This is a genomic window from Arthrobacter sp. CJL-S3, assembly GCF_056711635.1.
In genome coordinates, this window is record NZ_CM160046.1 from 1 (window position 1) to 225,962 (window position 225,962).

The window sequence follows — 225,962 nt, forward strand, 5'->3', positions numbered from 1 at the left end:
ATGACAGTAGACGAAGCCAACCAAGCCAACACTGTCGGAAGTTCCTGGCGGCGGGTCGTGAGCCTGCTGGAGAACGACCACCGTGTGTCACCGCGGCAGCGTGGCTTCGTCATCCTCGCCCAGGCCCAGGGCCTGATCGGGTCCACCCTGCTGGTGGCCGTACCAAATGAACTCACCCGCGAGGTTCTGCAGACGCAGGTGAAGGAAGCCCTCGACGACGCCCTCCGGAGCGTGTTCTCCGACGAAATCCGGTGCGCGATCGACGTCGACACCGATCTGGTGCCGCTCCACACGGAGCCGGAACCCGCCGTCGAGCTGTCCCTGGCTGCCGATCCCTCGGTGGAACTGAAGCCGCAGCCGATGCTGCCCAGCACCTCCCACGAATTTGGCCGGCTCAATCCAAAGTATGTCTTTGACACCTTCGTGATCGGTTCCTCCAACCGCTTCGCCCACGCCGCGGCCGTCGCCGTGGCCGAAGCGCCGGCGAAGGCCTACAACCCCCTCTTCATCTACGGTGACTCCGGACTCGGCAAGACCCACCTGCTCCACGCAATCGGCCACTATGCCCGCCGGCTCTACAGCGGGATCCGGGTCCGTTACGTGAACTCCGAAGAATTCACCAACGACTTCATCAACTCCATCCGTGACGATGAAGGCACCAGCTTCAAGACGACGTACCGAAACGTGGACGTCCTGCTGATCGATGACATCCAGTTCCTGGCCGGCAAGGACCGGACGCTGGAGGAGTTCTTCCACACCTTCAACGCGTTGCACAACAACAACAAGCAGGTAGTCATCACCTCCGACCAGCCGCCCAAGCTGCTCGCCGGCTTCGAGGACCGGATGAAGTCACGGTTTGAATGGGGCCTTCTGACCGACATCCAGCCGCCGGAACTCGAAACCCGGATCGCGATCCTTCGCAAGAAGGCCCTCAGCGAGGGTCTGTCCGCCCCGGACGATGCCCTGGAATACATCGCCTCAAAGATCTCCAGCAACATCCGCGAACTCGAGGGCGCGCTGATCCGCGTCACTGCCTTCGCCAGCCTCAACCGCCAGCCAGTCGACGTCGCCCTGGCCGAGATGGTGCTCAAGGACCTCATCACCGATGACGGGGCCCAGGAGATCACCTCCGCGCAGATCCTCACCCAGACCGCCGACTACTTCAAGCTCAGCATGGAGGAACTCTGCAGCAAGTCCCGGACCAGGACCCTGGTGACCGCCCGCCAGATCGCGATGTATCTGTGCCGTGAGCTCACGGACATGTCCCTGCCCAAGATCGGCCAGGAGCTCGGCGGCCGCGACCACACCACGGTCATCCACGCCGACCGCAAGATCCGTGAGCTGATGGCCGAGCGCCGGGTGATCTACAACCAGGTCACCGAGCTGACCAACCGGATCAAGCAGCAGCAGCGTAATTCCTGATCTGATTCCTGACCTGACCAGACGCGCACTCTTACCTTATTAACAGGCACCTGTGGACAAGCCTGTGGATAGTTAAGGGGACAACTGCGGTTAATGGGCTTAAAACCCTTAAGGCACCTGTGGATCACCGGGACGGCCAAAAATGTTATCCCCATCCACACCCTGTTTAAAACCTGCTCCGCCCACAGTCCATGAACAGGGCTTAACCGCGGAATCGCACCGCCAAACAGGGTTATCCACAGTATCCACAGCAGTTATTAACACTACTAATCCCTAGAAAATGAAATTCCCTCAAATAACAACTTCGATCTGCCCCCCGCACCCAGCCCAGGACCGTCCCGGACCCCGGCCGGAAACCGGCACCGGAGCGGCCAGGCCGAACCACACGGATGTAACCCGGGGATGGGAGAATCACACTTCTTGCGGCTAAGCTGTCTGCAGTGTGTCCGTCCTGGACATCTTTTGTGATTCCCTGCCGGGTCCATGGCCCCGGTAACGAGCGATGACAGCAGCAATGAAAGGCGGCACCCTTCCGTGAAGTTCAGAGTCGAGCGGGACGTCCTGGCAGAAGCCGTGACCTGGGCAGCCCGGTCGTTGTCTCCGCGGCCGCCGGTCCCCGTACTTTCCGGCCTGCTCCTTAAGGCTGAAGGCGGCACCGTCAGCCTCTCGAGCTTCGACTACGAAACTTCAGCAAGGCTCGAAATCGCTGCCGACATCACCACCGAGGGCACGATCCTGGTCTCGGGACGCCTGCTCGCCGACATCTGCCGCAGCCTGCCGTCCGCACCGGTCGACATCGAAACCGAGGGCAACAAGGTCACGCTGAGCTGCCGTCGAAGCAGCTTCCACCTGGCCACCATGCCGGAAGCCGAATACCCTCCGCTGCCGGCATTGCCGCCGATCAGCGGCACCGTCCTGGGCGACTCGTTCGCCCAGGCCGTTTCCCAGGTGATCATCGCAGCGAGCAAGGACGACACCCTGCCGATCCTCACCGGCGTGCGGATGGAGATCGAGGACGACCTCATCACGCTGCTGGCCACCGACCGTTACCGGCTCGCCATGCGCGAGGTCCCATGGAAGCCCGTCACCCCGGGCATCTCCACCAGCGCACTGGTCAAGGCCAAGACGCTCAATGAAGTCGCGAAGACCCTGGGCGGCAGCGGTGACATCAACCTTGCCCTCGCCGAAGACGACAGCCGACTCATCGGTTTCGAAAGCGGCGGACGCACCACGACGTCACTGCTGGTTGACGGGGACTACCCCAAGATCCGCTCACTCTTCCCCGAATCCACCCCAATCCACGCAACCGTGCAGACCTCGGAACTGGTCGAGGCCGTGCGCCGCGTCTCGCTCGTGGCCGAACGCAACACCCCGGTCCGGCTCGCCTTCACCCAGGGCCAGTTGCACCTCGACGCCGGAACCGGCGAAGACGCGCAGGCCTCGGAAGAACTCGAAGCCCAGCTCACGGGGGACGACATCACCGTGGCCTTCAACCCGCACTACCTGATCGAGGGCCTGAGCGTCATCGAGACCAAGTTTGTGCGTTTCTCCTTCACGAGTGCGCCCAAGCCGGCCATGATCACGGCCCAGCAAGAGGCCGACGGCGAGGACCAGGGCGATTACCGCTACCTTGTGATGCCGGTCCGGCTGCCCAACTAGCAGGCAACTGCTTCCGTCCTGATCCTGTGGAACGGCTAGCCCCGCTGGCTGACGCCACCACCCGAAACACCCATCGCAGAAGAGAGTTCATACCGTGCACATCGGACTGATCGGCCTTGGAAAAATGGGTTTCAACATGCGCGAACGGCTGCGCAAGGGTGGAATCGAGGTCACCGGTTTTGACCGCAACCCGGACGTCACCGACGTCGCGAGCGTGGATGAACTGATCGCCGCCCTGCCCGCTCCGCGCCTGCTTTGGGTGATGGTCCCGTCCGGGGAGATTACCGACGCCGTGATCACCGAACTGGGCTCCAAGCTCGACGCCGGCGACCTCGTGATCGACGGCGGAAACTCCCGTTACACCGAGGACCAGAAACACGGTGCCGCGCTGGCAGAAAAGGGCATCCGGTTCGCCGACTGCGGGGTTTCCGGCGGAGTCTGGGGCCTGCAGAACGGCTACGGGCTGATGGCCGGCGGGGACGCCGCGGACATTGAACACGCGATGCCTGTCTTCGATGTGCTTCGTCCCGAGGGCGACCGCGCCGACAGTTTCGTCCACGTCGGCGGCATCGGCGCCGGCCACTACGCCAAAATGGTCCACAACGGCATCGAGTACGGGCTCATGCAGGCGTATGCCGAAGGCTACGAACTCCTTGCAGCCAAGGACATCGTCACCGACCTTCCCGGCACCTTCCGCGCCTGGCAGAAGGGAACTGTCGTCCGGTCCTGGCTGCTGGACCTCATGGTCAAGGCCCTGGACGAGGACCCCGGCCTGGCCTCGATCGACGACTACGTCGAGGATTCCGGTGAGGGTCGCTGGACCGTGGAGGAGGCCATCGCCAATGCCGTGCCGGCCCCGGCCATCACGGCAGCACTCTTTGCCCGCTTCTCCTCCCGCGAGGACAACTCGCCGGCCATGAAGATGGTTTCCGCGCTGCGCAACCAGTTCGGCGGGCATGCGACCCGTCCGGCCAAATAGTCCTGCCCTGAAGTCCTGACCCGGCGTGTACCTAGAACAACTTTCACTCACAGATTTCCGCAGTTACACCCAGGTGGAGCTGAGCCTCGAACCTGGGGTCACGGTGCTGGTCGGCTCAAACGGCATCGGCAAGACCAACCTGATGGAAGCCATCGGTTACCTGGCCACGCTCAGCTCCCACCGGGTCAGTTCCGATGCCCCGCTGCTGCGGTTCGGCACCGAACGGGCCATGATCCGCGCCAAACTGGTCCGCGGCGAGCAGTCGACCGTGCTCGAACTGGAAATCAACAGCACCCGAGCCAACCGCGCCCGGATCAACCGCAGCAACCCGGTCCGGGCCCGGGACATTCTGGGCATCTGCCAGACCGTCCTGTTCGCCCCGGAAGACTTGGCCCTGGTCAAGGGCGATCCGTCCAGCCGGCGCCGCTTCCTCGATGAGCTCCTAGTCAGCCTCATCCCGCGGCACGCCGCAACCCGCAGCGACTACGACCGGGTGCTGAAGCAGCGCAACGCCCTGCTGAAGTCCGCCCGCGCGGGAAAATTCACCACGGGGCATGAGGCCACCCTGGATGTCTGGGACCAGCACATGGCCCGGGCTGGCGCCGAGCTGCTGCATGCACGGCTCGAATTGGTGGAACGGCTCCGGCCCCACCTCAGGAACTCCTACGCCCAGCTGACCGACGGGTCCAAGGAAGCGGGGGCCATCTACCGCTCGACGCTGCAGGGCGCCGTGGAGGATGACGGCGCGGTGCCGGACGCCGGAGGGCCCGCCGAGGACCTCCGGCTGCTCTCCGTCGACGAACTTACCGAACGATACATCCAGGCCTTTGCCTCCTCACGGCGCAAGGAACTCGAACGCGGAATTTCCCTCGTCGGCCCGCACCGCGACGAGCTCGAACTGGTCCTGGGCGAGGCCCCCGCAAAGGGGTATGCCTCCCATGGTGAAACCTGGTCCATGTGTTTGTCCCTGCGGCTGGCGTCGTACTACGTGATGCTCGACGACGCCAGGACCGGCGGATCCGCCCCGATCCTGATCCTGGATGACGTTTTTGCGGAGCTTGATGTCCAGCGGCGGCGTAAACTGGCCGCAATAGTATCCGGCGCCGAGCAGGTGCTCGTGACTGCCGCCGTCGAGGACGATATCCCGTCCGAACTGGCCGGGCGGCGGGTGAAGGTAATCCCGGGAGGAATCGATGAACGGGAAGATCGGTGAATAAGGATACCGACGGCGGCCTGCAGCCGGGCCGCGATCCCGACGACATCGACGCCGCCCAGTCGGCCCTGAACAGGATGCGCGAGGCGGCTGCGTCCCGGGGCGAAATCCGGCGCAAGGCCCCGCCGCGGCCAGGCAGCACGCCGCAGAAGTCCGGCCGGAGTTCCGGCAGCAGCCGCGGTTTCGGGCAATTCCACGGCACCGGCCGGGACCCTATGGGGCTCGGAAAAGTGGTTGGCCGTCTCGTCGCGGAGCGCGGCTGGAGCTCCCCGGTCGCCGTCGGCTCGGTGATGGCCGAGTGGGCAACACTCGTGGGACCGGAGATTTCCGCCCACTGCACCCCGGAGAGTTTCACCGACACGACCCTTCACGTCCGCTGTGATTCCACCGCCTGGGCAACCCAGCTGCGCCTGCTCAGCATGAGCCTGCTGGAGAAGTTCCGCACCGAACTCGGCGACGGCGTCGTGACCAAGATCCAGGTCCTCGGTCCGGCCGCGCCGAGCTGGCGCAAGGGCGGCCGGACCGTCAACGGCCGCGGCCCCCGGGACACTTACGGATAACTCTGGGTGGCCCAGGATGGGCGTCAGGACCCCCGGCAACCCTCAGATCTGAAGCACTCCTTGCAAAACTCTTGAAAAAACCGCAAACGGCGTGTAGGGCGCTCAGACGCACCGGAGTCGTATAGGAACCCGCATCCCGTAGTGCTGGAGCCTTGAAGGCGGAGCCTGTGGCCTCCCAGCGGTACTTTCCTCCCCGTTTGACCCTCTGGAATGCGGGTTTAGGCCCTATAGCACGGTAGAATCGTGGAAGATAACTGGGCGCCGGTGAAACGTTGACTGAGTCCGTTTCCGACGCAATATCCGCGTGCGGTAGACGGATCCTCGAGCCAGCATCACCACCGGTGGCATCAGTGACGTGCCCGTTGGCCGTAGCTGTTTCCTCCGGGAAGGGGCAAACGGCCGGCCCATAACGAAAAAGAGGAGTCGAAAGCGCCTGTGGCTAACGACAATGCAGAGATCCCGGCAGTGGAACCCGTAGTGGCGGGAACGGCGGACACCCCGCCAGAAGCCGCAACTCCCCACGGTTACGGCGCCAGCGACATCACGGTGCTCGAAGGCCTGGAAGCTGTCCGGAAACGTCCCGGCATGTACATCGGTTCCACCGGGCCGCGCGGTTTGCACCACCTGGTCTACGAAGTCGTGGACAACTCGGTGGACGAGGCCCTGGCCGGGTACTGCACCCACATCGAAATCGTGCTGCAGGCGGACGGCGGGGTCAAGGTTGTCGACAACGGCCGCGGCATCCCCGTCGACATGCACCCGACCGAGCACAAGCCCACCGTGGAGGTCGTGATGACCATCCTGCACGCGGGCGGCAAATTCGGCGGCGGCGGCTACGCCGTATCCGGCGGCCTGCACGGCGTGGGCATCTCCGTCGTCAACGCGCTTTCGAGCCACGTCGACACCGAGGTCCGCCGTCAGGGCCACGTCTGGCGGATGTCGTTCGCCGACGGAGGCAAACCCCAGGGCGGCCTGGTCCAGGGTGAAGAGACATCGGAAACCGGCACCACCCAGACGTTCTACCCGGATGCCAGCATTTTCGAGTCCACGGATTTCGATTTCGAAACGCTTCGCGCACGCTTCCAGCAGATGGCCTTCCTGAACAAGGGACTGCGGATCACCCTCACCGATGAACGGCGCGCCACAGAGGAACTGTCCGAGGACGGGGACCTGGACCTCGACGCCGTTCCGACCGAAGGTGAAGTCCCGGCCGAGTTCCACACCGTTGTGTACCAGTACGACGACGGGCTGTTGGACTACGTGAAACACCTCAACTCCGGCAAGAAGGTCGATGTGGTCCACGAGGACGTCATCGCATTTGAAACCGAGGACAAGGAACGGCACATCGCCCTGGAAATGGCGATGCAGTGGACCAACGCGTACTCCGAGAGCGTCCACACCTACGCCAACACCATCAACACCCACGAGGGCGGCACCCACGAAGAGGGGTTCCGCGCCGCGATGACGTCGCTGATCAACCGCTACGCGCGCGAGAAGAGCATCATCAAGGAAAAGGATGACAACCTCACCGGTGACGACATCCGCGAAGGCCTCACGGCCGTCATCTCGGTCAAGCTGGCCGAGCCGCAGTTCGAGGGCCAGACCAAGACCAAACTCGGCAATTCCGAGGTGAAGGGCTTCGTCCAGCGCGTCGTCACGGACGGACTGGGCGACTGGCTGGAACGGAACCCCGGCCCGGCCCGCGACGTCATCCGCAAAGCCATCTCGGCAGCCCAGGCCCGGATGGCAGCACGCAAGGCCCGCGACAACGCGCGCCGCAAGAGCCCGCTGGAGTCCTTCGGCATGCCCGGCAAACTCTCCGACTGCTCCTCGAAGAACCCGGAGAAGTGCGAGGTCTACATCGTGGAGGGAGACTCCGCCGGCGGCTCGGCCAAACGCGGGCGCAACCCGGAAACCCAGGCCATCCTGCCGCTGCGCGGCAAAATCCTGAACGTGGAACGGGCCCGGCTGGACAAGGCCCTCGGCAACACCGAGGTCCAGTCCATGATTACCGCGTTCGGCACGGGGATCGGCGAGGACTTCGACCTGAGCAAACTGCGTTACCACAAGATCGTCCTCATGGCCGATGCCGACGTCGACGGCCAGCACATCACCACCCTGCTGATGACCCTGCTGTTCCGCTACATGCGCCCGCTGATCGAGAACGGCTACGTCTACCTCGCGCAGCCGCCGCTGTACCGGATCAAGTGGTCCAACGCCCCGCACGATTACGTCTATAGCGACCGGGAACGGGACGCGCGGCTGCTGTCCGGCCAGGCCGCCGGCCGCCGCATCCCCAAGGACAACGGCATCCAGCGCTACAAGGGCCTCGGCGAGATGGACTACACGGAACTGTGGGACACCACCATGGACCCGGACCACCGCACCCTGCTGCAGGTCACCATGGACGACGCCCTGGCCGCGGACCAGACCTTCTCCACCCTCATGGGCGAAGATGTCGAATCGCGCCGAAACTTCATTCAGCAGAACGCCAAGGACGTTCGGTTCCTCGATATCTAGCGGCCAAAAGCCCTAGATATTCCCGAACTGATATATACCTGAAACGGAAAATATAGACTATGAGTGACGAAACACCAGAAGTTCCGGCCGGCCCGGCCGGTGGCGAGCCCGTTATCGAGGGCACTGTCCTGGACACCGATGTGCTGACCGACCGCGTCGAGCAGGTTGATCTGCAAACGGAAATGCAGCGTTCCTACCTCGACTACGCGATGGCCGTGATCGTGGGCCGTGCCCTTCCGGACGTCCGCGACGGCCTCAAGCCGGTCCACCGGCGGGTGCTCTATGCGATGTTCGACGGCGGCTACCGTCCGGAGCGGTCCTTCAACAAGTGCGCCCGTGTGGTCGGCGAGGTCATGGGCCAGTACCACCCGCACGGCGACACCGCCATCTACGATGCGCTGGTCCGCCTGATCCAGGACTGGACCATGCGCTATCCGCTGGCGCTGGGGCAGGGCAACTTCGGTTCACCGGGCAACGACGGCGCCGCTGCGCCGCGGTACACGGAAACGAAGATGGCCCCGCTGGCCATGGAGATGGTCCGCGACATTGACGAGGAAACCGTCGACTTCCAGGACAACTACGACGGCAAGAACCAGGAACCCACGATCCTGCCGGCGCGTTTCCCCAACCTGCTGGTCAACGGCTCCTCGGGCATCGCCGTCGGCATGGCCACCAATATCCCGCCGCACAACCTCCGTGAGGTTGCCGACGGCGTGCAGTGGTACCTGTCCAACCCGACCGCAAGCCGCGAGGAACTGCTCGAAGAGCTGATCGTGCGCATCAAGGGACCGGACTTCCCGACCGGCGCCACCATCCTCGGCCACAAGGGCATCGAGGATGCCTACCGCACGGGCCGCGGTTCGATCACCATGCGTGCCGTGGTCAGTGTGGAGGAACTCCAAGGGCGCACCTGCCTGGTCGTCACGGAGCTGCCGTACCAGGCCAACCCGGACAACCTGGCCATCAAGATCGCCGAACTTGTCAAGGACGGAAAGATCTCAGGCATCGCGGACCTCCGCGACGAAACCTCCGGACGCACCGGCCAGCGCCTGGTGATCGTGCTTAAGCGCGACGCCGTCGCCAAGGTGGTGCTGAACAACCTCTACAAGCACACGCAGCTGCAGGACAATTTTGCGGCCAACATGCTGGCGATCGTTGACGGCGTTCCCCGCACGCTGAGCCTTGACGCTTTCATCCGCCACTGGGTAACGCACCAGATGGACGTCATTGCACGCCGGACCCGCTACCGCCTGCGCAAGGCCGAAGAAGAAGCCCACATCCTGCGCGCGCTGCTCAAGGCACTGGATGCGTTGGACGAGGTCATTGCGCTCATCCGTGCCTCGAGCACGACCGAGGCCGCGCGTGATGGCCTGATGGAACTGCTGGAAATCGACGAGGTGCAGGCCCGGGCCATCCTGGACATGCAGCTGCGCCGTCTTGCCGCCCTGGAACGCCAGAGGATCCAGGACAAGCACGCCGAACTCGAAGCTGCGATCGCCGAATACAACTCGATCCTCGCTTCCGAGGAACGCCAGCGCGAAATCATCAGCACCGAACTGGCCGAAATCGTGGCCAAGCACGGCGATGACCGCCGTACCAAGGTCCTGCTCGGGTTCGACGGCGACATGTCCATGGAGGACCTGATACCCGAAGAGGAAATGGTCGTCACGATCACCCGCGGCGGCTACGTCAAGCGCACCCGCAGCGACAACTACCGCTCCCAGCAGCGCGGCGGCAAGGGCATCAAGGGCGCCCAGCTGCGCGGCGACGACGTCGTCGAGCACTTCTTCGTGACCACAACCCACCACTGGCTGCTGTTCTTCACCAACCTGGGCCGGGTATACCGGGCGAAGGCCTACGAACTCGTGGAAGCCGGACGCGACGCCAAGGGCCAGCACGTGGCGAACCTGCTCGCGTTCCAGCCCGATGAGCACATTGCCCAGGTCCTGGACCTGAGGGATTACCAGCAGTCGCCGTACCTGGTCCTGGCCACCAAGCGCGGCCTGGTGAAGAAGACCCGTCTCGAGGACTACGACACCAACCGCTCCGCAGGTGTCATCGCCATCAACCTCCGCGACGGCGACGAGTTGGTCTCCGCCCAGCTGGTCTCGGAGACGGATGACCTGATGCTCGTCTCCCGCATGGGCCAGTCGATCCGCTTCACCGCCACCGATGAGGCCCTGCGCCCGATGGGCCGGGCAACCTCCGGTGTCACCGGAATGAAGTTCCGCGAGGATGACGAACTGCTGGCGGCCGACGTGGTCACGGACGGTTCCTTCGTGTTCGTCGTGACCGAGGGCGGTTACGCCAAGCGCACCGCGGTGGAGGAATACCGCCTCCAAGGCCGCGGCGGTCTCGGCATCAAGGTCGGCAAGTACCAGGAGGAGCGCGGCCACCTCGTAGGTGCCCTGATCGTCCAGGAAGAAGACGAGGTCCTGGTGGTCATGGAAGGCGGCAAGGTGGTTCGTTCCTCAGTGGCCGGAGTGCCGGCCAAGGGGCGCGACACCATGGGTGTCATCTTCGCCAAGCCGGACAAGAACGACCGCATCATTGAGGTGGCGCGCAACAGCGAACGAGGCCTCGAAACCGACGAGGGTGCTGAAGACGAAGATGCAGACGCTACGGCCGAAAGTCGGGCATCGGCGGCGGATGACGTAACGTTGGCTGAAAATACCGGATCACATGAGGGGTCCGCAGCGGAAGAATCAGCACCGGCCCCGGAGTCAGATGAGTCATCAGGCAATGCCGAGCTGGACGAAGACAACACCGGAGGTAACGAGTGAGTAATTCCGACTCATATCCCAAGCCGAACAGCGGCGTTCCCGGCGGAGTGCGGCAGCCTGCCGCCGCGCCCCGGGTAGGCGCGCCGTCCCGTCCCGAGCAGCGACCCGGGGTGGCAAGCGGCGCCACGGGCACGACCCAGCGGCCCCAGGTGCCCGGGCAGCGTCCCACCCAGGGAGGCCCGGTGACCCCCGGGCAGCGCCCGGCCACCCCCGGACAACGTCCGGACCAGAACCGTCCGGGGCAGAACACGACCGGGCTGATCAAACCGGCCCCCAAGGCCAAGGTCCGCCGCGCCCGCCTGCTGGTGAGCAAGGTTGACCCCTGGTCCGTACTGAAGATGGCCTTCCTGCTCTCCGTGGCCCTCGGCATCGTGACCGTCGTGGCCGCGATTGTGCTCTGGACGGTCCTGGACCTGACCGGAATCTTCGACCAGGTGGACGGTCTCCTCGGTACCCTGGCTGGCTCCGAAGGCGGCGGCTTCGAATTGAAGAAGGTCGCCTCGCTGGGACAGGTGGCATCTTTCGCCACCATCATCGCGGTCATCAACGTCGTCCTGCTGACGGCGCTCTCGATGCTCTCGGCCGTGCTGTACAACATCTCGGCCACCCTGGTGGGCGGCATCGGCGTCACCCTCACGGACGACTAAAACCCATAGTTTTCCCGGAATTTTCCCGGGGAAATGCCTCGATTTGAGATCGGGCCGGGATGTGCTGTAAAGTCGTATCTCGGCCCGATGAGGCATCGGGGCGTATAGCTCAGGCGGTTAGAGCGCTTCGCTGATAACGAAGAGGTCCCAGGTTCAAGTCCTGGTACGCCCACGGAATCTGTACGGATTCAAGTGGAGGTCCGGTTGATATTTGCTTATCGCCGAACCGGAACGGGGTGCATGTGAAGAAGTTGCTCGTCGTTGCAGCTACGATCGCAGGCGTCCTGCTCTACAAGAAAGTGCAGGAATCCGAGGCCCGGAAAACGGTCTGGAGCGAATCAACCGATACGGTTGACTAGCCCGGATTCCCGGTTCGGCAGTCGGAAAACGGCTAATCGAACTAGGGTATGATTGTCGGGTTGCTTCTTATGGGGGCATGGCGCAATTGGTAGCGCACCTGCTTTGCAAGCAGGGGGTTCGGGGTTCGAGTCCCCGTGCCTCCACCATAGGAAAGGCCCCGGACCGCGGAAACGCGGTCCGGGGCCTTTTGCATGCCCTAGCCGGCCGCAGCCGCAGTGCGGCCCCTCAATCCTTGGCAGCTCCGCGCCACCACTAGTGTTGGACCGTGAACTTCTTCCTTGCCGCCCTTGGCGTCCTCGGTGTGGCCTCGTCCGGGCCGCTCATTGCCGCCACGCTGGGGGCCACGTCCGTCAGTGCGCTGGCGATCGCCTTCTGGCGCAACGCCATCGGGTCGGTCGTCATGGCGGGCCCGGTGATTGTCCGGGACCCCCGCCAGTTCGGCCGGGTCACCGGCAGGGAATTTCGTTGGTCCCTGGCGGCTGCGGTTGCCCTGGCGCTGCACTTTGCCTGCTTCATCACCTCGCTGCAGTTCACTTCGGTCGCGGCGGCCACCGCCCTCGTCTGCCTGCAGTCCGGCTGGATCGCCGTCTTCCAGCTCTTCCGCGGCGTCAGACACCGCTGGCCGGTCCTGGTGGGCCTGGGTATCGCGTTTGGCGGCGTCGTCGCCATTACCGGGTTCGACATGGGCACGTCTCCGGAGGCGCTGCTGGGTGATCTGCTGGCGGTGGCCGGCGGAGCCCTGGCCGGTGTCTACACGCTCGCCGGCGGCAAGGCGCGCCAGACCATGGGCACCGGCGTCTACACGACCCTGTGCTACGGGATGTGCGCAGCCGTCGTGGCGGTGCTGGCACTGTTCACGCAGCAGCCACTCGCCGGGTTCGAAGCCGCCGGCTGGATTGGCATCCTGGCGATCACGGTCTGCGCCCAGCTGATCGGTCACACCGCCTTCAACCACCTGCTCGCCACCATGAGTCCGCTGCTCGTGTCCATGATCATCCTGCTGGAGATTCCGGGGGCCGCGCTGCTCGCTGCCGCGTTCCTGTCCGAGACCCTGCCGGCCGGGACCTACGCCGGCCTGGCAATGATCCTCGTGGGGCTCGCCGTCGTCGTCCTGGGGCAGCGCAGCTCACGCGCCGTGCGGCGCACGGCTGACGGGCTGGCGGAGCTGGGGACGGACTGACGAGACTGGCGGCGCCGTCAGGGGCGCGTGCTACTGGCCGCCGCGGCGGGCGGGCTGGGCCGTGTTGACCGTATGGATAGCGCGCAGCAGTTTCGCCGGGAAGTAGACAGAGAAGAAGACCACCATGGGGGCCTTGAGTGCCATCTTCTTGACGTTGTGGGCCTTGTACGTGCGGTCGAAACGCGTCACGTAATAACGGTAGTCGCGGGGAGAGTCTTCCAGCCGGCGTGCGGACATGCCGGAGACCATCTGCGGCCAGTACTGGATCCTGAGGTCATGGTCGGCGAGATGCAGGGACAAATCGATGTCCTCGTGCATCTCGTCCTTCTCGTCCCGGCATGCCTCGGCCCGGATGATCTCCCAGGCGGAGCGGCGGAGGGCCATATTGGAACCAAAGAGAAAGTGGTACTGGTGCTTGGCAAGCTTGAGCATCAGCTGGCGCATCTTGTCATCGGCCTTGAGGCCGAAACGACGCATGGGCATGTCGTAGTAGACCACCGGGCCGGTCGCGGCGTGGACGGATTTGTCCCGGAAGGCTTTCTGGACCTGTTCAACCCAGTCGGGCTCCAGCACGGAATCGGCGTCGATCCGGCCCAGAATGTCACCCGTGGCATGGTCGAGGCCGAAATTGCGGGTCGGGATCAGGCCCTGGTCGCGGTCCTGGCTGAGCAGGATGATGGGGCTCTCCGGGTATTCCAGCTGCATCTGCCGGACGATGTCGGCCGTGCGGTCCTTGGACATGTTGTCAACGACGATGATCTCGTGCGCCGGGACTGACTGGTACACGGCGGCAATGAGGCACTGCCGGATGACGCTTTCCTCGTTGTATGCCGGGATGACGATAGACACAGCCGGCGTGTGCACAGCATCGTGTAAGGCATCCTCAGAGGATTTTTCGGGTGACATCCCCCCAAATTTAGCACCAACGCGGTTTTTCCAGCCCGGCGCCGGGCGGTGCCCCGGCTACGAACTGGTAAACATCGGGCGCAAAAAGGGAGGGATCCCGCCTCTGTGGCGGAATCCCTCCCTCAACGGCTGCCCGTAGGCGGCCTGCGCTCTGTCTTAGCTTCCGGTGGTCTTGTCGGTGCCGTTGTTGCGGCTCGCGGCGATGTTCCGGACGGCGGTCTTCGCGTCGGTGGCAACCTTGGCGGAAGCATCCTTGATGTCCTCAGCAGCGTCCTCGACCGAGTCCTTGATGTCCTCGGCGGCGTCCTGGGCTGCGTGCTTGGCCTTGTCAGCGGCCTTGTCGGCGGACTCGGCAGCGTCAGCCGAAGCTTCAGCGGCGGTGTCAGCGGCGGCAACCGTGGCTGCGCCAGCCTGGCCGGCGGCGTCCTTGACGGATGCCCTGACGTCGTTGACGGTGGTGGCCGGAACCGGTGCCGGTGTGACCGGGGCGGGTGTCTTCCAGGGATCCTCGACCGGCTTGGAAGCCCGCCATGCGGCAACTCCGGCGGCAACTGCCGCGGCGATGATACCGAAGATCAGCAGACCGCGGTGCTTGGGCTTCTGCTTCTTAACCAGCTCACCGCTGACGGCCTTGCCCGCCTTGTTCGCGGCGACCTTGACGTGGCTCTTCGCGGACTTCGCCTGCTCCTGGACGTTGTGGATGATCCCCGCTTCGCCGAGCCGCTGGGCAACCGCGTCCACGTGGCCCGGGGCGCTCTGGAGCGTGCGGTGCACGGCGTCGGAAGCATGGCCGATCTGGTCCGAAAGCTTCGGCAGGTATTCCACGACCACCCGGTCGCGCGCGTTGGCGATCACCGGTGTCGCCTTGTCCAGCGCCTCGTGCAGGCGAGGGGTGGCGCCCTCAACGGCGTCGTTGATCTTGGGTGCGAGATGTGCGAGTCCGTCCTGGAGACGCGGGGTTACCGTCGCAACGCCGTCGGCGAGATTGTAGGCCGCCGACTTGAGCCCCTCCTGGATCTTGGGAGAAGCGGTATCCAGGCCCTGCTGCAGGCGCGGAACGGCCCAGTTGACGGCTGCTTCAACCCGCGGGGTTGCCCAGTCCTTGGCGGTCTCTACTCCGGTGCTGACTGAATGCTCCAGCTCACGGGCAATACGATCCGTTTTCTTCACAACTACCTCCCGATTAATGTGACGATTCTGCTGTTAGCCTACGTGGCCCAGACCTCACCGGCTATTCTTCAGGCCGATTATGGGCGGATTTCACCCAGCGCGGAACTGGCGGACCGGCCCTATGTGCAGGGGCCCGTCATGGAAGAATAGGGCCTATGACTGCCATCGCAACTGCAAAAGCAACCATTCACACGAGCATGGGCGACATTGTCGTCAATCTCTTCGGCAACCACGCCCCCAAGACCGTCGAGAACTTCGTCGGACTGGCCACGGGCGAGAAGGCCTGGACCCACCCGGAGTCCGGCGAGGACAAGACCGGGACGCCGCTCTATGACGGCACCATCTTCCACCGCATCATCAAGGACTTCATGATCCAGGCGGGCGATCCCCTCGGCCGTGGCGTGGGCGGCCCGGGCTACAAGTTCGACGACGAAATTCACCCTGAACTGACCTTCAACGAGCCCTACAAGCTGGCCATGGCGAACGCCGGCATCCAGATGGGCCGCGGCACCAACGGCTCGCAGTTCTTCATCACGACGATCCCCACCGGCTGGCTGCAGGGCAAGCACAGCATCTTCGGCGAGGTGGCAGACGATGAGTCCAAGAAGGTTGTTGACGCCATCGAGGGTGTCCGCACCGGCATGGGCGACCGCCCGGTCGAGGACGTCACCATCAACAGCATTGACGTAGAAAAGCTCTAAGCCCAGCGCATGAGCTACGGAATTCCGGCGGCAGAGCCGTCCGCGCAGATCCCGGTGTGCCCCCGGCACCCGGACCGGCCCGCCTATGTGCGCTGCCAGCGTTGCGGGCGCCCTGCGTGCCCCGACTGCCAGCGGGCGGCCGCCGTCGGATTCCAGTGCGTTGACTGTGTCAACGAAACCAAACGTACGACGCCGGCGGTCAAGACCGTCTACGGCGGCGCCGTGACCACCGGAAAACCCGTGGTCACGCTGTCCCTGATCAGTCTGTGTGCCCTGGTCTTTGTGCTCCAGTGGCTGGTTCCCAACGACGGGATCTACCGGAACCTGGCGTTCGCCACCGTCTATGCCAGCCCGGAGTACGGGGTCTTCGAACCCTGGCGGATGGTGACTTCCGCTTTCCTGCATTCCCAGGGATTCATCCTCCACATCGTGCTCAACATGTACATGCTGTGGGTGTTTGGCCAGGCGCTCGAGCCTCTCCTGGGACGGATCCGCTTCCTGGCGGTATATTTGCTGTCCGCTTTTGGCGGATCGGTCGGCTACCTCCTGCTGACACCGGGCTACGTCCCTGGCCAGCCGCTGAGCGGCGTGGTCGGCGCTTCGGGAGCCATTTTTGGGCTTTTCGGCGCCATGCTGGTGGTCCAACGCCGCCGCGGCGGCGACACCAGACAACTCTGGGTGCTGATCCTTATTAACGGCGCCATCGGCTTTGTGGTCCCCTCGATTGCCTGGCAGGCCCACCTTGGCGGGGCAGTCACAGGCGCCCTGTGCGCGGCCGTCCTGGCGTACACGCCCCGCGGCCCGCGTCAGGGACTGCTGCAGGCCGGCGGACTGCTCTTGGTCCTTGCCCTGCTGATTGCAGTCTCCGCCCTCCGCGTCGCCGTCGCCTGACCCCCGCGGGGGGCGTCCCCTGCCGCGCCACGCCGCGATGACCTCCCGTCCAGGGGACCTCCGCGCTGGGTGATCCCGTCCAGGGACCTCCCGTCCCGCGCCCTCCCGCCCTGCGCCTTCCCGTCCAGGGCCCTCCCGTCCCGCGCGATCCCGTCCCGTGCGAACCCGCGGGTCATCCCGTCCACGGTTCTCCCCTTCCTGATCCTTGCGGTGCGCGCTGTGGCCGCCCGCTGCGGCGCCACGTCGGCACTGCCACCCGGCTGATCGGCGGCGCAGGGCCAAGGTCGGTCCCGGACGCTTGAGTGTTGTGGCCCGCGGCGGCCTTCCTGATGTGCGTGCTGCCCTCCGCCGACGCTCCAGCCCGGTTACTCCGTGTTTCAGCATGCCCCCTCCTCCCGGAACCCCGGATTTCCGCGGCCGCGGTGAGGTGAAGGCGAAAGTAACTGGGCGGGAGCGTCAAACCGGCGGGGCAACGTCCTTCGCCGCGACGCCCGGAAGTCCAGAAGGCCCATACTTCCCGGGCGTCTGGCGATCCCGACCTTCCCTGGGAGTTCCGTGGACCGGCGGCATCTTGTTCCCGTTTTCCACAGTGCGCCGTGTCCGGCCCTCCCTGTTCGCGCTCTTCCCGCGTCCCCAAGTGCCCAAAATATGCGCTGCGCATGTCCCCGACGCGAGTTGTCCACAGGGGTTATCCACACTGTTGGTAACTTACATGCGTGTAGTTCATGTCGGCCCGCCGGATCTGAGGGCCACACCGGGCGATTCCGGAATGGGTCGCTGTCGGATCTCCACAATTGTGGATAACTCCTGTGGGCGGCCCTGTGGTTAAGTGGACAACTCCGGCCGGGAGGTAAGACCCGTGCATCGGCGGACGACGGGAGGACGGGCCACGCGGCCGGCTTCCACACACGGGCGCCAGACCGGCTCCAGGATGAAATCTTATTTCAACAGAGTTATTCACAGGATTATTCACAGTGTTAATAACCCGCCGGGTGAAGTTTCCCCGGACGAATTGGCGCCAGGCGGGGCGGAAGTATCCGAAATCCGCAGTCTCGACCTCGTTATCCCCAGCTGTGGATAACTTGTGGGTACTGGGGAGTTGTCAAGTGGATAACTTTTCGTCGGCGCGTTGCTGCGCGCCGGACAAGCGCAGTGCCGCCACCGCGGGTTGCCATCCCGCCGACCGGGGCCACACGGCGAACTTATCCACAGGGAATCCACACTGTTAATAACTCACAGCGTTGTAGTTCCCTGGGGAATGTCCTCCGGAAGTGCCGTGTGAGGGCCACAGTGCACGGGCAAGGCCGTGCGCGGGGTGGAGCTGGGCCGTAAGTTATCAACATTGTGGATAACTTTGGCCGGAGTTGTGCACACCGGTGCGGGGTCTAGCGCGGCCAGATACCGGAGGTCCCGCGGCGGTGGCTGTCCAGCAGATGGGTGTCGATCATGCCGATGGCTTCCATCAGGGCGTACATCGTGGTGGGCCCGACGAACGCGAAACCCCGCTTCCGCAGTGCCTTGGACAGCGCGATCGACTCAGCCGAGGTGGTGGGGATTTCCTCGTGGGACCTCGGCTCGGGAGTGGAATCCGGCTGGAAGGACCAGACGAAATCAACCAGCCCGCCGTCGTCCCGCAGAGCAATAGTGGCCTGGGCGTTGGTGATGGCGGCCCGGATCTTCAGCCGGTTGCGGACGATCCCGGCGTCGAGGAGGAGACGCTCAACATCGGCATCCGTAAACGCGGCCACCGTCTCGGGATGGAAGTCGTGAAAGGCCGCCCGGAATGCCGGCCGTTTCCGCAGAATCGTGGCCCAGGAGAGTCCGGCCTGGAAGCCCTCGAGGCTGATCCGCTCGTACAGGCCCTGCTCGTCGCGCACCGGAAGCCCCCACTCGGTGTCGTAGTACTCGCGCAGCAGCGGATCCACGGCCGCCCAAGGGGGCCGGGCCAGACCGTCGTCGCCGATTACCGGGCCGGTTGTTGCCTGTGTTGCCGGGACCATCTGGACTCCTCCGTTCGCGGTGTTCTCCGCTCCAGCATTATCGGCCCCTGCCGGGGCCCGGCGTTAACGCGAAAGACCGGCACACAGGGTGTACCGGTCTTCCGTCAGATGCTGCGGCGTTCAGGAACGCCAGCGGGTGGTCATCAGGAAGCCGATGATGGCGATGCCGAAGCCGGCGATGATGTTCCCGGATCCCCAGGCAGCAACCGGGAGTGCGCCTTCGCTGATGTAGAAGGTGATGATCCACAGCAGGCCAATGATCATCAGGCCGAACATCACCGGCTTGAACCAGACCGCATTGGGCTTGTTGGCCTGCGCGGCGGAAGTCTGCGGCGTTTCGTGGGCAGTCCGTTTGCGGCGCTTTGACTCGGGCACGGGTCCTCCTTGGCGGCTGGAACAGGAGCGGGACCCTGGCTTGATATCCTGCAAGGAGGAATACACCGGCGGTCAGCGCTCTTGGTCAGGTTGAAGTTCTTATTCGGAGCCAATTCTAGCTGTAGTTCAGGCCACGGGGATGTCCGCCGCGAACGTCCGGGATGGCACGATTCACCAGGTTCTCTGATTCAACGATTGGTTCAGCAAGGCACCCATGAGTACAACCAAGATTCTCGTCGTCGACAACTACGACAGCTTTGTCTACACCCTGGTGGGATACCTCCAGGAACTCGGCGCGGAGACCACGGTGGTCCGCAACGACGACGTCACCCTGGCCGAGGCGATCGACCTGGCAGAGGCACGCGACGGCGTCCTCATCTCCCCGGGCCCCGGGAACCCCGCCGGCGCGGGCGTCTGCATCGAGCTCATCAAGTGGTGCGGCAGCCACAACAAACCCATGCTGGGCGTCTGCCTGGGACACCAGGCACTAGCCGAAGCCTACGGGGGCACCGTCACGCACGCGCCGGAACTGATGCACGGCAAAACGTCGCTCGTGGAGCACCACGGCTCCAGCGTGTTCGCCGGGTTGCCTTCGCCCTTTACAGCAACCCGTTACCACTCCCTCGCCGCCGTCCGCGAGAGCATCCCTGAGGTCCTGGAGATTACCGCGGAGACGGGCACCGGAGTTGTCATGGGGCTCCAGCACCGCACGGCCCCGCTCTGCGGCGTACAGTTCCACCCGGAATCCGTGCTCACCGAAGGCGGCTACCAGATGCTCGGGAACTGGCTCGAATCCCTCGGCATGGCCGGCGCGGCCCAGCGTGCCGCATCGCTCAGCCCGCTCATCAAGCACTAGGCCCACCCAGAAAAACTCAGTCGTCCTTGGATCCCTTGGTGGACGTGGGGGTCGGCGTGGGTGTGGGGGTGGGGCTCGGCGGCGGCGGGGGCGGCGGAGCCTTCGCCACGGTGACGGAGACCGCCTTGCCTTGTTCCACGAGAGCCGCAGCGGCGTCGGACTGTCCGGTGACCTTACCCGGTTCGACCTGGGAGTTTTCGACTTCCGTGGCAATCATGACCAGGCCAAGCGCCTTCAGGGCCGCTTCAGCCTCGGCCTGGGGAAGCCCAACCAACTGCGGCACCACGACTTTGCCGGTGGAGACGATGATTTCCACGATGCTGCCAGCGGCCACATTCTGGCCCGGCGCCGGGTTGGTGGTGATCACGATGCCGGCCGGGACCGTGGGGCTGTTGGCCATGGTGGTGCCCGGCGCTCCGGCAAGACCCTTCTGGCGCAACACATCGCGCGCCGCGGCCTCCGTGCGTCCCGGCAGGTCGGCGGGGATGGTGATAACGCTGGGACCTTCGGAGATGTTGAGCGTGATGTCGGAATTCGGGTCCAGCGAGCTCCCCGTGGCCGGGACGGTGCCGACCGCGATGCCCTTGGCAATCGTCTCGTGCTGCATCCGGCTGAGCTGGGGCTTCAGCCCCGCGTTGTAGAGCTTCTGGAGGGCCTCGGTCTCGGTCAGCGACGTCACCGACGGCACCAGGACCTTGGCCACCGGGGGCGGCGCCTGGTTCATCATGTTGTAGAGCCACAGGCCGCCGCCTGCCAGCACGAGGACGGTGACGATCACCAGGGCGGTGATCCACGTCCGACGCCGGGACTGCTGACGCGGGGTGTGCTCGCGCTCCGGCGGCAGGACCAGCGGCAGGCTGCCGCTGTCCGCGGCGCCATAAACGACACCGTGGGTCATCAGGGCGTTCTCATCATCGGCCGGGGACTCCGGCACGGGGCGGAGCCGTCCGGTGGGGGTCTCGTCGAGGAACTTCGCACCGGTCACCGAGAAGGCCGCCGTCGGCGTGCCGTCCGGGGTCGGGACCGTGTCATTGGGGTCAGTGGGGGCTTCGCTCGCGGCCGGTGCGGCCACGCCAACTCCGCTCCGCGCGGCCCGGAGCGCACGGCGGAACGCCGCGGCATCCTGGAAGCGGTCCGCACGGTTCTTCTGCAGCGCCTTCATCAGCACGCTGTCCAGTGCCTCGGAGACGTCGGGATTCAAGCTGCTCGCCAGTTCGGGGATTTCACGCACATGCTGGTAGGCCACCGACACGGGGCTGTCGCCGATGAAGGGCGGCCGGCCGGCGAGCATCTCGTACAGCAGGCATCCGGCCGAGTAAAGGTCGCTGCGGGCATCCACGGTCTCACCGCGGGCCTGCTCCGGTGAAAGGTACTGGGCCGTGCCCACCACGGCCTGGGTTTGCGTCATGGTCGCTGACGAGTCCGCCATGGCGCGGGCAATCCCGAAGTCCATCACCTTGACGCTGTTGGTTTCCGGGCAGAACATCACATTGGCGGGTTTGATGTCGCGGTGGACAATCCCTGCCTTGTGGCTGTAATCCAGGGCCGCGAGCACTCCCAGGGAGAAGTCAATCGCCTGGTCGATGCTGACTTCCTTGGCCCGGATCAGGTCCCGGATCGTCTTGCCGGAGACAAACTCCATCACGATGTACGGCACCCGTACGGTGTCCTCGTGGTCACCGGGGACGGCGTGGTCCCCGGTGTCGTAGATGGCCACGATCGAGGGATGGTTCAGCGCGGCCACCGCCTGCGCCTCGCGCTTGAACCTGGCCTGGAACTGGGGGTCCCTGGCCAGGTCCGGGCGGAGCAGTTTGACCGCCACGGTGCGTCCCAGACGGGTGTCGACGCCGCGGAAGACGTCGGCCATGCCGCCGCGGCCGATCAGCTCACCCAGCTCATAGCGCCCGCTGAGGACGCGCTGGGTGTTCACGGGGCCGCGGTCCTCCCGGTGCGATGGGGTGCGGGGTGAAGTGGACATAGTGGGCTACGTTCCCGTGGGGCTGGGGGTGGATTCCGCGGCCGCGGCCTTAGCCAGGTGGTAGGTCACGACCGAACCGGCGGGCACCTCGGTGCCGGAAGCGGGCTCGGCGCTGACGAAGGTCCCGGGCGCCTCTTTTTTGTTCGTCGGATTCACATCCGCTCCCTTCGCCCAGCGCAGGCCGGCGTTCACGATGGCCTGCTGGACGGCGGCTTCGCTGGCCCCGGACTGCAGGGTCGGGACTGTAACGCTCTGGGGTTCTTCCGGTCCCTTGGAATAGGACACCGTGATGGTTGTGCCAGGCTGGACCGGCCCGGCGGGGTCGATTTCGACAACCGTTCCGGGGGCGGAGGCGTCGAAGACCTCTACCCCGGTGACGCCCAGGCCCAGGCCGATCAGTTCCCTGCGGACGTCGTTGTAGGGCCGGCCGAGGTACCTCTCCGGAATCAGGTTGATGGCGGCCGGTGTGGACTGCGTCGGTGCCGCGGAGGTGGTGGTGGGGCTGGCACTGGTGGTCGTGGGCGAGGCGCTGGTGGTGGCCGGTGACGCACTGGTGACGGCGGCGCTGGAACTGCTCGCCGGAGTCTGCGGGAACAGAATCCCGGCCTGGGTCAGCATGACGCCCACCAGTGCGAACAGCACCAGCAGGATCAGGGCAATCAGCGGCCAGGTCCAGGGGCTGCGTCCGCGGCGTTCCGGCTCAGTGGCCGGTTCGTCGTAGTCGTCGTCTTCCTGGACCCAATTGCGTTCCGCGGCGAGGGCGTCGGCACGCGACAGTGTGTTGCGGGCTCCGTACGCGCTGGCGGCGGCGGCCCCGGCCGCAACCCCTGCCGCGGCGCCCGCCCCGGCGGCGCCGACCACGGGCAGCGCCGAGGTGGCCGACGTCGTACCGTCTGCAGCGCCGATGACGCCGGTTGCTGCCGTCGGGATGTCCACCGGTGCCGTGATCGGCCCGGTTGCTGCTTCGAACAGCAGCATGCCCGGGACGGCGGCGTGTGCTGCCGCGATGTCGCCGTTGCGGATGGCCTCGGCGGCTTCCGACAGTTTGAGGGCGTCCGCCGGGCGGTTCTTCGGGTCCTTGGCCAGCATGGACATCAGCAGGGCGCGGACCGGCTTCGGCAGGGTTTCCGGCAGCGGCGGCGGCGCGTCATTGACCTGGGCCAGCGCGATCGCGATCTGGGATTCCCCGGAGAACGGTCGGTGTCCGGTGAGGCACTCGTAGCCGATGACGCCGAGGGCGTAGATGTCCGAGGCGCCCGTGGCGAGCTGGCCGGTTGCCTGCTCCGGAGCCAGGTACTGGGCGGTGCCCATAACCTGTCCGGTCTGGGTCAGCGGGACCTGGTCGGCCAGCCGGGCGATGCCGAAGTCCGTGACCTTGACGCGGCCGTCCGGGGTGATCAGCAGGTTGCCCGGCTTGATGTCGCGGTGGACCAGGCCCTGGGCATGGGCCACCGAGAGGGCGCGGGCCGTCTGCGCGATCATGGAGAGGGTGCGGTCCGGGGACAGCACCTGTTCATGTTCGATGATGCTGCTCAGCGGCTGGCCCGGGACCAGCTCCATGACGAGGTAGGCGGAGCCTTCTTCCTCGCCGTAGTCAAAGACGTTGGCGATGCCCACGTGGTTCAGGAGCGCCGTGTGGCGGGCTTCGGCGCGGAAGCGCTGGAGGAAGCCGGGGTCGCCCGTGTACTCCTCCTTGAGCACCTTGATGGCGACGATGCGGCCAAGGATCAGGTCTTTGGCTTTCCAGACTTCTCCCATGCCGCCGATCGCAATACGCGTGGTCAGCTGGAACCTGCCGCCGAGGGTGATTCCTGATGAAGGCCTCACTTATTCAACACCGCCTCAAAAATCTTCTTCGCGTTCGGACTGGTTAGCTTTGCGCCGGTGGTGATGTCTACGCCTTCAATGACGATGGTGACAGCCACCTGCGGGTCATTCGCCGGGGCAAACCCGGTAAACCATGAGTTGTTCAGGCCGTCGCCGAGTTCCGCGGTACCGGTCTTACCGGCCACCTTCACGCCGGGGACTGCCGCCTTACTGGCGATCCCGTCGTCGACGACGCTGACCATCCACTCGTTGATCTGCCGGGCAATCTCCGGCGTGGTGGAGGTCTGCAGCGCCTGCGGTTTCGGCTCGCTGATCGGCCGTAGGTCCGGGGAGCGGACGGCCTTTATCAGGTTCGGCTGCATCTGGACCCCGCCGTTGGCGATCGCGGCTGTCATCTGGTTGATCTGCAGCGGGGTGGCCCGGACGTCCCGCTGGCCGATCGACGACTGCGCCAGGCTGGCGTCGTCCAGTTCTTCGGTCGGGAAGAAGCTCGGGGCGGAGTCCAGCTTCAGCTGGTCGCCGAAGTCCTGGCCGAAGCCGAACTTCTCCGCCTGGTCCGCGATGGCCGCCTGCCCCAGGTCCAGGGCAATGCTGGCGAACGGGGTGTTGCAGGACTGCTGCAGAGCGAAGGCGAACGTGGCCGTGTTGCGGGTGTAGCAGTTGCCGCCGGCATAGTTGGGCAGCGTGTACTGGATGCCGGGGAAGGACATCTCCGCCGGGTTGGGCAGGACGCTGTCCTTGTTGTACTTGCCCGAGCTAAGCGCCGCGGCCGTGTCGATGAGCTTGAAGACGGATCCCGGTGCCAGCAGAGCCCCGGTGGGGCCGCTGACGTTCTGGTTCAGGTTGATCCCGGGGACCTTGTTCAGTTCGGCGAAGTTGGCAGCCTCTGCCACGGGGTCCTGGGTGGCGATCAGATTGGGGTCGTAGGAGGGCTTGGACACCATGGCCAAGATCGCGCCGGTCTTCGGGTTGGTCACCACAATCGATCCGCGCTGGCCATCCGGGATGAGGTCGTAGGCGAGCTTCTGGAGCTCGGGATCGAGCGTGAGCTCCACCGAGGCGCCCTTGGGCTGGTTGCCCAGGAAGAGCTGGCCGACCCGGTCTAGGAACTGCTGGTCGGAGCTGCCCGCGAGCTCTTTGTTCATCGTCTTCTCGAGCCCGGTGACGCCGAAGCTCCTGGAGAAATAGCCGGTGATCCCGGCGTACGGTTCCGGCTGGTTGTAGGTGCGCTGGAACTTGCAGCTCTCATCGGCCGCGACGGATTCGGCCACCGGGGCACCGCCCACGATGATGGCGCCCCGGTCATTGCAGTAGTTCTGCAGGAGGGTCCGCTTGTTCCAGGCGTTGGCCTCCAGCTCGTCCGCTCCGACCACCTGGACGTAGCTGAGGGCACCGAAGATGAGGACGAACATCGCGATCGCCGCGATCCAGGCATTGCGAATGGCTTGGTTCACAGCTTCACCGCCTCGGTCGGGGCGTCCGGACTGTTCCGTCCGGTGCCGGGCACAGTGGCCGGCTTCGAGGGCATGGCAGGCAGTACTTTCTGTGGGTCGGGTTGCTCACCGGGAGCCAGCGGTGTTGTGTCCACCGGGCCGCGCGCCGTATGCGAGATCATCAGCAACAGTCCGACGATGATCCAGTTGGCCAGCAGTGACGAACCGCCGGCGGCCAGGAACGGCGTGGTGAGGCCGGTGAGGGGTATGAGCCGGGTGACGCCGCCGATCACGACGAAGCACTGCAGCGCGATGGCGAAGGACAGCCCGGTGGCGAGCAGCTTCCCGAACGCGTCACGGGTGCCGAGCGCCGCACGGAAGCCCCGGGTGAAGAGCAGCAGGTACATCAGGACGATCGCGAAGAGGCCGATCAACCCGAGTTCCTCGCCGAAGGAGGCAATGATCATGTCGCTGTTGGCGAACGGAACGAGATTGGGTCGCCCCTGGCCGAGGCCGGTGCCGACCAGTCCGCCGTTGGCCATGCCGAACAGACCTTCGACGATCTGCAGGCTGCCGCCGAACGCCCGGCCGTAGACCTCGTCGGTGAAGGCGTTGATCCAGCCGTCAATCCGCAGGGCGACGTGGGAGAAGACGCGGGAAGCGACGAACCCGCCAGCCGCGATGAGCCCGACGCCGATGATCACCCAACTGATGCGGCTCGTGGCGACGTAGATCATCACCAGAAAGAGTCCGAAGAACAGGATCGACGAGCCGAGGTCCCGCTGGAAGATCAGCACGCCGATGCTCACGAGCCAAGCGGCGATCATGGGACCCATGTCCTTGAACCGCGGGAACTGGATGGGACCGACCTTCCGGCCGGCCAGCAGGATGAGATCGCGGTTGGAGGAAAGATACCCGGCAAAGAATATAGCCAGGGTGATCTTGGCGATTTCACCGGGCTGGAAGGTCATCGAGCCGAACTTGATCCAGACCCGGGCGCCCAGGATTTCACCGGCGGTGATGCCGGGAACCAGCGGGAGGATCAGCAGGAAGGCACTGGCGGCCAGGGATATGTAGGTGAAGCGGCGGAGGATCCGGTGGTCCTTGAGGAACCAGATGACCGCGATTGAAACGGCCATGGCCACCAGGGTCCATCGCAGCTGGTTGTTGCCCGTGTCCTCCCCGACCCGGTCCAGCCGGTGGATCATGGCGAGGCCGAGGCCGTTGAGCGCCACCACCAGCGGAAGTATTACCGGGTCGGCATATTTAGCCCGGAGGCGCAGGACGACATGGAACGCGAGGGCTGCTGCGGCGAGCAGGCTCGACTGGAACCAGAAATCGGCGTCGAACGCCTTCTGCTGGTCCACCCCGACCAGGGCATTGGCCCCAATGCCGACGGCAAGGGCCAGCACCAGCAGGACCAGTTCCACGTTCCGCCGCGGCCTGGGCGTGGGATCGATGGATGTCAATTCCCCACCTCACAGAAAGGGGCCGTCGCCGCCGGCGAAGGTGCCGCGGTCGCGCCGGGAGCCGCCGTGGCACCCGGGTCGGCCGTTGCACTGGGATCCGCTGTCGCCCCGGGAGTGACCGGGGTCGGAGACGGTGTGATGCACTCGTCCGCGGGGGCGGTGGTGCCGGTGCGCTCAAGGTTCTTAACGATCCGCTGGGCGTCATAGAGGTCCCGGGCCGGCACGGTCTGGCGTACCCGCTGCTGGGAGAATTCAGGGAGATCTGACATCCGGATTTCGGTCACCGCTTCGAGGGTGGAGAGCTGGATGGGTCCCAGGCGCTGGGAGACCCCGTTGAAAATGGCGACATGCTGGTCGTGCTCGCCGATGTAGTACCGCGTCTGGGTCCAGGCGTAGCCCAGCCAAAGACCCACCGTGAGGAACGCCACGAGGGCCGCGGCAATGGAGACCGTCACCCAGCGGCGGGGACGGCCGGCCTGCCGGTACTCCTCGGCTTCTTCCCTCGCCTGCTCCGACTTGTGGGTCAGGACCGTTGCCGCCCGGCGGGCCATGGTGCGCCCCGCAATGGTGGGGATGGAGCCGGATTCCGCGGCGGCTGCGGCGGCGCCCACGAGTTCGTGGGGACGTCCTGCCAGTTCCTCGCGGAGCACCTCGGCGGACAGATGCTCACCCAGGTGCGGGTCGGTGGAGGTCGGCGGTTCGCCCGCCGCGCCGGGGTCGGACCGGGAGTCCGCGGCCTCGGTCGGAGCGGGGGCCGCTGCGGCCCCTCCGGCCAGCGGGAGAGTGGCGGAGGCGCCGGTATCGGCCGGTCCTTGGGTCTCCGGCGGCGTCTCGGCAGCTTTCGCTGCACCAAAGGTGTTTCCGGTCTGGCGGGCGCCGTCGGACACTGCCGCGGCCACGGTGGACGGCGGCGTGGACGGGACAATTTCGACGGCGGCGGTCCGGACGTCGTCGGTGGTCGGTTCGACGATCTCCAGCATCACCACGGTGACGTTGTCCGGGGCGCCGGCCTCCAGCGTGAGATCGACCAGCAGCTCAACGCATTCCCGCAGGCTCTTGGTCTCCCGGACGGTGCGTTCCACAACGTGGCCGGCGACGTAGTTCAGACCGTCGGAACAGAGCAGCCAGCGCTCACCCGGTTCGACCTCAAGCGTCGCCAGGTCCAGTTCAGGGCTGGCGTCGACATCGCCGAGAACGCGCATCAGGACGTTTTTGTGCGGATGGGTCTCCGCTTCTTCGGGGCGGAGCCGGCCTTCATCGATGAGGCGCTGCACGAATGTGTGGTCCACGCTGACCTGCTCGAATTCGCCGTTCCGAAGCCGGTATGCGCGGGAGTCGCCAATATGGGCGAAGTGCAGCTTGCCCTCGGCCAGCAGGAGGGCCGTGACGGTGGTCCCCATGCCGGCCAGCTTGGGGTTGATGTGGACGAGTTCGGACAGCAGTGAGTTGGCGGTCTGGATCTCGTCGGCCAGGACGGTGCCGGCGTCGCCGTCGTAATCGTCGCTGTCGAGGTGGATCATGTCCAGCACCGTGGCGGCAGAGGCGACATCGCCGCCGGCGTGTCCGCCCATGCCGTCGGCGACGACGGCGAGGTGGCGGCCGACGTAGGCGGAGTCGTCGTTCTTCGCGCGCACCCGGCCGACGTCGGAACGCGCGGCGTAGCGCATGATGAGCGGCCGCTTGGGGGGAGTTGTTTTGCCTTCGGCCCTGTCTGCGGGGCGATCAGGTGCAGCCACGGCTACGGCCTCAATTCAATGACCGTCTTGCCGATTCTCACGGGGACACCCAGCTCTACGGGCAGTGCCCTGGTGAGCTGCTGGTCGGCCAGGTAGGTGCCGTTGGTTGAGCCAAGATCCTCGATAAACCAGCGGCTGCCCTGCGGGAACAGGCGGGCGTGGCGGCCCGAGGCATAGTCATCCTCCAGCACAAGGGTGGCTTCCTGGGCGCGGCCCAGCAGGATGGGGCTCGCGGCCAGCGGGATCGTGGTGCCCTTGAGCGGGCCTTCGGTCACCACCAGTTGGCGGGGCTGCTGCTTGACGGGGGCTGCCTTTTCGGCCAGGGCAGGGTTCTTGCGGACCTGCCGGGCTGTGGGGGCGCCCGCTGCTGCCTTGCGTCCGATCATGAGGTCGCGTCGCATGGCGGCAACGATGCTGAAGATCAGTACCCACAGGAGCAGGAGGAAACCGAAGCGCAGGGCCGTGATGGTTAGTTCGCTCATCGGCGGCCGCCTGGGCTGGCGGGCAAAAGTCGGAAGATGATCTTGGTCCGTCCCATTGTGATCGTGGAGCCGTCGGTGAGTTCCGAGGAGCCCACGATCTTGTGGCCGTTGACGTAGCTGCCGTTCGTGGAGCCCAGATCCACGGCCTGGGCAGTGCCCGGTCCCGTGCGGATCTCCAGATGGCGGCGGGAAACGCCGGTGTCGTCAATAAGGATGTCTGCTTCCGAGGAGCGTCCCAGCACGATCGCCGGCGCGTTCAAGGAGTAGCGCTGCCCGTCGATGTCCAGCACAGGCTGCATCCGGGAAGGCTGGCGAGTTGGCGCGGCAGGCATTCCGGGGTGGGCGGGCGCGGACGGGGATGCGGTCTTTTCGGTCCGGGATTTGATCTCGAAGTCCCCGGCGCGGCGGTCCCCGTCGCGGCGGAAACTGATCCGGACGGGACCCTGGAGGGTGTAGCCCTGGCTGCGCACGTGGTTGATGACCACGTCGCAGAGTTCCTCAGCCAGCGGGGTGCCCCATTCCTGGGCCCGCGCGAAGTCGTCGTCACTGAGGAGGACGTCAAAGACGTTGGGGGCAAGGGTCCGTCCCGCGGCGATCGTGATGGCCTTGTTGTCGACCTCGCGCCGGAGGTGGCTGGCGATCTCGACCGGCTCGACCTGGGCACGAGAACCGGTGGAGAAGACTCCGCGGACGGCCTTTTCGATGCCGCGCTCGACTTTGTCCAGCAATCCCATGGTCCTTCTCCTTTCGTGACGGCTGCAGGGCAGCATTCGTTCCGGAACTCGGTTTCCCACATCTGCGGGAGCCCGCTGTTAGCGGGCACTCCTACATCAGATACTACTGGGCGAGTCTGGGAATGGCCTTAATGCGCGTCGCCACCCCGCGCCGGGAAAGTGCGCCGGACCGGCCCTGACGTGCACGGACGTCGGCTCGCTGCGCCCGCCGGAGACGGCGTCCAGGTGGCGCGGTGGGGTCCTGGTCCCGGTGGTGCCGGCCCCGGGATGTCCGGCGCGTAACGTCCGGGTCTGTCCCGCCCGGGAGGCCGATTGGTGTTTTCCCGCTGTTGTCCGTTATGCTTGATCTCGCTGCTTTTACGAGGTTCACGGCCCGATTCTGGACCGAGAACCATGTGGAAGAAGTTGCGCGCGAGTGGCGGAACGGCAGACGCGCTGGCTTCAGGTGCCAGTGTCCGAAAGGGCGTGGGGGTTCAAATCCCCCCTCGCGCACGCAAATGAAAGAACCCTGGGAAATCAATGATTTCCCGGGGTTCTTTTGTTTACCCACGCGACTCCCGATCATGCAACCGCCGTGGGTGGCCTGTAAGCACGGTAATCAACATGCCTACATCGAATCTCGCAAGCGCAAACACTGCGTCACAGTGTTCCTCGTTCCTCCGGGAAATCACGCCCGGAGCTCGGAGTGTCCCCTCAAGCCGGTGGCGCCCAGCTCTGCAGCTCGATGGCGTTGCCCTCAGGGTCGGTGACGTAGCACCAGGTGACCCGGCGCCCGTCAGCTGTCGTGAGCGTAACGACTTCGCCGACGGAGCTTCCGCCCTCATCGAGGACGCGGCGTCGAGCGGCGTGGACGTCCGTGACCGCAAACGCAATATGGCGGAATCCCGGCCGGTCGATGCCCACTTCCGACGCTCCGTTCGTCGATGCGAATGTGTAAATCTCGAGCGTCGGGCCGTCATCGCCATGCCCGGGCAGGCGGAGATGCACGCCCTGAAGGGCAGCGTTCGGAACGGCGGTGCCGCGCTCGAGGTCGTGCCCCGAGTAGTCGCGCTCCGGCGGGACCAGTGTGCATCCGAAGAGACGCACGTACCAGTCGGAGAGGCGGCGCCAGTCGCGTGCGATCAGATTCGTGTGCCCATATCGGGCGCCATCGATGGGCCTACTTGCGTGACCATTCATGGACGCATCGTACTCACTGCAGGCCCCGGAATGAAGCGGTGAAACGGCCGCTGCGGCCTCCCTCTTCCCCCTGCCTGCACCGTGAGGCGTTCTACGTAAGGTTTGAGACATGCCTTACGACGTGAACGAGCAATGCTGCCCGCAGCGGGTCAGCCGCGGAGCGTCCCAAAGCGTGCGATCATCGCCTCCAGGCCCAGGTTAAAGGCGACGTCGGCGGGCTTGTCGTAGCCTTCCAGGTCCTGCTGCTTGACGGCCGCGGTGAAATTCGGCGTCGAGTCCGCCATGCTGCCGGAGTCAAAAATGTCCGCAGGAGCCGTGACGTCATAGGCCGAGCCGAAGATGAAGGACTCCAGCGCCACGATCGCGGACACGATCAGCCCCTGCGGGAAACCCGCACGGCTGAACCCCGCGCTGACGGCCTCATACATGGCCAGCGTCTTGGGGGCGTCGGTCACCGGGAGCACGGCGATCACCGGGATCAGCGGCGTGTGCTTGGAGAACACGTCGCGGTAGCTCCAGGCCCAGCGGCGCACGGCCTGGTCCCACGGTTCGGCCTCGAAGTTGGACACATCAACGAACGACGTCAGGTGGTCCTGCACGAGTACCAGGACCTCGCGTTTGGACGAGACATGGTTGTACAGGGCCGACGGCGCCACGTTCAGCGTCCGGGCTAGGGCAGCCATCGTGAAACCGTCATAGCCGCTCTTCCCGATGAGCTGCAGCGCCGCAGCCGTGATGCCGTCCAGGTCGAGGACGGCCGCCGCGGGCCGGCCAACCCGGCGGCGCGGTTTCGCGTCGTGGCGGTGCGGATCGGCTGGGGCGCTGGTTGGTGCCGGCATTGCTGGCCTTTCTGCGGGCGGTGTCCTGGATGCTCCATTGTGCCCCTACTTTACGGGCACTTTCCCGGCGAAATTTAATGCTCAAGACGTCTTCCCTGATGCTTCCGAAGGGTCTATAGTCTATCGTAAATGAACGGCATTCATTTAGTGGTCCGCATCACTCAGCGGCCACAGAGAGGACATCATGCTGGAACTTGACCGCGACGTCGTCATCGTCGGAGCCGGCCCCGCCGGGCTGACCGCAGCACGGGAGCTGAAGAAGGCCGGCCTGAGCGTGGCCGTCCTGGAGGCGCGCGACCGTGTCGGCGGCCGCACCTGGACCGACACGATTGACGGCGCCATGCTGGAGATCGGCGGCCAGTGGGTCTCCCCGGACCAGACCGAATTGCTGGCCCTCCTTGACGAGCTTGGCCTGCAGACCTACTCCCGTTACCGCGACGGCAAATCCGTTTACATCGGCTCCGACGGCAGGCGCACCCTCTACGCGGGTGACACCTTTCCGGTCAGCGAAACCACCGCCGCCGAAATGGACAAGCTCACCGCCCTGCTGGATTCCCTCGCCGCCGAGATCGGCCCCACCGAGCCGTGGGCGCACCCCAAGGCCCGCGAGCTGGACACCATCTCCTTCCACCACTGGCTGCGGGAGAACTCCTCGGACGAGGAAGCCTGCAACAACATCGGGCTGTTCATTGCCGGCGGCATGCTGACCAAACCCGCCCACGCCTTCTCCGCACTGCAGGCAGTGCTGATGGCCGCCTCCGCCGGCTCCTTCACCCACCTCACCGACGAGGACTTCATCCTGGACAAGCGCGTCATCGGCGGCATGCAGCAGCTCTCCCTGCTGCTCGCCGCCGAACTGGGTGACGACGTCGTGCTGGACAGCCCGGTGCGCACCATCAACTGGACGCCGGCCTCTCCAGGAGGAGAGACAGCCCACCAGGTGACGGCTGTTTCGGAGCGCGCCACCGTGAAGGCACGCTTCGTCATCATGGCCGTACCGCCGAACCTCTACTCCCGGGTCTCCTTCAACCCGCCCCTGCCGCGCCGCCAGCACCAAATGCACCAGCACCAGTCACTCGGCCTGGTCATCAAGGTGCACGCCGTCTACAGCACCCCGTTCTGGCGTGAGGACGGACTCTCCGGAACCTGCTTCGGCGCCGGCGCCTTGGTCCAGGAGGTCTATGACAACACCAACCACGACGACACCCGCGGCACCCTGGTCGGCTTCGTCTCGGATGAGAAAGCCGATGCCATGTTCGAGCTCAGCGCCGAGGAACGCCGCCGGGCCATCCTCGAATCGATGGCAGGGTTCCTGGGGGACAAGGCCCTCGAGCCGGAGGTCTACTACGAATCGGACTGGGGCTCCGAGGAGTGGACCCGCGGCGCCTATGCCTCCAGCTACGACCTCGGCGGACTGCACCGCTACGGCAAGGACCAGCACGCCCCGGTCGGCCCGATCTACTGGTCCTCCTCGGACCTCGCTGCCGAGGGCTACCAGCACGTCGACGGCGCGGTCCGGATGGGACGCCAGACGGCGGCCCGGATCGTCGCAGCCGCAGACCGCAGCTCCGTGGCCTCCCATTAGCCCGGACCTCCCACCCAACCCAACAGTTCAGAAAGGATCGGCCAGATGCGTTACGTAGTGGGGTATTCAGCCAATGCCAGAGGCCACGATGCCGTCAATCTGGCCGTATCGCTGGCACGCGGCCGCGGTGCCAGCCTGGATCTCGTCCTGGTCGTGCCGGAAATCCAGCAGTTCGGCGCCGCCCATGCGCCCAAGGCAGGCTTCGAGAACCTGCTGCACGAGCAGGCACGCCAATGGCTCGATGAGGCCCTGGCGCTGGTCCCGGACGACGTTCCGGCGCAGTCCCACATCCGCAGCGGCGACTCCGACGCCCAGACGCTGATCGAGGCGGCCGAGGAACTCGGGGCGGACGTCCTGGTCGTCGGGGCCACCAGCAGCGGACTGTTCAAGCGGTTCACCATCGGTTCGGTGGCCAGCGCGCTCCTTCACGCGTCCACGGTTCCCGTGGCCCTGGCACCGCATGGCTACTACCGCCAGGAAGCCCTGACCCGGATCAGCTGCGGACTCGGCACCCGGGCGGGAGCAGAGAAGCTGCTCGACTTCGCCATCGGCATGGCGGCGAACCGGGCGGTCCCGCTGCGCGTGGTGTCGCTGCTCGCGCTCGACGGCGGCGACTCAACTGCCGCTGCGGCCGCCCGAGAATACGCGGAGAAGACCGTCGCGGCAGCGGCGCCCGTCAGCCCGTCGGGCGTCCAGCTCGCGGCCAAGACGGAGGTCGTCGTCGCGCAGGGCCGGAGCATCGAGGAGGCCGTGGACGGCCTCGACTGGGAAGACGGCGAGGTCCTGGTCATCGGGTCGAGCCGGCTGGCCCAGGGCCGCTCCATCTTCCTGGGCAGCACGGCCAACCGGATCCTCCGCGCCCTGCCCGTGCCGATGCTCGTGGTGCCAAGCGGCTACGAACTCAAGCACCAGAACCACCCAACGTCGAATGACACGTCAGGAGAGGCACCCCAATGAGTACCGAACACGTCGCGGCCAAGGCCTCGCACGACACCCACGCAGGACTGAGCGCCAAGGGCCTCAAAGCCGGATCGGTAGGCCTGATCGGCGCCGTCGTCATCGGCGTGTCCTGCATCGCCCCGGCGTACACGCTGACCGCGGCCCTGGGCCCGACGGTCGCCGAAGTCGGCGTCCAGCTGCCGGCCATCTTCCTGGTGGGCTTCATTCCGATGCTGCTCGTCGCGTTCGGCTACCGGGAACTGAACAACGCCATGCCCGACGCCGGAACCTCCTTCACCTGGGCCTCCCGCGCCTTCGGGCCCTGGATCGGCTGGATGGGCGGCTGGGGACTGATCGCCGCGACGATCATTGTGTTGTCCAACCTGGCCGCCGTGGCCGTGGACTTCTTCTATCTCATGCTGGCCCAGCTGTTCGGCAACCCCGAACTGGCTGACCTGACCCTGAACCTGCCGCTGAACATCGCCACCACCCTGGTGTTCATCGCGCTGGCCTGCTGGATCTCCTACCGCGGCATGGAAACCACCAAGGGCGTGCAGTACGTGCTGGTCGCCTTCCAGCTCTTCGTGCTCGGCTGGTTTGCCGTCGCCGCCTTCAGCCACGTCGCCAACGGCACTGCTTTCGATGCGACCGCGATCAGCCCCGAGTGGTTCAACCCGTTCGCCGTCGAATCCTTCTCGGCCTTCGCCGCCGGCGTCTCCCTCTCGATCTTCATCTACTGGGGCTGGGACGTCACCCTGACCATGAATGAGGAAACCCGCAACCCGGAGAAGACCCCGGGTCGCGCGGCCACCGTCACCGTGCTGGTCATTGTGATCATCTACATGACCGTCGCACTGGCCACGCTGTCCTACGCCGGCATCGGCCAGGAAGGCCTGGGCGCCGGAAACCCGGAAAACCAGGGCAGCATCTTCGCTGTTCTCGCCGGACCGGTCATGGGCCCGTTCGCCATCCTGATGTCCCTGTCCATCCTGAGCAGCTCGGCCGCGTCCCTGCAGTCGACGTTCGTCTCACCGGCCCGGACCCTGCTGGCGATGGGCCACTACAAGGCGCTGCCGAACAAGTTCGGCCGGATCAGCCCTACCTTCAAGTCCCCGAGCTACGCCACCATCGCGGCGGCCATCGCCGCGGCGGGGTTCTACGTCATCACCCGGACCACGTCCGAGAACGCGTTGTGGGACACCATCACCGCACTCGGCATGATGATCTGCTTCTACTACGGCATCACCGCCCTGGCCTGCGTCTGGTTCTTCCGGAGCGAGGCCTTCAGCGGGGCACAGGCATTCTTCTTCAAGTTCCTCGCCCCGCTCCTGGGCGGCGTCATCCTGCTGGTGATGTTCGTCAAGACCGCCTATGACTCCATGGACCCGGCCTACGGTTCCGGATCATCCGTCGGCGGCGTTGGCCTCGTGTTCATCCTGGGCATGGGCGTGATCCTGCTGGGCGTTGTGCTCATGCTGGTCATGGCCAAGCTCCGCCCGGAGTTCTTCAAGGGCAAGGTCCTGCCCACAGGGTACTAAGCCCGGGTACCAGGTCCGCACCAGACCGGGAAGGTCCTTCTTCCGCTAGCCACTGGAAAGTAAGCAAACTTACCAATAGGCTGGCGGGAGGGGGACTTTCCCCCGTTCGGAACCAGAACGAGGTGACAGCATGTCGGACGCAGAAAACATCAGCAAAGTTACGGACATCATCAACGATTCGCGGATCGGGATGTTCACTACCGTCAACGAATCGGGCGCACTGGTCAGCCGGCCGCTGGCCGTCCAGGATGTGAAGGACGACGGCGACATGTGGTTCTTCACGTCCGCCAACACTTCCCAGGTCGCGCATGTCCGGGCGCACCCGCGCGTCAACGTCTCCTTCGGCAAACGCACGGAATGGGTGTCCGTGGCCGGAACGGCCGAAGTTGTCACCGACCGGCAGAAGATCCACGAACTCTGGAACCAGATGGTCGAGGCCTGGTTCCCGGACGGCCCGGACACCCCGGAGGTGGTCCTGCTGCGCGTCGATTCCGACTCCGCCGAATACTGGACCAGCCCGGGCGGAACCGCAGCGACGGTGCTGCAGTGGGTCAAGTCGAAGGTCACGCACAGCCGGATGAGCGTGGGCGAGAGCGGCACGGTCGAACTGTAGGTCCCGGCTTTCAGCCCTTGGCCGGATCCACCCTGGACAGTCCGGGCCGGGCCGGAGTGTTACGGCCGACACCGGCGGCCCGTTCGGCCTCGGCGAGGGCCTGTTCCAGCTGATCAACCGCGGGGGCATAACCGGCGTCCGTCCCGCCACGGAGCTGCTCGGCGGCCTTCATAGCCCGGATCAGGGCGGCCGTCTCCGGCTGCCGCGGGTCACTCATGGCGGGATAATCGATGCTGTGTGCAGGGTCCAGTTCGTAGCGCTGCCACCGGGCCAGCGCGCGGCGGTGCCGGGCCGCGGCTGCCTCGTTGCTGGCCGCGATGTCCCGGGAAACCCGGCGGGCCTCGCTCCGGCTGAAAACCTTGGGAGTCCAGAAGTAGGAGGCGGCGGCAGCGGCAACGGCGAGGACACCAAGCAGCAGTCCGGCCCACGGTGCCGCCAGGGCGGGAAGGATCACTGCCGGCGCCACGATGGCGAGTCCGGCGAAGACGTCCCAGAACACGGCATCCGGCAGGCCATCGCTGGCGGCGGCCACATGCTTGCGGACGAGATAGACCGAGGCTCCGGACGCGCACACGACGACGACGGCCAGGGCCAGCAATTGCCACAGCGCGAAGGGGGCGGACTCGAACAGGGACGGCATTCCAACACCTCCAGGGATCCGGCCCGGACGGGCGCGGTTCCGCTGATTCCATTGGAATCCATTGAAGGCGGGCCGTCAATGGTCCCGGAACTGTGCGGGAGCCCGCGGCGGCGGGACCGGTTCACAGCGCGGTCGGTCCCGGCGTAGCCTAGGGCGCATGCGACTGAAAATGTGCAGTATCCACGTCAAGGACCCCGCCGCCGCTTTCGAGTTCTACACCGGAATCCTGGGCTTTGAGAGCCTCCTGGCGATGCCGGAGCACAATCTCTACATCGTGAAGGACCCGGCCGGGTCCGGCGGTGGATCGGTCGGGCTCCTGCTGGAGCCCAGCGACAACCCGGTGGGGGCCGCCTACATGAACGGATGCCACGACGCCGGGCTGCCCGCGATCGTCCTGGGCGTGACCGATGTCCGGGCGGAGTACAAGCGGCTCGCGGGCAAGGGTGTGATCTTCCAGGGCGAACCATCCGTGGGTCCCGGCGGCACCACGGCCGTGTTCGACGACGGTTGCGGCAACTTCGTCCAGCTCCACCAGGACTGAGGGCGCCAACCCCCCCGGGGGGGGTCGGGGGCGTGCCCCGAAGGCAGCCGCGGCTACTCGGCCGCGGCGCGTGCCTGCTTGGCGTCCTTCTTCGCAGCCTCGTCCTTGACCCGCTGGGCCTCGGCGCGGACGGCAGCATGGGTGGAGCGTTCGGCGACCAGCCACGCCGGGGGAGCCTGCAGCAGCGCGGTGATTTCCGCCGTCGTCAGCGCTTCCTCGACGCCGCCGCGGGCCAGGCCGCTGATGGAGACGTTGAGCTTCTGCGCGACCACCGGGCGGGGGTGCGGGCCGTTGCGGCGCAGTTCGGCGAGCCACTCCGGCGGGTTGGCCTGGAGCTCGGCGAAATCGGCGCGGGTGATGACCGAATCCTGGAACTCCTGGGGTGTTGCGGGCAGGTAGATGCCAAGCTTCTTGGCAACGGTGGCCGGCTTCATGGACTGGGAGTTTGCAGAGGTCATGCTTCAAGGGTATCCGGCCAGAGGCTGGCTGGGCACCGGCACTGAACACTGACACCCGCCATGCGCCCGGCCGGGCGGTACTGTGAACATGTGTCCGCAGCAGAAGAAACACCCCAGACCCCCGACGAAACCGCCGCCGTCCCCGCCGAAGATGCAGTGCGGGAGCTGCGGTTTGCCTACGTCGCCGGCGTGACGCCCGGCAAGTGGACCCGGCGCTGGGAAGAGCGGATGCCCGATGTTCCGCTGCGCTCCTTTATGTCCGAGGAGGGCGCCCAGCTCAGCGTGCTGCGGGACGGTTCCGCGGACCTGAGCTTCGTCCGGCTGCCGGTGGACCGCGAAGGCCTCAGCGTTATCCCCCTCTATGAGGAACAACCCGTGGTGGTCGCACCCAAAGGGCACGAGATTTCCGTGTTTGAGGAGGTGCCCTTCGCCGACCTGTCCAACGAGACCTTCCTGAACGTCGCCGAACTCGGCGGACCGGAGATGGCCCTGCATGTCGTGGCCTCCGGGGCCGGCCTGGTGATCCTGCCGATGTCCGTGGCCCGCCACTTCAACGTCAAAGGCACCGTGGCGCGCCAGCTCACCGGGGCCCCGACGACGGAGATCGCCGTGGCCTGGCCCAGCGACAGCACGGACGAAGTGATCGAGGAGTTTATCGGGATTGTCCGCGGCCGGACCGCCGCGAGCTCCCGCCAGCCCTCCGCCCAGCAGGAAAAGCCCAAAAAGGAACCGAAGCCGGACCGGCGCGGTCCCGCGGTCAAGAAGCCCAAGGTGGCGCAGCGCTACGCGCCCAACCCGGACAAGGGCCGCGGCAAGGGGTCACGGAAAAAGGGCAAGCGCTAGGACGCTTCCCGGCACGGAAGGGCTACTTGGCGCAGGCGTCCTGCAGGGCCTTGACGGAATCGGAGGGAACCTGGTCGCCGGATTCGGCGATCTCCCGCAGCGGCGTGGTGATCTCCGCGGGCACACCCGCCGTCTCGGCACCGGCGACCAGGCCGCCGAGCAGTTCCTTGTCCTGGACACTGACCAGGCCGTCATCGACGAGCGTGCAGGCCTGCTTCTTCACTTCACTCCCGGCCGCCGTGGCAACCTGGGAGGCGCCGTCGCTGACGGCCTTGTTCGCGGCGTCCTGCACCTGGCCGCAGCCCGTCAGGGCGATCATGAGAGTGGCGGCGGACAGGGCGGCAAGGCGGAGTTTCATGCCTCCACCCTAGCAAGCGCTCCTGAGCGGAAGCTGGCCGCGGGCCGTCACTGGAGGAACCGGAACGCCGTCCAGGGCCGTGCGGTCAACAGGCATTGATCGTCGTGGACGGCCCCGAAAGCGGCGCTGCGCCGTGCTGAGGCAGCCCGGAAAAAGGCCGGAGCGCCGCACGCGATACACGCCAGGCGTCGGCGGCGGGCGCTCCGCCACTGCTCGTCCTTGCGGCTGAACTCCAGTGCATCCAGATCGACGTTGTCGACGAGGCTCATGGCGCGCTTCATGATCGGGCTCCGAAAAAGGGTTTGGGCCGGCACAGTCTGGTTTTCAGTGGCGGGGCCCTGGGCGGGTGGTGGACGGTGTGTCCCACACCCGTCCCGGCGTGCCGCACCTTGACGACCCGGACCTCGTGGGGAGCCGGAGGCCGGGCCGTCACATTCTCGGACTTAGCGCTTGACGGCGTCCAGCTTCAGCATCTTGGCGATGACGCCATCGAGCTCGGAGTCGTCGAAGATTTTCTTCCAGTCGTCCTTGATGATGGTGTCCTTGCCGTACTGGATGGCGATTTCGCAGGCCTCCGAGAACGGGTTGGAGCCGCGGAGGGCGTTGGTCAGGGCGATCTGCACGTGGCCGAACAGCATGGCCTTGGCGGCTTCCTCCGGGACGCCGGCGGTGTGCACGGTCTCGTGCAGCGCCTCGTTGAGCAGGGTGCCGATCATGCAGGCCACAGTCTCCACCAGGGTGGGTTCCAGGATGGCGAGCTGCTTCACGGTGACCCAGTGCACGTCGATGACGGGGGCGTAGATGGTGCGGATGACTGCTTCGGCCGATTCGCGGGTCGCTGCGGCCGTGTCCTCGTCGATCGCGGCGACCACGTTCTGCGGTGCGCCTTCGCCGCCGAAGGTGTCGGCCCATTCCTCCTTGGTGGTGCGCTCCAGGAACACGGAGGGGTGGCAGGGGTGCGCCACGGCCTGGACAACGTCGTCGCGCTTTGCCAGCAGGCCGGCGTAGGCGGCGGCGGGGTCCAGGGTGAGCAGGATCGCGCCGGCCTTCATCTGGGGGACAACACCTTCGGACACGACGCCGAGGACGGTGTCCGGGACGGCGAGGATCACCACGTCGGCGCCCTTGACGGCGTCCTCAGTGGCGGTGATTTCGCGGCCCTCGGCCTGGATGCGTTCCTGGCCGGCGGGGGAGTTCTCGCTGTAGAAGACGGTGTGGGCGCTCTTCTGGAGGTTCCGGGAAACGCGCATTCCCATTTTGCCACCGGCTCCGATGACGGCGACGGTCAATTGTTCTGCTGACATTTCACTTGCTCCTTAGGAATTCGATGCTTTGCTGGGTCCACTGGTTTTCGAGGCGGATGGTTTCCGCGTCGGAGTCCTGCCACGGCAGCCAGTGTTCGACGATCTGGTTGATGTTTCTTTCTTTGGGCTGGAACTTCCCGGCCATGTAGTCATAGTCGAGAAGGCCTTCGCCGAGGGGAGCGCCGGAGTACGTGAACCCGACCCACCCCTCCTTGCGGCTGAACGCAAAGTCTTTGATATGCATGTTGAGGACGTACGGGGCGACGGCGTCAATCACCTCACGGGGCATCTCCAGTGCCGCGACCGTGTTGGCCGGGTCACTGCAGATGCCCAGGTGCGGGCTGTCCACGCGGCGGATGACCTCCAGGATGCGGGAGGTGGGCACCTGTTCGTAGGTTTCCACCGCGATCTTCACCCCGGCGGCCTCGAATTCCGGCAGGACCTCGGTGAAGATCGCTGCCGCTTCGTCCGCTGTCGGGGCGTGGCCCGGGACGTTGAACATGGTCCGCAGCAGGGGAGATCCGAGGATCCCGGCGAAGTGCAGGAACTTGCGCAGGTGCTCCGGGCGGATGCCCTTGGTGCCGAGCTCCAGGGAGATGCCCAACCGGTCAGCTGTGGCGCGGACGGCCTTGAGTTCCGCGTCGGTCATGGCCTCCAGCGGGACGTAATCGCAGATCTGGAAGAGCTCCACGCCCAGGGCCGCGGTCCGCTCCAGCGCCTGGTGGATACTGAGCGGACTGGAGACCTGGTCCGAAAGCTGCCAGAAAAAGGCGTAGCTGCTCAGGCCTATGCGTGAGCCCGGTCCGATGCCGCTCATGCGGCCACCTTCTGCGCGGCCAGCCGTGCCGTGGCCTCGTCCAGGATGGTCTTGAGCGCCTTCGGATCGTGGGCGAAGCGGCCCAGGAACAACCCGGCGACGGCGGAGCCCAGTTGGGTGATGAGGCCGGGGCCGGCGCTGCCGCCGTAGATCACCCGGCTGTCGGCCTGGCCGGGCATGGAGCGCAGGTGTGCGTCCAGTCCGGTGATGACCGCGCTGATGTACTCCGGCGTTGCGGGCTCCGGGGCGCCGATGGCCCACTGCGGCTCGTACGCCACGATGGTGCGGCCGGCCGGCCCCAGCGACTGCGCGCGGTTAAGGGCGGCGTCGATCTCCGCGGAGCAGCGGGTGACGGCCTCCTCCACGGAACCCTGTTGCCGTTCGCCGACGCACAGGACGGGGGTGAGGCCGTTACGGTAGGCGGCGGCGGTCTTGAGCCCGATGATCCTGTCGTCCTCGCCGAAGATCCGGCGGCGTTCGGCGTGGCCCATTTCGGCGTACCGGCCGCCCAGTTCAGCAACGGTCCTGCCGCCGACCTCTCCGGTGAACGCGCCTTCGTCTTCCCAGAAGATGTCCTGCGCGCCGGCAGCTGCTCCGGCGGTCCCGAGGATGCGGGCCGCCTCGGGCAGGACCGGCAGCGTGGGCAGCACGAAGAGTTCGATGTCGCCGCTCCGGACTGCCGGGTGCGCGGACGCGATGGCGGCCACTGCGCGGCAGTAGTCGAGGGTGCGTGCGTAGCCGAAGTACATCTTCAGGCTGACGCCGATGATGGCCTGGGGTGAGGCTGTCCCGCCGGCGGGGTTAGCAGGAAGTGACACCTTCATAGTCCTTAATCAGGGTGACTTTTTCGGCCGAGGCGGAGGTCTCGTCGAAGGTGTAGGTGAGCCATTCGCGGGCGAGCCGGCGGGCCAGTTCCAGTCCAACGACGCGCTGGCCGAAGGTGAGGACCTGGGCGTTGTTGCTCAGGACGGAGCGTTCCACGGAGAAGCTGTCGTGTGCGGTGACGGCGCGGACGCCGGGGACCTTGTTCGCGGCGATGGCGACGCCGAGCCCGGTGCCGCAGACCAGCAGGGCGCGGTCGGCCTTGCCGGCGGCGATGAGTTCGGCGGCGGCGATGGCCACGGACGGGTAGGGGGTGTGGCTGGTGGCATCGACCCCGACGTCGGTCACGGATTCGACCAGGTCGGAGGCCTCGAGGTCAGCTTTCAGGGCTTCCTTGTACTCGAAACCGGCGTCGTCGGCTCCAACGACCAGGCGCAGTTTGGCGCTCATGCTTTCTCCTTAATGGTGGTCCGCTCGATGAGCGTGTTGTGGATGGCTCGGACGATCAGCGCCATGGATACCGCTCCGGCGTCCGGGATGCCGAGGCTCTTCTCGGCGTGCGGGCGGGCCCGGCCCATCAGCGGCAGCAGCTGTGCGGTGTCGTCGGCAGCCTGCTGCGCGACCATTGAGGCGGCGCCCCAGGCCTCGGTGAGGGACCGCCCGGCATTCACGCCGGATGCGAGGGCGTCGCGGAACGGGACGAGGACATCCACCAGGGTCTTGTCCCCTGGCTTGGCCTTGCCGAACTCCATGATCGCGGCCGCCGCGCCGGCGACTCCGGCGGCGACAGCTTCGGCGTCGGGGGCTTTGGTGTCCCCCACCGTGTCCCCGACGGCCCGCAAGGCCATGCCCCAGAGGGCGCCGGAGGTGCCGCCGGCCTTGTCGGCCCAGGCGTCAGCGGCGAAGTGCAGGGTGGTGGCGGCACCTGCGCCGCGGACGACGGCGTCACGGGCCGCGTCGACGGCGGCGCGGACGCCGCGTTCCATGCCGATGCCGTGGTCGCCGTCGCCGGCGATGGCGTCGAGCCGGCCGAGTTCGTCGGCGTTGGCCTCCACTACGGCCTTCGCGGCGCCGAGTGCGGCGAGGATGAGGACGGCACCGGCGCGGGATTCTTCGGAGGCTGCCGGGATCGAGGCTTCGGCGTCGGCGAGGTCGGTGAATTCGGTGGTCTCGAGGGCCGCCGCGGTGACTGCGCCCCGGCGGAAGGCCGGGGCGTCGGCCGGAGCGTTCCAGAGGGTCTCAAGTTCGTCGTCGAGCCAGAAGAGGGTGAGGGAGGTGCCGGCCATGTCGAAGCTGGTGACGAGTTCGCCCACCTGCGGGTCCACCGCTTCCAGGCCGGCCTCGGCGAGGAGCTGGGCGACGCGGCGGTAGACGACGAAGAGCTCTTCGTACTTGACGCTGCCGAGGCCGTTCAGGATCGGGACAACACGCGGTCGGGCAGCAGCGCCGCCGGCCTCGAGCCCTTCGGGGATTTCGGTGAGGAGCTTGGCCACCAGCAGCTCGGCGAGCTGGTCGGCCGTCGGGATGTCCGTCTCGCCGATACCGGGTTCACCGTGGATGCCCATGCCGACGGCCATGCGCCCCTCCGGGACGGAGAACAGCGGGCGGTCCGCACCCGGGAGGGTGCAACCGGTGAAGGCGACGCCGAAGGACCGGGTGCGGTCGTTGGCGCGCTCGGCGGTGGAGACGACGTCGTCCATGGAATAGCCGGCCTCGGCAGCTGCGGCGGCCACCTTGAAGACGGTGAGGTCGCCGGCAATGCCTCGCCGCTTGGACCGTTCGGCCGGCGGCGCGGAGGAAACGTCGTCGGTGACGGCGATGCTGCGGCAGTCGATGCCGTCCTTGCGGAGGCGGTCCTGGGCCTGGTTGAAGTGGAGCACGTCGCCGGCGTAGTTGCCGTAGCCCAGGAGCACTCCTGCGCCGTTATTGGCGGCTTTCGCGACGTTGTAGACCTGCTGCGCGGAAGGGGAGGCGAAGAGGTTGCCCATGGCGGCGCCGTGCGCCAGGCCCTGGCCGACCAGGCCGGCGAAGGCCGGGTAGTGGCCGGAGCCGCCGCCGATCACCAGCGCCACGGTGTCCGGGGTGCTTCTGGTGTTGCGGACAACGCCGCCGGAGACGCGCTTTACCCAGCGCCCGTGGGAGGCGGCAAAGCCTTCGATCATCTCGTCAGCGAAAGCTGCTGGTTCATTGAACAGGCGGGTCATGGGGGAGCTCCTGGGCCTAACTGAAAAGGGAAAGTCGGTTGGGGGTGTGACGGCGGGCGCGCTGGGGGTGGTGCGGGGACGTCCCCGGGTGAGGGGGACGCCCCCGGTCTGTTACGGCTCGGCGTGGTGTCCGGCCCCGGCAGGGTCCAGCGCTTCGGCGGGGACGCCGTCGCTGACCTTGCCGGAGCGGCTCAGGATCACCATGAGGACGGCGGAGAGAAGCATGAAGCCGCCGACGACGAACATCGGAACGGTGTAGCTTCCCGTGAGGTCCTTGAGCCAGCCGGTGACGTAGCCGGCGCTGAAGCCGGCCAGGTTGCCGATGGTGTTGATCAGGGCGATGCCTGCGGCTGCCGCCGCACCGGTGAGGAACTGGGTGGGGACCGTCCAGAAGTTGGGCAGCGCCGCAAAGATGGACATCGCCGTGATGGTGATGACAGCGATGGTCGCGGCCGGCGAACCGGCGAACAGGGCCAGCGGGATGCTCAGGCCGCCGATCAGGGCGGGCAGGGCGATGTGCCAGGTCTTGACACCGCGCTTCGTGGCGTCCTTGGACCAGAAGTACAGGGCGAAGGCCGCGGGCAGGTACGGGATGGCGGTGATGAGGCCCTTCTGGAAGACGTCGAACTTGGTCCCGTATTGGCCTTCGAAGCCGGCGATGATGGTGGGCAGGAAGAACGCCAGAGCGTACAGGCCGTAGATGAAGCCGAAGTAGATGGCGGACAGCAGCCAGACCCTGCCGTTGGTGAAGACCGTCCGGACGCTGACGTGCTTGTTGTTCGCCGAGGTTTCCTTCTTTTCGGTCTCAAGGGCGTTGGTCAGCCAGGTCTTCTCGTCCGGGGTCAGCCATTTGGCCTTGGCCGGGGAGTCGGCGAGGTAGAACCAGGCGATGATGCCGACGACGATGGCCGGAATCGATACTCCGAGGTACATAACGCGCCAGCCCTCGAGCCCGAAGAGGCCCTCCTGCTGGATGAGGAGGCCGGCAAGCGGTGCACCGATGACGGTGGTCAGCGGCTGGGCCAAGTAGAACAGGGCCAGGATCTTGCTCCGGTGCCGCGACGGAACCCAGAGACTGAGGAAGAGGATGGCGCCCGGGAAGAACCCGGCTTCGGCCACACCCAGGATGAAGCGGAGGACATAGAGCTGCTCCACACTGCTGACCCAGGTGAACAGCAGGGACACAATGCCCCAGCTGACCATGATCCGGGCCAGCCAGCGGCGGGCGCCGAACTTGTGCAGGGCCAGGTTACTGGGGACCTCCAGCAGGATGTAGCCGATGAAGAAGACGCCGGAGGCGAAGCCAAACTGGGCCGCCGAGAGGCCGAGGTCCGCGTTCATGCCGTTGGGGCCTGCGAACGAGATGGCCGTGCGGTCCAAGAAATTGATGAAGAACATCAGGGCGACAAACGGCACCAGCCGGTACGCCACCTTCTTAATTGCAGATCTTTCGACCACCGATTGTGTGGTGTCCACATTGACTCCTAGATATTGGTTTTCTGCGGCTCCCTGCGCTGGAGGCCTGCCGGTTTCGCCCGGTTACTGGTGCCCATGCGGGCCGCGATAGCTAAAGCGTGTGATTAAAACCATAGGCTTCCCAACCTAAATTGGTCAACCGGTTGACGAGTTGTTTCTTTTGCGGTTTGGCTCGGTTCAACCGGTCATCCGGTTGTTACCCTTGGACTGTGTCTGCCACCTCCGCCGCTTCGGCCGCCAAAATCAGCGCCGCCCTCGGCTCCATGGAGCAGGGGTCGGTTGTCTCCGAGGTGGCCGAGCGACTCCTGGGCTACTTCACGAGCGGGGAGATCGCCGCCGGAACACGGCTGCCCGGCGAACGCCAACTTGCCGCCTCGCTGGGCGTGGGACGCTCAGCCGTCCGCGAAGCGCTGGCGGCCCTGGAGATCCTCGGCATCGTGGTGGTCCGGCCCGGCTCCGGCACCTATCTCCGGGACGGCATCTCGGAACTGCTGCCGCGCACACTGAGCTGGGGCCTCATGCTCGGGGAACCTCGAACCCGGGAGCTCGTGGAGCTCCGCGGAGGCCTCGAAGTCCAGGCCGGCCAGCTCGCCGCGGCCCGCATCACGGACGAAGCGCTGGCGCGCCTGCGCGGCTATCTGGACGCTATGGAAGCCAACCTGGATGACCTTGCAGCCTTTGTGGAAGCCGACGCCGCCTTCCACCGCGAAATCGCCGAAAGTTCGGGGAACAAGGTCCTGGCCGAACTCCTGCAGAGCATCCGCTCACTGCTGCGGATCTGGGTGGACCGCGCCCTGACCGACGAAGGGCATGCAGCGGCCGCCCTCGACGAACACCGGGAGATTTTCACGGCGCTGGAGCGCCGCGACGAGGCGGGAGTGACTGCGGCCATGCATTCGCACATGGGCACCGCGGCCCGCCGGCTCCTTGCCGGTTACGACGCGGAACGGAACGACCCGCAGGGCTGAAACCCATCGCCCGGGACGCGCCGCCGCCGTCGGTGTCGGTTGGACGCAGTTCGTGACGCAAGGGAAACCTGCAGGAAATGTTCCCCGTCTACTCTGGCAACACCGCGGCGCCGCCAGGCCCGTGACCGCCGGTGTTGAAGGGATCCCGTCATGCATCTTCTGCCCCGTGAGCAGGAAAAGCTCATGATCGTGGTCGCGGCCGACCTCGCCCGCCGGCGCCAGGCGCGGGGGCTGAAGCTGAACTTCCCGGAGGCGGTGGCCATCATCAGCTACGAACTGATCGAGGGCGCCCGGGACGGCAGGACCGTGGCGGAGCTGATGAGCTACGGCACCACCGTGCTCCGCCGTGACGACGTCATGGAGGGCGTGCCGGAGATGATCCACGACGTCCAGATCGAAGCCACGTTCCCGGACGGCACCAAGCTCGTCACCGTCCACGACCCGATCCGATAGGGGCACCGAGATGATTCCCGGAGAATACGTCCTGGGCCCCGAGCCCGTGCTGGTCAACGCCGGCCGGGAGGCGGTCGACGTCGCGGTGACCAACACCGGCGACCGTCCCGTGCAAGTGGGCTCGCACTTCCACTTTGCCGAAGCCAATGCCGCCCTGACGTTCGACCGACGGACCGCCTACGGCCGGCGCCTGGACATCCCGGCGGGAACGGCGGCCCGCTTTGAGCCCGGGGACAGCAAGACCGTCCGGCTGATCGAACTCGCCGGCCGGCGCGAGGTCTTCGGCCTCAGCAATGCGGTCAACGGAACGCTTGCCCCGATTGAAGGAGCACGCAAATGAGTTTCGAGTTGTCCCGCCGGCAGTACGCGGACCTGTACGGGCCCACGACCGGGGACTCCATCCGCCTCGCCGACACCGAACTTTTCCTCGAAATCGAGAAGGACCTTACCGTATACGGCGAGGAAGTGGTCTTCGGCGGCGGCAAGGTGATCCGCGACGGCATGGGCCAGAACGGCCAGGTGACTCGCGAGGAAGACGTTCCGGACACCGTAATCACCAACGTTGTCATCCTCGACTACACCGGGATCTACAAGGCCGACGTCGCGCTCCGGGACGGCCACATCTTCCGGATCGGCAAGGCCGGCAACCCGCAGATCGCCGACGGCGTGGACATCGTCATCGGCGCCAGCACCGAGATCATCGCCGGGGAACGGAAGATCCTGACCGCCGGCGGGGTTGACTCGCACATCCATTTCATCTCCCCGGACCAGGTCCCCGCGGCCCTGTGCAGCGGCGTGACCACCATGATCGGCGGCGGCACCGGCCCCGCCGAGGGCACCAAGGCCACCACCGTCACCCCCGGCAAATGGCACATCCAGCGGATGCTGCAGGCGGCCGAGGGGCTCCCGATCAACATCGGCCTGTTCGGCAAGGGGCACGCGTCCGCCGTCGAGCCCCTGGCCGAGCAGATCCGCGCCGGCGCGATCGGGCTGAAAGTCCATGAGGACTGGGGCTCCACAACGTCCTCGATCGACACCTCGCTGAAGGTCGCGGACCGCTACGACGTCCAGGTCGCCATCCACACCGACACCCTGAACGAGTGCGGCTTCGTGGAGGACACCATCCGGGCCATCGACGGGCGCGTGATCCACACCTTCCACACCGAGGGCGCCGGCGGCGGGCACGCCCCGGACATCATCAAGATCGCCGGGCTGCCCAACGTCCTGCCGGCCTCCACGAACCCCACGCTGCCGTACACACGCAACACCATCGAAGAGCACCTGGACATGCTCATGGTCTGCCACCACCTCAACCCGGACATCCCGGAGGACGTGGCATTTGCGGACTCCCGCATCCGCGCCGAGACCATCGCCGCCGAGGACGTGCTCCAGGATCTGGGGATCTTCGCGATCACGTCCTCGGACTCTCAGGCCATGGGCCGCGTGGGCGAGGTGGTCATCCGCACCTGGCAGGTCGCGGACAAGATGAAGAAGCAGCGCGGAGTGCTCAAGGATCCGGACGGCGGTATCCACGGCGCTGCGTCCGGCCTCGGCGCGGAGAGCGACAACTTCCGCCTGAAACGCTACGTGGCGAAATACACCATCAACCCCGCCATCGCGCAGGGCATGGCGGACTCCATCGGCTCGGTGGAGGTCGGAAAGTTCGCGGACCTGGTGCTCTGGGACCCGGCATTTTTCGGGGTCAAGCCGGAACTGGTGCTCAAGGGCGGGCAGATCGCCTACGCGCTGATGGGGGACGCCAATGCCTCCATCCCCACGCCGCAGCCGCGCACCATGCGGCCGATGTTCGCCGCCTACGGCAAGGCCCTGCAGCAGTCCTCCATCACTTTCCTCTCCCAGGCCGCCGTCGACGCCGGGGTCCCGGCGGAGCTGGGACTGGAGAAGGTCATCCGGCCCGTGTCCGGCATCCGCAGCCTCACGAAAGCGGACCTCAAGTACAACGGCGCCACCCCGGACATCGAGGTGGACCCGGAAACGTACCAGGTGACGGTCGACGGCGAGGACGTCACCTGCGAACCGTCCGATGTGCTGCCGATGGCGCAGCGCTACTTCCTTTTCTAGGCGTCCAGAGGAGACAGGAATGATCATCGACAAGGTCCTCGGCAACACGCACGATGTTCCCCCGGGTCCGGACCCGTATGCCGGGCTTCACCGCGAAAAGGTCGTGCTCCCCAGCGCCCAGCTGGTCAAACGCGTCCAGCGCGTCACCACCGACCATGGCAAGGAACTGGGCATCCGCCTCCCCTCCGGTTCCGGGGACCTGCGCGACGGCGACGTCCTGCACGTCGCGGAGGCCAACATGATCGTGGTGTCGGTGCTACCCACCGATGTCCTCGTCATCGCGCCGCGCTCCATCCACGAGATGGGGGTGGTGGCGCATTCGCTCGGCAACCGGCACCTGCAGGCCCAGTTCTTCGAGACCTCTTCTGAGTACGGTGCCGCCGTGATGGTCTGCCAGTACGACCACACGGTGGAGGACTACCTCAAACACGTCGGAGCGCCCTATGACCGCCAGGAGCGCGTGATGCCCGTCCCCTTCCGCCATGCCGAGCACTCCCACTAGTCCGGCGTCCTACCAGCTGGCCCTGCACCAGCTGTGTGATTCGGCGCTGCCCACCGGGGCGTTCGCGCACTCGCTGGGCTTTGAGACCTACCTTGACCGCGGGCTGGTGCACGACGAGGAGTCGTTCGGGGTGTGGCTGGCGGCGTTCGTGTCACAGCCGCTGAGCTATTCGGACGCGCTGGCCATCCGGTTCCTCTACGAGGATGTTCCGGTTGCTGAACTGGATGCCTTGCTGACGGCCCAGCTGCTGCCCCGGCAGCTGCGCGAGGCCAGCGTCAAGATGGGCGCCCGGCTCCTTGAGATCGGCGCGGAGATCTTTCCGTCCCCCGAACTGGCGGAGTACCGGGAGCTGGTGGGTACCGGCCGCGCCGCCGGCCACCAGCCGCTGGCGTTCGCCGTCGTCGCGCGTTCCCTGGGCGTCCCGCTCCCCGAGGCCCTCGCCGCCTACCTGTTCGCCGCGGTCACCTCCCTGACGCAGAACGCCGTCCGGGCCATCCCGCTGGGGCAGAACGCGGGCCAGCGGCTGCTGCGGAAGGCGGCCGACGACGTCGCAGCCGCAGTCACACGCGCCGGCAGCCTGGACCGGGCCGACTTTGGTGCGGTCAGCCCCGGCCTCGAAATTTCGCAGATGCGGCACGAGCGCCAGCGTGCCCGCATGTTCATGAGCTAGCCGCAAGAGAAATATGTCTGGAGAAGAATATGTCTGAGCCCATCAAAATCGGCATCGGCGGCCCGGTGGGCGCCGGCAAGACCCAGCTCGTGGAACGCCTCACCCGCCACATGAGCCGGGACATTTCCATGGCGGCGATCACCAACGACATCTACACGATCGAGGACGCCAAAATCCTGGCAGCCAACGGAATCCTCCCGATCGACCGGATCATCGGCGTGGAAACCGGCGGCTGCCCGCACACCGCGATCCGCGAGGACACCTCCATGAACACCGCGGCCATCGAGGAGCTCAAGCAGCGGCACCCGGACCTGCAGGTGATCTTCGTGGAATCCGGCGGGGACAACCTCTCCGCCACGTTCAGCCCCGAACTCGTGGACTTCTCCATCTACATCATCGACGTGGCCCAGGGCGAGAAGATCCCGCGCAAAGCCGGCCAAGGCATGATCAAGTCCGACCTATTCATCATCAACAAGACCGACCTCGCGCCGCACGTCGGCGCGGACCTCTCCGTGATGGAGCGGGACTCACGCGAATTCCGGGGCGAAAAGCCGTTCTGCTTCACCAACCTCAAGACCGACGAAGGACTGGAACGGGTCATCGAATGGATGCGGCGCGATGTCCTGATGCTTGACCTGGCGTCATGACGGCGATTGTGCGGGCTCCGGCGGCTTCGCCGGATTTGGGGCCGTGCCCGCTTCGCGGTGCCCGCCACGCCGCGGCCCCAAAATCCGGCCTCGCCGCCTCAGCGGTTAAGTCGCCGATGGGGGAGCTCGAACTCGTCGTCGCTGATCGTGGAGGCAAATCGGTGGCAACGCATCAGTACCACCGCGGGGCCTTGCGGGTTTTGCGGCCGCATTACCTGGATGATTCGGGGCAGGTTTGTTATGTCGTAGTGAATCCTGGCGGGGCGTATCTGGGGACCGATCTCTACGTCATCGATGTTGAGGTGGCGGACGGGGCGAAGCTGCTGCTCACGACCCAGTCGGCCACCAAGATCTACCGGACGCCCGGCTCCTTTGCCGAGCAGCGGATGCGGCTGCGGCTGGGGGAGGGGTCGCAGCTGGAGCTCGCCCCGGATCAGCTGATCGCCTACCGCGGGGCCAGCTACCGGCAGAACACGCACATCACCCTGCACCCGACGTCGTCCCTGGTCATGTCCGAGGTCATCACCCCCGGCTGGTCGCCGGACGGCGCCTCGTTCCGTTACGAGGAACTGCGGCTCCGGACCGAAATCCGGGTCGACTCCGGGGGGAAGAGCGGACTGCTGGCCCTCGACAACCTGCTGATCCGGCCCCCGACGCACGATGTCACGGGGATGGGGTTCATGGAGGGTTTCAGCCATGTGGGGTCCCTTATCGTGGTCGACCGGCGCGTCGACCAGGCCCTCGCGGATGAACTGCACGTGCTGACGGGCGGGAATGAGGCCTACACGGGAGTCTCATTAACTGCCACAGTTGATGGCATCAGCGGTCTGGTGCTCCGGTCCCTTTCGAACAGCACCGAAGAACTCAACCGGCTCCTGGGCGCCTGCAGCGCCCTGCTCCGAAAGCGGTGGCACGGCACGGCGCCCCTGGACCTAAGGAAATACTGATGACCACGTTGACCGGAGTCACCGCCCTGTACCGCCGGCGCGAGCAGCTCCCGATGCGGACCCGGCTGTTGGTCACCTTCGGTGCGGTGCTGGCCCTGCATGCGGCCGCCGTCGTGCTCCTGCTGGCCGGTTTGGTGACGGCCGGCGAGCCGCTGGCGCTCGGCCTGGTGCTGACTGCCTACCTGGCGGGCATCAAACACAGCTACGACTGGGACCACCTCGCCGCCATCGACAATTCGACCCGCAAGTTCGTGGCCCAGCGCCGGGATCCGGTGAGCGTCGGGTTCGCCTTCAGCCTGGGCCACAGTTCGGTGGTGATCCTGGCGGGGATCCTGGTGGTCGGCGGCGCCGCGATGATGGGCCAGCTCATGGAGGACGGCAGCACCGGAAACCTCGTGCTGGGGCTGATCGGCAGCGGCGTCTCGGGGATCTTCCTGCTCGCCATGGGGCTGTTCAACGGATCCGCCTTCATCCGGACCGCGCAGGCCTACCGCAGCGTGCAGGGCGGCGGAGCGGTGCGGGAGGAGGACCTGGAGGCGAAGGGATTTGTGGCCCGGCTGCTGGCCAAACCCCTGTCCCGCGTCCAACGGCCGCGGAACATCTACGTCATCGGCTTCCTCTTCGGACTGGGTTTCGACACGGCCACCACCATCGGCCTGCTGGTGATGGCGACGGCCGCATCGCTCGCCGGGGTCTCCCCGCTGGCCCTCCTGGCGCTTCCGCTGGCATTCACCGCCGCCATGACACTGTGCGACACCGCCAACGGCGTCGCCATGATGCGGATGTACAGCTCCGCCATCCACAATCCGCGGCGCACGCTGGGCTTCAACGCCCTGATCACCGGCATCTCCGCCGTGTCGGCCCTGGCCATTTCAGTCATCACCTTGGGCGGTTCCTTCAACGCGGCCTTCGGACTCGAGGATCCCGTGACCAGCTGGCTGGGGGAGATCGACCTGGGCGAGGCCGGGCTGCTGCTGGTGGCGTGCCTGCTGACGGTCTGGACAGTGGCCTCCGTGCGCGGGCGGCTGGCCATGTCACGTCGCGGGGCCTAGCAGGCCTACATAGCCACTTAAGAAATGCGACCCGGGTCCGTCCAAGAGGGCGGGCCCGGGTCGCATTTTGTCCGTTCTAGCGCACGGAGGACGGTGCTGGCTCGTCCGCTGCGGAATCGGCCGGCTCGCCGGCGATGATGGCGTCCACCTCGGCCTTTTCCTTTGCGCCCCAGGTTTCCCGGGTGTTCAACACCCCGATGAGGCCGATGACGCCCACGAGGACGTACAGCGAGGCGCCGCCGGCCCAGCCGAAGACGGAGGCCAGCAGGACGGCCACGAACGGAGCAAATCCGGAAATGGACGCGGCAACCTGGTAGCCAATTGAGGCACCAGACGTCCTGGTGTTGGTCTGGAACAGCTCTGCGAACCAGGCACCCTGCGTGCCGGTAAACGTTGCATGGATGATGCCGATGCCGATCACGAACGCCAAGGCAATCAGGAACGGATTGCCGGTATTGCTAAGCAGGAACATCGGGAATCCGAAGGCGATGACGGCGATGGTTCCGCCAAGGTAAAGCTTGCGACGGCCGATGCGGTCGGTAAGCGCGCCGGCGATCAGCGTGACCGGGATGGCAAGGAGGCTGGCGATCACAATGCCGGTGAGGCCGATGGCCCGGTCATCGGGATTGTTCTTGGCGATGTAGGAGAGCAGATACGTTGCTGTGACGTAGTACGCGCAGCTCTCCACGATGCGCAGTGAGATCACCCGCAGGATGTTCCGCCAGTCATTCTTGATCACGGTGGTCAGCGGGTTCTTGACGATCGCGCCGATGGCCTTGGTGTGTTCGAACTCGGGTGATTCCTCGAGCTTCATCCGGACCACCAGGCCGACGACGATTAGGATGGCGCTGGCGAGGAACGGCAACCGCCAGGCCCAGTCTGTCTGCAGCGAGGCGGAGAGCAGGAAGGCGGCGTTGGCCAGGGTGATGCCCAGCGGGTTGCCTGCCTGAGGGATGGCGGCGAAGCGGCCTCGCTGCTTCCACGGTGCGTGCTCGAACGTCATCATGACGGCGCCGCCCCACTCGGCCCCGAAGGCCAGGCCCTGGATCATCCGGATGATGACCAGCAGGATGGGTGCGAGGATGCCGACCTGCGCGTAGGTGGGGAGGCAGCCGATCAGGACGGTGGCGATGCCCATGGTCAGCAGTGCGCCGACCAGCACGGGCTTCCGGCCGTACTTGTCGCCAAGGTAGCCGCCGACGGCCCCGCCGATGGGCCGCATCAGGAAGCCCACCGCCAGCGTGGCGAAGGCCAGGAGCGTTCCGACAACAGGGTCGGTGTTGGGGAAGAAGACCTTGCCGAAGTACAGGGCCGCGGCCGTGCCGTAGGCCACGAAGTCGTAATTTTCCACGCAGGTGCCGGCGGCCGAGGCCATGGCGGTCTTGATCTTTCCGGGGGAACCGTGGGCGGCCTGGCGTGGCCGGTCAGTGATTGCTGCCGTCATGTTCGATATCTCCTTTGATATTGCTGGACAGCCCTGGGCGGTGCGCCGAAGGCCTGTTGAACTTCTGGTGGTGCCGGACCGGTCAGATTTCGGCGGCCAGTTCCCGTGCTCCCTCAAGCTCCATCTCGCGCAGTTTCTGGACTCGGCGGATGGTGTCCTCGTCGTTGTCGAACTTGGCGTCCAGGAAGGACTCGAGGACTTCCTTGGCCGTGGCCCTGCCGATCAGCCAGGCGCCCATGGCGATGGCGTTGGCATCGTCGTGTTCCACGCTCTGATGGGCGGAGTAGACATCGTGTCCCAGGGCGCAACGGATACCCGGGATCTTGTTGGCCGCCATGACGGCGCCCACCCCGGTCCCGCAGACCAACACGGCCCGCTCGGCCTCGCCGGAGCGGACCAGATCGCAGGTGGCTCGCGTGATGTCCGGGAAATCGACCGGGGCCTCGCTGGGTGCGCCGCAGTCGATGACCTCATGGCCGAGGTCTTCCAAGACGGACTGGACGAAGGCCTTCAGGGGGAAGCCGGCGTGATCGTTGCCGAGTGCGATTTTCATGAGACTCCTTGGTACGGAATGACGGGGTTGGTTGTTGCGGGGGCTGGCTCGGATGCCGGTATTTCATGGCGCCATGGAATCGATTCCATGGCGCCGCTGCGCGTGACGGCGAGGGCCGATGCGCGGCTGGCTTGGATCAGTGCGGCGGGCAGCTGGCGGGGGCCGCCTGCGAGGGACGCGGCGAGGTAGCCCACGAACGTGTCGCCGGCCCCAGTGGTGTCCGTGGCGGTAACTTTCGTCGCCGGGACGTGCACAAGGTTGCCGTCCAGGACCGTGTGGGACCCTTCCGCTCCGGCGGTGCAGACGATTGCCGGACCAAGGACTGGTGGGAGCGTCTGGACCAGGTCCCGGTGGCTCCCGCGTATCCCGGCGAGGCCTGCCAGGACTTGGATTTCCTGCTCGTTCACTACCAGGAGGTCGACGTCGTCGAGCAGCCCGTCGATACGCCGGGGGGCGGGGGCGGCGTTGAGGATGACAAACGCCCCGCGGCTCTTAGCGGTCCGTGCGGCCTGCTGGACCAGCGCCGTCGGGATTTCCAGCTGCAGGACCAGGACGTCGCCGGCCCGCATGGTGGCGAGCCCCGCTTCGACGTCGCCGGCGGTGAGTCCCGCATTAGCGCCCGGACTGACGATGATCTGGTTTTCGCCCTGGTCGTCGACAGCGATTACGGCGGTCCCCGTGGCGGCGCCGGCGACGACCCGTACATGACCGGCGTCGATGTGGGCCCCGGACAGGACCTCAAGGATTCGCCGTCCATGGGCGTCGTTACCGACAGCGCCGGTGAATTTCACTGAGGCACCCGCGCGGGCCGCCGCAACGCCTTGGTTGCCGCCCTTGCCGCCCGGGCTGAACGTTGCGTCCGATCCCGGGACGGTTTCGCCAGCCCTGGGCAGGGAGCGGACGCGGATGTTCTGGTCGATATTGAGGCTTCCGACCACAAAAACCGTGCTCATGGGACCTGCTCCTTCAGTGGTGTCGGATGGTGCCCCAAGCTGGAAATCAGAGGGGTCGGACGGGGCGGAAGCCGCTGCTGTCACGGCTGCCCCACGCTGGGGCCAGTCGTGCCTGAGGAGGCGCGGACTATCAGTTCACTGGGCAGGACGACCGAGTCCGGCTTCTGACCGTCGATAACCTCGAGCAGTAGCCTGACCGCGGTCCGGCCCATCGCCTCCACGTCATGAGAAATGACGGTCAGCGGCGGATCCAGCAAGGAGAACCATTCGATGTCATCGAAGGCAATAAGGGCCATGTCCAGGCCGATGCGCAGGCCCTTCCGGTTCAAGGTGGCCAGCGCGCCGACGGCCATTGGGCTGTCGGCGGCCAGCAGTGCGGTCGGCGGCTGCGCGAGGCCCAGCAGGTGGTGCGCGCCGGCCGAACCGCTGGCTGACTGAAAGTCCCCGAAATAGGTCAGGGCGGGGTCGGTGCTCAGCCCGAATTCCCGGGCGGCGCGGGAGAAGGATTTGAGCCGGTCCCGTCCCGTGGACGTGGTCTGGGGCCCAGCGATGTAGCCGACGCGCTCGTGGCCCTGGCGGGCGAGGTGCTCCACCGCCTGGCGGATGCCCGTATCACTGTCTGTTGTCACACTCGGGACGTCGACACCGTCGACGGTCCGGTCGACGAATACCGTGGGGATTCCCCGTTCCAGCAGGGCGTGGAGGCTGGAGCTGCCTTCACCCTGGGGCGCGGCGATCACGCCGTCCACGCGCTGCGAAATGAAGGTGTCCAAATACCGGTCCTGCTGCGGGATGCTCTCGTTGGCGTTCCCCAGGAGGGTGACAAGCCCCTCGGCGAGTGCCGCCTGCTCCGCAGCGTGTGCCAGATCGGCAAAAAAAGGGTTGCGGACGTCTGAAAGGAGCAGCCCGATGACGTTGGTCCTGGTGGATCGGAGCGCTCGGGCCTGGGCATTGGGATGAAAATCCAGTTGGGCGACCGCCGCGGCCACTCGCTGCCTGGACTGCGGCGACGTCGCCGGATTCCCCGACAGCACCCTTGACGCCGTGGCCGGCGAGACGCCGGCCAGTGCCGCTACGTCCTTGATGGTGATGGAAGGTCCTGTCACTGCTGCACACCTCATTGTGGGACTGCTTGAACTACTCATGGAATCGATTCCATGGAATCGGTTCCACAAGTATGTGACTCCAGTTACGATGTGTCAATGGCTCCGCCCGGGAATCTGGGCTCTGATGACCGTCCCTCTGACGCACTTCGCTGCCTTTGCCCGGAACTACGACACAGGAAGCTGCCCGCGACGCGCCAAGATCCTGACGCGCCGGTGTTCCGGTGTCGACAGGAGTTCAGCGCCGCGGGGGACGGAAGGCGCGTCGCGGGCGTGCCTGTCCGGCGGGTGGGAGGTGAGTCCCGCCCGCCGGCGTCGTCTAGCCGAAGCTGGCGACGTAGCTGGGGACCCCGACGGCGTCCGTCGAGACCGGCGCGCCGGTGTCGTTGATGACGTGGTCCAGGGTTCCGGCGCCGAGGTTCACGGACAGCAGGCTGTGGAGCTTCACGCCGGGCGTGACAGGCACTTCGAATCCCCGGGTGGCGTGAATTGTCGGGTCGACGTTGTTGTAGACGTAGCTTCCCCCGCCCCAGAGTTCGTGGGTCTTCACCGAATCGGCGATCTTGTAGCCGGCCCAGCCAAGGACGCCGTCGTGCTGCCAGGCGGCCTGGTTGGGAGCGTCGTAAGGCAGTTCGTTCTGGAAGAAGACCGTCTTGCCGTGCTCGCCGTTCCAGATGACGTTGTACTGCTGGTAATGCTCCACGAACAGGCCGGTGGCCGTGACGTGGTCGCCGTTGATGATGACACCGTTGTCCCCCGTATTGGTGGTCCAGCCGACGCCGTTGCCGTGGTCCGCCCGCCAGGCCCAGATGTGGTCCAGGAGCACGTTGTCGCTGTTGACTTCCAGGCTGAGCGAGGCCTTGCCCACGTGCGGGCCGCCGATGCGGAAGAACACGTCGTGGAGCGTGGTGGGATTGGCCGGATCGCTGCGGTTCAGTGAGTTTGAGGAACCGCCGGCTTCGGAGTTTGTGGTCTTGCCGATGCGCATCAACGCGGGCGAGTTCACCTCGCCGGCATCCACCGTGACGGCGGCAATATCGACGCCGGGGACATCCGCGACAGTCAGCGGCACGGCGCCATTGACGGCGGTGAGGGTGGCCATGCCGAGCCCGAGGACGACGGTGTTGGCGCGCTTGACCTCGATGCTCTGGTCGATGTCGTATACCCCGGGGGTCAGCAGCAGGTTTTTGCCGCGGGCCAGCTGGGAGTTGATGGTCTTGACTGAATCGCCGGGCCTGGCCACGTAGAACTCGGACAGCGGGATGCTGCGGCCGGCCGTCGGGCCGTTTTCCCAGGTGGTGCCGGCTGAGTCCTGGCGGACCGCGGGAACGAAGACGCCGTACTGGCCCGCAGCGTCGAGGGTGAGATACGGCTTCTCCCGGCTCACCGGGGTGCTCGCCAGATTCGTGTACGGCGGATTGGGGAAGGACTGAGCCGGGGCGCCGTCGACGCCGGAGAAGACCTGGTTCCAGACCCCGTTGGACCAGTCGCCGATGCTGCTGTCACGCACGAAGTACTGCTGCTGGGAACCATTGATCACCGTGCCGGTCTTCGAGTCGGCAATGAACCCGCCGCTGGCATACTGCGGTCCGGCGGTGCAGTAGTCCATCAGGGACAGGTTGCCGCCGGTGACGTTGACCCGCCGCATCGGGGAGGCCTGCGAGGCAGCCCAGAAGTTGGCCGAACTCCGGCACCCTTCGAGGCCGGTGACGTTGATGGTGAGGTTGGACAACGAGCGCCAGAAGTTGTTCAGGGCAATGCAGTTGTCCGCGGTCAGGCACCGGTTGTAGACATCCACGTGCCCGTTGATGGTGACGTCCGTGGGTGAGGCGCCCAAGCCGGCAACCTCCGTCGAATAGCCGACCTGGACGATGAGAGGCTCCGCGACGCTGCCATAAGTGCCGGGCTTGAACAGCAGGGAGTACCGCTTGGATCCCATTTCGTCGTCGACCTGTTGGGCCGCAATGGAGTCGACCGTGGCCTGGATCTCGGCCACGGGCATGCTCGGGTCAAAGATCCGGACGTTGGGACCGAAGTCCGGCTCCGCCCCCTGCGGGGCGGCAGGTGCAGCCGGGGCGGCGACCTGGGCCGGAGCAGGGGCGGGGGCCTGCGGCGCGGCAGTCACGGAGGCGCCCGCGACCCCGCCACCGGTGCCGATAAGGCCGATGAGGAGGACGGCGGTGCCGGCGATGGAACGGGCCCGGAGGCGCCGCGGCTGTTGGATCTCAGTCCTGGCGGCCCCTGGATGAGCGGGGAAGTAGGCGAGCGGCATTGCTGGTCCTGTTCTCTGGGGTGCGGTCGTCGCGTGGAGCGGGAAGGCGCAGGCGATCGCATCTGGATCACATAGCTGTGGGAGCGCTCCCGCACTGGAGCGTAGCACCGCCTCCGGCCCCGGACAAGGGTTCGATCCCAGGGAAAAGCTCGTCCTTGACAAGCGCATGTGAGGTGGGACACCATGATCGTGAGAGCGCTCCCACACGGACCGCCCAGTTAGCCGCCGAATGGTGCGGCTGCTCCCATCCGGCCACCGCTGCCTCCGGCGCTGTGGCCCGGATGGACTTTGACGAAGGAGTCTTCCCTGTGAAAAAAACCAGCAAGTTCTCTGCGCTGTCGGCCGCGGCCGCCTGCCTGGCCCTGTCGCTCACGGCCTGCGGATCCTCCGCCCCCGAGAAGGCCGGCGCCGATGAAGCCACCGGTTCGAAGCCGGTGACACTGACGGTCGGAACGTTCAACGAGTTCGGCTACGAAAAGCTGTTTGAAGAGTACGAAACGCTGAACCCCAACGTCACGATCGAGCACAAGAAGGCCGCTACAACCAACGAAGCCCGCGACAATCTGACAACCCGCCTGGCGGCGGGGTCCGGCTTGTCCGACATCGAAGGCGTTGAGGTCGACTGGTTGCCCGAGCTCCTGCAGTACCCCGACCGCTTCACCGACCTGAGCGACCCGGCCGTCGAAGGACGCTGGCTGGACTGGAAGACCGACGCTGCGAAGACTGCTGACGGGAAGCTTCTGGGCTACGGCACGGATTCCGGGCCCGAGGCCGTCTGCTACCACGCCGAGCTGCTCAAGAAGGCCGGCATGCCCACCGAGCGCGAGGAAGTTGCGAAGATGCTCGGCGGAACCTGGGACAGCTACTTCGAGGCCGGCAAGAAGTTCAAGGCTGCCAGCCCGGACTCCGCGTGGTTCGACTCCGCGGGCGCCATCTACCAGGGCATGAGCAACCAGCTTGAGAAGGTCTATGAGGAGGAGGACGGCACCGTCATCGCCACGGACAACCAGAAGGTCAAGGACACCTACAACCAGGTCCTGGAAGCCTCCACCACGGATGGGCTTTCCGCCCACCTGGGCCAGTGGAGCGATGACTGGGCCGCCGGTTTCCAGACAGGCGCCTTCGCCACGACCCTCTGCCCGGGCTGGATGCTCGGGGTCATCGAGGGCAACGCGGCCGGAGTTACGGGCTGGGACGTGGCCAACGTCTTCCCCGGCGGCGGCGGAAACTGGGGCGGCTCCTACTTGACGGTCCCCACCCAGAGCGAGAACCAGGCCGAGGCCAAGAAGCTGGCCGGCTGGCTCACCGCCCCGGAGCAGCAGATCAAGGCCTTCACCGCGAAGGGCACCTTCCCGAGCCAGAAGCAGGCCCTGGAAAGCGACGAACTGCTGGGCGAGACGAACGCCTTCTTCAACGGGGCCCCCACGGGTCAGATCTTCGCCGAGCGGGCCAAGGCCGTTGACGTGACCCCGTTCAAGGGGACCAAGTTCTTCGCCATCAACGACGCCATGCAGCAGGCCCTCACCCGGGTGGACGTCGACAAAACGGACGACGCAGCCTCCTCCTGGGAGAAGTTCGTCACCGCCGTGAAGTCCCTGTAAGCCATGACGATCACGGACCAGGTCAAGCCCCGGAGCGCCGGGGGGGTGCCACCGCCGCCGGACGGCGGCAGCAGGGGCGTCCGGCGTCTGGCGTTCTCCCAGCAGGTCTCCAAGTGGGACGTGAAACTTTCCCCGTACCTCTACATCTCGCCGTTCTTCCTGCTGTTTGGCGTCACGGGCCTCTTCCCGCTGCTGTACACGGGCTGGGTTTCACTGCACAACTGGAACCTCATCGGCGGGCAAGGGAAGTTCACGGGCCTGGAGAACTATGCCTTCGTCCTGGCGCAGCCCTACTTCTGGAACGCCGTCGGCAACACCCTCAGCATCTTCCTGCTGTCCTCCGTGCCCCAGGTCGTCATTGCCCTGGTGATAGCGGCGGTGCTGGATGCGAACCTGAGGGCCCGGACGTTCTGGCGGATGGGGGTCCTGGTTCCGTTCGTCGTCGCGCCGGTGGCGGTGGGCCTGATTTTCAACAACCTCTTCGCGGACCAGTTTGGGCTGGTCAACGAGATGTTGAAGGCTCTTGGCCTGGACCCGGTCCGCTGGCACTCCGAGTCGCTGGCCAGCCACACGGCGATCGCCACCATGGTGAACTTCCGCTGGATCGGCTACAACGCCCTCATCTTCCTTGCCGCCATGCAGGCCATCCCGCGGGACGTGTTTGAAGCGGCGACGATCGACGGCGCCGGCCGGCTGCGGCAGTTCTTCTCCGTCACCGTTCCCATGCTGCGACCGACCGTGATCTTTGTGGTGATCACCTCCACCATCGGCGGACTGCAGATTTTCGATGAGGCACGGGTGTTCGACCAGTCCGGGCTGGGCGGGGCGGACAGGCAGTGGCAGACGCTGACCATGTACATCTGGGAACTCGGCTGGGGCCAGCGGAACTTCGGCAGGGCCTCCGCCGTGGCGTGGCTGCTCTTCGTGATGATCGTGCTGATAGCCCTGCTCAACTTCGTCATCACTAAGCGCATCGCCAGCCAGGGAGGCCGCAAATGAGCTCCATCCCCATGATCGAACAAAGCGCCGGCAAGGGCGCCGCCCGGGCCGCCGCCCGGCGCGGCCCCGGCGCCGGGCGCAAAGCGGGCTCCTCCGCCGTCCGCCGGCCCGGTTTCCTGACGTACGGCTTCCTCGGCGCGGTCCTGCTCGCATCGGTTTTCCCGCTGTACTGGTCCTTCCTCGTGGGCAGTCATGACAACACGGTCCTCAGCCGCGGCATCCCGCTGCTGCCCGGCGGGAACTTCCTCGCCAATGCGGAGAAAGTCTTCGACAGCATCCCGTTCTGGAAGGCCATGGGCAACAGCCTGATCGTCTCCGGCGTGACGGCGGTATCCGTCGTGGTGTTCTCCACCCTCGCCGGATTCGCCTTCGCCAAGCTCCGGTTCCGGGGGAGCAAGGGGCTGCTGGTGTTCGTCGTCGCCACCATGGCGGTCCCGACGCAGCTGGGGGTGGTCCCGCTGTTCATTGTTATGGCCAAACTGGGCTGGACCGGCTCGCTGTGGGCTGTCATCATTCCCGGTGTCGTCACGGCCTTCGGGGTGTTCTGGATGACCCAGTATCTCCGGGACGCCCTTCCGGACGAGCTCATCGAAGCGGTGCGGATGGACGGCGCCTCGATGATCCAGGCCTTCTGGCACATCGGATTCCCGGCCGCCCGGCCCGCCGCTGCCATGCTGGCACTGTTCACCTTCGTAGCCACCTGGACGAACTTCTTCTGGCCCTTCATCGTCCTCGACCCCTCCAACCCCACGCTGCCGGTGGCGCTGCAGCTGCTGCAGGCCGCACACTTTGTGGACTACTCGGTGGTGCTGGCAGGCGCAGTCCTGGCCACCGTTCCGCTGCTGCTGTTGTTTGTCGCTGCAGGCCGCCAGCTCGTTTCCGGAATTATGCAAGGAGCAGTAAAAGGATGAACACCACCCCGCTATCATTCCCCGAAGGCTTTCTGTGGGGGGCGGCCACGGCCGCCTACCAGATTGAAGGGGCGGCCCACGAGGGCGGCAGGAAGGACTCAATCTGGGACACATTCTGCCGGGTCCCCGGCGCGGTTGCCGACGCCCACAACGGCGACGTCGCCTGCGACCACTACCATCGCAGCGCACAGGATGTGGCGTTGATGAAGTCGCTGCACCTGAAGGCGTACCGGTTTTCGGTGTCCTGGGCCCGCTGCATGCCGGACGGCAGGACACCGAATCCCGAGGGGATCGCGTTCTACTCCCGCCTGGTGGATGAACTGCTCGCCGCAGGCATCACGCCCTGGCTGACGCTCTACCACTGGGACCTGCCGCAGGCCCTGGAGGACGAGGGCGGCTGGGCAAACCGGGACACCGCCCGGCTTTTCGCCGCCTATGCCGCCGTGCTGCACGAGGCGATCGGTGACCGGGTGCGGATCTGGACAACCCTCAACGAACCCTGGTGTTCGGCGTTCCTTGGCTACGCCGCCGGCGTCCACGCCCCGGGCCGGCAGGAACCGGCGGCGGCCCTCGCGGCCGCCCATCATCTATTGCTCGGGCACGGCCTCGCCGTGGCCGAACTGCGCCGCCGTGACCCGGACGTGAGCCTTGGCATCACCCTGAATCTCACCGTGGCGGATCCGGCAGACCCCGCCTCCGCGGACGATCGGGATGCGGCCCGCCGCATCGACGGGCTGCACAACCGGATCTTCCTGGATCCGCTCTTCCGCGGCCGATATCCCGCGGACGTGCTGGACGATGTTGCCGGTCTCGGCTTCGACACCGTCGTGCAGGACGGCGACCTGGCCGTCATCTCGGCGGCCGTGGACCTGCTGGGCGTCAACTACTACCAGGGCGAGGCCCTCACCAGGACGGCGTCCCCGGCCGGACATCCGGACCGTGCGGAAACGGTGACGACGACGGCGGAGGCCGCGCCGGAGACTGCCGGCCGGCCCGCGGCGTCGCCGTTCGTCGCCGCCGACGGCGTGCACTCGGTGCCGCGGGGGCTTCCGGTGACCGGCATGGGCTGGGAGGTCCAGCCCGAAGGCCTGTTCCGATTGCTGGTGCGGCTCCAGCGTGAGTACACGGGCCCGGCCGGCATCCCGATTTACATGACGGAGAACGGTGCCGCCTATCCGGATGTTCCCGACGCGCACGGCTTCGTCGACGACCAGGACCGGCTGGCCTATTTTGATGCACACCTGCGCGCGGTGCGGGAGGCGATCGACGCCGGCGCGGACGTCCGCGGCTACCTCGCGTGGTCGCTGCTGGACAACTTCGAATGGGCCTACGGTTACCACCAGCGCTTCGGACTGGTCCGGGTGGACTACGAGACGCTGGAGCGGATCCCCAAGGCCAGTGGCCTCTGGTTCGCGCAGGTGGCCGCGTCGAACGCTGTACCGGCCGGCAAGGCGGCCTCGCACGTGGGATGACCGGGGATGTCGTATTCTCAAAGTGATGAGCGAACAGATCCACCGGGGTGTCCGGCCCGAACCGGCGAAGCCGAGCCCCACCCTTGAAGACCTCGCGAAGGCGGCGGGCGTGTCCCGCTCGACCGCCTCGCGGGCCATCAACGGCGGCTCCCGGGTCAGCCCCGAGGCCCAGGCAGCCGTTGACGCCGCCGTCATTGCTCTTGGCTATACCCCGAACCCCGCGGCGCGAAGCCTCGTCACGCGCCGGACCTCATCAATTGCCCTGGTCATCAACGAACCCGATGCCCGCGTCATGATGGATCCGTTCTTCGCCGCCGTAATCACCGGGGTGACCGAGGCCCTGCGTGAGACGGAAATGCAGCTGGTCCTGCTGATGTCCCGGGCCGGCGGCGATCCCTCCCGGACGGTCCGTTACCTGCGCGGCGGCCACGTTGACGGGGCCATTGTGGTCTCCCACCACAAAGCGGATGGCTGGACTGAGGAGCTCGCCGCGTCCGGGCTGCCCACCGTATTCATCGGCCGGCCCTGGGACGTCGATCTTGGCATCCACTACGTTGACGTGGACAGCTTCCAGGGCGCCCGGCTGGCGGCCCTCCATCTCGCAGCGACCGGGCGCACCCGGGTCGGCACCGTCACCGGCCCGCTGGACATGACCGCCTCGGCGGACCGGCTCGCCGGCTGGCACGCGGGCCTCCGGGAAGCCGGGCTCCCGCCGGGACCGGTCGCCCACGGAGACTTCACTGCCGCCGGCGGCACGGCAGCCACGGAACAGCTGCTGGCCCAGGACGGCAGCCTTGACGGCGTCTTTGCCGCTTCGGACCTGATGGCCCGCGGCGCGATCACGGCCATCCGGGCCTCGGGGCGCGCGGTCCCGGGCGATGTCGCCGTCGTCGGTTTTGACGACCACATGTCGGCACCGGGCGAGCTGCCCCTGACGACGATCAATCAGCCAATGGTGGAAATGGCCACGGAAGCGGGCCGTCTCCTCCTCGCCGACATCGAAAACCCGGGAGCGGACCGGGATCCGGTGATCTACCCGGCGCGGCTGGTCGTGCGGGCCAGCAGCGGGCCGAAGGCCGGATAGGCCGCGCCGCACGCGGCGCGGGGAGTGCGCGCTTCTTCGGTAGATTGGATCCATGCCGATGAATACCGCGCTTGAAGGGATCTCCGACGAGGTCCAGGCGACTCATGCCCACACCGGGTCGTGGGTGGCTGCTGTACTGCGTTCGCGCATTTCGGCGGGCCAAATAGCCCCGGGAACGAAACTCTCCGAGCAGAGACTCTCCGAGGTGCTGGGCGTCTCACGGAATACGCTGCGGGAGGCTTTCACCGTCCTCGCCGGTGAGTCCGTGGTGCGGCGCATTCCGAACCGCGGTGTGTTTGTGTCCGCGCCGCAGGCCGAGGACGTCCGTGAAATCTACCGCGTCCGCCGGCTGATCGAACCGGCGGCCGTGCTCTGGGGGGAATACCGGGCAGAGACCCTGGCTGCCCTCGACGTCATCATCGACCGGGCCCGCGCCGCCCTGAGCGCGGGGGCCGTGACGGAGATGGCCGATGCCAACCAGGACCTGCACAAGGCGCTGGTGGCGCTCTCCGGGAGTGCCTCAGTGGATGAACTCATGGACAGGGTCCTCGCCCAGATGCGCCTGGTCTTCCACGCCATGGCCACCACGACGGACTTCCACAGCCACTACGTGGAACGCAACGCCGCCCTCGTGGCGCTGCTGCGTGCCGGCCGCCGGGACGAGGCCGCGGCAGAGTTGCGCAGCTACCTGGACGCCGCCGAGCACGAACTCCTGGTGCACATCGGCGCCCAGTAACCTACGGGACCTGGTACGAGGTGTCGCGCGCGTCCGTGATGAGCATGTGCCCCGGGGCATGGCCGATTGCCAGTGCCGGCCTCGACTCCATCACGGCCGCCTGCGGCGTCACCCCGCACGCCCAGAAGACGGGCACATGGCCGTCCGGGATCCGTACCGGGTCGCCGAAGTCGGGGCGGCCCAGATCCGCGATGCCCAGTTCGGCGGGGTTGCCGACGTGGACCGGCGCGCCGTGCACGGCCGGATAGCGGGAGGTGATGCGGACGGCGTCGGCCACCTGGGAGGCCGGAACGGGCCGCATGGAGACCACCAGCGGGCCGGCCATTTGTCCGGCCGGTTCGCAGCGGACGGACGTGCGGTACATGGGCACGTTCACTCCCTGGTCGATGTGGGCCACCCGGATGCCGTTGTCCTGGAGGGCGGATTCGAAGGTGAAGCTGCAGCCCACAATGAACGTCACGAGATCATCGCGCCAGTGGTCCGTGATGTCGGTTGGTTCGTCGACTTTCCGGCCGTCTCGGTACACCACGTACTTGGGCACGTCGGTGCGGATATCACCTCCGGCCAGCAGCGCACCGGAGGTCGCGCCGGCGTCCAGCACGCCCAGGACAGGGCAGGGCTTGGGGTTGCGCTGGGCGAACAGCAGCACGTCGAAGGCCTGCGCCTTGGGCACGATGATCAGGTTGGCCTGTGCGTAGCCGCTGCTCCAGCCGGAGGTCGGCGTCACGAGGCCGGCGCGGAACAGGGCCCGGGCCTCGGCCGGGAGCAGACCTGCCGGGTCTGCGGGGCGGGTGATGCGGGACGGGACGTTCACCTCACGTAATTTCATGGGTTCTAGGCCCACAGCTTTGCCAGGCTGGTCAGCGAGCTGTAGCCGAGGAACAGGGTCAGCAGCCAGGCCACGATACCGATGACCAGCAGGCCCTTGGGGTAGACGTAGCCGTGCAGGAGGTCCCGGCGGCGCCAGGCCACCCAGAGCAGGACACCGAAACCGACGGGGAGGATGAGGCCGTTGAAGGCGCCGGCGAAGATGAGGAGCTGCTGCGGGGCCTGGCCGATCAGCAGGTAGGCGACGGTGCAGAAGGAGATGAAGCCGACGGTGATCAGGTTGCGGGTGCGGTCCTTGGTGGTGGACTTCGTCACGAAGGAGACCGAGGTGTACGCGGCGCCGATCACGGAGGTGATGGAAGCGGCCCACAGGATGACACCGAAGACGCGCATACCGATGTCTCCTGCTGCGGCCTGGAAAGCGGAGGCGGCAAGGTTGTTGCCGGTCAGGGCCACGCCGCCGGCGACGACACCGAAGATGGCCAGGAAGAGCAGGATGCGCATGACGCAGGTGACCAGGATCCCCACGATCGAGCTCTGCGTGATCTGTTTGACGTTTTCAACGCCGGTGACGCCGGTGTCCAGCATGCGGTGGGCGCCTGCGTACGTGATGTAGCCGCCGATGGTTCCGCCGATGAGGGTGGTGATGACCAGGAAGTCGACCTTCTCGGGCATCACGGTGTTCTTGAGGGCCTCACCCAGCGGCGGGGCCGACACCACTGCCACGTACAGCGTCATCAGGATCATCAGGGCACCCAGGATCACCACGATCCGGTCGAGGGCGACCCCGGCCCGCTTGCTGAGGAAGATCAGGATGGCCAGCACCGCGGAGATGGCCCCGCCGATTTTGGGGTCCAGCCCCATCATCGCGTTGGTGCCGAGCCCGGTTCCGGCGACATTGCCAATGTTGAAGACGATCCCACCCATGAAGACGAGCGCGGCGAGGAACCAGCCGACGCCGGGGAGGACCTTGTTGCCGAGCTCCTGGGCCCGCAGGCCGGAGACGCCGATGATCCGCCAGACGTTCGCCTGCACGGCAATGTCGACCAGGATGGAGACCAGGATCGCGAAGGCGAAGGCGGCGCCGAGCTGGACGGTAAAGGCTGTGGTCTGGGTGATGAACCCCGGGCCGATGGCACTGGTGGCCATGAGGAACATGGCGCCCAGCAGGGCGGAACGCCGGACGGCCGGTTTGAGGGCGGCCTTGACGGTGGTGGTTTCCATGGGGGGTCCCAACAGTTGGGTGACTGGCGTCACAACGATTGTCTCCCGCAACTGTACCGACTGTTGAACAATCTGCGCAAGGAATTGTTCAACAATTTTAATTCGGCCTGTTCCGATCCCGGTGAACTCCCGGGCTTACCGCCGGTCAGTTTCGCTCAGTCGCCGTGGACCGCGCGCTGTTTCTCCTCCGAGTAATTCAGGTAGGCCAGCAGCAGGTCCCCGGCGCGTTCCAGCTCGCCGGCCTCAAGGGCCTTGCAGATTTTCTCGTTGTCGTCGAGGTAGCCGCGGTAGAAATGCGCATCCACGGTGGCCTTGTGAAAGAACAGCCGCATCTCGGCCAGCACCTGGGCCATGATCGTATTGAGGCGCCGGCTCTCGGCCAGCGCCACGATGGCCCCGTGGAAATGCTGGTTCGCGCTGCCGAGGGCTTCCTCGTCGTCCGCTGCCGCCGCGGCCTTGCCTTCCTCCACGGCCGCGCGGACCGCCGCCACCCGCTCGGGGCTTCCTCCGCCGCGGATCGCGCTCACTTCAATGAACCGGCGCACGGTGTAGACGTCGTGGATCTCGCCCGGCCCCAGGGTCGCGACGAACACGCCGCGGTTGGGATGCCGGACGACCAGCCGCTCGGCCGCGAGCTCGGCAAAGGCCTCGCGGATGGTGTTGCGGGAAACGCCCAGCTCCTCGGAGATGGTTGATTCAGTCAGTCGCGCGCCCGGCAGCAGCAGCCCTTCCGCCAGCTGCAGCCGCAGCTCGGCCGCGACCCGGTCCGCCACGGAGGGGGTGGCCACCCGCAGCCGGGCCGCCGACCCCAGGGCCGCACCCGCGGTGCCGGAGGCCTTGCTGCGTCCGCCGGCGGTAGGGCCGGGAATGCCGGGGAGTCCTGATTCGGCGCTCGTCATAGATGCGAATCTACACGATCGTCACATCGTGGAATTGAAGAATTGTTGAACAATTCTGAGATTTGGTGCATCCTAGATAGAGGAACCCCATGAGACGAGGATCACAAATGGCAACCATCGACCTGAACAGCGACGTCGGCGAATCCTACGGACGCTGGAGCCTGGGAGATGACACGGCGATGTTCCGTTCGGTTTCCAGCGCGAACGTGGCCTGCGGATTCCATGCCGGCGACCCCAGCGTGATCCGGAAGACCTGCCGCGAGGCGGTGGCCGCCGGCGTCGTGATCGGCGCCCACGTCGGCTACCGCGACCTCGCAGGTTTCGGCCGCCGCTTCCTGGACATCGACCCGATCGAACTCGCGGACGACGTCGTTTACCAGATCGGCGCGCTGCAGGCCCTGGCCGCGGCGGAAGGCGGCAAGGTCACCTACGTCAAGCCGCACGGCGGTCTGTACAACGCGATTGTGGCTCACACGGCGCAGGCGAAAGCCGTCGTCGACGCCATAAAATCCGTCGACCCGAACCTGCCCATCCTGGGCCTGCCGGGCTCCGAGGTGCTTCGCCTGGCCGAGGCCGCCGGCCTCCGGGCCGTGACCGAAGCCTTCGCGGACCGGGCCTACAACCCGGACGGCACGCTCGTGTCCCGCACCCTGCCAGGCGCCGTCCTGCACGACCATGCGGAGGTCACTGAGCATGTCCTGCGGATGGCCTCCGATTCCGCCGTCCGCACTATTGACGGCTCCATCCTGAAGATCCGCGCAGAGAGCATCTGCGTGCACGGCGATTCCCCGGGAGCCGTCACCATGGCCGCCGCAGTCCGCGCCGCCCTGACCGCCGCCGGCATCAGCACGGCCGCATTCGTCCACGCCTAAGCGGCGCGGACCCCCTCGAAGCACCGCCAACGACGAAGGCAGCTCATGATTGATACAGCAGGGCAAACCCTTGCAGCACAGAAGGTCCGCTCCGTGCGCGCCGTGGGAACCCGCGCGGTACTGGCCGAGCTCTCCGGAACCCCGGACGTGCTGGCCCTGCAGGCACTGCTCGTTGAGAACCCGCTGCCGGGCCAGCTGGACGTCCTCGCCGCGGCGGAGACGGTGCTGGTCACCGCGGATTCGCCGGTATCCGCCCGGCGGATCGCCGCGCGGCTGCTCCGGCTCGACCTCACCGCCCCCGCGCACCGGGAGGGCGAGCTGGTGGTCATCGACACCGTGTACGACGGCGAGGACCTCGCCGAGGTGGGCGAGCTGACCGGCCTCGGAACCGACGGCGTGATCGCGGCCCACACCGGCCAGATCTGGACAGTCGCCTTCGCCGGCTTCGCCCCGGGCTTCGGCTACATGGTGGGCGAAAACCAGCTGCTCGAGGTGCCGCGGCGCAGCTCCCCGCGCACCGCCGTCCCCGCCGGATCGGTGGCGCTGGCCGGGAACTATTCCGCCGTGTACCCGCGCCGTTCGCCCGGAGGCTGGCAGCTGATCGGACGCACCGGCGCCGCCATGTGGGACCTGGACCGGGAACAGCCCGCCCTGGCCGCCCCCGGCCACCAGGTGCAGTACCGCGCGGTCCGCGACATCGTCACGCTGGCGCCGGAGCGCCCTGCCAAGGACCGCGCTGCCCAGATTCCTGCCCCCGAGCTGGCGTCCGGACTGCGGGTCGTTGCGCCGGGGCTGCAGAGCCTGATCCAGGACCTTGGCCGCCACGGCCACTCGGGCCTGGGCGTCTCCGCGGCCGGGGCGCTGGACCGGGCCTCGCTGCGCCGGGCCAACCGCCTGGTCGGGAACGCGCCGTCGGCCGCCGCGGTGGAGACCGTCGCCGGCGGGCTCACGGTGCAGGCCGTCGGGGACCAGGTCCTCGCCGTCGCCGGGGCTCCGTCGGAGCTGACCATCGAGACGCCCCACGACGCCGGCTCCGACGACGTCGACTTTGACGCCGCCGACGAGGCCGGGTCCGGTCCGTCCTGGCGGACCGTCCCGATGGCCACTCCTTTCGCCCTGCTCGACGGCGAAACACTGACCATCGGCGCCCCGGAGAGCGGTTTCCGCAGCTACCTCGCCGTCCGCGGCGGCGTTGACACCACCCCGGTGCTCGGCAGCCGCTCCACCGACACCATGTCCGGGATCGGACCCGCCCCGCTCGCCGCCGGCCAGCTCCTCGCCGCCGGCGGGGAGGCGGAATCCGGCGTCGTCGGCCACCCCGAACTGCAGCCGGAATACCCGGGCACCGGCGTCACCGTGCTCGACGTCGTCCCCGGCCCCCGCGCCGACTGGTTCGATCAGGCGGCGCTGGACTCGTTCACGGCCCAGGACTGGGAAGTGAAGCCGCAGTCCAACCGGGTGGGCATGCGCCTGCAGGGAACCCCGCTGCAGCGCACCCGCCAGGGCGAACTCGCCAGCGAGGGCACCGTCGCCGGCGCCCTGCAGGTCCCGCCGGAAGGACTCCCCGTGCTCTTCCTGGCCGACCACCCGATCACCGGCGGCTACCCGGTGATCGCCGTCGTGGTCGACTCCCAGCTGGACCGCGCCGGCCAGGTCCCGATCGGCGGGAAGATCCGCTTCCGCTGGACCGAATCCACCCTCACCGGGAACGCCACCCCCCAACCCGTCACCCCCGAAAAAGAAGCGAGCTACTGATGCGCAAGGTCCTGATCGCCAACCGCGGTGAAATCGCCGTCCGGATCGCCCGGGCCTGCGACGACGCACAGCTGGCCTCCGTCGCCGTCTACGCGGACATCGACGCCGACGCCCTGCACGTCTCCGCCGCGGACGAGGCCTACGCCCTGGGCGGCAACTCGCCCGCGGACACCTACCTCAACATCCCCAAGCTGCTCGCCGCCGCGGCGGAATCCGGCGCCGACGCCCTCCACCCCGGCTACGGCTTCCTGTCCGAGAACGCCGACTTCGCCCAGGCCGTCCTTGACGCCGGCCTCACCTGGATCGGGCCCACCCCGGACGCCATCCGGCTGCTCGGCAACAAGATCACGGCCCGCGAGACCGCCGTCCGCGCCGGCGCCCCGCTGGTTGCCGGCAGCGACGGCCCGGTGGAATCCGCCGCCGAGGCCCGCGCCTTCGCCGAGCAGCACGGCCTGCCGATCGCCATCAAGGCGGCCTTCGGCGGCGGCGGCCGCGGCATGAAGGTGGTCCGCGCGCTCGACGAGGTCGAGGAAGCCTTCGACTCCGCTGTCCGGGAGGCGGTCGCCGCCTTTGGCCGCGGCGAATGCTTCGTTGAGCGCTACCTCGACCGGCCGCGCCACGTCGAGGCGCAGGTCCTCGCCGACGCGCACGGCAACGTCGTCGTCGTCGGAACCCGCGACTGCTCGCTCCAGCGCCGGCACCAGAAGCTCGTGGAGGAGGCTCCCGCGCCGTTCCTCAGCGACGAACAGACCCGCCAGATCTACGACGCCGCCAAGGCGGTCTGCCGCGCGGCCGGCTACTCCGGCGCCGGCACGGTGGAATTCCTGGTCGCCGCGGACGGCACCGTGGCGTTCCTCGAGGTCAACACCCGCCTGCAGGTGGAGCACCCCATCACCGAGGAAACCACGGGAATCGACCTCGTCCAAGAGCAGTTCCGCATCGCCGCCGGGGAACCGCTGCGCCTCACCGCGGACCCGACACCGCGCGGCCACGCCTTCGAATTCCGGCTCAACGCCGAGGACGTCGGGCGCGGCTTCCTGCCCTCGCCCGGCACCGTCGAGGAGTTCCACGCCCCCACCGGCCCCGGCATCCGGCTCGACACCGGCGTCCGCCCCGGCTCCTTCGTCCCGCCGCAGTTCGACTCGCTGCTGGCAAAACTGATCGTCACCGGCGCCGACCGGCAGCAGGCGCTGCGCCGCGCCCGCCGCGCCCTCGCCGAAATCAGCATCACCGGGGTGGCCACCGTGCTTCCGTTCCACCGCGCCGTGGTCGAATCCCCGGACTTCACCTCCGAAACCGGCCTCGGCATCCACACCCGGTGGATCGAAACGGACTTCGCGGACACCATCGCCGCCGACCCGCGCTTCAGCACCACCGCGCCCGACGGCGAACGCCGCACCATCACCGTCGAGGTGGACGGCCGCCGGATGGCGGTCGGGCTGCCGGCGGACCTGCTGGACGGTTGGGCGCTGTCTACCCGGACTCTGTCCGGCGGCCCCCTGCTGCCCGCCGGGGTGTCCGTGGAAGGGGCGTCCGACGGCGGGGCTGCCGCCCCCCACCCAGGGGAGCTGCGCGCCGGGATGGCCGGGACCGTGGTGAAGTGGCTCGTGGAACCGGGCGCCGAGGTCGTGGCCGGGGACCCCGTCGTCGTGCTGGAGGCAATGAAGATGGAAACCCAGGTCCCGGCCCACCGCGACGGGACCTTGACCGGCCTCCGCGCGGAAGCCGGCGGCGTCGTTACTGCCGGCGCGGTGCTGGCCCTGATCGGATAGCCGCTGATTGCTGCGTGCCGGCCTGCAGCGGCGCGGGTCAGGTTCGCGACGCCGCCTTTCGAGGCCAGTCGGCAAGCAGCGGGGGATCGGGGCCACGTCGGCTCCGGAGGGGGATCGTGAATTAAATGTAGTAGGAAGTCCTAGTAATAATGGGGCCTTCGTACTACATTGAGTCAAAATCTATACTTCGGAGGACTGGGTATGTTTGAACTCAACGAGGACCAGCAGTCGCTGGTTGCGATGGTGCGGGACTTCGCCAACGAGGCTCTGGCACCGAACGCCGCGAAATGGGACGAGACCAAACACTTCCCCGTGGACGTGCTGCGCGAAGCGGGTGCCCTGGGTATGGGCGGCATCTATGTGCAGGAGCAGTTCGGCGGTTCCGGGCTCACGCGCAGCGATGCGGTGCTGATCTTCGAGGAACTGGCCAAGGCTGATCCGACGATTGCCGCCTACATCTCCATCCACAACATGGTGGTCTGGATGATCGACTCGTTCGGCAACGATGAGCAGCGCGCCCAGTGGGTGCCGCAGCTTGCCTCCATGGAAGCCCTGGGCAGCTACTGCCTTACCGAGCCCGGCGCCGGCTCCGACGCTGCCGCGCTGAGCACCAGGGCGGCGCGCGACGGCGAGGAGTACGTGCTGAACGGCGTCAAACAATTCATCTCCGGGGCCGGGTCGTCGAGCTACTACATCGTGATGGCCCGCACCGCCGACACCGGACACCGCGGCATCACGGCCATCGTTGTCCCTGCGGGGACCCCGGGCCTGTCGTTCGGTCCGAACGAGAAAAAGATGGGATGGAACGCCCAGCCGACCCGCCAGGTTATTTTCGACAACGTCCGGGTACCGATTGCCAACCGTCTCGGAGACGAAGGCAGCGGTTTTGGGATCGCGATGAAGGGCCTCAACGGAGGCCGCGTCAACATGGGCGCCTGCTCCCTGGGCGGCGGCCAGACTGCCCTGGACAAGTCGGTGGCCTACCTCAAGGAACGCGAGGCGTTCGGCGGACCGCTGATCAACCAGCAATCCCTGCTGTTCCAGCTGGCCGACATGGAAACAGAGCTAGTGACCGCCCGGACGCTGCTCTGGCGGGCAGCGGTCGCGCTGGACCGCGGCGCGCCCGACGCCGTCAAGCTCTGCGCCATGGCCAAGAGGGTCGCCACGGATGCCGGGTTCAACGTCGCCAACAGCGCTATCCAGCTCCATGGGGGCTACGGCTACCTTTCCGAGTACGGACTGGAGAAGATCGCCCGGGACCTGCGGGTCCACCAGATCCTCGAAGGCAGCAACGAGATCATGCGCCTGATCATCGGCCGCACCGTGGCCGGTACCTAGCCAAGGATGCGGTTATTACCGTTGACAGATGGGCGTTCCCGACAGTCGGCTGCCCCTTAACCCTGCTTCAGCGGTTCCTGAGCTGCCCCCTGGGTCGCGGCCCAGCTGGCCAGCAGCCGCAGCGCGTCCCCGGTGGGAGAACCGGGCTCGGCGGTGTAGACCAGCAGCGACAGCCCGGCGTCGGCCGAGAGGTCCAGGGACTCGTACATGAGGTGGAGGTCGCCCACCACGGGGTGCCGGAAATGCTTGAGCCCGGTGTAGTGCAGGCGCACGTTGTGGGCCGCCCACCGGGTCCGGAACTCCTCACTGCGCGTGGACAGTTCCCCCACCAGGTCGGTCAGGCCGCGGTCATAGGGGTCCCGGCCGGCCTCGGTCCGCAGGATCGCCACCGTGTCATTCGCGGCGCGCTCCCAGTCGGGGTAGAACCCGCGGGAACGGTCGTCCAGGAAGAGGAACCGCGCAAAGTTGGCCGGCCGGGCGGGGCTGCCGTACATCTCGGAGTACATGGCCCGGCCGAGCTGGTTGGCTGCGAGGATGTCCAGGCGCCCGTTGCGAACGAACGCCGGGGCGCTGGTCATCGCGTCGAGCACCAGCTGCACACTCGCCCGGACCGGCTGGGTGGCGGGGCGGCGGCGCTGCGGCTTGCGGGTGGTGCTGGCGGCCCGGGCCAGGTCGAACAGATGGGCCCGCTCCGCCTCATCCAGCTGCAGCGCCCGCGCCAGGGCTTCCAGGACGCCCTCGGAGACTCCGGAGAGGTTTCCGCGCTCCAGCCGGGTGTAATACTCGACACTGACCCCGGCCAGCATGGCGACCTCGCCGCGGCGCAGTCCGGGGACGCGGCGGTTGCCGCCGTAGACGGGTAGACCCGCCTGTTCCGGGGTGATTTTCGCCCGCCGGGTGGCAAGGAAGTCCCGGGTCTCGCTCTGGTTGTCCATACCTTCAACGGTAGAGGGTGCGGCCCCGTAAGGGAGTCCCTGCCAGTACCCCTCACAGCAGAGCCTCCCTCACCGGCAGCCGAGTGGTGTTTGATGGATAGTGCCCCCGATGACGACCGGGCCGAAATGCCGCACCTGACCGGTGCCGGACGCCGGGGCACCCCCCACACCATCCACAAGCAGGAGATCCATGCTTACCGTTAACGCTTACGCCGCCCCCTCCGCGACGGAATCCCTCGTTCCGACCACCATCGAGCGCCGGGACGTTGGCCCGCACGACGTCCTGATCGACATCAAGTTCGCCGGCATCTGCCACTCCGACATCCACACCGTCCGTGGCGACTGGGGCCCCCAGCAGTTCCCCTTGGCACCGGGCCACGAGATCGCCGGCATCGTTTCCGAGGTCGGCTCGGCCGTCACCAAGCACGCCGTCGGCGACCGGGTCGGCGTCGGCTGCATGGTGAATTCCTGCCGCGAGTGCGTCAACTGCCAGAAGGGCGAGGAGCAGTACTGCCTCGCCGGCAACACCGGCACGTACGGCGCGGTGGACCGCGACGGCACGATCACCCAGGGCGGCTACTCCACCCATGTGGTCGTGACCGAGGACTTCGTCGTCCGGATCCCCGAGGGCATCGAGCTCGCCGTCGCCGCGCCGCTGCTCTGCGCCGGCGTCACCACCTACTCGCCGCTGCGCCACTGGGGTGCCGGACCCGGCAAGAAGGTGGCCATCGTGGGACTCGGCGGCCTCGGACACATGGCCGTCAAGCTCGCCCACGCCATGGGCGCCGAGGTGACCGTGCTGTCACAGTCGCTGAAGAAGCAGGAAGACGGCCTGCGCCTCGGCGCGGACCACTACTACGCCACCAGCGACGAAAACACCTTCACGGATCTGGCCGGCTCCTTCGACCTGATCATCAACACCGTCAGCGCGAGCATCGACATCAGCTCCTACCTGCAGCTGCTGAGCCTCGACGGCGCCCTGGTGAACGTGGGCGCACCGGCCGAACCGCTGCCCGTCAACGCGTTCGCCCTGATCATGGGACGCCGGTCCTTCGCCGGATCCATGATCGGCGGCATCCGGGAGACCCAGGAAATGCTCGACTTCTGCGCCGAGCACCAGCTCGGCGCCGAGATCGAGGTCATCCCGGCCGGGAAGATCAACGACGCCTACGAGCGCGTGCTGGCCTCCGACGTGCGGTACCGCTTCGTGATCGACACCTCCACGCTGGGCTAGTCCAGGCCCCGGCGGCAAGGAGTCGGGGAAGGGCCCGTCCGGTGTCAACCGGGCGGGCCCTTCCCGGTTCCGCTGGACGGAAGGCGGTCCTTGCCCGCGGCCGGTTCGGCGGGCACGCTGGCAGAATGACCAAACTGCTGCCGGACGCCAACCTTTCCGGCCTCGACATTTCCGCCGGGATCGAGGCGGAGCCCGACGGCGTCATCGCCCTGGACCCGGACCTGGCCGCCATCTGGAATCTTGCGGCGCCGTACCTGCTGGTCCGCGACAACGACGCCCACACGCTCTACGCCGTCGGACTGGCCCGGGCCCTGCTCGAGGCGCACCCGGAGGCGGATGCCGCCGTCGTGCTCCCCGCGATCATGCTGCACGACATCGGCTGGTCGCAGGTGCCGCCCGCGGAGGTCCTGCAGGCCATTGCGCCCGGCGGCGGCAGGCCGGATCTGGTGCTGCTGCACGAGAAGGAAGGCGCCCGGCTCGCCGCCGGGATCCTCGCCGAGGCGGGATACGACGCCGGGAAAGTGCCGGCCGTCCTGGACATCATCGACGGCCACGACTCCCGCCGCGAGGCGATCTCGATCGAGGATGCGATCGTCAAGGACGCGGACAAGACCTGGCGGCTGAGCCCGCACGGCATCGACACGGTGATGGAGTGGTTCGGCCTGGACCGCGGCCAGGCTCTGCGGCTGTGCAGCCAGCGGGTCCACGGGCATCTCTTTACCGCGGAGGCCCAGTCCATGGCCCGGGCCCTGTCCGCGCTGGAGTCGGTGACGCTGTGGCCGCAGCGGCAGGCGCTGCTGGGCGGGGACTAGGAACGTCTGCGGGGGGCACGCCGGGGCGATGCGGCGGAGCATCGTCCCAGCTCAGGCCTAGAATGAACCCAATGAACCCAATGATCCCTGAGCCAGCTGTCGCCCCCGAAGGGAAGAATTCCCTGCGCGTGCGCGCGGGGATCATTGAATCCGTCTGGCGCCCCGGTTCGTTTGTGGACGTCGACGACGCCAGGGACGCCATGCTGGCCGTGGAACGAATCAGCGGCGGCACTCCGATGCCGATGCTCTCCGAAATGACCGACGTGGAAATCAGCGCCGCAGCCCGGTACGAGTTCGCGCAGACCACGGGCGTGCTGGCCATCGCGGTTCTCGGATCCAGCGCCGTTGACCGCGTGGTAGCCGCCGCCATGAGCCGCCACACCCTGTACCCGCACGAGTTCTTCACCTCCAGGATCGCCGCCATGACCTGGCTGGCGGACGTCGCCAGGGGCCGGGCTTAATACACGGAGCCCTGAAGCAGTTCTGACAGTCTGCCCGCGGCGCGGCGTAGTTCGGGAACGGCTGCTATGAGGGCCGGCTCGGTGGCTGTCTCGACCGGGCTGGTAAGCGCAATGGACTCGCTGGGCCGGCCGGCTCTGTTTGGAACGGCGACGGCGACCGACAGTACGCCGGTGGCGCGCTCGTCGGCGGAGTACGCGTACTCGATCCCCGGCTCGGGCAAGCGGGCGCGCAGCTGCTCGACGGTAAATGTAGGTGCTTCCTGGCCGGCCGCGATGGCGGCGGCCGTCACCTGCTGCAATTCTTCGTCGGTCGCCGACGCCAGCAGAATCTTACCGGCCGCGCCAACCGTCAGCGGCAGCCGTTTACCCAGGGGCAGATCGTAGGTGAGGGGCGATGCGCCGTCGACCCGGGCGACCAGGATTCTTTCAAAGCCCAGCCTCGTATAAAGGGAAACCGTCAGTCCCGTTTGCGCGGCGACCTGCTGGAGAACCGGCCGGGCAGAAACCACGAGCGGATCGTTCTCAAGATAGCTTCGTGCCGCGGGCAGCACGGCAGGCCCGATCCGGTACGACTTGTCCGTCTGGCTGACCATGCCGAAGTCCTGAAGAACGCGCAGGATCCGCAGGGTGGTCGGCAGGCTCATCCCACACGTTCTGGCCAAGTCGCTGAGCCGCTGGGGCCGTTCCGCGCGCTGGAGCTCGGCAAAGACCTCCAGCGCGCGGGAGAGGGAACGCATATTCCCCGCTTTTGGGCCGTCTTCGGCTGAGCCGGCGGAGTGTGTCGATGTCACCGTCATTCTTTCATTCTATGTAATTTCCTTGCGCTTGACAGCGAGTGTGTCTCCTGTCACTATTTCTCTAGACGCAATAATCTTTCATTGTATGAAACTAAGGCTCACGGAAAGTAAGAAGGAAACGATGACAACGGAGTCACTCATAACGAAACCCGAGAGCGCCATCCGGGTCGCTCCCTCGGTGCTGGTGGGTATCGGAGCTTTTGCTGCGGTCGGCGTCTATGTGCTGGTCGGCTCGGTAGAACTCAACCTCTGGACGTCACTGGGCCCCGGACCGGGCTTGTTCCCCTTCGCGATGGGGGCAGTCCTTGTCGCCATGGCCGTTCTCTGGCTGGTCCAGGAGCTGCGCCGCCCCAGCGAAACCGCCGAGGGGGTTGACCGGAGACTGGTGGTCGCCGTCGTGCTGAGCCTGACGATCCTCGCCGCCCTGATGGACCTGCTCGGGTTCCAGCTGAGCATGTTCCTGTTCCTCATGTACCACCTGAGGTTGCGCGGCCGCCGGTCCTGGGTCTCTTCGCTGATCACTGCCCTCGCCGGAAGCGTCGGCGCCTTCTACGCCTTCAATTACGGCCTGAACGTGACGCTGCCCGTTTCCGCCTTCCCGCTGCTGAACACGATCGGACTTTAGACGTGGATACACTCAACGAACTTTTGGGCGGTTTCGCGGCCGCCATGACCTGGCAGAACCTGCTCTTTGCTTTCCTGGGCTGCCTCCTCGGGACCATCATCGGGGTCCTGCCCGGAATCGGTCCCGTCGCCGGTGTGGCGCTCCTGATCCCCCTCACGATGAACCTGGACGCGACCGGTGCGATCATCATGCTGTGTGCCATCTTCTACGGCACCGCCTACGGGGGAACCATCACCAGCGTGCTGCTGAACACCCCCGGTGAAGCAGCCTCTGCAATCACGACCATCGACGGCTACGCGATGACAAAGGTGGGCAAGGCGGGGGCGGCACTGACCATCGCCGCCGTCGGATCCTTTGTCGGCGGAACGATCGCGACCATCGGTCTCGTCGCAGCCGCGAAACCCCTCGGGGAACTGGGCCTGCTCGTCGGACCGCCGGAATTCTTCGCCCTGATGGTGGTCGGCATATCCCTGCTCGTCGCACTGGCCGGCAAGTCAATGGTCAAAGCGGTCATCTCCGGTGCGCTGGGCCTGCTGATCGCCATGGTCGGCATCGACCCCGTCGCCGGCGCCCCGCGGTTCACTTTCGGCATGGACAGGCTCCTGGACGGAGTCAGCTTCGTCGCCGTGATCGTGGGCGTCTTCGGACTCTCGGAACTCCTGTCCCACCGCAAAGACACCGCGACCCCCACGGTGCACGCACCGAACATGCGCTCGCTGCTTCCCACCGGGAAGGAATGGCGCCGGAGCGCCCCGGCCATGGCCCGCGGCACGGGCATCGGCTTCGGCCTGGGCCTCATCCCGGGCATGACCGGTTCCGTGTCCTCCCTGCTGGCGTACGGCGCCGAAAAGAAGTTCTCCCGCCACCGCAACCAACTGGGCAAGGGCGCCATTGAAGGTGTCGCCGGTCCCGAAACAGCCAACAACGCCCACGCGAACGCCGCACTGATCCCGCTGTTCACCCTGGGCATCCCGGCATCACCGACGATCGCCGTGCTGATGGGAGCCTTCCTTCAACAGGGCCTCACACCGGGCCCGACCCTCTTCACCGAACACTCCGAAATCGCCTGGGCGATCATCGCCAGCCTGTTCATCGGAAACCTCCTCCTGCTGGTTCTGAATGTCCCCCTGGTCGGTCTCTGGACCTCCATCCTCCGGGTACCGTCAACGATCCTGACGCCTCTCATCCTGCTCTTTATGGTCATCGGCGCCTACACGATCAACTTCAGCGTCTTCGACGTCTTCGTGATGATCGGCTTCGGTCTCCTCGGACTCGCCCTGCGCCACCTGGATATCCCGCTGGCCCCCATGGTGCTGACCCTGGTCCTCGGACCCCTCATGGAGCGCTCCCTGCGGGAGTCCCTCGAAATCTCCCAGGGCGACTTCGGCATCTTCACCAGCCGCCCCATCTCCGCGGTCCTCATCGGCCTCGGCATCCTGATCGTCGTCAGCCCGCTGCTCAAGTTCCGCAAGCCCAAGGCACTGAACGAAGACCCCGAAACGTAAACCGCCGGGATGTCCGGCTGTTCACACCCTGCACCTGCACCACCAAATTCACTTCAAAGGAGAAGAACAATGATCACCCGTTCACGCATCGCCGCTGCCTTCGCGGCAGCAACCCTGATCGCACTCACCGGCTGCGGCGCCAACGCCGGAGCCGCCAACACCGCCGCTGACGACTTCCCGAAAAAGGGCAAGTCCATCGACCTCGTCGTGGCCTTCGCCTCAGGTGGCGCCGTCGACACCGCCGCCCGGCTCATCCAGCCGATCCTGGAAAAGGAACTCGGCACCAACGTCGAGGTCATCAACAAGCCCGGCGCCGGCGGACAGATCGGCTACACACAGCTGACCAGCGCCAAACCCGATGGGTACACCATTGCCGCGACCGGTTCCCCCTCGGTGGTCGTCTCGCCCCTGGATCCCGCCCGCGGTGCCAAATACACCCGCGACAGCTTCCAGCCCCTCGGCCGGCAGGTCATCGACCCCGCCGTCATCGCCGTCCAGCCCGACAGCCCCTACCAGACGCTGAAGGACCTCCTGGACGCCGCCAAGGCCGATCCCAAGTCCATGACCGCCAGCACCACCGGCCTGCAGACCGGTGAGCACTTCGCCATGGCGCAGATCCAGGAAGCCACCGGCGCCGAGTTCGCACCGGTCCACTTCTCCGAGGGCGCATCGCAGGCCACTACGGCGTTCCTCGGCAAGCACGTGGACATCCTCGTCGCCAACGTCAGCGACGTGACCGACCTGACCAAACAGGGCAAGGCGCGGGTGCTGGGCGTCATGACAGCTGAGAGGTCCCCGTCGTTGCCGGACGTTCCCACGTTCAAGGAATCCGGCTACGAAGTTGAGGCAGGCACCGTCCGCGGCTACTCTGCCCCGGCCGGGCTGCCGGACGCCGTAGCCAAGAAGCTCGAAGCTGCCATCCAGAAGGCCATCGAAGGCCCGTCCGTCGTGCAGAAGATGAACGACCTTGGCCTGCAGACCAGCTACCTCTCCGGCGAAGACTACAAGCAGTTCTGGGCGGGACAGGAAGAGGACTTCAAGAAGGTCCTCCCGCTGGTTCAGAAAACCGACTAGTCCCCACGCGTATCCCGACGGAAGAATCTCATGACAATCCCAGCAATTGACACTATAGACACCGACTTTCCCCGCCCAGACCGGGACGTCGTCGAACGGCTCGCCAAGCTGCCGGCCGCCAACATCGGCGACGCTATGGACCGCCTCGGCGTCGCACACTCCGCGATCCAGGCCATCTGGCCCGGAGCCCTCCTTGCCGGGCCCGCCTTTACAGTCTGGACCCGTCCCGGAGACAACCAGGGCATCCACCGGGCACTGGAATTCGCCCGCCCGGGAGACGTCATTGTTGTCGCCGGAGGCGGGGATGAATCCCGCGCCCTCCTCGGTGAACTCATCGGTGAGCGGGCGATCAACCTCGGCATCGCCGGCTTCGCCCTGGACGGGGCGGCACGCGACGCCGAAGCCCTCGCAGAAATCGGCATGCCGGTCTTCGCCCGTGCCACGACCCCCGCAGGACCCTACAAGAACGGACCCTCCCGTCTGGGGACGCCCATCTCATTCGGCGGAATCCCCGTCCTTCCGGGCGACGTCATCATTGGCGACTCCGACGGCGTGGTGGTCATTCCCCGGGAACAGGCAGCCGCAGTAGCCGAAGCCGCGGAAGCAGTCTTCGCGGACGAAACCAACCGCCGGCGAGCCATCGTCGCGGCCCGACACTAAGAAAGAAAGGCAGAAACTCATGACAGCGTGCACCGTCATAGGGCTCGGCGAAGCCGGAGCCACCTACGCCGCGGCCCTCACCGCCGCCGGCCACACGGTCACCGGGTTTGATCCCGTTGCCCCGACCACTCCTGCCGGCGTCACCCGGGCAGCTACCGCCGCCGAAGCCTGCGCCGGGGCCGACGTCGTCCTGGTCCTCACCGGAGCGGGCGCCGCGCGAGCCGTGGCGCGGGAGTGCCTGCCGGTCCTGCCCGCCGGCAGCTGCTACGCCGACTTCACCTCATCCTCCCCGCAGGTCATGAGCGAACTCGGCCAGCTTCCCAGCCGGGCAGCCTTCGCCGACGTCGCCATCCTCGGACCGGTGCCCACGCTGGGAGCGAAGACGCCCCTCATGGTGAGCGGGCCCGGATCCAAGGCTGTCGCTGACCTTCTGGCCCCGGTCGGTGCGGAAATCGAAATCGCCGATGGTGGGCCGGGTGCGGCCATGGCCCACAAACTCCTCCGCAGCGTGCTGATGAAAGGCCTGGCCTCCGTGGTCGTCGAAGCGGTCACCGCGGGCCGGGCGGCCGGGCTCGAACAGTGGATCCGGGCTCAAATCGCAGGGCAACTGGCCGGAGACGGCCAGGCGGTCATCGACCGGTTCCTCACCGGCACCGCCAAGCATGCCCTGCGCCGCTCCAAGGAAATGCAGGACACTGCAAGCTACCTGTCGGACCTCGGCGTGCCGGCCGAGATGACGTCCGCCTCCGCTGCCGCCCTGACCCGCATGGCCGAGGAAACGGCACCGGCGGCCGCGGCCTTGCGCTGACCCCGTCGTCCGGCAAAATCAGGGACAATAGCGAGCGATGAACCTTGCAGCAGCAAGAATTTCCCCGGCAGGAGCGGCAACATGATCGGCATCTGGGCCCTGGGAGCCTACCTGGCCGTCATCCTGCTCTGGACGACACTGCTCAAGCGCAGCGTCGGGGAAGCCATGATCCTCGGCTTCATCGTGGTGCTTCCCTTCACTGGAGCCTCCGCCGCACAAATCGGGGGGGCAGCGCTGTACGCGGCCGTGACCGATGAAATCGTCTACGCGACCATGGCGTTCGTCTTCATGGGGTACCTGCTGGACAAGACCGGAGTGCTGGACCGGCTCATCGACCTGCTGAACTCGCTGATCGGCGGCGTCAAGGGCGGCCCCGCCTGGGTCTCCACCGTGGCGTCCGCCGGCCTCGGCGGGGTCGTCCACAACCAGGCGGCCATTGCCGCGACCGTCGGCTCCGTCACCATCCCCTGGATGGAGAAATCCCGGCTCGACAGGCCTTCGGCCGCGACACTCGTCGCCGGTAACGCCGGGATGGGCATCACCTTCCCGTTCAGCGCGTCGATGTTCGTCCTCGTCGGCTCGGCCACAGTCGGGCCCCTGCTGGATGTCGACACCTCGTCCTTCCCCTGCTCATCGGGGGTCTGTGGTGCTTCCTGCACCGGCTGATCGTCACGTGGCTGCTGATCCGCAAGAGCGGGATGGCCCCGCTGGATGCCGCACACCGGCTGCCCGTCCGGGCAGCGTTCGGCCGCGGATGGGCCACGATGCTGCTGTTCGTCGTCGTGGCCATCCCGCTGACCATCACCTCCGGCGCCGTCGCCACGGCACTGTCGGACTGGACCGGCGGGGATGTCACCCAGTCCGTCAGTGTCATCGTCTGGATCCCGGTGGTCCTCATCATTACGGGGGCGCTGCTCGGCAGAAAGAGGCTGCCTGGCAGCGGCCGGGCCTGGTGGGCGCTGCTGCAAAACTCCGCCCCGAGATTCGGTATCGTCGGCGTCACCGTCGTTTTCGCCTTCGCCGGAGCCAACGCCCTCGCCGCCACCGGCCTCCCCGAGCAGATGACCACTGTGCTCAACCAGATGAACCTGCCCCTGTGGCTGCTGGCCATCCTGATCGGCCTGATCGTCATTGCCGTCGCCGCCCCGCTGTCAGCGACGGCCACGATGGCCGCCGTCGGAACCGTCGGCGTCGCCACCCTCGTTGCCGCCGGCGTTCCGGCGACCACGGCGGCCGTTGCCGTGCTGGTCTTTTCCTCCTGCGAAGCAGCGGTTCCCCCCGGAGGCGCGCCGCTCTACGTGGCGTGCGGCATCGCAGACGTCGACCCCGTCAAAACCTTCGCCCGCCTGCTCACCCACTACGCCCTGCCGCTGCTCGGCATCGGTGTACTGATCATCGTCGGCGTCCTGCCGGTCTAAGGAACCTAAACCATGCACCAGATCAGACGGACCACCGAGATCATCTTCGTCCTGACCCTCGCAGCACTCCTGCTTGGGGGAGTGGTGCTGGTGGCCGTCCAAGCCATCGCCCTAATCGCCGGTCGGGGCGCATGGCTGGAATTCCTTACCGATTCCGTCAAGACGCCGATGTGCATCGCGGCCTCCATGTGCGCGATCGCCGGCTTCCTGCTTAATTACCAGCGTCACCAGAAACAAGGACAGACCCCCCAGAAAGCAACGTCGCGATGACAGAATCCACGGACGACGGGACCTACCCAACCTTTGCCGAGTTGCTCGAGAGGGAGGGCAAGCTCGTCGGCACCTCGTGGGGACTGTTCTCCGAACCCGACCGGGGAACGCCGACCTTCATCAGACCCGACGCCGTCCTGGAGGCCAAGAACTGCATCAGGACCGGCACGGTCTTCGGCCTGGACTACCCGGCCGACGCCTTCGATCCCGGAATGTCACTCAAACGCAGGGCGCCCCGGCACACCATCTACTCCGCGCACCCGGCACACCGGGACGACTTCCTGGACGGATACTACCTTCAGGGATCCACACAAATCGACGGGCTCAGGCACCGCCGGGCAGACGATGTCGGCTTCTACAACGGCACGCCGGATGACCGCATCAAGGAGGGCACACCGGACCTTGGCATCCAGGAATGGGCAGACAACCCCATCGCCGGCAGGGCGTTGCTTGTCGACCTCGACGGCTACCGCACCGGCCAGGGCATACCCATCGACCACGCCGGGGGCGAACCCCTCAGCTTCGACCTGATCCAGTCCGCCGTCCGGGCCCAATCCCTCACCATCCGGCCCGGAGACATCCTCATGCTCCACACCGGCTGGTGCGAATGGTTCCTGGCGCTGACCTCAGAGGACAAGCAACGGACCCGGGACAACCGACGGGCCACCGGCGTCGCCCAATCGGAGGAATTCGTCGCCTGGGCGTGGGACCACCGCCTCGCACTGCTCGCCGCCGACAACTTCGCCTTCGAATGCCTGCCGGCCATATCCGGAAGCCCCTTCCGGCATTCCGCCCCGAACGACCACGGCATGATGCACCAGCAACTCCTTGCCAAACTGGGCATGCCCCTGGGCGAACTCTGGCGGCTCGGACCGCTCAGCCGGTACATGAAAAAGACGGGCAACTGGGACGCCTTCGTCAGCATCAAACCACTGAACATCACCGGGGGAACCGGATCCCCTGCCAACGCCACGGCGGTGGTCTGATCGCCGGCGGCTGAGCTTTCGGCGTTGCGCTCGTCCTGGCAGAGTTGTCCTCAACGCCGACGGCCTAGATCACCCTCCGAGTACCCGTTCGTCCCCGGCCCCGCCCGCGGAGACTCCGCTCAGGGTCTCGATGTAATCCAGCGTTTTCGGACTGACGTGCCGCACGGCCGCAAGGGCCTCCCGAAGAACGGATCGCCTGGCCGGGTCACCGAGTGCGCCTCGGAGTTCCCTGACCGTCTCGATGCCCTGGCCCTCGAACACGCGGGTGATGTCCTCGACCTGGGCCAGGCGGCCCGGCGAGGGCCAGTCGATAACTTCCGAGAGCTTGCCCGTACCGAGGTGCCGCCGGAATCCGCTGGTCGTGGCGGCATCCGGCCAGGCCGCAATGAGAGCGTCGACGCGCGGCTTGACGGTCTCGTGGTAGTTCTGCCGTCGCTGCAACGTGGCATCGACGATGATGGCCCCGATGTGGTCCCAGCCACGGCTGGTTTCGGTCGAGGCGTCTGCGCCGTGTGAGTCAGCTGGCGCCGGTTGGTTGGCGGCATCATTATCGCTAGTCATAAGTGAATACTTCCATGTGTCGTCATTCTCAGCCGCGACCGAGGTCCATGGCCCCTGAGGAGGGGGCCGGTCAGGCGAAGCCGAATATGGGCGGGAAGGCCAGGACAACGAGGGCTGCCCAGGCGCCGTAGACCGGCAGGTACCCTGTTTGCCAGCGCTCGACCGCGGCAAAAGGGCGTCGGCCGCGCAGGAATCCAACCGCGAGCCAAGCCGCACGGAGCAGGTGCACCAGCAGCAGAATATTCAGGCCGAGTGCCGCGACCTTGTTGGGGCTGTAGCCGAACTCGGCGATTCGGGTCAGCATCGCAGTGAGCATCACTGCATCCAGGGCAAGCGCCGCGACCACGAGGACCAACTGCAGGGCATCAAACAGTCCGGGGGCCGAAAGCGAGTCGCGGGCGGAAATCGAGTAGAGCAGCAGGCACAGGACCAGCACGAGGATAGCGTCCATAAGAATCAGCAGGTTCCGGTCGACATCGACCAGTCCACCTGCGGTGGCAAGCACGGGCAGAAGGACCAGCAGCATGACAACGGTCAGGGGCGTGAAAACACGGGTCAGGACCGGGGCGATGTTTTCAACGACCTGCTGCTTGGCTTCGACCAGCCAGGTCGCGACCAGGAGCGCGCCGGGCATCGCGAGCGGAAGGATCCAGCCCTCCAAAACTGGCTCGAAGTCGGCGCCAATGGCCTGGAAGGTCGCGGATGTCAGTGCGATCAGGACTGCGCCGCCGAGGGCAAGCAGCGTGTAGTAGATCGCGAGCTCGCCGGTAAATCGGACGAAGTCCATGCGTCGCTTGTCGGACCGCCACCTCCCGCCGACGTAGGCCACTCCTACCAGCAACCACAGGATGACCGGTGCGTGCAGCGCGGCGAGCATCTGGGTGGCACCGTCTTGCGCGAACGGGTAAACGTTGAGTACGACTGCCAGAACAACAACTGAAATGCAGAGTGTCGCTGCCACCGCGCCGGTGAGCCGGCGCTTCCACGCGAAGTACGCGGCCAGGAACGGGAAGACGAGCAGGCCCAGGCTGCGCGTCAGCACGGCGTCGTCGATCCACGCAAATCCGGCCTTGACCGCCAAGCCCGCCCCGACGGCGAGTGTGAGCACGACGGCCAGCTCGCGCCACGGTGATGTGCCGGCGTCGTTGGAACCTTCCGGCACCAGAACGAGCTGCTTCCACAGCCGCTCGGAATGTTCGCGGGCAAACTCGTGTGAGACGGCGTCGAGGTTGCCCAGACGTTTGATGGCGACGAGGAAGGCCTCGTCGTCATCGAGGCCCGTCGCCTGCCGGTCGGCGATCTGCTCACGCAGGTGGTCTTCCAGCTCTTCGACGTCGGCGGGAGAGATCGCCTGCCTTCGCTGGACGTAGCCGCGCCACCGGTCGATCTGGGCCTCCAGCTCAGCGTGCGGTGTCATCACGCCCACCCCTCAACCGGGGCAGCAGGCCGCGGCGTGGACTGCCACACCTGCCGCAGCGCGTCGGCGACCACGGCCCACTGCTCCTGCCGGTCGGCGAGGGCGTCCCGGCCGGCTGGCGTGATGGCATAGTGTTTGCGCCGGCGCCCGGCATCGGACGTGCCCCACGACGACGACACGTAGCCGAGCCGCTCGAGCCGGTGGAGCAGTGGGTAGAGCATCCCGTCGGTCCACTGCATGCCACCGCCGGACAGCTCACCGACGCGTTTGAGGATCGCGTAGCCGTAGAGGTCGCCCTCCGTCAGGATGCCTAGCACCAGCGGCGTGGCTGAAGCTGCGACGAGGTCTTTGTCGATGCGCACTGAAACCCCCATACCTAGAACTGAAGGGTATCAACCTAGCAGATCTATGTATAGGAGGTGGCCTTCGTGTTATGCCCGGGCCTCCCGCAACGGGGCCGGCCAGCGAGTTGGTGGTGTTACAGGCTAATTTTGCGGCTGATGACCTTGTCCGCTGTTTCGTAGATGGTCTGGTTGTGGGCGCGGGCATAGCCGCGCAGCAGCGCGAAGGCCGCGCTCATGTCGACGTTGGAGGTGTGGGCGATCACGCCCTTGGCCTGTTCGATCAGGATGCGGCTGTTCAGGGCGCGCTGCAGCTGTTCGTTGATCAGGGCGCTTTCCCTCGCGGCGCGTTCCTGCAGCAGGGTAATCGTTGCCACGTCAGCGAAGGCCTGGGCAATCGCGGCGTCGTCGGCGGTGAGGGGGCCGGGCTCGTGGCCAAAAAGGTTCAGGGCACCGATGGTGCGGCTGCGCAGGCGCATGGGGACCGCGTGCAGGGACCGGAACCCCTGGGACAGCGCCGAGGACTGGAAGAGGGGCCACCGGGATCCCTGCGCCGCGATGTCGTCAATCGTCACCACGGCTCCGGTCCGGTAGCAGTCCACGCACGGCCCCGCGCCGGCCTCGAGCTGGAGGACTTCCACGAGCTGGCTTTCCTCGCTCGTTGAGGCCATGACCTGGAGGTCCCCGGCCGGATCGACCAGCACGAGCCCTGCGGCGGCGGCGTCAAGAATGCCAACTGATTCATCCACCAGCGTGTGGAGGAGGTCGAAGACGTCGTAGTCCGCCACTAATGTGTCCGCTATCTTGACGAAAGCGGCACTCACGCGTCCTGCGCGGCTTATCATCGCCATACCCGGATTCTACTGCACGCGCCCATCTCAGCCGCCTCCGGGGGTGAAGTCAAGGCTTCTGCTGACGACGTCCCGGGCGACCTCCCGGACGGTACGTCCCTGGGAAAATGCGTGAGCCCGGATCAGGAGAAGTGCGTCCCGCGCAGACGTCCCGGCCTGTGCCAGGACCATCCCGGTGGCCTGGTGTACCTCGCGCCGTGACAGGGGAGAGCCGTCCGGCGGGGCGTCAGTGCCGTCTCCCGGTGCAAGGGTCAGGAGCTGGCGCAGCAGGAGCCAGGTGGTGGCGTCGGCGAGCTGCAGGGCTGTGGAATGCTTTGCCGGGCTCAGCGGGCCGGATTCAGAACTGTAAAGCTCCACGACACCGATATCCATCGCGCCGAGCGCGAGGGGGAAAACGAAGATGGCCCCAACATCCAGCTCCAGCAGGGATTTTGCAAAGACCGGCCAGGCGGCGTGCGGCCCCCTGCGCACATCCGGCAGAAGCACGGGTCTGCGCGTTTGCAGGGCTTCCCAGCGCGGGCCTTCCCCCAGATCGAACTGCAGCTCATCGATCCTTGCCGCCACTGCGTCGCTGGCACAAACCATAGTCTCCGGGGCCAGGCCGGAGAACACCGAGATTGCGGCCCCGGAGATCGGCAACGACTCAACGAACCCGGTGCAGAGGCCGGCATCGAGTCCCTGTGCCACCGAGTCGGTGCCGTCACCCATGCCGGGCAGCCTCGCCGGTTGTATCCATGAAGCCGAAACTTCCGGCCGGGGGAGATAGCTGCCACTCAATCGTCCGGTACAAAATACTGGCCATGGGGTCGCGCCTCCTCGGCCTGGTCGGAGTGCTATCAATCGCTAGGGAACCATCCACGTGATTGCTTCAGTCTATGCCTGCTTACCATCGAGCCCGCTGGCGGCATCGGTTCCCCATTTCGGCCGTGGCTGGCGTAGCGGCACCGACCTGCCCCCGGTGCCCTACCGTCTTGCTTCGGGATCAGATAAAATGACTCTGTTGCCCTGGACCCCGGTAGCGCCATCATTCGGCGAACTATCCAGGAGGATCCCACCGATGCGAGGCAATCCCAACCTTAGACCGGCGTCCGTGCACCCGTTCCACCGTTCCGGGGACATCACCAACGGTCCGCGCCCCGGACCCGGCAAAACGACCGAACAGCAGGTCGGGCAGACAGAAGATGGCGATCAAGCACCAGCGCCGCCGGCCCAGGCCCGACAGCAGGAGCTGGCGGCCGAACTTGCCGACTTCCTGTGGAAGCGGCAGGAGCCGGGGCTGGACCAGTTGCCGTCGTCCACCAAGGGTCCCAGTGGTGAGCAGGATTCCGGGATTTGGCGGGATCAGCTATTGGCAGAGATCGAAGGCCTCGCTGCAACGCTGAAAGAGAAGGTGGCCCGGTATTCGTTGACACTGGCGCCCCTGCCCTCCGAACCAGCCGCGGAACCAGCCAACGAGACTGCCGTGTTGTGGATTCAGGACGCCCTCGAGGACATTGCCGCGACTGCCTTGGGGATTGAATTGGCATCACGCGCACTGTTCATCCAGGCGGCTTCCAGCGGGGAGCAGGATTCGACACGCGAAACAACCCACGGGCAAACGGCAGAGACGGCAGAATGACCAGCCCCATCGAAGCCGACTGGACCTCTCTTGTGGAGTTCCTCGAAGCGCGCATCGCGGAACAGGAATCAGCCATTCGGGAGGGAACCTTCGCGCTGGGGACCGGCGACGTTCCTGGACGCGACAACAAGGTCTCCCTTGGTCAGCTAATGCTGGAGGAGTGCGCCCAGAAGCGGGCGATCATTGCCAGCTGGAAGGAAGCGGCCGGCGCCGAAGGGATCAGCGATCTCAGCCAGGCCGAAGGGACAATTGCCATCGCCCGCAGGTCAATGCTCACCATTCTCGCGGGCTCCCATCAGGAGCATGTGGACTACGACCCGGCCTGGTCACCCGCCCTGCCAACAGGTATGCCCGGAGAACCTGCGAAGCCCTAGCGGCTGCTCACCTGACCGAACAGCTTCGCGATCGGTGCGAGCAGAATCGGGCGGGCGGCGTACCACCCGGCCACCGTGACGGCGATTGCGGCCGCGAAAAGCCAGAACCCGACCCAGTTCACCACATCGGTGCCGCCGAACATGTGGTTCAGGTTGCGCAGCGCACCGGTCGAGAAGACCAGGAATACGTGGATGAGAATGAACAGCACGAAAAACAGCATCGTCGGGAAGTGGACTGCGCGGGCAACTTCCACCGGGTAGATCTTGCTCAGCGTCTTCGCGTTCTTCGGCCAGAACTCGCTCATGCGCACCCCCGTGAGCGCCGCGAGCGGGGCCGCAATGAACACCACGATGAAGTACATCAACTGCTGCAGGCTGTTGTAGTTCACCCAGCCGTTCTCAACGGGCCAGTCGAGAGTCATGTACTGCAGCAGCGCGGAGAGCGCATTCGGGAACACCTCCCAGCTGGTCGGGACTATTCGCATCCAGTGGCCGGAGGCAAACAGCAGCACGACAAAGATGAGACCGTTGGCCAGCCATAAAACATCGAGCGACTGGTGCAGCCACAGGTTGATGCTGATCTTCTTGCCGCCGCGCTTCGGCGTCCAGAACGCCGGCGGCTTCTGCTGAGTGCGCACCTGATAGCCGGAGCGAATGATGAGCACCATCAGGAACAGGTTCAGGAAGTGTGTCCACTGCGCCCACCACGGGAAGCCCGGTTCGGCGGTTGCGGGCAGGTGGTATTCGCCGGGGTATCTCTCGAGGAACGCTGGCACGCCCGGCAGCGTCGTCACACCGCGCGCGGCGAGCACCAGAATCGCCGCTGCGGCCACGGCGCCGACCGCGAGGAGCACAACGCGCCTGATCCACTGGCCCAGGGTACGTGAACCGTAGAGCCTCGCTTCGGCCTTCGGCCGCACGGGCTTCCCGGCGGCGACGGACTGCGCCGCAGTTGCTGGGGCGGCTGGGAGCACGGGCGGGCTCGGGGCCGCTGGCGGCTCCTCGGCAGCGGTCTCCACCACACTGGCGGTCTCCGTTACGCCGGCTGCCGGGGCAGGGGTCGGGGCGATGTGTTCGGGCGCAGGGTGTACGGCCGGGGCGGCGGCGACTGCGGGAGCAAGTCCAGCCGGCGGCCACGGTTCACCATTGGGGACACGGGGAAGCCCGCGGCGAAGCGAGGTGGTTCCCATGGTCAGTGTGGCGGGTGCGGGTGCGGCCGGGGGAGCAGCTGCGGGCAACGTCGCTGCCGGCACTGCCAGCGCAGCAGCCTCTGCGGCCGGCGTCGTTGTGGCGCCTTCAGCGGGCGCCGCGGACGGAGCCGTCACGGATACCGAAATCTCGCCCGCCGGCGGCCAAGGCTCGCCGCCCGGCACGCGAGGCAGGCCGCGGCGCAGCTGCCGCGCCTCTGCGGGACCTGGGTTCACGGCAGGGACCGGAGCGGACACCGCCGTCGGACCCGGTGCCGTTTCCTGGGAAGCGGCGGTACTACCTGGAACGGGGACGGAGGGCGTTGCGGCCGCCGGTTCGGGGGCGACCAGTTTCACAGCCGAATCAGGCGCCGACAGGGCCGCGGTTCCGGCCGCGACCACGCTTGCGGGCGCCTGGCCGGCTGGCGGCCAGGGATCCCCGCCTTCGACGCGCGGCAGGCCACGCCGGATCGACCGAGACAGAGATGCCATCACTGATTCTTCCGAGCCTCAAGGGCGCTGATCAGCTGCGGCACGACCTTGAAGACATCTCCGACCACACCAAAGTCGGCGATCTCGAAGATCGGCGCGTCTGAATCCTTGTTGATGGCGACAATCGTCTTCGCGGTCTGCATGCCGGCCCGGTGCTGGATCGCCCCGGAGATGCCCAGCGCGATATACAGCTGCGATGACACGGAAACCCCGGTCTGGCCGACCTGATGCGACTGCGGGATGTAGCCTGCATCCACCGCGGCACGCGAGGCGCCAACGGCAGCCCCGAGCGTATCGGCGAGCTGTCCGACGAGGGCAAACTGTTCCTCCGACCCGAGGCCGCGACCGCCCGCGACCACCTTCGCGGCACCCCGCAGCTCCGGCCGAGAGGTGGCCACAACGGCCTCATCGAACGAGTCGATCCGCGCGGCCGGCTTCCCGGAGGGCGTCACTGCCAAGGTCTCCGACGCTTCCGGCTGAGCGTTAGCACGCGCTTCGATGGAGCCCTGGCGAACCGTAATTACCGGCGGACCAAACGTGGAGGTTGACGTCACATCGTACGCACCGCCGTAGACGGAGTGGTGGGCCACGACGCCCTCGTCATCACGTGACACACCGATCGCATCGACGGAAACCGCGGCACGCGAACGAGCAGCGTACCGGCCGGCAAGGTCGCGCCCGTTCAGCGAATGCGAGATCAGGATCGCGTCCGGCTGCACCTGCTCCACGGCGGCGGCAAGCGCGTCAACGCCCGGCACGCCGAGCTCGGAAGGATCCGGAGTCTCCGCGATCAGTACATGCGCGGCACCAAGGGCTGCGGCCTCCGCAGCGGCGGCGCTTCCGGCCCCGGATGCGGCAAGCACCAATGCAATGGGCGTTCCGACGCCGGCGGCAGCGCCGAAGAGCCCGGCCGCAGCCTTCTCGAGTTCACCCGAAGCCTGGCTTTCGACGACGACGAGGATCGCGTCACGAGGGAATTCAGTCATGTCGTTATTCCTTAAGCCAGTCGGTTGTCGATAAGGAAGGCAGCGAGCTTCTCGCCGGCATCGCCCTCATCTATGATCTTTACGCCAGCCGCGCGCGGCGGCTTCTCTGCAACGGTCAGCATGATCGAACGCGCCGCCTCGGGGTCATCGGGCGTGATCCCGAGGTCTGCCAGGGTAAGCATCTCCAGGGGCTTCTTCTTGGCCGCCATAATTCCCTTGAAGTTCGGGAAGCGCGGCCCGGGAAGCGCTTCGGTAATGGAGATCACGGCGGGCAGGCTCGCTGACACCTTCTGCACACCGGATTCAACTGGCCTGGAGCCGGACACGACGCCGTCGCTGATCTTCACGGAGCTGAGGCCGGTGGCCAGCGGCACGTCCAGCAATTCTGCGAGCATGGCGGGAATCATGCCGCCGGAGCCATCGGTGGAGACGTTGCCGGCGATCACAAGGTCAAACTCAACGCGACGGATGGCTGCGGCGAGGGTTTCGGCGGTAAGTCCAAGATCCGCGCCCCGGAGCGCTTCGTCAGAGACGTGAGTGGCGCTTCCCGCGCCCATCGCAAGCCCCTTGCGTATCGTTGCCGTGGCACCCTCGGGAGCGACGGAAAGGACTGCGACCTCAGTGCCCTCGTTCGCGTCGGCATACGTCAGTGCCAGTTCCAAGGCCCGCTCACCGATCTCATCAATGACTGCCTCGCTGGCTTGTCGATCGGCGAGAGCTGTTTCAAGGTTCAGTTTTCGGTCCCCGTAAGTGTCGGGGACCTCCTTTACTAGGACGATAATCTTCATCGATGGCTCTTCCTGTGGCGGGCTTGTCTCTCTATGGAGACATACCGGATCTCCATTGAGTCTACGAAAGTAGATTCACTCCTGCTGACAGCGCCCCACCACCCCACTGGCCGACCGGCGCTTGCGAAGCGTCTTCAGAGGTCTAACTTAGACGCATGGAGTCCCTGAGAGGTCCTTTGTATCTGGATGTCGCGGCGAAAGGCTTGTCCTTGGCGGGCATTGCGTTGATGATTTTCGCGAAGGGTGGCTGGTTCACCGCGGGTATGTTCATGGTGCTCGTCGGTGTGCTGATCGGGGCATGGGCCATGTTCGCCGCGCGTCGGGTGCGGTCACCGGGCGGACCCGCCCGCCCGGCGCCCTTCGGCACGTGGAACCGGGGCGACGCCGGTCCGGAAAAGGACAGCGAATCCTGAACAGCGAGGAGTCGCCCGGTCCGCAACTCAACCCGAGGTTCCGGCGCGAAGGTCCCGGCATGTGCGGCCGCGCGCGTCATTGGCCGTACCCAAGAGCTAATCAGCATGCTTAAGGTGCCACAGTCCCCGGGTGAACGCCCAGGATTCCATCTTTCCGATGCGGACTTCCGGTGAGACGATTCCAGTATGAGCGAGAAGAAGGCTGCGGCTCCGCGGGAGCACGGGCGCCATCAGGAGGACTACGCCGGTACGCCGACCACGCAACAACTGCGCATAGTGGGCCAGCGCAGACGGGACGCCGAGGAGAAGCTGGAGCACCATCTGAAGAAGGTCCAGCACAAAGATGATCTCCACGGCGACGCAGGCCCCTGAAGTGCATCGAAGACGGTTGGAGCCGGGCCACTGCTGGTAATCGGTCCGAAGAGTGGGTGGGGCGGCGCGGCGATGTCACGCGCGCATGTCCGGCTGCCCTGGCTAGTTCTCGTCCGGTTTCATTTGGATGAGCTGAATGAGGTTGCCGCACGTGTCGTCTAAGACGGCCACGACTGCCGTGCCGATGTCGGTCGGCGGCTGCGTGAACACCACACCCTGGCCGGTCAGTCGGGCGTGCTCGAATTCGACGTCGTCGACGGCAAATTGAGCGAGCGGGATACCGTCCCGGACGAGAGCATCCCGATACGGCTTCACGGCAGGGTGGTCCGCCGGCTCCAGCAGCAGCTCGGGACCGTCCGGCGATTCCGGCGATTTAACGGTGAGCCAGAAGTTGTCACCGAGGGGTATGTCATGGTGTTTCGTGAAGCCGAGCACCTCGGTGTAGAAGGCGAGGGCCGCTCGCTGGTCGTCCACGAACAGGCTCGTCAGGGCAATTTTCATTTTTCCCTCCTCTTTCTGGTGGCCATCGTAGCGTCAATCCGCGGCCGGCAGCGTCTTGGTGGTGGGGCCTTGCAGGACGTCCCCGGCGGGAGTGAAGCGGGAGCCGTGCAGCGGGCAGTCCCAGGTTTTCTCGGCGTCGTTCCAGCTCAGGATTCCGCGCAGGTGGGTGCAGACAGCCGATACCCGGCAGGTGACGCCGTCGACGGTGGACACGGCCACGGGTTTGCGGCCGTGCCGGACGATGATGCCTTCACCCTCGGCGGGGACCGTGGCTGCTGCAGCCTCGGGCGGGGCCGCTTCGGCTTTCGCCCACCCCCCGGCCATGGTCATGACGGTGTCAGCATTGAGCGCGACGGCGGCGGCGGCCCCTTTGGGTGACGTGACCCTGTGGTGGATGGCGGCGGCCCAGGGGAGGTTGCCGCCGAGAATCTCGGCGGTAACGGCAAGCGAGGCTGCGATGCTGTTGCTCATGCCCCATTTGTTGTAGCCGGTGGCGAACAGAATTTTTCCGCCGCCGCGGGGCAATTTCCCGAAGAAGGGCATGAGGTTGGTGGCCTGGTAGTCCTCCCCCGACCACGTATGGGTCGGTTCCGCGCCAGGGAAATGCCGTCGCGTCCAGTCCACGAGTTCATCCAGACGGGCCCTGGGGGAGGGCTCCCTCCCGACCTGGTGCCCGTTGCCGCCCGCGATGAGCATCTCCCCGGCGTCGCTTGGGTAGGTGCGGAGCGAGCGGCCCGGCGTCTCAGCGGAGAGGTACATCCCGGACGGGATCGGGGTCGAGGCCGGCACACGAAACGCCGCGGCGTAGGACTGGGAGGCTTTCAGCTTGGCGAAATACAGCCCCCGGTCCAGGATGGGGATGCCCGTGGCCAGCACGACGCGCCGTGCGTAAACGTTCCCGGCGCCGGTCGTGATGGAGACCCTGCTTCCGCTGGAGACATCCCGGACCCGCACCCCTTCAACAAGAACTCCGCCATGGGCGCGGAAGTCCGCGGCGAGGCTCTCAAGGATGTCCATGGGGTGGAACTGGGCCTGGTCCGGGAGGCGGATGGCGCCGCGGGTAGCGAACGGAAGACCCGGATCGGCCACCTCCTCGACGGCCAGGCCGGCGGCCCGGCTCACGGCAAGCTCCGATCGGACGCGGTCCGCACCTCTGTCGGACACCGCAAAGGTGTAAGCATCCCGGCGCTGGAAGGGCACCGCCCTGTCCTGGAGATGCCGGAGCAGCCAGGCCTGCCCTTCCCTGTTGGCTTCGACGTAGGCGTTGACGATCTTCTGGGAGTACTGCCCGCGCAGTGCGGACAGCACCGTGCCCTGGAGCAGGCTCAGCTTCGCGGTGGTGTTGCCGGTGGTTCCCGCCCCGACCGAACGGGCCTCCAGGACTGCTACCGTCATGCCGGACCGCGCGAGGAGCAGCGCGGTAGCCAGGCCGGTGATCCCGGCCCCGACGACGACCGTTTCGTAGGTGGATCCGGGAACGAAATCGTCAACTGGAATTGCATGGTCGCGGTCCAGCCAGAGTGAGGTCATGGCAGCACTTCCCGTCCTTGGAGCTGCGAATGAAGGAGACCCCACATCCGCGCAAATCGGTGAAGCTCGACAAGTTGCTCAGCCTGATGCAGCCAAAAGGGCAGCGCAGGCCTGTTCGCACCGGCGGCATGCCGCGGCACAGATCCTGCAGTGCTCGTGCATGCCGGCGTGCCTCTCGCATTCCTCGGCACAGGCCGAGCAGGCGGCGCGGCAGGCCTCCAGCATCGCGCGGCGGACACCGGGGTTGGATGCCGTCTGCCGCATCAGGATGGTGCCGGTGGCAGAGCAGACGTCCGCGCAGTCCAAATCCGAGCGGAGGCATGAGACGAGCTCGGAGACCATGTCTTCAGCAAGGCAGGCGTCCGCGCAGGATGTACATGTTTGGGCGCACTCATGGCAGGCGGCAATGCATTCGGCCAGCTTTGACTTCTCTGAAATTTCGGCCGCCTGGGGGTGGACGTCGAGCATGGCGGCAATGTGGTCGGACATGATGAGGCTCCTGTCGCGGTCATAGGGCGGCCGGCCTGCCGGCCGCTATGCCCCACGATAAACCCGCGCTGACCGTGCCGTCAGCCCCCAAGAGGCGCGTGGTCGAGGCTGGCGATTCCCCCTTTATTCAGGGCGACGGCGACCCCGGCGGCACGGGGTGCCCAACCGGCGGCGGGGAGAGGGCCATCGATTTGAGGAATGCCTGATCTCGTGCGGAGAGCGGGAGTTGCCCGTTCTGATCAATCCCCTCCTCCAGGGCCTCGGGGTCATCGCTCGCTTGAAGAAGCGTTGCGGTCACACTCCGGGGAAGGATGACGGTCCCGGGATTTGCCCGCAGCCATTCCTGCGTCTTTGGATCCAGCTTGTTCCAAAGGTGCTCAATAGTGGTGTTGCCCATGGTTGCTCCTAACGGCATTTGTTCAAAAGCGCCGAAAACCGGACTGCCGTAGCGGCGGTTTGCCCGGAATGCATGAATTCCTGCTCTTCAGCCGTGACAAGAACCCTTAACCATTCTGGTGAGTCCCGGTCATACAGCTCAAGACCTCCCCCGAGCCCCGCCGATCAGCCCGGGGCGTTAGCGCCGGGTGGTTCAGTCCTAAGCGCGGCCCTTGAGGATCAGGTTCCAGTAGACCTGAGGGAAGATGTCGCGGTCCACGACCCACGAGGCGCGGCTCTCTTTCCATGTCGGCAGCTTCGGGACGGAGGGCATGGGCCGGTACTGGTCATCGAACTCGGCGAAGACAACCGTGGAGCGGGAAACCGTGAAGGGGCAGACGGAATATCCGTCGTACTTTTCCGTCAGGGGTTTCCCGTTTCTGGCTGCGGCCAGGTTTTTGGCCAGGACCTTCGTCTGCTTTCGCAGCGCGCCGCCGGATTTGGAGTTGGTGGTCGCCGCGGCATCCCCCAAAGACCAGATGTTCGGAAAACGGACGTGCCGGAGCGTCTGCGGATCCACTTCCACAAATCCGCCGGAGTCACCCGGGGCGGGCAGCTCCGTGGCCTTGAGCCAGTCCGGCGCTGACTGGGGCGGGACGGCATTGAGCACGTCGTAGCGCAGCTCTTCGGTGGACCCGGTGGCAGTGTCCCGGATCAGCGCGCTCCGTGCCGCAGCGTCCACCGAAACCAGTTCGCTGTTGAGACGCAGTTCAATCCCGTACTCGGCAATCTTGCGATTAAGCTCGTCATCCACTCCGGGGGTACCGAACACGGTGGGGTATGGCTGGACCATGACTACGCGGATGTCCTGGAGCACTCCCTGCTCCCGCCAGTAATCGCAGGCCAAGTACATCGGTTTTTGCGCGGCGCCGCCGCATTTGATGGGACCGGAAGGCATGGTGAAAACGGCGGTCCCGGTCTTGAGGCCGCTGAGCAGCGTCCAGGCCTTGGCTGCCAGGTTGAATTCATAGTGGGACGCGCCGGCCGGGGAATGGACGGCCTCGACCAGACCCGGGATCTTGTCCCAGTCCAGCTGCAGTCCGGGGCAGACCACCAGGTGGTCAAACCCCAGCAGGCCGCCCGAGGCCAACGACACCGTGCTCGCCGCCGGGTCGATCCCCACCGCGCTGTCCCGGATCCATTCCACGCCGCGCGGCATGACGGAGCGCTGGGGCCGGATGGCTTCTGAGGCCTTCGCCCTCCCGCCGGCGATGTGGGAGAACAGCGGCTGGTAGAGGTGGTGGTCCTCGGGCTCCACCACGGCCACATCCTTCACGCCGTAGCGGTGAAGACGCGCCGCGAGGGAAACACCGGCGTTACCCCCGCCGATAATGACGACTTCGCGGTGCTCCCCGGCCACGGTGTTACTTCCTCCTGCCGCGGGTAGGGCCCTGGGGCGTGTTCCATTCCACGGGTGTTCCCTTGTTCAGCGACATTGACACTCCTCGGATAGGGCCGGTTCCAGCGGCGCATGCGGGACCGGCAACCGGAGTCTCAATAATAAGCATGATGATCTTTATTGGGTAACGACGGCCCGTTCCAGCTTGACCGGGCCGCCATATACCTTTTGCCTCAAGGCTCTTAATGTTGTTGTAGGGGCGGACCAACACTCGCCCGCTCCAGCCAGATATAGCAAAGAAGGCCTGCGATGCGTCCCCGGGGACACTCGCCACGCTGGGATGCTGCCGGCCTGGAGAGGGGAATGTGATGGAAACGCGTGTGGAACCAAGGGCTTACTGGGGGAAGATCGGCGCGATTGCGCTTCCCCTCGGCGTCATTATGTTGGTGGCGGCTACGGCTGTGCACCCGTCCAGGGAAGACGTCATGAATCACACGGCGGTCTTCAGGGAGTATGCGCAGACCGACGCGTGGATCGGCATCCACTTCACGCAGTGGCTCGCCAGCCTGGTGTTCTTCGGCGGGCTGGTGGCGCTGTACTTTGCGATGAAGCCGAAGCGGGAAGGAACGACTGCGCTGGCACGCTTCGGCCTTGCCGCGGTGGTGCTGACTGCGGCGGCCATCACCATGCTTCAGGCGGTGGACGGTATTGCGCTCAAATGGGCGGTTGACGCCTGGGCGGATGCTCCCGCCGACCAGGAGTCTTCAGCGTTTTCTGCCGCCATGGGATTGAGGTGGACTGAATACGCGTTGCAGAGCTATTCGAATATCCTGCTGGGGCTCACGCTTATCTTCTTTGGTCTGGCCATCGCCCTCGGCGCCGCATATTCCCGCTGGCCGGGATGGGTGGCTGCCGCCTCGGGGGTCGCCTGGATCATCCATGGCCTGATGGTTTCCTACGTGGGCCTGTTCGACTCGGCGCCGCGGCTGGTGGCTCTGGTGCTCTTGGCCGTGTGGGCTTTCGTGATGGCTGTGCAAATGTGGCCCAGCGGCCGCCGCGGACATGCTGCCCGCACCGCTGCCCCGGCGGGCCCGGTCACCGCATAGTTTGAGCATAGGAGTGGTCCTTATGCCTGAACGTCACATCACGGTGCAACGTCGCATGTCTGCCTCCGCGGGTTCCGTATGGGCCCTGTACGCCGACTTCCCCAATCTCGCGTCGGTGCCGTTCAAGCAGGCCGAGTCCACGCTTACGCTCAAGCCCGACGGCGGCGGGACGTTGGCGAACTTCGACTACCGATATGTACCCCGGGGCGGCCCTATCGGCCGATTCACCGGCCCATTGATCGACAAGATGCTGACGGCGACCTTCACCGCCATGCTGGCCGCGACCGAGGAGGCCGCCCTCGCGAACAGGTAGCGGGACGTCGTCCGCCAGAATGTCTGCACGCCGGAGGCGGCGTCACGCAGGCGCGAGCCGTCCAGGGAAACGGAGCACTCCTCCAGGCCGAAATCTTTCCACTGTGCGACCAGCCGGAGTGTCCCCGCCGGAGGCAGCGGCCAGAGCCAGAGCGAGCCGGAGCCGGAGAGTTCGTCGTCGCCGCCGTTCCCGCCGCCGTTTCTCATCAGGAGCACCGGCGGATCAGGCTCCTCGGTGCCTTCGAAGAATCCGTGGGGGTGCGCACCGGTGCTGGACTTTGATCCGTCCGGGAAAGCCGCACCGAACAGCAGCATCGAAGCTCCACCTGCGCCCCTGCGGGCGCCGGGTCCGGGCCGGAAAAACATCTCGTTGAGATCCGCCCAATCCTCATCGGTCTGGTCGCCCCGGCGGATGACCCAGGACACATCGAACGAACACCCCGTCGAGAAGACGTCCGCGCTCTTGACGGCCATCACCACAGTCGGGCTCCGGTGCAGGAACTGACCGATATGGACGACGACCGGAAGCTCGTACGGCGGGGCGCCGGCCCAGACCGGCGGCACGTACCTCACTGCCCGCCCTCGCGGGGGAGTGGGCGGCACCGGAAAGTCCTGGAAGAACGTCATGGTTGGTCCTTTCGTCGGCGTGGGCTGCAGGCCGGGAACCGTCAGCACGACGGCAGAGCGAAAGATCCCCCAATTCGGCCTCATTGCGCCAGTGTAGACAGGTTCACGGCGGGCCGCTCGGTTCCCTCGACCGTCGGGCGGGCGGACCCCGCGTCTGGTTGACTGATCCCTATGATCAGGGGCGCCCGGGCAGAGGATCTGTCGAAGATGCGCGGCATCGAGGCTGCCGCGGGCGAGGCCTTCCGACTGGTCGGCATGGCGGCGATCGCGGACGATCTGCCGCCCGCCCTGGATGCCTTGGCCGTCTACCAGCAGGATGGCAGAGCCTGGGTGGGCACCGATTCCGAGGACGATCCGATCGCCTACATTCTGCTCGACGTCGTCGATCGGTTCGCGCACATCGAGCAGGTGAGCGTCCACCCCCGCTACGCCCGCCGCGGCATTGGCCGGGCGCTCATCGAAGAAGCAGCGCGCTGGGCCGGAGCATGCGGACTGCAGGGACTGACCCTGACGACCTTTGATGAAGTTCCCTGGAATGCCCCCTACTATCGGCGCCTCGGCTTCCAGGAGGTGCCCGAATCTCAATGGTCGGAACGCATCCGGCAGGTAATGCAGTCCGAACGTGGGCACGGTCTGGCGGACTGGCCGCGCGTTGTCATGAAGAGGACGGTCCCCTCCGGCGGCAGCTCGACCCCCGGCCGCGGACATGAAACTCAGTATCTATTGACGTGAGACTCAGTTTCACGGTAAAACGGTGACATGGTTCCTGACAATGTCGTTGAAACTGCCATGCTCGCGGAGGCCGGCGCAGCTGCCTCCCGGGGCGCCGGAAAGTCGCCGAGTGCGTACGCGGAGACCCTCCTGGCCGGCGAACGGCACAGGCCGCAGGGTGCGCCCGGCGCAGTCCCGCTCCCTGTCCAGAGCGTCGGAGTCATCGGGGCCGGGCTCATGGCCAGTCAGCTCGCCCTGCTCTTCGCCAGGCAGCTGGGGGTTCCGGTGCTGATCACCGATCTGTCCCAGGAAAAAGTGGACGGGGCACTGAGCGGGATCGCCGCACACCTGGACAAGCTGGTGGCGCGCGGGCAGCTCACTCAAACGGCAGCGCAGGAACTCGGGAGTCTTGTCCGCGGAACGGTCGACAAGCGCGAATTCCGGAACTGCGACGTGGTCATCGAGGCCGTGTTCGAGGAGCTGAGCGTCAAACGCGCGGTCTTCGCCGAGATCGAGCCCCTGCTGCGCGCAGACGCGCTGCTGCTGACGAACACCTCGTCCCTTTCCGTGGCAGCCATCGGCCGCGGCCTGACCCATCCGGAACGCCTGGTGGGACTGCACTTCTTCAATCCGGTGGCGGTGCTGCCGCTGGTGGAAATCATCAGCACCGAAAACAACGACGACGTCAGCGTCGCGTCTGCCTGTTCGCTCGCCCGGCTCCTGGGCAAGACCGCGGTGCTCGTCACGGACACGCCGGGCTTTGTGGTGAACCGGATCCTGAGCCGACTGTTCTGCGAACTTCTCCGGATCATTGATGACGGGGCGGAGGTGCAACTGGCGGACCACGCCCTGGATCCGCTGGGACTGCCGATGACCCCGCTCACCCTGCTGGGTTTCATCGGACCCGCCGTCCAGCTGCATATCTGCGAGACCATGCACGCCGCCTATCCGGACCGTTTCTACGTCAGCACCAGCCTGGCCGCCGTTGCGGCGGCGCGCCTGCGCGGCTATCTCGATAAAGCGGGCACCGTGCTTCCCGCGGCGGCCGCGCTGCTGCCGCATGCGGACGCCGGACCGCCGGCACCCGGCGCGGAGTCCATCAGGGCACGGATCCTGGATGCACTGGCGGAGGAGGTGGGCCTGATGCTGGCCGAAAACGTGGTGGCCGGACCGGCGGACGTGGATCTGTGCATGCTGCTCGGCGCCAACTTCCCCGTGAACCAGGGCGGCCTCACCCCGATGCTTGACCTCAGCGGCGCCTCGCGGCGCGTGTGGGGAAAGGAATTCCACCCCGGCCCGGGCTTTGCCGACTAGCCAACGCGCGCGGAACGTCCCAACCGGACCGCCCTTCACCCTCTTCCTCAATTCCTCCCAAAGGATGCAAGCCATGCCCGACTATGACGTCTCCGAACCGCTCGATACCGACTACTACGCCGTCTTTGCGAATGTTCCTGCCGCCGACCGTGAAGTCTGGAACCGCGCCAGGGCCTTCACGGCGGAGGCAATCCCGCAGATGAACGACTACTGGGAGCGCGCCGAGTTCCCCGCCCACCTGGCGAAGCGGATGGGCAGCCTGAACCTGCTGGCCGACGGCATCGACGTCCCGGGCCTGGACCTGATGTCACCCCTGGGCGCCGGACTGGTCAACATGGAAGTCTCCCGCGGGGACGGCTCGCTGGGTACCGTGATCGCAGTCCAGGGCGGCCTGGCCATGCGCTCGATTGCACTCTTCGGGTCCGAAGCCCAGCGCGAGACCTGGCTTGGTCCGCTGGGCCGGGGCGAAAAGCTCGGCGCCTTCGCACTCACGGAACCGGACCACGGCTCGGACTCCGTGGCGCTGGAAACCACCGCCACCCTCGACGGCGGGGAGTACGTCCTCAACGGCGAGAAGAAGTGGATCGGCAACGGCGCGGCGGGGGATGTCTCCGTGGTCTGGGCACGCGATGACGCCGGGGATGTCCGCGGCTTCCTGGTGGAGCAGGACCGGGAGGGGTACGAGGCCGAGACCATCACCGGGAAGGCATCGCTCCGCGCGATTCACCAGGCCCGGATCCGGCTCACCAATGTCCGCATCCCCAAAGCCAATCTTCTTCCCGGTGCGCGAACGTTCAAGGACACCTCCAAGGTCCTGGTGGCGACGCGCCTGGGCGTGGCCTGGTCGGCCCTTGGCCACGCCACCGCCGTCTACGAAGCCGCGCTGAACTATGCCACGCAGCGCACCCAGTTCGGCAAGCCGCTCGCGAAGTTCCAGCTGGTCCAGGAACGGCTGACCTACATGCTTTCGGAGCTGACCAGCATGCAGCTGCATTGTGTCCATCTGGCGGGTCTTGATGCGGCCGGCCTGATGCGCCCCACCCAGGCCGCGATGGCGAAGTACCACAACACCCGCAAGGCCCGGGAGCTGGCATCCATTGCCCGCGATATGTTGGGCGGCAACGGCATCCTTCTGGAAAACCACGTGATCCGGCACCTGCTGGACATCGAATCCATCCATACCTATGAAGGCACGCAAAGCATTCAGACCCTACTGATCGGCCGCGATGTCACCGGACAAAGCGCCTTCGCCTAAAGGACCCGCCATGACCACCATCGAGCGCCCCAACGAAACCCCGCTGAGCCCCCTGCGGTTCCTCCAGCGTTCCGCCGAGGTCTTCGGACAGAAGACGGCGATTATCCACGGTGATCGCTCCTACACCTACACGGACTTCGCCGCCGAAGCCCAACAGCTCGCCAAGGCGATCAGGAGCAGGATCCAGCCAGGCGACCGCGTGGCCTTCCTGTGTCCCAATGTGCCTGAACTGCTGATTGCCCACTACGCCGTTCCCCTCGCCGGGGGCGTCCTGGTGGCCCTGAACACGCGGATGACCGCCCGGGAACTCCAGTACATCCTGGAACACTCCGAAGCCAGGCTGCTGTTCGCCGATACGGAGCTGCTCGGCACCGTCGCGGGACTGGACCTTGGCCTGACACAGCTGGCCGGCATCATCGACGTGCCCGACAGCACCATCCCCGATCCGGTGGTCCCGGCGGGGATCGACACCACCCGCTATGCGGATTTCCTCGCGGGACCGGACAGCCGGGACGCAGATCTCCCGTGGGGGGTCCAGGACGAACGCGCCCCCATCACGCTGAACTACACCTCAGGGACAACGGGCAAGCCGAAGGGCGTGCTGTACTCACATCGCGGGGCTTACCTGAACTCACTCGGGGAAACCATCCATAACAAGTTCACTGGCGACACCCGCTATCTGTGGACTCTTCCGATGTTCCACTGCAACGGCTGGTGCACGACGTGGGCCGTGACCGCCGTGGCGGGTGTCCATATCTGCCTGCGGGCGGTGCGCGCGGATGCAGTCTGGGACGCCATCGACACCCTCGGCGTCACCAACCTCTGCGGCGCCCCCACGGTGTGCAGCATCATCGCCGGCGCGCCCCAGGCGCACGAGCTAACGGAGCCGCTGCTGATCACGACGGCGGGCGCCCCGCCCTCGCCCGCGATCATCACGTCCCTGGACTCACTCGGGATCACCGTGGTGCACGTCTACGGGCTGACCGAGGTGTACGGCCCTTACACGATCTGCGAGTACCAGCCCGAGTGGGATGATCTGTCCCCTCAGGACCGGGCCGTGAAGATCTCTCGGCAGGGGGTGGGCATGCTGCAGGCCGAGACGGCGCGCATCGTGGACCTGGACATGTTCGACGTCCCGGCGGACGGCACCACGCTGGGGGAAATCGTGCTCCGCGGCAACAACGTGATGCTCGGATATTTCAAGGACCCCGAGGCCACGGCCGAGGCCTTCGCCGGCGGCTGGTTCCACACCGGAGACCTCGGCGTGATGCATCCGGACGGCTACATCCAGCTCAAGGACCGGGCCAAGGACATCATCATCTCCGGCGGCGAGAATATCTCCACCATTGAAGTCGAGCAGGCCATCAGCAGCCACCCTGCGGTGTTGAACGTGGCCGTGATCGGCGTCCCGCACGAGAAATGGGGCGAACGGCCGGTTGCCTTTGTCATCCGCAGCAGCTCCAGCCCGGTCACCGCCGAGGAAATCCGTGCGCACGTCCAGGGCCTGCTCTCCGGATTCAAGGTGCCGGACCGAATCCTCTTCCCCGACGAACTCCCGCACAACTCCACCGGAAAAGTCCTGAAGTCCCAACTGCGCGCCTTGGGCGTCACTGCCGCGGCGCTCAGCCAGGAAGCCGCCCAGTGAGCGGGAGGGCCGCCGTCGCACTCTGCGGCGGCGGACAGGGCGACGCGCTGTTACTGTACCGGGATGGCATCAGTGGCTAATTTCCGCTCCGAGGTGGCCGAGGCCGCCCTGGATCTGTTCACCGACAACGGCTACGATCCGACCAGCGTGGACGATATTGCCCTGGCGGCCGGGATCTCCCGGAGCACCTTCTTCCGCCAGTTCCGTGCCAAGGAAGACGTGATCTTCGCAGACCACGAAGCCTTGCTCGATGAGCTGGGCAGCTACCTGGCCGCGGGCCATCCCGATCCATGGGAGGCCGTGTGCCAGGCCGCGGCACTCGTCTTTGGGAAGTTCGCTGAGCGCCGGGAAATAGCCCAGAAGCGCTACCACGTGGTGCAGGCGGTGCCCGCGCTCCGGGACCGGGAAACGATCATGGTATCCCGCTATGAGCGGCTTTTCTCCGACTACCTCCGGCAGGCCCTCCCGGGCCTGGCGGCACTTGATGCAATCCGGTTCGCGGCGGCCGTCACGTCCACCCACAACTATGTGCTGCGCGAAATGATGCTGGATTCTCCCCGCGGATCCCTCCGGAACCTGGAACACGAACTACTGGCGGTGCGCCGCATCTTCGGCGTCCTGCCACCGGGCGACCCGTCCGTTGCCCCCGCCGCGGATGACCTCGTGGTGGCTGTATTCCCCCGGTCCACACCCACCGCCGAGGTGGCGCGCCGCATCCAGGACACGCTCGACGGGCGCTCCGCCTAGCCACCGGACACCCCACTCACGGGGAAGTTGTCCCCATGGCCCCCGTGCCGGGCCGTGCTGTAGCGTGCCTCTCATTGGTTGAGCCTCCGACCAGTTCCGAACCGAAGGTCTCAGCCATGCCAGATTCCGCAGTGATACCTGCGACAACCACCTACCGGATGACCAGCCTCGCCTGGGCCTTGGCCGTGCAGAGCGCCACGGAAACGCTGCGGGGCGAAGCCGGGGTGGACCTGTCGGGCCACCGTCCCGGGCCGGAGGTTGCCCTCCTGGCAGGGCTGGACGAACCGTCCCGGGCCGGACTCGGCAGCGAGCTGATCACCGCCGGGATCACGGACACCGCAGGAAATATCCGGCCCCAGTGGCTGCGGGCGTTGGGGCAGGCTGCGGCCGCACCGGTCCGGGTGAGCCTGGTGTCACGCTCGGCCGGCCTCTCGACGCATTGCCGGGTGGACCTCTTTGAAGGCCGCGGCATCGCCGTCGAATTTACCCGCCCGGTCGCCACCGCCGCAGACGGAAGGGTTGCCGCGCTCGACGTCGCCGGCATCGTCACGGTCACGCTGCTCTCGGAGGCGGTCCTGTGGCCGGTGCTGGCCAGGTCGATGCCTCCCTTCCCCGAGCTGACCGCCGGGGGAGGGGACCCGGACTCCGGCACCGAGGATTCGGGCCCGGTCCCCGGTCGCGACGGGGCGAAGACGACGCTCTCGGCAGCCGACGTCGCCGCCCTGGCCGACGGAGGGGCCGCCGAAGTTCCCACCGGCGTCGCAGCCGCCGTGGCCGCGGCGAAAGCCACCGTCTACCTTGAGGTGCAGTCCCGGGCCTCCGGCACCGAGGTGCCGTATCGTGCGGCCGGAGTCTGGGCGTTGTCCGACAGTTTGTATTCCGTCCGCACCGCCGGACCGGCCACGGCACGCCGCCTGGTGATGGTGGAAACCGCGAGCGGCGACATCGCCCGCCAGCTTGTCTGGCACGTGCTCGGCGCCCGCGATTTCCTGGCCCGCCGCACCAGCACGGAGCCGGCGTCATGAGCCTGTACGGAATGGACCTGGAACAAGGCGAGCACCTCGCCAAGGAGCTCACCCGTGCGAGCCAGCGCTTCGCGCAGCTGAGCGGGCAACTGACGCCGATCGTCACGGCCGGTCTCTGGCGGGGGCCCGACGGAGAGCAGTTCCGCGGCGACTGGAAGTCCCACAGCAGGATGCTGCTGGCCGCCGCGCAGGCGCTGCGGGATGCATCCGAGGCCGTGCGGGAAAACGTCCGCCAGCAGCAGGACGCCAGTTCCGGACGCACGGGTGCCGGCCAGCCCGCCGGAAGTCAGCCTGGCGGCAACGCGGCGGCAGCGCTGCTGGACAATTTCCAGGCGGGTGCCGGCGACGCTGCCGGCGACCTGTGGGACGGAACCGGTGAGGTCATCGACACCGTGGGCGGCAAGGTCGGCGACGGGCTGGGCTGGCTGGGAGGCCGGGTTTCGGATTCCGTGTCCAACCTCGGTGACGCGGGCGGCGACGTGGTTGGCAGCCTGGGCGACATGGGCGGCCTGGGCTGGGACTTTCTCAGCACCGGGGAGCCTCCTTCGATCACCGAACTGCTCGCGGGCGGAACCGGGCTGCTGGCCGCCGGACTGAATGCGAACGTTGCCCTGTCCACCGCCGGGCTCGTGCACCCACACATCCTCGATGACGGCTCGCCGGTGGCGGGCGACCCGCAAACCGTGGGTGTCGGCTCAGACCCGGCGCAGAACGGCCACCGCAGCACCCCCGTACCCAGCAGCCTCGCGCAGATCATGGGAGGAGTCACGGCGGCCTACGACGACGGCGGCAAGGCCGGGACTCCCGACGCGGCTGTTCGGATTACCGTCGTGGACAAGGGCAACGGGCCGGCGTACATCGTGACCATCCCGGGCACCTCGGAGTGGAACGTGTCCTCGGGCTCCAACCCCATGGATACCGTGGGCAACCTGTCCTCCGCGGCCGGCAACATGTCGACAGCTTCGCAGGCCGTTGAGATGGCGATGCGCCAGGCCGGAATTCCAAGCGGCGCGCCGGTCATGCTGGTGGGACACTCGCAGGGCGGGATGACCGCCGCCAACCTGGCGGCCGACCCGGAGTTCCGTGGCCGCTTCGACGTCACCAACGTCATAACCTACGGTTCCCCGATCGACTCGACCCACATCCCCGGCGACGTGAACACGCTCGCCCTCCAGCATCCGTTCGACGTCGTGCCCCGCCTGGATCTCGGCAACTCAAAGCCCGGGGGACCCGTCCTGGTTGGCTGGGAAAGCAGCAGCGGCGCCACCGTGGTCACCCTCCCCAGCCCGGCCGGCGCCGGAATGGGCGACCTTATGGGCAATCACGACTACAACGCCTACGTCGCGTCCGTCGAGGCAAACGAATCCTCCGGTGCCCTCGCGGCCTACCGGAATCATCCGTCGACTCAGGCATTCATAACGTCCGAGCCCGGCGAGGTCAGGTCAACAACGTCCGGCATCGGCCGAGAAGAATAGAGTCCTAACATGCGAAAAATCTTCACCGTCCTGGCCGTGGGTCTGCTGGCCATGGTCCTGGCGGGTTGCGGGGCAACACCGGGAGCCTCGGACCCGGAGTACGCCGCCAAGTACAAAGCGTCGGTCGAGGAGCTGGCCCACGTCGCCAGCGTGGACGCCAGCTACAAGTCCTCCGGCGGCATGGGCCGGAGCGGGGATGTCTTTCTGCACGCCGACACCTCCGACCGGGAAGAAATGATGGGCCTCCTGCGGGATGCTTTTCCGGCGATTGTGGACGCCGCCGCCGGCGACCCGGAAGTAAATCTGGCGATCCAGGTGATCTCTGCGGATGAAGCGTCGGCTGTCTCACCCACCGATCTGGGGTATTCCGGGGCCGGGTCTTTGACCAGTTACCGGACATTCCTGGGCAAGTAGGCGGTTCGGCCGCGACACCCGTCACCGCCTAGTCCTCTGTCAGGAGTCTCGCGTAGTTCGCCATCGAGCGCTGATACCGGGGCAAATGGGGAATGAGTGCCTCGAGCGCGACGCGGAGGGCCTCATCATGACGGCCGGCGTCTCTTAGGGCCAGGGCCCGCACGGCGCTGGGTGCCCCGCCCAACGCATGCGGGTCGGCGTGGGTGAGGATCTTCAGGGCTTCTGCCGTGTGCCCGAGGGCACGCTGGGAGCTGGCCATCTGGACGTAGGTGCGAGTCTGCCTGGTGGGATCGAGCCCGGCTGCGAGCCCGGACTCGTAAAACGAGACGGCGTCGAGAGTCAGTCCGGTGGAATCGCGGATGCAGGCGCGTTCGAAATCTGCGCGTCCGTCGGTTGCGGGTGATGCGGAAGCGAGATCGTCCAGTTCGCCGATGGTTTTTTCGCCGTCGGTCGGTGATGCCGCGAAGGCTGTCCAGAAAGCGGCTACGCGGCGCTCCCACTCGTCAATTGTCATGGGCCGATCCTACTTGCGCTCAGGTGCCCACTTGCGGTCCGCCGGAGCCGACGCCGCCGCGGGCCTTCCGGGCGTTGTACCGTGGGGGCGATGGCTACTTCGAAACTTCTTACGGCGTACGACCAGCAGCTCCGGACAGATGCGGAGACCCCCAGTGCGCTCGCCGTCGAGCGGCTGGGCCCCTTGCGTCTTGTCACCTTTTCCGGCGGGCGCGGTTTCGTGACCTATCAGGACCTTGGCGGGGCCGGCGCGGAGACAATCGAGGAATGGGTGGCGGAAACACTGGCGTTCTACCGTGCGGATCCGGAAATCGTGCGGGTCGAGTGGAAGACCCGTGGACACGATCATGCGCCCGGACTTCATGAGGCGCTGCTCCACAACGGATTTATGCCTGAAGAGACCGAATCGATCATGATCGGTCCGGCCGGCGCGTTGGCTGTCGATGTGAAACTCCCGGCCGGCGTCAGCCTGCGGAGAGTGACCGAAGAACCGGACATCCGCGCCATGAGCGCCATGCAGGACAACGTCTTTGGCAGTCCCGTCTCCGACGGCAACGCTGAAGCGATCCTAAGGCGCGTGGCGTCCGACGACGGGATGCAACTCTGGGTGGCCGAGCACCAGGGGCTGATCGTCAGCGCGGGTCGTCTGGAACCGGTCCCGGACACGGAATTCGCCGGCATCTGGGGCGGGGCGACGCTCAAAGACTGGCGCGGCCGGGGGATTTACCGTGCCCTGACTTCAGCCCGGGCCCGGGCAGCGTTGGCGCTGGGCAAAAGGCTCATCCACAGCGACTCTACGGAATATTCACGACCGATCCTGGAACGCTACGGCCTGCTCCGGGTGTCAACGACGACGCCGTACTGCTGGCGTCGCTAAGGCTCAAGATGGCGGCGGGGACCCTGCCGTTGTTGCCCCGGCTTCACGGCGTTCGGATCGGTCCGGGAGGAAGACAGCGGCCCCCGGGTCAGGGCAGCTGGTACCGGATACCCCAGCTGAGGTGCCAGGTCTGGGCCGGGGCCAGCCACCGCAGACCCTCGCCGCTGTTTAGCGCATCGGCGGGAGCCGTCATCGGTTCCACGGCCACAGCTGTCACCGGGCCGCCGTCGGTCGGGAAGACAGCTGTGGTGAAGGCCTGGACGTAGCCGAAGGACGCATCCATGAACAGCTGCACCTGGCTGCCGTCGGGGGCCTCCAGATAGTGCAGGGAGCTACCGTCCGGTTCCCGGCCGACGTTGCTCCAGGCATCGTCGAGGGTGAGGGCGCCAACCCGTTGGCCCGTCCGGAAGTCATGCCGGGTGCCGTGGACATCCGTGGTGGCGCCGGTCGGGTTCAGCCGGTCGTCGACCTCGAGGTGGGTGCCGGCATTGATGACGAGCGTCAGTTCTTCCGTGGGGACGGTCCCCAACTTGAGAAAGGGGTGCGCCCCCACCGCGACCGGCGCGTCCCGGCTGCCCGTGTTTGTCACGCTGTGGGTGACAAGCAGCCCGTCCTCCGTCAGTTGGTAGCGGACTGCCGTCGCCAGTTCAAAGGGGTAGCCCGGCTCGCCCGTGACATCGGCAGCCAGCGTAATGCTGTCCGATGTCCGGTGCGCGACTGTGTACGCGGCGCCGGACAGCAGGCCGTGCAGGGCGTTGCCGTTGCCGGGTTCGGTGATCTCCAGTTGCTGCGGGACGCCGTCGTAGGTCCACCTGCCGTCGGCCACCCTGTTGGGCCACGGCACCAGGACCCAGCCGGCGCACGACGGCGGGCCGGATTGGGCGGGGTAGTCCTGCAGGAGGGCGACTCCGTCGATTTCCAGGGCGCGCAGGCTGGCTGCGATCTCGGTTATGACGGCTTTTTGTCGGCGTCCTCCCAGCGTGGCCATGATCTCGTAGTGCTCACCCATCGGTGACAGGGCCTGGTTCTGTACGGACTCGTTCTGCATGGTCAGCCTGTCTGCGACTTGGCGGGGGCACGGTGCCGGCGGCGGTTCCAAGACCCGCAGGATCGGCCAGGAACGGAGTGAACGCCAGCTCCGCGGCTCCGATCATCATCAGATCGGAACCGAGTGCCGCACGGTAGATCTTGACCTGGCCGGCCGGGCCATCCATCGCCTGGGCGCGCAGCATTCCGTCCAGCGACGCCGGGGCGAGCGAATGCAGTGTCCCCAGGAAACCGTCCAGGACGATTGCCTCGGGATTGAAGGTGTTCACGGCATTGCGCAAGGTGATGCCCAGATACGTGAGCTGACGGGCCACTTCGTCGTTCACCTCGGCGCTGTTGCTTCCGAGAGCCCGTTCGAGGTCGGCGGTGTCGCCGCTGCTCATGCCGGCCAAGTCGAGGAGGCGGGACTGTGAGACTTCGGTTTCAAGGCAGCCCGTGGCACCGCAGTGGCAGGTGGAGCCTTCGGAGCGGACGAAAGTGTGGCCGAGTTCCCCGGCGTAGCCGGAGGCCCCGCGGAGCAGTTGTCCGTCCGCGATGATTCCGCCGCCAACGCCGCTGGGTCCGCCGTTGAGATAGATCAGGTTCCTCTGCCCGGCGCCGGCCCCGAAAATCAGCTCCGCCTCGGCGCCCAGGGAGGCGTCGTTGGCCGCCTGGCACGGGTAGCCGGTGGCCTCGCTCAGCATCCTGGCGACCGGCTCATTGCGCCAGCCCAGGTGCGGCGCGTGCCGCACGACGCCGTCGTCGCGGTTAACCAGGCCGGGCACGGCCATGCCGATGCCGGTAATCCGGTAGGAGGCATCCAGCTCGGAGCGCATCCCGGCGATAACGGCCGCTGCAATATTCACGGCCTCCCGGGCGCTTGGAATCCGCTCCGTTTCAAAGCGGATCTTCTTTTGTACCTTTCCGCCGAGGCTGACCAGACCGATGGTTACGGCGTCGATTTCCGGATTGACGGCCAGCGCCGCAATCGACGGATTGGGATGGACATCGGGGCTGGGCCTGCCCACCTGCCCCTCGCCGGCGGGGGCCGTCTCATAGACCACGCCCAGGGCAATGAGCTGTCCGATCAGCGTCCCGACGGTGGAGCGGTTGAGCCCCGTGCGCCGGGTCAGCTGGGCGCGGCTGAGGACGCGGCGATGGTGGACGAGGGAGGTCAGCAGCGACAGATTGTTCCGGCGTGACGGATCCGGCTCGCTCACCGCGGCGGAAGCATGCGTACGTGGAGGCATCATCGTGACACTATCAGCGGCCGAACACGGTGCGGTCCAGGAATGCGTTGCGGAACTTCCCGGCCGGATCCAGCCGGCCGGCCAGTGCGGTGAAGTCGGCAAAGCGGGGATACAGGGGGGCGAGGCTGGCCGCATCGCCGTGGAAAAGTTTGCCCCAGTGCGGCCTGGCGGCGAACGGGGCCAGTTCCGCTTCAAGGAGCGGCAGGAGTGCCCTGACGGCCGGCTCGTCCTGACGCCAGGTGAAGTGCAGACCGATCCCGTCCCGGCCGTAGTTGGGGCTGAGCCACAGCTCGTCTGCCGCGATCGTGCGGACTTCCCCGATCAGGAGCAGGGGCGTGACCAGCCCGGAGAGGCTCCGCATGGCGCGGAGCGCCTCAACGGCATGCTCGCGCGGGATCAAGTATTCGCTCTGCAGCTCGTCGCCCTTGCTCGGGGTGAACTCCATCCGGAAATGGGAGAGCCTGTCGGACCACGGCCCGGGAACGGCGAGCTGTTGGGTGCAGTTGCTTCCGGACACTCCGGGAAGCGGGTGCCTGGCCCGGGTGGCGGGCGCGCCGGAGAAGAATTCCGGCAACCCTGCGGGCAGGACAGCCCGGTCCGTGCGGTTCTTGAGCCATGCCTGGCCCACCGTTGACCCGCTCCAGTCGGTAAACAGGCTCACGCTGTAGGCCGAGGACGTCAGGGCATCGAAGCTTTCCAGGATCTGTTCCCAGTCGAGACCTTCAAAGACAGTCTGGGCGACGTCGAAGCTCGGCTCAATGTCCAGGGTCAGCCGGCTGACGATGCCCAGAGCGCCCAGTCCCACCACCATCCCGGCGAACCCGGGGTCGCCGCGCCGGGCTGTGATCACTGTGCCATCGGCGGTGACCAGCTCCAGCGCCGCCACGGCGGTGGCGAGGTTGCCGTTGCCGTCCCCGGAGCCGTGCGTGGCGGTGGCGACAGCTCCGGCCACCGAGATGTGCGGCAGCGAGGCAAGGTTGTGCAGGGCGAAGCCCCGGCGCTGCAACTCAGCCGCGAGCGTTCCGTAGCGCGTGCCGCCGCTGACGGTGACTGTCATGTTCTGCGTATCGACGCTGATGCCGGCGTCGAGCAGATCCAGCACCACCAAGGTACCGGAGGTGTCGGCAATGTCGTTGAATGAGTGGCGGGATCCTAGCGCGCTGACCTTCCCGGCGTTGGCCACCACGTCCTGCAGTTCCGCCATGTTCGCCGGATGGGCGATCCGCGGCGCCTGGTAACCGTAGTTTCCCGCCCAGTTGCGTTCGTTCACCATCTGATCGATCACGGTCTGAATCCTTGCTCGAGGGCCCTCTTGAAGACTCGCCGGCGCCGTTTGATGTCAATCACAACATAACAGTTGCCCCTACAAACCGCCACGATACGCGCAAGTTGGCCAAGATTTCCGGCAGCTAAGTGGTTGACATCATAGAAATCCATAATATGTTTGTCTCTAGAACAATTTATTACCGAAGCCCGGTCCGGTAACCGTCCCGATTCAGTCCACGCCTATCCTCGGAGCATTCAATGACGATTCAGCCCACCCGTGAAGACAAATTTTCCTTCGGCCTCTGGACGGTGGGCTGGGAGGCCCAGGACCAGTTCGGCTCCGCGACCCGCCCGCCGCTGGATACAGTCGAGGCCGTCAACCGGCTCAGCGACCTCGGCGCGTACGGCATCACCTTCCACGACAACGACCTCTTTCCCTTCGGCTGCTCCGCGGCCGACCGCCAGCGCGAAATCGACCGGCTCACGGGCGCGCTGAAGTCCACCGGGATGATCGTCCCGATGGTCACCACCAACCTGTTCAGCCACCCGGTCTTCAAAGACGGCGGCTTCACCAGCAACGACCGCGGCGTCCGGCGCTTCGCCCTGCGGAAGGTGCTGGACAACATCGACCTCGCCGCCGAGCTCGGTGCCGAAACCTTCGTCATGTGGGGCGGGCGCGAAGGCAGCGAGTACGACGCCGCCAAGGACATCCGGGGCGCCCTGGAACGCTACCGGGAGGCTGTGAACCTGCTGGGCGACTACGTCACGGACAAGGGCTACAACATCCGGTTCGCCATCGAGCCCAAGCCCAACGAACCCCGCGGCGACATCCTCCTCCCCACCCTGGGCCACGCGCTGGCATTCATCGAAACGCTCGAACGCCCCGAACTGGTGGGCATCAACCCGGAAACCGGGCACGAGCAGATGGCCGGGCTGAACTTCACCCACGGCATTGCCCAGGCGCTGTACCAGGGCAAGCTCTTCCACATCGACCTCAACGGCCAGCGCAGCATCAAGTTCGACCAGGACCTCGTGTTCGGCCACGGCGATCTGCAGAACGCGTTCTCGCTGGTGGACCTGCTCGAAAACGGCGGACCCGACGGCGGCCCGGCCTACCACGGACCGCGCCACTTCGACTACAAGCCCAGCCGCACGGAGGACATCGACGGCGTGTGGGATTCCGCCGCCGCCAACATGCAGACCTACCTGCTGCTCAAGGAACGCGCCAAGGCTTTCCGCGCCGACCCCGAGGTCCAGGCGGCGCTGCAGGCCTCGCGCGTGGCGGAAATCAACGAACCCACGCTCAACCCGGGCGAAGGGTACGAACAGCTCCGTGCCGACCGCGCCTCCTACGAGGACTTCGACGCCGACGCCTACTTCGGCGGCAAGGGCTTCGGTTTCGTGAAGCTGCAGCAGCTCTTCATCGAGCACCTGCTCGGCGCCCGCTGATCCCGTGGCGGCCGCTCCCATAACCCTTGTTGCCGGCGTCGATTCCTCCACCCAAAGCTGCAAGGTGGTGGTTCTGGACGCCCGCAGCGGCACCCTGGTCCGCGAGGGCCGGGCCGGGCACCCGGACGGAACGGAGGTCCACCCGGACCACTGGTGGCGGGCCTTGTCCGAGGCGTTCGACGACGCCGGCGGGCTGGCCGACGTCAGCGCGCTGTCGGTGGGGGGCCAGCAGCATGGCATGGTGCTGCTGGATCACGCCGGTGACGTGGTGCGGCCGGCGCTGCTGTGGAATGACACCCGATCGGCGGCGGCGGCGGCTGCACTCACCGATGAAGTGGGGGCGGACGACTTCGCTCGGAGAACCGGGCTGGTGCCCGTGGCTTCCTTCACCATCACGAAGGTCCGCTGGGTCCGGGACCATGAGCCGGAGCTGGCGGATCGGGTGGCGGCGGTCGCACTACCCCATGACTGGCTGACCTGGCGGCTCCGCGGTTACGGCCCGGCCGCCTCCAGCCCCCTGGGCCCGGACCTGGAACAGCTCACGACGGACCGCTCGGATGCCAGCGGAACGGGCTACTGGAGCCCCTCAGACGGCGGGTACGACCTTGAGCTGTTCAAGGTCGCCTTCGGCCGGGACGCCCGGGAAGCCACCGGGAACGGCGGGCCGGAGGACCACGGAACCGTGGTGCTGCCCCGGGTCCTGGGCCCCGGCGACGCGGCCGGGGAAATCCATCCCGGCTGCTTCGGTTCACTGACTGAACTGCGGGCCCCGGCTGCCCTTCCCGCCCCGGCAGGATCAAGCCCGGCGGGATCCGGGCGCCGGATCCTGCTCGGGGCCGGCGCCGGGGACAACGCGGCCGCCGCCCTTGGCCTGGGGGCGGAACCCGGCGACGTGGTGGTCTCCGTCGGCACAAGCGGCACGGTGTTCTCCGTAGCATCGCGGCCCGTTGCCGATCCCAGCGGAACAGTGGCAGGGTTCGCAGACGCCAGCGGAGAATATCTGCCCATCGCCGTCACCCTGAACGCCGCGCGAGTGCTCAGCTCCGTGTCCGGACTCCTGGGCGTCGACTTCGACGAACTGTCGCGGCTTGCCCTGGAAGCCGAGCCCGGCGCCGGGGGCGTGGTGCTGGTGCCGTACTTCGAAGGTGAGCGCACGCCCAACCTGCCCCACGCCAAAGCAAGCCTCCACGGGCTCAGCATTGCCTCCAGCACCCGGAGCAACCTTGCCCGGGCCGCCATCGAGGGCATGCTGTGCGGACTGTCCGGCGGGCTGGATTCCCTCCGCACGCTGGGCAGCCCGGCAACACGCCTCCTGTTGATCGGCGGCGCCGTGCAGAACCCCGCGGTGCAGGCGATCGCCGCCCAGGTCTTCGATCTGCCGGTCGTGATCCCCAGCCCAGGGGAGTACGTGGCCCGTGGCGCGGCGGTCCAAGCGGCCTGGGTGCACAGCGGCAGCCGCCCGGAATGGTCCGTCGCGGTGGACGCCGCACCGGCCCCGGACTTCCAGCCGGTCATCAGACACAACTACCTGAGGGCGAGCGGCCACATTGATCCGGGCACCTGAGCCGCTACTGGTCCGCACTCCGCTGCTGGCCTCCGGCCACGAGGATCCGCTCCGCGCCACCGGCGACCCTGTCCGCTGGGGCGTGGTCTCCACCGGCAGGATCGCGTCCATTGTCGCGGGCGATCTGGCCCTGTTGCCTGACGCGATCCTGCACGCCGTCAGTTCCAGGTCCCGCGCCGGCGCCGAGGAATTCGCCGCCCGGCACGGCTTCCGCCGCGCCTACGGCGACGACGACAGCCTTCCGGGGTACCTGCGGCTGATCCAGGACCCGGAGATCGACATCGTATACGTCGCGACGCCGCACGCCAGCCATTTCACCGTGGCTTACGCGGCGCTCGAGGCCGGCAAGCACGTGCTGTGCGAGAAGCCGATGACGCTCAACGCGCGGGACACGGCTGTCCTGGCCGGGCTGGCACGGCGCAAAGGACTGTTCCTGATGGAGGCCGTGTGGACCCGGTTTCTTCCCAGTGTGCAGCGGGCGGCCGAGATCATCGCTTCAGGAGAACTGGGCGAGGTCCGGTGGATCCAGGCGGACCTTGGCTTTCCGGCGCCCCGCCATCCGGGAGCCCGCCTGTGGGAGCGGGCGGCCGGCGGGGGCGCCCTCCTGGACGTCGGAGTTTATCCGCTGACCTGGGCGCTCATTGCGTTGGGGGCGCCCCAGTCCCTGACCGCGGCGGCCCACATCAACGGTGACGGTGTGGATGCCGAAACCGCTGTTACCCTCTCGTATGATTCGGGGGCCCGGGCCCAGTTCATGCTGTCGCTAACCACGGTGTCGACGCAGGCTGCCACGGTGTCCGGAACGAAGGGGATGCTCCGGTGCAACGCGCCGCTGTTCAACCCGACGGAGCTGACCCTGGCGCTTGGCTCGGGCGAAAACCGGGTGGAGACGTTCCTTCCGGCGGGGCGCGGGTACACCTATCAGCTGCGCGAGGTAATCCGTTGCCTTCAACTTGGTCTGACCGAGAGCCCGACCATGCCGCTGGCCGACACGCTGCTGGTGATGTCACTGCTCGATGAAGCCCGGCTGCAGGCCGGAATCACCTATCCGTCCGACTCGGTACGGGCCGCGGACCGGTCCCCGGCGCACACCGGCGGCAGGCAGTGCGGCGACTAGGGCCGCGGCAGATCCGCTACCGAGTCCCTAGCGGCAGGAGCGGCTGTCGACTCCCGGACGACAAGGTGGGTGGCGAGTTCGACCCGACGCGAGTCGAGCTCCTCGCCGTTGGCCTGCCGAAGAACGGCACGCAGGGCGGCGCGGCCCATCTCTTGCAGCGGCTGCGTCACAGTGGTCAAGGCCGGGATGGACTGCTCCGCCTGGTACGTGCCATCGAACCCCACCAGGCTCAGGTCTTCGGGGATCCGCAGTCCGTTCCGCCTGGCTTCGGCCAGGACGCCGAGGCCGATGCTGTCACTCCCCGCGAAAATGGCTGTCGGCGGCTCGTGCAGGGCCATCAGGGTCTGGAGGCCGCGAATTCCAACTTCCGGGCGGAACTTGTCGAGCAGGACGTAGTCGGGCCGGACCTGGACTCCGCCCGCCATGAGTGCCGCCATGTAGCCATGGAGACGCGCCTGGTTGCACTCCGCCGATTCGGGTCCGCCGATGTACGCGATCCGCCGGTGGCCGAGGCCGAGCAAGTGCTCCGTGGCTTCCTTCCCCCCCGCCCAGTTCGTGGCGCCCACGCTGACAACCTCCGACGGCGGCGGGTTGAGCGGATCGATGACCACCACCGGAATGTGCCGCCGGCGGAAGGCACTCAACTGCGCCGTACTGAAGCCGGAAGTCACCACAATCAAGCCGAGCCGGCCCTCATCCAAAATGCGCTGGGCCCGCCGCTCGGGGCTGAGCGTCATGGCGGGCACGTGCCCGGTCACGTCGATCAGGATCTCGACGTCGACCGATGCGGCCTGTTCCAGCACCCCGTTCAGGACCTCGACGGCATACGCCGAGTACAGCGAGTCAAACACCACCTCCACGATGGCCGTCCGGCCCCCGGCATGCTTGCGCTGTTGCGGCGACTGGTAGCCCAGCTGTTCAAGTGCCGCCAGGACCTTGGTGCGGGTGCTCTCCGCGACGTCCGCCCGCCCATTGATGACCTTTGAGACCGTTGGGGAGGAGACGCCCGCCGCCCGGGCGACCGCCGCCAGCGTTGGCTTGCCGGAATCCTGGACAACTGACACGTCGACTCCTGTACTTTCGAAATATTTCGATACCAGAAGTTTGGCCCCGATTGGCTGATGCGTCAAGTTTATTTGATATTTGGGTAAGGAATTCGGACCAGGACTCTTGACTGTGACACTAGTCACCATTACTTTTAGTTCACAAGACCAAAACTTTTACGAAACTTTTCGGAAACTTAGCTTCACCCCATCAGTAGCGGCAGCGCAGCCTCCATCCGTGAGGGCTGGGCGGCCGACTCCCACAACCGGGCCTCAGCGCAGAACCCGGAGGACGAATGGAAACCCAGATGAAAAATCGTACATTCCGCAGTGCCGCCATGGCCCTCTCCGCCGCCGCAGTATCGATCAGCCTTGCCGCATGCGGGTCCAGCGGCCCGGCAGGTACTGCCGCAAGTGCAGATTCGGCCTCCATGTGGGGCCTGACCGGCGGCAACCAGCCCGTCCTGCAGAAGTCCATCACTGACTGGAACTCCTCCCACCCGGATTCGACCATCAAACTGGATTTCTTTGCGAACGACGCCTACAAAACCAAGGTGCGAACCGCCGTCGGCGCCGGCCAAGGCCCGACCTTCATCTACGGCTGGGGCGGCGGGGTTCTGAAGTCCTACGTCGACGCCGGACAGGTGGATGATCTCTCCGGGTTCCTCAAGGACAACCCCGCCGTCAAGGACCGCTACCTTCCGGCGGTACTCAAGAACGGCGTTATCGACGGCAAGACCTACGCCTTGCCCAACAACAACGTGCAGCCTATCGTCCTGTACTTCAACAAGGATGTCTTCGCCAAGGTGGGCGCTGAGGCCCCCAAGACTTGGGACGAGCTGATGGCACTGGTTCCGAAGTTCAAGGATGCCGGCATTGCCCCGTTCTCGCTCGGCGGCCAGTCCAGGTGGCCGGACCTGATGTGGCTGGAGTACCTCGTGGAACGCATTGGCGGACCGGAAGTCTTCGCCAACATCGCCGCCAATAAGCCAAACGCCTGGTCCGACCCCGCCGTCACCGAGTCGCTGACCAAGATCCAGCAGCTCGTGGACGCCGGCGGCTTCGTCAACGGCTTCTCGTCCATCGCAGCCGACAGCAACGCCGACCAGGCGCTGCTGTACACCGGCAAGGCAGCGATGATCCTGCAGGGTGGCTGGATCTACCAGAGCATGAAGAAAGACGCCGCAGACTTCGTCAAGAGCGGCAAGCTCGGCTACACCACCTTCCCCACGGTCTCCGGTGGCAAGGGCGACCCGGCCAACGTCGTGGGCAACCCCTCCAACTTCTGGTCCGTCTCGTCGAAGGCCACCGAAGGCCAGAAGAAAGCCGCCCTCGAGTACGTGAAGGACGGCATGTTCTCGGACAGCAATATCCAGGGCCTCATCGACTCCGGGGCCGTGCCGGTGGTCAACGGCATCGAAAGCAAGCTCGAGGCGTCACCGGACAAGGATTTCCTCACCTACGTGTACGGCATGGCGAAGAACGCACCGAGCTTCACGCTCTCCTGGGACCAGGCACTCAGCCCGGCGCAGGGTGACGCCATGCTGGCGAACCTCGACCAGATCTTCCTGAAGAAGATCACTCCGGAGCAGTTCGTCGACACGATGAACGCGACGATCGGTAAGTAATCCAGTGTCCACCACCTCCGGTTCCTCCCGGCGGGCCCTCCAACCGGGCCCGTCGGGGTGGCTGGCCGCGCCAGCCCTTGCCTTCTTCCTGCTGTTCGCCATCATCCCGCTGTTCGGGGTGTTGTTCCTGAGCTTCACTTCCTGGGACGGCCTCGGCGAGATCAAGCTGGACGGTTTGTCCAGTTGGACAACAGTCCTGACGGACCCTGTCACCGGCAACGCACTGCTGGTCACGGCGAAGATCATGTTCTTCTCGTTCATCGTCCAGGCCCCGATCAGTCTCCTGCTGGGTGTCTTCACCGCGGCGGGCCAGAAATACCGTGCCGCCTTGGCTGTCCTCTACTTCGTGCCGCTGCTGCTGTCCTCGGCCGCCGTCGCCATCGCGTTCAAAGCCCTGCTGGACCCCAACTTCGGCCTGGGCGCCGGGCTTGGACTGCCCATCCTGGCCCAGGACTGGCTTGGCAATTCGGACCTCGTGCTGTTCGTCGTGGTCTTCGTGATCGCCTGGCAGTTTGTCCCGTTCCACACGCTCATCTACCAAGGCGGTGTGCGCCAGATCCCTGCGTCGCTCTATGAGGCCGCGCAAATCGACGGTGCCGGCCGGGTACAGCAGTTCTTCAACATCACACTGCCCCAGATGAAATACACCATCATCACCTCCTCCACGCTCATGGTGGTCGGCTCGCTGGCGTACTTTGACCTCGTCTTCGTCCTCACAGGAGGCGGTCCCGGCTACGCCACCCGGCTGCTCCCGCTGCACATGTACCTCACCGGGTTCAAAGCCAATGACATGGGCGCCGCGAGTGCCCTCGGCGTCATGCTCGTCGTGATCGGCCTGGCGCTCGCCCTGCTACTCCAGAGACTGGGCGGAAAGAACCGCAACGCAAGCCAAATGGAAGGTGCCTGATGGCTTCCCTTACCCAGCTTCCCGTCCCGCCCTCGACACCCGTCCGCCCTCCCGCCCGGCCCCGTCCGCGGACCACGGGACCAGGACGGACACGTCCCAACTTCCTCGCCGGCTTCGGGGGCTGGCTCTGGCTGGCCATCATCATCGTCCCCATCTATTACGTGGTGGTGACAAGCCTGAAGAACCAGGCTGGCTTCTTCACCTCCAACCCGATGTTGCCGCCCGCGGAACCCACCCTGGACAACTACAAGCTGGTCCTGGAGAACGACTTCGCCAAGTACTTTGCCAACAGCCTCATCGTCACAGTGGGCAGCGTCCTGCCGGCGCTCCTGGTGTCCTTCATGGCCGCCTACGCGATCGTCCGGGGAAAGAGCAAGTTCCTCAACTGGACGAACAACCTGTTCCTGCTGGGCCTCGCGATCCCGCTGCACGCCACGATCATCCCCATCTATTGGATGATCACCCGCGCCCATCTCTACGACACCCTGCTTGCCCTGATCCTGCCCTCCATCGCCTTCGCCATCCCGATCTCCGTGCTGATTCTGTCCAACTTCATGCGGGACGTCCCCAACGAACTCTTCGAATCAATGCGCCTGGACGGCTGCTCCGACTGGTCGATGATGTGGCACCTCGCCCTGCCCATGACGAAACCCGCCGTCATCACGGTCGGAATCTACAACGCACTGCATGTCTGGAACGGCTTCCTGTTCCCGCTGATCCTGACGCAGAGCCCGGCCACCCGGGTGTTGCCGCTGTCACTGTGGACCTTCCAGGGCGAGTTCAGCGTCAATATCCCGGCCGTGCTGGCCGCCGTCGTACTCGCTACGCTGCCGCTGCTGCTGGTTTATGTGATGGCCCGGCGCCAACTGCTCAGCGGCCTCACCGCCGGCTTCAGCAAATAGCCCGCGGACCCTTCCAAGGGCACCGGACGACTTCCACCCCGTTCGAAAGGATTACCGATGACTGACCCGAAGACCCTGCGTGTGGGGATGGTGGGCTACGCGTTCATGGGGACCGCCCATTCCCACGCGTGGCGGACCGCACCGCGGTTCTTTGACCTGCCGCTGCGGCCTGAACTGACCGCGATCGCCGGCCGGAACGAGGAGGGCGTGCGGGCTGCCGCGACCAAGATGGGCTGGGCGTCCGTCGAGACGGACTGGCGGGCCCTGATCGAGCGGGACGACATCGACCTGATCGACATCTGCACCCCGGGCAACACCCACACCGAGATCGCGATCGCCGCGCTCGAGGCCGGCAAGCACGTCCTGTGCGAGAAGCCGCTGGCCAACTCGGTGGCCGAGGCCGAACGGATGGCCGCGGCCGCGGACGCTGCTGCGGCCCGGGGTGTGTACTCGATGTGCGGCTTCAGCTACCGGCGCACCCCGGCACTGGCCCTGGCCCGGCGGATGGTCGCCGAGCGCCGGCTCGGGCAGATCCGCCACGTCCGGGCCCAGTACCTGCAGGACTGGCTCAGCGATGCCGACGCACCCCTGACGTGGCGGCTGGATAAATCCAAGGCCGGCTCCGGCGCGCTCGGGGACATCGGTGCCCACAGCATCGACGCCGCCCAATGGATCACCGGCCTCAACATCACCGGCGTCTCGGCCCTGATGGAGACCTTCGTCACCGAACGCCCCGTTGCCGGAGACCTTGTGGGCCTTGGCGGGCACGGCGCCACCGGCGCCGATACCGTGCGCGGGCCCGTGAGCGTGGACGACGCCGCCATTTTCAGCGCCCGCTTCGCCGGCGCCGGCAACGGCACCGGCAAGGGGCCCGCCGCCGGGCCGATCGGGGTGTTCGAGGCCACCCGCTTCGCCCTTGGCCGGAAGAACGCCATGCGCCTGGAACTCAACGGCACCCTCGGCTCGCTGGCCTTCGACTTCGAAGACATGAACGCCCTGTCCTTCTACGACGCTGCCGACGGGCCCGACGCCGGCTTCCGCAAGATCCTCGTCACCGAACCCGAACACCCCTACACCGGGAACTGGTGGCCCACCGGCCACGGACTGGGCTACGAACACCTCTTCACCCACCAGGTCGTCGACCTCATCCACGCCATCGCCGGCGGCCAGCCTCCGGCACCATCCTTCGCCGACGCCCTCCAGGTCCAAAGAGTCCTCGCGGCCGTCGAAGCCAGTTCCCACGCCAGCAGCCACTGGCAGAACGTCTGAGAGGAACCACCATGACACGACCCATCACCCTCTTCACCGGCCAGTGGGCCGATCTGCCCTTCGAAGAGGTGGCGCGGCTCGCCGGCGAGTGGGGCTTCGACGGCCTCGAAATCGCCTGCTGGGGCGACCACCTGGACCCGCAGCGGGCCGTCGAGGACGACGCCTACGTCCAGAACCGGCTGGACATCCTGGACAAGCACCGGCTCAAGGTCCACGCAATCGCCAACCACCTCACCGGACAGGCCGTCTGTGACGACCCGATCGACGAACGCCACCAGGGCATTCTTCCGGCCTCCGTGTGGGGCGACGGCGACGCTGAAGGGGTCCGGACCCGTGCCGCCGACGCCATGAAGACCACGGCGCGTGCGGCCGCCCGGCTGGGCGTCAAGACCGTCACCGGGTTCACGGGATCATCAATCTGGAAATGTGTGGCCATGTTCCCGCCCGCGTCGGACGCCATGATCGAACGCGGCTACCAGGACTTCGCTGACCGCTGGAACCCGATCCTCGACGTCTTCGACGAGGAAGGGGTCCGGTTTGCCCTTGAGGTTCACCCGTCCGAAATCGCCTACGACTACTGGACCGCAAAGCGCACCCTTGAGGCCATCGGGCACCGGGAGAGCTTCGGCCTAAACTTTGACCCCTCGCACTTCATCTGGCAGGACCTGGACCCTGTGATGTTCCTTCAGGACTTCGCCGAGAAGATTTTCCACGTTCACGTCAAGGAGTCCGTCCGCCAGCTCAACGGCCGTAACGGCCGGCTCGGCTCCCATCTTCCGTGGGCCGACCCGCGCCGCGGGTGGGACTTCGTCACGGCCGGTCATGGCGACGTCAACTGGGAGCCGATCTTCCGGACCCTTAACGCCATCGGATACCAGGGACCCACCAGCGTCGAATGGGAGGACGCCGGCATGGACCGACTCGTCGGCGCCCCCCAGGCACTCGCGCTGGTCAAGGAACTTGCCACGATCACACCACCCGCGTCCGCCTTCGATGCAGCCTTCGCCGCGCGCTGAGCCGGCGGGGCCACAACAAAACCAAACTAGAGGAACCCCATGACAACGAACCACAAAACCGCCCTCGTGGTGCGCGGCGGCTGGGACGGGCACCAGCCCGTTGCGGCCACGGAGGAATTCATCCCCTACCTGCAAGCCAACGGCTACCAGGTCCGGGTTGAGGAATCACCCAAGATCTACGCCGATGCCGACTATCTGGCCGGTGTGGACCTGATCATGCAGTGCGTGACCATGTCCACCATAGAAAAGGACGAATTCGAGGGACTCCGGACCGCTGTCGAAAACGGCACCGGCCTCGCCGGCTGGCACGGCGGCATCGCGGATTCCTACCGCGACACTGCGGACTACCTGCACCTGATCGGCGGCCAGTTTGCGTGCCACCCGGGCAAGCACCCGGACGAACGGACGGGCGGGCAGCCCGACAATTACGTCCCGCACACCATTAATATGCTCCCGACGGCAGCGGAGCATCCGATCACTGCCGGCCTCGGTGACTTCGACCTCGTGACCGAACAGTACTGGGTCCTCGCCGACGACTACATTGACGTCCTGGCCACCACCACCCAGAGAGTCCGGGAATGGGACCCCTGGCACCGGGAAGTCACCTCGCCGGCCATCTGGACCAGGCAATGGGGCAAGGGCAAGATCTTCGTCTGCACGCCCGGACACCGCGTCGAAATCCTCCAGGACAGCAATGTCCGCACCATCATCGAAAGGGGCCTGCTGTGGGCAAGCCGTTAGACACAGACCAGCCAGTGAATGTAGGAATCATCGGCTGCGGAGCCATCATCGCCCAGTACCTGGCGAACTTCCGCCGGCTCGAGGACATTAACCTCGTCGCCGTCGCGGACCTGGACCCCGCCCGGGCGCAGGCCGTGGCCGACTCATACGACGGCGTCCGGGCGCTCACGGTCGACGCGCTCCTGGCGGCCGACGACGTCGAGCTCGTCCTGAACCTGACCATCCCCGCAGCCCACGCCGAGGTTGCCCTGCGGGCGATTGCCGCCGGCAAGTCGGTCTACGGCGAGAAGCCCCTGGCAGCAACGACGGCGGAGGCCCGGCAAGTGCTGGACGCCGCGCGGACAGCCGGCGTCGTGGTCGGCTGCGCGCCGGACACCGTGCTCGGCACCGGGATCCAGACCGCCCGGAAAGCGATCGACGACGGGCTCATCGGCAGGCCCATCTCCGCGACGGCCACCATGGCCACCCCCGGTCACGAGCGCTGGCACCCGAACCCTGACTTCTACTACCAGCCCGGCGGCGGGCCGCTCCTGGACATGGGGCCGTACTACGTCTCGGCCCTGGTCACGCTGCTGGGACCGGTAGTCTCCGTGATCGGTGCGGCCAGCCACACCCGGGACGAGCGCACCATCGGCTCGGGCCCGCGGGAGGGCCAGACGGTGCCCGTGGCGATCGATACGCATGTCACCGGCGTCCTGGTTCACGCCTCAGGGGCCTTGTCCACGCTGGTGATGAGCTTCGACGCAGTGAAGACCAAAAGCCCCAACATTGAAGTCCACGGAGAGCGCGGTTCCCTGGTGGTCCCGGATCCCAACCACTTCGAGGGCGACGTGCAGGTCTTCGCCCTCGGCGCGGATGACTGGGAGACCCTCCCCGTTTCTGCGGGCTACGCGGACTCGGGGCGGGGCTTCGGCATCGCGGACCTCATCCGTACGCCGGCCGGCCAGGAGCCCAGGGCAGGAGGTGCCCTGGGCTTCCATGCCCTGGACGTGATGGAGTCCGTGCTGGAGTCGGCCCAGACGGGTGCACCGGTCATGATCGGCAGCGCTGTCGAGCGCCCCGCGCCGGTGGAGCTCGCCACCATCGCGGCGCCTGCCCTGGCGGTCACTTCGTAGCGCCCGCTCAGGCAGCGATGGTGCGGCAGGCTGGGACGGAGCTCTTTTGGCGCCCGCCGCACCGTGACAGACTGCGGCCATGAGTATCGAGCAATGGTGGCCGAGGCTGAAGCCCTCGACGCGGGACTGGCTGATTGAAAACAACGGCGACGCGGTGCCGGTGGAGGTGCTTGATGAGATCGAGGCTGCTGGGGGATCGGTCGCTTCCGGCGCCTGGTGGGTGGGTGAGAACTGGCCCGCAGGCTTCTATTTCTCGGACGAGGCCATCGACTGGATTGAAGCCGTAGGAAACGGCGAGACACCCGACAATCGCTGACGTCTGCGCAGGGATTTTTACGTCAACCCGCAACGTGCCCCCAGCCTGCAGGCTGGGGGCACTTGGTGGAGGACCGCACGGCCTTTCCTGACGGGTCCTTTCGGACTGCCTAGTGCGTCAGGTCCTTGCCCTTGGTCTCCGGGATGGTGAAGACGAACAGCACGCTGACCAGCAGCAGCACCACGGCGTAGACGTTGAACACGTTGGCGAGGCCGATGGTCCCGAGCCAGGTCTGCAGGTACGGGGCGGTCCCGCCGAACACGGCCACGCAGATGGAGTACGGGACGCCGACGCCGATGGTCCGGATGCTGGTGGGGAACAGTTCCGCATAGACGGCCGGAACGATCGCGGCGCTGGCGGCAATGAAGATCAGCATGACGGACATGGCCACGGCCAGTTGCCAGGCTGAATCCTTCAGCAGCCAGGTCATCGGGAAGTGCATGATGGCGGCTCCGGCCGCACCGGCCCAAAGCACCTTCTTGCGGCCGATCTTGTCGGACAGCTTGCCCCAGAATGGCAGGACGGCGATGAACACAATGTTGGCAACGACACTGGCCCAAAGGGTTTCACCGCGATCGATTTTCAACGTCGTCGCCGCGTAGCTCGGGGCCACGACACCCCAGATGTAGTAGATCACCGTGAGGCCCACGGTCAGCCCGATGACCTGGAGGGCCTGCTTGCGGTACTGCACGATCTGCGGCCAGATCGGGGCGCGCTTCTCGGAGGCCGTCTCGCCTTCGAAGGCCTCGGACTCGTGCAGCTTGGAGCGCATGATCAGCGCGTAGAGGCCCATAACGGCACCGACCAGGAACGGGATGCGCCAGCCCCAGTCATTCATGGCCTCGGTACTCAGGGTCATGTTGAGGACGGCGCCGAGCAGCGTGCCCGCCAGGATTCCCACCGTGCCCGAGGTGTAGATCAGCGTGGCCCACAGGCCGCGCTTCTCTTTCGGGGCCACTTCGGAGAGGTACGTCTGCGACGACGGCAGCTCACCGCCGTGGGCCAGGCCCTGGATGAGCCGGGCCACCAGCAGCATCACCGAGGCCCAGACCCCGATGGTCGCGAAGGACGGCGCGACGCCGATCATGAGGCTGCCCAGCGACGCGAGCCCGACGGCGAGGGTCATGGACGTCTTGCGGCCGATCCGGTCGCCGATCCAGCCGAAGAGGAAGCCTCCGACCGGACGGGCCACGAAGCCGACGGCGAAGATCGCCAGCGTCGCCAGCACCGCCGAGGCGGGATCGGCCTTGCTGAACAACTGGCTGGCGATGAACGGTGTGAACGTGGCGTAGATCGCCCAGTCGTACCATTCGACGGCGTTCCCGATGCCCGTCCCGAGGAGGGTCTTCCGCGTGGCCGCCCGGCTGGAGAGCTGGGGATTGGTGATAGTGGTCATGATGTCTCCGAAAGAGGTAGGGCTAGGAAGCGGGGGACGTGGGGGAGCCGGCGGACGCCAGGGCTGCGATCCGGGCAATGGCGAGTTCGGCGTAGAGCGCCGCGCCGTCGGCGAGGACGCCGTCGTCGAACGTGGCATACGGGGAGTGGTTGAAAGCGGTTTCGGTGTGGTCCGCCTCCGGGGCGACGGCGCTGAGCCCGATGAAGGTGCCAGGCACCTCCGCCATCACCCGGGAGAAGTCCTCGGAACCGCTGAGCGGGGTGGCCCAGCGGGTCAGCCGGGACTCCCCGAACAGCTCCTGGATGGTTTTCTCCGCGGTGAGGGTCTCGTTCTCGTCCGTGATGCTCAGCGGGTACTCGCCGCGGTATTCGACATCCACCTCCAGGCCGTGGGCGTGGGCGATGCCCTTCACGAGCATGTGAACCGCGGTCATCATCCGTTCGCGGGAGGCGTGCGAGAACGTCCGGACGGTCGCCTCGATGCGCGCCGATTCGGGGATGACGTTGCGGGTGGTGCCCGCGTGCAGGACGCCGACGGTCAGGACGACGGGGTCGAACATGTTGAACTGCCGGGTGATCATCACCTGCAGCGCGGTCACCATCTCGGCGGCCGCGGTGACGGGGTCCTTGGCCGCGTGCGGGGCGGAGCCGTGGCCGCCGGCACCCAGGACGGTGATGAACAGCCCGTCCGAGGCGCTCAACATCACGCCCGGCTTAGTGGCGAACTGGCCGTACGGCTCCAGCGAGGAAAACACGTGCATGCCGTAGGCCGCGTCCGCGCGCCGGCCCGCGGCGTCCAGCACCCCCTCGCGGATCATGTGCCCGGCGCCGTCATAGCCCTCCTCGCCCGGCTGGAACATCAGGACGACGTCGCCGGCCAGCTGCTCGCGGCGTTCGGCCAGCAGGGTGGCCGCCCCGGCGAGCATCGAGGTGTGCAGATCGTGCCCGCAGGCGTGCATCGCGCCGTCGACCCGGGAGGAGAAGCCGACGCCGGTGCGCTCCTGGACGGGAAGGCCGTCCATGTCCGCGCGCAGCAGGACAACAGGTTTGTCGGCCGACGTGTGCGGTGCGCCGCCGCGCAGGACCGCGGTGACCGACGTCGTGCTCTCGCCGAGGGTGATTTCGTAGGGCAGGCCGTCGAGGGCCTTGAGAACTTTTTCTTGGGTGCGGGGGAGTGCCAGGCCGATCTCCGGCTCCTGGTGCAACTCGTGGCGCAGCCGGGTGATCTGGCTGTGCAGTTCCCTGGCATCGGCGGTGACCGACATATGTTCCCTCTTCCCGAACGGTTGGTAAGTGCTAGCACCAATTGTGGAGTGACTGGAGTCACATCGCCGGAATAGCTGGAAAAATGCAAAAGTAAGATGGTTAGAACAGGAATCATGCATGGACGGAGGGATCCCGTGGACCTCAGTGAGGAAGACCTTCAGCTGATCAACGCACTGCAGATCGCGCCGCGGATCAGCTGGTCCGATGCCGCCCGCATTCTGGGCGCCCACGCCACCACCCTGGCGGCACGCTGGGACCGGCTCAAGGCCTCCGGCACTGCCTGGAGTACGGCCCACCTGATCGGCGATCCGAAGCAGATGTGCCTGGCGCTCGTGGACGTGGACTGCGAAATGAAGCTGCGCGACGACGTCACGGCGGCGCTGGCGGCCATCCCGGAGGTGGTCACGGTGGAGGAGGCGGCCAGCAACCGCGACCTCATGCTGACGGTCATCACGCCCACCCTGGCCCACTTCAGCGGCCACGTGATGCCGCAGTTCAGGAAGATCCCGGGCCTTACCAAGTACCAGACGTCGCTGTGCACGCGGCTGCACTCCGGCGGTTACGCGTGGCGGCTGAACGTCCTGGAGAAGCCGCAGAAGGCGGCGCTCCAGGCGCTCGCCGGGCCCGAGGCCTCCGGCCTGGCCCCGGCCGGGAACCAGGGTGCGCCGCTGCCGCAAAGCCACCTGGACCTGATCCCGTTCCTGGCCAGGGACGGGCGGGCGGCGGCCGCGGACATCGCCCGCGCCCTGGGCCGCAGCCCGGCCACGGTCCAGCGGCAGCTCAACCGGGTGCTGGCCAGCCAGGTCCTCTCGTTCCGGTGCGAAATCGCGCAGAAATACTCGGGATACCCGGTGGCCTGCCAGTGGTTCGCCAACGTCCCGCCCGGCCAGCATGAGGCCGCCGCGGCGGAGCTGCGCAGCTTCCGCAACATCCGGCTCAGCGCCTCCACCACCGGCCGCACCAACTTCGTGATCCTGATGTGGCTGCATTCCCTGGCGGACGTCATGAACGCCGAACAGGCGCTGCAGCTGCGGATCCCCGGAATCGAGCTCGTGGAAAGCGTGGTGGTGCTCAACGCCGCCAAGCGGGTCGGCTGGATGCTGAACCCGGATTCGACGGCGACCGGCGCCGTCGTGGTCCCCGCGGCCGAGCTGGCACCGACGGCGTGAGCGCCGGGACCGGCCGCTCGCCGAGGCGGCTGTGGCTTAGTTCTTCTTCCAGTGTTTGGGCCACTTCACGTTCAGCAGCAGCATTCCCAGCAGGAGCGCGTCAACGGTCATGATGGCGGCCATGAGGTAGGCCCAGCCGATCATCATGGGTTGCTCACCGCCGACCGGCAGCCCGAAGTGTGGGGGTGCATCAGAATGCCCATGACGATCTCCTGACTGGAATCCCCCCAGACACTCGATAGTCGTCCCAGTGTGCCACGGCGGCGCCCCGGAGGGAACGGCAAAGCTAGCGCAGTACGGCGGTCCGGTGGCCCTGGAAGAAAAGGCGGCCTTCGCAGTCCCAGCGGACGGCGTCGGCTCGGCTCAGCGCGCCGTGGCGGGCTCCGCCCTGATGATGTTCACTATCTCGGCAAATCCCAGCCGGTGGGCGTTCTCCAACGCCGTTCGTCCTTGAGGGTCCGGGATCGTGGGGTCCGCGCCGGCGGCGAGGAGCTGCCGGACCACGTTCTGCTGCCTGGGGCCGCCGTTGTTGAGGAGGATGGCCTCCTGTAGGGCGGTCCAGCCCAGCCTGTTGACGTGGTTCACGGGCACCCCTGCTTCGAGGAGGATCCGCACGGTCTCCACGTGTCCGTGTTCGCTGGCCGGGATCAGCGCTGTCCCGCCGAACCGGTTGATGCTGGACACGTCGGCGCCGTTGGCGAGCGTCAGCTGCAGGACCTCATTGAATCCTTCAGCCCCGGCATAGAGGAACGCTGAATCCTGGATCGAGTCCTTGGTATTAACGTTGCCGCCGGCCCGGATCAGCTCGGCCACCTGACCGACGTCGTTGGCCTTGGCAGCCTGGACAAGGCGCCGGTCCAGTGACGCTTGAGCCTCCCGGGGCCGGACCGGCGGGGCCGACGTTGTCGAAGAATGCGGCGGGGCCGGTGGCGTCAGCCGCGGCGCCTGCAGCCCGGGAATATCCCCGGCGGCCGGGGACTCGAGCCCGAGGGGCCGTTCGGCTCCCGGGCCACAGGACGTCAGCCCGAGCATCGCTGCCGTGATCAAGACAAGATTCCGGATCCGGGCCACGGTGACGCCTACTTGGCGGTGCCCGGCGCGGCACCCGCAATGGATTCCGCACCGGCTGCGGCGCAGGCTTCGTCGAGCACGCCGTCGGGAGCTCCGCCGACGCCGATGCCCGCCACGGACACCCCGTTGACCTTCAGCGGAACCCCGCCGGCCAGGAAGAGGGTGCCGGGGAGGTCGGCGATGCTCGGCCCGTTCCCGTTGATCCTCTTGGACAACTCGCTGGTCGGCGTTCCGAAGGCCGCAGCGGTGTAGGCCTTTTGCCGGGCCGCCTCGATTGTGTGCTCGGCTGCGTTGTCGCCGCGGAGCAGGGCCTGGACAGTCCCGAAGCGGTCGACCAGCGCCACCGTCACGAACGGCAGCTTGTCGGCCTGGCATTTCCCGAGGGCGGCCTGGACGGCAGCAGCGGAAGCATCCACGCTGATGCGGTTCTGGGCGACCACGTTCTCAGGAACCGGCTGGATGTCCGCCGCCGGGACGGCAAGGCTGGCCGCGGCCGGGGTGGGCCCGGCGTTGGCGGCGGCCGTCAGCCCGCCGGTCAGGAGCAACACTCCGGTGGCAGCGGCGGCAGTGATGATCTTGTTGGACTTCTTCATGGGTTCTCCTTGGAGTGCGGTCTCGGGACTTGCTCCAAGCTGATGGCCTGGGTCCCGAATCCATCTTTTCCGCTCCCGTGCGGGTGGGCATCGGGCATTCGTCTGACGCTTCCTCCCCCGTAAGGCCAGCAGTATCAGCCAAATGGCTGAGGCCGGCGCCACGTCGCGGGCTCTAGCATGGTGGGTAGTACTCCATCCACCGGAACCGGATCCCATGCCTGACTTACCAGCCGCCCCGCCGGTGCCCTCCGAGCGCGACCGTGCCACGGGGAGGGGACCGCTGGGCCGGATCGACGCCGTCGTCCACCTCGGTTTCGCCGTGCTCCTGGTGGCGTCGGCGGTCCGCTACATGATGAGGCACAGCCCTGCGGATAACCTAGGGGTTCTGGCACTCGCCGCGGCGGTCTGTACGCTCTACGCCCTGATCGCCGTGCTCTCGCAGCGGCGTCGGCCGTGGGCGGTGTGGATGTTCGTCCTGGTAGTGCTCTGGGCCGTGCTGGTGATGGTGGCGCCGAGCTTTGCCTGGTGCTCGTTCGCGCTGTTCTTCCTGTGCCGCACGGCCTTCACCGGGTGGGTCGGCTACGTCGCCGGCGGCGCGACGGCGGCGGCTACTGCGTTCGGGCTGTTCCGGCTTGGCGGCGGCACCGATGTCGCCATGCTCCTGGGACCCTTGGCGGTGGGCGTCATGCTGACACTGATCCATGACCGCATCGAGCACGACGCCGAGGAGCAGCGCCGGCTCCATGCGGCGGTGTCGCTGGCGCAGGGTCAACTTGCGGCCACCGAGCGAAGGGCGGGGAGCATCGAGGAACGTGCCCGGGTTTCCCGGGAGATTCATGACACCGTGACCCAGGGCCTGGCCAGCAGCCTCCTGCTGCTGGAAGCGGCCAGCCGGTCCTGGCCCGCGCCGGCCGCACGTGAGGACGTCCGTGCCGCCAGCGGGATGCTGCGGCAGAACCTGGTTGAAACCCGCAGCCTGGTCCACGACCTCGCTTCCCCGGGCCTGGATACGGCGCCCCTGCCGGACGCCGTAGCCAAAGCGGCATCGCAGTACCTGCCGGGGGTGCACCTGCTGGTCACCGGCGAGCCCCGCCAGGTTCCCGCCGACACCCGGCACGCCCTGCTGCGGGTGGTCCAGAGCGCGGCCGCCAACACGGCGCTGCATGCGTCCGCGGCCAACGCCACGGTAACGCTGGGCTTCCTGCCGGGCGCCGTCACGCTGGATGTGTACGACGACGGCGCGGGCTTTGATCCGTCGTCGCTGGCGCCGCCGTCGGACGCTGGAGGCTACGGACTGCGCGCCATGCGCCAGCGGGTCGAGCAACTCGGCGGCGTATTCTCGGTGGAAAGCAGCCCCGGCGGCGGGACGGTTGTGGCCGCGGAACTGCCGACCAGGGAGGAACAGTGAAGACCATTACCGTGCTGCTGGCGGATGACCACCTGGTCGTCCGCAGCGGGCTCAAGGCGCTCCTGGGGACGCAGCCCGGCATTGAGGTGGTGGCCGAGGCAGCCTCCGGTGAGGAGGCACTCGCCCTGGTGGAGCAGCACGGCCCGGCCGTGGTGATGATGGATCTCGCCATGGGTGCCGGCATGGACGGCATCGAGGCCATCAAGCGGCTGCGGCAGCGCAACAGCCGGCAGGCGATCCTCGTGTTCACCACGTATGACTCCGACGCCGACATCGTCCGCGCCGTCGACGCGGGGGCGATGGGCTATCTGCTCAAGGACGCCTCCCCCGAGGAGATCTTCGCAGCTGTCCGCGGCGCGGTCCACGGCAAGAGCGTGATGAGCGCGCCGGTGGCCTCGCGGTTGTTCCAGCAACTGCGCAACCCGGACGCCATCCTGACCCCGCGCGAGGCCGAGCTGCTGAGCCTCCTGACCGAAGGGCTCAGCAACCGCGAACTCGGCCAGCGGCTGTTCATCTCCGAGGCCACGGTGAAGACGCACCTGGCGCACATCTACGCCAAGCTCGGGGTCGAAACCCGTTCCGCGGCGATCGCCACCGCCATCCGCCGCGAGGGCATGCGCTAGGCGGGCATCACCTGGAGTCCCCTGCCCCGTTACGTGAAATGCGCGGAAGGACGGCTAGCCCGTCAGCGACGAGCCTGCCCTCGTGGAGGACGGTGCGGTCGGTGCCGCGGTCCATGACGGCGCTGGTGATGGTTTCGCCGTCGATTAGGACGATGTCGGCCCGATCCCCCGGAGCCAGGCCGGGCCGGTCGTCGGGATTGGTGAGGCGCGGGACGGTGCGGTCCATCATGGACGCGCCTCCGATGGTGGCGATCGCCGCGCAGTGTTCGATCAGCCGGTCCTTGCGCAGCCGGTGGGTGAACGCCAGCTGCCAGGTGCGGTCGAGCATGTCGCAATTGCCGTACGGGCTCCAGTAATCGCGCTGGCCGTCTTCGCCCAAACCGACGCGGATGCCCGCTTCTGTCATCCGGGCCAGATCAAACTGTGTGCCGCCGCTGGCCGGGGCGACCGTCGCCCAGGCCACGTCCAGTTCGGCCATCTGCTCCATGAGCCGGGCGGTCACATCGGGGTGGATGTTGGCCAGATCGTAGGCATGGGACAGCGAGACGCGTCCCTCCATACCCAGCGCCCGGGTGCGTTCGAAGATCAGTTCGGCGCTGAAGACCCCCAGGTGGCCGGGCTCGTGCAGGTGGATGTCGACGTCGACCCCGTACTTTTCAGCCAGGCCGAACACGATGTCCAGATGGCGGACGGGGTCTCGGTCCAGCTGGCAGGGGTCAATGCCGCCAATGGTCGTGGCACCCGCGCGGAGGGCCTCCTCGAGGAGCGGGACGGTGCCGTCCTCCAGCAGGAGGCCGGCCTGTGGGAAGGCCATGATCTCTACGTCGGCGGCGTGGGCAAAGCGCTCCTTGGCAGCCATGACTGCCTCGAAGCGCTCAAGCTTGCAGTCGACGTCGACCTGGGCGTAGGAACGGACCCGCGTGGTACCCCGCGCAATCATTCGCTCGAGCGTCCCAGCAACGACCTCCGTGTAGGGGATGGGGGTGTCGCGCCAGTTTTCCCGGTCGTTGCACATCATGTTCCACACACCGGGCGAGGCGGTGTGCTCCCGGAACGGCAGCCCGATCCGCGTCGAGTCGAGGTGGACATGCACGTCCGTGAATGAGGGCAGGGCGATCCGGCCCCGCCCGTCGACCGTCCCGCCGGCAGAATCGGCGGCTCCGACGGCGGTCAGCGCTGGGCGAACGGCGGCAATCCGCCCCTCGCGCATCTCAAGGTCTACGGCGTCCCCGCCCCAGGGGCGGACGTTAGTAATGAGCATGGCGATTCCTTTCGGCCGGGCTGTGGTCTGCCCAATATCCGGGCGGTCACGGGCACTCGACCACTTCCGCGAAGTGGACGGGCGTTTTGTTGCCGTTCGCACCGTAGATTTTTGGTCCTCTTTGTATCCGCGCTGATTCCATGATTCTAATCTAAACTGCGGACTGGCATTAATAATTTAAATCGGTATGGTGATGGGTAGGTAGCGTTTAGAAATGCGTGATTCCATTGTCGGAAAAGTCTCCCAGAAACAGCAGTGCCAAAAAAACGGGAAAGTCGATTCTCGAAAAGAGAGCCGAAAAAAGGGCGAAAACCGAAACCAGCGAAAATCTGTTCGCAAAGCCTCGCAAAAACCAGCGGTGACACACCGCCCATGACGGCCCGCCAGCCGCGTGTACTAAGGGCCGCGGGCAGCCGAACCAGGGATTCCCGGCGGTGCACGGCGGCCCGCAGCAGGCCACCCCGGCGCCGTGGATCCCCACGCCACTAGGGTCCGAATTCAATTCCTTTCCCAGAGTTAATTCTCGCGGAGCGGACGGTTCCTGGTGTCTCCAAATGCCCTGACTGGGCATCGCCTAATTCCCGCTTGGCCTGCGTTTTGAGCCTTCTGGGTGGCCAACCGTTGAAACAGAGAAAGGACCGGTAATGCGCGCGAAACGCATCGCCCTGGTTATCCCGGCAAGCCTAAGTCAGCCCGTCCGCGTCGAAAAGATCAACACGGCCCTGGCCGCGCGTCAGATCCTGGTTGAAGGAAGCGTCGGAGCAATCACCGGTAAGGACTGGCACGTTTATCTGAACGACGAGGCAGACTTTATCCCCCTGCCACTGAATGCCCGGGCCGAAGTGCTGATCCGCGAAGCAGGTTTACATCTTGAGGAGACCGTCAGCGGGACGGCTGTTTTCCTTGGCCACGAGGACAACGGCGATGAAGCAGATGCGCCGGCACATCTGCTCCAGCTGGCCGAACGCCTCTTCGGCACCGCGCTGGCCGCCTAGCAACCAGGGAAGATCCGCGCAGCGAAACCCCTTCAAACGCTGCACCCGCAACGGTCCGAAGCTAGCGCAGGACGACGGTCCGGTTGCCCTGGAGGAAGACGCGGCCTTCGCAGTGCCAGCGGACGGCGTTGGAGAGTGCCTTGCGCTCGGTGTCGCGTCCGGCGGCCACGAGGTCCTCGGCGCCGAAGGTGTGGTCCACCTCCACCACCTGCTGGGAGATGATCGGGCCCTCGTCGAGCTCGGCGTTGACGTAGTGGGCGGTAGCGCCGACGGTTTTGACGCCGCGGGCGTGCGCCTGGTGGTAGGGCTTGGCGCCCTTGAAGGACGGCAGGAAGGAGTGATGGATGTTGATCGCGCGGCCGTCCAGGCGGCGGGTGAGATCGTCGCTGAGGACCTGCATATAACGGGCCAGGACCACGAGTTCGACCTCCAGCCGGTCGACGAGCTCCATCAGGCTCTCCTCGGCCGCGGGTTTGGTGTCTGCCGTGACGGGCACATGGAAAAAGGGGATGCCGTGCCATTCCACGATGCCCCGGTGGTCCGGATGGTTCGAGACGACCGCGACAATATCGATCGGCAGTTCCCCGATGCGGGCGCGGAACAGCAGGTCGTTGAGGCAGTGCTCGAATTTGGACACCATGATCAGGACCCGGCGTTTCATCCCGTGGGGGCGCAGTTGCCACTGCATGCCGAATTTTTCGGCCACGGGCACAAAGGCCGCCCGGAGTGAGTCAAGGGTGGCCGGTCCGCCGGGGAAGTCGCCGGCCGAGGCGAAGTGGATCCGCATAAAGAAGTGGCCGTCGTCCTGGGAGTCGAACTGCTTGCTTTCCAGGATGTCGCAGCCCTGATCGAGCAGGAATCCGGACACGGCATGGACCAGTCCCCGCGTTTCCGGGCAGTCGAGGGTCAGAACGTATTCATTCGCGCTGCTAGTGAGGCTATCCACGGCTCAGCACTCGATCACATTCACGGCGAGGCCTCCGCGGGAGGTCTCCTTGTATTTGGTTTTCATGTCCGCTCCTGTCTCACGCATGGTCTTGATGGCTTTATCCAGCGACACTTTGTGGCTGCCGTCGCCGTGCAGGCACAGGCGGGCGGCGTTGATGGCCTTCACGCTGGCGATCGCGTTCCGTTCGATGCACGGGATCTGCACCAGGCCGCCGACGGGGTCGCAGGTCAGGCCGAGATTGTGTTCGATGCCCACTTCGGCGGCGTTTTCCACCTGCGCGGGAGTGCCGCCCAATACCTCGCACAGCCCGGCGGCCGCCATGGAGCAGGCGGAACCGACCTCGCCCTGGCAGCCCACTTCCGCGCCGGAGATGGAGGCATTGATCTTGAACAGGATCCCGACGGCGGCCGCCGCCAGCAGGAAGCGGACGACGCCGTCGTCGTCGGCTCCCGGAACAAATTTGACGTAGTAGTGCAGCACCGCGGGCACGATGCCGGCCGCGCCGTTGGTCGGGGCGGTGACGATGCGCCCGCCGGCGGCGTTCTCCTCGTTGACCGCGAGGGCGAAAAGGTTCACCCACTCCATGGCACGGAGCGGGTCGGTCACCCCGGTGTCCGCTGTCAGGGTCCGGAACAGCGACGGGGCGCGCCGTTTGACGTTCAGCCCGCCGGGCAGGATCCCCTCGGCCGCGCAGCCGTTGTCCACGCACTGGCGCATGACCGCCCACAGGGCCAGCAGCTTCTCCCGGAGTTCGGCTTCGCTGCGCCAGACGAGTTCGTTGGCGAGCATCACCTCGGAGATGGACATGCCCTCACGCGAACAGATGTCCAGGAGCTCGTCGGCGGTCGTGAAGGGGTAGGGCAGCACGGTGTCATCCGCCACCACCTGGTCCGCTCCCTGGGCGGTGCCGTCAACCACGAAGCCGCCCCCAATGGAATAGAAGCTCCGCTCGCTGAGGACGGCGCCGGTGCGGTCCAGCGCCCGGAAGGTCATGCCGTTCGGGTGGGCCGGGAGCGACTTGCGGCGGTGCAGCACCACGTCCTCGTCCCAGTTGAAGTCCACCCGGTGGTCCCCGCCGATCCGGAGTTCGGCATCCAGGGCGGCGGCCGCGACCTGGTCATCGGCGGTGGCGGTGTCCACCGTGTCCGGATCCTGGCCCTGGAGGCCCAGGACCACGGCCTTGTCCGAACCGTGGCCCCGGCCGGTGGCGCCGAGGGAGCCGAACAGCTCGGCCTGCACCCTCGTGGTGGAGCTCAGCTGCCCGTCGCTTTTCAGTCCGTCGGCGAACCGTTTGGCCGCCCGCATCGGGCCGACCGTGTGGGAGGAGGACGGCCCGATGCCAACAGAGAACAGATCCAGGACGCTGAGCGCCATCAGGGGACCTCGGGGGAGGCGTATTCGCGCATGGCGTCGAGGAGCCAGCGGCCCAGGAACTCCGCGAAGGATGCCCGAGGGAAGACGCGGTATTCCTCCTCAGCGGTCTTCCACAGGACGGCGGGGATGCCGCCGACTTCCGTGGACAGGGCCGTCCCGGTCTTGAAGACGCGGGGGTGCAGGTCCAGGGAGCAGCCCTTCTCCAGGACGGCCCGTGCCCGCGGACCGGAGAGTTCGAGCGTGGTGCGGTTGGCGGAGAGATCCACCACCTGCCCGGCGCCGTCCCCCAGTGCCTCCACCAGCGCACCGGGCAGCTCGCCGCCCAGGCTTTCGTGGGATTCCGCGGGGGCCACGAGCAGGAATTCTGCCGGGCCCAGCCACAGCACCGCGGTCCCGCCGCTGCCGCGGACCTCCCCTGATGCCGAGGGCAGGCCCCCCGTCAGGGTGCCCAGCCGTTCCCCGGCGTCGCTGCCCGGATCGACCCGGAGCCCGGCCATGGTCAGGAACGGCACCTCGCGCAGCTCCACGGTGCCCGCCACGGACCCCGTCTCAAACGCTGCCTTCAGTGGCGACGCGGGGCTCTGCCGGAGGGTCTGGATTTTCTTGGAATTTTCGAGTGCTGCAGTGTCAGCCATCTTTGCGGGTCCCTTCAGAGTCAAAAAGTACGGTTTCTGCGACAACCACGTCCACCAGCTGGTCCCCGGCGGCGGCCACCAGGGTTTCGCCGATGCGGTTGCGGCCGTTCTTGATCAGGGCGAGGGCGAATGACCGTCCCAGCGCCGCGCTGTGGTAGCTCGAGGTCACGAATCCCTGCATCGGGACGGGGCCGTAGGCGGGGTTAACGGTGATGCCCTGCTCCACCAGCTGGGTGCCTTCGGGCAGCCGGATCGTGCCGTCCACGGGAAGGACGCTGACCAGGTGCTTCCGGTCGGTGCGGCCGGCGTCCTTGCGGGCGTAGGACCGCTTGCCGATGAAGTCCTTGACCTTGGACACGACCCATTCCATCCCGGCGTCCTGCGGGGTGACGGTCCCGTCGGTGTCCTGGCCGACGATCGGGTAGCCCTTCTCCGCCCGCAGCACGTGCATGGTTTCGGTGCCGTAGGGGGTGATGCTGAATTCCGCCCCGGCCGCTGCCACTGCTTCCCAGGTGTTCAGCCCGTACCAGGACGGGATGTTGATTTCGTAGGCCAGCTCGCCGGAGAACGAGATCCGGCAGATCCGGGCCCGGACGCCGGAGGCGAGCGTGGTTTCCTTGAACGTCATGAACGGGAACGCCTCGGCGTCGAGGCCGCCGTCGGCCGCCAGCTCCGGAGCCAGCTTCGCCACGACGGCACGGGATTTCGGTCCGACGACGGCGATGGTGGACCACTGCTCCGTGACCGAGGTGCAGTGCACGTCCAGCTCCGGCCATTCGGTCTGCAGCCATTCCTCCAGCCAGTCCAGGACCTTGGCAGCGCCGCCGGTGGTGGTGGTCATAAAGAACCGGTCATCGTCGAGGCGGAGCGTGACGCCGTCGTCGAAGATCATCCCGTCCGGGGTGCACATCACGCCGTAGCGGGCCGAGCCCGGGGCGAGCTTCTTGAACGCGTTCGTGTAGATGCGGTTCAGGAACTCGCCCGCGTCCTTGCCCCGGATCTCGATCTTGCCCAGCGTGGTGGCGTCCATGAAGCCGACCGATTCCCGGACGGCGGCGCATTCGCGCAGGACCGCGGCGTCCATGTCCTCGCCGTTCTGCGGGTAGTACCAGGGGCGCTTCCACTGGCCGACATCCTCGAAGAGGGCGCCGCGGGCGACATGCCAGGGGTGGATGGAGGTGAGCCGGGCCGGGTCGAAGAGCTCGCCGCGCTGGCGTCCGGCCAGGGCAGCGAACGCCACGGGCGTGAAGGGGGCGCGGTACGCGGTGGTGCCGATTTCCCCGATGCCCCGGGACGCTTCGCCGGCCTGCCGCAGGGCCGCGGCGATGACGCCGATCGCGTTCACCCCGGAGGTCTTGCCCTGATCGTTGGCGGTGCTGATCGAGGTGTAGCGCTTGACGTGTTCCACCGAGCGCATGCCGGCGCCGGTGGAGCGGAGCACGTCGGCCACGGACTGGTCGCGCTGGAAATCGACGAAGTGGTGGTGCCAGTCATCCGGGCCGCCTTCCTGCCCGGGGACCAGCCAGAGCTGGCGCGTCGGGGCGGACGCCTTCGGCTCGGAAAGGACCAGCGGATCCACGGCTGCGCCGGAATTTTCAAGGTCGAAGCCGGCGGCGCCGGCCGCGGCGGCCCCGGCGGAGATGCCTTCGGCGACACAGTCGCCGAGTTCAAAACTGCCGCGGCCGGCACCGGCTACGTGCTGGTTGGGGACCACGCTGCTGGGGACGAACGCCGCCAGGTCATCGTCCCAGCGGATCTTGCCCTGGCGCTGGGAGTGCAGGTGCACCACGGGGGACCAGCCGCCGGAGACGGCGAGCAGGTCGCAGGCGAGCTGTTCGACGCCGGAGGTGAGTTCGCCGTCGTCGTTGATGCTCCGGACGGTGACGCCGGCGACGCGCTCCTCACCGGTGGTGTTGGCAACGGCGCTGCCGATCAGCACCCGCGTGCCGGCCGCGGCCGCCGCGGCGGCTGTTTCGCTCAGCCGCGGGCGGGCGTCCACGACGGCCCCGACGCGGATGCCGGCGGCGCGGAGGTCGGCGGCCAGGGCGTAGGCGCTGTCGTTGGTGGTGCTGATGACCACGCGCGAACCGGGGGCAACGGCGTAGCGGTTGAGGTAGCTGCGGACCGCGGAGGCGAGCATGATGCCGGGGCGGTCGTTGTTTTCGAAGACCAGCGGGCGTTCGTGGGCGCCCGGAGCGAGGACGACCTGGGCGGCGCGGATGTGCCAGATCCGCTGGCGGGAGACGCCGGGGGCGGCCGGGGTCAGGAGGTGGTCCGTCCGGTTCTGGGCCGCGATGACGTAGTTGGAGTCGTAGGAGCCGAAAGCAGACGTGCGGTTCAGGACCGTGCACTCGGCCGCGGAGATCAGTTCGGCTTCAACGTTGGACACCCAGTCCAGGGCCGGGACCCCTTCGATGGTCTCCGCGAGGTCCGGAGCGGTGGATCCGGACAGCAGCGAGCCGCCCAGTTCGGGCTGGTCGTCCAGGAGTATGACGCGGGCGCCGCTGCGGACTGCTTCGCGGGCCGCGGCCAGGCCTGCGGGGCCGCCGCCGACCACAAGGACGTCGGTGTGGACGTACTTCTTGTCGTACTCGGCCCGGTCCTCCTCGGGGTCCAGCTTGCCGAGGCCGTTAAGGAGTTCGGCGCTGAGCCCGTCCACCAGGGTCACCGTGGTGGCGGGGAGCATGGATTCTGCCACGTGGCCCGGGAACCGGGCGGCGACCTTGACGAGGGCGTTGGATTCCTCGACGCCGGCGGACATGATGCCGCGGGGCCGGTCCTCATACAGGGAGTTGCCGGCGCGGAGCTGGCCGTTCGCCAGCAGGGCGGAGGCGAGGGTGTCGCCGGGGTGGCCGGTGAATTCACGGCCATCCACGGTGAAGCGCCAGGTGACGCTGCGGTCGATGCGTCCGCCGGTGGACAGACGCGCGGGCTGCGGCTGAGCGGTCATTTGACTGCTCCTTCCGGGGAGACGGGGCTGGGGACGGCCGGGGCGGTGGGTCCCGTGGCGGGACGAAGCTGACCCATCGGGTACACGGCCTGGATGTCGTAGGTGACGGTGTCGCGGAGCATGTTGAACCACTGGCGGCAACTGGTGCTGTGCAGCCAGCGCTCTGCGAAGGCGCCCTTGGTGTTGTCGCGGTAGAACAGGTACTCGGCCCATTCACGGTCGGTGAGTTCCGCCGGGTTTTCGGGGTAGGCGATGTGGGCCTGGCCGCCGTAGCGGAATTCGGTCTCGTCGCGGGGGCCGCAGTTGGGGCAGGGGATCAGGAGCATGTCCGTACCTCTTTCTAGTGGGCCACGGCGGCGGCGCCGTGTTCATCGATCAGGGCGCCGGTTTCGAAGCGCTCGAGGGCAAAGGGTTTGTTCAGGGTGTGCGGCGTTCCGGTGGCGATCGTGTGCGCGAAGGTCAGCCCGGCCGCCGGAGTGCCCTTGAAGCCGCCGGTGCCCCAGCCGCAGTTGACGAACATGTTCTCCACCGGGGTGGTGCCGACGATCGGGGAGGCGTCGAGGGTGGTGTCCACGATCCCGCCCCAGGTCCGGAGCACGTGGGCCCGGGCGAAGATGGGGAAGAGTTCGACGGCGGCTGCCATCTGGTGCTCGATCACGTGGAAGGATCCGCGCTGGCCGTAGCCGTTGTAGGAGTCAACACCGGCGCCCATGACCAGTTCGCCCTTGTGCGCCTGGGAGACGTAGACGTGGACGTGGTTGGACATGACCACCGTGGGGTGGACTGGCTCGTGGAGTTCGGACACGAGCGCCTGGAGCGGGTGGGACTGGATGGGCAGCCGGAACCCGGCCATTTCCGCGAGGACCGAGCTGTGTCCGGCGGCGCAGAGGCCGACCTTTTCGGTGTGGATGGTGCCGCGGTTGGTCTTGACGCCGACGACGCGGTTGCCGTCCTTGAGGAAGCCGGTGACTTCGCAGTTCTGGATGATGTCCACGCCGAGTTCGTCGCATTTGCGGGCGAACGCCCAGGCAACGTGGTCGTGCTTGGCGATGCCGGCACGCGGCTGGTAGGTGGCGCCCATAACCGGGTAGCGGATGTTGTCGTTGATGTTCAGGATGGGGCAGAGTTCCTTGACCTGCTGCGGGTCCAGCCACTCGGCGTCGACGCCGTTGAGCTTGTTCGCCCCCACACGGCGGATGCTCTCGCGGACGTCACCCAGGGTGTGGGCCAGGTTCATCACGCCGCGCTGGCTGAACAGGAAGTCATACTCAAGCTCTTCCGGCAGGATCTCCCAGAGCTTCAGGGCGTGCTCGTAGATCGCCGCGCTCTCGTCCCAGAGGTAGTTGGAGCGGATGATCGTGGTGTTCCGGGCCATGTTGCCGCCGGCGAGCCAGCCCTTTTCCAGGATGGCGATGTTGGTCATCCCGTGGTTCTTGGCCAGGTAGTAGGCGGTGGCGAGGCCGTGCCCGCCGCCGCCGACGATCACGGCGTCGTAGGAGGACTTGGGCTCCGGGTTGCGCCAGAGGAATTCCGGGTGCTCCGGAAGCTGTTCCGTGCTCATTGTGCTGCTCCAATCAGTTCTGCCTCAAGCGCCGGTGCCGCCGTCGTGGTGCCCAGGTGCGGGTATAGGGGGAACCTTCCCGCCAGGGCGCTGACGCGCCGGCGGAGGCCTGCGGCGGTTTCCTCGCTGAGTTCGTTGTCGATGGCCGGTGACGTGAGGGCGGAGGCGATGATGTCCGCCACCTCCGTGAATTCCGGGGCGCCGAAGCCGCGCGTGGCCAGGGCGGGGGTGCCGATCCGGAGCCCGGAGGAGACCATCGGCGGGCGGGGGTCGAACGGGACGGCGTTGCGGTTGACCGTGATGCCGATCTGGTGCAGCCGGTCTTCGGCCTGCTGTCCGTCCAGCTCCGAGTGCCGCAGGTCCACCAGGACCAGGTGGACATCCGTGCCGCCGTTGACCACCGAGATCCCGGCGGCGGCGACGTCATCCTTCAGCAGCCGGGCCGCGAGAAGGCGGGCACCTTCGAGGGTGCGCTCCTGGCGTTCCCTGAACCCGGCCGACGCCGCGATCTTGAACGCAACGGCCTTGGCGGCGATCACGTGTTCCAGCGGGCCGCCCTGCTGGCCGGGGAAGACGGCGCTGTTGATCTTGCGGGCATACTCCGCCTTGCTCAGGATCACCCCGCCGCGCGGCCCGCCGAGGGTCTTGTGTGTGGTGGTGGTGACGACGTCGGCATAGGGCACCGGGTTCGGGTGCAGCCCGGCGGCGACGAGGCCGGCGAAGTGGGCCATGTCGACCATCAGGTAGGCGCCCACGAGGTCCGCGATCCGGCGGAACTCGGCGAAATCCAGCTGCCGGGAGTAGGCGGACCAGCCGGCGACGATCATTTTCGGGCGGTGCTCGAGGGCCAGGGCCTCGACCTCGGCCATGTCGACCAGGTGGCTGTGCTCGCTCACGTGGTACGGGACCACGTTGTAGAGCTTGCCGGAAAAGTTGATGCGCATGCCGTGGGTGAGGTGCCCGCCATGCGCCAGGGAAAGTCCCATGATCGTGTCGCCCGGTTCCAGCAGGGCAAACATCGCGGCGGCGTTGGCCTGGGCGCCCGAATGGGGCTGCACGTTCGCCGCTTCCGCGCCGAACAGGGCCTTGACCCGGTCAATGGCCAGCTGTTCGATCACGTCAACGTGCTCGCAGCCGCCGTAGTAGCGCTTGCCCGGGTAGCCCTCGGCGTACTTGTTCGTCAGGACCGACCCCTGCGCCTCCATGACCGAGGAGGGGGCGAAATTCTCGGACGCGATCATCTCTAGCGTCGACTGCTGGCGGCCCAGCTCATTGGCGATGGCCTCGTGGACCTCGGGATCGACTGCGGAAAGTCGGTCGTTCAACTGCTCAACCACGGATGCTCCTTATGAAATACCACTGTTGCAATGACTGATATATCAGTGTGATGTCAATGATATGATCGGGATCACAAGAGAGTCAATAGCCGGGAGCGAAGTGGCACTGAGCTTCCGGTTCGAACCAGGAACGGAGCGGCGCCTTGACTGCACTTCAAGCCTTGCCTCCCGCCGAGGACGAAGCCCTGTCCCAGGCGGAGTCCGCGTACCGGCAGCTGCGCGACAAGCTGATCATGCTTGAGATCCGGCCGGGCGAGCCCATCAACGACGGGCAGCTGGCGGCGGAGCTCGGATTCGGCCGCACCCCGGTGCGCGAGGCGATCAAGCGGCTGGAGGTGGACCACCTCGTCGTCTCGTACCCGCGCCGGGGGACCTTTGCCACCAACGTGGACTTCACGGAGCTGGCCGACGTCTCGGAGATCCGGGAACTTCTGGAGCCACTGGCGGCGCGCCGCGCGGCCACCCGCGCAAACGCGGCCATGCGCCGGGAACTGCTGCATGTCGCCAAGGTCATCGCGGAGCTGGATCCCAGCCCGGGGGAGTCCCGGGATCTCATGCGCTACGACCTGACCGTGCACCGGTTAATCTACCGCGCGGCAGCCAACCCGCATCTGGAAGACACCCTGATCCGCTACGACAACCTGGCCACGCGCATCTGGTGCCTGGTCCTTGACAAGGTGCCCTCGGTGAGCGGCCACATCACCGAGCATGTGGAGCTGCTCAAGGCGGTGGCCGCGGGCGACGCCGACAAGGCGGCCGAGCTGGCCCTTCACCACGTCACGAGCTTCGAAGAGACCATCCGGAAGGTGCTCTAGTCTAGGCGCGGGGCCTGTGTCAGACCCGGAAGCGGAATCGGAAACGAGAGGAGTCGCGGAATGGCCATCGAAGTCCGACCGGCGTCGCAGTTCGAGGACGTCAAGGCAGTGTTGGGCCCCAAACGGGCCGATGCCAACGTGTGCTGGTGCCTGAGCTACCGCATCCCCTCCAAGCAGAACCTGGAGTTGCGCGGCCCGGAGCGCGGGGAGCTGGTCCGGCAGCTGACAAGCCAGGACCCGCCGCCCGGTGTGCTTGCGTACGACGGCGGCGACGTGGTGGGTTGGGCGGCTGTCCATCCGCGCGCCGACACCAGTTTTGCCCGCAACCGTAAGATCCCCCATGTGGACGAGCTCGACGTTTGGTCTGTGTGGTGCATTCGGGTGCGGCCAGGGCATCGCGGCAAGGGAATCTCCCACGAGCTACTGAAGGGCGCCGTCGACTTCGCCCGCAGCCACGGCGCACCGGCCATCGAGGGCTATCCGGTCGACAATGAGGGCCAGCGCGTGGACCTCACGATGGCCTACGTGGGCACGCGAAAGCTCTTCGAAGAGGCCGGGTTCACCAAGGTTGCCACCACGGACTCCGTCATCAACGGCTTTCCGCGCGTGCTGATGCGCCTGGACCTCAATGAGAGTATGGATCATGGCCTCGAAGAATGACCCCGAACCCGACGTCGATGCGGAGGCGGGCCAGCACGGCGGCGTCCAGTCGGTGGACCGGGCCCTGGCCGTTCTGCAGATCCTGGCCAGGGACGGCCATGCGGGCGTGAGCGAAATCGCCGCGGAGATGGGCATCCACAAGTCCACCGTCTCCCGGCTGCTCGGTTCGCTGGTGAGCAGGGAGATGGTCCACCAGAACAGCGAGCGTGGCAAGTATCAGCTGGGCTTTGGCATCCTGAGGCTGGCAAGCTCCATTCCCGGGCGGCTCAGCCTGGTCCGTGAGGCCCGGCCAGTAATGGAAAGCCTTGCCGAAGAGTTCAAGGAAACGGTGAACCTTGCCGTGCTGCGCTCCAATTTCGCCGTCAACGTGGACCAGGCGATGGGCCCGTCGACGCTGGCTACTTATGACTGGGTGGGCAGCCTGACGCCGCTCCATGCGACCTCGAGCGGGAAAGTCCTGCTGGCGGCGCTGTCCGCGGACGAACGCGACCGCGTCCTGAAGGAGACCGGGCTTCCGGCCCGGACGCCGCGGACCATCACCGACCGGAACAAGCTCGAAACGCAGCTGCTTGCCGTCGCCCGCGACGGCTACGGGGTGGTCCGCGAGGAGTTCGAAATCGGCCTCAACTCGATGTCGGTGCCGGTGTACAACCATGTGGGCACAGTGATCGGGGCGGTCAGTATTTCCGGGCCCGCCTTCCGTTTTGATCCGGAAAAGGCGCCGGGACTCCTCGAGGCGTTGAAGCAGGCCGGGCTGCAGATCAGCGCAAAGATGGGCTACACCGGCGGCCGGTGAGCGTGCTTGTGGCCGGGCTGCGGTTCTTCGCCAAGGGCCGCAGCCCGGCTCGGCTCAGGACTGCGGGGCGACGCCGCCCACTTTCTCCTGCACCCAGTCGTGGAAGGCCCCGATGTGGTGCTCGCTCGGCACCAGGACGCCGCCCTTGGCGTAGACCTTCGAGCCCATGGCGGGCTGGCACCGCTCGCAGGCGTCGAAGTCCTGCTGGTTGACGCGATGGAACAGCTCCACCGAGGCACTGACGTCCTTGCCGCTGTCCACGACGCTGGGCAGGTACAGCCAGTCGCACTCCACGATGGTGCGGTCCGCGGCCATCGGGAACATGCGGTGAATGATCACGTGGTCCGGGACGAGGTTCACGAATACCGTGGGCTTGATGGTGATGGCGTAGTACCGGCGGTCCTGGTCCTCGCCCACCCCCGGAATCAGGTCCAGCCCTTCCGAGCCGTCGATGGTGAATCCCTTGACGTCCTCGCCGAACTCCGCGCCATGACCCACGAAGTACTGGGCGGCCAGGCCGTCCGCGAACTCGGGCAGGACCTCCGTCAGTTCCGGGTGGATGGTGGCGCAGTGGTAGCACTCCATGAAGTTCTCGATGATGAGTTTCCAGTTCGCCTTCACGTCATAGCGGATGCGGCGGCCCAGGCTGAGGTTGGCCACGTCGTAGCCTTCGATCGCCTTGAGGTCGCCGAGCCGCTCCTCGATGGCTCCGATGACGTCGTCTTCGAAGGACGGCGGCTCGTCCGCAAGGCACACCCACACGTAGCCCAGGTATTCGCGGATGTGGACCTTCACCAGGCCGTACTCGTCCCGGTCGATATCCGGCATCTTGGTCAGGTTTGGTGCCGCGATGAGCTTGCCCTCGAAGTCGTAGGTCCAGGCGTGGTACGGGCACTGGAATGAGCGCGCCGCTTCACCCTGCTCCTCCATGCACAGCTTGACACCGCGGTGCCGGCAGACGTTGTAAAAGGCGCGGATGCCACCCTTGCGGGTGCGGCTGATCAGCACGCTTTCCCGGCCCACCTGCACCGTCCGCCAGGCGCCCGGTTTGTCCAGGTCCGCGGAGCGGACGGCGCAGAACCACATCTGCTCGAAAATCCGCTCCTGCTCGGCCCGGAACACGGCCTCGTCCACATAAGTGTGGCCGGGCAGCGTAGGAATCAGACTCGGGGCACTTACCTCAAGAGACAATTTGTCCTCCTAACGAATAAAAGATCAACAAACAACGACAGCGACAGGCGGCGCCGCGAGGCTCCGCCGCCACTTGGTGAACAGCCGCGGCTGGTTCATGCCGAGGACCGCCACCGGGACATCCCCGCGGTAGTACACGGCGACGCAGCTGTGCGTGAGCGCGTCGCCCGCTTCGATCTCCAGCCGGTCGTAGCCTGCGGCGTGGCCGGCAAACTGCAGCTTGACGCCGTATTGGTCGGACCAGAAATAGTGCGGCTTGGCAGGCTTCGGTGCGGCGTCAGGGTTCAGCAGCGCCTCAACGGCAAGGGCGGCGCGCTCCAGGGCGCAGGTCCAGTGCTCGATCCGGCGGTGCGCACCCGCGGCCTGGTCGAACCAGGCCGCGCAGTCCCCGACCGCCACGATGCCCGGAACGTTGGTGCGGCCCATGGCGTCACACAGGACGCCGCTGCCCAGCTCCAGGCCGGAGCCCTCCAGCCACTGGGTGTTGGGCTCAGCTCCGATGCCCACCACGACGACGTCGGCCGGCAGATAGCGGCCGCCTGCCAGCCGGAGGCCGGTGACGCTACCTTCGCCGCTGTAAAAGACCTCTATGACGGCCGAGGAAATGAGCTCCACCCCGTTGGCGGCGTGGAGTCCGGCCACGACGCCGCCCATCTCCGCACCCAGCTGGACGGCGAACGGCACGGGCTTGGTGTCGATCATCGTGACATCCATGCCCCGCGAGGCCGCAGCGGAGGCCACCTCGGCGCCGATGAAGCCGGCGCCGATCACGGCCATCTTGTTTCCCGGCACCAGCGCGGGCGCGAGGGCCTGCGCGTCCGCGAGGGTGCGCAGCGTGAACACATTGCTCAGCCCGGCCAGCGCGGGCAACTGCCGCGCCCTCGCGCCGGTGGCAATGACGATGCCGTCCGCCTCCACCGTGCTGCCGTCCTTAAGGCGGATGGTCCGCGAGGCGGCATCCAGGGAAGCAGCTCCAGAACCCAGCACCCATTCCGCGCCCAGCTCCTCGGCGTCGGACTCCAGGAAGAGGTCCTTCGCGGTGACCGTCCCGAGCAGGAAGTCCTTGGACAGCGGCGGTCGGTCGTACGGCCGGTGGGGCTCGTCGCCAATGATGACCAGACGTCCGGCAAATCCCTGGGCGCGGGCTGCCCGGGCGGCGGATAGGCCTGCCAGGGAGGCTCCCACAATCGCCAGCGTCTGCATTTCGACATCCTCTTCCAATTGCTTTCTACGCAACAACAATCGCTATATGCAACAGAGTGGGGCAGACCAAGGTCACTGTCAAGAGCGGTTCAGGAAGACGTCGGGGGGCCGCAATAGAAGTGAAAACCCTTGACAAGCCCTGTGAGCTAACCCACTCTGTTGCTTAATGCGATTGCTGTTGTCCACTACGGAACTCCAAGATCGCGGCTTTTCCGAGAATTCCCGAACGAAGTAGAGGTCCACCCATGCACAAGGCATGCCCGCTCAGCGAACTGGCACCCGGGGAAGCGCTGCGGCTGAACACGTCGCCGCCCATCGCCGTGTTCCACACCGAGGAGGGCGAACTCTTTGCCATTGACGACACGTGCACCCACCAGGACGCTTCCCTGGCGGACGGCTGGGTGGAGGACTGCTGGGTCGAATGCCCGCTGCACGCCTCCAGGTTCAACCTCCGCACGGGAAGCGTTGACGCTCCGCCGGCCAAGCTGCCGGTCCGCTCCCACGAAGTCTCAGTGATCGACGGCGACATCATGATCACCGAATCCAAAGAGGTTCCCAACCTCCCGCCTGGCCTGAGCGTGGACGGCCACGTCTAGCACCAGCCCATGAATCCGAACAGAGGACTAGCTCATGGCATTGAACAGCGACATTGGATTGAAAAGTGACGGAAGCAGCACCGAAGGCACCCCTCCCGAAGGCTCCGGGGAGCCGGACGGCCGGCCCGCCGCCGTCGTGATCGACACCCTCGATCCCGCGAAGCAACCGGAGGCCGGCGAGCAGATCCTCGAGGAATTGCGGCAGACCGAAGGCGAACACGCGGCACGCAGCCGGACCCGCAGCACGCTGGGACTGGACAAGACCATTTTCGGGATCACCGGCGTCCTGGCCATCGCTTTTATCGTGTGGGGTTTCATCGGGACGAAAAGCCTCTCCACCACCTCGCAAACCGCCCTCGACTGGGTCATGACGAACACCGGCTGGCTGTTTATGGTGCTGGCGTCCCTGTTCGTGGTCTACGTCCTCTGGCTCGCCCTGGGCCGGTTCGGCGACATCCCGCTGGGCAAGGACGGCGAAAAGCCCGAGTTCCGGACCATCTCCTGGATCTCCATGATGTTTGCCGCCGGCATGGGCATCGGCCTGATGTTCTACGGCGTGGCAGAGCCGCTCTACCACTACGTTTCGCCCCCGCCGGGGACGGTTGACGGCCAGACCCCGGCAGCCATCCAGACCGCCATGGCCACCTCCATCTTCCACTGGACCCTGCACCCCTGGGCGATGTACGCGGTGGTGGGCGTCGCGATGGCCTACGGAACCTTCCGCCTGGGCCGCAAGCAGCTGGTCTCGGCCGCCTTCACGTCCCTGTTCGGCAGCAGGACCGTTGAGGGCCCGGTGGGAAAGCTCATCAACATACTCGCCATCTTCGCCACGCTCTTCGGGACCGCGGCCTCACTGGGCCTGGGCGCCCTGCAGATTGGCAGCGGCCTCACGTCCAACGGCTGGGTGGGAGAACTCGGCACACCCCTGCTCGTGGCAATCGTTGCGGTCCTGACCGTCTGCTTCGTCGCCTCCGCGGTGTCCGGCATCCGCCGCGGCATCCAGTGGCTGTCCAACATCAACATGGTCCTGGCCGTCATCCTGGCGCTCATCGTGTTCGTCGCCGGGCCCACCCTGTTCATCCTCAACCTGATTCCCGCGGCCATCGGCGACTACGCCCGCGACCTGGCCGAAATGGCATCCCGCACCGAAGCCGTCGGTGACGAGGCGCTGCGCACCTGGCTGTCCGGCTGGACCATTTTCTACTGGGCCTGGTGGGTGTCCTGGACGCCGTTCGTGGGCATGTTCATCGCCCGCATCAGCCGCGGCCGCACCATCCGCCAGTTCGTCACCGGCGTCCTGCTGGTGCCCAGCCTGGTCAGCGTGCTCTGGTTCGGTATCTTCGGAGGAACCGCCTTCAACATCCAGGCCGCGGCGGACAAGACGGAAAACCCTGCTGACGGCCTCGTCACAATGGTCGACGGCGCTCCCTCCATCTCCTTCGACGGCGCCCTTTTCGACCTGATTCGCAACCTGCCGCTCTCCGCCGGCGTCGCCGCGGCGGTGGCCGTCCTGGCCATGGTCCTGGTGGGCATCTTCTTCGTGACGGGCGCCGACTCCGCCTCTCTGGTGATGTCCACGCTGAGTTCCAACGGCTCCAACGAGCCCTCCCGGGGCCTGGTGATCTTCTGGGGCCTGCTCACGGGTGCCGTTGCGGCGGTCATGCTGCTGGCCGGCGGCGATGAGCCGTCGGAGGCACTGTCCGGCCTCCAGCGCATCACCATCGTGGCGGCGCTGCCGTTCGTGCTGGTCATGCTGCTGCTGTGCTTCGCCCTGACCCGTGACCTCCGCCGGGATCCGCTGGCCCTGCGCCGTCGGCTGGCCAGCAACGTCGTCGAACGGGCCATCCGCGACGGCGTGGACCAGCACGGCGGGGTCCAGTTCGACCTGGTGACCCGACACGAATGCGACGGACGCTGTTCCGCGGAAAAACGCTGCCCCGGCGACGCCTCCGCCCCCGCCGACGCCTCCACGCCCAACGACGCCATCAAATAGGAGAGAACCGTGGCCACAATCCTTCAAAACCGCCCCGCGGGTGCCGTGACCACCGTCAACGCCGTACCTGCCGTTGCGGGTGCGGCGACGGCGGTCTCGAAGACCCGCCCGGCGGAATTCGTCCTCACCCTGGCCTGTCCCGAACGGCCCGGCATCGTCCGGGCGGTGACCGCATTCCTGGCCGACAGCGGCTTTGACATCGTGGAGCACCAGCAGTTCGATGACCACGTCAGCGGGAACCTCTACCTGCGCACGGCGTTCACCGGAGGCGGGCCCGCCGAGTCCAACGCGGAAGTCCTCACGGCAGCGTTCGCGCCGACTGCCCGCGAATTCGGGATGGAATTCTCCATCCACGACGGCAGGCCCCAGCGGCTTCTGGTCATGGTTTCCAAGTTCGGTCACTGCCTGAACGACCTGATCTTCCGCTGGCAGGCGGGGAGCCTGGGTGCGGAGATCGCCGTCGTTGTTTCCAACCATGAGGACCTGCGGGCCATGGCCGAAGCCGTAGGGCTGCCCTTCATCCATGTTCCGGTGACGTCCGGCACTAAACCGGAGGCCGAGGCGCGGCTGCTGGAGCTCGTGGCCGAATACGACGCGGATCTGGTGGTCCTGGCGCGCTACATGCAGGTGCTGTCCAACGGCCTCTGCACCAGCCTGCGTGGCCGGGCGATCAACATCCATCATTCGTTCCTGCCGGGATTCAAGGGGGCCAAGCCGTACCACCAGGCCTACGACCGCGGGGTGAAGCTCGTGGGAGCCACCGCGCACTACGTGACGCCGGACCTCGATGAGGGACCGATCATCGAGCAGGAGGTCTTCCGGGTGGACCACAGCCTGGATCCGGACGCCCTCGTCACGGTGGGCCGGGACGCCGAATCGCAGGCCCTGTCCCGCGCGGTCAAGTGGCATTGCCAGCACCGCGTCCTGCTCAACAACACCCGCACCGTCGTATTCCGCTAAGGCGAACCAGGAGAACCACTTATGAGCGCATCACCACGCGTTGTCATCATCGGCGCCGGCATCGTCGGCACCAACCTCGCGGACGAACTCGCCACCCGGGGCTGGACCAACGTCACCGTGGTCGAGCAGGGTCCGCTGGAACTGGCCGGCGGTTCCACCTCGCACGCCCCCGGCCTGGTTTTCCAGACCAATCCGTCCAAGACGATGACCGAGTTCGCCGGCTACACGGTCAGCAAGCTGCTGGCCCTTAGCGCCGACGGAGCGTCCTGCTTCAACCAGGTGGGCGGGCTCGAACTGGCCACCACCGAGGCCCGGCTGCAGGACCTCAAGCGCAAGCTCGGGTACGCCACGTCCTGGGGCATCGAAGGCCGCCTGATCGATCCCGACGAGTGCGAGAAACACTACCCGCTGCTCGGCACCGGGGCGTTGGGGAATGGCGGCACTGTCCTCGGCGGGCTCTACGTCCCCACGGACGGGCTCGCCTCCGCGGCCCGCGCCGTCCAGCTGCTGATCAGCCGCACCCGCGAAGCCGGCGTCTCGTACCTCGGCTCCATCTCCGTGACGGGCATTGAGCAGACGGGCGGCAGGGTCACCGGCGTCGAAACGGCCGACGGCGTGATCCCGGCGGACATTGTGGTGTCCTGCGCCGGCTTCTGGGGCCGCGAGCTCGGGAAGATGGTGGGCCTGAAGGTGCCGCTGCTGCCGCTCGCCCACCAATATGTGAAGACAACCTCGCTGCCCGAGCTGAAGGGCCGCAACGAGCTTCCCAACGGCGCCCGCCTGCCGATCCTGCGCTACCAGGACAAGGACCTGTACTTCCGCGAGCACGGCGACCGGATCGGCATCGGTAGCTACGCGCACCGGCCCATGCCCGTGGACATGGCACAGCTGCCCCGCGTCGGCGCCGGGGAGATGTCCGACCACCGCATGCCCTCCCGCCTGGACTTCACCCTGGAGGACTTCCTTCCCGCCTGGGAAGACAGCCAGGAGCTCCTTCCGGCGCTGCGCGGAGCGCGGATCGAGGACGGCTTCAACGGCATTTTCTCCTTCACGCCGGACGGCGGCCCGCTCATGGGCGAGTCCGCCGACGTCGCCGGCTTCTTCGTGGCAGAGGCAGTCTGGGTCACCCACTCGGCCGGCGTCGCCAGGGCCATGGCCGAACTGCTCATCGAGGGCCAGTCCCGCACCGACCTGCACGGCTGCGAGCTGACGCGTTTTGAAAAGGTGCAGACCAGCGACCGGTACGTCAGCGAAACATCCCAGCAGAACTTCGTGGAAATCTACGACATCCTGCACCCGCTGCAGCCCAGGGAAGCGCCGCGGGAACTGCGGGTCAGCCCGTTCAACGTCCGGCAAAAGGAACTCGGGGCCTTCTTCCTGGAGTCCGCCGGCTGGGAGCGCCCCCACTGGTTCGAAGCCAACCGCGGCCTGCTCGAGGAGCTGCCGGCGCAGTGGCGGGCACCGGAGCGGGACGGGTGGTCTGCGATGTTCCACTCCGCCGTCTCGGCGGCCGAAGCCTGGAAGACGCGCACCGCCGTCGGACTCTTCGACATGACGCCGCTGAAGCGGCTGGCCGTCACGGGACCCGGCGCGCTGGCGCTCCTGCAGCGGCTCAGCACCGGAAACATCGCCAAGAAGCCCGGTGCCGTGACGTACTGCCTCCTGCTGGCAGACGACGGCGGCATCCGCAGCGACGTGACAGTGGCCCGGCTCGGGGACGAGGACTTCCAGCTCGGCGTGAACAGCAACGTGGACTTCGACTACCTGCGCGTCGAGGCCAGGAAGCAATCGGCCGCGGATCCCGCCGACTGGGCACACGTCTCGGACATCACCGGCAGCACCTGCTGCATCGGCCTGTGGGGTCCGCTGGCACGCGAAGTGATCGGCAAGATCAGCACCGACGACCTCAGCAACGACGGCCTGAAGTACTTCCGGACCAAGGAAATCTCAGTGGGCGGCATCCCCGTCACGGCGATGCGGCTCTCCTACGTGGGCGAGCTCGGGTGGGAGCTCTACACCACCGCGGAGTACGGGCTGAAGCTCTGGGACCTGCTGTTCGACGCCGGCCAGGAGCACGGGATCATCGCGGCCGGGCGCGGGGCGTTCAACAGCATGCGGCTGGAGAAGGGCTACCGGCTGTGGGGCACGGACATGACCTCGCAGCACCACCCGTACGAGGCCGGCCTGGGCTTCTCCGTGGCCAAGGACAAGGCAGGCTTCGTGGGCTGCGAGGCGCTCGCCGGCCGCAGGGAACAGCCGGCCACGCGCGCGCTGCGGTGCCTGACCGTGGACGACGGCACGTCCATGGTGCTGGGCAAGGAACCCGTGTTCGTCAATGGTGAGGCCGCCGGTTACGTCACCAGCGCCGCCTACGGCTACTCGGTGCGCAAGCCGATCGCCTACGCGTGGCTTCCGGCCGGGGTCGGGGTCGGTGATTCCGTGGAGCTCGAATACTTCGGCAAGCGGATCGCGGCGACCGTCGCGGCCGAGCCACTCTTCGATCCCGGCATGGAGCGGCTGCGCGGCTGACGGCCGGCCCGCCCTCCCGACCCTCTAACGCGCCGGCACGACGGCGACACACCGGCGAGTCCGGGGTGTCGCCGTCGTTTCCGTTTAAGGGGGCCAGCGACGGTTGGGGCCGGCGGCTTTCCTCACCCTTGGCTGCTGCAACGAGATTCCGTTCAACGCAACTTGATTTCCCAAACCCCGGTCCGTAGCCCGCCGCGGAACCGTTGCCCTGTGCTTCGAAACTTACAAGCTGGAAACAAAAAAGCATTGACTGTGTCTCATGTCACGCATAATCTGGTGCAACAGCGTTGCATTGAATGCAACCCCAAAACCCTTTGGTGGATCCATGAGTAACGAAACTTCCTCCCCCGCCACACTTGCGGGACCGACCGGCCCGGAGTCCAATAACGGGCATGGCAGTACTTCGTCCGCACAACCAGCGTTGAGCGGCCCGGCAGACCCGGGCAGCGGCGTCAGCAAGGAAACACGCCGCCGGGTGATCGCGGCCAGCTTCATCGGCAATTTTGTGGAGTGGTTTGACTACGCCGTGTACGGCTACCTGGCCGTCACCATTGCAGCGGTTTTCTTCCCCGAGTCCGATCCCCAGACAGGGCTGCTGCTGACGTTCGCCCTGTTCGCGATCTCGTTCCTCGTGCGGCCCCTCGGAGGCTTCGTATGGGGCCATATCGGAGACCGTGTCGGGCGCCGGACTGCGCTCTCCCTGTCCATCCTGATCATGTCCGGAGCGACGTTCTGCATCGCCCTTATCCCGGGCTACGACACGATCGGCATCTGGGCTCCGATCCTGCTCCTGATCATCCGCGTTGCCCAGGGCTTCTCAGCCTCAGGTGAGTACGCCGGCGCTTCCGCCTTCCTCGTGGAGTACGCCCCGGCCAACAGGCGCGGCCTCTACGCGGCAGTCGTGCCCGCCAGTACCGCAGCGGGCCTGCTGCTCGGCTCCCTGATCGCCGGTCTCCTGACCACCCTGCTCAGCACCGAAGCGATGCAAAGCTGGGGATGGCGTCTGCCGTTCCTACTCGCGGCCCCGATGGGCCTGATCGGACGCTACATCCGCACCAAGCTCGAAGACACCCCGGTATTCCGCGAGCTCGCAGCAGAGGACCAGACCATCAAGGCCCCCGTTTTCGGCCTCTTCCGCAATCATTGGCGGCTGCTGCTGAAGGCCGTCGGAGCAGTGCTGCTCAACGCCGTCGGCTTCTACGTGATCCTCAGCTACATGCCGACCTACCTGTCCTCCGAGCTTGGCCTCGGGGAAACCGAATCCTTCCTGGCAACCACGATCGCGCTGGCGACGTACATCGGCTTCATTTTCCTCACCGGAATGCTGTCGGACCGCTACGGCCGCAAGAAGGTGCTCATTTCCGCGTCCATCAGCTTCATCGTGCTCACCGTACCGGCCTTCGCCCTGCTGGGAACCGGGAACTTCCTGGTGATCATCCTCGTCCAGATCCTGCTGGGCGCCATGCTCACCCTCAACGACGGGACGCTCCCGAGCTTCCTGGCGGAAATGTTTCCCACCCGCGTCCGCTACAGCGGCTTCGCGGTCAGCTTCAACCTCTCCAACGCGATCTTTGGCGGCACCGCACCCTTTATGGCCACCCTCCTGATCGCAGCCACAGGCAACGACCTGGCCCCGGCCTGGTACCTGGTCGCCGCCGCAGTCATCTCCCTGATCGCCGTGATTCTCTCCCGCGAAACCAGCAGGGAACCCCTGAGCCACGGGTAGTCCCACCCGTTCCAACTTTCCCCTCTGAAGTAACCATCGAAGAAAGGCATCACCATAATGACTACGACCACCGACAACGCTTCGTCCATCGCCGAACTGGAGCGCCTTAAGGTCCTGCACAACGGCACGAAGGTCAGCCTCACCTTCTCGGACGCCGAGTTTGAGCGCCGGCTGGCCGGCCTGCGCCGGATCATGGCGGAGAAGAGCCTGGACGCCGTCGTCCTGACGAGTTACCACTCCATCAAGTACTACTCCGACTTCCTGTTCACCTACTTCGGCCGCTCCTACGCCATGGTGGTCACCAAGGACGACACGGTGACCGTGACGGCCAACATCGACGCCGGCATGCCCTGGCGCCGCAGCTACGGTGACAACGTGGTCTACACGGACTGGCGCCGGGACAACTACATCTTCGCGATCCAGGAGGTGCTGCGCACCCGCGGCATTTCCCCGCGCCGGATCGGCGTCGAGGATGACTCGCTCCCGCTGGACAACCGCAACAAGATCCAGGCCGCCTTCGAATCGGCCACCCTGGTCGACGTCGCCCAGGCGGCCATGCGCCAGCGGATGATCAAATCGGCCGAGGAGATCGAGGTCATCAAGCACGGGGCCCGCATCGGAGACCTGGGCGGGGAAGCTATCCGCAACGCCATCACCGGCGGGATCACCGAATACGAGGTGGCTCTGATCGGCACCGAAGCCATGGTCCACGAAATCGCCCGGACCTTCCCGGATTCCGAAATCCGGGACACCTGGGTCTGGTTCCAGTCCGGCATCAACACCGACGGCGCCCACAACTGGGCGACCACCCGCAAGATCCAGGAACACGACATCCTGTCCCTAAACTGCTTCCCGATGACCTCCGGCTACTACACGGCCCTGGAACGCACCCTGTTCTACGGCGAACCCGACGCCCGCTCCCTGGAGCTGTGGAACATCAACGTGGAAGTCCACAAGCGCGGCCTCGAACTCATCAAGCCGGGCGCGGTCTGCAAGGACATCGCCGCCGAACTCAACGAGATCTACGTGGGCCACGGCCTGCTGGCCAACCGGACCTTCGGCTACGGGCACTCCTTCGGCGTCCTCAGCCACTACTACGGCCGGGAGGCCGGCCTGGAGCTCCGCGAGGACATCGACACCGTGCTGGAACCGGGCATGGTGGTCTCCATGGAACCGATGATCACGGTCCTGGACGGACAGCCCGGCGCGGGCGGCTACCGTGAGCACGACATCCTGGTGGTCGGCGAGGACGGCGCGGAGAACATCACCAAGTTCCCGTTCGGCCCCGAATACAACATCGTGGGCGCCTGACCATCCCCTGACCCGCACTGAAGCGGCGCCACGTCTGACGTGGCGCCGCTTTTAGGCCTCCGTACGGAATGATGGGAGTCACTATGAGTCCAGAAGAACCTGCTGACAGCACCGGAAACGGCGACATCAAAGGCACCTCCGTCATCGTCAACGCCATCGCCGTGCTGAGGACCTTCACCGCCGACGAGCCGCTGCTCGGGGTCACCGAGATCGCCAACCGCGTCGGCCTGCACAAAAGCACCGTGTCCCGGATCCTGGCCACGTTCGAGCAGGAACACCTCGTGGAGCGCGATCCGGAAACCCGCCGGTTCCGTCTGGGCCTGGGCCTCATCGCCGTGGCCGGCCCGCTGCTTGCGGAACTGGAGGAACGGCGCGTGGCCTACCCGGTGCTGCGGGAACTCACCGAACAGACGGGCGAAACCAGCGCCCTGATGGTCTGGAACGGGTCCGAGTCGATGTGCGTGGAACAGATCGCCAGCCACCATCAGATCAAACACACCACGCCGCTGGGAGCCCGCTACCAGGACGCCATGAGCGCCTCCGTGCAGGTGTTCCTCTCCGCCGAACCGGCCGAGCGTGTCCGTGCCCTGCTCCGCAGCGGAGCCACCACCTATCCGGGGCTGGATGATGCCAGCCTCGACAGTTACCAGACCAAACTCGGCGACGTCGTCCGCCGCGGGTGGGCCATCAACTACGGTGAATCATCAATCGACGAAGTCGGCGTGGCCGCACCCGTCTATGACCACCGCGGCGACATCGTGGCCGCCGTCCTCATCCCGGCCCCCCGCTTCCGCGTTTCCCGCGAGCGGCTCCAAAGCCTGGGCGAGGCGTGCGCCGCTGCTGCGGGACGGGTCACCACGCGCCTCGGCGGACGTCCGCCCGCGAGGCCGGAACAGGCCGGCCCCGGGTAGGAATCAGATCGGCCCGGCTCCTCAGGACAGCCGGGCTCCGCGGGCCAGCCTGTCTACTCAGGTGAGCCGGGCCAGCCGGGCGGCCAGATGCAGTGCCGCCAGCCGGCCCGAGTCCCGGGGGTCGCCGCCGCACAGTTCGAAGATCCGCCGCAGCCGCTGGTGCATCGACTGCCGCTCCACATGAAGCTCGCGGGCTGCGTGGGCGGTGTTGCAGCCGCAGTCCAGCCACGTGGCCAGCGTGTCGAGCAGCCTCGAATTTCGCTGTGCGTCGTGATCCAGGAGCGCGCCCAGTTGCTGGCGCACGAAGTTCCGCCGCTGGTACGGGTCCAGCGATTGAACAGTGAGACGTTCCACCGCGAAGGCCTCGGCGTCGATCACGGGACGGTGCGCGCCGCCGCTTCCCGGGCGGGCCTGTTCCGGGGACGCCGCCAATTCCAGCGTGAGCTTGGCTTCGGAGAGCGACCAGGGAGCGTCCGATATGCCGGCCACCAGGGGGCCCACGGCGGCGAACGTTCCGTCCATGGCGGGCAGCTCCGAGAGGTCTGCCAGGAGCCGCTGCCGGCTCTCTTCCGTGGCATCCCCGGCCAGGCTGGCTATGGCGAGAAGCTCGGCGTTGTCGACATAGGTGGCGTGGGACTGCGCCGCCCGGGAAAGGTGCTGCTCCAGGGACGTGCGCAGCTGTTGGGAGATATCCGAGCGCACCACCACCGCCACGAGCGGGGCCGAGACCGGAATGCCCGGCGGCTGACGCCAACTGTTGCAGCCGCCAGGGCTGGCTGCCCGAATCGATCGCACGGATCAGCGCAGCTCCGGCCACCTCCCGCAGTCCGGGGGACATCCGCTGCAGCATGGCCAGGGCCAGAATGTCCACGGAGCGTTTTCCGGCTGTCCGGGCAAGGTTCTCGTCCTCCTCCGCCGGAACCCGGAGCACGAGCTGCGCGGCCAGGATGCCACGGACCGGAACGTCGATTTGGATCAGGCGTGCATGCTCGTGCGGCGCGGATTCCGGTAGCCCGGGTCCAGGCGTCCCGGGCTCGGGCGCGGCACTGCCGGCGTCGGGCGTGCCGTCGTCGGCGGTCTCGGAGGGCCCTGGCGTGGCACTGGCCAGGGCCGCGCCGGTGAGGGACGCCAGGGTCACCTCGCTGTGGGTGATGCCCGCGAGCACGGCCAGGATCCGGTCCAGGCTGCCGCCGTGGGCCAGCTCGACGGCCATCGCGTGACTGGCCTCATCCGCCCGCCGCAGCTGCGAGACCGACTCGCTGACCAGTGACGAGTTGATGGCCTGCATAACACTGACAAACGGCACCACCTTGCGCAGTTCGATCAGCGGAAGGCCGGCTTCCTCGGCAGCCGCCACCATCGAGGACGGGAGTGACGGGAGGGCGCCGCCGGTTTCGATGGCAAGGGCCGCCACTCCGCGCTCCGCCAGCTGGCGGATGTAGGTGACCCGCCGCTCCTCGGAGGCCAGGGCGAGGGCTTCCCCTCCCGTCAGCAGGAGCTCCCCGCCGTCCAGTAACGGCGCGATGTCCAGAATCTCACTCGAGTGGATCCAGCGGAGCTGGGTCCGGGCTGCGGTATCTGCCGCCGCCCGGACCACCGGATCGGCGGCTGAAAGGGTCGGATGGGCTAAGACATCCTGAAGACGTACTGACATGACACTCCGTCGCATGAAGCAAGCATTAAGTAGACACATCATATATAGCCGGATGTGGCCTGTGCCACATAATCTTGAAGGACCCACTCACTCACGGAGGCTCCAATGCGTGAAGAACCCCCTATGATTTCGGCCACTCCCGCTCCCGCAGTCAACGAAGACTGCGAAGCCTGGCTCCAGCCCATCCCCGAATCCCAGCGGACGCGGAAGGTCTCTGGCCAGTTCTGGATCTGGGCCGGCGCCAACCTCGCCCCGATCAACTGGGTGCTCGGCGCCCTCGGCATCCACCTCGGCCTCGGCTTCGCCGACACCGTCACCGTTCTGGTTTTGGGGAACCTGATCGGCATGCTGCTCTTCGGCTGCTTTGTGCTGCTGGGCCAGAAGACGGGGGCGACCGGCATGGTCCTGGCCCGGGCCGCCTTTGGCCGCCGCGGCAACTACCTTCCGGCAGCCATCCAGGCACTGCTGGTCATCGGCTGGTGCGCGGTCAACACCTGGATCATCCTGGACCTGGTGATGGCGCTGTTCGGCACCCTCGGCTGGGTTGACCCGACGGCCCAGAACTACGCCTGGAAGATCGGCGTCGCCACGGCCATCATGGCTGCACAGGTCGCCATCGCCTGGTTCGGCTACAAGGCCATTGCGGCCTTTGAAAAGTGGACCGTGCCGCCCACCATCATCATCCTCGCCGTGATGTCCGCCGTCGCCTGGTTCGGCATGAAGATCAACTGGTCCTACGCCGGACCGGCCGGCAATATCCTCGAAGGCTCCGAGCGGATCGCCGCGATGAGCGCGGTCATGACGGCGATCGGCATCGGCTGGGGCATCACCTGGTTCACCTACGCCGCCGACTACTCCCGCTTCGTCAGCACCGAAGTGCCCAAGCGCAAGGTCTACCTGGCCTCGGTCCTGGGCCAGTTCATCCCCGTCGTCTGGCTCGGAATCCTGGGCGCCAGCCTGGCCACCAACAGCGGCGAGATCGACCCCGGCAAACTGATTGTCCAGAACTTCGGCGTCCTGGCGCTCCCGGTCCTCCTGATGGTCCTGCACGGGCCCATCGCCACCAACATCCTGAACATCTACACCTTCTCCGTCGCGACGCAGGCCCTCGACATCACCATCAGCCGCCGCAAGCTCAACCTTTTCGTCGGCGTCTTCTCGCTCGCCGCCGTCGTCTTCTTCATCTTCCAGGAGGACTTCGCCGCCGTCCTGGACGCGTGGCTGATCGGACTCGTAGCGTGGGTGGCCGCCTGGGGCGGCGTCATGCTGGTGCACTACTTCTGGATCGAGAAGCGCTGGCCCAGCGACCCGGCCCGGCTGTTCGACGCGGTGGGCACCAAGCGCCTCCCGGGTGTGAACCCCGCGGGCATCGCATCCCTGCTCATCGGAATCTTCGCCACCTGGCTGTTTATGTACGGGCTGGTCCCGGCAATGCAGGGCCCCATCGCCGTCGCCCTCGGCGGCTGGGACCTGTCCTGGCTGGCCGGCGGCCTGTCCAGCGCCACGGCCTACGCCCTGATGGGGCCGCGCTTCCACAAGAAGTACCTTCAGGTGTCCAGCGCCGACGAGGCTGCCCCGGTTTCCGCTAAGCCTCGCGTCAGCGACCTCTCCGCCGCCACCACCACCGCCCTCTGACCAGGAGATCACCAGCATGGACAAGTCAGTATTTCTGGAAGACCTGGATGCCTTTGCCTACCGCGAAGCCTTGGCATCCGGGGAGGCGATTGTCCTCATTCCCGTCGGTTCCCTGGAGCAGCACGGCCCTCACCTTCCGCTGGGAACAGACACCATCCTGTCCTTTCACTTCGCGGAAGGTGTCGCCCGGCGGCTGGGTGCACTGGTCGCACAGCCGATCGCCTACGGGTACAAGTCGCAGCAGAAGTCCGGCGGCGGCAACCACCTCTCGGGTACCGTCAGCCTGGATGGCGCCACCCTCATCGGCGTGGCGCGCAACCTGGTCAAGTCCTTCCTCAACCAGGGCGTCCGGCACGTGGTCTTCATCAACGGCCACTTCGAGAACTACCAGTTCCTCTACGAGGGAATCGATCTGGCCCTGGACGAACTGGGGATTGAGCCCGGGGCAGAGCAGAGCGTGCTGCTGCTGTCGTACTGGGACTTTGTCAGCCAGGACACGCTGACGCAGGTCTACCCCGATGGCTTCCCGGGCTGGGACATCGAGCACGGCGGGGTCCTGGAAACCTCGCTCATGCTCCACCTCGAACCGGCCCGGGTTGCCATGGACCGCCTGATCGACGGTCCCGCCGCGGTCCTGCCGCGCTTCGACAGGCTGCCGGTAGTGCCGGAGCGGACACCCGCCACCGGGTGCCTGTCATCGGCCGCGGGCTCCAGCGCTGCGAAGGGCGGGCTGCTGTTCGGGCAGGTGGTCGGAGATCTGGCCGCCGACCTCGCAGGGGAACTGGTCCGTGAACCCGCGCTCGCAGTTGTTCCGGCGTAGAGCATAACGATCCACAGGGCAACGCGATTCACACAGTAAACAAAGGCGCCGCGGGGATCCCCGCGGCGCCTTTCCGGTCAAGTCCCCACCTGTTCCCGCGCACCGGCGTAACTGTGCGCTCCTGCCCAGTTACCTCTCCGGAGGAGGCCCGGCCACGGCGTGTCGCCTGGTCCGGGCCGCTTCCTTGGCCGGTGACTGGGCGGGAGCGCGGGATCCTCCGATCACTGCTCTGCGACGACGGCTGAAGGCAGCGCTCAGTATAGGAAGATCGGCAGCCAGTCGCGGTTGTGCGCGTGCACCAGCGCGAGGAACAGCACGAAGTCGAAGGTCAGGTGCACCGTCACGACGTAGGTGAGGGACTTCGTCAGCTTGAACGTGTAGCCCTGTAGCAGGGCGAACGGGAACGTCAGAAGCGGCCCCCAGGCCTGGTATCCGATCTCCCACAGAAAGGACGAGAAGATCACGGCTTGCAGGATGTTGGCCAGCCAGTCGGGGAAGTGCCGCCGCAGCAGTGCAAACGTGGTGCAGATAAAAAACAGCTCGTCCCAGATGCCAACGGCGTTCACTCCGAGAAAGAGCTTCCAGAAGATCGCCGGGTCGGAGGCGTCCGGCCAGTTCTGGTAGACCCCGGTGCTGATCAGGTAGACGGGCAGAATGAAGTATCCGAGCAGGACCACGCCGATCAGGTACAACCTGGCGGTCAATGGCCATTTTCGGCCGGTGTTCACCGGAAATTTGATGATGTCCTCGCGGTAGACGAAGCGCGACACCAGCCAAGGGACCAGTACGGCCAGGGCGAGGGCACCGCCCATGAGGACCATGTGCTGGGTGCTCAAGTCAGCGTTCAGCGGAACCACGCTGATGATGACCATTCCCGCCGCGATCAGCGCGAGGTGCCGCATCAGTTCACGGTCGATGAAAGCCGCCGCGGCCAGGGCAACGGCAAGTACGCCGTAGCCAAGGTCATTCTCGGCGCCGAATAACAGCACGCCGGACACCGAGACGAGCCCCGCAGGAACCAGTTTCCAGCTGAGTGCGGTACGGGGACGCTCCGTCGAGATCGATGTCACCTCACCAGCATGCCAGTGCCGTCCGTGGAGCGGAACGGTTCAGGGGCAGGCGCCTTGGGCCGGAGGCGCTGGACGGGCTGGTCCGGCCCGAAGCCTATGCTTATGGAATGGAAAGTGTTGGCACAAAAGACGGACCGGCGAGGGCTGTGGACCACCGCGCCCTGGCCGTGTCGGTGATCGACATTTCCTCCGATATCCGCCGGAAATCGCTCAATGGCACCGGCGTCCGGCCGCTGTCCAACGGCGTCCTGGAAATCCTCCGGGTCATCGAAAGCCACCCCGGCATCACGGTCGCGGAAGTCGCGTCCCGCCTCGGCCGACAGTTCAGCAACGTCAGCGTCCAGCTCCGCGAGCTGGTCGCCGCCGGCCTCGTCACCCGCACCCGTGACGCCGCCGACAAACGCTATGTCGCCCTCCATCCCACCGCGGAATCCCAGCGGATCAAGGCGCTCCTGGAAGGGGCCTGGGCGGAAGCGCTGGCCGCGGCAAGTTCCCGGCTGCTGCCCGAAGAGCGCGAACAAATCGCAGCCAGTCTGCCGGCCCTGCAGCGCCTCGCCGCGCTCCTCGCGGAGCCCGAGTAACCCTCATGACCGCCAACACCGTCCCGAATCACACCTGGATAGTAGTTATACTTGCATAAGTATTATTACTTTGAAGGGTGGTCCTGGGCGTGGCAACACAGTTACGAGATGCGGGTATTCAGCAGGGGAGCAGGCCTAAGAGCCGCTGGTGGGCGCTGGTGTTCCTGGCCCTCGCGCAATTTATGGTGGTGCTGGACGGCACGATCGTGAACCTGGCACTGCCGCGTCTCCAGGTGGAGATGGGCATCAGTGATTCGACGCGTTCCTGGGTGGTCACGGCCTACGCTTTGGCCTTCGGCGCCCTCCTGTTGCTCGGCGGACGGATCGCGGACTTCTGGGGCCGCAAGCGGACCTTTATTGTGGCCGCCGTCGGCTTTGCCGTCGCGTCCCTGCTCGGCGGCCTCGCGCAGCAGCCGTGGGAGCTGATCGGCGCCCGCGCACTGCAGGGCGTCTTCGCTGCGCTGCTGGCCCCGGCCGCCCTGGCCCTCCTGACCGTCGCCTTTCCGGGCGGCAAGGACCGCGGCACGGCGTTCGCGATCTTCGGCTCCATCACCGGAGTCGGTGCCGCCGTCGGCGTCCTGCTGGGCGGGTTCCTGACCGAGCACGTGAGCTGGCGCTGGTGCTTCTTCGTGAACGTGCCGATCGCCGTCATGGCGCTCGCCGGCGTGTGGTCGCTCGTCAGCGAAAGCAGGGCCCAGGGGTCTACCAAGTACGACTGGCCCGGTGTCGTCCTGGCTGCCCTGGGCCTGGGCTCCCTCGTGTTCGGCTTCACCAACGCGGAGCACGGCTGGGACGCCCCGGAAGCCTGGGGATTCATCGCCGCCGGCGCCGTGCTCATGGTGCTGTTCGTCGTCGTCGAACGGAAGGTTCAGCACCCCCTCCTGCCGCTGCGGGTGGCCACCGAGCGCAACCGCGCAGCGGCCTTCCTGGCCTCGTTCTTGTCCGGTGCGGTGCTCATTGGCGGCATCCTGTTCATCAACTTCTACATCCAAATTGTGCTGGGGTTCGCGCCGTTCCTCGCCGGGCTCGCGTCGCTGCCCATGACCGTGGCGGTGATCATCACGGCCGGGCTGGTCGCGAAGAATCTGCCGACACTGGGGGCAAGGATCCCGACGGCCGTGGGTCCGGCCTTTCTGGCGGCGGCGATGCTGTGGCTCACCCAGGTCAGTGCCGAGGGCAGCTACCTCATCAACATGCTGCCCGCGCTGCTCCTGATGGGTGTCGGGCTGGGCATGGTCTTCGTGCCGATGCAGAACCTCGCCCTGTTTGGTGTGGACAAGGATGATGCCGGCGTGGCCAGCGCCTTGGTCAACGCCTCGCAGCAGATCGGCGGCTCCCTGGGCATCGCCCTGTTCAGCACCATCGCGGCGGCCACCGCGGCCGGAGGCGTCTCGCGGGCCGCGCTCTCGAGCGGCTACTCCATGGTCTTCCTCTGGGCCGCGGGCGTGGCGATCCTGATCACCCCGATTGCCCTGCTGCTGATCAACATCGACCGCAGGAAATTCACCGGCACCGACGGTGATACCCCGGTCGTCCATCTGGGCTGACCCGGGCCCACGGGAGATAAACGAGACAGGCCCCCTCGCAGTGAGGGGGCCTATCTCGTGCTGCTGTAGGTAGGGGCGGCTTAGATCCACTTCGGTGCGGCCGGAACCGAGCCGTCTGTGGTTGCCGTGCCGGGTCCGGTGGCGGTGACGCCGCGGTGGCCGCGGCCTGCGGCCCATTGGACGACGGCGGCCAGCGGCCCGGAGACCACGGTCGCCGACTCGGCGGTGGTGTCCCCGAAGGTGAGGTCGTGGTCCGTGACCTTGACCACGAGGCCCGTATCTGTGCCGCGCGTGCGCCAGGCGCCGGTAATGTCCGTCAGCAGCCGTTCCAGCACGGGGGCCGGGATGTCCTTGAAGACGGCGCCGTTGTCCAGGTCGACGGCGTGCATCCAGACTTCGCGGGTGCGCATCCAGACCGTTTCGGTGGCGGGCACTTCCCGGCCCTGGATGGTGCGGACTGTGTGGTGCCAGGCGTCCCCGGGCAGGTCCCGCCACTCGACGTTCAGGTGCACGGCGGAGTGGTCGAACAGGTGCCGCAGCGCGATCGGGCTCAGCGTGGCGCCGAAATCGATCTCGTGGTCCCGGACCGCGGTGGAGGCATACATCGGGGTTTCCACCCCGGTGGCCGCCCACTCCACGAGCCGGGCGATGGCCCGGGCGTTGTAGCCGATGTGCGCGGTGATGTGGCGGCGGGTCCAGCCCGGCAGCAGCGAATCGCCGTCGAGTTCCGCGTCACTGAGTTCGTTGAGCTTGCGTGCGAAAAACGCCGTGCCCCGGCGCGCCTGCAGCAGGGCCGCCAGCAGCTCGGGGTCCGTCGTCTGGTCGTGGCGGGCAACCATCAGGCTTCCTTGACCACGCGGTTCTTCAGCTCTCCGAGGCCCTCGATGGTGGTGACCAGGAGCTGGCCTTCCTGCAGGTAGCGCTTCGGGTCCTGGGCGTGGCCCACCCCGCCGGGGGTGCCGGTGGCGATGACGTCGCCCGGGTTCAGGGTGATGATCGTGGAGATGTAGGAGACCAGGAACTCGGGGGTGAAAACGACGTCGTTCGTGGGGGTCTGCTGCTGGATCTCGCCGTCGACCGCGGTGGTCATCAGGCCGCCGCTGAACTCGTCCCTGGTGACCAGGGCCGGGCCGAACGGGGTGGACTTCTCCCAGGTCTTGCCCTGCAGCCACTGGATGGTGCGGAACTGGTAGTCGCGCATGGACACGTCGTTCAGGACGGCGTACCCGGCGATGTGGTCCGCGGCGTCGGCTTCGCTGATCCGGCGGCCCTTCTTGCCGATCACGACGGCGAGTTCGGACTCCCAGTCGACCGTGTCGGATTCCTGCGGGAGGGCCAGGTCATCGTTCGGGCCGATCAGGGATTCCTGGTACTTGGCGAACAGGGTGGGGTACTCGGGGACTTCCCGGCCCATTTCCTTGATGTGGTTGCGGTAGTTGTGGCCCACGCAGATGATCTTGCCGGGGGAGGGGACGACGGCGTCCAGGTCCGCGCCCTCAAGCGGGTGCGTGGCGCCGGACGCGGCCTTCGCGGTCGCTTCCCAGTCCGCGGTGCGCAGCAGCGCGCCGACGTCGGCGAAGCCGTCGATCTCGGTCAGGGTGTCGCCGTCCTGGCGGACAGCCTTCGTTACTGTTTTTCCCTCAATGGGGAGGCGGAGGGTGAGGAGTCTCATTTGTTGTTGCGTCCTTCGATGTAGGTGCGGTTGAAGTTCAGCCGTTCGAAAATGGGGGCGTCGCTGAAGCGGAAGAGATCAAAGGAAGTTTGGGAAACAGCGTCCGCCTGCAGGGACCACTGGGTCCAGGACGGGACGACGAACAGGTCGCCCTTGGCCAAGGTCCGTACTTCGCCGTTCAGGGTGGCGGTGCCGGAGCCCTCGAAGACCTGCCAGACGCTGGAGCCGACCTCCCGGAGGGCCTCGGTGGCGGCGCCGGCGCGGAGGCGGTGGAATTCGGCCCGGATGGTCGGCATGACGTCCCCGCCAGTGGTGGGGTTGGTGTAGCGGACGGCGGCGTGGCCCTGGGACACGGTGGCCGGGTGGCCCTCGTCCTCGAGCAGCAGCTGCTCGGTGAGGGCGCGGTCGGTGTATTCCCAGCGGTACGCCGCGATCGGGGAGCTCGTGGTGTCATCCAAGCCCGAGAGCGGGCGCAGGCCCGGATGGGCCCAGAGCCGCTCGGAGCGGGAGATGTCCGGGGTGGCCTCGTCGGTGACGCGCTCGGTGCCGAACTCGAAGAAGCCGGCGTCGGCGTAGTGCACGAACGGGATGTCCAGGCCGTCGATCCAGGCCATCGGCTCATCGGTGTCGTTGTGGTGGCCGTGGAAGTTCCAGCCCGGGGTCAGCAGGAAATCCCCGCGGGACATCCGCACCGGATCCCCGTTCACGACCGTCCAGACGCCTTCGCCCTCGACCACGAAGCGGAACGCGTTCTGCGAGTGGCGGTGCTCCGGGGCGGTCTCGCGGGCACCGAGGTACTGGATCGCTGCCCAGAGGGTCGGGGTGGCATAGGGCGTCCCGGCCAGGCCGGGGTTGGCCAGGGCGATGGCGCGGCGTTCCCCGCCGCGGCCCACCGGAACCAGATCCCCGGCGCGGGCGGCCAGCGGGTACAGGTTGCTCCACCGCCAGACGTGGGGCACCGCCTTGGGCGTCGGGACCATCGGCATCAGGTCCCCGATCTCGGTCCACAACGGGATCAGGTTCTCCCGGTCAAAATCCCGGTACAGCTCCTTGAGCTGCGCAGCCTCTTCGGGCGTCGGCTCCGCAGCGACGTGCTGCGCGGCCACTGATTCGTGAGTCGTGTTCTCGGCGCTGATGGACACGTGGGCCTCCTCGGTAGGTCAGAACAATGCTTGGGCGTAGTTCGACTCTACGGACGCGGCTGTGTGACCCCCAGCATATTCTGCCAGTCAGAATTGCTTGACCGGACCCCGCTCGGGCTCCACCCGACTGACTCGCAGCTGAGGCCGTTATGAGCCCTCAAAACGGCCTTAACTGCGAGTCACTTGAACCGCCCCGCGCTCAGTCCGGCTCGGCCGGATTGGCCGCGATATCAATCTCCAGCTGGCGGCAGGTTTCCCGCAGGGCGGGGACGAGCCCGGCGTCGAACACCTTGCGGAACCGGGTCGCGGGAGTCGCTACGCTGATCGCGCCGACCACGTGCCCGTGCCGGTTGTGCAGGGCCATCCCGAGGGCGCTCACTCCATCCTCGGTGCCTTCGAAATTGGCAGCGAAGCCGTTGCCGCGGATGGACTCCAGCTCGCGCAGGAACGCCGGGTAGTCCGCAGCCGGAATCGTGTCCCCGCCGATCTCGGCATTGTTGCTGCGGAAGAGCTGATCGATCATGTGGGGTTCCAGTTCGGCGAGCATCGCCTTGCCCCCGGAGGTCTTATTGGCCGGCATCACGGTCCCCTGCCGGTCACCAACCCGCAATACATTGTTCCCTTCCACCGTGGCCAGGAAACGCACTTTTGTCCCCACTCGCACCATGAGGTTGACCGTCTCGTTGAGCTGCGCGGAGAGCAGCTCCATGTGCGGCTGGGCGAGCGAGCGGAGCAGCCTCGTCCAGCCCAGCCCGGCCGGCCCGACCCCCATGGCGGGACCGGGCACGTAGCGGCGGGTCTCGTCCTGCACGGCGAATCCCCGGTAGACCAGCATGGCCAGGAGGCGGTGCGCGGTGGACGGGGCAACCCCCAGCTCCTCGGCGGCGTCCTTGAGTCGCAGCGTCCCGACGTCCCTGAGCAGCTGCAGGAGCTGCAGCGCGTTGTCGACCGCCTCGATGGAATAGGTCGGCCGCTTCTGCACGGGCTTCCGGGCCGACTGGGACGCTGGCTTGTTCTGCACATCAGAATTGTATTGTGGTTCACCTGCCACCGCTAGGACAGTGAGTGGCATGAATCACACACCTCCCGCTGCAGCGCCGCACCGGTCTTCGCCTGGGGCTCCGGCCCCCACCGCCGTTGGGCCCGCCTCACGGTTCTCCAAAGGCTCGGCACTCGCCGTCTTCGTCTGCTGGCTTTTGGTGGTCTTCGATGGCTACGACCTCATCGTCTACGGCACCGTCCAGTCCTCCCTGATCTCCGAAACCGGCTGGGGCCTGACCAAGGCCACCGCCGGAACCATCGGATCCATGGCCTTCCTCGGCATGATGATCGGGGCGATCTTCGCCGGCCGCATGGCCGACTCCTGGGGCCGCCGCCGCACCATCCTGGGCTGCGCCATCGTCTTCTCCATCTTCACAGTCCTGTGCGCCTTCGCCCCCAACGCGGCCGTCTTCGGCGGCCTGCGGCTCCTCGCCGGCATCGGGCTCGGCGGGCTGGTGCCCTCGGCGAACGCCCTTGTTGCCGAACTGGTCCCCACCAAGTGGCGGTCCACCATCGCCACCCTGATGATGTCCGGTGTTCCGATCGGCGGATCCATCGCCGCTCTCGTCGGCATCCAGCTGATCCCGGCCTACGGCTGGGAGTCCATGTTCCTCGTGGCCGTGCTGGCCCTGGTGATCGTGGTGCCGCTCGGACTGAAATACCTTCCCGAGACGCTGGCTCCGGTCAGCGCCACCGACAAGGCCGCCCGCAAGGCAGCCGGCAAGGCCAGCGGGGTCAAGGAACCGTCCGGCTTCTCCTCCCTGCTCCGCGCCCCGTACCTGGGGGTCAGTATCCTGTTCGCCCTGGCGACGATCGCCACCCTGTTCGCCTGGTACGGGCTGGGCACCTGGCTGCCGAACCTCATGCAGCTGGCCGGCTACAACCTCGGGTCCGCGCTGACCTTCGCCCTGGCACTCAACCTGGGTGCCGTGGCCGGTTCGGTCATCACGGCCTGGGCCGGGACCCGGTTCGGGCCGGTGCCGACCGCCATCGCCGCGGCCGCCGTCGCCGCCGGCGCGCTGATGGTCCTGGTGACCGGACCATCAGTCACCGTCGTGTACCTCATGCTGGTCCTCGCCGGCGTCGGCACCCACGGCACGCAGTGCCTCATCATCGCCGCCGTCGCGAGCCACTATCCCGGACACCTGCGGGGGACCGCGCTGGGCTGGGCGCTGGGGACGGGCCGCATCGGCGCCGTCGCCGCACCCCAGGTCGGCGGCCTCCTCCTGGCCGCCGGGCTGGGCGTCAACTCCAACTTCCTCGCCTTCGCCGGCGCCGCCGCCATCGCCGCGGTCCTGCTGGCCGCCGTCGGACTCAAACTCAAATCCAAACTCACAACCTCCCCCACACCCTCACTCTCACCAACAGGAGCAAGCAATGTCTGAGCACGCCACGTCCACCGATGTCCTCGTCATCGGAGGGGGAATGGCCGGCTTGGCCGGGGCCCTCGCGCTGCGTGAAAACGGAGCCAACGTCACCCTCGTGGAACGGGCCCCCGAATTCGGCGAGGTCGGCGCCGGGCTGCAGATGGCGCCCAACGCCTCCCGCGTCCTCCAGCGCTGGGGCCTGCTGGAAAAGGCACTCGAAATCGGTGTCCAGCCCAAACACCTGGTCTTCCGTGACGCCGTCACCGGTGAGGAACTGACGCGCCAGACCCTGAACGGGGAATTCACGGACCGCTACGGCGCGCCCTACGTTGTGATCCACCGCAGCGACCTGCACCGGGTCCTGCTCGAAGGCTGCGAGGCGGCCGGCGTCACGCTCGTCAACGACGTCATGGTCGAGAGTGTTGAAACCGTCAACGGACGCGGCGTGGCGCACACCGCGGCCGGCGTGGACTACGAGGCCGACGTTGTGATCGGCGCCGACGGGCTCAAGTCCACCCTGCGCCCCCTCGTGGCCAACGACGAGCCCGTCCCCTCGGCCTACGTCGCCTACCGCGGCACCGTGCCGATCACCGAGAACACCCCCAAGGCGGACCTCGAGGACGTTATTGTCTACCTCGGCCCGGACTGCCACCTCGTGCAGTACCCGCTGCGCAAAGGCGAGCTGCTGAACACCGTGGCCGTCTTCAAGTCCGCCTCCTTTGAACGCGGCGAAGAGCAGTACGGCGGAGTCGACGAGCTCGAGGCTGCCTACAAGGATTGCGTCCCGGCCGTCCAGGAAGCGCTCAAGAACCTGGCTACCGGCATCCGCTGGCCCATGTACGACCGCGATCCGATCGAAAACTGGGTCGCCGGCCGGATGGTGCTGATGGGCGATGCCGCGCACCCGATGCTCCAGTACCTCGCCCAGGGCGCCTGCCAGGCCCTCGAGGACGCCGCCGCGCTGCAGGACGCCAGCAACGGCACCGTCTTCACGGCCGACGGCATCCACCCGGAAGCCTGGGACGGTGCGATCCGGGAGTTCAACGCCCTCCGCGCCGGCCGCACGGCCCGGGTGCAGCGCACCGCCCGCGTCTGGGGCGAGTCCTGGCACGTCTCCGGCCTGGCCCGGACGCTCCGGAACCTCCTTTTCAAGAGCCGCAAGGACAACGACTTCCGGTACAACGACTGGTTGTACGGCACGGACGGCGACGGCGTGCCGCCCGTCCGCGCGGCCCGGTCCAGCGTCGCGGAACGCGTCTCCGCCTGACCGGCTGGTTTGGACGGACTCCGGGCCGGCTCCTTCGTGGAGCCGGCCCGGAGCCCGTTAAGACCGGTCCGGACTACACTCGATTCCGGGCGGGCCACCGGGCCGTGTGACGGCAAGGAGCGCGTCCAGCGCCGGAGACAAGCCCGCGATAAGCCCGCGACAAGGAGGTCAGGATGGCCGGCGGCAGCCGCGAACCCGGCAGGACCGTGACCTCGAAGGTCCTCGCCATCCTCGAGGCCTTCGAGAAGTCCCGCGGCGCCCTGAGCCTGACCGACATCGCCGAGAAATCCGGGCTGCCGCTGAGCACCGCGCACCGCCTGGTCAACGAGCTCACCGACTGGGGATTCCTCTCCCGCGAACCGAACGGCCGCTACCAGCTCGGCATCCGGCTTTGGGAACTGGCCCAGAACACCGGGCGGCAGCTGCGCGACGCGGCCCGGCCCTACATCCAGGACCTCTTCTCGCTCACCGGCGAAACCGCCCATCTGGCGGTCCGGGCCGGCCATGAGGTGCTCTACATCGACCGCGTCTACGGCTCCAAACGGGTACCCCGCGCCGGCCGGGTCGGCGGCCGGCTGCCCATGCACGCGACCGCCGTCGGGAAGGTCATCCTGGCCTTCGAGGAGGACTGGGTCCGGGACGCCTATCTGAACCGGCAGCTGGAACGGCACACCGCCCATACGCACGTGGACCCCAAGAAGCTGGCCGCGGAGCTGGCCCAGATCCGCGAACAGGGCTACGCCACCACCCTGGAGGAGGTCCGGCTGGGGTCCTGCTCGATCGCCGTCCCGGTCTTCCACACCGGCAGGATCGGCGCCGCGATCGGCCTGGTGCTGCCCACCAGCCAGGCCGCCACGATGACCCGGCACCTGCCGGTCCTGCGGGGCATCGCCGCCCAGATTGAGCGCGCCACCGCCCGGATTCCGCTGGAAACGCTGCTGGGCAGCCACGTCGCCGGCGCGGACTGAGCCGGCACGGTCCCCGCCGTGTGACCGCCGCGGCCGGAAACAACTGGCTTCCGCTCAGTGGAAGAAAGTCCTGCGCGCGGGGAGTGATCGGGGCCACACTGGGAAATAAGAACCCCCGGCAGGCACCGCCGCCGCCGGCGGGACCGAAAACCAAGGAGCCCAGATGTCATCGTCGACTGAAACGGCCGGCCGCTGTCCCTTTGGCCACGGCGCCGAAGCCCCCGCCGGGCACCACGGCTACGAGCCGTTCCAGATGAAGGATCCCTTCCCCGCCTACGCCGAACTCCGGGCCGAGCAGCCCGTGATGTTCGACGAGCGGGTCGGCCTCTACGTCGTCTCCCGGTATGACGACATCAAGGCCGTCTTCGAGGACTGGGAGACCTTCTCCAGCGAAAACGCCCAGGCCCCCGTCCGCGAACGCGGCGCCGCCGCGAAGAAGATCATGGAAGACGGCGGCTTCACCGCCTACTCCGGCCTGTCCGCCCGCCGTCCGCCGGAGCACACCCGCATCCGCGCCGTGGTGCAGAAGGCCTTCACGCCCCGCCGCTACAAGGCGCTGGAACCCTTCATCCGGCAGAACGTCGTCGAGCTGCTCGAGAAGATGCTGGCCCGCCCGGAACACCGCGGCGACATGGTCAAGGACCTCGCCTACGACGTCCCCACCATCACCATCCTCACCCTGATCGGCGCGGACGTCTCCCAGGTGGACACCTTCAAGCGCTGGAGCGACTCCCGCGCCGCGATGACCTGGGGCGACCTCAGCGACGAGGAACAGATCCCGCACGCCCACAACCTCGTCGAGTACTGGCAGGAATGCCTGCGCCTGGTCCGGGTGGCCCACGAGGAGGGCGGCGACAACCTCACCGCGGACCTCGTGAAGTCGCAGCAGGAAGGCGCCGAGATCTCGGACCACGAGATCGCCTCCGTCCTCTACAGCCTGCTCTTCGCCGGCCACGAGACCACCACCACGCTGATCTCCAACGCCCTCCGCGAGCTCCTGGCCCGCCCCGAGCAGTGGAAGCAGCTCGTCGAGGACCCCAAGAAGATCCCCGCCGCCATCGACGAGGTCCTCCGCTACGCGGGCTCGATCGTCGGCTGGCGGCGCAAAGCCCTCAAGGACACCGAGGTCGGCGGCGTCGCGATCGAAAAAGGCGCGCAGCTGCTGCTCCTGATGGGCTCCGCCAACCGTGACGAGAACAAGTTCGACGCCGGCGAGGACTTCGACATCACCCGCCCCAACGCCCGCGAGCACCTGTCCTTCGGGTACGGCATCCACTACTGCCTGGGCAATATGCTCGCCAAGCTCCAGGCCAAAATCGCCCTCGAGGAAGTCGCCCGGCTCGCCCCGGAGCTGCAGCTGGAGAAGCCGGAAGCCATCACGTTCCGTGAAAACCTCTCCTTCCGCGTCCCCGAGACCGTCCCCGTCAGCTGGAAGGCCTGAGAAATATGCAAAGCAACGAATACATCCAGTTCTTCGACGGCGGCATCGAACCGAAGCTCGAGAACCTCGGCGGCAAGGGTGCCTCCCTGGTCACCATGACCTCCGCCGGCATGCCCGTCCCGCCCGGCTTCGTTGTCACCACCGCCCAGTTTGACGCGTTTATGGAGGAAGCCGGCATCACCCGGCACATCCACCAGCTCCTCGCCGACCTGGATCCCGAGGACATGGGCCAGGTAGACAAGGTTTCCGCCGCGATCCGCGAGGACATCTGCTCCCGGGCAGTGCCGCAGACGCTGCGCGAGCTCACCGTCGGCGCCTACGAGGCACTCATGTCGCGCTTCGACGCACCCGTCCCGGTGGCCGTGCGCTCCAGCGCCACAGCCGAAGACCTGCCGGACGCCTCCTTCGCCGGACAGCAGGACACCTACCTCTGGCTCGACGGCGTCAAGGCCGTCACCGAGCACATCCGGCAGTGCTGGGCCTCGCTCTTCACCTCCCGCGCCATCATCTACCGGCTCAAGAACAACATCCCCAACGAGGGGCTCTCGATGGCCGTCGTCGTGCAGAAGATGGTCAACGCCCGCGTCTCCGGCGTCGCGATCACCATGGACCCCACCAACGGCGACCGCTCCAAGATCACCATCGACTCCTCCTACGGGGTTGGCGAGATGGTGGTCTCCGGCCAGGTCACCCCGGACAACATCATGCTGGACAAGGTCACCCTGACCGTCATCTCCGAACACCTCGGCGACAAGCACGCCGAACTGGTCCCCGTCGCCGGGGTCCGCGGCCTCGTCGAGCGGGAGGTCGACGCCGAACGCCGCGGCCGCCGCAGCCTCACCGACGCCGAACTCACCGCCGTCGCGCAGATGGCCAAGCGCGCCGAAAAGCACTACAAGTGCCCGCAGGACATCGAATGGGCCCTCGACACGGACCTGCCGGACGGTGAAAACCTGCTCCTGCTGCAGTCGCGCCCGGAAACCGTCCACTCGTCCAAACCGTCTGTCCCCTCCCCGGCGGCCACCGGCGGCTACTTCAGCGGACTCAGCCCCGCGGCCGCTGCACCCGCGCCCGGATCCCCGACGACGGCGCCCGGCCCGGCGCCGTCGTCCGCGTCCGGCTTCAGCCTCGGAAGCATCACCGCCTCGCTGCTGAAGCCCTCCTTCTAAAAGGTTTTGACCCGCTCGTCCGCTCCGTCACCCAGGCTCAATGCCGAGCCCGTATTGAAAGGACCGCCATGTCCCTGAAGTCCTTCCCCAAACCCTCCGAGCTCACGGTCCCCGCCGGCGCCGAGGGCTGGGAAAAGATCTACCCGTACTACCTGGTCTTCCAGGACAAGCTCAAGGAACAGGAGGATGCCAAGTTCTGGTTCTGCGACAGCCAGCACTGGCCCACCGTGTTCAAGCCCTTCGAGACCATCGGCGGCGAATTCGCGGTCAAGTGCCTGGGCCAGTACAACGCCCGGCACCTGATGATCCCCAACGCCAACGGCATCGAGTTCCGCATCCACCTCGGCTACCTCTACATGTCGCCCATCCCGGTGCCGGAGGACCAGATCGCCGCGCGGGTGCCCCTCTTCGAGCAGCGCGTGGGGCACTACTTCCAGAACTGGGAACAGCTCCTCAAGCAGTGGCACGTCAAGGTCAAGGGCACCATCGACGAGATGGAAACCATCTCCTTCCCCAAGCTCCCGGACGTCGTCCCGATGGAGGACATCCTCTCCGGCAAGGGCAAGGACGGCTCCGAGAAGCTGCTGGAGAGCTACGACCGGCTGATCCAGCTGGCGTACCAGAACTGGCAGTACCACTTCGAATTCCTCAACCTCGGCTACATCGCCTACCTGGACTTCTTCAACTTCTGCAAGCAGGTCTTCCCCAACATCCCCGACCAGTCCATCGCCACCATGGTGCAGGGCGTGGACATGGAACTCTTCCGCCCCGATGACGAGCTCAAGCAGCTCGCCAAGCTCGCCGTTGAGCTCGGGCTCCAGGCGCACTTCGGGAACACGGACGACGTCGACGCCACCCTGGCCGCCATCGCCGCGGCCCGGGGCAGGGACCGCTGGACGGCCCAGTACGAGACCGCCAAGGACCCGTGGTTCAACTTCACCGTGGGCAACGGTTTCTACGGCCATGACAAGTACTGGAACGAACACCAGGAAATCCCGCTCGGCTACATCGCGGACTACATCCGCCGCGTGGACGAGGGCCAGGAAATCATGCGCCCGATCGAGGCCCTGATCATTGAACGCGACCGCATCATCGAGGAATACCGGGACCTGCTGGAAGGCGAAAACCAGGCGCTGTTCGACGCCAAGCGCGGCCTCGCCGCCACCGCCTACCCATACGTGGAAAACCACAACTTCTACATCGAGCACTGGACCATGGGCGTCTTCTGGCGCAAGATCCGTGAACTCAGCCGCATGATGCAGGCCGAGGGCTTCTGGACCGAACCGGACGACCTGCTCTACCTGGGCCGCAACGAAGTCCGCGACGCGCTCTTTGACCTGGTCACCGGCTGGGGCGTCGGCGCCAAACCGATCGGCCCGGACTACTGGCCCGAGGAGATCGAACGCCGCCGCGGGATCGTGGACGCGCTCAAGACCGCCCGTCCCGCCCCGGCGCTGAACACCCCGCCGGAGATCATCACCGAACCCTTCACCCGGATGCTCTGGGGCATCACCACCGAGCAGGTCCAGCAGTGGCTGGGCGCAGGCGTTGCGGTGGAAGGCGGCGGGCTGCGCGGCATGGCCGCCTCGCCCGGCGTCGTCGAAGGCCTGGCCCGCGTAGTCACCGACGCGGACCAGCTCTCCGAGGTCCAGCAGGGCGAGATCCTCGTCGCCACCGTCACGGCACCGTCCTGGGGGCCGATCTTCGGCAAGATCAAGGCCACGGTCACGGACATCGGCGGCATGATGAGCCACGCGGCGATCGTCTGCCGCGAGTACGGCCTCCCGGCCGTGACCGGGACCGGCTCGGCCTCCACGACGATCAAGACAGGCCAGCGGCTGCGGGTGGACGGGACCAAGGGCACCGTCCAGATCCTCGACGAGGAACCGGAACTGCAGGTCACCGGGCCCGGCGCACACAGCCACAGCCATGTCTGACCCGAATATGCCTGCCACGGAATATGACGGTGCGGGCAGCGGCCCGGCGGGCCAGCCCGCCCGCACCGTCCTGATCACCGGTGCCGCCGGCGGCCTGGGCCGGGCGTTTGCGCTCGGCTTCGGCCGCCGCGGCTACCGCGTGGCGGTGGCGGACGTGAACCTCGACGGCGCGGAGGAAACGGCCAAACTGGTCCTCGACACCGGGGCCGACGCAGCCGCCTTCCACGCCGACGTCACCAGCGTCGACTCCACCGAGGCCCTCGCGAAAAGCTGCGCGGACTTCGGAAACGGAAGCATCGACGTCGTGCTGAACAACGCCGCCGTGTACGCGGGAGTGACGCGCAGCCCGTTCGAGGACATCGATCCGGCCGAATGGGATCTGGTGATGAACGTGAACCTCAAGGGCCCCTGGCTCGTGACCCGGGCCGCCAGCCCCTACCTTCCCGAGGGCGGGCGCGTCATCAACCTCTCCAGCGCCACGATCTTCAGCGGCTCGGAGCAGTGGCTGCACTACGTCGCCTCCAAGGGCGGGGTGGTGGCCCTGACCCGGGTGATGGCCAAGGAACTGGGCCGGCGGGGGATCACGGTCAACGCGATCGCCCCAGGCTTCACCCTCACCGAGGCCAGCTACGGGCTGATGGAGAACGCCGAGAACTACGGTGTGGACCGCGGAGCCATCAAGCGGGCCAGCCAGCCGGAGGACATCGTGGGCGCGGCGCTGTTCCTGGCCGGGCCGGACAGTTCCTATTACACCGGGCAGACCATGGTGGTCGACGGCGGCCGCCAGTTCATCTGACTCTGCCCTCTTTGCCAACTTTCCGCTTTCAACCTCAAGGAGAACCAATGCCAACGGTTCATTTCACCGACGCCGCGGGTGACGTCCGCGACGTCCAGGGCAATCCCGGCGACTCCGTCATGGAAACCGCGGTGCGCAACGGCGTCCCCGGCATCGTGGCCGAATGCGGCGGGTCGCTGTCCTGCGCCACGTGCCACGTCTTTGTCCGCGAGGACTGCCTCTCGAAGCTCCCGCCGATGGAGGACATGGAGGACGAGATGCTCTACGGCACCGCCGTGGACCGCGAGGAGAACTCGCGTCTGTCCTGCCAGCTCCGGCTGACGGACGAGCTGGAACTGTTCGTCACCACCCCGGAAACCCAGGTGTAGTGATGGGCACCCATGTCGCCGCCGCCGAGCAGCCGTCCGTCGGCGCCGCAGCGCAGCCGGACAGCCCCACCCGCACCGGCCTGCTGATCATCGGCGCCAGCCAGTCCGGCGTCCAGCTCGCCGTGTCCCTGCGGGCGCTCGGCTTCGACGAGCACATCACCCTGCTTGGCGACGAGGACCACCGCCCTTACCAGCGCCCGGCCCTGTCCAAGGAGTTCCTGCAGGGCACGGTGGAGAGCGAATCCCTGATTTTCCGCTCCAATGAGTACTGGGCCGAGCACAACGTGGAGCTGGTCAAGGGCGAATACATCGTCCGGATCGAGAAGGAAGCAGACGGCTCCGGCGTCGCGCATGCCGCCTCGGGCAAACAGTTCCCCTTCAAACGCCTCGCCCTCACCGTGGGCGCACGCGCCCGGAAACTGGAGATCGAGGGCGGGGACCTGGACGGCGTGCTCTACCTGCGCAACGCCGACGACGCCCTGGCGCTCAAGGCCCGGGTGGGGGACGCGCAGGACGTTGTGGTGATCGGCGGCGGATTCATCGGCCTCGAAGCCGCGTCCAGCCTGCAGAAGATGGGTAAGAACGTCACCGTGCTGGAATTCGGCCCCCGGCTGGTGGGCCGCGCCGTCGGCGAGGAAACCGCCGAGTACTTCCTGCAGGCCCACCGTGCCCGCGGCCTGGACATCCGGCTCAACACGAGCGCCAAGCGCTTCACTACCGCTGGCACAGCAGATAATCGCACCGCCGTCGCCGGCGTCGAACTCCAGGACGGCACCGTGCTGCCCGCGCAGATCGTGCTGGTCGGCATCGGGGTCATCCCCAACACCCAGCTGGCCGAACAGCTCGGCCTCACCGTGGACAACGGGATCGTCGTGGACCGCTTCGCGCTGGCCTCGGACGGCACCACGGTGGCGATCGGCGACTGCGCCAACATGCCCAACCCGGTGCCCGGCTCGGAACCCGGCGAGAGGATCCGGCTGGAAAGCGTCAACAACGCGATCGAACACGCGAAGGTGGCCGCCTACTCGCTCACCGGCCGGCGCGAGGAATACGCCGGCATCCCGTGGTTCTGGTCCAACCAGGCCGACCTCAAACTCCAGATCGCCGGACTCTGCAACGGCTACGACCAAACCGTGCTGCGGCGCGATGAGGAACGCGGCAAATTCAGCGTCCTCTACTACCGCCAGGGCCAGATCATCGCCGCGGACTGCGTCAACGCCCCGCTGGACTTCATGGCCGTGAAAAACGCTCTCGCCAAAGGCCAGAACATCCCCGCCGACGCCGCCGCAGATCCGGCCACACCCCTCAAGACGATCACCACGGACAGCTGACTCCACTCAGACAGTTAGTCGGCCCCACCCGAAGGAGCATTATGACCACCCCCAAGACCCCGGTAGCTGACGCCGGCACCGCGACCCCGGTTTCCGGCACCCCGGCGGCAGTTGATTCCGCGGCTGCCGAGTTCGCCGCCGCGTACCCGGTTCGGCCGGTCCCGGCGGCGGGACCGGTGGATACCGCCCCGATCGCCACCACCCCGGCGGCGCTCGAGGACCTCGACGGGCTGTGGCGGGCCGTGGTGCACGAGACCCGCACCCGCGGCAACGACATCCACCTGCCGATCTCCCTCGCCTTCGCCGAGCGGCTCTGCCGCGCCCACCCCGAGGCCGACGCCGAACTGGTCCGGGTGGCCACCCTGCTGCACGACACCGGCTGGGCCCACGTGGACGAATCCCGCATCATCTCCGAGGGCTTCACCGGCGACTGGCGCAAGGCCACCATCCGCTACGAACACGAGAAGCAGGGCTGCCACGTGGCCCGCCGGGTGCTGCCGGGCCTGGGCTACTCCACGGACTTCATCGAGCGTGTCTGCGCGATCATCGACGGCCACGACACCCGCCCGGTGGCCCGCTCGCTGGAAGACGCGCTGATGCGCGACGCCGACCGGCTCTGGCGCTTCGACCAGGCCGGGATTGCCCTGGCCTCCTCCTGGTTCAAGATGGACCCGGCCACCTACACCGACCGGCTGGCCACGGAAATCGTGCCCGAACTCATCACCGAGGCCGCCCACGACATGGCCACCGCCGACCTGAACCGCTCCACCGCCCTGCTCAAGACGGCGGTGATCCGGTGACCGCCGCGACGCACGACGCCCCCGCCCTGGCCGCCCGCGCCGCGCTCAAGCTCCCGTACACGCATGTGGACGACATATTCGTCGACGGCGCCTGGACCCCGGCGCGCGGCACGGGCCGCAACCCGGTCACCGATCCCGCGACCGGCGAAGTCTGGGGCTCGGTCCCGGACGGCACCCTCGAAGACGTGGACGCCTCCGTCGGCGCCGCCCGCCGGGCGTTCGACGACGGCGCTTGGCCGCGGCTGGCGCCCTCCGAACGGGCCGCGTACCTCCTGCGGATCGCCGAGGAGGTGGAGAAGCGCGCCGAGGAACTCTCGCTGACGAACACCCGCGAGAACGGATCGCCGGTCTCCGAATCCGCCGGGGCCGCGGCCAACGCCGCGGGCATCTTCCGCTACTTCGCCACCCTCGCGGACTACCTGGAGCGCGAGGACGTCCGGCCCTTCCCCAAGGGCGGAGGTGAATCCGTGGTCCGGCGCGAGCCGATCGGCGTGTGCGCGCTGATCGCTCCCTGGAACTTCCCGATCAACCTGGTGGTCATCAAGCTCGCCCCGGCGCTGCTGGCAGGCTGCACCGTGGTGATCAAACCGGCGTCGCCCACCCCGCTGTCGCTCCGGGTGATCATCGACGCGGTGGCCGCGGCCGGTGTCCCGGCCGGCGTCGTCAATCTGGTCACCGGGTCCGGCAGGCTGGGCGATGCGCTGGTGAAGCACCCGGGCGTGGACAAGGTGGCGTTCACCGGGTCGACGCCGGTAGGCCGGAAGATCGCGGCGGCCTGCGGCGAACTGCTGCGCCCCGTGACCTTGGAGCTCGGCGGAAAGTCCAGCGCAATCGTGCTGCCGGACGCGGACCTGGACGCGATGTCAAAGGTGCTGATCCGCTCCTCGATGCGCAACACCGGGCAGACCTGCTACATCTCGACCCGGATCCTTGCTCCCGCCAGCCGCTACGAGGAAGTCGTGGACATGGTCACCGGCACCATCGCCGCCGGCAAGCAGGGCGACCCGCTGGACCCGGACACGGTCTTCGGGCCCTGCGCGACGGAATCCCAGTACCGCACCGTGCTGGAGTACGTGGAGTCCGGGCTGGCCGAAGGCGCCCGCGCCACCACCGGCGGGCGCGCGGCGTCCCTGGGCGGCGGGCTGGAGGGCGGGTACTTCGTGGAACCCACCGTGTTCGCCGACGTCACCCCGGACATGCGGATCTCCCGCGAGGAGATTTTCGGGCCGGTCATCTGCATCCTGAAGTACGACGACGCCGGCGGCAGCGTCGACGAGGCTGTCGCGCTGGCGAACAACACGGAGTTCGGGCTGGGCGGACTGGTGTTCGGCGGCGATCCGGACGCGGCGCTCGCCGTGGCGGACCGGATGGACACCGGATCGGTGGGCATCAACTTCTTCGCCTCCAACCACGCGGCACCGTTCGGCGGCCGGCACGACTCCGGCCTAGGCACCGAGTACGGCAAAGAGGGCCTTAACGCGTACCTGAGCTACAAGTCGATCCACCGGAAGTCGCCCGCCCACGGGTAAATCGGCCCTACCGGCCGGGCGGCGGCCGGGCCGATAATCGGGGATATCCACCCCTTGCAGACTATGGAGGCGATCGACGTGTCGGTTTATACGCTGGGAATCTGGCTGGTGCACCCGGGCCGCGAGAATGATTTCGTGCAGGCCTGGCGGGATCTGGCCCGGAAGACCCAGGAAGACTTCCCGCACGCGAAGGCCGTGCTGATGCATGACCACGACGTCCGGAACCGGTTCATCAGCACCGGACCGTGGGAATCCCTGGAACAGGCCGAGCAGTGGCGGGGGTCCGCGACGTTCAAGCAGAGCATGGAGGGCATGCGCGAGATGCTGGAGCATTTCGAGGCACGCACCCTGGATGAGGCTGCCAGCATCGGCTGGGATACCCCCTAGCGGCCGTGCTTGCAGGCGGCCCCGGACAGGTCAGTCCCGGGGCAGCGTTTTGGCGGGGAACAGCGGGCGGCAGTCGGTGCAGACGTCGACGTCGGCATCCGGCGATCCGCTGCGGCCCAGCGTGACCTTGCGCTCCAGCTCCAGCCGGCCGTGCAGGGCCCACGCCATCACGCTCAGGGACAGGAAGCCGACAGCGATCTGGGCTGCCGGGAGTGCCTCCCTCGTCGAACTCGCCCACACCGCGCCGAAGAGGCCCAGAACGGGCCAGCGCAGATCGCACAGCGTGGCCGCCGCCCCGATCGGCGCGTTCACGTAGCTGCCCACCAGGACGCCGGCCAGGACCGAGCCCGCACCCACCAGAGCGCAGCCCGTCCAGCCGGTGCCGGTGCCGGCGACCATGCCGTTGGCGACCAGCAGGAAGACCGCGGCGAGGCCAGCCGCGACGACGGCCGCGGCCACGCGCGGCCGGGACCAGCTGCGGAGTACCTGGGGGAGCTGACGGACGCGGGCGCGGCCCACGGGTGCCTTGGCCGTGCCCGGGCGGACGTGGTCTTCGGGGTCGCTGCTGACGGTCATGGCTGTTCCCGGTTTGGGTTGGGGCGTCGTGACTGCAGGGCGGTCCAGATGATCACCGTGACCACCAGGCCGATCGAGAGGAAGCCGAGCCCGGAATACCCGACGGCGGCCAGTACCGGGCCGGCCAGCGCGCCGCCGGTCGCCCCTGCCGCGTTCATGCTCAGGTCCGAAACGCCCTGGATCGCCGGCCGGTCCTGCACATGGGCCGACTCGGCCACCAGGGCGGAGCTGGCAACCACCGAAGCGGACCAGCCCAGCCCCAGCAGGATCAGGCTCGCGGTCACGGCGGTGCCGGAATCCGGCGCGACGCCCGCCAGCACCAGTGAAACCAGCAGCATGCCCTGGCCCAGCAGGATGGTGGGCAGCCGCCCGGCCTTGTCCGCCATCCAGCCGAAAACGGGGGACAAGGCGTACATGCCGGCGATGTGCAGGCTGATCGTCAGGCCCACTACGGTGAGGCTGGCCCCATGGTCGCGCAGGTGCACGGGGGTCATCGACATGAGCGCCACCATCGTGGCGTGGCTGAGGGCGACGGCGGCCACCGCATACCGCGCCCTCGGGTTGCTTCGCAGAATCCGCAAGCCGCTCTTGGGCTGGGGTGCTTCCAAGTCGGGCACGCGGGAGGCCATGGCGGTGAGGAGGGGGTCTGGCCGCAGGCCGGTCGCATACACGACGGCGGCCGCAAGCTGGGCGGCCACGGAAAAAGCGAACGCGCCTGTCAGTGGGGGCAGGCCGAGGGCGGCGCCGACGGTCTCGCCGGGGCCGAAGAGGTTCGGTCCCAGGACGGCGCCGATCGTGGTGGACCACACCACGGTTGAGAGGTCCCGGCCCCGGGACCCGGGTCGGGCAAGATCGGTGGCGGCGAATCGCGCCTGAAGATTCACGGCAGAGCCCGCACCGAGGAGCATGAGGCCCAGCAGCAGCAGCGGAAAGACGCCGAGGGCGGCTGAGGTGATCGCCGTGACGGCTCCCGCGCCGGCAATCAGGGCCCCGGTGGAGAGTGAGATCCGCCGGCCGCGGGCTTGGGCCAGCCGGGCCAGGGGGACGGCGGCGAAGGCGGCGCCGAGGGTGCTCATCGTGGCAGCCATGCCGGACCACGCGTTGGACCCGGAGAGCTGTGCTGCCAGCAGGGATCCGAGGGAAAGCGTCGCCCCCATGCCGATGCCGCCAAGGATCTGGCCGCCGACGAGGATGGAGATCACGCGGCGCTGGAGACGCTGATTGGCCAGTCCGGGCGGGGCCGAGACGGTGATGTGTCCGGGCCCGTTGGCCTGGTCCGGCGTCAAGCCTTCCGGCCGTTCCTGCGTGTTCATGATGATCCTTCGGGGCTTCCGGGCGCAGCCCCTGCAGCCGGGAACCATTTCAATATACCCTATGGGGTATTATTGTTGTATCAGGTGCGGCACCCGCGGCACCCCGAAATTGGAGTTCCTATGTGCGCTGCAGTTCGTTGTAATCGTTGTGGAAAAATCACCTGGGCCGGCTGCGGCGAGCACGTCGACTCGGTCATGGCCGATGTTCCCCAGGATCAGCGCTGCACCTGCGACGGCTAAACGACGTGGCGTAGCCCGGACCAGGAGCCGGGCAGCACCCGCTGGAATTCGCCCTAGCCGCCCGCCTCCACGCCGGTCAGCGCCGTGAGTACTGCCGGCAGGAGCAGTCCGTTCCGTCCCCACACCGGGTCGAAGACCTCCACGTACCAGGAGTCGGCCAGCAGCAGGGCGAGGGTGTCGTTCGCCTCCTCGGACCAGTCCCGGAGCTGATCTTCGCCGGCCGGGCCTTCGCTGCTGCCCAGCACGGTCGCCACTTCGCCGTCCTGCAGGGTGACGGGGATGGAAGACTGGCTCGCTTCGCCGGGAGCGTGGGCGACGGTCACCAGATCGGTCCGGCCGGACAGCGCCAGGAGCGCGGCCGCTGACTCCACGCTGCAGAATCCCGTCACGTAGGCGCGCTGCGAGTGCCCCTCTGCGAGCACGCCGGGTTGGGATTCCTTAGTAAAGAGCCCGCGCCGGTTCAGCTCCGCGAGCTCGCCGGCGATGGCCGTCGTCTCGTCGTCGATGCTCGGGGCGAAGGTTCCCGGCTGGTACTCGCTCCGGCCTTCCAGCCAGCGCGCGGTCAGTTCGCCCGCCGCGGGGATGGTGCCTGCCTGCCGCCAGACCTCGCGGTCCGCCAGGAGCCGGCCGAAAGTGTCCCGTTCGGTCGTGTATCTGTCTTCTGCCATCGGATCTACGCCTCCTGTGATCTGCGGGCTTGTTAAGCAATCTAGGCCAGACAGGCCGGAGTGCGAAGATTTTGTCCCACTGCGTCACTTGGACGAGGCCCAGTTTGACCTGTCCGCGGACGGCGGGAACCATCGGCCCGCTGGCGTTCACCAAGAACCTACCCGCGGGCTAGAGTTCACACTGGGCGTCGAGCGCCCAGAGTAAGTTTTCAGCAACCGCCGCGAATCCGCGGGGGTTAAGTACCCGGGAGTCATCACTGCGGCACGGATCCAAGCCCACCATCCGCGACGTCGCTGAGGCGGCAGGCGTGTCCCTGACCACGGTCTCCTACGTGCTTTCCGGCCGCCCCGGCGGAAACACCCGGATCAGCCAGCCCACCCAGGACCGTGTCCATGCCGCGGCCCGCGAACTCGGGTACGTGCCCAACAGGGCCGCCCGCGGGATGCGGCGCGGACGCACCGACGTCGTGGCTGTGGCCATCACCGACCTCGACGATAACTGGGACCGCGCGCTCGCGACGGCGGCCGCCAGGATCCTGCCACGGCACGGCTACCAGCCGGTCATCCTGGTGGGAGACAGTTGGTGGCAGTTCATGCTCTCCGGCGGTGCCGACGCCGTCATCCTCGGCTCCGTGCCGGCGGACCGCACCGCCGTCGACCTCGAGGCGATGGCGGAACTAGCCGAGCGCGGCGTGGCCCTGCTGGTTTTCTCGGACACCCTGCAGCCGCACGGTGTCGACGTCCTGGCGCCGGGAACTGCCGGGACGGCGGAAGTCGAGGCGCTCGCCGAACAGGCCGTCGCGACGCTGATCGCGCGGCTTCGGGACTAACAGGACGGGCGAGTCCGTGACAACTCCGTCCCCATATGTCAGATTTGTTTGCTGTCTCGCTTGCGGCAGGCGTCCCTGGGGCCCCCGCGGTAAAGTTGCACGGGAAGGACGAACCGGGGCCGCTTCCGGCCGGTGAACCTTTACCTGACTCATTTTCCGGCGCGGTGTCGCGTCCCCATCCTTCTGCCGACGTCGCCCTGCCGTTGCTGAGTGCCGAAGCCGCTGCGGCGCGTCTTCCCGAGACTGAACGGAGCCAGCAATGGCCACCAAAACCGCCGGGCCTGTCCCGACTCCGACCCCGGAGCAGCTCCAGTCGGTGCGCGGCACCCTGCGGTCCCCCCGGAGGCTGAAGACCGAAGCTCTCGGCGGGCTCGTCGTTGCGCTGGCCCTCATCCCGGAGGCTATCGCCTTCTCCATCATCGCGGGCGTGGACCCGCGGATCGGGCTGTTCGCATCCTTCACCATGGCAGTTACGATCGCCTTCGTCGGCGGCCGCCCGGCGATGATCTCCGCGGCCACCGGCGCCGTCGCCCTCGTCATCGCTCCGCTGGTGAAATCCCACGGCCTGGACTACCTCATCGCCGCCGTGATCCTGGCCGGCATCTTCCAGATCATCCTGGGGCTCTCCGGCGTGGCGAAGCTCATGCGGTTCATCCCCCGCTCGGTGATGGTGGGCTTCGTCAACGCCCTGGCGATCCTGATCTTCCTGTCCCAAGTGCCCGAACTCCTCGGTGTCCCCTGGCTGGTCTATCCGCTCACGGCCGTCGGGCTGCTGATCGTCTTCGGACTGCCGAAACTCACCACGGCCGTGCCGGCCCCGCTCGTCGCGATCGTGGTGCTGACCCTGATCACGGTGTTCGCCGCCGTCGCCGTCCCGACCGTGGGGGACAAGGGCGAACTGCCCGATGCCCTGCCGTCCCTGCTCATCCCGAACGTCCCCTTCACGGTCGAGACGCTGCAGGTGATTTTCCCATTCGCCCTTGCCATGGCCTTCGTCGGGCTGCTCGAATCCCTCATGACCGCGAAACTCGTCGACGACATCACCGACACCCGCTCCCACAAGACCCGCGAGGCCTGGGGCCAGGGCATCGCGAACATCGTCACCGGTTTCTTCGGCGGCATGGGCGGCTGCGCAATGATCGGGCAGACCATGATCAACGTCAAGGCTTCCGGCGCCCGGACCCGGATCTCGACGTTCCTGGCCGGCATCTTCCTGCTCATCCTGGTGGTGGTCCTCGGCGACATCGTCTCCCTCATCCCGATGGGCGCCCTGGTGGCCGTGATGATCTTCGTTGCCGTTGCCACCTTCGACTGGCACAGCGTCCGGCCGTCCACGCTCAAGGCCCTGCCCAAGAGCGAAACCCTGGTGATGGTCGCCACCGTGGTCGTCACCGTCGCCACCCACAACCTGGCGATCGGCGTCGGGGTCGGCGTGCTCGTGGCAATGGTGATGTTCGCCCGGCGCGTGGCACACTTCGTCACCGTGGACCGCAGCGTGGCAGAGGTCGACGGCATCGCGGTCGCCACCTACAAAGTGGACGGCGAGCTGTTCTTCGCCTCCTCCAACGACCTGTACACACAGTTCGACTACGCGCTGGATCCCGAGCGCGTGGTCATCGATATGCACGCCAGCCACCTGTGGGACGCCTCCACCATTGCTTCGCTGGACGCCATCACGGAAAAATACCGGCACCACGGCAAGAGCGTGGACGTCGTGGGCCTCAATGACGCCAGCCTCCTGATGCGCCAACGCCTCGGCGGCAAGCTCGCCGGCCACTAGGCTGCGCTTCTTCCCAGTTACTTCCGCCCGCACCCGCGAAGCCACGGCGAGCCGCCCGGATTTGCAGGGATTTCAGGCTGCGGCCTCGTAGTAACCGGGCAGGAACGCGGCCGGTGCGGGTTACCGGCGGAAGGTCTACGCTCAGAAACATGACGCAGACCTGGGATCCGGGACAGGGCGGAGTCCTGGAACTTCCTTCCGGCCGTCTGATCCGCGGCCGGGGGCTGCTCCTGCCGTTTCCCGCCGGGCCGCGGCCCGAGTTTGGCCTCTATCTGCTGGGAAGGCGCCCGGCCCCGGTGCCCTGGGATTCCCGGTGGGTCCGCTGGCGGGATTTACGCCTGCCCGCCGACGACGTCGACACCCTGGACGCGCTTATGGAGGCCTGGCGCCGGGCCGAGACGGAGCGGGTCGAGGTGGCCTGCTGGGGCGGCCGCGGCCGGACCGGCACCGCCCTGGCCTGCCTTGCGGTCCTGGACGGCGTTCCGCCCGCGGAAGCCGTGGCCTTCGTGCGGGCGCGCTACCGCAAGGGCGCCGTTGAGACGCCGTGGCAGCGGAAGTACGTCGCACGGTTCCAGAACCCCCGGGCATAGGGCGCAGGCTGCATTCCGGCGGCATTAGGTCACACGATTGGGTCTTTTTGTTCGCCGCCGATCGGCCTACCGTGGACAGACGGAGCCGCCCAGCCCGGGTGGCCGGACCACGGAGGACCATCCCATGACGACGCACGTAGCCGACTGCAGCGTGACCAACTGCTCCTTCAACGACCACTCCAACTGCAACGCCGCCGCCATCACCGTCGGGGGCGCCGAGGATCACGCCTCCTGCGCCACCTTCATCGATATCGGCGTGCACGGAGGGCTGCCCAAGGTGCTCGCCGACGTCGGTGCCTGCCAGCGTTCCGAATGCACCCACAATGACCACCTGATGTGCAAGGCCGCCGAGGTGCATGTGGGTCCGGGTGTCGACAACGCCGATTGCCTCACCTACGCCCACCGGTAGCCGCACGCACCGTCCACCAGTCAACGAATTACCGCCTCAGGGGAATTAAGTCACACTAGTTTGACGTTAAGGCTTGCCTAAGTAAGGGTTAGCTTAGTCGATGCTGTCTGACGTCAAACGAAGGATTCCTCTGTGGCGCCCGTAACCCCTGTGGATGTTCACCCCGTGCCTACCGGCACACTGACCGGCACGTTGGCCGGCATCCAGCCCGGCACCGGTTCCCCGGCGCGGCTGGTGCAAAATGCCACCGCCCACCTCTTCAACGGCCGCAACGCCGCCGGCTACACGGCCGAGGTGCTCAGGGGCGTCACGGCGGTCGCCGCCAAGGTCTCTGGTTGCACGCGCCCGTTTACCGGGGCCACCCCCGGCGAGCTGAAACGCCGCGTCGATGGCGTGGACCTGGGAGTTCCGCTGGGGGATACGGCGGCTGCCCTCGAGGAACTGGAGGAGGTCTACCTCCGGGACGCCGTCTATTTCCACGACGCCAAGTACGCGGCGCACCTGAACTGTCCCGTGGTGATCCCGGCCCTCGTTGCCGAGGCAGTCCTGTCCGCCGTGAATTCCTCGATGGACACCTGGGACCAGAGCGCGGGCGCCACCATGATCGAACGGCGGCTCATCTCCTGGGCCGCCGGGCGGCTCGGGCTGGGCGATTCCGCGGACGGTGTCTTTACCTCGGGCGGGAGCCAGTCCAATTTCCAGGCCCTGCTGCTGGCCCGGAACCAGACCGTGGAATGGATGAAACTGGACCCGGAACACGACGGGCTCCGGCTGCCTTCCCTCCATGAGAAGCTGCGGATCTTCACCTCCGCGGACAGCCACTTCAGCATCCGCAAGTCAGCGGCCATGCTGGGGCTCGGGTACGACGCCGTCGTGTCCGTACGCTGCGGGCAGGACCACCGGATGGATCCGGAGGCGCTCGCCGCGGAACTGGCACGGGCCCGGAACGACGGCCTCATCCCCATGGCGGTGGTGGCCACGGCCGGGACCACCGACTTCGGGGCCATTGATCCGCTGGACGAGCTGGCCGCGGCGGCCCGCGGGCACGGCGCCTGGTTCCACGTCGACGCGGCCTACGGCGGCGGGCTGATGGTCTCCGGGCGGCACCGGCACCTGCTCGACGGCGTCCACCGTGCGGACTCGGTCACCGTCGACTTCCACAAGACCTTCTTCCAGCCGGTCAGCTCGAGTGCCCTGCTGGTCCGGGACGCGGCCACGCTGCGGCACGTGACCTTCCACGCCGACTACCTGAACCCGGCCGCCGCCGTCGACCGCCCCAACCAGGTGGACAAGAGCATCCAGACCACCCGCCGTTTTGACGCCCTGAAGCTCTGGCTGACGCTGCGGATCATGGGCGCCGACGCGCTCGGGGCGCTCTTTGACGGGGCCATTGACCTGGCCTCGGTCGTGGGTGCCAGTCTGGCCTCCGATCCCGATTTTGAGCTCGCCGCCCCGCCGCAGCTCAGCACCCTGGTGTTCCGCTACCGCCCGCTCCGGCCGGACGGGCGCCGGCTGTCCCCGGACGCCGCGGACCGACTCAACCAGGACGTCCGCTCCGCCGTCTTCGCCTCCGGTGAGGCCGTGGTGGCCGGCACCACCGTCGCAGGCCGGCACTACCTGAAGTTCACCCTGCTCAACGCGGAGGCAGGCGTGGAGGACGTCCAAAGCATTATCGAGCTGCTCCGGACCACCGGGGCATCGCTGCAGGCCGCCGCGGAGGTGTCCGTATGAACGCCGGCGCCCCGCCGCGGATCCACGACTTCGCCGCGATCGGCGTCGGGCCCTTCAACCTTGGCCTCGCGGCGCTGAGCGAACCCGTCGACGGGCTGGACGGCGTCTTCCTAGAACGCAGGGAATCCTTTGACTGGCACCCCGGCATGATGCTAGAACCGGCCCACCTGCAGGTGCCATTTATGGCCGACCTGGTGACCTTGGCGGACCCGACGTCGCCGAATTCGTTCCTGAACTTCCTGAAGCAGACGGGACGGCTGTACCGCTTCTACATCCGGGAAAACGTCTACCCGCTGCGTGCCGAGTACAACCAGTACTGCCAGTGGGTGGCGGGCCAGCTGGATTCGGTCCGGTTCGGCACGGACGTCCGGGGGATCAGCCACGACGACGGCGTGTACCGCCTGGCGGTGGACGGCCCGGATGGTCCCGGGGTGCTGCACGCGCGGCGGCTGGTCCTGGGCACCGGCACTTCGCCCTATGTTCCGGCGGCCTGCGGCGGCGTCGTGGGCGCCGGGGGACTGGTCCTGCACAACGCCGATTACCTGCTGCGGAAAGGCGAACTGCAGCGCCGGCGGAGCATCACGATTGTCGGCAGCGGCCAGAGCGCCGCTGAAATCTATTACGAGCTGCTGCAGGAGATCGACGTCCACGGCTACCGACTGGACTGGGTCACCCGCTCCGGCCGGTTCTTCCCGCTCGAGTACACCAAGCTGACGCTGGAGATGACGTCGCCCGAATATGTGGACTACTTCCACGCCCTGCCGCAGGAGAAGCGCGACGGCCTGGTCAGGAGCCAGAAGAACCTCTACAAAGGCATCAACGCGGAGCTGATCGACGCCATCTACGACCTCCTCTACACCAAGAGCCTCGCCGGGATGGTGGACACCCGGCTGCTGACCCACTCGGCGCTCACCGGCGCGGCCTGGGACCCGGTGTCGGCGTCGCACACCCTGCAGCTGCGGCACGAGGAAACGGGCGCCGACTTTGCGCTGGAGACCGAAGCCGTGGTGCTCGCCACCGGCTACAGCTACCGCGAGCCGGAGTTCCTGGCCGGCGTGCAGCACCGGATCGCGCGGGACAGCAGCGGCAGGTTCGCCGTGGACCGCAACTACAGCACCGGCGTCGAACCCGGGGAGATCTTCGTCCAGAACGCGGAACTGCACACCCACGGCTTCGTCACCCCGGACCTGGGCATGGCCGCGTACCGCAACTCCTGCATCCTGCGGGAAATCACCGGCCGCGAGGTCTATCCGGTGGAGCGCAGCATCGCGTTCCAGCAGTTCGGGCCGCCTCCGGAGGCAGTGCGGCAGGACGCCGCGCCCGGCGCTGTCCGCGCAGCGGCGGGGGTGCCGGCATGAGCCTCACCTTCCGCAGCCTGGACCCCTTGGCCGACGCGCCGGTCCTCCACTCGTGGGTGACCCATCCGTACGCCACCTTCTGGGACATGCTGGCCAGCACCGTTGAGGACGTGGTGGAGGAGTATTCGAGGATCCAGTCCAGCGGCCACCACCACGCGCTGTTGGGGCTCGACGACGGCGTCCCCGCCTTCCTGACGGAGGCGTACCTGCCGGAATCATCGCCGCTGGCCGACGTGTATGCCGTCCGGCCGGGTGACCTCGGGATGCACCTGCTGGTCGCCCCGCCGGCCGGTCCGCCCCGGCCCGGCTACACCACGAGGGTGATGGACGCCGTCCTGGAGCGGCTGTTCGCCGGCCCGGGAGTGGACCGCATCGTCGTGGAACCCGACGCACGCAACACCAAAATCCACCTCCTCAACGCCCGGCTGGGTTTCCTGCCCGCCGGGGAGGTGGCCTTGCCCGGGAAGCAGGCCCTGCTCAGTTTCTGCACCCGGGAAGGCTTCCATGCCGCCCGCCTTGAGCTTCATTCGTCCCCGACCCGCCAGGGAGCACCGCTATGACCATCGCTGACCTCGAATCCGTCCTGAGCGCCGGCACCGCCACCGCCACCGCCCACCTGACCCCGGAACGCTGGGCCGCCGCCAACCGGCATGTCATCCGCAAGGCGCTCGCCGAGTTCTCGCACGAACGGATCCTCACGCCGGAACTGCTCCCGCCGGACCCCACGCCCGAAAGGGCGGGGGGCCCGTCGGGACCTGGTGCACAGGGCCGGGCCGTTCCGGCGGATCCCCGGGATCCCGCCCACTACCGCGTCACCAGCGACGACGGCGCCGTCGAGTACCGCTTCACCGCGCGGAGTCTCGAGCTGGACCACTGGTCCATCGCGGACATGTCCATCCGCCGCGTCGAGGCGCGGGCATATCCCGACATGCCCACGCCAGGGGCTGAAGAATGGGCATGTCCCGCGGGGCCGGGGGCTGAGCTTGATGCCCTGCGCTTCATCACCGAGTTCCGGGACACCCTTGGAATCCGCGAGGAGATGCTCCCGGTCTACCTCGAGGAAATCAGCAGCACACTCTCCAGCCACGCGTACAAGCAGTGGCGCGGCCAGCCCTCGGCCGCGGAACTGGCGGCAGGCGTGACCGCCGGGGCCGACGCCGCCATCGATTTCCAGACCATCGAACGGAGCATGACCGAAGGCCATCCCTGCTTCGTGGCCAACAACGGCCGGCTAGGCTTCGGGATCGCGGACTACCGTGCGTTCGCCCCGGAGGCGGGAGCCCCAGTGCAGCTGGAGTGGATCGCGGCGCACCGGACCAAAGCCGTCTTCACGTCCGCGGAGGGCCTGGGTTACCGCGACCACCTCGACGCCGAGCTGGGGACGGCCGCCGTCGCTTACTTCGACGCCGAGCTCTGCGCCGTTGGCCTGGACCCGGCCGACTACTTCCTGATGCCGGTCCACCCGTGGCAATGGGACAACAAGCTCTCCGTGACGTTCGCCGCGGAACTGGCGCACCGGCACATTGTGCATCTCGGGATCGGGGCGGACAGCTATCAGGCCCAGCAGTCCATCCGGACGTTTTTCAACACGGTCTCGCCGGAGAAGTGCTACGTCAAGACGGCCATGTCCGTGCTGAACATGGGCTTCATGCGCGGGCTGTCGCCGCAGTACATGAAGGCCACCCCCGCGATCAACGACTGGCTCCAGAGACTGATCCTCAGCGATGCCACCCTCCAGCAGTGCGAGCTGAAACTCATCCGCGAGGTAGCCGCCATCGGTTACCACAACGGCTACTACGAAGCCGCGGCGGCGAAGGAGTCGCCGTACCGGAAGATGCTGTCAGCGCTGTGGCGGGAAAGCCCGCTGCCGCTGCTGGCTGACGGGCAGCAAGTGGCCACCATGGCGTCCCTTCTGCACGTCGACGCTGCGGGAAAACCGGTGGTGTCCGCGCTGATCGCGCGTTCCGGACTGGAGCCTGCGGAGTGGCTGCGCCGGTACTTCGAGGCCTACCTCGTCCCGCTCGTTCACTGCCTCTATGCCTACGAGCTGGCCTTTATGCCGCACGGCGAGAACGTCATCCTGATCCTGGAGAACGGTGTCCCGGTCAGTGCCGTGATGAAGGACATCGCCGAGGAGATCGTCGTCATGGGTGACCGCCTGGAACTGCCCGACGAGATAGCCAGGATCAAGGCCGAGATCCCGGACGAGGAGAAAGTCCTAGCCATCTTCACCGACGTCTTCGACTGCATCTTCCGGTTCCTCAGCGCGCTGCTGGAGGAAGACGGCCAGCTCAGCGGCGAGGAATTCTGGCGAACCGCCGCGGCCGTCCTGCGGACCTACCAGGGCAAGCACCCCGGGCTCGCGGACCAGTTTGCCCGGCATGAGCTGTTCGCCGCGGACTTCCCGCTGTCCTGCCTCAACCGGCTGCAGCTGCGCAACAACCAGCAGATGCTGGACCTGACCGACCCGTCCGGCGGGCTGCAGATGGCCGGACGGCTGCAGAACCCCCTGGCACGGTTCGCCTGAGGTCGCCCTCGACGCCGGAATCTCCCCACTTTTGAACTCGGCGCCCCGCGTTTCGTGCCGAATCGCCGGTGAGTACCGGCGTCGCTTGTTCAAAGGTGGGGAAACCGCGCGGGCCGGCTTGCGGATCCTGCCAGCCATTCCCACGGGGGCGGGTAGCCTCTATGGCGAGACCGCTCGTCCCCGACCCAGGAGTACCCCATCATGGCTGCCGAAAGTCCGACCATCCTTGCGACCTCCGGGGGCTACCAACCGGGGGCGCGGACACGCCTGGAGTTCAACAAGCTGGTCCATCACGCCGTGGACCTGTCCGGGGTCACCGGGCGGGCGCCCAGGGTCGCCCACGTCGGCACCGCGAGCGGCGACCAGCGCTGGTTCAACAACGAGGTCAGCGAAGCGGGGAGCGTCGCCGGCTTCCAGCTCACGCATCTGAACCTGTTCACCATGCCCAACGTTGCCAACGTCGAGGAATACCTGCTCGGCCAGGACGTCGTCTGGGTCAACGGCGGCTCCGTGGTCAACCTCCTCGCCGTCTGGCGCGCCCATGGGCTGGACGCGATCTTCCGGCGCGTCTGGGAATCCGGGGTGGTGCTCGCCGGCGTCTCGGCCGGGTCGATCTGCTGGTTCAACGGCGGGACCACCGACTCGTTCGGTCCCGAGCTGCGCGCGGTGGACAACGGCCTGGGACTGCTTCCCTACGACAACGGGGTCCACTACGACTCAGAAGCCGCACGCCGCCCGCTCGTACACCGCCTGGTGGCGGACGGAACCTTGGGGGAGACCCACTGCACCGACGACGGCGTGGGCCTGCTCTACCGCGGGACCGAACTGGTGGAGGCGGTCACGGAAACTCCCGGCAAGGCCGCCTACCGGGTGCGGCTGGTCGACTCCGGGGACTCAGCCGCGGACGTGCTCGAGGAACGCCTGGAGCCAACCGGACTCTAGGGCAGCAGTTCCCTACCCCTGCGTCAGCCGGTAGCGCTCGATCTGCTTGAGCCGGCGCAGGAGGCTGTCGCGCCGCGGGTGCGGGACGGCGTCGGCCGGTTCGGCGGTGAGGTCGATGTGCTTGGTGCCGTACTGCCAGAGCAGCAGGTCATCGAGAAGCCGGTCCGGGCCGGGGGAGTAGCGGTGGTCCAGGGCCCTGCGGACCTCGGTGATCCGGTTGGCGCTCAGCAGCCCGGCCAGCTGCATGGTCTGGTTCAGACCGTGGGCGGCCATCAGCTCGGCGGCCCAGCCCCAGTCGTCGTCGACTTTCCGGTCCACGTGCGGCAGCAGCGTGCGCCAGACATCGCGGATCCGGTTCGGGGTGAGCTGCGCGGCGCCTTCGCCGTCCATGTCCCAGTAGCTGCGGACCTCCTCGTAGCGTTCGTGCAGGTCAGCAAAGGCCCCCTCCACCGTTTCCAGCATGGCTGCCGTGGCGGTGAACTGGCGGTCGAAGTGCGGGGTCCAGGCGCGCGGATCCTCGGCCTTGAAGCGGATGTCGTGCTCGATCTCGCTCCAGGCGTGGGCGAACACGGTGCGGATCTGGCATTCGAAGAAATAGCTGCCGTTCGGCGGGACCTCCGGGTTGAAGGCCTGCTGGTACTCCTTGACGGCCTCGTTCTGGATGGTCCGCAGGATCAGGTGGCGGCTGGAGTAGCCGTAGGTCCCCGACTCGATGGAGCCGATGTCCTTCTCGCGGTCGCCGCGGCAGTCAAAGAGCTGGCGCTGGCGCTTGATCAGATTGGCGACCACCGCGTTTTCCGCCGGCAGCTTCGTGATCACCCGGATGCCCACCATGTCATTCAGGGTCCGGAACGGATCCGGGAACTTCAGCACCGGCGGGCCCCCCGGTTCCAGCGGCTCCTCGATCCGGGAGATCTTCTCGCGGAAGGATTCGACCGTCTTGGTGCGGCCGGTAACGAACAGCGGCGTCACCTCGGTGCCCTTGAGCATGCTCCGCAGCGTCAGCAGGACCTCGCGGGTGACCAGCTTCAGGGCAGGGCGCACCCGCTCGTAGAGTTCCACGTTTTCCTGCACGGACTCGCGCAGTTTCGGGTCCAGTCGATCCCAGTTGCTCGCCATGCATCCAGCTTACGGCCGGGGTACGACGGCGGAGGGGTGACACCCCCGCGCGGGCCGGCAACCCGGGCCGGTGCCGCCTTACGCCGCGCCGCGCAGCGGTCAAGGTAGGCTCCTCACATGGCTGATGTGCGGCGTCGGGCTTTGATCGCGGCCGCAGCGACGGTGACCCTGGGGGCAGTCACCGCCGCCTGTTCACCGGGCCCCAAGGAGGACACTGTGAAGCGGCATAGGTACAGCTACGGCGACGATCCCAGCCAGTGGGGGGAGCTCTTCCTGCCGGAGGCCGCCGTCACCAAGGGCGTGGTAGTGGTCATCCACGGCGGCTACTGGCGCTCGCAGTACGGCGCGGAACTCGGCGAACCGCTGGCCAGGGACCTCGCGGCGCACGGCATGGCCGCCTGGAACCTGGAGTACCGCCGTGCCGGCAACGGCGGCGGCTGGCCCCACACCTTCTCCGACGTGCTCGCCGGAATCGACAAGCTCGGCGACATCGCCGGTGAACATGGCCTCGTGCTGGACCGGGTCGTGGCGCTGGGACACTCCGCTGGCGGGCACCTTGCGGTCTGGGCTGCGGGACGGGGCCGCCTCGCCCAGCTCGGCGCCCCGGACGCGGACCGCCAGCTGCTGCGCAGGGACGACGACGGCGCGGTGCACCTGACCGGCGTCGTCAGCCAGTCCGGGGTACTCAACCTCGCGGAAGCCGAACGCCTGAACCTCAGCAACGGCGCGGTCAGCAACCTGCTGGGCGGCTCCTCCGAGAAATACCCCAAACGCCATAAGTACGCGGACCCGATGAGCGCAGTGCCGCTAGCGGTCCCCGTCTATGCCGTCCACGGCACGGACGACGACGATGTCCCCGCCAGCCTGTCCGATTCCTACGCGGCGGCGGCCAAGTCCGCCGGCGCCCCGGTCCAGTTCCTGAAGGTCCCCGGCGACCATTTCGCCCTGATCGACCCGAAAGCCGCCGCCTACCGGAAGTGCCGCGAACTCGTGCAGCTTCTGCTCGGCTGACCTCTGTCAGCCACGGACGCGCGGCCGCCGCACGGTGGTAGCGTGGCGCCTATGCAAGTCGAAGTTCCCGAGGTTCCGCGTGTCCTGGCTTCGGGCGTCACCCGGTTCCTGCGCGTGGTCGCGCCGCGCCACCCGGCCCAGGTGATTGTGCTGGGCTTCGCCGCTGCCGTCGCCGTCGGGACCGGGCTGCTGCTGCTACCGGTGGCCAAGGCCAGCGGGGGCGGGGCCAGCCTGCTGGAGGCGCTGTTCACCGCCACCTCCGCCGTCTGCGTCACCGGCCTGATCACCGTGGACACCCCCGTCTTCTGGAGCGGTTTCGGCCAGGTGGTCATCCTGGTCCTCATCCAGATCGGCGGCTTCGGCGTGATGTCCTTCGGCACACTGCTCGGGGTCCTGACTGCCCGCCGGCTGGGCCTGAAGTCCCGGATATCCGCCGCCGCCGAGACGAAAAGCAGCGGCTTCGGTGACGTGCGCCGCGTGCTGGTCGGCGTCCTGCGGATCAGCGTGGTGGTGGAAGCAGCGCTGGCGCTGATCCTCACGGTCCGCTTTATGGCCGGGTACGGCTACTCGCTGGGCGAGGCGGTCTGGCACGGCGTGTTCCACTCCATCTCGTCCTTTAACAACGCAGGCTTCGCCCTGTACTCGGACAACCTGATGGGGTTCGTCGGCGATCCCTGGATCTGCCTGCCGATCGCCGCCGCCGTCATTATCGGCGGACTCGGATTCCCGGTCCTCTTCGAACTGGGTCGGCAGTACCGGCGTCCCATCCACTGGAGCATGAACACCAAGCTCGTCCTCGTTGGCTCGGGCACCCTCCTCGCCGGAGGGACCGTCTTCCTTACCGCCGTCGAATGGGCCAACCCGGCGACCCTGGGCGGCCTCCACCCGGCCGAGCGCATACTGGCCGGTTTTTTCCAGTCCGTCATTACCCGCACCGCAGGCTTCAACAGCATCGACATCGCCCAGATGAACCCCGTGTCCTGGCTGGGCATGGACATCATGATGTTCATCGGCGGCGGCCCGGCCGGTACGGCCGGCGGCCTGAAAATCACCACGTTCGCCGTGCTCTTCTTCATCCTCAGCACCGAGCTGCAGGGCGGAACGGCCGTGAACATCTTCGGCAAGCGCCTGTCCCGTGCGGTGCACCGCCAGGCCATTACCGTGGTGCTGCTGGCGATCGCCCTCGTCACCGGCTCCACGATGTTCCTGATGCTGATCACCGACTTCGGGCAGGAACGGATCCTGTTCGAGGTCATTTCGGCCTTCGCCACGGTCGGGTTGTCCACCGGCATCACCGCCGGCATGCCGCCCGCCGGTCAGCTCGTGCTGATCATGCTCATGTTCGTCGGCAGGCTGGGTCCGGTCACGCTGGGCGCAGCCCTGGCGCTGCGCGAACGACCCCTGCTCTACGAGTACCCCAAGGAAAGGCCCCTCATTGGCTAGGAACATCTTCTCGTCCCACTCCGCTGCCGTCAGTGACAAGGCGTCCTCCGTGGTGGTCATCGGCCTCGGCCGTTTCGGCGGCTCGCTGGCACTGGAACTGGAAGCGCAGGGTACCGAGGTGCTCGGCATCGACGCCAGCGACGAAATCGTCCAGTCCTACAACGGGCGCCTCACCCACGTGGTCAGGGCCGACTCCACCAAGGAAGAGGTGCTGCGCCAGCTCTCGGTCCATGAATTTGACCGTGCCGTGGTCGGCATAGGCTCGGACATCGAAGCCAGCATCCTGACCACATCCCGGATCCTGAAATTCCAGCGTCCCCAGATCTGGGCGAAGGCCATCAGCGAACCGCACGCCGAGATCCTCGGCCAGCTCGGCGTCGAGCACGTCATCCGTCCCGAACACGACATGGGCAAGCGCGTCGCGCACCTGGTCCTGGGCTCGATCCTTGACTACGTGGAATTCGAGGACGACTTTGTCATGATCCGCACCAGCCCGCCCTCCGCCGCCCGGGACCGGCCGCTGGGCGTCCTCGGACTGCGGGAAAAGTACGGCATCACCATTGTGGCGGTCAAACGCCCCGGCGGCACCTGGGGCCACACCACGGCCCAAACCGTGCTCTACGACGACGACCAGATCATCGTCCAGGGCAGCAAAGCCAAGGCCGAACGGTTCAGTACCATGTCGTGACCCACTAGACTGGGTTGCAGGTGCGCCGGGAAGTCTGGTCGGCATAGTTCTGTCTACCCAAATTTTAGGACTCCCCGCATGAGCCCCACACCCCCTCCCACCCGGCCGCGTCTGACCATCTTCGGCCGCGGCAGCTACGCCGAATCCCTCCGGATCGGCGAGATCCTCCGCAAGGAAACCGTCGGCGGCGCCCTCCTCGTGGCCGCCGCGGTGATCGCCCTGATCTGGGCCAACTCGCCGGTTTCCGAGAGCTACTTCGCCCTGCGGGACTTCAAGTTCGGCTACGAACCCTGGCACCTGGAACTGAGCCTGGGCGCCTGGGCGGCGGACGGGCTGCTGGCGATCTTCTTCTTCCTGGTCGGCCTCGAACTCAAACGCGAGTTCATCGCCGGGGACCTGCGGCAGCTGAACAAATCGATCGTTCCGGTCGCCGCGGCCGTCGGCGGCGTCGCCATCCCGGCCGTGATCTACGCCGTCGTCAACCTCGCAAGCCCGGAGACCCTGCGCGGCTGGGCGATCCCCACCGCCACCGACATCGCCTTCGCCGTCGCCGTGCTGGCCATCATCGGCTCGCACCTGCCCAGCGCCCTGCGGATCTTCCTTCTGACCCTGGCCGTCGTGGACGACCTGATCGCCATCACCATCATCGCCGTCTTCTACACCAGTGACCTGCAGCCGATGCCGCTGCTGCTGGCCCTGATTCCCCTGGGTATCTACACCTACCTGGCGCACAAGTACCGGCGCTTCTTCAAAATCCAGGCTTCTGCCGCGTGGCTGATTCTGCTGCCGCTGGGTGCGGTCACGTGGGCCCTCGTCCACGCCTCGGGGATCCACGCCACGGTCGCAGGGGTGCTGCTCGGCTTCGCCATCCCGGTCCTGCGCTCCAAGGCAAGCGGCGGACCGGACGCCGGTCCGGGCCTCGCGGAGGTCTTCGAACACCGCTTCCGCCCGATCTCGGCCGGCGTCGCCGTCCCGATCTTCGCATTCTTCTCCGCGGGTGTGGCCGTGGGCGGCTGGGAAGGACTGGGATCGGCCCTGACCGACCCGGTGGCTGTCGGCATCATCTTGGCGCTGGTCCTCGGCAAGCCGATCGGCATCATGGGCACCACCTGGCTGCTCACCAAGGTCACCAAGGCCCGGCTGGATAACAGCTTCAAGTGGATCGACGTCTTCGGGGTGTCGCTGCTGGCCGGCATCGGATTCACCGTCTCGCTCCTGGTCGCCGAGCTGAGCTTCGGCCACGGCAGCCTCCACGACGACCACGCCAAGGTGGGCATCCTCGCGGCCTCCGTGCTGGCAGCCCTGCTGGCAACGGTGGTGCTGCGGACCCGGAACCGGCAGTACCGCCAGGCCGAAGAAGCGGAGAAGGTCGACGCGGACATGGACGGAATTCCCGACGTCTACCAGCAGGACGACCCCGCCCGGTAGCAGCGCCGGGGGACGCCGGTCGGGCCGCCCGGCAACGCCACCGGGCGACGCCGGGCTGCCGCCAGGATCAGGGGTTGCGTTTATACCCCTGGGGGTTTGATCATGGAGTGTGTGCAGCCGGCGGCCCTCGGCCGGTTGTCCGCTGACCAGCCAGGAGTGAATCATGGACGTCGTTGTCATTGAGACCACCCAACTCGGGGACCGCAGCTATCTTGTCCATGACGGCTCCGTGGCGCTGGTCATTGACCCGCAGCGGGACACGGACCGCGTCGATGCGGCCGCCCGCGACGCCGGCGTCACCATCACCCACGTCGCCGAGACGCACATCCACAACGACTACCTCACCGGCGGCCTGGAACTGGCCCGCGCGCACGGCGCGAGCTACCTCGTGAACGCCGCCGACCCGGTGAAATTCGAGCGGCAGCCGATCACCGACGGGCAGACCGTCCGGGTCGGCGCGCTGACGGTCAAGGCCGTCGCGACCCCGGGCCACACCCACACCCACCTGTCCTTCATCGTGGACGACGGCGGGCAGCAGGCCGTTTTCTCCGGCGGAAGCCTGCTCTACGGCTCGGTCGGCCGCACTGACCTTGTCGGCGCCGAGGACACCCTCGGCCTGACGCATGACCAGTACACCTCCGTGCACCGACTCGTCGAAGAGGCCGCGCCCAACGCCGCCCTGTTCCCGACCCACGGGTTCGGGTCCTTCTGCTCCTCCGGCCCGGCCAGCGGCGCCGGATCCTCCACCATCGGCGAACAGCTCACCAGCAACCACGCCCTCATGGACCCGGACGAGGACCACTTCGTCCAGGAACTCATCGCGAACCTCACGGCCTACCCTTCCTATTACGCCCACATGGGGGTCACCAACACCGCCGGCCCCGGCCCGGCGGACCTGGCCGTGCCGGAGTCCCTCGACGCCGCCGAGCTGATGCGCCGGCTGGAGGGCGGCGAGTGGGTCGTGGACCTGCGCCGCCGCGTGGCCTTCGCCAGCAACCACCTGCTGGGCAGCGTCAGCTTCGAATACGGCACCAGCTTCAGCACCTACCTGGGCTGGATCCTGCCCTGGGGCGAGCAGCTGACCCTCGTGGGATCCCGCGACGACGTGGAAAAGGCCATCCGCGACCTTTCCCGGATCGGCATCGACTCCCCGGACGCCGCCCTCGGAACGGACCCGCACACCCTGGCGCCCCGCGCCGCCCTCGCCTCCTACCCCCGCGTGGGCTGGGACGGCGTGCTCGCGGGCAAGACCCCCGGGGACACCGTCGTCGACGTGCGGCGGGCCGACGAATTCGCCTCCTCGCGGGTGGCCGGAGCGGTCAACGTCCCGCTGCATGAACTGCTGCGGCGGCTCGATTCCGTGCCCGCCGGGAAACTGTGGGTCCACTGCAGCACCGGCTACCGGGCAGGCACCGCGGCGAGCCTGCTGCAGCGCGCCGGCCGGGATGTCGTCCACATCGACGCGAAATTCGACGACGCCGGCCCCGCCGGAATCGCGGTGGACACCGCCCCGATGTCCGCGGCCGCCCCTGCCTGAACGAAACACCCGCGCACCGAAACACTGGGGCGCCGGCCCGCGTTCTCTGGCAGAGTATGAGCATGCTCACAGTTATTGGCGAGGGTCTGGTCGATGTCGTCCAGCGTTCCTCCGGTATCCAGGCCCATGTCGGCGGCAGCCCCCTCAACGTCGCCGTGGGGCTGGCACGGCTGGATCATCCGGTGCAGTTCATCGGCCGCTACGGACGCGACGCCTACGGCGAATCGGTGGCCGCCCACCTGAAATCCAGCTCGGTGCTGCTCCCGCTGGCCCCGGACGGGCTCCCGACCTCCGTGGCGACCGCCCTGATCGACGACGACGGCGCCGCCAGCTACACCTTCGAGCTCGCCTGGGAACTGCCCGGGCTCGCGGACCGGCTGCCGTTCCTGCTGCAGGCGACGACGCTCCTGCACACCGGCTCGATCGCCACCATGCTGGCTCCCGGCGCCGCCGAGGTGCTCGCCGCCGTCGAGCATGCCCATCCCTCGGCGACCATCAGCTTCGACCCCAACTGCCGGCCCAGCATCATCACCGATGTGGACTACGCGCGCCGGCAGGCGGAGAAGTTCGTCACCCTGTCGGACGTGGTCAAGGCCTCGGACGAGGACCTCGAATGGCTCTACCCCGGCGAGGATCCGCTGGACTCGGCCCGGCGCTGGCTGAAACTCGGCGGCTCGGAGGGCCCGGCGATGGTGGTGGTCACCCGCGGCGCCGCAGGGCCCTGGGGCGTGAATGCCGCCGGCGAGGCGCAGTTCCCGGCGCCGTCCGTTAAAGTCGCGGACACCGTCGGCGCCGGGGACTCCTTTATGGCAGCGCTGCTCTCCGGCGTGGTGGACCTGGGCCTGGCGGGGGCGCAGAACCGCAAGGACCTGCGTGAGCTCTCGTCCGAAAGCCTTCGAGACCTCCTCGCCCACGCCGCCTGGGCCGCCGCCGTCACCGTGTCCCGGGCCGGCGCCAACCCGCCCACCCGGGCGGAACTGACCCGGATGGAACTGCGCGGCCAGGCTCCCCGCCCCACCGACGCCGCGCGCATCGACCCTGAAAGTGCAGAACTCCCCAGCAACTGAAAGGCAGCCATGGCACACCACGATGCCCCGTCCTTCCGCGTCAGCAGTGAGTCATTCCAGGACGGCCAAACCCTGCCGCCGGCCCAGCGCGGAGCCTCCACCGGGGCCGGGGCCAAGGACGAGTCCCCGCAGCTGAGCTGGAGCGGCGCCCCCGCCGGTACCCGGGGCTACGCCGTCACCGTGTTCGACCCCGACGCCCCCGGCCACGGCGGCTTCTGGCACTGGGCCGTGCTGGACCTCCCCGCGGACATCACGTCCCTGCCGGCCGGGGCGGGATCGCGCCAGGGCGGACACCTGCCGCCCGGCGCGTTCCAGCTCAAGAACGACGGCGGCACCACCGGCTATCTGGGGGCCGCACCGCCCCGGGGCCACGGCCCGCACCGGTACGTCGTCACGGTCCACGCCCTCGACGTCGCGCACTCCGGGCTCGACGCCGGCGCCCGGCCCGCGAAGCTGGAAGCCAAGCTCGCCCCGCACACCCTGGCCCGGGCAAGCCTGACCGGGATCTACGAACGCCGCTAGGCCCGGGCGGCCGCCGGAAACCGCCCCGGCACCGCCAACGTAGACTGGCAGTATGCGGCTGGTAGCGAGTGACATTGACGGAACGATCCTCGGCCACGACGGCAAAATCAGTGACCGGACCGTCCGGGCGTTCCACGCCTGCCGGGACGCGGGCATCGAGCTGGTCTTCGTCACGGGCCGCCCGCCGCGCTGGCTGCATCCCCTGCAGGACCGGCTGGGCCACGCGGGGACCGTGATCTGCTCCAACGGCGCCGTGGTCTGGGACCTCGAAGCGGACCGCCTGGTTTCCGCCCGGGGCCTGCAGCTCGATGCCGTCTTCGAGACGCGCCGCATCATCCAGCGGCTGCGCCCCTCCGCTCTCTTTGCCGCCGAGACCCTCACCGGCTTCCACCTGGAGCCGGGGTTCATCGAGAACGGCTCCAGCGAGCTGCTGGCCGAGGTCACGCCGGCTCCGCTGCACACCACGCTTACCGCCTCGGACGCCGTGGTGAAGTTCCTCGCCATCGTCCGGGAGGGCACGGCCGATGAGTTCCTCGCCGAAGTCACGCCCGCCGTCGCGCACCTGGCCGCCGCGACGCATTCGGCGCCGAACATCGCGCTCCTGGAACTGTCCCTGCCCGGGGTCAACAAGGCCGTCACGCTTGCCGAATACGCGGCCGCCCTGGGGATTGACTCGGCCGACGTCGTGGCATTCGGGGACATGCCTAACGACATCGAGATGCTGCGCTGGGCCGGCGACGGCTACGCGATGGCCAGCGGCCACCCCGAGGCCATTCTCGCCGCCGGACAGCAGGCCCCGCACTTCGACGACGACGGCGTCGCCCAGATCCTCGAGGCCAAGCTCGCAGCCCTGGGCGTCCGGCTTCCCTGACCCGGCGTCCGGGATTCGGCTTCCCTGACCCGGCGTCCGGCGCAGACACCGTATTCCCAGCTGGCGGTCAACTGGCGTTCACCTTGGCGTCCTACGCTGGAATCTCACGACGGATCAGCTGACTGACGGTGGGAAATCATGGCCAGGTACCGCACGAAGAACATGGACGACACGCCCCTGCGCCCGGCGGCGCCGGACGCGCACTGGAAGAGCCTCCAGCAGGGCGACCGCGTCAGTGTCCGGCTGGCGCCAGGCTACGAAACAGGAGGCCGCGTGGACGCCTTGACGGCGGACCGCACCGCCGTCTGGGTGGACCTCGACGGCGGCAGGGGCCGCACGCTCCTGCACTGCAGCGACGGCGTGGAGATCCTCCCGCACGGCAACTGAACCCGCCAAGTCAGCCCGCCGACTGGACTGCGCAGGGCTCCGCTAGGCTTCAGGAGTGAGCAGCCTGCACCCGTTCTTTGCCGGTGACGGTCCGGGACGTCCCGTGGCCATGGCGCACCGGGGCTTCTCCCGGGACGGCCTGGAGAACTCGATGGCGGCGTTCCGCGCCGCCGTCGAACTGGGCTTCCGGCACCTGGAGACGGACGTGCACACCACGGCCGACGGCGTCCTGCTGCTGTTCCACGACGAAACCCTGGACCGGATCACAGACGCCCACGGCCGGATCTCGGAACTCCCGGCCGAGACCGTGGCGCGGGCGAGGATCAACGGCGCGGAGCCCATCCCGCTCTTCGAGGAACTCGCGACAGCCTTCCCGGATGTCCGGTTCAACCTCGACGTCAAGGACTGGAATTCGGTGGACACCCTTGCCGCGGCGATCGAACGGTTCGGCCTGCACGACCGCGTACTGATCGCCAGCTTCTCGGACCGCCGGCGCCGGGCGGTGCTGAAGCAGCTGAGCCGTCCCGCCGCGAGCTCGGCCGGCATTGTCTCCAGCGCCCTCTTCGTCCTGCTCGGACCGGTGCTCCCGGCACCCCTGCTGCGCCTCACGGCCGGACGTGCGCTCCGCGGCGTCGACGCCCTGCAGGTGCCGGTCCGCTACCGTGCCGTCCCCGTGGTGACTCCCGGATTCGTCCGGCGCGCCCACCGGCACGGGCTGCAGGTGCATGTCTGGACCGTCAACGACCCCGCCGAGATGCACCGGCTGCTGGACCTCGGAGTGGACGGGATCGTCACCGACCGCGCGGACCTGCTCAAGGAAGTCCTGCAGGAACGCGGCAGCTGGAGCGGCTAGGCCCGGACCGATCAGGCCGGGTCAGGAGCCGAGCTCCATCATCAGCGGCGGCAGTTCGTCCGTCAGTTCGCGGGCGAGATAGCCGAGACCGCCCAGCCGGCTCGCGAGCCGGTCGCCGGCGGCCGCGTGCAGATGGGTGCCCCAGCAGACGGCCTGCGCGTCCGTGGTTCCCCGCGCCCGCAGCCCGGCAATGGTCCCGGACAGCACATCGCCGGAGCCCGACGTGCCCAGGCCGCTGTGACCGGTGGTGATTTCCCATAGCGAGGCCCCGGCCCCGCCGCCCTTAGCATCGCCGGCCTCAGCCCCGCCGGCCCGGCGGGCTGCCCCCACCGGGCGCGCGATCACACCCTGGCAGCTCACCACCGCGCCGTACCTCTCCGCGAGCTCCGGCACGTCCCGGGCGAGGTGCCCGGCGTCGTGCCCCAGCAGGATGCCCGCCTCGGTGACATTCGGGGTCAGGATCAGCCGGCCCGCCCAGGGGCCCAGCTCCCCGGCCAGCTCGGGCAGGCTGCCCAGGGCGAAGGCGTCGAGGATGATGGCCGGCGGCCGCTTCCCCGCCGGCACCTTGAGGAGGGCGCGGAGCAAGGCGGTGGCCTCGTCCTTGTCGTCCAGGCCCGGGCCGATCAGCACCGCGTCCGCGGCTTCGACCGGCGCGGCGAGGACGGCGGCTGCCGACGAGCCCTTGACCGTGCCCGACGCGGTTTCCGGCAGCCGGAGCACGCCCGCCTCCGGCAGCGCCACCGCGAGGGGCACGGCCACGGATTCCGCCACGGCCAGGGTGAGCCGGCCGGCGCCGGAGCGCAGCGCGGCCACCCCGGCGAGCAGCACCGCGCCGGGCGTCATCCGCGCCCCGCCGATCACCAGCACCGATCCGCGGTCGTCCTTGCCGGAGCCCCCGCCGGGCAGCGGCCAGGCCCGCAGCAGGGTCGGCGTCACGGGCTCGGGGCGGGCCGGCCCCTGCCCGCTCCCCGGGGCCGCCTTAGCGTGGGTGGACATTGGCATCTCCGGCATGTTCGGTCACGGGGACTCCCTCGCTCATCAGGTGGTCTGCCATGTTGAAGCTCTCCAGCTGCCACGGGCCCGTGCCGCCGGGCCGGACGAAACGGCTCACGGAGGCATTGAGAATGGCGGTCGTGGCGGCGAGGTCCAGCAGTTCGCGCTCCGTCAGCCCTTCCAGGATGTAGCGGATCAGCAGGATGACGGCGTCGTGGCAGACCAGCAGCACCCGCTGGCCGGGGTACAGGCGGTCCAGGTCGCCCAGCAGGGAGCGCAGGCGGAGGACGACGTCTGCCCATGATTCCCCGCCGGGCGGGCGGTAATAGAACTTGCCCAGCCAGCGCCGGCGCTCCGCCTCTTGGGGGAGCCGGGTCTCCACACCGGCGGAGGTGAGCATGTCCAGGATGCCGAGCTCACGGTCACGCAGCCGCTCGTCCAGCAGGACCGGCGTCTGCCAGCCTGCGGTGGACACGGCTAGTTCCGCCGTCTGGCGCGCCCGGAGATACGGGGAGGACCACACTGCGGCCCGCCCGTCCACCGGGAACCCGGCGAGCAGGCCGCCCAGCGCCAGGGCCTGCTCGTGCCCGGTTCCGGACAGCTCCACGTCCGCGTCACGCGCGGGAACATTGATGACGTGCGCCCCGGACTGGTGCGCCAGCGTGGCGGCGACGTTTCCCTGGCTCTCGCCGTGCCGGACGAGCAGAAGCTCGGCCATGCCTGGCAGGCCGGTCATGCGCTGGCGGGTCATTCCGTTCTCGTTCACCGCTACCCCCTCGGTCCGGGCCGATTCTGTGTGGCTGCCACGTTACTACCGGCGCCGTCGCCTGTCGCCGGTGTCCCGCGCCGGGTCCGGCGCCGGGACTGGCAGGATGGACCCATGCGCATTCTGATCGCCCCGGACAAATTCAAGGGCTCCCTTACCGCCGCCGAAGCCGCCGCCGCCATCGCCGAAGGGGCCCTGCGCGTCTATCCCGACGCCGAGGCCATCCAGTTTCCCGTGGCCGACGGCGGCGAAGGAACCCTTGAGGCGGCCGTTGCCGCCGGATACGAGGAGCGGCTGAACGCCGTTGTGGGCCCGATCCTGGCGCCGGTGGGCGCCGCCTGGGCGATCCGGAAGGACGCCTTCGGCGGGGCGACCGCCGTGATCGAGACCGCGCAGGCCTCCGGGCTGGCGCACATGGAACCCACTCCCGCCAACGCCCTGCGCGCGCACAGCTACGGCTGCGGCCAGCTGATCGCCGCCGCCCTCGACGCCGGCGCGACGGAGATCGTGCTGGGCCTGGGCGGTTCGGCCATGAGCGACGGCGGCAGCGGCGCCCTGCGCGCGCTGGGCCTCAAACCTCTCGACGCCGCGGGCAATGTGGTGCCGCTGGGCGGCGGCTCGCTCGCCGACGTGGCACGGCTCGATGTCAGCGGCCTCGACCCGCGGCTGGGCTCGGTCACGTTCCGGATAGCCGTCGACGTGCAGAACCCGCTCGTTGGCGGCGACGGCGCCGCCCACGTGTTCGGCCCGCAGAAGGGCGCCGACGAGGACGCCGTGGAACGGCTCGACGCCGGACTCCGCAACTGGGCCTCCGTGCTGCGCCAGTCCACGGGCCGGGACGTCAACGTCCCCGGCGCCGGTGCGGCCGGCGGCTTCCCGGCGTCGTTCCTGGCCTTCAGCAACGCGGCCCTGGAAGGCGGCTTCGAGCTGGTGGCCGGGTTGACCGGACTCGCCGACAAACTCGCGCAGGCGGATCTCGTGATTACCGGTGAGGGCTCGCTGGATTCGCAGTCGCTGACCGGCAAGGCCCCGATTGCGCTCGCCGACGCCGCCCAGAGCCTCGGCATTCCCGTGATTGTGGTCGCGGGACGGATCCTGGTCACCCCGGAGGACCTCGCTAGGCACGGTGTGGTGGCCGCGGCGCAGCTGCTGGACCTGGCCGGGAGCCCGGACGACGCCGTCGCCAACGCCGCCAAGTACCTCGCCTGGGCCACCAGCCAGGTGCTCGAGGGGGCCTGAGAGGCGCCCAGGCACCCGTCCCTCAGGCACCCGTCTCGTAGTGCGGTTCCGCGACGGGTTTGGATTCGGGGGAGCCCCGCTCGCGCAGGTACACCGAGGCGCCGACGAGGACGGCGACGGCCAGGAATTCACTTTGCCAGTTCTGGAACGACTCAAACCAGAAGCGGCTCGTGGCCAGGTATGCCAGGACGGTCACGGGCGGCTGTCCGTGGCTCTGCTGCTCGGAACTGTATTCCTCGCTGCCGCCGAGGGCGTGGAGGGCAAAGGACGCCAGGAACAGCAGCAGGAACATGATTGACAGCGAGTGTTCATAGAGCTTGAGGACCCAGCCGCCGCGCCGCACGGGCCACGGGGTGGCCGATTTCAGCGGCGCGTCCCGGGGGTCCTCGTCCTGCGGGGCGGCCCGGTCCACGGGTTTGGACTCCGAGGATCCTTTTTGGAAAAGGAACACCGTCAGGATGACGTACATGCCCATCTGCAGGAACTCGGACTCCCAGTTCTCAAAGGTCGCCTCGAGGAACGCCCCGGTGGCGAGGTACTCGAGCGCCGTGACGCCCGGCCCGCCGTGGACCAGCTGGTCCTCGCTGTACTCGGCGGCTCCGCTGATGATCATGCCGCCGAAGAACAGCAGGAACAGGACGATATTCGCCAGCAGCAGGCCGTGGTCCTTGACCCATCCGCCCAGGCTTCGTCCAGGCTGGGTGCTGCGTTGTTCGCTGGCCGCGTTGGCCACGTCAGTTCTCCTTTTCGGCCTGCCGCCGGAGCCTTCCCGGCACGTAGACCAGCAGGATCAGCAGCACCGCCAGCAGCACGGCCCCGGCAGTCAGCCCCGCCGCCCGCCCTGCCGTGACGTCGAAAACCAGCGCTGTGGTGCCGACGCTGAGGAGCGCGATGCCGGCCAGGGAAACTTTGGCGATCCTGTCCGCGCTGGACACCAGGGCCGCCCGGAGGTGGAGGCGGAACAGGCGGCGGTGCACACTCACGGGCAGCAGAATCAGGGCCGTGGTGAGGGCGGCCAGCGCTACGTTGGCCAGATAGAGGTTGGTCTGGAAATCATCCAGCGTTTCGAACCGCGACTGGAAGGGCAGGGTCAGCAGGAACCCGGCCAGGATCTGCACACCGGTCTGCAGCACGCGCAGCTCCTGCAGCAGTTCCATCCAGTTGCGGTCGAGTTTTTCGACGGCGGATTCGTTGCGTTCGTTCTGCGCGGCCCCTCTGGGGGAGGACCTGCTGGGAGCGGACCCGGACTCATGTAACGCGGACTCCTGCGGGCCGGACTCCTGGGGAGCGGGCGCAGACTCTGAAGTGGACACTGGAACCTCCGGTGAATGAGGATCAGGCTGCGGTGGCAGTTAACACTCAACCTAGGCTTGAGCTTTGGGAAATTCAAGCCGTTACTAAGGGTGCTGATGAATTTCCGGGTAGGGTGGGATTGTTTACTTTATGGGGTCAGCTTCGCAGGTCCGGGCCAACACCCGCGGCCCGGGGAGCGGCCCTGGAAAACCGACACATTGGGTAGGTGGACTATGAGTGATTCAACCAAACAGCAGGACCAGCCGCGCGACCCCCGGGGCGGTTACTACTCCGGGTCCTTCCCGGAGCAGGTGCAGGAACAGCCGGGGCTTACCGCGCCCATGGATCCCCAGCCGGACCACGGCGAGGAGAGCTACCAGGGCAGCGGAGCCCTCGAGGGCAAGGCCGCGCTGATCACCGGCGGGGACTCCGGAATCGGCAGGGCGGTCGCCATCGCCTTCGCCCGCGAGGGGGCCGACGTCGCCATCTCCTACCTTCCGGAAGAGGAGGCCGACGCCCAGGACACCGCCGCGTGGATCCGCAAAACAGGCCGCAAGGCGCTGCTGATCGCCGGCGACGGACGCCGGGAGGATTTCGCCACCAGGATCGTGGACGACACGCTCGCCGAGTTCGGCCGCCTGGACGTCGTCGTGCTGAACGCCGCGTACCAGAAGAACCGCGACAGCTTCGAGTCCCTCCCCACGGAGGAGTTCGACCGCGTCTTCCAGACCAACCTGTATTCGCTGATCTGGACCGCGCGGGCGGCGGTGCCTCACCTGAAGGCGGGCGCGTCGATCATCACGACGGCGTCGATCCAGGCGTTCAACCCCTCCCCCCAGCTCATTGACTACGCCATGACCAAGGCCGCCCAGGTCGCCTTCACCAAGGCGCTGGCCCAGGAGCTCGGCCCGAAGGGGATCCGCGTCAACGCCGTGGCGCCCGGCCCCATCTGGACGCCCCTGATCCCCGCGACCGAGTGGCCGGAGAAGCTCCCGTCCTTCGGGCAGGACACCCCGCTGCAGCGGGCGGGACAGCCGGCGGAACTCGCGCCGGCCTACGTGCTGCTGGCCTCCGACCAGGGCTCCTACATTTCCGGCGCCGTCCTGCCCGTCACGGGCGGCAAAGGCCTCTGAGCCGCAGGGCAATTCCGGCAGACCCACGAAACCACGCAGTTCACCCCAGTACGGAAGGAACAGCATGACCCAGGAGCAACGACAGCAGGAGCCGATCGAAGAAGCCGGCGGCTACGGTACCCCCACCGCCGAGCAGGAGCTGCCCGGCGGGGACACGAAGAAGTTCGCCCAGCCCCGCGAGGAAGAAGCTTTCGACGCCGCGGGGCTCAGCCAGGACAGCCCGGACGGGGAAACCTACCCGGCCGGCGCCCCGGACCTGAGCCAGTTCGGCGCCGAAGACCAAGACAGTGCAGGAGAACCCGGAGCAGGACGCTTCGGAGGAACGGAGGAACAAATGAGTTCGGAAAACGCCAGCACCACCCCCGGATACGACGCCGACGCCTCGGAGAATTCCGAGGCGGCCTTGCCGTCCTCGGAGGCGGAGATGGACGCGACCAACACCGAAGAGCCCGACGCAGGCCGGCCGTTCTCCTCGGAGCCCGGTCAGGACGCGGCCGGCCTGCCGGACGGATCGGGAACGGACCTGCCGGATGACAAGTCCCCCAAGGACCGCGGCGACGGTGAGGAAGCCTTCGACGCCGGCTAAAGCCTGCCGCCCAGGCAGCGAAGGCCGGGACCCGGACACCCATGTGGCGTCCGGGTCCCGGCCTTTCGGCTGCAATGGGAGCTGCGTCGAGGCGCAGTCGGTTAGCGGCGCTTCTTCGGCGGGCGCTTCGCGGCGGCGGTGGCGGCGGCCACGACGCCTTCCGTTTCCGGCTCAGCCACCGTGCCGCGGACCTTCGCGATCGCCGTCATGCCGTGGTAGATCACCAGGGCCGCCGCGGAGCCCAGGGCGATGCCGGTGAACACCAGGTCGCCGATGGTCCAGGTGTAGTCGGCGATGCCGACAATGAGAGCGACGGCGGCGGTGGTCAGGTTGATCGGGTTGGAGAAGTTGACCTTGTTCTGCACCCAGATCTTGACGCCCAGGACGCCGATCATGCCGTAAAGCATCGTCGCGGCGCCGCCCAGCACGCCGGCCGGGACGGTGGCGATGAGTTCGCCGAATTTCGGCGAGAAGCTCAGCACCACGGCGAAGACACCGGCCACCCAGTAGGCCGCCGTCGAATAGACCTTCGTCGCGGCCATCACGCCGATGTTTTCCGCGTAGGTGGTGGTGCCGGAGCCGCCGCCCATGCCGGCCAGGACGGTGGCGGCGCCGTCGGCCATCAGCGCGCGCCCGGAGACGCCGTCGAGGTTCTGGCCGGTCATGGCGGACACCGACTTCACGTGGCCGATGTTCTCCGCCACGAGCACCAGCACCACCGGCACGAACAGGCCAACGACGCCGAGGTGGAATTCGGGAGTCTGGAAGAACGGCAGTCCCACCCAGGCGGCGGCGTCCATCTTGGAGAAGTCCACTTCGCCGCGGATCATCGCCACGACGTAGCCGACCACGACGCCGACCAGGATGCTCAGCCGGCCCAGGATGCCGCGGAAGAAGACGCTGACCACGATGATCGTGGCCAGGGTGATGAGGGCCGTGATCGGTGCGGCGTCGAAGTTGTTTTTCGCCGCGGGCGCGAGGTTGAGGCCGATCAGCCCCACGATGGCGCCCGTGACGATCGGCGGCATCAGGCGGTTGATCCAACCGGCACCGAATTTCTGCACCACCGCGCCGATGATCGCCAGCCCGACGCCGGCCAGCACCACACCGCCGAGCGCGCCGGCGACGCCGTACTGCTGCTGCGAGGCCATGATCGGTGCGATGAACGCGAAGCTGGATCCGAGGTAGCTCGGCACCTGGCCCCTGGTGATGACCAGGAACAGCAGCGTGCCGATGCCGGAGAAGAAGAGGGTGGTGGCCGGCGGCATGCCGGTGATGATCGGGACCAGGAAGGTGGCGCCGAACATGGCGACAACGTGCTGCATCCCGACGCCAATGGTCAGCGGCCAGGCAAGGCGCTCATCCGGCTTCACGACCTCGCCCGGGCGGATGGACTTGCCGTTGCCGTGGAGCTTCCATTTGGTACCGAGCATGCTCATTGCCGGGGGCCTTTCAGAGAATGTGTGGCGGGGCGGGAAGGAATCTTCCGGAGCAACTTTACCGCGCCGGTGTTTCCGGCATGCGTCGCCAGCGGCGCCGCTGTGCCGGACGTCACGGGGCAAGACGGGAAGCCGGAGGCACAAGTTGAAGTTGCAACCATAGACAGGAACGAGTGGCCGCCGCCCCGGCGGGCACGCCCAGCGAAAGGGACGCCCATGACCATCGCCCATGACGAAGCAGTAATCGACGCCGCCGCAGTGGACGCCATCTTTGCCGAGGCCCGCACGCCCAACACCTTCACCGGCGAGGTCACCGATGAGCAGGCCCGGGCCATCTACGAGCTCACCAAGTTCGGACCCACCGCGTTCAACTCGCAGCCGCTGCGCGTGACTTACGTCCGGTCCGCGGAGGCCCGCGCCACGCTGGTCGAGACCCTCGCCAACGGCAACCGCGCCAAGACCGCGTCCGCGCCCCTCGTGGCCGTGCTCAGTTACGACACGTCCTGGCAGGACCAGTGGGACAACTTCCTGCCCGGCTACAACGCGCCGAAGGCCATGTACGACGCCGCCCCGGACCTCGCCGCGGCCACCGGCAACAACAACGCCCACCTGCAGGCCGGCTACTTCATCCTCGCCGTCCGGTCCCTGGGCCTGTCCGCCGGACCCATGACGGGCGCGGACTTCACCGCGATCGATGCGGCTTTTTTCCCCGACGGCGGCCAGAAGAGCTTCCTCGTGGTCAATATCGGACAGCCCGCCGCCGACGCCTGGGGTGCGGCGAAGCCGAAGTTCGCGTACGACGACGTCGTCCGCACGGTCTGATTTGAATGAACCGCTGGCGCGGAGACGCCGGCGGGGCTGACCTGGCTGCGGCGCTGGCTGAGGGCTGAGCTGGCGCGGAGGTGCCTCCGGCACCATGGGGGACAGGCCGGAGGCACTCGGGACGCTATTCTGCGGTTGAGCGCAAGGCCGCATCCGGGGCCGCTTCCCAGTTTAGTCCGCTTCGAGGCCGATAACACAGGGCCGTCGGGCCCTTTCAGCGCGTCAGTCCGGCCCGCGCGCGTCGCATCCGAGTCCGCGGTCACATTTCCTTGCCGCGGGGTGCAATACTAAGGTCACTTGCGGCGCGGAGTCGACGCATATCGGCCTATTGCGAGCGGACCGGGGGGCCACTACATGATGCTTGACGTCGCAACCTTGCGTGTCGCCCTGGCGGTGGTAGATCTGACCTTGCTGCTGCTGTTCTACTTCATCACCTTCCGCCGGACGCGGTCGACCTACAGCGGCTGGTGGTGCATGGCGCTGCTGCTGTTTTTGTCCGGCAATGCCGCCTACCTGATGGACGGCACGCCACACCAGGTCTGGACCAACCCGCTCGGGAACGTGCTTCTCGTAGCCGGCGCGGCCAGCATCTGGGCGGGCGCCCGGTCGCTGCGGACAACCGTTCCGAAGATCTGGTACCTCGCCGCCGGCCCTGCGATCACCGCCGTGGCGTCGGTGCTGGACCAGCCGGCCACCAATGTGTGGTCGGGCGGCCCGGCGTATCTGGGATTCATGGCCCTGCTGATCGGCTTCGGCTGCCGGGAACTGTTCCTGCTGGACCGGCACTTTTCGCGCGTGCACCTCACCCTGGCCGTGGGTTCCGGCCTCCTGGCAGCGTTCTATCTGGGCCGCTTTGTCACGTTTGTGCTGGAGGGGCGCGACGGGTCAGTCTTCCTGACCATCTTTGGGTCCGTCCCGATGACGGTCTGCTCGGCCGTGATCATGGTGGTGGCGTCCTTCACCATGGCGGAACTGAGCTACGAGCAACAGACCCAGGACCTCCGCGCCCGAGCCACCGTGGACGGGCTCACCGGACTGCTGAACCGCACGGCGTTCCTGGACCTCGCCGAGAACGAACTGCGCCGCCTCAACCGGGCCAGGACCACGGCGTCGCTGATCCTGGCGGACCTGGACCACTTCAAGGGCATCAACGACGAGTACGGACACTCGGCCGGCGACGCCGCGCTGCAGGCGTTCGCGGACGCCTGCACAACCACGGTCCGGTCCTCCGACCTCGTCGGCCGCTACGGCGGCGAGGAATTCATCATCCTCCTGCCGGGCGTGACGCCCGAACGGGCCGGGGAAATCGCTTCGGACGTCAGCGTCCGGATGCAGGCCTCGACGTCGAAGATGATCCCGCGCCTGCCGACCGCCAGTTACGGCATCGCCTCAACCGCGCCGGGGCGGGTGGACCTTGACGCAATGATCGCCTCCGCGGACGCCGCCCTCTACCGCGCCAAGACGCTGGGCCGGGACCGCTCCGTCCTCGCCGGCGGCCTCGAGGAAGAACCGGCCTGAACCGGCGGCAGCCCCGGCCGGCGGCTCAAACAGGACAGCCCGCGGGCTGAACGTGTCAGCCCGCGGGCGGGTGCCTGAAGGAGCCAGCCGGGGCGGCTAGGAAATGACCCCGTCCACCAGCGCCTTTGCCTCGGCCTGGACCTGCTTGAGGTGCTCGGCCCCCTTGAAGGACTCGGCGTAGATCTTATAGACATCCTCGGTGCCGGAGGGGCGGGCCGCGAACCAGGCGTTCTCGGTGACGACCTTGAGCCCGCCGATCGCCGCCCCGTTGCCCGGCGCCTCGGTCAGCTTGGCGGTGATGGTTTCACCCGCAAGCTCGGTGGCGGTGACGTCCGACGGTGAGAGCTTCCCCAGCGCCGCCTTCTGCTCGCGCGTGGCCGCGGCGTCGATCCGCGCGTAGACGGGATCGCCGAACTGGTCGGTGAGGCCCTTGTACAGCTGCGACGGCGACTTGCCCGTGACGGCCGTGATCTCCGAGGCCAGCAGCGCCAGCAGGATGCCGTCCTTGTCCGTGGTCCACACGCTGCCGTCCATCTTGTTGAACGAAGCGCCGGCGGACTCCTCGCCGCCGAACGCCCCCTCGCCGGACAGCAGTCCGGGAACGAACCACTTGAAACCCACCGGCACCTCAACGAGCTTGCGTCCCAGGCTTTCGGCCACACGGTCGATGATCGAGGACGAGACGAGGGTTTTGCCGATCACGGACTGCGGGTTCCACCCGGTCCGGTGGCGGTACAGGTAGTCAATCGCGACGGCGAGGTAGTGGTTCGGGTTCATCAGCCCGCCATCAGGGGTCACGATGCCGTGCCGGTCGGCGTCGGCGTCGTTGCCGGTGGCGACGTCGAAGGCTGCGGACCCGTCCGCACCAACAGACATCCTGTTGATCAGCGAGGCCATCGCCGACGGCGAGGAGCAGTCCATCCGGATCTTCTCATCCCAGTCAAGCGTCATGAAGGCCCACTGCGGATCGACGGTGGGGTTGACCACCGTGAGGTTCAGGTGGTGGCGTTCGCCGATCTCGCCCCAGTAGTCCACCGACGCTCCGCCCATCGGGTCGGCGCCGATCCGGACGCCGGCCTCGCGGATGGAATTGAGGTCCAGGACGGACGGGAGGTCATCCACGTAGCTGCTAAGGAAGTCGAACTTGCCCGTGCTGCCGGCGTTGAGGGCGTCGGCGATGGGAATCCGCTTGACCCCGCGCAGGCCGTTTTCCAGCAGCTCGTTGGCGCGGTTGGCAATCCAGCCGGTGGCGTCCGAGTCGGCGGGCCCGCCGTGCGGGGGGTTGTATTTGAACCCGCCGTCGCCGGGCGGGTTGTGGCTCGGGGTCACCACGATCCCGTCCGCCTGCGGGGCCCCGGCGGGGGAGTTGTTGTTGTGCGTCAGGATGGCGTGGCTCAGCGACGGAGTGGGGGTGTAGCCGTGGCGGGCGTCGATCAGGACGTTGACGCCGTTGGCCGCGAGGACTTCCAGGGCGGAATTCTGGGCCGGTTCGCTCAGGGCGTGCGTGTCTTTGGCGAGATACAGCGGCCCGGTGATGCCCTGGCCCGCCCGGTACTCCACGATCGCCTGGGTGATGGCGAGGATGTGGGGTTCGTTAAAGGAGGCCTTCAGGCTCGAGCCCCGGTGCCCGGACGTGCCGAAGGCGACCCGTTGGCCGGGGTCGCCAAGATCCGGGGAAACGTCGTAGTACGCATCCAGGAGCGCAGTGAGATCAACAAGGTCTTGGGGTTGGGCAACAGTGCCCGCGCGGCTAGCCATGGCACCAGCATGCCAGACGGGCGTGGCAGGCAACATGATTTCCGCGCATTACGGCCCCTGTGACGCAAGAATTATCCTGCTCCTCGCACCGGGACGGCGGTAGGCTGAACCCAGAGACGTCAAAAGGGGGAAAACCATGACTGACCAGCCGAAACCCGACAAAGACGGGACGCCGGAAGGCTACCAGCCGCCGTCGTACATTCCCGGCCAGGAGTCCGGCGAGCAGTACCGCCGGCCCTCCGCCGACTACAGCCAGCCCACGGAGCCGTTCGGCACGCCGGAAGGCGCGGCAACGCAGCAGCCCCTCGGCCAGGAGCCCTACGCCCAGCAGCCATACTGGCAGCAGCCCTACGGCGGCCAGGCCCAGCAGCCCTACGGGCAGCAGCCGTACGGCGCGCCGGTTCAGTACGGCCAGCCGGGCACCCCGTTCAACGCCTACGGCCAACCGGCGTATTACGGCGTGCCTCCGGAGCCCAAGGGCCTGAGCATCGCCAGCCTGTGCTGCGGCATCGCCGCTTTCATCGGGCTGGGCTTCTTCCTCCTGCCGCAGCTCGCGGCGGTCATCCTCGGGCACATGGCCCTCAGGCGCGAACCGTCCGGCAAAGCCATGGCCATTGCCGGTCTGGTGCTCGGTTACGTGGGGATCGCGCTGGCCCTGCTGGTCTTCGTGCTCATCGCGGTGGGGCTGGCCATCAGCGGGGCAAGCTACGGGAGCATCAGGGCCTAGGCTCAGCCGTCAGCCCAGCCCCCGCCGTCAGCCGCCGACGGGGACCCGGGCGTTGTGTTCCATCCTGACGTGGCTCAGCGCACGCCGCCCATGAGCTTCTTGATCGCCGGCGAGGCCGCGGCCAGGCCAACGGCCAGCAGCATGGCGGTGCCGCCGATGCCGATGAAGTACGGCAGTTCGTCCGCCGGGTTGTACAGGCCGGACAGGATGCCCGCCAGCGTGGTGCCCAGCGACACCGAGAGGAAGAACAGCGCCACCATCTGGGTGCGGAAGGCCTCCGGAGCCAGCTTCGTGGTCACGGACAGGCCGATCGGGGACAGGAACAGCTCCGCGAGCGTGAACAGGAACAGGATCCCGACCAGTGCCAGCAGCGGGGTCTTGCCGTCCCCGGCCAGCGGGATGAACGCCAGGAACGCCAGGCCCATGACGAAGAGGCCGATCGAGAACTTCAGCGCCGAGCCGGGCTGCTTGCGGCCCAGGCGGGTCCAGAGGGCAGCCATGACGCCGGCGAAGATGATGATGAACACCGGGTTGATGGACTGGACCCAGGCGGCCGGCATTTCCCAGCCGAACAGGTTCCGGTCCAGCTTCTCCTCCGAGTACACGGCGATGAAGGTGAACTGCTGCTGGAACAGGGCCCAGAACGCGGCCGAGGCGATGTACAGCGGGATGAAGGCCGCCACCCGGCGCCGTTCGGTCCCGTTGACCTTCTTGCTGCTGAAGATCAGGGCGAAGTAGAGCACGGACGCGCCGATGGCCGCGTAGGCCATGGACATGGCCAGGTTCTCGGCATTGACGATGCCGGTGGCCAGCAGCACGGCGATGACCGCGGCGATGGCGGCGAAACGCAGGCCGTACCTGGTGCGCTCTTCGGCGGGCAGCGGGTTGTGCACCCGGTGCGCCTCCTCCGGCAGGTTCTTGCGGCCCAGCGCGTAGATGACCAGGCCCACGGCCATGCCGACGGCGGCGGCGCCGAAGCCCCAGTGGAACCCGTGGCTTTGCTGCAGCCAGCCGGTGACCAGCGGGCCGATCAGCGCGCCCGCGTTGATGCCCATGTAGAAGATGGAGAAGCCGGCGTCGCGGCGTTCGTCCTTCTCCCGGTAGAGGCTTCCCACCAGGGCCGTGGCGTTGGCCTTCAGGCCGCCGGAGCCGACGCCGACCAGCACCAGGCCCGCGATCAGGCCGGGGATGCCCGGCACGAAGGCGAGGGCGATGTGGCCGGCCATGATCAGGATGGCGGAGCCGAACAGCACCTTTTCGGAACCGAGGAGCCGGTCCGCAAGCCAGGCGCCCAGGATGGTGGAGAGGTAGACGCCGCCGCCGTAGGCGCCGACGAGGCCGGCGGCCAGGCCCTGCTCAATGCCCAGGCCGCCCTCGGCGGCCGTGAAGTACATGTAGTAGAGCAGGATGCCCTGCATTCCGTAGAACGAGAAGCGCTCCCACATCTCTACGGAGAAGAGGCTGGCCAGCATCTTTGGGTGGCCGAAAAAGGACGTGTCGCCCGGCGTTGTCGCGGTGGGCTGGGATAAATGAGTAGTGCTCATTTACTTAATGCTGACAGTGTGACGCGGGATTGTCACATTCGCGGCGGCCCGGGGCAAGCCACGCGCCCGGTGTTTTGGCCCCGTTTTCCCGCCCGTTGCGCTGTCAGATAATGCTGCTCCGGAGCCGGAATGACAGCATTATCTGACAGCGCAAACGCGGGCCGGGGCTCGGACGGGGGCTGCGGCTAGCCGGCGTCGAACATGATGACCTGGCGCACTGCTTTCCCGTCGGCCAGCTGGTCCATGGCCTGGTTGATGTCCGCCAGGGCGATGCGCGCCGAGATCAGCTCCTCTACCGGCAGTTTCCCTTCCCGCCAGAGCTGGGCGTACTTGGGAATGTCCCGTGACGGCACCGCGGAGCCAAGGTAGCTGCCGACGATGGTCCGGGCCTCGGCCGTGATGGTCAGCGGCGGGATCTGCGCGCGGGCGTCCGGGTGCGGCAGCCCGGCGGTGATCGTGGTTCCGCCCGCGGAGGTCGCGGCGAAGGCGGTTTCGAAGGCCCGGGGGTTCCCGGCGCACTCGATCACGTACCTGGCCTTGACCCCCTCCTCGAGGACCTGCTGCGGGGTGTACGTTTCGTGGGCGCCCAGGCGGCGGGCGTGCTCGAGTTTGTCATCCAGTGTGTCCACGGCAACGATCCGCGAGACGCCTTGGGAGACCGCCGTGATCAGCGCGGCCATGCCGACGCCGCCGAGCCCGACAATCATGATGCTGTCCTGCGGCCGGGGCCGGGCCGCGTTAAGGACGGCACCGCCGCCGGTCAGCACGGCGCAGCCCAGGACGGCGGCGACGTCCGCGGGGACGTCATCGCCGACCGGCACGGCCGAGGCGCGGTCCACCACGGCGTGGGTGGCGAAGCCGGAGACGCCCAGGTGGTGGTAGATCTTTTCCCCGCCGCGCTCCAGCCGGATCGACCCGTGCAGGAGCGTCCCCTCGCCGTTGCTCTTGGACCCCGCGGTGCAGGGGAGCCGCCCGTCCTCGGCGCAGTTCGCGCACTGTTCGCAGCGGGGCAGGAAGGACATCACCACGCGCTGGCCCGGCACCAGGTCCGTGACCTCCGAGCCGACCTCGACGACGCGTCCGGCCGCCTCGTGCCCCAGCAGCATCGGCACCGGGCGGACCCGGTTGCCGTCCACCACGCTCAGGTCCGAGTGGCAGATGCCGGCCGCCTCGATCCGCACCAGGACCTCGGTGGGGCCGGGGCCTTCCAGCTCCAGCTCGGCGATCGTGATGGGCCGGGAGTCCGCGAACGGGCGGGGACGGCCGATTTCCTCAAGTACTGCACCGGTGATCTTCATCGATCCCTCTCGTGTCGTTGCCAGCTCGTGTGGTGTCGGGGCGGTGGCGCTGCCCGGCTGGACATGTCCACCG

The 225,962-nt window shown here is 67.2% G+C and carries 213 protein-coding genes, 3 tRNA genes and 2 pseudogenes; 133 read left to right on the forward strand and 85 right to left on the reverse strand.

All coding sequences use genetic code 11. The annotated features are described in order from the left end of the window. The 12 genes from dnaA (at nt 1) to AC06G6_RS00060 (ending at nt 13,323) form a co-directional block, all read left to right on the forward strand. Complete coding sequence (dnaA, locus tag AC06G6_RS00005; RefSeq protein ID WP_307457158.1) at nt 1-1,422, forward strand: chromosomal replication initiator protein DnaA; 1,422 nt, start codon at nt 1-3, stop codon at nt 1,420-1,422. A gap of 534 nt (nt 1,423-1,956) precedes the next feature. Continuing rightward, entirely contained in the window at nt 1,957-3,081 is a 1,125-nt protein-coding gene (dnaN, locus tag AC06G6_RS00010) for a DNA polymerase III subunit beta (protein ID WP_479825141.1), read from the forward strand. Nucleotides 3,082-3,175: 94 nt separating this feature from the next. After that, entirely contained in the window at nt 3,176-4,060 is an 885-nt protein-coding gene (gene gnd, locus AC06G6_RS00015) for a phosphogluconate dehydrogenase (NAD(+)-dependent, decarboxylating) (RefSeq protein ID WP_479825143.1), read from the forward strand. Between the two features lie 25 nt (nt 4,061-4,085). Next, complete coding sequence (gene recF / locus AC06G6_RS00020; protein WP_479825145.1) at nt 4,086-5,273, forward strand: DNA replication/repair protein RecF; 1,188 nt, start codon at nt 4,086-4,088, stop codon at nt 5,271-5,273. Further along, nucleotides 5,270-5,833 (forward strand): DciA family protein, encoded by a 564-nt coding sequence (locus tag AC06G6_RS00025; protein ID WP_307457168.1) that lies wholly within the window; start codon nt 5,270-5,272, stop codon nt 5,831-5,833. The genes recF and AC06G6_RS00025 overlap by 4 nt, the downstream gene beginning before the upstream one ends. A 435-nt stretch (nt 5,834-6,268) precedes the next feature. After that, nucleotides 6,269-8,353, forward strand: a complete 2,085-nt coding sequence (gene gyrB / locus AC06G6_RS00030) for a DNA topoisomerase (ATP-hydrolyzing) subunit B (protein ID WP_479825147.1) — start codon at nt 6,269-6,271, stop codon at nt 8,351-8,353. Between the two features lie 59 nt (nt 8,354-8,412). Continuing rightward, nucleotides 8,413-11,136 (forward strand): DNA gyrase subunit A, encoded by a 2,724-nt coding sequence (gyrA, locus tag AC06G6_RS00035; RefSeq protein ID WP_479825149.1) that lies wholly within the window; start codon nt 8,413-8,415, stop codon nt 11,134-11,136. Next, nucleotides 11,133-11,783, forward strand: coding sequence for a DUF3566 domain-containing protein (locus AC06G6_RS00040; protein WP_479825151.1), 651 nt, complete (start codon nt 11,133-11,135; stop codon nt 11,781-11,783). Before gyrA ends, AC06G6_RS00040 begins: the two co-directional genes overlap by 4 nt. A gap of 98 nt (nt 11,784-11,881) precedes the next feature. Continuing rightward, nucleotides 11,882-11,955, forward strand: a tRNA-Ile gene (locus AC06G6_RS00045). A gap of 70 nt (nt 11,956-12,025) precedes the next feature. After that, a complete protein-coding gene (locus tag AC06G6_RS00050) occupies nt 12,026-12,142 on the forward strand; it encodes a DLW-39 family protein (RefSeq protein ID WP_224048067.1) in 117 nt (38 codons plus the stop codon). A 71-nt stretch (nt 12,143-12,213) separates the two neighbouring features. Then, nucleotides 12,214-12,289: transfer RNA gene (locus AC06G6_RS00055), tRNA-Ala, on the forward strand. Nucleotides 12,290-12,408: 119 nt separating this feature from the next. Beyond that, nucleotides 12,409-13,323 carry a DMT family transporter gene (locus AC06G6_RS00060; RefSeq protein WP_479825154.1) on the forward strand — a complete coding sequence of 305 codons (915 nt, stop codon included), beginning with the start codon at nt 12,409-12,411 and terminating at the stop codon, nt 13,321-13,323. Nucleotides 13,324-13,353: 30 nt separating this feature from the next. Here AC06G6_RS00060 and AC06G6_RS00065 read toward each other — a convergent pair whose 3' ends face one another. Further along, the gene (locus tag AC06G6_RS00065) at nt 13,354-14,229 is read right to left on the reverse strand and encodes a glycosyltransferase family 2 protein (RefSeq protein WP_479825156.1); all 876 of its coding nucleotides are present in this window, start codon (nt 14,227-14,229) and stop codon (nt 13,354-13,356) included. Between the two features lie 156 nt (nt 14,230-14,385). Next, a complete protein-coding gene (locus tag AC06G6_RS00070) occupies nt 14,386-15,399 on the reverse strand; it encodes a hypothetical protein (RefSeq protein ID WP_479825158.1) in 1,014 nt (337 codons plus the stop codon). A gap of 155 nt (nt 15,400-15,554) precedes the next feature. Here AC06G6_RS00070 and AC06G6_RS00075 point away from each other — a divergent pair, with 155 nt between their 5' ends. Together AC06G6_RS00075 and AC06G6_RS00080 are read left to right on the forward strand one after the other, a co-directional pair. Next, nucleotides 15,555-16,100 (forward strand): peptidylprolyl isomerase, encoded by a 546-nt coding sequence (locus tag AC06G6_RS00075; RefSeq protein WP_479825160.1) that lies wholly within the window; start codon nt 15,555-15,557, stop codon nt 16,098-16,100. A 9-nt stretch (nt 16,101-16,109) separates the two neighbouring features. After that, the gene (locus AC06G6_RS00080; protein ID WP_479825162.1) at nt 16,110-16,991 is read left to right on the forward strand and encodes a rhomboid family intramembrane serine protease; all 882 of its coding nucleotides are present in this window, start codon (nt 16,110-16,112) and stop codon (nt 16,989-16,991) included. Between the two features lie 1,385 nt (nt 16,992-18,376). On the opposite strand, the gene AC06G6_RS00085 is transcribed toward AC06G6_RS00080, so the two are convergent. Together AC06G6_RS00085 and AC06G6_RS00090 are read right to left on the reverse strand one after the other, a co-directional pair. Then, complete coding sequence (locus tag AC06G6_RS00085; RefSeq protein WP_479825164.1) at nt 18,377-18,991, reverse strand: DNA-3-methyladenine glycosylase I; 615 nt, start codon at nt 18,989-18,991, stop codon at nt 18,377-18,379. A gap of 120 nt (nt 18,992-19,111) precedes the next feature. Further along, nucleotides 19,112-19,366 (reverse strand): cell division protein CrgA, encoded by a 255-nt coding sequence (locus AC06G6_RS00090; protein WP_307457202.1) that lies wholly within the window; start codon nt 19,364-19,366, stop codon nt 19,112-19,114. A gap of 214 nt (nt 19,367-19,580) precedes the next feature. On the opposite strand from AC06G6_RS00090, the gene AC06G6_RS00095 reads away from it, so the two are divergent. Next, nucleotides 19,581-20,222 (forward strand): aminodeoxychorismate/anthranilate synthase component II, encoded by a 642-nt coding sequence (locus tag AC06G6_RS00095; RefSeq protein WP_479825167.1) that lies wholly within the window; start codon nt 19,581-19,583, stop codon nt 20,220-20,222. A gap of 16 nt (nt 20,223-20,238) precedes the next feature. Here AC06G6_RS00095 and pknB read toward each other — a convergent pair whose 3' ends face one another. The 7 genes from pknB to AC06G6_RS00130 are packed head-to-tail and all read right to left on the reverse strand — an operon-like array spanning nt 20,239 to nt 29,881. Beyond that, entirely contained in the window at nt 20,239-22,200 is a 1,962-nt protein-coding gene (gene pknB / locus AC06G6_RS00100) for a Stk1 family PASTA domain-containing Ser/Thr kinase (protein ID WP_479825169.1), read from the reverse strand. A gap of 6 nt (nt 22,201-22,206) precedes the next feature. Continuing rightward, nucleotides 22,207-24,027, reverse strand: a complete 1,821-nt coding sequence (locus AC06G6_RS00105; protein ID WP_479825171.1) for a protein kinase domain-containing protein — start codon at nt 24,025-24,027, stop codon at nt 22,207-22,209. Then, nucleotides 24,024-25,481, reverse strand: coding sequence for a peptidoglycan D,D-transpeptidase FtsI family protein (locus AC06G6_RS00110; RefSeq protein ID WP_479825173.1), 1,458 nt, complete (start codon nt 25,479-25,481; stop codon nt 24,024-24,026). The genes AC06G6_RS00105 and AC06G6_RS00110 overlap by 4 nt, the downstream gene beginning before the upstream one ends. Then, nucleotides 25,478-26,929 (reverse strand): FtsW/RodA/SpoVE family cell cycle protein, encoded by a 1,452-nt coding sequence (locus tag AC06G6_RS00115; RefSeq protein WP_479825175.1) that lies wholly within the window; start codon nt 26,927-26,929, stop codon nt 25,478-25,480. The genes AC06G6_RS00110 and AC06G6_RS00115 overlap by 4 nt, the downstream gene beginning before the upstream one ends. After that, nucleotides 26,926-28,665: a PP2C family protein-serine/threonine phosphatase gene (locus tag AC06G6_RS00120; RefSeq protein WP_479825177.1), complete on the reverse strand. Its 1,740-nt coding sequence runs from the start codon at nt 28,663-28,665 to the stop codon at nt 26,926-26,928. The genes AC06G6_RS00115 and AC06G6_RS00120 overlap by 4 nt, the downstream gene beginning before the upstream one ends. A 2-nt stretch (nt 28,666-28,667) precedes the next feature. Then, nucleotides 28,668-29,147 (reverse strand): FHA domain-containing protein FhaB/FipA, encoded by a 480-nt coding sequence (locus tag AC06G6_RS00125; RefSeq protein ID WP_479825179.1) that lies wholly within the window; start codon nt 29,145-29,147, stop codon nt 28,668-28,670. Next, the gene (locus tag AC06G6_RS00130; protein ID WP_479825181.1) at nt 29,144-29,881 is read right to left on the reverse strand and encodes an FhaA domain-containing protein; all 738 of its coding nucleotides are present in this window, start codon (nt 29,879-29,881) and stop codon (nt 29,144-29,146) included. The genes AC06G6_RS00125 and AC06G6_RS00130 overlap by 4 nt, the downstream gene beginning before the upstream one ends. Nucleotides 29,882-30,290: 409 nt before the next feature. Here AC06G6_RS00130 and AC06G6_RS00135 point away from each other — a divergent pair. Next, nucleotides 30,291-30,373, forward strand: a tRNA-Leu gene (locus AC06G6_RS00135). Nucleotides 30,374-30,574: 201 nt separating this feature from the next. Here AC06G6_RS00135 and AC06G6_RS00140 read toward each other — a convergent pair. Beyond that, entirely contained in the window at nt 30,575-30,967 is a 393-nt protein-coding gene (locus AC06G6_RS00140; protein ID WP_479825183.1) for a VOC family protein, read from the reverse strand. A gap of 242 nt (nt 30,968-31,209) precedes the next feature. Further along, on the reverse strand, nt 31,210-31,899 hold the full coding sequence (locus AC06G6_RS00145) for a TetR/AcrR family transcriptional regulator (RefSeq protein WP_479825185.1): 690 nt from the start codon (nt 31,897-31,899) through the stop codon (nt 31,210-31,212). A 184-nt stretch (nt 31,900-32,083) separates the two neighbouring features. Between AC06G6_RS00145 and AC06G6_RS00150 the strand changes: the two genes are divergently transcribed. The 4 genes from AC06G6_RS00150 to AC06G6_RS00165 all read left to right on the forward strand — a co-directional run bounded on the left by AC06G6_RS00150 (nt 32,084) and on the right by AC06G6_RS00165 (nt 36,574). After that, nucleotides 32,084-33,484 carry a flavin monoamine oxidase family protein gene (locus AC06G6_RS00150; protein WP_479825187.1) on the forward strand — a complete coding sequence of 467 codons (1,401 nt, stop codon included), beginning with the start codon at nt 32,084-32,086 and terminating at the stop codon, nt 33,482-33,484. A 45-nt stretch (nt 33,485-33,529) separates the two neighbouring features. Next, nucleotides 33,530-34,441 (forward strand): universal stress protein, encoded by a 912-nt coding sequence (locus AC06G6_RS00155; RefSeq protein WP_479825189.1) that lies wholly within the window; start codon nt 33,530-33,532, stop codon nt 34,439-34,441. After that, on the forward strand, nt 34,438-35,961 hold the full coding sequence (locus AC06G6_RS00160; RefSeq protein WP_479825191.1) for an APC family permease: 1,524 nt from the start codon (nt 34,438-34,440) through the stop codon (nt 35,959-35,961). The genes AC06G6_RS00155 and AC06G6_RS00160 overlap by 4 nt, the downstream gene beginning before the upstream one ends. A 130-nt stretch (nt 35,962-36,091) precedes the next feature. Continuing rightward, nucleotides 36,092-36,574: a pyridoxamine 5'-phosphate oxidase family protein gene (locus AC06G6_RS00165; RefSeq protein ID WP_479825193.1), complete on the forward strand. Its 483-nt coding sequence runs from the start codon at nt 36,092-36,094 to the stop codon at nt 36,572-36,574. 10 nt (nt 36,575-36,584) lie between these two features. Here AC06G6_RS00165 and AC06G6_RS00170 read toward each other — a convergent pair whose 3' ends face one another. Then, nucleotides 36,585-37,214 carry a hypothetical protein gene (locus AC06G6_RS00170; protein ID WP_479825195.1) on the reverse strand — a complete coding sequence of 210 codons (630 nt, stop codon included), beginning with the start codon at nt 37,212-37,214 and terminating at the stop codon, nt 36,585-36,587. 157 nt (nt 37,215-37,371) lie between these two features. Here AC06G6_RS00170 and AC06G6_RS00175 point away from each other — a divergent pair, with 157 nt between their 5' ends. Then, nucleotides 37,372-37,755 (forward strand): VOC family protein, encoded by a 384-nt coding sequence (locus AC06G6_RS00175; protein WP_479825197.1) that lies wholly within the window; start codon nt 37,372-37,374, stop codon nt 37,753-37,755. A 53-nt stretch (nt 37,756-37,808) separates the two neighbouring features. Here AC06G6_RS00175 and AC06G6_RS00180 read toward each other — a convergent pair whose 3' ends face one another. Further along, complete coding sequence (locus AC06G6_RS00180) at nt 37,809-38,213, reverse strand: DUF5997 family protein (protein WP_479825199.1); 405 nt, start codon at nt 38,211-38,213, stop codon at nt 37,809-37,811. A 90-nt stretch (nt 38,214-38,303) separates the two neighbouring features. On the opposite strand from AC06G6_RS00180, the gene AC06G6_RS00185 reads away from it, so the two are divergent. Beyond that, nucleotides 38,304-39,056, forward strand: a complete 753-nt coding sequence (locus AC06G6_RS00185) for a LysR family substrate-binding domain-containing protein (RefSeq protein ID WP_479825201.1) — start codon at nt 38,304-38,306, stop codon at nt 39,054-39,056. Nucleotides 39,057-39,078: 22 nt separating this feature from the next. Here AC06G6_RS00185 and AC06G6_RS00190 read toward each other — a convergent pair whose 3' ends face one another. From AC06G6_RS00190 to AC06G6_RS00225, 8 genes are all read right to left on the reverse strand, one after another. Next, nucleotides 39,079-39,414, reverse strand: a complete 336-nt coding sequence (locus AC06G6_RS00190; RefSeq protein WP_479825203.1) for a hypothetical protein — start codon at nt 39,412-39,414, stop codon at nt 39,079-39,081. A gap of 47 nt (nt 39,415-39,461) precedes the next feature. Further along, nucleotides 39,462-39,683: a hypothetical protein gene (locus AC06G6_RS00195; protein ID WP_479825205.1), complete on the reverse strand. Its 222-nt coding sequence runs from the start codon at nt 39,681-39,683 to the stop codon at nt 39,462-39,464. Nucleotides 39,684-39,857: 174 nt separating this feature from the next. After that, nucleotides 39,858-40,718, reverse strand: a complete 861-nt coding sequence (locus tag AC06G6_RS00200; RefSeq protein WP_479825207.1) for a phosphogluconate dehydrogenase C-terminal domain-containing protein — start codon at nt 40,716-40,718, stop codon at nt 39,858-39,860. A 1-nt stretch (nt 40,719) separates the two neighbouring features. Beyond that, on the reverse strand, nt 40,720-41,535 hold the full coding sequence (locus AC06G6_RS00205; protein WP_479825209.1) for a sugar phosphate isomerase/epimerase family protein: 816 nt from the start codon (nt 41,533-41,535) through the stop codon (nt 40,720-40,722). Then, nucleotides 41,532-42,353 (reverse strand): triose-phosphate isomerase family protein, encoded by an 822-nt coding sequence (locus AC06G6_RS00210; RefSeq protein WP_479825211.1) that lies wholly within the window; start codon nt 42,351-42,353, stop codon nt 41,532-41,534. The genes AC06G6_RS00205 and AC06G6_RS00210 overlap by 4 nt, the downstream gene beginning before the upstream one ends. Next, nucleotides 42,337-42,807, reverse strand: coding sequence for a ribose-5-phosphate isomerase (locus AC06G6_RS00215; RefSeq protein WP_479825213.1), 471 nt, complete (start codon nt 42,805-42,807; stop codon nt 42,337-42,339). The genes AC06G6_RS00210 and AC06G6_RS00215 overlap by 17 nt, the downstream gene beginning before the upstream one ends. Continuing rightward, complete coding sequence (locus tag AC06G6_RS00220) at nt 42,804-44,561, reverse strand: dihydroxyacetone kinase family protein (RefSeq protein WP_479825215.1); 1,758 nt, start codon at nt 44,559-44,561, stop codon at nt 42,804-42,806. Before AC06G6_RS00220 ends, AC06G6_RS00215 begins: the two co-directional genes overlap by 4 nt. A 111-nt stretch (nt 44,562-44,672) precedes the next feature. Then, nucleotides 44,673-46,037, reverse strand: a complete 1,365-nt coding sequence (locus AC06G6_RS00225; RefSeq protein WP_479825217.1) for an MFS transporter — start codon at nt 46,035-46,037, stop codon at nt 44,673-44,675. Nucleotides 46,038-46,246: 209 nt separating this feature from the next. On the opposite strand from AC06G6_RS00225, the gene AC06G6_RS00230 reads away from it, so the two are divergent. From AC06G6_RS00230 to AC06G6_RS00270, 9 genes are all read left to right on the forward strand, one after another. After that, nucleotides 46,247-47,005, forward strand: a complete 759-nt coding sequence (locus AC06G6_RS00230) for a FadR/GntR family transcriptional regulator (protein ID WP_479825219.1) — start codon at nt 46,247-46,249, stop codon at nt 47,003-47,005. 150 nt (nt 47,006-47,155) lie between these two features. Next, nucleotides 47,156-47,458, forward strand: a complete 303-nt coding sequence (locus tag AC06G6_RS00235; protein ID WP_479825221.1) for an urease subunit gamma — start codon at nt 47,156-47,158, stop codon at nt 47,456-47,458. Nucleotides 47,459-47,468: 10 nt separating this feature from the next. Next, nucleotides 47,469-47,798 carry an urease subunit beta gene (locus AC06G6_RS00240; protein WP_479825223.1) on the forward strand — a complete coding sequence of 110 codons (330 nt, stop codon included), beginning with the start codon at nt 47,469-47,471 and terminating at the stop codon, nt 47,796-47,798. Beyond that, nucleotides 47,795-49,540 carry an urease subunit alpha gene (gene ureC / locus AC06G6_RS00245; protein WP_479825225.1) on the forward strand — a complete coding sequence of 582 codons (1,746 nt, stop codon included), beginning with the start codon at nt 47,795-47,797 and terminating at the stop codon, nt 49,538-49,540. The genes AC06G6_RS00240 and ureC overlap by 4 nt, the downstream gene beginning before the upstream one ends. Before the next feature lie 19 nt (nt 49,541-49,559). Further along, nucleotides 49,560-50,042, forward strand: a complete 483-nt coding sequence (ureE, locus tag AC06G6_RS00250) for an urease accessory protein UreE (protein ID WP_479825227.1) — start codon at nt 49,560-49,562, stop codon at nt 50,040-50,042. Next, the gene (locus tag AC06G6_RS00255; protein WP_479825229.1) at nt 50,023-50,712 is read left to right on the forward strand and encodes an urease accessory protein UreF; all 690 of its coding nucleotides are present in this window, start codon (nt 50,023-50,025) and stop codon (nt 50,710-50,712) included. The genes ureE and AC06G6_RS00255 overlap by 20 nt, the downstream gene beginning before the upstream one ends. A gap of 29 nt (nt 50,713-50,741) precedes the next feature. Beyond that, the gene (ureG, locus tag AC06G6_RS00260) at nt 50,742-51,359 is read left to right on the forward strand and encodes an urease accessory protein UreG (RefSeq protein ID WP_479825231.1); all 618 of its coding nucleotides are present in this window, start codon (nt 50,742-50,744) and stop codon (nt 51,357-51,359) included. A 116-nt stretch (nt 51,360-51,475) separates the two neighbouring features. Next, nucleotides 51,476-52,306 carry an urease accessory protein UreD gene (locus AC06G6_RS00265; protein ID WP_479825233.1) on the forward strand — a complete coding sequence of 277 codons (831 nt, stop codon included), beginning with the start codon at nt 51,476-51,478 and terminating at the stop codon, nt 52,304-52,306. Next, nucleotides 52,306-53,358, forward strand: coding sequence for a HoxN/HupN/NixA family nickel/cobalt transporter (locus AC06G6_RS00270; RefSeq protein WP_479825235.1), 1,053 nt, complete (start codon nt 52,306-52,308; stop codon nt 53,356-53,358). The genes AC06G6_RS00265 and AC06G6_RS00270 overlap by 1 nt, the downstream gene beginning before the upstream one ends. Nucleotides 53,359-53,434: 76 nt before the next feature. Here AC06G6_RS00270 and AC06G6_RS00275 read toward each other — a convergent pair whose 3' ends face one another. From AC06G6_RS00275 to AC06G6_RS00295, 5 genes are all read right to left on the reverse strand, one after another. Next, a complete protein-coding gene (locus tag AC06G6_RS00275; protein WP_479825237.1) occupies nt 53,435-54,802 on the reverse strand; it encodes an MFS transporter in 1,368 nt (455 codons plus the stop codon). Nucleotides 54,803-54,884: 82 nt separating this feature from the next. After that, a complete protein-coding gene (locus tag AC06G6_RS00280) occupies nt 54,885-55,355 on the reverse strand; it encodes an RpiB/LacA/LacB family sugar-phosphate isomerase (RefSeq protein ID WP_479825239.1) in 471 nt (156 codons plus the stop codon). Further along, nucleotides 55,352-56,308, reverse strand: a complete 957-nt coding sequence (locus tag AC06G6_RS00285) for a ribokinase (protein ID WP_479825240.1) — start codon at nt 56,306-56,308, stop codon at nt 55,352-55,354. The genes AC06G6_RS00280 and AC06G6_RS00285 overlap by 4 nt, the downstream gene beginning before the upstream one ends. 80 nt (nt 56,309-56,388) lie before the next feature. After that, nucleotides 56,389-57,414, reverse strand: a complete 1,026-nt coding sequence (locus AC06G6_RS00290) for a LacI family DNA-binding transcriptional regulator (protein ID WP_479825241.1) — start codon at nt 57,412-57,414, stop codon at nt 56,389-56,391. 316 nt (nt 57,415-57,730) lie between these two features. Beyond that, nucleotides 57,731-59,683, reverse strand: a complete 1,953-nt coding sequence (locus AC06G6_RS00295; protein ID WP_479825243.1) for an adenylyl cyclase — start codon at nt 59,681-59,683, stop codon at nt 57,731-57,733. Between the two features lie 308 nt (nt 59,684-59,991). Between AC06G6_RS00295 and AC06G6_RS00300 the strand changes: the two genes are divergently transcribed. The 6 genes from AC06G6_RS00300 to AC06G6_RS00325 are packed head-to-tail and all read left to right on the forward strand — an operon-like array spanning nt 59,992 to nt 66,486. After that, nucleotides 59,992-61,284 (forward strand): ABC transporter substrate-binding protein, encoded by a 1,293-nt coding sequence (locus AC06G6_RS00300; RefSeq protein WP_479825245.1) that lies wholly within the window; start codon nt 59,992-59,994, stop codon nt 61,282-61,284. A gap of 3 nt (nt 61,285-61,287) precedes the next feature. After that, nucleotides 61,288-62,283, forward strand: coding sequence for a carbohydrate ABC transporter permease (locus AC06G6_RS00305; protein ID WP_479825247.1), 996 nt, complete (start codon nt 61,288-61,290; stop codon nt 62,281-62,283). Further along, nucleotides 62,280-63,194, forward strand: a complete 915-nt coding sequence (locus AC06G6_RS00310) for a carbohydrate ABC transporter permease (protein ID WP_479825250.1) — start codon at nt 62,280-62,282, stop codon at nt 63,192-63,194. Before AC06G6_RS00305 ends, AC06G6_RS00310 begins: the two co-directional genes overlap by 4 nt. Next, nucleotides 63,191-64,666: a glycoside hydrolase family 1 protein gene (locus AC06G6_RS00315; RefSeq protein ID WP_479825252.1), complete on the forward strand. Its 1,476-nt coding sequence runs from the start codon at nt 63,191-63,193 to the stop codon at nt 64,664-64,666. Before AC06G6_RS00310 ends, AC06G6_RS00315 begins: the two co-directional genes overlap by 4 nt. A 25-nt stretch (nt 64,667-64,691) precedes the next feature. Further along, nucleotides 64,692-65,750, forward strand: a complete 1,059-nt coding sequence (locus AC06G6_RS00320) for a LacI family DNA-binding transcriptional regulator (RefSeq protein WP_479825254.1) — start codon at nt 64,692-64,694, stop codon at nt 65,748-65,750. Between the two features lie 52 nt (nt 65,751-65,802). Next, a complete protein-coding gene (locus AC06G6_RS00325; RefSeq protein WP_479825257.1) occupies nt 65,803-66,486 on the forward strand; it encodes a GntR family transcriptional regulator in 684 nt (227 codons plus the stop codon). Nucleotide 66,487: 1 nt separating this feature from the next. On the opposite strand, the gene AC06G6_RS00330 is transcribed toward AC06G6_RS00325, so the two are convergent. From AC06G6_RS00330 to AC06G6_RS00340, 3 genes are all read right to left on the reverse strand, one after another. After that, nucleotides 66,488-67,315 (reverse strand): putative hydro-lyase, encoded by an 828-nt coding sequence (locus AC06G6_RS00330; RefSeq protein WP_479825259.1) that lies wholly within the window; start codon nt 67,313-67,315, stop codon nt 66,488-66,490. A 5-nt stretch (nt 67,316-67,320) separates the two neighbouring features. Then, the gene (locus AC06G6_RS00335) at nt 67,321-68,538 is read right to left on the reverse strand and encodes an NRAMP family divalent metal transporter (RefSeq protein ID WP_479825262.1); all 1,218 of its coding nucleotides are present in this window, start codon (nt 68,536-68,538) and stop codon (nt 67,321-67,323) included. Between the two features lie 155 nt (nt 68,539-68,693). Next, entirely contained in the window at nt 68,694-69,437 is a 744-nt protein-coding gene (locus tag AC06G6_RS00340; protein ID WP_479825264.1) for a GntR family transcriptional regulator, read from the reverse strand. Between the two features lie 107 nt (nt 69,438-69,544). Between AC06G6_RS00340 and AC06G6_RS00345 the strand changes: the two genes are divergently transcribed. The 4 genes from AC06G6_RS00345 (at nt 69,545) to AC06G6_RS00360 (ending at nt 75,174) form a co-directional block, all read left to right on the forward strand. Beyond that, the gene (locus AC06G6_RS00345) at nt 69,545-70,309 is read left to right on the forward strand and encodes a LamB/YcsF family protein (protein WP_479825266.1); all 765 of its coding nucleotides are present in this window, start codon (nt 69,545-69,547) and stop codon (nt 70,307-70,309) included. A gap of 45 nt (nt 70,310-70,354) precedes the next feature. Further along, nucleotides 70,355-72,064, forward strand: coding sequence for a 5-oxoprolinase subunit B/C family protein (locus AC06G6_RS00350; protein ID WP_479825268.1), 1,710 nt, complete (start codon nt 70,355-70,357; stop codon nt 72,062-72,064). Further along, nucleotides 72,064-73,836, forward strand: coding sequence for an acetyl/propionyl/methylcrotonyl-CoA carboxylase subunit alpha (locus AC06G6_RS00355; protein WP_479825270.1), 1,773 nt, complete (start codon nt 72,064-72,066; stop codon nt 73,834-73,836). Before AC06G6_RS00350 ends, AC06G6_RS00355 begins: the two co-directional genes overlap by 1 nt. A 201-nt stretch (nt 73,837-74,037) precedes the next feature. Beyond that, entirely contained in the window at nt 74,038-75,174 is a 1,137-nt protein-coding gene (locus tag AC06G6_RS00360; protein ID WP_479825272.1) for an acyl-CoA dehydrogenase family protein, read from the forward strand. Between the two features lie 56 nt (nt 75,175-75,230). Here the strand turns inward: AC06G6_RS00360 and AC06G6_RS00365 are convergent, their stop codons facing one another. Then, on the reverse strand, nt 75,231-76,109 hold the full coding sequence (locus AC06G6_RS00365; protein WP_479825274.1) for a helix-turn-helix transcriptional regulator: 879 nt from the start codon (nt 76,107-76,109) through the stop codon (nt 75,231-75,233). A gap of 190 nt (nt 76,110-76,299) precedes the next feature. On the opposite strand from AC06G6_RS00365, the gene AC06G6_RS00370 reads away from it, so the two are divergent. From AC06G6_RS00370 to AC06G6_RS00380, 3 genes are all read left to right on the forward strand, one after another. Next, nucleotides 76,300-77,343, forward strand: coding sequence for an NAD(P)-dependent alcohol dehydrogenase (locus AC06G6_RS00370; protein ID WP_479825276.1), 1,044 nt, complete (start codon nt 76,300-76,302; stop codon nt 77,341-77,343). Nucleotides 77,344-77,468: 125 nt separating this feature from the next. Continuing rightward, complete coding sequence (locus tag AC06G6_RS00375; protein ID WP_479825278.1) at nt 77,469-78,155, forward strand: HD domain-containing protein; 687 nt, start codon at nt 77,469-77,471, stop codon at nt 78,153-78,155. A gap of 71 nt (nt 78,156-78,226) precedes the next feature. After that, nucleotides 78,227-78,616, forward strand: coding sequence for a DUF7793 family protein (locus AC06G6_RS00380; RefSeq protein WP_479825280.1), 390 nt, complete (start codon nt 78,227-78,229; stop codon nt 78,614-78,616). On the opposite strand, the gene AC06G6_RS00385 is transcribed toward AC06G6_RS00380, so the two are convergent. Continuing rightward, nucleotides 78,613-79,413, reverse strand: coding sequence for an IclR family transcriptional regulator (locus tag AC06G6_RS00385; protein WP_479825282.1), 801 nt, complete (start codon nt 79,411-79,413; stop codon nt 78,613-78,615). The two genes, AC06G6_RS00380 and AC06G6_RS00385, sit on opposite strands and share 4 nt — an antisense overlap. A gap of 121 nt (nt 79,414-79,534) precedes the next feature. Here AC06G6_RS00385 and AC06G6_RS00390 point away from each other — a divergent pair, with 121 nt between their 5' ends. The 8 genes and pseudogenes from AC06G6_RS00390 to AC06G6_RS00425 all read left to right on the forward strand — a co-directional run bounded on the left by AC06G6_RS00390 (nt 79,535) and on the right by AC06G6_RS00425 (nt 86,759). Continuing rightward, nucleotides 79,535-80,038 (forward strand): tripartite tricarboxylate transporter TctB family protein, encoded by a 504-nt coding sequence (locus AC06G6_RS00390; RefSeq protein WP_479825284.1) that lies wholly within the window; start codon nt 79,535-79,537, stop codon nt 80,036-80,038. 2 nt (nt 80,039-80,040) lie between these two features. Further along, nucleotides 80,041-81,543: a tripartite tricarboxylate transporter permease gene (locus tag AC06G6_RS00395; protein ID WP_479825286.1), complete on the forward strand. Its 1,503-nt coding sequence runs from the start codon at nt 80,041-80,043 to the stop codon at nt 81,541-81,543. Nucleotides 81,544-81,612: 69 nt separating this feature from the next. Then, nucleotides 81,613-82,617 (forward strand): tripartite tricarboxylate transporter substrate binding protein, encoded by a 1,005-nt coding sequence (locus tag AC06G6_RS00400; RefSeq protein ID WP_479825288.1) that lies wholly within the window; start codon nt 81,613-81,615, stop codon nt 82,615-82,617. A 30-nt stretch (nt 82,618-82,647) separates the two neighbouring features. Continuing rightward, nucleotides 82,648-83,277 (forward strand): RraA family protein, encoded by a 630-nt coding sequence (locus AC06G6_RS00405; protein ID WP_479825290.1) that lies wholly within the window; start codon nt 82,648-82,650, stop codon nt 83,275-83,277. A gap of 19 nt (nt 83,278-83,296) precedes the next feature. After that, on the forward strand, nt 83,297-84,085 hold the full coding sequence (locus tag AC06G6_RS00410; RefSeq protein ID WP_479825292.1) for an NAD(P)-dependent oxidoreductase: 789 nt from the start codon (nt 83,297-83,299) through the stop codon (nt 84,083-84,085). An 81-nt stretch (nt 84,086-84,166) separates the two neighbouring features. Then, a pseudogene (locus AC06G6_RS00415) lies at nt 84,167-85,503 on the forward strand (TRAP transporter large permease subunit). 12 nt (nt 85,504-85,515) lie between these two features. Continuing rightward, nucleotides 85,516-85,773, forward strand: coding sequence for a hypothetical protein (locus tag AC06G6_RS00420; RefSeq protein WP_479825294.1), 258 nt, complete (start codon nt 85,516-85,518; stop codon nt 85,771-85,773). After that, the gene (locus AC06G6_RS00425; RefSeq protein WP_479825296.1) at nt 85,770-86,759 is read left to right on the forward strand and encodes a cyclase family protein; all 990 of its coding nucleotides are present in this window, start codon (nt 85,770-85,772) and stop codon (nt 86,757-86,759) included. The genes AC06G6_RS00420 and AC06G6_RS00425 overlap by 4 nt, the downstream gene beginning before the upstream one ends. A gap of 69 nt (nt 86,760-86,828) precedes the next feature. On the opposite strand, the gene AC06G6_RS00430 is transcribed toward AC06G6_RS00425, so the two are convergent. The 5 genes from AC06G6_RS00430 to AC06G6_RS00450 form a co-directional block, all read right to left on the reverse strand. Then, complete coding sequence (locus tag AC06G6_RS00430) at nt 86,829-87,320, reverse strand: hypothetical protein (RefSeq protein ID WP_479825298.1); 492 nt, start codon at nt 87,318-87,320, stop codon at nt 86,829-86,831. Between the two features lie 70 nt (nt 87,321-87,390). Then, the gene (locus AC06G6_RS00435) at nt 87,391-88,737 is read right to left on the reverse strand and encodes a permease prefix domain 1-containing protein (protein WP_479825300.1); all 1,347 of its coding nucleotides are present in this window, start codon (nt 88,735-88,737) and stop codon (nt 87,391-87,393) included. Next, complete coding sequence (locus AC06G6_RS00440) at nt 88,737-89,099, reverse strand: PadR family transcriptional regulator (protein WP_479825302.1); 363 nt, start codon at nt 89,097-89,099, stop codon at nt 88,737-88,739. Before AC06G6_RS00440 ends, AC06G6_RS00435 begins: the two co-directional genes overlap by 1 nt. A 116-nt stretch (nt 89,100-89,215) precedes the next feature. Beyond that, nucleotides 89,216-89,929, reverse strand: a complete 714-nt coding sequence (locus AC06G6_RS00445) for a GAF and ANTAR domain-containing protein (protein ID WP_479825304.1) — start codon at nt 89,927-89,929, stop codon at nt 89,216-89,218. Nucleotides 89,930-89,956: 27 nt separating this feature from the next. Continuing rightward, complete coding sequence (locus tag AC06G6_RS00450; RefSeq protein WP_479825306.1) at nt 89,957-90,637, reverse strand: GAF and ANTAR domain-containing protein; 681 nt, start codon at nt 90,635-90,637, stop codon at nt 89,957-89,959. A gap of 382 nt (nt 90,638-91,019) precedes the next feature. Here AC06G6_RS00450 and AC06G6_RS00455 point away from each other — a divergent pair, with 382 nt between their 5' ends. Next, the gene (locus AC06G6_RS00455; RefSeq protein WP_479825308.1) at nt 91,020-91,547 is read left to right on the forward strand and encodes a hypothetical protein; all 528 of its coding nucleotides are present in this window, start codon (nt 91,020-91,022) and stop codon (nt 91,545-91,547) included. After that, the gene (locus AC06G6_RS00460) at nt 91,544-91,921 is read left to right on the forward strand and encodes a DUF6221 family protein (RefSeq protein WP_479825310.1); all 378 of its coding nucleotides are present in this window, start codon (nt 91,544-91,546) and stop codon (nt 91,919-91,921) included. Before AC06G6_RS00455 ends, AC06G6_RS00460 begins: the two co-directional genes overlap by 4 nt. On the opposite strand, the gene AC06G6_RS00465 is transcribed toward AC06G6_RS00460, so the two are convergent. From AC06G6_RS00465 to AC06G6_RS00475, 3 genes are all read right to left on the reverse strand, one after another. Further along, nucleotides 91,918-92,943, reverse strand: coding sequence for a cytochrome b/b6 domain-containing protein (locus AC06G6_RS00465; RefSeq protein WP_479825312.1), 1,026 nt, complete (start codon nt 92,941-92,943; stop codon nt 91,918-91,920). The genes AC06G6_RS00460 and AC06G6_RS00465 overlap by 4 nt on opposite strands. A gap of 656 nt (nt 92,944-93,599) precedes the next feature. Next, entirely contained in the window at nt 93,600-94,586 is a 987-nt protein-coding gene (locus tag AC06G6_RS00470) for an electron transfer flavoprotein subunit alpha/FixB family protein (RefSeq protein ID WP_479825314.1), read from the reverse strand. Between the two features lie 11 nt (nt 94,587-94,597). After that, the gene (locus AC06G6_RS00475; protein ID WP_479825316.1) at nt 94,598-95,374 is read right to left on the reverse strand and encodes an electron transfer flavoprotein subunit beta/FixA family protein; all 777 of its coding nucleotides are present in this window, start codon (nt 95,372-95,374) and stop codon (nt 94,598-94,600) included. A gap of 155 nt (nt 95,375-95,529) precedes the next feature. On the opposite strand from AC06G6_RS00475, the gene AC06G6_RS00480 reads away from it, so the two are divergent. Together AC06G6_RS00480 and AC06G6_RS00485 are read left to right on the forward strand one after the other, a co-directional pair. After that, nucleotides 95,530-95,787, forward strand: coding sequence for a hypothetical protein (locus AC06G6_RS00480; protein ID WP_479825318.1), 258 nt, complete (start codon nt 95,530-95,532; stop codon nt 95,785-95,787). Nucleotides 95,788-95,973: 186 nt separating this feature from the next. Then, nucleotides 95,974-96,159, forward strand: coding sequence for a hypothetical protein (locus AC06G6_RS00485; protein ID WP_307457457.1), 186 nt, complete (start codon nt 95,974-95,976; stop codon nt 96,157-96,159). Between the two features lie 102 nt (nt 96,160-96,261). On the opposite strand, the gene AC06G6_RS00490 is transcribed toward AC06G6_RS00485, so the two are convergent. From AC06G6_RS00490 to AC06G6_RS00510, 5 genes are all read right to left on the reverse strand, one after another. Next, on the reverse strand, nt 96,262-96,660 hold the full coding sequence (locus AC06G6_RS00490; protein WP_479825320.1) for a VOC family protein: 399 nt from the start codon (nt 96,658-96,660) through the stop codon (nt 96,262-96,264). A 33-nt stretch (nt 96,661-96,693) separates the two neighbouring features. Next, entirely contained in the window at nt 96,694-98,190 is a 1,497-nt protein-coding gene (locus AC06G6_RS00495) for an FAD-dependent oxidoreductase (protein ID WP_479825322.1), read from the reverse strand. A gap of 78 nt (nt 98,191-98,268) precedes the next feature. Continuing rightward, nucleotides 98,269-98,679 carry a four-helix bundle copper-binding protein gene (locus AC06G6_RS00500; protein WP_479825324.1) on the reverse strand — a complete coding sequence of 137 codons (411 nt, stop codon included), beginning with the start codon at nt 98,677-98,679 and terminating at the stop codon, nt 98,269-98,271. Between the two features lie 127 nt (nt 98,680-98,806). After that, complete coding sequence (locus AC06G6_RS00505; RefSeq protein WP_479825326.1) at nt 98,807-99,076, reverse strand: hypothetical protein; 270 nt, start codon at nt 99,074-99,076, stop codon at nt 98,807-98,809. A gap of 198 nt (nt 99,077-99,274) precedes the next feature. After that, nucleotides 99,275-100,474 (reverse strand): NAD(P)/FAD-dependent oxidoreductase, encoded by a 1,200-nt coding sequence (locus tag AC06G6_RS00510; protein WP_479825328.1) that lies wholly within the window; start codon nt 100,472-100,474, stop codon nt 99,275-99,277. 347 nt (nt 100,475-100,821) lie between these two features. Between AC06G6_RS00510 and AC06G6_RS00515 the strand changes: the two genes are divergently transcribed. Then, complete coding sequence (locus AC06G6_RS00515) at nt 100,822-101,559, forward strand: hypothetical protein (RefSeq protein ID WP_479825330.1); 738 nt, start codon at nt 100,822-100,824, stop codon at nt 101,557-101,559. 186 nt (nt 101,560-101,745) lie between these two features. Here the strand turns inward: AC06G6_RS00515 and AC06G6_RS00520 are convergent, their stop codons facing one another. Beyond that, entirely contained in the window at nt 101,746-102,498 is a 753-nt protein-coding gene (locus AC06G6_RS00520; RefSeq protein ID WP_479825332.1) for a hypothetical protein, read from the reverse strand. A gap of 207 nt (nt 102,499-102,705) precedes the next feature. On the opposite strand from AC06G6_RS00520, the gene AC06G6_RS00525 reads away from it, so the two are divergent. From AC06G6_RS00525 to AC06G6_RS00560, 8 genes are all read left to right on the forward strand, one after another. Further along, on the forward strand, nt 102,706-103,230 hold the full coding sequence (locus tag AC06G6_RS00525) for a GNAT family N-acetyltransferase (RefSeq protein WP_479825334.1): 525 nt from the start codon (nt 102,706-102,708) through the stop codon (nt 103,228-103,230). Nucleotides 103,231-103,257: 27 nt separating this feature from the next. Then, nucleotides 103,258-104,523, forward strand: coding sequence for a 3-hydroxyacyl-CoA dehydrogenase family protein (locus AC06G6_RS00530; RefSeq protein WP_479825336.1), 1,266 nt, complete (start codon nt 103,258-103,260; stop codon nt 104,521-104,523). Between the two features lie 64 nt (nt 104,524-104,587). Then, a complete protein-coding gene (locus AC06G6_RS00535) occupies nt 104,588-105,778 on the forward strand; it encodes an acyl-CoA dehydrogenase family protein (protein ID WP_479825338.1) in 1,191 nt (396 codons plus the stop codon). Between the two features lie 10 nt (nt 105,779-105,788). Further along, nucleotides 105,789-107,423 carry an AMP-binding protein gene (locus AC06G6_RS00540; protein ID WP_479825340.1) on the forward strand — a complete coding sequence of 545 codons (1,635 nt, stop codon included), beginning with the start codon at nt 105,789-105,791 and terminating at the stop codon, nt 107,421-107,423. Nucleotides 107,424-107,486: 63 nt separating this feature from the next. Then, nucleotides 107,487-108,170, forward strand: a complete 684-nt coding sequence (locus AC06G6_RS00545; protein WP_479825342.1) for a TetR/AcrR family transcriptional regulator — start codon at nt 107,487-107,489, stop codon at nt 108,168-108,170. 116 nt (nt 108,171-108,286) lie between these two features. Next, a complete protein-coding gene (locus AC06G6_RS00550; protein WP_479825344.1) occupies nt 108,287-109,195 on the forward strand; it encodes a hypothetical protein in 909 nt (302 codons plus the stop codon). Continuing rightward, on the forward strand, nt 109,192-110,670 hold the full coding sequence (locus AC06G6_RS00555; protein ID WP_479825346.1) for a PGAP1-like alpha/beta domain-containing protein: 1,479 nt from the start codon (nt 109,192-109,194) through the stop codon (nt 110,668-110,670). The genes AC06G6_RS00550 and AC06G6_RS00555 overlap by 4 nt, the downstream gene beginning before the upstream one ends. A gap of 9 nt (nt 110,671-110,679) precedes the next feature. Then, on the forward strand, nt 110,680-111,084 hold the full coding sequence (locus tag AC06G6_RS00560; RefSeq protein ID WP_479825348.1) for a hypothetical protein: 405 nt from the start codon (nt 110,680-110,682) through the stop codon (nt 111,082-111,084). A gap of 28 nt (nt 111,085-111,112) precedes the next feature. Here AC06G6_RS00560 and AC06G6_RS00565 read toward each other — a convergent pair whose 3' ends face one another. Further along, nucleotides 111,113-111,598: a tetratricopeptide repeat protein gene (locus AC06G6_RS00565; protein WP_479825350.1), complete on the reverse strand. Its 486-nt coding sequence runs from the start codon at nt 111,596-111,598 to the stop codon at nt 111,113-111,115. A gap of 90 nt (nt 111,599-111,688) precedes the next feature. Here AC06G6_RS00565 and AC06G6_RS00570 point away from each other — a divergent pair, with 90 nt between their 5' ends. Continuing rightward, entirely contained in the window at nt 111,689-112,474 is a 786-nt protein-coding gene (locus tag AC06G6_RS00570) for a GNAT family N-acetyltransferase (RefSeq protein ID WP_479825352.1), read from the forward strand. An 88-nt stretch (nt 112,475-112,562) separates the two neighbouring features. Here AC06G6_RS00570 and AC06G6_RS00575 read toward each other — a convergent pair whose 3' ends face one another. Genes AC06G6_RS00575 through AC06G6_RS00585 form a run of 3 tightly spaced genes read right to left on the reverse strand, consistent with a single transcriptional unit; the run spans nt 112,563 to nt 116,023 of the window. Then, nucleotides 112,563-113,522 (reverse strand): aldose 1-epimerase family protein, encoded by a 960-nt coding sequence (locus tag AC06G6_RS00575; protein WP_479825354.1) that lies wholly within the window; start codon nt 113,520-113,522, stop codon nt 112,563-112,565. Next, on the reverse strand, nt 113,476-114,753 hold the full coding sequence (locus AC06G6_RS00580; RefSeq protein WP_479825356.1) for an ROK family protein: 1,278 nt from the start codon (nt 114,751-114,753) through the stop codon (nt 113,476-113,478). The genes AC06G6_RS00575 and AC06G6_RS00580 overlap by 47 nt, the downstream gene beginning before the upstream one ends. Nucleotides 114,754-114,763: 10 nt before the next feature. Further along, on the reverse strand, nt 114,764-116,023 hold the full coding sequence (locus AC06G6_RS00585; protein WP_479828787.1) for an FAD-binding protein: 1,260 nt from the start codon (nt 116,021-116,023) through the stop codon (nt 114,764-114,766). 251 nt (nt 116,024-116,274) lie between these two features. Between AC06G6_RS00585 and xylA the strand changes: the two genes are divergently transcribed. The 3 genes from xylA to AC06G6_RS00600 are packed head-to-tail and all read left to right on the forward strand — an operon-like array spanning nt 116,275 to nt 120,146. Further along, nucleotides 116,275-117,465 carry a xylose isomerase gene (xylA, locus tag AC06G6_RS00590; protein WP_479825358.1) on the forward strand — a complete coding sequence of 397 codons (1,191 nt, stop codon included), beginning with the start codon at nt 116,275-116,277 and terminating at the stop codon, nt 117,463-117,465. Between the two features lie 19 nt (nt 117,466-117,484). Continuing rightward, complete coding sequence (locus AC06G6_RS00595; RefSeq protein ID WP_479828788.1) at nt 117,485-119,029, forward strand: xylulokinase; 1,545 nt, start codon at nt 117,485-117,487, stop codon at nt 119,027-119,029. Continuing rightward, on the forward strand, nt 119,013-120,146 hold the full coding sequence (locus tag AC06G6_RS00600; RefSeq protein ID WP_479825360.1) for a Gfo/Idh/MocA family protein: 1,134 nt from the start codon (nt 119,013-119,015) through the stop codon (nt 120,144-120,146). The genes AC06G6_RS00595 and AC06G6_RS00600 overlap by 17 nt, the downstream gene beginning before the upstream one ends. Here the strand turns inward: AC06G6_RS00600 and AC06G6_RS00605 are convergent. Continuing rightward, nucleotides 120,143-121,210 carry a LacI family DNA-binding transcriptional regulator gene (locus AC06G6_RS00605; protein WP_479825362.1) on the reverse strand — a complete coding sequence of 356 codons (1,068 nt, stop codon included), beginning with the start codon at nt 121,208-121,210 and terminating at the stop codon, nt 120,143-120,145. The genes AC06G6_RS00600 and AC06G6_RS00605 overlap by 4 nt on opposite strands. A 287-nt stretch (nt 121,211-121,497) precedes the next feature. Between AC06G6_RS00605 and AC06G6_RS00610 the strand changes: the two genes are divergently transcribed. The 8 genes from AC06G6_RS00610 (at nt 121,498) to AC06G6_RS00645 (ending at nt 129,083) form a co-directional block, all read left to right on the forward strand. Further along, nucleotides 121,498-122,817: an extracellular solute-binding protein gene (locus AC06G6_RS00610; RefSeq protein WP_479825364.1), complete on the forward strand. Its 1,320-nt coding sequence runs from the start codon at nt 121,498-121,500 to the stop codon at nt 122,815-122,817. Between the two features lie 4 nt (nt 122,818-122,821). Further along, a complete protein-coding gene (locus AC06G6_RS00615; RefSeq protein WP_479825367.1) occupies nt 122,822-123,724 on the forward strand; it encodes a carbohydrate ABC transporter permease in 903 nt (300 codons plus the stop codon). Beyond that, nucleotides 123,724-124,626, forward strand: coding sequence for a carbohydrate ABC transporter permease (locus AC06G6_RS00620; protein WP_479825369.1), 903 nt, complete (start codon nt 123,724-123,726; stop codon nt 124,624-124,626). Before AC06G6_RS00615 ends, AC06G6_RS00620 begins: the two co-directional genes overlap by 1 nt. Nucleotides 124,627-124,683: 57 nt before the next feature. Further along, nucleotides 124,684-125,895 (forward strand): Gfo/Idh/MocA family protein, encoded by a 1,212-nt coding sequence (locus tag AC06G6_RS00625; protein ID WP_479825371.1) that lies wholly within the window; start codon nt 124,684-124,686, stop codon nt 125,893-125,895. An 11-nt stretch (nt 125,896-125,906) separates the two neighbouring features. After that, nucleotides 125,907-126,911, forward strand: coding sequence for a sugar phosphate isomerase/epimerase family protein (locus AC06G6_RS00630; protein ID WP_479825373.1), 1,005 nt, complete (start codon nt 125,907-125,909; stop codon nt 126,909-126,911). 39 nt (nt 126,912-126,950) lie between these two features. Next, on the forward strand, nt 126,951-127,652 hold the full coding sequence (locus tag AC06G6_RS00635; protein ID WP_479825375.1) for a ThuA domain-containing protein: 702 nt from the start codon (nt 126,951-126,953) through the stop codon (nt 127,650-127,652). A gap of 14 nt (nt 127,653-127,666) precedes the next feature. Next, nucleotides 127,667-128,767: a Gfo/Idh/MocA family protein gene (locus AC06G6_RS00640; RefSeq protein ID WP_479825377.1), complete on the forward strand. Its 1,101-nt coding sequence runs from the start codon at nt 127,667-127,669 to the stop codon at nt 128,765-128,767. A gap of 79 nt (nt 128,768-128,846) precedes the next feature. Beyond that, entirely contained in the window at nt 128,847-129,083 is a 237-nt protein-coding gene (locus AC06G6_RS00645) for a hypothetical protein (protein ID WP_479825379.1), read from the forward strand. A gap of 109 nt (nt 129,084-129,192) precedes the next feature. Here AC06G6_RS00645 and AC06G6_RS00650 read toward each other — a convergent pair whose 3' ends face one another. Together AC06G6_RS00650 and AC06G6_RS00655 are read right to left on the reverse strand one after the other, a co-directional pair. Next, on the reverse strand, nt 129,193-130,479 hold the full coding sequence (locus tag AC06G6_RS00650; RefSeq protein WP_479825381.1) for an MFS transporter: 1,287 nt from the start codon (nt 130,477-130,479) through the stop codon (nt 129,193-129,195). Between the two features lie 22 nt (nt 130,480-130,501). Further along, complete coding sequence (locus AC06G6_RS00655) at nt 130,502-131,743, reverse strand: M20 metallopeptidase family protein (RefSeq protein ID WP_479825383.1); 1,242 nt, start codon at nt 131,741-131,743, stop codon at nt 130,502-130,504. A 135-nt stretch (nt 131,744-131,878) separates the two neighbouring features. Here AC06G6_RS00655 and AC06G6_RS00660 point away from each other — a divergent pair, with 135 nt between their 5' ends. Next, nucleotides 131,879-132,913, forward strand: coding sequence for an Lrp/AsnC family transcriptional regulator (locus AC06G6_RS00660; protein WP_479825385.1), 1,035 nt, complete (start codon nt 131,879-131,881; stop codon nt 132,911-132,913). A 363-nt stretch (nt 132,914-133,276) separates the two neighbouring features. Here the strand turns inward: AC06G6_RS00660 and AC06G6_RS00665 are convergent, their stop codons facing one another. Together AC06G6_RS00665 and AC06G6_RS00670 are read right to left on the reverse strand one after the other, a co-directional pair. Beyond that, nucleotides 133,277-133,960, reverse strand: a complete 684-nt coding sequence (locus AC06G6_RS00665) for an ankyrin repeat domain-containing protein (RefSeq protein WP_479825387.1) — start codon at nt 133,958-133,960, stop codon at nt 133,277-133,279. A 32-nt stretch (nt 133,961-133,992) separates the two neighbouring features. After that, nucleotides 133,993-134,577, reverse strand: a complete 585-nt coding sequence (locus AC06G6_RS00670) for a GlcG/HbpS family heme-binding protein (protein ID WP_479825389.1) — start codon at nt 134,575-134,577, stop codon at nt 133,993-133,995. A gap of 214 nt (nt 134,578-134,791) precedes the next feature. Here AC06G6_RS00670 and AC06G6_RS00675 point away from each other — a divergent pair, with 214 nt between their 5' ends. Together AC06G6_RS00675 and AC06G6_RS00680 are read left to right on the forward strand one after the other, a co-directional pair. Then, on the forward strand, nt 134,792-135,985 hold the full coding sequence (locus AC06G6_RS00675) for a sensor histidine kinase (protein ID WP_479825392.1): 1,194 nt from the start codon (nt 134,792-134,794) through the stop codon (nt 135,983-135,985). Continuing rightward, nucleotides 135,982-136,608 (forward strand): response regulator, encoded by a 627-nt coding sequence (locus AC06G6_RS00680; protein WP_479825395.1) that lies wholly within the window; start codon nt 135,982-135,984, stop codon nt 136,606-136,608. Before AC06G6_RS00675 ends, AC06G6_RS00680 begins: the two co-directional genes overlap by 4 nt. Before the next feature lie 7 nt (nt 136,609-136,615). On the opposite strand, the gene AC06G6_RS00685 is transcribed toward AC06G6_RS00680, so the two are convergent. Then, entirely contained in the window at nt 136,616-137,869 is a 1,254-nt protein-coding gene (locus tag AC06G6_RS00685; RefSeq protein ID WP_479825397.1) for an amidohydrolase family protein, read from the reverse strand. A 644-nt stretch (nt 137,870-138,513) separates the two neighbouring features. On the opposite strand from AC06G6_RS00685, the gene AC06G6_RS00690 reads away from it, so the two are divergent. Further along, nucleotides 138,514-138,864, forward strand: coding sequence for a DUF3846 domain-containing protein (locus AC06G6_RS00690; RefSeq protein WP_479825399.1), 351 nt, complete (start codon nt 138,514-138,516; stop codon nt 138,862-138,864). A 61-nt stretch (nt 138,865-138,925) separates the two neighbouring features. Here AC06G6_RS00690 and purU (AC06G6_RS00695) read toward each other — a convergent pair whose 3' ends face one another. From purU (AC06G6_RS00695) to glyA, 7 genes are read right to left on the reverse strand one after another with little or no spacing between them, the layout of a single operon-like run. Then, complete coding sequence (gene purU, locus AC06G6_RS00695; protein ID WP_479825401.1) at nt 138,926-139,810, reverse strand: formyltetrahydrofolate deformylase; 885 nt, start codon at nt 139,808-139,810, stop codon at nt 138,926-138,928. A 3-nt stretch (nt 139,811-139,813) separates the two neighbouring features. Next, nucleotides 139,814-141,187 carry an L-serine ammonia-lyase gene (locus AC06G6_RS00700; protein WP_479825404.1) on the reverse strand — a complete coding sequence of 458 codons (1,374 nt, stop codon included), beginning with the start codon at nt 141,185-141,187 and terminating at the stop codon, nt 139,814-139,816. Beyond that, entirely contained in the window at nt 141,187-141,822 is a 636-nt protein-coding gene (locus AC06G6_RS00705) for a sarcosine oxidase subunit gamma (protein WP_479825406.1), read from the reverse strand. The genes AC06G6_RS00700 and AC06G6_RS00705 overlap by 1 nt, the downstream gene beginning before the upstream one ends. Beyond that, nucleotides 141,815-144,772, reverse strand: coding sequence for a sarcosine oxidase subunit alpha family protein (locus tag AC06G6_RS00710; protein ID WP_479825408.1), 2,958 nt, complete (start codon nt 144,770-144,772; stop codon nt 141,815-141,817). The genes AC06G6_RS00705 and AC06G6_RS00710 overlap by 8 nt, the downstream gene beginning before the upstream one ends. Continuing rightward, on the reverse strand, nt 144,769-145,098 hold the full coding sequence (locus AC06G6_RS00715; protein WP_479825410.1) for a sarcosine oxidase subunit delta: 330 nt from the start codon (nt 145,096-145,098) through the stop codon (nt 144,769-144,771). Before AC06G6_RS00715 ends, AC06G6_RS00710 begins: the two co-directional genes overlap by 4 nt. 14 nt (nt 145,099-145,112) lie before the next feature. Further along, nucleotides 145,113-146,333: a sarcosine oxidase subunit beta family protein gene (locus AC06G6_RS00720; protein ID WP_479825412.1), complete on the reverse strand. Its 1,221-nt coding sequence runs from the start codon at nt 146,331-146,333 to the stop codon at nt 145,113-145,115. Next, nucleotides 146,330-147,670 (reverse strand): serine hydroxymethyltransferase, encoded by a 1,341-nt coding sequence (glyA, locus tag AC06G6_RS00725; RefSeq protein ID WP_479825415.1) that lies wholly within the window; start codon nt 147,668-147,670, stop codon nt 146,330-146,332. The genes AC06G6_RS00720 and glyA overlap by 4 nt, the downstream gene beginning before the upstream one ends. A 143-nt stretch (nt 147,671-147,813) precedes the next feature. Here glyA and AC06G6_RS00730 point away from each other — a divergent pair, with 143 nt between their 5' ends. From AC06G6_RS00730 to AC06G6_RS00740, 3 genes are read left to right on the forward strand one after another with little or no spacing between them, the layout of a single operon-like run. After that, nucleotides 147,814-148,485, forward strand: a complete 672-nt coding sequence (locus AC06G6_RS00730) for a GntR family transcriptional regulator (protein WP_479825417.1) — start codon at nt 147,814-147,816, stop codon at nt 148,483-148,485. 60 nt (nt 148,486-148,545) lie between these two features. Then, nucleotides 148,546-149,145: a GNAT family N-acetyltransferase gene (locus AC06G6_RS00735; protein WP_479825419.1), complete on the forward strand. Its 600-nt coding sequence runs from the start codon at nt 148,546-148,548 to the stop codon at nt 149,143-149,145. After that, entirely contained in the window at nt 149,129-149,941 is an 813-nt protein-coding gene (locus AC06G6_RS00740; RefSeq protein WP_479825421.1) for an IclR family transcriptional regulator, read from the forward strand. The genes AC06G6_RS00735 and AC06G6_RS00740 overlap by 17 nt, the downstream gene beginning before the upstream one ends. A 54-nt stretch (nt 149,942-149,995) precedes the next feature. Here AC06G6_RS00740 and AC06G6_RS00745 read toward each other — a convergent pair whose 3' ends face one another. Together AC06G6_RS00745 and AC06G6_RS00750 are read right to left on the reverse strand one after the other, a co-directional pair. Then, on the reverse strand, nt 149,996-151,132 hold the full coding sequence (locus AC06G6_RS00745) for an aromatic ring-hydroxylating oxygenase subunit alpha (RefSeq protein ID WP_479825423.1): 1,137 nt from the start codon (nt 151,130-151,132) through the stop codon (nt 149,996-149,998). Nucleotides 151,133-151,156: 24 nt separating this feature from the next. Further along, entirely contained in the window at nt 151,157-152,335 is a 1,179-nt protein-coding gene (locus AC06G6_RS00750) for an NAD(P)/FAD-dependent oxidoreductase (RefSeq protein ID WP_479825425.1), read from the reverse strand. Between the two features lie 245 nt (nt 152,336-152,580). Here AC06G6_RS00750 and AC06G6_RS00755 point away from each other — a divergent pair, with 245 nt between their 5' ends. The 7 genes from AC06G6_RS00755 to AC06G6_RS00785 all read left to right on the forward strand — a co-directional run bounded on the left by AC06G6_RS00755 (nt 152,581) and on the right by AC06G6_RS00785 (nt 162,361). Then, on the forward strand, nt 152,581-152,931 hold the full coding sequence (locus AC06G6_RS00755; protein ID WP_479825427.1) for a bifunctional 3-phenylpropionate/cinnamic acid dioxygenase ferredoxin subunit: 351 nt from the start codon (nt 152,581-152,583) through the stop codon (nt 152,929-152,931). Nucleotides 152,932-152,965: 34 nt separating this feature from the next. Next, nucleotides 152,966-154,924 carry a BCCT family transporter gene (locus tag AC06G6_RS00760; RefSeq protein ID WP_479825429.1) on the forward strand — a complete coding sequence of 653 codons (1,959 nt, stop codon included), beginning with the start codon at nt 152,966-152,968 and terminating at the stop codon, nt 154,922-154,924. Between the two features lie 9 nt (nt 154,925-154,933). Further along, the gene (purU, locus tag AC06G6_RS00765) at nt 154,934-155,884 is read left to right on the forward strand and encodes a formyltetrahydrofolate deformylase (RefSeq protein WP_479825431.1); all 951 of its coding nucleotides are present in this window, start codon (nt 154,934-154,936) and stop codon (nt 155,882-155,884) included. A 21-nt stretch (nt 155,885-155,905) separates the two neighbouring features. Next, nucleotides 155,906-158,413, forward strand: a complete 2,508-nt coding sequence (locus AC06G6_RS00770) for a GcvT family protein (protein WP_479825433.1) — start codon at nt 155,906-155,908, stop codon at nt 158,411-158,413. Between the two features lie 325 nt (nt 158,414-158,738). Beyond that, nucleotides 158,739-160,139, forward strand: coding sequence for an MFS transporter (locus tag AC06G6_RS00775; RefSeq protein WP_479825435.1), 1,401 nt, complete (start codon nt 158,739-158,741; stop codon nt 160,137-160,139). 57 nt (nt 160,140-160,196) lie between these two features. Then, complete coding sequence (locus tag AC06G6_RS00780) at nt 160,197-161,450, forward strand: aminopeptidase P family protein (RefSeq protein WP_479825437.1); 1,254 nt, start codon at nt 160,197-160,199, stop codon at nt 161,448-161,450. A 71-nt stretch (nt 161,451-161,521) separates the two neighbouring features. Beyond that, nucleotides 161,522-162,361 (forward strand): IclR family transcriptional regulator, encoded by an 840-nt coding sequence (locus AC06G6_RS00785; RefSeq protein WP_479828792.1) that lies wholly within the window; start codon nt 161,522-161,524, stop codon nt 162,359-162,361. A gap of 57 nt (nt 162,362-162,418) precedes the next feature. Here the strand turns inward: AC06G6_RS00785 and AC06G6_RS00790 are convergent, their stop codons facing one another. Next, complete coding sequence (locus AC06G6_RS00790) at nt 162,419-163,063, reverse strand: PucR family transcriptional regulator (protein WP_479825439.1); 645 nt, start codon at nt 163,061-163,063, stop codon at nt 162,419-162,421. A gap of 392 nt (nt 163,064-163,455) precedes the next feature. On the opposite strand from AC06G6_RS00790, the gene AC06G6_RS00795 reads away from it, so the two are divergent. Beyond that, nucleotides 163,456-163,581 carry a hypothetical protein gene (locus AC06G6_RS00795; RefSeq protein ID WP_479825441.1) on the forward strand — a complete coding sequence of 42 codons (126 nt, stop codon included), beginning with the start codon at nt 163,456-163,458 and terminating at the stop codon, nt 163,579-163,581. A gap of 107 nt (nt 163,582-163,688) precedes the next feature. On the opposite strand, the pseudogene AC06G6_RS00800 reads toward AC06G6_RS00795, so the two are convergent. Further along, nucleotides 163,689-164,057: pseudogene (locus AC06G6_RS00800) on the reverse strand (PucR family transcriptional regulator ligand-binding domain-containing protein); the annotation flags it as partial. Between the two features lie 81 nt (nt 164,058-164,138). Here AC06G6_RS00800 and AC06G6_RS00805 point away from each other — a divergent pair. Together AC06G6_RS00805 and AC06G6_RS00810 are read left to right on the forward strand one after the other, a co-directional pair. Continuing rightward, complete coding sequence (locus tag AC06G6_RS00805) at nt 164,139-165,650, forward strand: purine-cytosine permease family protein (protein ID WP_479825443.1); 1,512 nt, start codon at nt 164,139-164,141, stop codon at nt 165,648-165,650. Between the two features lie 16 nt (nt 165,651-165,666). Continuing rightward, nucleotides 165,667-166,470: a creatininase gene (locus AC06G6_RS00810; protein WP_479825445.1), complete on the forward strand. Its 804-nt coding sequence runs from the start codon at nt 165,667-165,669 to the stop codon at nt 166,468-166,470. 254 nt (nt 166,471-166,724) lie between these two features. Here the strand turns inward: AC06G6_RS00810 and AC06G6_RS00815 are convergent, their stop codons facing one another. Further along, nucleotides 166,725-167,540 carry a CPBP family glutamic-type intramembrane protease gene (locus AC06G6_RS00815; RefSeq protein WP_479825447.1) on the reverse strand — a complete coding sequence of 272 codons (816 nt, stop codon included), beginning with the start codon at nt 167,538-167,540 and terminating at the stop codon, nt 166,725-166,727. A gap of 107 nt (nt 167,541-167,647) precedes the next feature. Here AC06G6_RS00815 and AC06G6_RS00820 point away from each other — a divergent pair, with 107 nt between their 5' ends. Further along, entirely contained in the window at nt 167,648-168,121 is a 474-nt protein-coding gene (locus tag AC06G6_RS00820) for a MarR family winged helix-turn-helix transcriptional regulator (RefSeq protein ID WP_479825449.1), read from the forward strand. 89 nt (nt 168,122-168,210) lie between these two features. Further along, nucleotides 168,211-169,668, forward strand: coding sequence for an MFS transporter (locus tag AC06G6_RS00825; protein WP_479825451.1), 1,458 nt, complete (start codon nt 168,211-168,213; stop codon nt 169,666-169,668). 80 nt (nt 169,669-169,748) lie between these two features. On the opposite strand, the gene AC06G6_RS00830 is transcribed toward AC06G6_RS00825, so the two are convergent. The 4 genes from AC06G6_RS00830 to AC06G6_RS00845 all read right to left on the reverse strand — a co-directional run bounded on the left by AC06G6_RS00830 (nt 169,749) and on the right by AC06G6_RS00845 (nt 173,503). Next, nucleotides 169,749-170,507, reverse strand: a complete 759-nt coding sequence (locus tag AC06G6_RS00830; protein ID WP_479825453.1) for a maleylpyruvate isomerase family mycothiol-dependent enzyme — start codon at nt 170,505-170,507, stop codon at nt 169,749-169,751. Then, a complete protein-coding gene (locus tag AC06G6_RS00835) occupies nt 170,507-171,340 on the reverse strand; it encodes a fumarylacetoacetate hydrolase family protein (RefSeq protein ID WP_479825455.1) in 834 nt (277 codons plus the stop codon). Before AC06G6_RS00835 ends, AC06G6_RS00830 begins: the two co-directional genes overlap by 1 nt. Further along, nucleotides 171,337-172,482 carry a cupin domain-containing protein gene (locus tag AC06G6_RS00840; RefSeq protein ID WP_479825457.1) on the reverse strand — a complete coding sequence of 382 codons (1,146 nt, stop codon included), beginning with the start codon at nt 172,480-172,482 and terminating at the stop codon, nt 171,337-171,339. Before AC06G6_RS00840 ends, AC06G6_RS00835 begins: the two co-directional genes overlap by 4 nt. A 199-nt stretch (nt 172,483-172,681) precedes the next feature. Then, nucleotides 172,682-173,503, reverse strand: coding sequence for an IclR family transcriptional regulator (locus AC06G6_RS00845; RefSeq protein ID WP_479825459.1), 822 nt, complete (start codon nt 173,501-173,503; stop codon nt 172,682-172,684). A gap of 49 nt (nt 173,504-173,552) precedes the next feature. On the opposite strand from AC06G6_RS00845, the gene AC06G6_RS00850 reads away from it, so the two are divergent. From AC06G6_RS00850 to AC06G6_RS00905, 12 genes are all read left to right on the forward strand, one after another. Next, nucleotides 173,553-174,908, forward strand: a complete 1,356-nt coding sequence (locus AC06G6_RS00850; protein ID WP_479825460.1) for an MFS transporter — start codon at nt 173,553-173,555, stop codon at nt 174,906-174,908. Then, nucleotides 174,901-176,157 carry an FAD-dependent oxidoreductase gene (locus AC06G6_RS00855; protein ID WP_479825462.1) on the forward strand — a complete coding sequence of 419 codons (1,257 nt, stop codon included), beginning with the start codon at nt 174,901-174,903 and terminating at the stop codon, nt 176,155-176,157. The genes AC06G6_RS00850 and AC06G6_RS00855 overlap by 8 nt, the downstream gene beginning before the upstream one ends. A 173-nt stretch (nt 176,158-176,330) precedes the next feature. Next, nucleotides 176,331-177,125, forward strand: coding sequence for an IclR family transcriptional regulator (locus AC06G6_RS00860; RefSeq protein ID WP_479825464.1), 795 nt, complete (start codon nt 176,331-176,333; stop codon nt 177,123-177,125). A gap of 163 nt (nt 177,126-177,288) precedes the next feature. Next, nucleotides 177,289-178,566 carry a cytochrome P450 gene (locus AC06G6_RS00865; protein ID WP_479825466.1) on the forward strand — a complete coding sequence of 426 codons (1,278 nt, stop codon included), beginning with the start codon at nt 177,289-177,291 and terminating at the stop codon, nt 178,564-178,566. A 5-nt stretch (nt 178,567-178,571) separates the two neighbouring features. Beyond that, complete coding sequence (locus tag AC06G6_RS00870; protein ID WP_479825468.1) at nt 178,572-179,735, forward strand: PEP/pyruvate-binding domain-containing protein; 1,164 nt, start codon at nt 178,572-178,574, stop codon at nt 179,733-179,735. 68 nt (nt 179,736-179,803) lie between these two features. Further along, entirely contained in the window at nt 179,804-181,672 is a 1,869-nt protein-coding gene (locus AC06G6_RS00875) for a PEP-utilizing enzyme (RefSeq protein WP_479825470.1), read from the forward strand. Then, nucleotides 181,665-182,468 carry an SDR family NAD(P)-dependent oxidoreductase gene (locus tag AC06G6_RS00880; RefSeq protein WP_479825473.1) on the forward strand — a complete coding sequence of 268 codons (804 nt, stop codon included), beginning with the start codon at nt 181,665-181,667 and terminating at the stop codon, nt 182,466-182,468. The genes AC06G6_RS00875 and AC06G6_RS00880 overlap by 8 nt, the downstream gene beginning before the upstream one ends. 47 nt (nt 182,469-182,515) lie before the next feature. Further along, nucleotides 182,516-182,836 carry a 2Fe-2S iron-sulfur cluster-binding protein gene (locus AC06G6_RS00885; RefSeq protein ID WP_479825476.1) on the forward strand — a complete coding sequence of 107 codons (321 nt, stop codon included), beginning with the start codon at nt 182,516-182,518 and terminating at the stop codon, nt 182,834-182,836. 2 nt (nt 182,837-182,838) lie between these two features. Continuing rightward, nucleotides 182,839-184,167 carry an NAD(P)/FAD-dependent oxidoreductase gene (locus AC06G6_RS00890; RefSeq protein ID WP_479825478.1) on the forward strand — a complete coding sequence of 443 codons (1,329 nt, stop codon included), beginning with the start codon at nt 182,839-182,841 and terminating at the stop codon, nt 184,165-184,167. A 41-nt stretch (nt 184,168-184,208) separates the two neighbouring features. Further along, entirely contained in the window at nt 184,209-184,967 is a 759-nt protein-coding gene (locus tag AC06G6_RS00895; RefSeq protein ID WP_479825480.1) for an HD domain-containing protein, read from the forward strand. Continuing rightward, nucleotides 184,964-186,496, forward strand: coding sequence for an aldehyde dehydrogenase family protein (locus AC06G6_RS00900; RefSeq protein ID WP_479825482.1), 1,533 nt, complete (start codon nt 184,964-184,966; stop codon nt 186,494-186,496). The genes AC06G6_RS00895 and AC06G6_RS00900 overlap by 4 nt, the downstream gene beginning before the upstream one ends. A 63-nt stretch (nt 186,497-186,559) precedes the next feature. Beyond that, the gene (locus tag AC06G6_RS00905) at nt 186,560-186,883 is read left to right on the forward strand and encodes an antibiotic biosynthesis monooxygenase family protein (protein WP_479828794.1); all 324 of its coding nucleotides are present in this window, start codon (nt 186,560-186,562) and stop codon (nt 186,881-186,883) included. A 30-nt stretch (nt 186,884-186,913) separates the two neighbouring features. Here AC06G6_RS00905 and AC06G6_RS00910 read toward each other — a convergent pair whose 3' ends face one another. From AC06G6_RS00910 to AC06G6_RS00920, 3 genes are all read right to left on the reverse strand, one after another. Further along, nucleotides 186,914-187,459, reverse strand: a complete 546-nt coding sequence (locus tag AC06G6_RS00910; protein WP_479825484.1) for a hypothetical protein — start codon at nt 187,457-187,459, stop codon at nt 186,914-186,916. Continuing rightward, a complete protein-coding gene (locus AC06G6_RS00915) occupies nt 187,456-188,772 on the reverse strand; it encodes an MFS transporter (protein ID WP_479825486.1) in 1,317 nt (438 codons plus the stop codon). The genes AC06G6_RS00910 and AC06G6_RS00915 overlap by 4 nt, the downstream gene beginning before the upstream one ends. Before the next feature lie 293 nt (nt 188,773-189,065). Then, on the reverse strand, nt 189,066-189,680 hold the full coding sequence (locus AC06G6_RS00920) for a DUF6919 domain-containing protein (RefSeq protein WP_479825488.1): 615 nt from the start codon (nt 189,678-189,680) through the stop codon (nt 189,066-189,068). A 308-nt stretch (nt 189,681-189,988) separates the two neighbouring features. Here AC06G6_RS00920 and AC06G6_RS00925 point away from each other — a divergent pair, with 308 nt between their 5' ends. From AC06G6_RS00925 to AC06G6_RS00965, 9 genes are all read left to right on the forward strand, one after another. After that, nucleotides 189,989-190,510 (forward strand): LacI family DNA-binding transcriptional regulator, encoded by a 522-nt coding sequence (locus tag AC06G6_RS00925; RefSeq protein WP_479825490.1) that lies wholly within the window; start codon nt 189,989-189,991, stop codon nt 190,508-190,510. Between the two features lie 259 nt (nt 190,511-190,769). Next, nucleotides 190,770-192,290, forward strand: coding sequence for a SulP family inorganic anion transporter (locus AC06G6_RS00930; RefSeq protein ID WP_479825492.1), 1,521 nt, complete (start codon nt 190,770-190,772; stop codon nt 192,288-192,290). A gap of 149 nt (nt 192,291-192,439) precedes the next feature. Continuing rightward, nucleotides 192,440-192,880, forward strand: coding sequence for a protein-tyrosine phosphatase family protein (locus AC06G6_RS00935; RefSeq protein ID WP_479825494.1), 441 nt, complete (start codon nt 192,440-192,442; stop codon nt 192,878-192,880). Between the two features lie 124 nt (nt 192,881-193,004). Beyond that, complete coding sequence (locus AC06G6_RS00940) at nt 193,005-193,289, forward strand: DUF1540 domain-containing protein (protein WP_479825496.1); 285 nt, start codon at nt 193,005-193,007, stop codon at nt 193,287-193,289. 165 nt (nt 193,290-193,454) lie between these two features. Next, on the forward strand, nt 193,455-195,020 hold the full coding sequence (locus tag AC06G6_RS00945) for a pyridoxal phosphate-dependent decarboxylase family protein (RefSeq protein WP_479825498.1): 1,566 nt from the start codon (nt 193,455-193,457) through the stop codon (nt 195,018-195,020). Further along, complete coding sequence (locus AC06G6_RS00950; RefSeq protein ID WP_479825500.1) at nt 195,017-196,378, forward strand: lysine N(6)-hydroxylase/L-ornithine N(5)-oxygenase family protein; 1,362 nt, start codon at nt 195,017-195,019, stop codon at nt 196,376-196,378. Before AC06G6_RS00945 ends, AC06G6_RS00950 begins: the two co-directional genes overlap by 4 nt. Then, nucleotides 196,375-196,938 carry a GNAT family N-acetyltransferase gene (locus AC06G6_RS00955; protein WP_479825502.1) on the forward strand — a complete coding sequence of 188 codons (564 nt, stop codon included), beginning with the start codon at nt 196,375-196,377 and terminating at the stop codon, nt 196,936-196,938. The genes AC06G6_RS00950 and AC06G6_RS00955 overlap by 4 nt, the downstream gene beginning before the upstream one ends. Next, nucleotides 196,935-198,905: an IucA/IucC family protein gene (locus AC06G6_RS00960; protein WP_479825504.1), complete on the forward strand. Its 1,971-nt coding sequence runs from the start codon at nt 196,935-196,937 to the stop codon at nt 198,903-198,905. Before AC06G6_RS00955 ends, AC06G6_RS00960 begins: the two co-directional genes overlap by 4 nt. A gap of 201 nt (nt 198,906-199,106) precedes the next feature. Then, entirely contained in the window at nt 199,107-199,847 is a 741-nt protein-coding gene (locus AC06G6_RS00965; protein ID WP_479825506.1) for a Type 1 glutamine amidotransferase-like domain-containing protein, read from the forward strand. Between the two features lie 12 nt (nt 199,848-199,859). Here AC06G6_RS00965 and AC06G6_RS00970 read toward each other — a convergent pair whose 3' ends face one another. Then, nucleotides 199,860-200,966, reverse strand: a complete 1,107-nt coding sequence (locus AC06G6_RS00970; RefSeq protein WP_479825508.1) for a GTP pyrophosphokinase — start codon at nt 200,964-200,966, stop codon at nt 199,860-199,862. A gap of 216 nt (nt 200,967-201,182) precedes the next feature. On the opposite strand from AC06G6_RS00970, the gene AC06G6_RS00975 reads away from it, so the two are divergent. The 10 genes from AC06G6_RS00975 to AC06G6_RS01020 all read left to right on the forward strand — a co-directional run bounded on the left by AC06G6_RS00975 (nt 201,183) and on the right by AC06G6_RS01020 (nt 210,773). After that, nucleotides 201,183-201,977 (forward strand): alpha/beta hydrolase fold domain-containing protein, encoded by a 795-nt coding sequence (locus tag AC06G6_RS00975; RefSeq protein WP_479828796.1) that lies wholly within the window; start codon nt 201,183-201,185, stop codon nt 201,975-201,977. Nucleotides 201,978-202,028: 51 nt separating this feature from the next. Then, nucleotides 202,029-203,420 (forward strand): TrkH family potassium uptake protein, encoded by a 1,392-nt coding sequence (locus AC06G6_RS00980; protein ID WP_479825510.1) that lies wholly within the window; start codon nt 202,029-202,031, stop codon nt 203,418-203,420. Continuing rightward, entirely contained in the window at nt 203,413-204,108 is a 696-nt protein-coding gene (locus AC06G6_RS00985; protein WP_479825512.1) for a potassium channel family protein, read from the forward strand. The genes AC06G6_RS00980 and AC06G6_RS00985 overlap by 8 nt, the downstream gene beginning before the upstream one ends. A 78-nt stretch (nt 204,109-204,186) precedes the next feature. Then, nucleotides 204,187-205,536 carry a Na+/H+ antiporter NhaA gene (nhaA, locus tag AC06G6_RS00990; RefSeq protein WP_479825514.1) on the forward strand — a complete coding sequence of 450 codons (1,350 nt, stop codon included), beginning with the start codon at nt 204,187-204,189 and terminating at the stop codon, nt 205,534-205,536. Nucleotides 205,537-205,699: 163 nt separating this feature from the next. Next, complete coding sequence (locus AC06G6_RS00995; RefSeq protein WP_479825516.1) at nt 205,700-207,073, forward strand: MBL fold metallo-hydrolase; 1,374 nt, start codon at nt 205,700-205,702, stop codon at nt 207,071-207,073. Nucleotides 207,074-207,135: 62 nt separating this feature from the next. Next, nucleotides 207,136-208,140 carry a carbohydrate kinase family protein gene (locus AC06G6_RS01000; RefSeq protein WP_479825518.1) on the forward strand — a complete coding sequence of 335 codons (1,005 nt, stop codon included), beginning with the start codon at nt 207,136-207,138 and terminating at the stop codon, nt 208,138-208,140. 9 nt (nt 208,141-208,149) lie between these two features. Then, nucleotides 208,150-208,662, forward strand: a complete 513-nt coding sequence (locus AC06G6_RS01005) for a YbhB/YbcL family Raf kinase inhibitor-like protein (RefSeq protein WP_479825520.1) — start codon at nt 208,150-208,152, stop codon at nt 208,660-208,662. 52 nt (nt 208,663-208,714) lie between these two features. Next, nucleotides 208,715-209,533 carry an HAD family hydrolase gene (locus AC06G6_RS01010; protein ID WP_479825523.1) on the forward strand — a complete coding sequence of 273 codons (819 nt, stop codon included), beginning with the start codon at nt 208,715-208,717 and terminating at the stop codon, nt 209,531-209,533. A gap of 138 nt (nt 209,534-209,671) precedes the next feature. Then, nucleotides 209,672-209,920 (forward strand): hypothetical protein, encoded by a 249-nt coding sequence (locus AC06G6_RS01015; RefSeq protein WP_479825525.1) that lies wholly within the window; start codon nt 209,672-209,674, stop codon nt 209,918-209,920. Nucleotides 209,921-209,975: 55 nt separating this feature from the next. Beyond that, nucleotides 209,976-210,773 carry a glycerophosphodiester phosphodiesterase family protein gene (locus tag AC06G6_RS01020; RefSeq protein ID WP_479825527.1) on the forward strand — a complete coding sequence of 266 codons (798 nt, stop codon included), beginning with the start codon at nt 209,976-209,978 and terminating at the stop codon, nt 210,771-210,773. Nucleotides 210,774-210,794: 21 nt separating this feature from the next. Here the strand turns inward: AC06G6_RS01020 and AC06G6_RS01025 are convergent, their stop codons facing one another. After that, the gene (locus AC06G6_RS01025; protein ID WP_479825529.1) at nt 210,795-211,769 is read right to left on the reverse strand and encodes an ADP-dependent NAD(P)H-hydrate dehydratase; all 975 of its coding nucleotides are present in this window, start codon (nt 211,767-211,769) and stop codon (nt 210,795-210,797) included. Continuing rightward, nucleotides 211,753-212,517 (reverse strand): histidine phosphatase family protein, encoded by a 765-nt coding sequence (locus tag AC06G6_RS01030; protein ID WP_479828798.1) that lies wholly within the window; start codon nt 212,515-212,517, stop codon nt 211,753-211,755. Before AC06G6_RS01030 ends, AC06G6_RS01025 begins: the two co-directional genes overlap by 17 nt. Before the next feature lie 129 nt (nt 212,518-212,646). Here AC06G6_RS01030 and AC06G6_RS01035 point away from each other — a divergent pair, with 129 nt between their 5' ends. After that, entirely contained in the window at nt 212,647-213,771 is a 1,125-nt protein-coding gene (locus AC06G6_RS01035) for a glycerate kinase (protein WP_479825531.1), read from the forward strand. A 22-nt stretch (nt 213,772-213,793) separates the two neighbouring features. On the opposite strand, the gene AC06G6_RS01040 is transcribed toward AC06G6_RS01035, so the two are convergent. Both AC06G6_RS01040 and AC06G6_RS01045 read right to left on the reverse strand, forming a co-directional pair. Next, on the reverse strand, nt 213,794-214,504 hold the full coding sequence (locus tag AC06G6_RS01040) for a DUF6766 family protein (RefSeq protein ID WP_479825533.1): 711 nt from the start codon (nt 214,502-214,504) through the stop codon (nt 213,794-213,796). A 1-nt stretch (nt 214,505) separates the two neighbouring features. Beyond that, complete coding sequence (locus AC06G6_RS01045; protein WP_479825535.1) at nt 214,506-215,084, reverse strand: DUF6328 family protein; 579 nt, start codon at nt 215,082-215,084, stop codon at nt 214,506-214,508. Between the two features lie 213 nt (nt 215,085-215,297). Between AC06G6_RS01045 and AC06G6_RS01050 the strand changes: the two genes are divergently transcribed. Both AC06G6_RS01050 and AC06G6_RS01055 read left to right on the forward strand, forming a co-directional pair. After that, nucleotides 215,298-216,197 (forward strand): SDR family oxidoreductase, encoded by a 900-nt coding sequence (locus tag AC06G6_RS01050; RefSeq protein ID WP_479825537.1) that lies wholly within the window; start codon nt 215,298-215,300, stop codon nt 216,195-216,197. Nucleotides 216,198-216,261: 64 nt separating this feature from the next. Next, nucleotides 216,262-216,783 (forward strand): hypothetical protein, encoded by a 522-nt coding sequence (locus AC06G6_RS01055; protein ID WP_479825539.1) that lies wholly within the window; start codon nt 216,262-216,264, stop codon nt 216,781-216,783. 101 nt (nt 216,784-216,884) lie between these two features. Here the strand turns inward: AC06G6_RS01055 and AC06G6_RS01060 are convergent, their stop codons facing one another. After that, nucleotides 216,885-218,222: a uracil-xanthine permease family protein gene (locus AC06G6_RS01060; RefSeq protein WP_479825541.1), complete on the reverse strand. Its 1,338-nt coding sequence runs from the start codon at nt 218,220-218,222 to the stop codon at nt 216,885-216,887. Between the two features lie 216 nt (nt 218,223-218,438). On the opposite strand from AC06G6_RS01060, the gene AC06G6_RS01065 reads away from it, so the two are divergent. Both AC06G6_RS01065 and AC06G6_RS01070 read left to right on the forward strand, forming a co-directional pair. Further along, the gene (locus tag AC06G6_RS01065) at nt 218,439-219,044 is read left to right on the forward strand and encodes a malonic semialdehyde reductase (protein WP_479825543.1); all 606 of its coding nucleotides are present in this window, start codon (nt 218,439-218,441) and stop codon (nt 219,042-219,044) included. A gap of 354 nt (nt 219,045-219,398) precedes the next feature. Beyond that, nucleotides 219,399-220,562, forward strand: coding sequence for a GGDEF domain-containing protein (locus AC06G6_RS01070; RefSeq protein ID WP_479825545.1), 1,164 nt, complete (start codon nt 219,399-219,401; stop codon nt 220,560-220,562). Nucleotides 220,563-220,658: 96 nt separating this feature from the next. On the opposite strand, the gene pgm is transcribed toward AC06G6_RS01070, so the two are convergent. Then, the gene (gene pgm, locus AC06G6_RS01075; RefSeq protein ID WP_479825547.1) at nt 220,659-222,320 is read right to left on the reverse strand and encodes a phosphoglucomutase (alpha-D-glucose-1,6-bisphosphate-dependent); all 1,662 of its coding nucleotides are present in this window, start codon (nt 222,318-222,320) and stop codon (nt 220,659-220,661) included. Nucleotides 222,321-222,456: 136 nt separating this feature from the next. Here pgm and AC06G6_RS01080 point away from each other — a divergent pair, with 136 nt between their 5' ends. Further along, on the forward strand, nt 222,457-223,047 hold the full coding sequence (locus tag AC06G6_RS01080; RefSeq protein ID WP_479825549.1) for a DUF4190 domain-containing protein: 591 nt from the start codon (nt 222,457-222,459) through the stop codon (nt 223,045-223,047). 74 nt (nt 223,048-223,121) lie between these two features. Here the strand turns inward: AC06G6_RS01080 and AC06G6_RS01085 are convergent, their stop codons facing one another. Together AC06G6_RS01085 and AC06G6_RS01090 are read right to left on the reverse strand one after the other, a co-directional pair. After that, the gene (locus AC06G6_RS01085) at nt 223,122-224,591 is read right to left on the reverse strand and encodes a peptide MFS transporter (RefSeq protein ID WP_479825551.1); all 1,470 of its coding nucleotides are present in this window, start codon (nt 224,589-224,591) and stop codon (nt 223,122-223,124) included. A 185-nt stretch (nt 224,592-224,776) separates the two neighbouring features. Next, nucleotides 224,777-225,889 (reverse strand): alcohol dehydrogenase catalytic domain-containing protein, encoded by a 1,113-nt coding sequence (locus AC06G6_RS01090; protein WP_479825553.1) that lies wholly within the window; start codon nt 225,887-225,889, stop codon nt 224,777-224,779. Nucleotides 225,890-225,962 lie beyond the last annotated feature (73 nt).

Excerpts from the sequence above, each read along its gene's own strand:
- AC06G6_RS00085 (WP_479825164.1), bottom strand. The coding sequence starts at position 18,991 with ATGGTCCCGGCAACACAGGCAACAACCGGCCCGGTAATCGGCGACGAC.
- AC06G6_RS00265 (WP_479825233.1), top strand. The coding sequence starts at position 51,476 with ATGGGGGAGCTCGAACTCGTCGTCGCTGATCGTGGAGGCAAATCGGTG.
- nhaA (WP_479825514.1), top strand. The coding sequence starts at position 204,187 with ATGAGCCCCACACCCCCTCCCACCCGGCCGCGTCTGACCATCTTCGGC.
- AC06G6_RS00960 (WP_479825504.1), top strand. The coding sequence starts at position 196,935 with ATGACCATCGCTGACCTCGAATCCGTCCTGAGCGCCGGCACCGCCACC.
- pgm (WP_479825547.1), bottom strand. The coding sequence starts at position 222,320 with ATGGCTAGCCGCGCGGGCACTGTTGCCCAACCCCAAGACCTTGTTGAT.
- AC06G6_RS00995 (WP_479825516.1), top strand. The coding sequence starts at position 205,700 with ATGGACGTCGTTGTCATTGAGACCACCCAACTCGGGGACCGCAGCTAT.
- ureC (WP_479825225.1), top strand. The coding sequence starts at position 47,795 with ATGAGTTTCGAGTTGTCCCGCCGGCAGTACGCGGACCTGTACGGGCCC.
- AC06G6_RS01010 (WP_479825523.1), top strand. The coding sequence starts at position 208,715 with ATGCGGCTGGTAGCGAGTGACATTGACGGAACGATCCTCGGCCACGAC.
- AC06G6_RS00950 (WP_479825500.1), top strand. The coding sequence starts at position 195,017 with ATGAACGCCGGCGCCCCGCCGCGGATCCACGACTTCGCCGCGATCGGC.
- AC06G6_RS00575 (WP_479825354.1), bottom strand. The coding sequence starts at position 113,522 with ATGCAGAACGAGTCCGTACAGAACCAGGCCCTGTCACCGATGGGTGAG.
- AC06G6_RS00195 (WP_479825205.1), bottom strand. The coding sequence starts at position 39,683 with ATGAGCCTCGTCGACAACGTCGATCTGGATGCACTGGAGTTCAGCCGC.
- AC06G6_RS00910 (WP_479825484.1), bottom strand. The coding sequence starts at position 187,459 with ATGACCGTCAGCAGCGACCCCGAAGACCACGTCCGCCCGGGCACGGCC.
- AC06G6_RS00850 (WP_479825460.1), top strand. The coding sequence starts at position 173,553 with ATGAATCACACACCTCCCGCTGCAGCGCCGCACCGGTCTTCGCCTGGG.
- AC06G6_RS00860 (WP_479825464.1), top strand. The coding sequence starts at position 176,331 with ATGGCCGGCGGCAGCCGCGAACCCGGCAGGACCGTGACCTCGAAGGTC.
- AC06G6_RS00545 (WP_479825342.1), top strand. The coding sequence starts at position 107,487 with ATGGCATCAGTGGCTAATTTCCGCTCCGAGGTGGCCGAGGCCGCCCTG.
- AC06G6_RS00920 (WP_479825488.1), bottom strand. The coding sequence starts at position 189,680 with ATGGCAGAAGACAGATACACGACCGAACGGGACACTTTCGGCCGGCTC.
- AC06G6_RS00755 (WP_479825427.1), top strand. The coding sequence starts at position 152,581 with ATGCACAAGGCATGCCCGCTCAGCGAACTGGCACCCGGGGAAGCGCTG.
- AC06G6_RS00130 (WP_479825181.1), bottom strand. The coding sequence starts at position 29,881 with ATGGGATTGCTGGACAAAGTCGAGCGCGGCATCGAAAAGGCCGTCCGC.
- AC06G6_RS00585 (WP_479828787.1), bottom strand. The coding sequence starts at position 116,023 with ATGGTGAACGAACGCAACTGGGCGGGAAACTACGGTTACCAGGCGCCG.
- AC06G6_RS00915 (WP_479825486.1), bottom strand. The coding sequence starts at position 188,772 with ATGAACACGCAGGAACGGCCGGAAGGCTTGACGCCGGACCAGGCCAAC.
- AC06G6_RS01080 (WP_479825549.1), top strand. The coding sequence starts at position 222,457 with ATGACTGACCAGCCGAAACCCGACAAAGACGGGACGCCGGAAGGCTAC.
- AC06G6_RS00905 (WP_479828794.1), top strand. The coding sequence starts at position 186,560 with ATGGAGGCGATCGACGTGTCGGTTTATACGCTGGGAATCTGGCTGGTG.
- AC06G6_RS00830 (WP_479825453.1), bottom strand. The coding sequence starts at position 170,507 with ATGGTTGCCCGCCACGACCAGACGACGGACCCCGAGCTGCTGGCGGCC.
- AC06G6_RS00690 (WP_479825399.1), top strand. The coding sequence starts at position 138,514 with ATGCGCGCGAAACGCATCGCCCTGGTTATCCCGGCAAGCCTAAGTCAG.
- AC06G6_RS00285 (WP_479825240.1), bottom strand. The coding sequence starts at position 56,308 with ATGAGCACGGTTTTTGTGGTCGGAAGCCTCAATATCGACCAGAACATC.
- AC06G6_RS00320 (WP_479825254.1), top strand. The coding sequence starts at position 64,692 with ATGAGCGAACAGATCCACCGGGGTGTCCGGCCCGAACCGGCGAAGCCG.
- AC06G6_RS00930 (WP_479825492.1), top strand. The coding sequence starts at position 190,770 with ATGGCCACCAAAACCGCCGGGCCTGTCCCGACTCCGACCCCGGAGCAG.
- AC06G6_RS00475 (WP_479825316.1), bottom strand. The coding sequence starts at position 95,374 with ATGAAGATTATCGTCCTAGTAAAGGAGGTCCCCGACACTTACGGGGAC.
- AC06G6_RS00505 (WP_479825326.1), bottom strand. The coding sequence starts at position 99,076 with ATGGGCAACACCACTATTGAGCACCTTTGGAACAAGCTGGATCCAAAG.
- AC06G6_RS00565 (WP_479825350.1), bottom strand. The coding sequence starts at position 111,598 with ATGACAATTGACGAGTGGGAGCGCCGCGTAGCCGCTTTCTGGACAGCC.
- AC06G6_RS00175 (WP_479825197.1), top strand. The coding sequence starts at position 37,372 with ATGCGACTGAAAATGTGCAGTATCCACGTCAAGGACCCCGCCGCCGCT.
- AC06G6_RS00420 (WP_479825294.1), top strand. The coding sequence starts at position 85,516 with ATGCACCAGATCAGACGGACCACCGAGATCATCTTCGTCCTGACCCTC.
- AC06G6_RS00735 (WP_479825419.1), top strand. The coding sequence starts at position 148,546 with ATGGCCATCGAAGTCCGACCGGCGTCGCAGTTCGAGGACGTCAAGGCA.
- AC06G6_RS00645 (WP_479825379.1), top strand. The coding sequence starts at position 128,847 with ATGAGTATCGAGCAATGGTGGCCGAGGCTGAAGCCCTCGACGCGGGAC.
- AC06G6_RS00880 (WP_479825473.1), top strand. The coding sequence starts at position 181,665 with ATGTCTGACCCGAATATGCCTGCCACGGAATATGACGGTGCGGGCAGC.
- AC06G6_RS01005 (WP_479825520.1), top strand. The coding sequence starts at position 208,150 with ATGGCACACCACGATGCCCCGTCCTTCCGCGTCAGCAGTGAGTCATTC.
- AC06G6_RS00635 (WP_479825375.1), top strand. The coding sequence starts at position 126,951 with ATGACAACGAACCACAAAACCGCCCTCGTGGTGCGCGGCGGCTGGGAC.
- AC06G6_RS00360 (WP_479825272.1), top strand. The coding sequence starts at position 74,038 with ATGTTTGAACTCAACGAGGACCAGCAGTCGCTGGTTGCGATGGTGCGG.
- AC06G6_RS00125 (WP_479825179.1), bottom strand. The coding sequence starts at position 29,147 with ATGAGCGAACTAACCATCACGGCCCTGCGCTTCGGTTTCCTCCTGCTC.
- AC06G6_RS00385 (WP_479825282.1), bottom strand. The coding sequence starts at position 79,413 with ATGACGGTGACATCGACACACTCCGCCGGCTCAGCCGAAGACGGCCCA.
- AC06G6_RS00980 (WP_479825510.1), top strand. The coding sequence starts at position 202,029 with ATGCAAGTCGAAGTTCCCGAGGTTCCGCGTGTCCTGGCTTCGGGCGTC.
- AC06G6_RS00855 (WP_479825462.1), top strand. The coding sequence starts at position 174,901 with ATGTCTGAGCACGCCACGTCCACCGATGTCCTCGTCATCGGAGGGGGA.
- AC06G6_RS00515 (WP_479825330.1), top strand. The coding sequence starts at position 100,822 with ATGGAAACGCGTGTGGAACCAAGGGCTTACTGGGGGAAGATCGGCGCG.
- AC06G6_RS00485 (WP_307457457.1), top strand. The coding sequence starts at position 95,974 with ATGAGCGAGAAGAAGGCTGCGGCTCCGCGGGAGCACGGGCGCCATCAG.
- AC06G6_RS00495 (WP_479825322.1), bottom strand. The coding sequence starts at position 98,190 with ATGACCTCACTCTGGCTGGACCGCGACCATGCAATTCCAGTTGACGAT.
- AC06G6_RS00365 (WP_479825274.1), bottom strand. The coding sequence starts at position 76,109 with ATGGACAACCAGAGCGAGACCCGGGACTTCCTTGCCACCCGGCGGGCG.
- AC06G6_RS00155 (WP_479825189.1), top strand. The coding sequence starts at position 33,530 with ATGCGTTACGTAGTGGGGTATTCAGCCAATGCCAGAGGCCACGATGCC.
- pknB (WP_479825169.1), bottom strand. The coding sequence starts at position 22,200 with ATGTCCACTTCACCCCGCACCCCATCGCACCGGGAGGACCGCGGCCCC.
- AC06G6_RS00180 (WP_479825199.1), bottom strand. The coding sequence starts at position 38,213 with ATGACCTCTGCAAACTCCCAGTCCATGAAGCCGGCCACCGTTGCCAAG.
- AC06G6_RS00190 (WP_479825203.1), bottom strand. The coding sequence starts at position 39,414 with ATGAAACTCCGCCTTGCCGCCCTGTCCGCCGCCACTCTCATGATCGCC.
- AC06G6_RS00655 (WP_479825383.1), bottom strand. The coding sequence starts at position 131,743 with ATGTCGGTCACCGCCGATGCCAGGGAACTGCACAGCCAGATCACCCGG.
- AC06G6_RS00935 (WP_479825494.1), top strand. The coding sequence starts at position 192,440 with ATGACGCAGACCTGGGATCCGGGACAGGGCGGAGTCCTGGAACTTCCT.
- AC06G6_RS00380 (WP_479825280.1), top strand. The coding sequence starts at position 78,227 with ATGAACCCAATGATCCCTGAGCCAGCTGTCGCCCCCGAAGGGAAGAAT.
- AC06G6_RS00325 (WP_479825257.1), top strand. The coding sequence starts at position 65,803 with ATGCCGATGAATACCGCGCTTGAAGGGATCTCCGACGAGGTCCAGGCG.
- xylA (WP_479825358.1), top strand. The coding sequence starts at position 116,275 with ATGACGATTCAGCCCACCCGTGAAGACAAATTTTCCTTCGGCCTCTGG.
- AC06G6_RS00540 (WP_479825340.1), top strand. The coding sequence starts at position 105,789 with ATGACCACCATCGAGCGCCCCAACGAAACCCCGCTGAGCCCCCTGCGG.
- AC06G6_RS00470 (WP_479825314.1), bottom strand. The coding sequence starts at position 94,586 with ATGACTGAATTCCCTCGTGACGCGATCCTCGTCGTCGTCGAAAGCCAG.
- AC06G6_RS00760 (WP_479825429.1), top strand. The coding sequence starts at position 152,966 with ATGGCATTGAACAGCGACATTGGATTGAAAAGTGACGGAAGCAGCACC.
- AC06G6_RS01085 (WP_479825551.1), bottom strand. The coding sequence starts at position 224,591 with ATGAGCACTACTCATTTATCCCAGCCCACCGCGACAACGCCGGGCGAC.
- AC06G6_RS00780 (WP_479825437.1), top strand. The coding sequence starts at position 160,197 with ATGACTACGACCACCGACAACGCTTCGTCCATCGCCGAACTGGAGCGC.
- AC06G6_RS00375 (WP_479825278.1), top strand. The coding sequence starts at position 77,469 with ATGACCAAACTGCTGCCGGACGCCAACCTTTCCGGCCTCGACATTTCC.
- AC06G6_RS00700 (WP_479825404.1), bottom strand. The coding sequence starts at position 141,187 with ATGGCGCTCAGCGTCCTGGATCTGTTCTCTGTTGGCATCGGGCCGTCC.
- AC06G6_RS00520 (WP_479825332.1), bottom strand. The coding sequence starts at position 102,498 with ATGACGTTCTTCCAGGACTTTCCGGTGCCGCCCACTCCCCCGCGAGGG.
- AC06G6_RS00280 (WP_479825239.1), bottom strand. The coding sequence starts at position 55,355 with ATGAAAATCGCACTCGGCAACGATCACGCCGGCTTCCCCCTGAAGGCC.
- AC06G6_RS00310 (WP_479825250.1), top strand. The coding sequence starts at position 62,280 with ATGAGCTCCATCCCCATGATCGAACAAAGCGCCGGCAAGGGCGCCGCC.
- AC06G6_RS00160 (WP_479825191.1), top strand. The coding sequence starts at position 34,438 with ATGAGTACCGAACACGTCGCGGCCAAGGCCTCGCACGACACCCACGCA.
- AC06G6_RS00315 (WP_479825252.1), top strand. The coding sequence starts at position 63,191 with ATGAACACCACCCCGCTATCATTCCCCGAAGGCTTTCTGTGGGGGGCG.
- AC06G6_RS00740 (WP_479825421.1), top strand. The coding sequence starts at position 149,129 with ATGGCCTCGAAGAATGACCCCGAACCCGACGTCGATGCGGAGGCGGGC.
- AC06G6_RS00630 (WP_479825373.1), top strand. The coding sequence starts at position 125,907 with ATGACACGACCCATCACCCTCTTCACCGGCCAGTGGGCCGATCTGCCC.
- AC06G6_RS01070 (WP_479825545.1), top strand. The coding sequence starts at position 219,399 with ATGATGCTTGACGTCGCAACCTTGCGTGTCGCCCTGGCGGTGGTAGAT.
- AC06G6_RS00685 (WP_479825397.1), bottom strand. The coding sequence starts at position 137,869 with ATGCTCATTACTAACGTCCGCCCCTGGGGCGGGGACGCCGTAGACCTT.
- AC06G6_RS00550 (WP_479825344.1), top strand. The coding sequence starts at position 108,287 with ATGCCAGATTCCGCAGTGATACCTGCGACAACCACCTACCGGATGACC.
- AC06G6_RS00305 (WP_479825247.1), top strand. The coding sequence starts at position 61,288 with ATGACGATCACGGACCAGGTCAAGCCCCGGAGCGCCGGGGGGGTGCCA.
- AC06G6_RS00150 (WP_479825187.1), top strand. The coding sequence starts at position 32,084 with ATGCTGGAACTTGACCGCGACGTCGTCATCGTCGGAGCCGGCCCCGCC.
- AC06G6_RS00490 (WP_479825320.1), bottom strand. The coding sequence starts at position 96,660 with ATGAAAATTGCCCTGACGAGCCTGTTCGTGGACGACCAGCGAGCGGCC.
- AC06G6_RS00480 (WP_479825318.1), top strand. The coding sequence starts at position 95,530 with ATGGAGTCCCTGAGAGGTCCTTTGTATCTGGATGTCGCGGCGAAAGGC.
- AC06G6_RS00075 (WP_479825160.1), top strand. The coding sequence starts at position 15,555 with ATGACTGCCATCGCAACTGCAAAAGCAACCATTCACACGAGCATGGGC.
- AC06G6_RS00430 (WP_479825298.1), bottom strand. The coding sequence starts at position 87,320 with ATGACTAGCGATAATGATGCCGCCAACCAACCGGCGCCAGCTGACTCA.
- gyrA (WP_479825149.1), top strand. The coding sequence starts at position 8,413 with ATGAGTGACGAAACACCAGAAGTTCCGGCCGGCCCGGCCGGTGGCGAG.
- AC06G6_RS00240 (WP_479825223.1), top strand. The coding sequence starts at position 47,469 with ATGATTCCCGGAGAATACGTCCTGGGCCCCGAGCCCGTGCTGGTCAAC.
- ureG (WP_479825231.1), top strand. The coding sequence starts at position 50,742 with ATGTCTGAGCCCATCAAAATCGGCATCGGCGGCCCGGTGGGCGCCGGC.
- AC06G6_RS00710 (WP_479825408.1), bottom strand. The coding sequence starts at position 144,772 with ATGACCGCTCAGCCGCAGCCCGCGCGTCTGTCCACCGGCGGACGCATC.
- AC06G6_RS00625 (WP_479825371.1), top strand. The coding sequence starts at position 124,684 with ATGACTGACCCGAAGACCCTGCGTGTGGGGATGGTGGGCTACGCGTTC.
- AC06G6_RS00340 (WP_479825264.1), bottom strand. The coding sequence starts at position 69,437 with ATGACGAGCGCCGAATCAGGACTCCCCGGCATTCCCGGCCCTACCGCC.
- AC06G6_RS00500 (WP_479825324.1), bottom strand. The coding sequence starts at position 98,679 with ATGTCCGACCACATTGCCGCCATGCTCGACGTCCACCCCCAGGCGGCC.
- dnaA (WP_307457158.1), top strand. The coding sequence starts at position 1 with ATGACAGTAGACGAAGCCAACCAAGCCAACACTGTCGGAAGTTCCTGG.
- AC06G6_RS00955 (WP_479825502.1), top strand. The coding sequence starts at position 196,375 with ATGAGCCTCACCTTCCGCAGCCTGGACCCCTTGGCCGACGCGCCGGTC.
- AC06G6_RS01015 (WP_479825525.1), top strand. The coding sequence starts at position 209,672 with ATGGCCAGGTACCGCACGAAGAACATGGACGACACGCCCCTGCGCCCG.
- AC06G6_RS01025 (WP_479825529.1), bottom strand. The coding sequence starts at position 211,769 with ATGTCCACCCACGCTAAGGCGGCCCCGGGGAGCGGGCAGGGGCCGGCC.
- AC06G6_RS00450 (WP_479825306.1), bottom strand. The coding sequence starts at position 90,637 with ATGGGTGACGGCACCGACTCGGTGGCACAGGGACTCGATGCCGGCCTC.
- AC06G6_RS01055 (WP_479825539.1), top strand. The coding sequence starts at position 216,262 with ATGACCCAGGAGCAACGACAGCAGGAGCCGATCGAAGAAGCCGGCGGC.
- AC06G6_RS00080 (WP_479825162.1), top strand. The coding sequence starts at position 16,110 with ATGAGCTACGGAATTCCGGCGGCAGAGCCGTCCGCGCAGATCCCGGTG.
- AC06G6_RS00775 (WP_479825435.1), top strand. The coding sequence starts at position 158,739 with ATGAGTAACGAAACTTCCTCCCCCGCCACACTTGCGGGACCGACCGGC.
- AC06G6_RS00805 (WP_479825443.1), top strand. The coding sequence starts at position 164,139 with ATGATTTCGGCCACTCCCGCTCCCGCAGTCAACGAAGACTGCGAAGCC.
- AC06G6_RS00650 (WP_479825381.1), bottom strand. The coding sequence starts at position 130,479 with ATGACCACTATCACCAATCCCCAGCTCTCCAGCCGGGCGGCCACGCGG.
- AC06G6_RS00865 (WP_479825466.1), top strand. The coding sequence starts at position 177,289 with ATGTCATCGTCGACTGAAACGGCCGGCCGCTGTCCCTTTGGCCACGGC.
- AC06G6_RS00275 (WP_479825237.1), bottom strand. The coding sequence starts at position 54,802 with ATGACGGCAGCAATCACTGACCGGCCACGCCAGGCCGCCCACGGTTCC.
- AC06G6_RS01030 (WP_479828798.1), bottom strand. The coding sequence starts at position 212,517 with ATGACCCGCCAGCGCATGACCGGCCTGCCAGGCATGGCCGAGCTTCTG.
- AC06G6_RS00530 (WP_479825336.1), top strand. The coding sequence starts at position 103,258 with ATGGTTCCTGACAATGTCGTTGAAACTGCCATGCTCGCGGAGGCCGGC.
- AC06G6_RS00580 (WP_479825356.1), bottom strand. The coding sequence starts at position 114,753 with ATGATGCCTCCACGTACGCATGCTTCCGCCGCGGTGAGCGAGCCGGAT.
- AC06G6_RS00145 (WP_479825185.1), bottom strand. The coding sequence starts at position 31,899 with ATGCCGGCACCAACCAGCGCCCCAGCCGATCCGCACCGCCACGACGCG.
- AC06G6_RS00610 (WP_479825364.1), top strand. The coding sequence starts at position 121,498 with ATGAAAAATCGTACATTCCGCAGTGCCGCCATGGCCCTCTCCGCCGCC.
- AC06G6_RS00425 (WP_479825296.1), top strand. The coding sequence starts at position 85,770 with ATGACAGAATCCACGGACGACGGGACCTACCCAACCTTTGCCGAGTTG.
- AC06G6_RS01000 (WP_479825518.1), top strand. The coding sequence starts at position 207,136 with ATGCTCACAGTTATTGGCGAGGGTCTGGTCGATGTCGTCCAGCGTTCC.
- AC06G6_RS00560 (WP_479825348.1), top strand. The coding sequence starts at position 110,680 with ATGCGAAAAATCTTCACCGTCCTGGCCGTGGGTCTGCTGGCCATGGTC.
- AC06G6_RS00715 (WP_479825410.1), bottom strand. The coding sequence starts at position 145,098 with ATGCTCCTGATCCCCTGCCCCAACTGCGGCCCCCGCGACGAGACCGAA.
- AC06G6_RS00570 (WP_479825352.1), top strand. The coding sequence starts at position 111,689 with ATGGCTACTTCGAAACTTCTTACGGCGTACGACCAGCAGCTCCGGACA.
- AC06G6_RS00895 (WP_479825480.1), top strand. The coding sequence starts at position 184,209 with ATGACCACCCCCAAGACCCCGGTAGCTGACGCCGGCACCGCGACCCCG.
- AC06G6_RS00350 (WP_479825268.1), top strand. The coding sequence starts at position 70,355 with ATGATTGATACAGCAGGGCAAACCCTTGCAGCACAGAAGGTCCGCTCC.
- AC06G6_RS00410 (WP_479825292.1), top strand. The coding sequence starts at position 83,297 with ATGACAGCGTGCACCGTCATAGGGCTCGGCGAAGCCGGAGCCACCTAC.
- AC06G6_RS00670 (WP_479825389.1), bottom strand. The coding sequence starts at position 134,577 with ATGAAGAAGTCCAACAAGATCATCACTGCCGCCGCTGCCACCGGAGTG.
- AC06G6_RS00970 (WP_479825508.1), bottom strand. The coding sequence starts at position 200,966 with ATGGCGAGCAACTGGGATCGACTGGACCCGAAACTGCGCGAGTCCGTG.
- AC06G6_RS00205 (WP_479825209.1), bottom strand. The coding sequence starts at position 41,535 with ATGAGCGGCATCGGACCGGGCTCACGCATAGGCCTGAGCAGCTACGCC.
- AC06G6_RS00355 (WP_479825270.1), top strand. The coding sequence starts at position 72,064 with ATGCGCAAGGTCCTGATCGCCAACCGCGGTGAAATCGCCGTCCGGATC.
- AC06G6_RS00335 (WP_479825262.1), bottom strand. The coding sequence starts at position 68,538 with ATGGAAACCACCACCGTCAAGGCCGCCCTCAAACCGGCCGTCCGGCGT.
- AC06G6_RS00810 (WP_479825445.1), top strand. The coding sequence starts at position 165,667 with ATGGACAAGTCAGTATTTCTGGAAGACCTGGATGCCTTTGCCTACCGC.
- AC06G6_RS00255 (WP_479825229.1), top strand. The coding sequence starts at position 50,023 with ATGCCGAGCACTCCCACTAGTCCGGCGTCCTACCAGCTGGCCCTGCAC.
- AC06G6_RS00785 (WP_479828792.1), top strand. The coding sequence starts at position 161,522 with ATGGGAGTCACTATGAGTCCAGAAGAACCTGCTGACAGCACCGGAAAC.
- AC06G6_RS00675 (WP_479825392.1), top strand. The coding sequence starts at position 134,792 with ATGCCTGACTTACCAGCCGCCCCGCCGGTGCCCTCCGAGCGCGACCGT.
- AC06G6_RS00200 (WP_479825207.1), bottom strand. The coding sequence starts at position 40,718 with ATGTCAGCAGAACAATTGACCGTCGCCGTCATCGGAGCCGGTGGCAAA.
- AC06G6_RS00890 (WP_479825478.1), top strand. The coding sequence starts at position 182,839 with ATGGGCACCCATGTCGCCGCCGCCGAGCAGCCGTCCGTCGGCGCCGCA.
- AC06G6_RS00435 (WP_479825300.1), bottom strand. The coding sequence starts at position 88,737 with ATGACACCGCACGCTGAGCTGGAGGCCCAGATCGACCGGTGGCGCGGC.
- AC06G6_RS00270 (WP_479825235.1), top strand. The coding sequence starts at position 52,306 with ATGACCACGTTGACCGGAGTCACCGCCCTGTACCGCCGGCGCGAGCAG.
- AC06G6_RS00235 (WP_479825221.1), top strand. The coding sequence starts at position 47,156 with ATGCATCTTCTGCCCCGTGAGCAGGAAAAGCTCATGATCGTGGTCGCG.
- AC06G6_RS00390 (WP_479825284.1), top strand. The coding sequence starts at position 79,535 with ATGACAACGGAGTCACTCATAACGAAACCCGAGAGCGCCATCCGGGTC.
- AC06G6_RS00770 (WP_479825433.1), top strand. The coding sequence starts at position 155,906 with ATGAGCGCATCACCACGCGTTGTCATCATCGGCGCCGGCATCGTCGGC.
- AC06G6_RS00370 (WP_479825276.1), top strand. The coding sequence starts at position 76,300 with ATGCTTACCGTTAACGCTTACGCCGCCCCCTCCGCGACGGAATCCCTC.
- AC06G6_RS00215 (WP_479825213.1), bottom strand. The coding sequence starts at position 42,807 with ATGAGCGCCAAACTGCGCCTGGTCGTTGGAGCCGACGACGCCGGTTTC.
- AC06G6_RS01090 (WP_479825553.1), bottom strand. The coding sequence starts at position 225,889 with ATGAAGATCACCGGTGCAGTACTTGAGGAAATCGGCCGTCCCCGCCCG.
- AC06G6_RS00875 (WP_479825470.1), top strand. The coding sequence starts at position 179,804 with ATGTCCCTGAAGTCCTTCCCCAAACCCTCCGAGCTCACGGTCCCCGCC.
- AC06G6_RS00220 (WP_479825215.1), bottom strand. The coding sequence starts at position 44,561 with ATGACCCGCCTGTTCAATGAACCAGCAGCTTTCGCTGACGAGATGATC.
- AC06G6_RS00445 (WP_479825304.1), bottom strand. The coding sequence starts at position 89,929 with ATGGCGATGATAAGCCGCGCAGGACGCGTGAGTGCCGCTTTCGTCAAG.
- AC06G6_RS00820 (WP_479825449.1), top strand. The coding sequence starts at position 167,648 with ATGGAAAGTGTTGGCACAAAAGACGGACCGGCGAGGGCTGTGGACCAC.
- AC06G6_RS00525 (WP_479825334.1), top strand. The coding sequence starts at position 102,706 with ATGCGCGGCATCGAGGCTGCCGCGGGCGAGGCCTTCCGACTGGTCGGC.
- AC06G6_RS00065 (WP_479825156.1), bottom strand. The coding sequence starts at position 14,229 with ATGTCACCCGAAAAATCCTCTGAGGATGCCTTACACGATGCTGTGCAC.
- AC06G6_RS01035 (WP_479825531.1), top strand. The coding sequence starts at position 212,647 with ATGCGCATTCTGATCGCCCCGGACAAATTCAAGGGCTCCCTTACCGCC.
- AC06G6_RS00620 (WP_479825369.1), top strand. The coding sequence starts at position 123,724 with ATGGCTTCCCTTACCCAGCTTCCCGTCCCGCCCTCGACACCCGTCCGC.
- AC06G6_RS00095 (WP_479825167.1), top strand. The coding sequence starts at position 19,581 with ATGAGTACAACCAAGATTCTCGTCGTCGACAACTACGACAGCTTTGTC.
- AC06G6_RS00295 (WP_479825243.1), bottom strand. The coding sequence starts at position 59,683 with ATGCCGCTCGCCTACTTCCCCGCTCATCCAGGGGCCGCCAGGACTGAG.
- AC06G6_RS00170 (WP_479825195.1), bottom strand. The coding sequence starts at position 37,214 with ATGCCGTCCCTGTTCGAGTCCGCCCCCTTCGCGCTGTGGCAATTGCTG.
- AC06G6_RS00885 (WP_479825476.1), top strand. The coding sequence starts at position 182,516 with ATGCCAACGGTTCATTTCACCGACGCCGCGGGTGACGTCCGCGACGTC.
- AC06G6_RS00345 (WP_479825266.1), top strand. The coding sequence starts at position 69,545 with ATGGCAACCATCGACCTGAACAGCGACGTCGGCGAATCCTACGGACGC.
- AC06G6_RS00460 (WP_479825310.1), top strand. The coding sequence starts at position 91,544 with ATGACCAGCCCCATCGAAGCCGACTGGACCTCTCTTGTGGAGTTCCTC.
- AC06G6_RS00965 (WP_479825506.1), top strand. The coding sequence starts at position 199,107 with ATGGCTGCCGAAAGTCCGACCATCCTTGCGACCTCCGGGGGCTACCAA.
- AC06G6_RS00400 (WP_479825288.1), top strand. The coding sequence starts at position 81,613 with ATGATCACCCGTTCACGCATCGCCGCTGCCTTCGCGGCAGCAACCCTG.
- AC06G6_RS00405 (WP_479825290.1), top strand. The coding sequence starts at position 82,648 with ATGACAATCCCAGCAATTGACACTATAGACACCGACTTTCCCCGCCCA.
- AC06G6_RS00165 (WP_479825193.1), top strand. The coding sequence starts at position 36,092 with ATGTCGGACGCAGAAAACATCAGCAAAGTTACGGACATCATCAACGAT.
- AC06G6_RS00720 (WP_479825412.1), bottom strand. The coding sequence starts at position 146,333 with ATGAGCACGGAACAGCTTCCGGAGCACCCGGAATTCCTCTGGCGCAAC.
- AC06G6_RS00835 (WP_479825455.1), bottom strand. The coding sequence starts at position 171,340 with ATGAGACTCCTCACCCTCCGCCTCCCCATTGAGGGAAAAACAGTAACG.
- AC06G6_RS00940 (WP_479825496.1), top strand. The coding sequence starts at position 193,005 with ATGACGACGCACGTAGCCGACTGCAGCGTGACCAACTGCTCCTTCAAC.
- AC06G6_RS00330 (WP_479825259.1), bottom strand. The coding sequence starts at position 67,315 with ATGAAATTACGTGAGGTGAACGTCCCGTCCCGCATCACCCGCCCCGCA.
- AC06G6_RS01065 (WP_479825543.1), top strand. The coding sequence starts at position 218,439 with ATGACCATCGCCCATGACGAAGCAGTAATCGACGCCGCCGCAGTGGAC.
- ureE (WP_479825227.1), top strand. The coding sequence starts at position 49,560 with ATGATCATCGACAAGGTCCTCGGCAACACGCACGATGTTCCCCCGGGT.
- AC06G6_RS00555 (WP_479825346.1), top strand. The coding sequence starts at position 109,192 with ATGAGCCTGTACGGAATGGACCTGGAACAAGGCGAGCACCTCGCCAAG.
- AC06G6_RS01060 (WP_479825541.1), bottom strand. The coding sequence starts at position 218,222 with ATGAGCATGCTCGGTACCAAATGGAAGCTCCACGGCAACGGCAAGTCC.
- AC06G6_RS01050 (WP_479825537.1), top strand. The coding sequence starts at position 215,298 with ATGAGTGATTCAACCAAACAGCAGGACCAGCCGCGCGACCCCCGGGGC.
- AC06G6_RS00750 (WP_479825425.1), bottom strand. The coding sequence starts at position 152,335 with ATGCAGACGCTGGCGATTGTGGGAGCCTCCCTGGCAGGCCTATCCGCC.
- AC06G6_RS00870 (WP_479825468.1), top strand. The coding sequence starts at position 178,572 with ATGCAAAGCAACGAATACATCCAGTTCTTCGACGGCGGCATCGAACCG.
- AC06G6_RS00705 (WP_479825406.1), bottom strand. The coding sequence starts at position 141,822 with ATGGCTGACACTGCAGCACTCGAAAATTCCAAGAAAATCCAGACCCTC.
- AC06G6_RS00535 (WP_479825338.1), top strand. The coding sequence starts at position 104,588 with ATGCAAGCCATGCCCGACTATGACGTCTCCGAACCGCTCGATACCGAC.